Origin of the sequence: Dermatophilus congolensis, from assembly GCF_900447215.1 — a bacterium.
GTDB lineage: Bacteria > Actinomycetota > Actinomycetes > Actinomycetales > Dermatophilaceae > Dermatophilus > Dermatophilus congolensis_A.
On sequence record NZ_UFYA01000001.1, the window covers coordinates 1,957,344 to 2,188,029 of the forward strand.

Annotated in this window: 208 protein-coding genes, 1 tRNA gene and 2 pseudogenes (2 of these 211 only partly in view); 107 read left to right on the forward strand and 104 right to left on the reverse strand. The window is 58.9% G+C overall.

Going from position 1 to position 230,686, the window contains the following annotated elements; all coding sequences use genetic code 11:
• On the reverse strand, positions 1 to 900 hold the 5' portion of the coding sequence (locus DXZ77_RS08565; protein WP_115031401.1) for an ABC-F family ATP-binding cassette domain-containing protein. 780 nt of this gene lie to the left of the window's left edge; 900 of the gene's 1,680 nt are visible here — the first part of the coding sequence; the start codon lies at positions 898 to 900; its stop codon lies beyond the left edge, outside the window.
• Positions 897 to 1,829: a carbohydrate kinase family protein gene (locus DXZ77_RS08570; RefSeq protein WP_115031403.1), complete on the reverse strand. Its 933-nt coding sequence runs from the start codon at positions 1,827 to 1,829 to the stop codon at positions 897 to 899. The genes DXZ77_RS08565 and DXZ77_RS08570 overlap by 4 nt, the downstream gene beginning before the upstream one ends.
• 205 nt (positions 1,830 to 2,034) lie before the next feature.
• Here DXZ77_RS08570 and DXZ77_RS08575 point away from each other — a divergent pair, with 205 nt between their 5' ends.
• Together DXZ77_RS08575 and DXZ77_RS08580 are read left to right on the forward strand one after the other, a co-directional pair.
• Positions 2,035 to 3,564 carry an MFS transporter gene (locus DXZ77_RS08575; RefSeq protein WP_181816083.1) on the forward strand — a complete coding sequence of 510 codons (1,530 nt, stop codon included), beginning with the start codon at positions 2,035 to 2,037 and terminating at the stop codon, positions 3,562 to 3,564.
• 79 nt (positions 3,565 to 3,643) lie between these two features.
• A complete protein-coding gene (locus DXZ77_RS08580) occupies positions 3,644 to 4,141 on the forward strand; it encodes a DUF4112 domain-containing protein (protein ID WP_115031407.1) in 498 nt (165 codons plus the stop codon).
• A 92-nt stretch (positions 4,142 to 4,233) separates the two neighbouring features.
• On the opposite strand, the gene DXZ77_RS11820 is transcribed toward DXZ77_RS08580, so the two are convergent.
• The 6 genes from DXZ77_RS11820 to DXZ77_RS08605 form a co-directional block, all read right to left on the reverse strand.
• Positions 4,234 to 4,428, reverse strand: a complete 195-nt coding sequence (locus tag DXZ77_RS11820) for a hypothetical protein (RefSeq protein WP_147279239.1) — start codon at positions 4,426 to 4,428, stop codon at positions 4,234 to 4,236.
• A 10-nt stretch (positions 4,429 to 4,438) separates the two neighbouring features.
• Positions 4,439 to 5,437 (reverse strand): trypsin-like serine peptidase, encoded by a 999-nt coding sequence (locus tag DXZ77_RS08585; RefSeq protein ID WP_115031409.1) that lies wholly within the window; start codon positions 5,435 to 5,437, stop codon positions 4,439 to 4,441.
• Between the two features lie 333 nt (positions 5,438 to 5,770).
• Entirely contained in the window at positions 5,771 to 6,607 is an 837-nt protein-coding gene (locus tag DXZ77_RS08590) for a hypothetical protein (RefSeq protein WP_115031411.1), read from the reverse strand.
• Between the two features lies 1 nt (position 6,608).
• Entirely contained in the window at positions 6,609 to 7,181 is a 573-nt protein-coding gene (locus tag DXZ77_RS08595; protein ID WP_115031413.1) for a papain-like cysteine protease family protein, read from the reverse strand.
• A 308-nt stretch (positions 7,182 to 7,489) separates the two neighbouring features.
• Complete coding sequence (locus DXZ77_RS08600; protein ID WP_115031411.1) at positions 7,490 to 8,326, reverse strand: hypothetical protein; 837 nt, start codon at positions 8,324 to 8,326, stop codon at positions 7,490 to 7,492.
• A gap of 1 nt (position 8,327) precedes the next feature.
• Positions 8,328 to 8,912, reverse strand: coding sequence for a papain-like cysteine protease family protein (locus tag DXZ77_RS08605; protein ID WP_147279240.1), 585 nt, complete (start codon positions 8,910 to 8,912; stop codon positions 8,328 to 8,330).
• 298 nt (positions 8,913 to 9,210) lie between these two features.
• Between DXZ77_RS08605 and DXZ77_RS11825 the strand changes: the two genes are divergently transcribed.
• Positions 9,211 to 9,579 (forward strand): hypothetical protein, encoded by a 369-nt coding sequence (locus DXZ77_RS11825; RefSeq protein ID WP_147279241.1) that lies wholly within the window; start codon positions 9,211 to 9,213, stop codon positions 9,577 to 9,579.
• On the forward strand, positions 9,560 to 9,976 hold the full coding sequence (locus DXZ77_RS11830) for a hypothetical protein (protein WP_147279242.1): 417 nt from the start codon (positions 9,560 to 9,562) through the stop codon (positions 9,974 to 9,976). Before DXZ77_RS11825 ends, DXZ77_RS11830 begins: the two co-directional genes overlap by 20 nt.
• 24 nt (positions 9,977 to 10,000) lie before the next feature.
• On the opposite strand, the gene DXZ77_RS08610 is transcribed toward DXZ77_RS11830, so the two are convergent.
• Positions 10,001 to 10,546 carry a YceI family protein gene (locus DXZ77_RS08610; protein WP_115031421.1) on the reverse strand — a complete coding sequence of 182 codons (546 nt, stop codon included), beginning with the start codon at positions 10,544 to 10,546 and terminating at the stop codon, positions 10,001 to 10,003.
• Between the two features lie 161 nt (positions 10,547 to 10,707).
• On the opposite strand from DXZ77_RS08610, the gene DXZ77_RS08615 reads away from it, so the two are divergent.
• Positions 10,708 to 11,376, forward strand: a complete 669-nt coding sequence (locus DXZ77_RS08615) for a 5-formyltetrahydrofolate cyclo-ligase (protein ID WP_181816084.1) — start codon at positions 10,708 to 10,710, stop codon at positions 11,374 to 11,376.
• A gap of 72 nt (positions 11,377 to 11,448) precedes the next feature.
• Complete coding sequence (locus DXZ77_RS08620) at positions 11,449 to 12,393, forward strand: NUDIX domain-containing protein (RefSeq protein WP_115031423.1); 945 nt, start codon at positions 11,449 to 11,451, stop codon at positions 12,391 to 12,393.
• Positions 12,394 to 12,498: 105 nt separating this feature from the next.
• Here DXZ77_RS08620 and DXZ77_RS08625 read toward each other — a convergent pair whose 3' ends face one another.
• Positions 12,499 to 13,455, reverse strand: a complete 957-nt coding sequence (locus DXZ77_RS08625; RefSeq protein ID WP_115031424.1) for a 1-phosphofructokinase family hexose kinase — start codon at positions 13,453 to 13,455, stop codon at positions 12,499 to 12,501.
• A 156-nt stretch (positions 13,456 to 13,611) separates the two neighbouring features.
• Here DXZ77_RS08625 and DXZ77_RS08630 point away from each other — a divergent pair, with 156 nt between their 5' ends.
• Both DXZ77_RS08630 and DXZ77_RS08635 read left to right on the forward strand, forming a co-directional pair.
• A complete protein-coding gene (locus DXZ77_RS08630) occupies positions 13,612 to 14,553 on the forward strand; it encodes a patatin-like phospholipase family protein (protein ID WP_115032808.1) in 942 nt (313 codons plus the stop codon).
• Positions 14,554 to 14,877: 324 nt separating this feature from the next.
• Complete coding sequence (locus DXZ77_RS08635; RefSeq protein WP_115031425.1) at positions 14,878 to 15,489, forward strand: superoxide dismutase; 612 nt, start codon at positions 14,878 to 14,880, stop codon at positions 15,487 to 15,489.
• Between the two features lie 81 nt (positions 15,490 to 15,570).
• Here DXZ77_RS08635 and manA read toward each other — a convergent pair whose 3' ends face one another.
• Positions 15,571 to 16,887 carry a mannose-6-phosphate isomerase, class I gene (gene manA / locus DXZ77_RS08640; protein WP_115031426.1) on the reverse strand — a complete coding sequence of 439 codons (1,317 nt, stop codon included), beginning with the start codon at positions 16,885 to 16,887 and terminating at the stop codon, positions 15,571 to 15,573.
• A 215-nt stretch (positions 16,888 to 17,102) separates the two neighbouring features.
• Positions 17,103 to 17,996: an oxidoreductase gene (locus DXZ77_RS08645; RefSeq protein ID WP_115032810.1), complete on the reverse strand. Its 894-nt coding sequence runs from the start codon at positions 17,994 to 17,996 to the stop codon at positions 17,103 to 17,105.
• Between the two features lie 98 nt (positions 17,997 to 18,094).
• Here DXZ77_RS08645 and DXZ77_RS08650 point away from each other — a divergent pair, with 98 nt between their 5' ends.
• Entirely contained in the window at positions 18,095 to 19,468 is a 1,374-nt protein-coding gene (locus DXZ77_RS08650) for a serine hydrolase (protein ID WP_115031427.1), read from the forward strand.
• Positions 19,469 to 19,547: 79 nt separating this feature from the next.
• On the opposite strand, the gene DXZ77_RS08655 is transcribed toward DXZ77_RS08650, so the two are convergent.
• From DXZ77_RS08655 to DXZ77_RS08665, 3 genes are all read right to left on the reverse strand, one after another.
• Positions 19,548 to 19,946, reverse strand: coding sequence for a hypothetical protein (locus DXZ77_RS08655; protein ID WP_028326853.1), 399 nt, complete (start codon positions 19,944 to 19,946; stop codon positions 19,548 to 19,550).
• A gap of 177 nt (positions 19,947 to 20,123) precedes the next feature.
• Complete coding sequence (locus tag DXZ77_RS08660) at positions 20,124 to 21,239, reverse strand: MinD/ParA family ATP-binding protein (RefSeq protein ID WP_181816085.1); 1,116 nt, start codon at positions 21,237 to 21,239, stop codon at positions 20,124 to 20,126.
• 14 nt (positions 21,240 to 21,253) lie between these two features.
• Positions 21,254 to 21,712, reverse strand: a complete 459-nt coding sequence (locus DXZ77_RS08665) for a WhiB family transcriptional regulator (protein WP_157728059.1) — start codon at positions 21,710 to 21,712, stop codon at positions 21,254 to 21,256.
• Positions 21,713 to 22,266: 554 nt separating this feature from the next.
• Between DXZ77_RS08665 and DXZ77_RS08670 the strand changes: the two genes are divergently transcribed.
• Entirely contained in the window at positions 22,267 to 22,758 is a 492-nt protein-coding gene (locus tag DXZ77_RS08670; protein ID WP_115031429.1) for a hypothetical protein, read from the forward strand.
• 756 nt (positions 22,759 to 23,514) lie between these two features.
• Here DXZ77_RS08670 and DXZ77_RS12460 read toward each other — a convergent pair.
• Entirely contained in the window at positions 23,515 to 23,646 is a 132-nt protein-coding gene (locus tag DXZ77_RS12460) for a hypothetical protein (RefSeq protein ID WP_258553231.1), read from the reverse strand.
• Positions 23,647 to 23,876: 230 nt separating this feature from the next.
• On the opposite strand from DXZ77_RS12460, the gene DXZ77_RS11835 reads away from it, so the two are divergent.
• The 3 genes from DXZ77_RS11835 to DXZ77_RS11845 are packed head-to-tail and all read left to right on the forward strand — an operon-like array spanning position 23,877 to position 27,288.
• A complete protein-coding gene (locus DXZ77_RS11835; RefSeq protein ID WP_147279243.1) occupies positions 23,877 to 24,146 on the forward strand; it encodes a hypothetical protein in 270 nt (89 codons plus the stop codon).
• 20 nt (positions 24,147 to 24,166) lie between these two features.
• Positions 24,167 to 25,306, forward strand: a complete 1,140-nt coding sequence (locus tag DXZ77_RS11840) for a glycoside hydrolase family 26 protein (protein ID WP_147279244.1) — start codon at positions 24,167 to 24,169, stop codon at positions 25,304 to 25,306.
• Positions 25,303 to 27,288 (forward strand): hypothetical protein, encoded by a 1,986-nt coding sequence (locus DXZ77_RS11845; protein ID WP_147279245.1) that lies wholly within the window; start codon positions 25,303 to 25,305, stop codon positions 27,286 to 27,288. Before DXZ77_RS11840 ends, DXZ77_RS11845 begins: the two co-directional genes overlap by 4 nt.
• Here DXZ77_RS11845 and DXZ77_RS08705 read toward each other — a convergent pair.
• Positions 27,285 to 28,487, reverse strand: coding sequence for an MFS transporter (locus tag DXZ77_RS08705; protein ID WP_115031436.1), 1,203 nt, complete (start codon positions 28,485 to 28,487; stop codon positions 27,285 to 27,287). The two genes, DXZ77_RS11845 and DXZ77_RS08705, sit on opposite strands and share 4 nt — an antisense overlap.
• Positions 28,488 to 28,680: 193 nt before the next feature.
• Here DXZ77_RS08705 and DXZ77_RS08710 point away from each other — a divergent pair, with 193 nt between their 5' ends.
• The 5 genes from DXZ77_RS08710 (at position 28,681) to DXZ77_RS12215 (ending at position 30,137) form a co-directional block, all read left to right on the forward strand.
• The gene (locus DXZ77_RS08710) at positions 28,681 to 29,073 is read left to right on the forward strand and encodes a hypothetical protein (RefSeq protein WP_028326859.1); all 393 of its coding nucleotides are present in this window, start codon (positions 28,681 to 28,683) and stop codon (positions 29,071 to 29,073) included.
• 59 nt (positions 29,074 to 29,132) lie between these two features.
• The gene (locus DXZ77_RS12710) at positions 29,133 to 29,315 is read left to right on the forward strand and encodes a DUF4921 family protein (protein ID WP_220181620.1); all 183 of its coding nucleotides are present in this window, start codon (positions 29,133 to 29,135) and stop codon (positions 29,313 to 29,315) included.
• A 127-nt stretch (positions 29,316 to 29,442) separates the two neighbouring features.
• Positions 29,443 to 29,676, forward strand: coding sequence for a DUF4921 family protein (locus DXZ77_RS12205; protein ID WP_220181621.1), 234 nt, complete (start codon positions 29,443 to 29,445; stop codon positions 29,674 to 29,676).
• Positions 29,639 to 29,893, forward strand: a complete 255-nt coding sequence (locus DXZ77_RS12210) for a DUF4921 family protein (protein WP_220181622.1) — start codon at positions 29,639 to 29,641, stop codon at positions 29,891 to 29,893. Before DXZ77_RS12205 ends, DXZ77_RS12210 begins: the two co-directional genes overlap by 38 nt.
• On the forward strand, positions 29,859 to 30,137 hold the full coding sequence (locus DXZ77_RS12215; protein WP_220181623.1) for a DUF4921 family protein: 279 nt from the start codon (positions 29,859 to 29,861) through the stop codon (positions 30,135 to 30,137). The genes DXZ77_RS12210 and DXZ77_RS12215 overlap by 35 nt, the downstream gene beginning before the upstream one ends.
• 5 nt (positions 30,138 to 30,142) lie before the next feature.
• Here DXZ77_RS12215 and DXZ77_RS08720 read toward each other — a convergent pair whose 3' ends face one another.
• Positions 30,143 to 31,012, reverse strand: coding sequence for a CPBP family intramembrane glutamic endopeptidase (locus tag DXZ77_RS08720; protein WP_258553235.1), 870 nt, complete (start codon positions 31,010 to 31,012; stop codon positions 30,143 to 30,145).
• On the opposite strand from DXZ77_RS08720, the gene DXZ77_RS08725 reads away from it, so the two are divergent.
• The 6 genes from DXZ77_RS08725 (at position 31,013) to DXZ77_RS08750 (ending at position 36,563) form a co-directional block, all read left to right on the forward strand.
• Positions 31,013 to 31,837, forward strand: coding sequence for a CPBP family glutamic-type intramembrane protease (locus DXZ77_RS08725; RefSeq protein ID WP_147279246.1), 825 nt, complete (start codon positions 31,013 to 31,015; stop codon positions 31,835 to 31,837).
• A gap of 299 nt (positions 31,838 to 32,136) precedes the next feature.
• On the forward strand, positions 32,137 to 33,000 hold the full coding sequence (locus tag DXZ77_RS08730) for a PhzF family phenazine biosynthesis protein (RefSeq protein ID WP_115031438.1): 864 nt from the start codon (positions 32,137 to 32,139) through the stop codon (positions 32,998 to 33,000).
• Between the two features lie 70 nt (positions 33,001 to 33,070).
• Positions 33,071 to 33,346 (forward strand): DUF4235 domain-containing protein, encoded by a 276-nt coding sequence (locus DXZ77_RS08735; protein ID WP_051277295.1) that lies wholly within the window; start codon positions 33,071 to 33,073, stop codon positions 33,344 to 33,346.
• A gap of 112 nt (positions 33,347 to 33,458) precedes the next feature.
• A complete protein-coding gene (locus tag DXZ77_RS08740; RefSeq protein ID WP_115031439.1) occupies positions 33,459 to 34,175 on the forward strand; it encodes a Type 1 glutamine amidotransferase-like domain-containing protein in 717 nt (238 codons plus the stop codon).
• A 100-nt stretch (positions 34,176 to 34,275) separates the two neighbouring features.
• Positions 34,276 to 35,058, forward strand: coding sequence for a polysaccharide deacetylase family protein (locus tag DXZ77_RS08745; protein ID WP_115031440.1), 783 nt, complete (start codon positions 34,276 to 34,278; stop codon positions 35,056 to 35,058).
• Between the two features lie 242 nt (positions 35,059 to 35,300).
• A complete protein-coding gene (locus tag DXZ77_RS08750) occupies positions 35,301 to 36,563 on the forward strand; it encodes an AI-2E family transporter (RefSeq protein ID WP_115031441.1) in 1,263 nt (420 codons plus the stop codon).
• Positions 36,564 to 36,587: 24 nt separating this feature from the next.
• On the opposite strand, the gene DXZ77_RS08755 is transcribed toward DXZ77_RS08750, so the two are convergent.
• Positions 36,588 to 37,598 (reverse strand): NAD-dependent epimerase/dehydratase family protein, encoded by a 1,011-nt coding sequence (locus DXZ77_RS08755; protein WP_181816086.1) that lies wholly within the window; start codon positions 37,596 to 37,598, stop codon positions 36,588 to 36,590.
• Between the two features lie 188 nt (positions 37,599 to 37,786).
• Between DXZ77_RS08755 and DXZ77_RS12220 the strand changes: the two genes are divergently transcribed.
• Positions 37,787 to 38,008 carry a hypothetical protein gene (locus tag DXZ77_RS12220; RefSeq protein ID WP_115031443.1) on the forward strand — a complete coding sequence of 74 codons (222 nt, stop codon included), beginning with the start codon at positions 37,787 to 37,789 and terminating at the stop codon, positions 38,006 to 38,008.
• Between the two features lie 29 nt (positions 38,009 to 38,037).
• On the opposite strand, the gene DXZ77_RS08765 is transcribed toward DXZ77_RS12220, so the two are convergent.
• Complete coding sequence (locus DXZ77_RS08765) at positions 38,038 to 39,285, reverse strand: TIGR04053 family radical SAM/SPASM domain-containing protein (RefSeq protein ID WP_220181624.1); 1,248 nt, start codon at positions 39,283 to 39,285, stop codon at positions 38,038 to 38,040.
• A gap of 251 nt (positions 39,286 to 39,536) precedes the next feature.
• Between DXZ77_RS08765 and DXZ77_RS12065 the strand changes: the two genes are divergently transcribed.
• The 4 genes from DXZ77_RS12065 to DXZ77_RS08780 are packed head-to-tail and all read left to right on the forward strand — an operon-like array spanning position 39,537 to position 42,124.
• Positions 39,537 to 40,094: a hypothetical protein gene (locus tag DXZ77_RS12065; protein WP_181816087.1), complete on the forward strand. Its 558-nt coding sequence runs from the start codon at positions 39,537 to 39,539 to the stop codon at positions 40,092 to 40,094.
• A 20-nt stretch (positions 40,095 to 40,114) separates the two neighbouring features.
• Positions 40,115 to 40,723: a molybdenum cofactor guanylyltransferase gene (gene mobA, locus DXZ77_RS12070; protein ID WP_258553322.1), complete on the forward strand. Its 609-nt coding sequence runs from the start codon at positions 40,115 to 40,117 to the stop codon at positions 40,721 to 40,723.
• A 49-nt stretch (positions 40,724 to 40,772) separates the two neighbouring features.
• Entirely contained in the window at positions 40,773 to 41,765 is a 993-nt protein-coding gene (locus DXZ77_RS08775) for an NAD(P)H-quinone oxidoreductase (RefSeq protein ID WP_115031447.1), read from the forward strand.
• On the forward strand, positions 41,765 to 42,124 hold the full coding sequence (locus DXZ77_RS08780; RefSeq protein ID WP_115031449.1) for a hypothetical protein: 360 nt from the start codon (positions 41,765 to 41,767) through the stop codon (positions 42,122 to 42,124). The genes DXZ77_RS08775 and DXZ77_RS08780 overlap by 1 nt, the downstream gene beginning before the upstream one ends.
• 90 nt (positions 42,125 to 42,214) lie before the next feature.
• Here the strand turns inward: DXZ77_RS08780 and DXZ77_RS08785 are convergent, their stop codons facing one another.
• The 8 genes from DXZ77_RS08785 to DXZ77_RS08820 all read right to left on the reverse strand — a co-directional run bounded on the left by DXZ77_RS08785 (position 42,215) and on the right by DXZ77_RS08820 (position 51,760).
• Complete coding sequence (locus tag DXZ77_RS08785; RefSeq protein ID WP_115031451.1) at positions 42,215 to 42,919, reverse strand: ABC transporter permease; 705 nt, start codon at positions 42,917 to 42,919, stop codon at positions 42,215 to 42,217.
• Positions 42,916 to 43,830: an ABC transporter ATP-binding protein gene (locus DXZ77_RS08790; RefSeq protein ID WP_115031452.1), complete on the reverse strand. Its 915-nt coding sequence runs from the start codon at positions 43,828 to 43,830 to the stop codon at positions 42,916 to 42,918. The genes DXZ77_RS08785 and DXZ77_RS08790 overlap by 4 nt, the downstream gene beginning before the upstream one ends.
• Entirely contained in the window at positions 43,827 to 44,717 is an 891-nt protein-coding gene (locus DXZ77_RS08795; RefSeq protein ID WP_147279247.1) for a hypothetical protein, read from the reverse strand. The genes DXZ77_RS08790 and DXZ77_RS08795 overlap by 4 nt, the downstream gene beginning before the upstream one ends.
• Positions 44,714 to 45,703 (reverse strand): ABC transporter ATP-binding protein, encoded by a 990-nt coding sequence (locus tag DXZ77_RS08800; RefSeq protein WP_258553236.1) that lies wholly within the window; start codon positions 45,701 to 45,703, stop codon positions 44,714 to 44,716. Before DXZ77_RS08800 ends, DXZ77_RS08795 begins: the two co-directional genes overlap by 4 nt.
• Positions 45,704 to 45,888: 185 nt before the next feature.
• The gene (ppdK, locus tag DXZ77_RS08805; RefSeq protein WP_115031456.1) at positions 45,889 to 48,576 is read right to left on the reverse strand and encodes a pyruvate, phosphate dikinase; all 2,688 of its coding nucleotides are present in this window, start codon (positions 48,574 to 48,576) and stop codon (positions 45,889 to 45,891) included.
• 250 nt (positions 48,577 to 48,826) lie between these two features.
• A complete protein-coding gene (locus DXZ77_RS08810) occupies positions 48,827 to 50,215 on the reverse strand; it encodes a M18 family aminopeptidase (RefSeq protein WP_115031458.1) in 1,389 nt (462 codons plus the stop codon).
• A 43-nt stretch (positions 50,216 to 50,258) separates the two neighbouring features.
• A complete protein-coding gene (locus DXZ77_RS08815; RefSeq protein ID WP_258553237.1) occupies positions 50,259 to 51,209 on the reverse strand; it encodes a hypothetical protein in 951 nt (316 codons plus the stop codon).
• A gap of 164 nt (positions 51,210 to 51,373) precedes the next feature.
• A complete protein-coding gene (locus tag DXZ77_RS08820; protein ID WP_147279248.1) occupies positions 51,374 to 51,760 on the reverse strand; it encodes a DUF2249 domain-containing protein in 387 nt (128 codons plus the stop codon).
• A 27-nt stretch (positions 51,761 to 51,787) separates the two neighbouring features.
• Between DXZ77_RS08820 and DXZ77_RS08825 the strand changes: the two genes are divergently transcribed.
• Positions 51,788 to 52,369, forward strand: coding sequence for a hypothetical protein (locus DXZ77_RS08825; protein WP_115031462.1), 582 nt, complete (start codon positions 51,788 to 51,790; stop codon positions 52,367 to 52,369).
• A 31-nt stretch (positions 52,370 to 52,400) separates the two neighbouring features.
• On the forward strand, positions 52,401 to 53,009 hold the full coding sequence (locus tag DXZ77_RS08830) for a CBS domain-containing protein (RefSeq protein WP_115031465.1): 609 nt from the start codon (positions 52,401 to 52,403) through the stop codon (positions 53,007 to 53,009).
• Positions 53,010 to 53,041: 32 nt separating this feature from the next.
• Here the strand turns inward: DXZ77_RS08830 and DXZ77_RS08835 are convergent, their stop codons facing one another.
• From DXZ77_RS08835 to DXZ77_RS08850, 4 genes are all read right to left on the reverse strand, one after another.
• Positions 53,042 to 54,262 carry an AI-2E family transporter gene (locus DXZ77_RS08835; protein ID WP_115031467.1) on the reverse strand — a complete coding sequence of 407 codons (1,221 nt, stop codon included), beginning with the start codon at positions 54,260 to 54,262 and terminating at the stop codon, positions 53,042 to 53,044.
• Positions 54,263 to 54,551: 289 nt separating this feature from the next.
• Complete coding sequence (locus DXZ77_RS12470) at positions 54,552 to 55,112, reverse strand: NifU family protein (RefSeq protein WP_115031469.1); 561 nt, start codon at positions 55,110 to 55,112, stop codon at positions 54,552 to 54,554.
• Complete coding sequence (gene feoB, locus DXZ77_RS08845) at positions 55,109 to 57,070, reverse strand: ferrous iron transporter B (protein ID WP_115031471.1); 1,962 nt, start codon at positions 57,068 to 57,070, stop codon at positions 55,109 to 55,111. Before feoB ends, DXZ77_RS12470 begins: the two co-directional genes overlap by 4 nt.
• Entirely contained in the window at positions 57,067 to 57,417 is a 351-nt protein-coding gene (locus DXZ77_RS08850; protein WP_258553238.1) for a FeoA family protein, read from the reverse strand. The genes feoB and DXZ77_RS08850 overlap by 4 nt, the downstream gene beginning before the upstream one ends.
• A 269-nt stretch (positions 57,418 to 57,686) precedes the next feature.
• Between DXZ77_RS08850 and argE the strand changes: the two genes are divergently transcribed.
• Complete coding sequence (argE, locus tag DXZ77_RS08855) at positions 57,687 to 58,913, forward strand: acetylornithine deacetylase (RefSeq protein WP_115031472.1); 1,227 nt, start codon at positions 57,687 to 57,689, stop codon at positions 58,911 to 58,913.
• Positions 58,914 to 58,920: 7 nt separating this feature from the next.
• On the opposite strand, the gene DXZ77_RS08860 is transcribed toward argE, so the two are convergent.
• The 7 genes from DXZ77_RS08860 to DXZ77_RS08890 all read right to left on the reverse strand — a co-directional run bounded on the left by DXZ77_RS08860 (position 58,921) and on the right by DXZ77_RS08890 (position 66,321).
• Positions 58,921 to 60,048: an ABC transporter ATP-binding protein gene (locus DXZ77_RS08860; protein ID WP_115031496.1), complete on the reverse strand. Its 1,128-nt coding sequence runs from the start codon at positions 60,046 to 60,048 to the stop codon at positions 58,921 to 58,923.
• The gene (locus tag DXZ77_RS08865) at positions 60,045 to 61,604 is read right to left on the reverse strand and encodes an ABC transporter permease family protein (RefSeq protein WP_115031497.1); all 1,560 of its coding nucleotides are present in this window, start codon (positions 61,602 to 61,604) and stop codon (positions 60,045 to 60,047) included. Before DXZ77_RS08865 ends, DXZ77_RS08860 begins: the two co-directional genes overlap by 4 nt.
• The gene (locus DXZ77_RS08870; protein ID WP_220181625.1) at positions 61,601 to 62,650 is read right to left on the reverse strand and encodes an extracellular solute-binding protein; all 1,050 of its coding nucleotides are present in this window, start codon (positions 62,648 to 62,650) and stop codon (positions 61,601 to 61,603) included. Before DXZ77_RS08870 ends, DXZ77_RS08865 begins: the two co-directional genes overlap by 4 nt.
• A 73-nt stretch (positions 62,651 to 62,723) precedes the next feature.
• Positions 62,724 to 64,097, reverse strand: coding sequence for an MFS transporter (locus DXZ77_RS08875; protein WP_115031501.1), 1,374 nt, complete (start codon positions 64,095 to 64,097; stop codon positions 62,724 to 62,726).
• Positions 64,098 to 64,194: 97 nt separating this feature from the next.
• A complete protein-coding gene (locus tag DXZ77_RS08880) occupies positions 64,195 to 64,923 on the reverse strand; it encodes a response regulator transcription factor (RefSeq protein ID WP_115031503.1) in 729 nt (242 codons plus the stop codon).
• Entirely contained in the window at positions 64,920 to 65,687 is a 768-nt protein-coding gene (locus DXZ77_RS08885; protein WP_115031505.1) for a sensor histidine kinase, read from the reverse strand. The genes DXZ77_RS08880 and DXZ77_RS08885 overlap by 4 nt, the downstream gene beginning before the upstream one ends.
• 220 nt (positions 65,688 to 65,907) lie before the next feature.
• Entirely contained in the window at positions 65,908 to 66,321 is a 414-nt protein-coding gene (locus DXZ77_RS08890; protein ID WP_028326893.1) for a hypothetical protein, read from the reverse strand.
• A gap of 387 nt (positions 66,322 to 66,708) precedes the next feature.
• Between DXZ77_RS08890 and DXZ77_RS08895 the strand changes: the two genes are divergently transcribed.
• The 13 genes from DXZ77_RS08895 to cydC all read left to right on the forward strand — a co-directional run bounded on the left by DXZ77_RS08895 (position 66,709) and on the right by cydC (position 83,696).
• Positions 66,709 to 67,923, forward strand: coding sequence for a toxic anion resistance protein (locus DXZ77_RS08895; RefSeq protein ID WP_115031507.1), 1,215 nt, complete (start codon positions 66,709 to 66,711; stop codon positions 67,921 to 67,923).
• 56 nt (positions 67,924 to 67,979) lie between these two features.
• The gene (locus tag DXZ77_RS08900; protein WP_181816090.1) at positions 67,980 to 68,549 is read left to right on the forward strand and encodes a hypothetical protein; all 570 of its coding nucleotides are present in this window, start codon (positions 67,980 to 67,982) and stop codon (positions 68,547 to 68,549) included.
• A 3-nt stretch (positions 68,550 to 68,552) separates the two neighbouring features.
• Positions 68,553 to 69,965, forward strand: coding sequence for an AAA family ATPase (locus tag DXZ77_RS08905; RefSeq protein WP_258553239.1), 1,413 nt, complete (start codon positions 68,553 to 68,555; stop codon positions 69,963 to 69,965).
• Complete coding sequence (locus tag DXZ77_RS12080) at positions 69,962 to 70,786, forward strand: hypothetical protein (protein WP_181816091.1); 825 nt, start codon at positions 69,962 to 69,964, stop codon at positions 70,784 to 70,786. Before DXZ77_RS08905 ends, DXZ77_RS12080 begins: the two co-directional genes overlap by 4 nt.
• Positions 70,783 to 71,925, forward strand: coding sequence for a hypothetical protein (locus DXZ77_RS08910; RefSeq protein WP_115031509.1), 1,143 nt, complete (start codon positions 70,783 to 70,785; stop codon positions 71,923 to 71,925). The genes DXZ77_RS12080 and DXZ77_RS08910 overlap by 4 nt, the downstream gene beginning before the upstream one ends.
• Positions 71,922 to 74,105: a serine/threonine-protein kinase gene (locus DXZ77_RS08915; RefSeq protein ID WP_115031511.1), complete on the forward strand. Its 2,184-nt coding sequence runs from the start codon at positions 71,922 to 71,924 to the stop codon at positions 74,103 to 74,105. The genes DXZ77_RS08910 and DXZ77_RS08915 overlap by 4 nt, the downstream gene beginning before the upstream one ends.
• On the forward strand, positions 74,090 to 75,139 hold the full coding sequence (locus DXZ77_RS08920) for a PP2C family protein-serine/threonine phosphatase (protein WP_115032824.1): 1,050 nt from the start codon (positions 74,090 to 74,092) through the stop codon (positions 75,137 to 75,139). The genes DXZ77_RS08915 and DXZ77_RS08920 overlap by 16 nt, the downstream gene beginning before the upstream one ends.
• A gap of 70 nt (positions 75,140 to 75,209) precedes the next feature.
• The gene (locus tag DXZ77_RS08925) at positions 75,210 to 76,487 is read left to right on the forward strand and encodes a VWA domain-containing protein (RefSeq protein WP_115031513.1); all 1,278 of its coding nucleotides are present in this window, start codon (positions 75,210 to 75,212) and stop codon (positions 76,485 to 76,487) included.
• A 590-nt stretch (positions 76,488 to 77,077) separates the two neighbouring features.
• Entirely contained in the window at positions 77,078 to 77,359 is a 282-nt protein-coding gene (locus DXZ77_RS12475) for an FHA domain-containing protein (RefSeq protein WP_258553240.1), read from the forward strand.
• 429 nt (positions 77,360 to 77,788) lie between these two features.
• Complete coding sequence (locus DXZ77_RS08935) at positions 77,789 to 79,243, forward strand: cytochrome ubiquinol oxidase subunit I (protein WP_115031517.1); 1,455 nt, start codon at positions 77,789 to 77,791, stop codon at positions 79,241 to 79,243.
• Between the two features lie 19 nt (positions 79,244 to 79,262).
• Positions 79,263 to 80,291, forward strand: coding sequence for a cytochrome d ubiquinol oxidase subunit II (gene cydB, locus DXZ77_RS08940; RefSeq protein WP_115031519.1), 1,029 nt, complete (start codon positions 79,263 to 79,265; stop codon positions 80,289 to 80,291).
• Positions 80,292 to 80,430: 139 nt separating this feature from the next.
• Positions 80,431 to 82,026 carry a thiol reductant ABC exporter subunit CydD gene (gene cydD, locus DXZ77_RS08945; RefSeq protein ID WP_115031521.1) on the forward strand — a complete coding sequence of 532 codons (1,596 nt, stop codon included), beginning with the start codon at positions 80,431 to 80,433 and terminating at the stop codon, positions 82,024 to 82,026.
• Positions 82,023 to 83,696, forward strand: coding sequence for a thiol reductant ABC exporter subunit CydC (gene cydC / locus DXZ77_RS08950; protein WP_115031523.1), 1,674 nt, complete (start codon positions 82,023 to 82,025; stop codon positions 83,694 to 83,696). Before cydD ends, cydC begins: the two co-directional genes overlap by 4 nt.
• Positions 83,697 to 83,705: 9 nt before the next feature.
• Here cydC and DXZ77_RS08955 read toward each other — a convergent pair whose 3' ends face one another.
• The gene (locus tag DXZ77_RS08955) at positions 83,706 to 85,340 is read right to left on the reverse strand and encodes an alpha/beta fold hydrolase (RefSeq protein WP_115031525.1); all 1,635 of its coding nucleotides are present in this window, start codon (positions 85,338 to 85,340) and stop codon (positions 83,706 to 83,708) included.
• A 169-nt stretch (positions 85,341 to 85,509) separates the two neighbouring features.
• Here DXZ77_RS08955 and DXZ77_RS08960 point away from each other — a divergent pair, with 169 nt between their 5' ends.
• The 4 genes from DXZ77_RS08960 (at position 85,510) to DXZ77_RS08975 (ending at position 90,465) form a co-directional block, all read left to right on the forward strand.
• On the forward strand, positions 85,510 to 86,226 hold the full coding sequence (locus DXZ77_RS08960) for a DUF4282 domain-containing protein (protein WP_115031527.1): 717 nt from the start codon (positions 85,510 to 85,512) through the stop codon (positions 86,224 to 86,226).
• Positions 86,227 to 86,285: 59 nt separating this feature from the next.
• Complete coding sequence (purB, locus tag DXZ77_RS08965) at positions 86,286 to 87,707, forward strand: adenylosuccinate lyase (RefSeq protein WP_115031529.1); 1,422 nt, start codon at positions 86,286 to 86,288, stop codon at positions 87,705 to 87,707.
• 160 nt (positions 87,708 to 87,867) lie between these two features.
• Positions 87,868 to 88,086: a heavy-metal-associated domain-containing protein gene (locus DXZ77_RS08970; protein WP_115031531.1), complete on the forward strand. Its 219-nt coding sequence runs from the start codon at positions 87,868 to 87,870 to the stop codon at positions 88,084 to 88,086.
• 99 nt (positions 88,087 to 88,185) lie between these two features.
• On the forward strand, positions 88,186 to 90,465 hold the full coding sequence (locus tag DXZ77_RS08975) for a heavy metal translocating P-type ATPase (RefSeq protein ID WP_258553241.1): 2,280 nt from the start codon (positions 88,186 to 88,188) through the stop codon (positions 90,463 to 90,465).
• 21 nt (positions 90,466 to 90,486) lie between these two features.
• Here DXZ77_RS08975 and DXZ77_RS08980 read toward each other — a convergent pair whose 3' ends face one another.
• From DXZ77_RS08980 to DXZ77_RS09000, 5 genes are all read right to left on the reverse strand, one after another.
• Positions 90,487 to 90,804 (reverse strand): hypothetical protein, encoded by a 318-nt coding sequence (locus tag DXZ77_RS08980; RefSeq protein ID WP_115031533.1) that lies wholly within the window; start codon positions 90,802 to 90,804, stop codon positions 90,487 to 90,489.
• 116 nt (positions 90,805 to 90,920) lie between these two features.
• A complete protein-coding gene (locus DXZ77_RS08985) occupies positions 90,921 to 91,727 on the reverse strand; it encodes a TrmH family RNA methyltransferase (protein ID WP_115031535.1) in 807 nt (268 codons plus the stop codon).
• 59 nt (positions 91,728 to 91,786) lie between these two features.
• Positions 91,787 to 92,038, reverse strand: a complete 252-nt coding sequence (locus tag DXZ77_RS08990) for a hypothetical protein (RefSeq protein WP_115031537.1) — start codon at positions 92,036 to 92,038, stop codon at positions 91,787 to 91,789.
• Between the two features lie 266 nt (positions 92,039 to 92,304).
• On the reverse strand, positions 92,305 to 93,165 hold the full coding sequence (locus DXZ77_RS08995; protein ID WP_258553243.1) for a Cof-type HAD-IIB family hydrolase: 861 nt from the start codon (positions 93,163 to 93,165) through the stop codon (positions 92,305 to 92,307).
• Positions 93,166 to 93,387: 222 nt separating this feature from the next.
• Positions 93,388 to 93,852, reverse strand: coding sequence for an NUDIX hydrolase (locus DXZ77_RS09000; RefSeq protein WP_115031541.1), 465 nt, complete (start codon positions 93,850 to 93,852; stop codon positions 93,388 to 93,390).
• Between the two features lie 194 nt (positions 93,853 to 94,046).
• On the opposite strand from DXZ77_RS09000, the gene DXZ77_RS09005 reads away from it, so the two are divergent.
• Together DXZ77_RS09005 and DXZ77_RS09010 are read left to right on the forward strand one after the other, a co-directional pair.
• Entirely contained in the window at positions 94,047 to 94,805 is a 759-nt protein-coding gene (locus tag DXZ77_RS09005; RefSeq protein ID WP_115031543.1) for an AzlC family ABC transporter permease, read from the forward strand.
• Positions 94,802 to 95,110: an AzlD domain-containing protein gene (locus DXZ77_RS09010; RefSeq protein ID WP_115031545.1), complete on the forward strand. Its 309-nt coding sequence runs from the start codon at positions 94,802 to 94,804 to the stop codon at positions 95,108 to 95,110. Before DXZ77_RS09005 ends, DXZ77_RS09010 begins: the two co-directional genes overlap by 4 nt.
• A 103-nt stretch (positions 95,111 to 95,213) precedes the next feature.
• Here DXZ77_RS09010 and serS read toward each other — a convergent pair whose 3' ends face one another.
• The 5 genes from serS to DXZ77_RS09035 all read right to left on the reverse strand — a co-directional run bounded on the left by serS (position 95,214) and on the right by DXZ77_RS09035 (position 100,757).
• Positions 95,214 to 96,536, reverse strand: coding sequence for a serine--tRNA ligase (gene serS, locus DXZ77_RS09015; protein ID WP_115031547.1), 1,323 nt, complete (start codon positions 96,534 to 96,536; stop codon positions 95,214 to 95,216).
• 106 nt (positions 96,537 to 96,642) lie between these two features.
• Complete coding sequence (gene fdhD / locus DXZ77_RS09020) at positions 96,643 to 97,485, reverse strand: formate dehydrogenase accessory sulfurtransferase FdhD (protein ID WP_115031549.1); 843 nt, start codon at positions 97,483 to 97,485, stop codon at positions 96,643 to 96,645.
• Positions 97,482 to 99,293 (reverse strand): selenocysteine-specific translation elongation factor, encoded by a 1,812-nt coding sequence (gene selB, locus DXZ77_RS09025; RefSeq protein ID WP_115031551.1) that lies wholly within the window; start codon positions 99,291 to 99,293, stop codon positions 97,482 to 97,484. Before selB ends, fdhD begins: the two co-directional genes overlap by 4 nt.
• The gene (selA, locus tag DXZ77_RS09030) at positions 99,284 to 100,636 is read right to left on the reverse strand and encodes an L-seryl-tRNA(Sec) selenium transferase (RefSeq protein ID WP_115031553.1); all 1,353 of its coding nucleotides are present in this window, start codon (positions 100,634 to 100,636) and stop codon (positions 99,284 to 99,286) included. Before selA ends, selB begins: the two co-directional genes overlap by 10 nt.
• 25 nt (positions 100,637 to 100,661) lie before the next feature.
• A tRNA-Sec gene (locus DXZ77_RS09035) sits at positions 100,662 to 100,757 on the reverse strand.
• A 205-nt stretch (positions 100,758 to 100,962) separates the two neighbouring features.
• Here DXZ77_RS09035 and DXZ77_RS09040 point away from each other — a divergent pair.
• Entirely contained in the window at positions 100,963 to 102,624 is a 1,662-nt protein-coding gene (locus DXZ77_RS09040) for a methyl-accepting chemotaxis protein (RefSeq protein WP_115031555.1), read from the forward strand.
• A gap of 80 nt (positions 102,625 to 102,704) precedes the next feature.
• On the opposite strand, the gene DXZ77_RS09045 is transcribed toward DXZ77_RS09040, so the two are convergent.
• Positions 102,705 to 103,655, reverse strand: coding sequence for a pseudouridine synthase (locus DXZ77_RS09045; protein ID WP_115032828.1), 951 nt, complete (start codon positions 103,653 to 103,655; stop codon positions 102,705 to 102,707).
• 130 nt (positions 103,656 to 103,785) lie between these two features.
• On the opposite strand from DXZ77_RS09045, the gene DXZ77_RS09050 reads away from it, so the two are divergent.
• The 5 genes from DXZ77_RS09050 to DXZ77_RS09070 all read left to right on the forward strand — a co-directional run bounded on the left by DXZ77_RS09050 (position 103,786) and on the right by DXZ77_RS09070 (position 108,595).
• A complete protein-coding gene (locus DXZ77_RS09050) occupies positions 103,786 to 104,433 on the forward strand; it encodes a VOC family protein (protein WP_115031557.1) in 648 nt (215 codons plus the stop codon).
• Positions 104,434 to 104,564: 131 nt separating this feature from the next.
• Positions 104,565 to 105,491, forward strand: coding sequence for an ABC transporter ATP-binding protein (locus tag DXZ77_RS09055; RefSeq protein WP_115031559.1), 927 nt, complete (start codon positions 104,565 to 104,567; stop codon positions 105,489 to 105,491).
• A gap of 154 nt (positions 105,492 to 105,645) precedes the next feature.
• On the forward strand, positions 105,646 to 106,494 hold the full coding sequence (locus DXZ77_RS09060; protein ID WP_115031561.1) for an ABC transporter permease: 849 nt from the start codon (positions 105,646 to 105,648) through the stop codon (positions 106,492 to 106,494).
• 15 nt (positions 106,495 to 106,509) lie between these two features.
• Positions 106,510 to 107,880, forward strand: coding sequence for a sensor histidine kinase (locus DXZ77_RS09065; RefSeq protein WP_115031563.1), 1,371 nt, complete (start codon positions 106,510 to 106,512; stop codon positions 107,878 to 107,880).
• Positions 107,881 to 107,989: 109 nt separating this feature from the next.
• A complete protein-coding gene (locus DXZ77_RS09070) occupies positions 107,990 to 108,595 on the forward strand; it encodes a response regulator transcription factor (RefSeq protein WP_115031568.1) in 606 nt (201 codons plus the stop codon).
• Positions 108,596 to 108,616: 21 nt separating this feature from the next.
• Here the strand turns inward: DXZ77_RS09070 and DXZ77_RS09075 are convergent, their stop codons facing one another.
• From DXZ77_RS09075 to DXZ77_RS09085, 3 genes are all read right to left on the reverse strand, one after another.
• The gene (locus DXZ77_RS09075; RefSeq protein WP_306747079.1) at positions 108,617 to 110,380 is read right to left on the reverse strand and encodes an ABC transporter ATP-binding protein; all 1,764 of its coding nucleotides are present in this window, start codon (positions 110,378 to 110,380) and stop codon (positions 108,617 to 108,619) included.
• A 198-nt stretch (positions 110,381 to 110,578) separates the two neighbouring features.
• Positions 110,579 to 111,781 carry an NnrS family protein gene (locus DXZ77_RS09080; protein WP_181816092.1) on the reverse strand — a complete coding sequence of 401 codons (1,203 nt, stop codon included), beginning with the start codon at positions 111,779 to 111,781 and terminating at the stop codon, positions 110,579 to 110,581.
• Positions 111,782 to 111,906: 125 nt separating this feature from the next.
• On the reverse strand, positions 111,907 to 113,448 hold the full coding sequence (locus DXZ77_RS09085) for an ATP-dependent DNA ligase (protein WP_115032830.1): 1,542 nt from the start codon (positions 113,446 to 113,448) through the stop codon (positions 111,907 to 111,909).
• Between the two features lie 187 nt (positions 113,449 to 113,635).
• On the opposite strand from DXZ77_RS09085, the gene selD reads away from it, so the two are divergent.
• Together selD and DXZ77_RS09095 are read left to right on the forward strand one after the other, a co-directional pair.
• A complete protein-coding gene (gene selD, locus DXZ77_RS09090) occupies positions 113,636 to 114,628 on the forward strand; it encodes a selenide, water dikinase SelD (RefSeq protein ID WP_115031574.1) in 993 nt (330 codons plus the stop codon).
• Between the two features lie 99 nt (positions 114,629 to 114,727).
• Positions 114,728 to 115,138, forward strand: a complete 411-nt coding sequence (locus DXZ77_RS09095; RefSeq protein WP_115031576.1) for a hypothetical protein — start codon at positions 114,728 to 114,730, stop codon at positions 115,136 to 115,138.
• Positions 115,139 to 115,177: 39 nt separating this feature from the next.
• On the opposite strand, the gene DXZ77_RS09100 is transcribed toward DXZ77_RS09095, so the two are convergent.
• The 4 genes from DXZ77_RS09100 to fdh form a co-directional block, all read right to left on the reverse strand.
• Complete coding sequence (locus DXZ77_RS09100) at positions 115,178 to 115,939, reverse strand: DsbA family protein (RefSeq protein WP_115031578.1); 762 nt, start codon at positions 115,937 to 115,939, stop codon at positions 115,178 to 115,180.
• Positions 115,940 to 116,077: 138 nt separating this feature from the next.
• Positions 116,078 to 117,265 carry an NrfD/PsrC family molybdoenzyme membrane anchor subunit gene (gene nrfD / locus DXZ77_RS09105; RefSeq protein WP_115031579.1) on the reverse strand — a complete coding sequence of 396 codons (1,188 nt, stop codon included), beginning with the start codon at positions 117,263 to 117,265 and terminating at the stop codon, positions 116,078 to 116,080.
• A 3-nt stretch (positions 117,266 to 117,268) separates the two neighbouring features.
• The gene (locus DXZ77_RS09110) at positions 117,269 to 118,315 is read right to left on the reverse strand and encodes a 4Fe-4S dicluster domain-containing protein (protein WP_115031581.1); all 1,047 of its coding nucleotides are present in this window, start codon (positions 118,313 to 118,315) and stop codon (positions 117,269 to 117,271) included.
• Positions 118,315 to 121,653 (reverse strand): formate dehydrogenase, encoded by a 3,339-nt coding sequence (gene fdh, locus DXZ77_RS09115; RefSeq protein WP_115031583.1) that lies wholly within the window; start codon positions 121,651 to 121,653, stop codon positions 118,315 to 118,317. Before fdh ends, DXZ77_RS09110 begins: the two co-directional genes overlap by 1 nt.
• Positions 121,654 to 121,896: 243 nt before the next feature.
• On the opposite strand from fdh, the gene DXZ77_RS09120 reads away from it, so the two are divergent.
• Positions 121,897 to 122,847, forward strand: coding sequence for a diacylglycerol/lipid kinase family protein (locus DXZ77_RS09120; RefSeq protein WP_258553244.1), 951 nt, complete (start codon positions 121,897 to 121,899; stop codon positions 122,845 to 122,847).
• Between the two features lie 583 nt (positions 122,848 to 123,430).
• On the opposite strand, the gene DXZ77_RS09125 is transcribed toward DXZ77_RS09120, so the two are convergent.
• Complete coding sequence (locus tag DXZ77_RS09125; protein WP_115031585.1) at positions 123,431 to 124,372, reverse strand: DUF5926 family protein; 942 nt, start codon at positions 124,370 to 124,372, stop codon at positions 123,431 to 123,433.
• Between the two features lie 320 nt (positions 124,373 to 124,692).
• On the opposite strand from DXZ77_RS09125, the gene ygiD reads away from it, so the two are divergent.
• The gene (ygiD, locus tag DXZ77_RS09130) at positions 124,693 to 125,553 is read left to right on the forward strand and encodes a 4,5-DOPA-extradiol-dioxygenase (protein ID WP_220181626.1); all 861 of its coding nucleotides are present in this window, start codon (positions 124,693 to 124,695) and stop codon (positions 125,551 to 125,553) included.
• Between the two features lie 170 nt (positions 125,554 to 125,723).
• Here ygiD and DXZ77_RS09135 read toward each other — a convergent pair whose 3' ends face one another.
• Complete coding sequence (locus DXZ77_RS09135; protein WP_115031587.1) at positions 125,724 to 129,149, reverse strand: efflux RND transporter permease subunit; 3,426 nt, start codon at positions 129,147 to 129,149, stop codon at positions 125,724 to 125,726.
• 193 nt (positions 129,150 to 129,342) lie between these two features.
• On the opposite strand from DXZ77_RS09135, the gene DXZ77_RS09140 reads away from it, so the two are divergent.
• From DXZ77_RS09140 to DXZ77_RS11860, 4 genes are all read left to right on the forward strand, one after another.
• The gene (locus DXZ77_RS09140; protein WP_258553245.1) at positions 129,343 to 130,386 is read left to right on the forward strand and encodes an enoyl-CoA hydratase/isomerase family protein; all 1,044 of its coding nucleotides are present in this window, start codon (positions 129,343 to 129,345) and stop codon (positions 130,384 to 130,386) included.
• 4 nt (positions 130,387 to 130,390) lie between these two features.
• A complete protein-coding gene (locus DXZ77_RS09145; RefSeq protein WP_181816093.1) occupies positions 130,391 to 131,005 on the forward strand; it encodes an SAM-dependent methyltransferase in 615 nt (204 codons plus the stop codon).
• 321 nt (positions 131,006 to 131,326) lie between these two features.
• Entirely contained in the window at positions 131,327 to 132,262 is a 936-nt protein-coding gene (locus DXZ77_RS09150; protein WP_258553246.1) for a PI-PLC domain-containing protein, read from the forward strand.
• A gap of 339 nt (positions 132,263 to 132,601) precedes the next feature.
• A complete protein-coding gene (locus DXZ77_RS11860; protein WP_147279252.1) occupies positions 132,602 to 133,015 on the forward strand; it encodes a zinc finger domain-containing protein in 414 nt (137 codons plus the stop codon).
• 27 nt (positions 133,016 to 133,042) lie between these two features.
• Here DXZ77_RS11860 and DXZ77_RS09160 read toward each other — a convergent pair whose 3' ends face one another.
• Positions 133,043 to 134,455, reverse strand: coding sequence for a sodium:proton antiporter (locus tag DXZ77_RS09160; protein ID WP_115031597.1), 1,413 nt, complete (start codon positions 134,453 to 134,455; stop codon positions 133,043 to 133,045).
• 96 nt (positions 134,456 to 134,551) lie between these two features.
• Between DXZ77_RS09160 and DXZ77_RS09165 the strand changes: the two genes are divergently transcribed.
• Complete coding sequence (locus DXZ77_RS09165; protein WP_115031599.1) at positions 134,552 to 135,388, forward strand: DedA family protein; 837 nt, start codon at positions 134,552 to 134,554, stop codon at positions 135,386 to 135,388.
• A complete protein-coding gene (locus DXZ77_RS09170) occupies positions 135,372 to 136,844 on the forward strand; it encodes a sensor histidine kinase (protein WP_115031600.1) in 1,473 nt (490 codons plus the stop codon). Before DXZ77_RS09165 ends, DXZ77_RS09170 begins: the two co-directional genes overlap by 17 nt.
• A 12-nt stretch (positions 136,845 to 136,856) precedes the next feature.
• Here DXZ77_RS09170 and DXZ77_RS09175 read toward each other — a convergent pair whose 3' ends face one another.
• Complete coding sequence (locus DXZ77_RS09175; protein WP_115031602.1) at positions 136,857 to 137,534, reverse strand: response regulator transcription factor; 678 nt, start codon at positions 137,532 to 137,534, stop codon at positions 136,857 to 136,859.
• 428 nt (positions 137,535 to 137,962) lie between these two features.
• On the opposite strand from DXZ77_RS09175, the gene DXZ77_RS12085 reads away from it, so the two are divergent.
• Both DXZ77_RS12085 and DXZ77_RS09190 read left to right on the forward strand, forming a co-directional pair.
• On the forward strand, positions 137,963 to 138,748 hold the full coding sequence (locus tag DXZ77_RS12085; RefSeq protein WP_181816094.1) for a hypothetical protein: 786 nt from the start codon (positions 137,963 to 137,965) through the stop codon (positions 138,746 to 138,748).
• A gap of 455 nt (positions 138,749 to 139,203) precedes the next feature.
• A complete protein-coding gene (locus DXZ77_RS09190; RefSeq protein ID WP_258553247.1) occupies positions 139,204 to 139,815 on the forward strand; it encodes a YdhK family protein in 612 nt (203 codons plus the stop codon).
• Between the two features lie 84 nt (positions 139,816 to 139,899).
• Here DXZ77_RS09190 and DXZ77_RS09195 read toward each other — a convergent pair whose 3' ends face one another.
• Positions 139,900 to 141,291, reverse strand: coding sequence for an NAD-dependent succinate-semialdehyde dehydrogenase (locus DXZ77_RS09195; protein WP_115031606.1), 1,392 nt, complete (start codon positions 141,289 to 141,291; stop codon positions 139,900 to 139,902).
• 323 nt (positions 141,292 to 141,614) lie between these two features.
• Here DXZ77_RS09195 and DXZ77_RS09200 point away from each other — a divergent pair, with 323 nt between their 5' ends.
• The 4 genes from DXZ77_RS09200 to nhaA all read left to right on the forward strand — a co-directional run bounded on the left by DXZ77_RS09200 (position 141,615) and on the right by nhaA (position 147,887).
• Complete coding sequence (locus tag DXZ77_RS09200) at positions 141,615 to 142,706, forward strand: zinc-binding dehydrogenase (protein WP_115031608.1); 1,092 nt, start codon at positions 141,615 to 141,617, stop codon at positions 142,704 to 142,706.
• 146 nt (positions 142,707 to 142,852) lie between these two features.
• Positions 142,853 to 143,899, forward strand: a complete 1,047-nt coding sequence (locus tag DXZ77_RS09205) for a magnesium and cobalt transport protein CorA (protein WP_306747091.1) — start codon at positions 142,853 to 142,855, stop codon at positions 143,897 to 143,899.
• Between the two features lie 262 nt (positions 143,900 to 144,161).
• A complete protein-coding gene (locus DXZ77_RS09210; RefSeq protein ID WP_115031610.1) occupies positions 144,162 to 146,348 on the forward strand; it encodes a catalase in 2,187 nt (728 codons plus the stop codon).
• Positions 146,349 to 146,495: 147 nt separating this feature from the next.
• Complete coding sequence (gene nhaA, locus DXZ77_RS09215; RefSeq protein WP_258553248.1) at positions 146,496 to 147,887, forward strand: Na+/H+ antiporter NhaA; 1,392 nt, start codon at positions 146,496 to 146,498, stop codon at positions 147,885 to 147,887.
• A gap of 142 nt (positions 147,888 to 148,029) precedes the next feature.
• Here nhaA and DXZ77_RS09220 read toward each other — a convergent pair whose 3' ends face one another.
• Positions 148,030 to 148,887, reverse strand: a complete 858-nt coding sequence (locus tag DXZ77_RS09220) for an HAD family hydrolase (protein ID WP_306747093.1) — start codon at positions 148,885 to 148,887, stop codon at positions 148,030 to 148,032.
• Between the two features lie 132 nt (positions 148,888 to 149,019).
• Here DXZ77_RS09220 and DXZ77_RS09225 point away from each other — a divergent pair, with 132 nt between their 5' ends.
• Positions 149,020 to 149,838 (forward strand): serine hydrolase domain-containing protein, encoded by an 819-nt coding sequence (locus tag DXZ77_RS09225; RefSeq protein WP_115031612.1) that lies wholly within the window; start codon positions 149,020 to 149,022, stop codon positions 149,836 to 149,838.
• 71 nt (positions 149,839 to 149,909) lie between these two features.
• On the opposite strand, the gene DXZ77_RS09230 is transcribed toward DXZ77_RS09225, so the two are convergent.
• The 3 genes from DXZ77_RS09230 to DXZ77_RS09240 all read right to left on the reverse strand — a co-directional run bounded on the left by DXZ77_RS09230 (position 149,910) and on the right by DXZ77_RS09240 (position 153,569).
• Complete coding sequence (locus DXZ77_RS09230) at positions 149,910 to 151,130, reverse strand: UDP-N-acetylglucosamine pyrophosphorylase (RefSeq protein ID WP_181816095.1); 1,221 nt, start codon at positions 151,128 to 151,130, stop codon at positions 149,910 to 149,912.
• Between the two features lie 149 nt (positions 151,131 to 151,279).
• Positions 151,280 to 152,452 (reverse strand): MalY/PatB family protein, encoded by a 1,173-nt coding sequence (locus DXZ77_RS09235; protein WP_258553249.1) that lies wholly within the window; start codon positions 152,450 to 152,452, stop codon positions 151,280 to 151,282.
• An 82-nt stretch (positions 152,453 to 152,534) separates the two neighbouring features.
• Positions 152,535 to 153,569, reverse strand: a complete 1,035-nt coding sequence (locus DXZ77_RS09240) for an aspartate-semialdehyde dehydrogenase (RefSeq protein WP_115031614.1) — start codon at positions 153,567 to 153,569, stop codon at positions 152,535 to 152,537.
• A gap of 200 nt (positions 153,570 to 153,769) precedes the next feature.
• On the opposite strand from DXZ77_RS09240, the gene ccmA reads away from it, so the two are divergent.
• From ccmA to DXZ77_RS09260, 4 genes are all read left to right on the forward strand, one after another.
• Positions 153,770 to 154,405, forward strand: coding sequence for a heme ABC exporter ATP-binding protein CcmA (ccmA, locus tag DXZ77_RS09245; RefSeq protein WP_095068414.1), 636 nt, complete (start codon positions 153,770 to 153,772; stop codon positions 154,403 to 154,405).
• Positions 154,406 to 154,415: 10 nt separating this feature from the next.
• On the forward strand, positions 154,416 to 155,930 hold the full coding sequence (locus DXZ77_RS09250; RefSeq protein ID WP_115031616.1) for a DUF6297 family protein: 1,515 nt from the start codon (positions 154,416 to 154,418) through the stop codon (positions 155,928 to 155,930).
• Between the two features lie 83 nt (positions 155,931 to 156,013).
• Positions 156,014 to 157,300, forward strand: coding sequence for a citrate synthase (locus DXZ77_RS09255; protein WP_115031618.1), 1,287 nt, complete (start codon positions 156,014 to 156,016; stop codon positions 157,298 to 157,300).
• An 82-nt stretch (positions 157,301 to 157,382) separates the two neighbouring features.
• Positions 157,383 to 158,609 carry an AI-2E family transporter gene (locus DXZ77_RS09260; RefSeq protein ID WP_147279253.1) on the forward strand — a complete coding sequence of 409 codons (1,227 nt, stop codon included), beginning with the start codon at positions 157,383 to 157,385 and terminating at the stop codon, positions 158,607 to 158,609.
• 84 nt (positions 158,610 to 158,693) lie between these two features.
• On the opposite strand, the gene DXZ77_RS09265 is transcribed toward DXZ77_RS09260, so the two are convergent.
• Entirely contained in the window at positions 158,694 to 159,482 is a 789-nt protein-coding gene (locus tag DXZ77_RS09265) for an alpha/beta hydrolase (RefSeq protein ID WP_147279254.1), read from the reverse strand.
• A gap of 426 nt (positions 159,483 to 159,908) precedes the next feature.
• On the opposite strand from DXZ77_RS09265, the gene DXZ77_RS09270 reads away from it, so the two are divergent.
• Entirely contained in the window at positions 159,909 to 162,389 is a 2,481-nt protein-coding gene (locus DXZ77_RS09270; protein WP_115031624.1) for a phosphoketolase family protein, read from the forward strand.
• Positions 162,390 to 162,453: 64 nt separating this feature from the next.
• Here the strand turns inward: DXZ77_RS09270 and DXZ77_RS09275 are convergent, their stop codons facing one another.
• Genes DXZ77_RS09275 through DXZ77_RS09295 form a run of 5 tightly spaced genes read right to left on the reverse strand, consistent with a single transcriptional unit; the run spans position 162,454 to position 168,881 of the window.
• Positions 162,454 to 163,455, reverse strand: coding sequence for an NAD-dependent epimerase/dehydratase family protein (locus DXZ77_RS09275; protein WP_115031626.1), 1,002 nt, complete (start codon positions 163,453 to 163,455; stop codon positions 162,454 to 162,456).
• Entirely contained in the window at positions 163,452 to 166,148 is a 2,697-nt protein-coding gene (locus tag DXZ77_RS09280; protein ID WP_258553250.1) for an alpha/beta fold hydrolase, read from the reverse strand. Before DXZ77_RS09280 ends, DXZ77_RS09275 begins: the two co-directional genes overlap by 4 nt.
• Complete coding sequence (locus DXZ77_RS09285; RefSeq protein WP_115031630.1) at positions 166,145 to 167,170, reverse strand: 3-oxoacyl-ACP synthase III; 1,026 nt, start codon at positions 167,168 to 167,170, stop codon at positions 166,145 to 166,147. The genes DXZ77_RS09280 and DXZ77_RS09285 overlap by 4 nt, the downstream gene beginning before the upstream one ends.
• A 47-nt stretch (positions 167,171 to 167,217) precedes the next feature.
• Entirely contained in the window at positions 167,218 to 167,883 is a 666-nt protein-coding gene (locus tag DXZ77_RS09290) for a methionine ABC transporter permease (protein WP_115031633.1), read from the reverse strand.
• Positions 167,880 to 168,881 carry a methionine ABC transporter ATP-binding protein gene (locus tag DXZ77_RS09295; protein ID WP_115031635.1) on the reverse strand — a complete coding sequence of 334 codons (1,002 nt, stop codon included), beginning with the start codon at positions 168,879 to 168,881 and terminating at the stop codon, positions 167,880 to 167,882. The genes DXZ77_RS09290 and DXZ77_RS09295 overlap by 4 nt, the downstream gene beginning before the upstream one ends.
• Positions 168,882 to 169,200: 319 nt before the next feature.
• Here DXZ77_RS09295 and DXZ77_RS09300 point away from each other — a divergent pair, with 319 nt between their 5' ends.
• The 4 genes from DXZ77_RS09300 to DXZ77_RS09315 are packed head-to-tail and all read left to right on the forward strand — an operon-like array spanning position 169,201 to position 174,175.
• Positions 169,201 to 171,072, forward strand: coding sequence for an ABC transporter permease subunit (locus DXZ77_RS09300; protein WP_115031637.1), 1,872 nt, complete (start codon positions 169,201 to 169,203; stop codon positions 171,070 to 171,072).
• Positions 171,069 to 172,601 carry an ABC transporter substrate-binding protein gene (locus DXZ77_RS09305; RefSeq protein ID WP_115031639.1) on the forward strand — a complete coding sequence of 511 codons (1,533 nt, stop codon included), beginning with the start codon at positions 171,069 to 171,071 and terminating at the stop codon, positions 172,599 to 172,601. Before DXZ77_RS09300 ends, DXZ77_RS09305 begins: the two co-directional genes overlap by 4 nt.
• Before the next feature lie 40 nt (positions 172,602 to 172,641).
• Positions 172,642 to 173,436, forward strand: coding sequence for an ATP-binding cassette domain-containing protein (locus tag DXZ77_RS09310; protein WP_181816096.1), 795 nt, complete (start codon positions 172,642 to 172,644; stop codon positions 173,434 to 173,436).
• Positions 173,429 to 174,175, forward strand: a complete 747-nt coding sequence (locus tag DXZ77_RS09315; protein ID WP_115031643.1) for an ABC transporter ATP-binding protein — start codon at positions 173,429 to 173,431, stop codon at positions 174,173 to 174,175. Before DXZ77_RS09310 ends, DXZ77_RS09315 begins: the two co-directional genes overlap by 8 nt.
• A 100-nt stretch (positions 174,176 to 174,275) precedes the next feature.
• On the opposite strand, the gene DXZ77_RS09320 is transcribed toward DXZ77_RS09315, so the two are convergent.
• Positions 174,276 to 175,121 carry a MetQ/NlpA family ABC transporter substrate-binding protein gene (locus DXZ77_RS09320; RefSeq protein WP_115031645.1) on the reverse strand — a complete coding sequence of 282 codons (846 nt, stop codon included), beginning with the start codon at positions 175,119 to 175,121 and terminating at the stop codon, positions 174,276 to 174,278.
• Positions 175,122 to 175,229: 108 nt separating this feature from the next.
• Between DXZ77_RS09320 and DXZ77_RS09325 the strand changes: the two genes are divergently transcribed.
• The gene (locus DXZ77_RS09325) at positions 175,230 to 175,991 is read left to right on the forward strand and encodes an HAD family hydrolase (RefSeq protein ID WP_115031647.1); all 762 of its coding nucleotides are present in this window, start codon (positions 175,230 to 175,232) and stop codon (positions 175,989 to 175,991) included.
• Between the two features lie 47 nt (positions 175,992 to 176,038).
• A complete protein-coding gene (locus DXZ77_RS09330) occupies positions 176,039 to 178,474 on the forward strand; it encodes a glycoside hydrolase family 65 protein (protein ID WP_181816097.1) in 2,436 nt (811 codons plus the stop codon).
• A gap of 75 nt (positions 178,475 to 178,549) precedes the next feature.
• On the opposite strand, the gene DXZ77_RS09335 is transcribed toward DXZ77_RS09330, so the two are convergent.
• The 8 genes from DXZ77_RS09335 to DXZ77_RS09370 form a co-directional block, all read right to left on the reverse strand.
• Positions 178,550 to 180,178 (reverse strand): methyl-accepting chemotaxis protein, encoded by a 1,629-nt coding sequence (locus tag DXZ77_RS09335; RefSeq protein WP_115031649.1) that lies wholly within the window; start codon positions 180,176 to 180,178, stop codon positions 178,550 to 178,552.
• Between the two features lie 164 nt (positions 180,179 to 180,342).
• Positions 180,343 to 180,753 carry a hypothetical protein gene (locus tag DXZ77_RS09340; protein WP_147279255.1) on the reverse strand — a complete coding sequence of 137 codons (411 nt, stop codon included), beginning with the start codon at positions 180,751 to 180,753 and terminating at the stop codon, positions 180,343 to 180,345.
• A gap of 77 nt (positions 180,754 to 180,830) precedes the next feature.
• Positions 180,831 to 181,175, reverse strand: coding sequence for a hypothetical protein (locus tag DXZ77_RS09345; protein ID WP_115031653.1), 345 nt, complete (start codon positions 181,173 to 181,175; stop codon positions 180,831 to 180,833).
• A 255-nt stretch (positions 181,176 to 181,430) separates the two neighbouring features.
• Positions 181,431 to 182,246, reverse strand: a complete 816-nt coding sequence (locus DXZ77_RS09350; protein ID WP_115031655.1) for a hydroxymethylpyrimidine/phosphomethylpyrimidine kinase — start codon at positions 182,244 to 182,246, stop codon at positions 181,431 to 181,433.
• Between the two features lie 12 nt (positions 182,247 to 182,258).
• Entirely contained in the window at positions 182,259 to 182,675 is a 417-nt protein-coding gene (locus DXZ77_RS09355) for a Fur family transcriptional regulator (RefSeq protein ID WP_115031657.1), read from the reverse strand.
• Between the two features lie 13 nt (positions 182,676 to 182,688).
• Positions 182,689 to 183,555 (reverse strand): metal ABC transporter permease, encoded by an 867-nt coding sequence (locus tag DXZ77_RS09360; RefSeq protein ID WP_115031659.1) that lies wholly within the window; start codon positions 183,553 to 183,555, stop codon positions 182,689 to 182,691.
• A complete protein-coding gene (locus DXZ77_RS09365; RefSeq protein WP_258553253.1) occupies positions 183,552 to 184,364 on the reverse strand; it encodes a metal ABC transporter ATP-binding protein in 813 nt (270 codons plus the stop codon). The genes DXZ77_RS09360 and DXZ77_RS09365 overlap by 4 nt, the downstream gene beginning before the upstream one ends.
• Positions 184,365 to 184,366: 2 nt before the next feature.
• Positions 184,367 to 185,398, reverse strand: coding sequence for a metal ABC transporter substrate-binding protein (locus tag DXZ77_RS09370; RefSeq protein ID WP_181816099.1), 1,032 nt, complete (start codon positions 185,396 to 185,398; stop codon positions 184,367 to 184,369).
• 190 nt (positions 185,399 to 185,588) lie between these two features.
• On the opposite strand from DXZ77_RS09370, the gene DXZ77_RS09375 reads away from it, so the two are divergent.
• A complete protein-coding gene (locus DXZ77_RS09375) occupies positions 185,589 to 186,635 on the forward strand; it encodes an LLM class flavin-dependent oxidoreductase (protein WP_115031664.1) in 1,047 nt (348 codons plus the stop codon).
• Positions 186,636 to 186,650: 15 nt separating this feature from the next.
• On the opposite strand, the gene DXZ77_RS09380 is transcribed toward DXZ77_RS09375, so the two are convergent.
• On the reverse strand, positions 186,651 to 187,871 hold the full coding sequence (locus tag DXZ77_RS09380; protein ID WP_258553254.1) for a TIGR01777 family oxidoreductase: 1,221 nt from the start codon (positions 187,869 to 187,871) through the stop codon (positions 186,651 to 186,653).
• Between the two features lie 206 nt (positions 187,872 to 188,077).
• On the opposite strand from DXZ77_RS09380, the gene DXZ77_RS09385 reads away from it, so the two are divergent.
• Positions 188,078 to 188,749: an LON peptidase substrate-binding domain-containing protein gene (locus DXZ77_RS09385; protein WP_115031667.1), complete on the forward strand. Its 672-nt coding sequence runs from the start codon at positions 188,078 to 188,080 to the stop codon at positions 188,747 to 188,749.
• A 47-nt stretch (positions 188,750 to 188,796) separates the two neighbouring features.
• Here DXZ77_RS09385 and DXZ77_RS09390 read toward each other — a convergent pair whose 3' ends face one another.
• The 6 genes from DXZ77_RS09390 to DXZ77_RS09415 form a co-directional block, all read right to left on the reverse strand.
• The gene (locus DXZ77_RS09390; RefSeq protein ID WP_115031669.1) at positions 188,797 to 189,951 is read right to left on the reverse strand and encodes a hypothetical protein; all 1,155 of its coding nucleotides are present in this window, start codon (positions 189,949 to 189,951) and stop codon (positions 188,797 to 188,799) included.
• A gap of 131 nt (positions 189,952 to 190,082) precedes the next feature.
• Positions 190,083 to 190,898, reverse strand: coding sequence for a hypothetical protein (locus DXZ77_RS09395; RefSeq protein ID WP_115032846.1), 816 nt, complete (start codon positions 190,896 to 190,898; stop codon positions 190,083 to 190,085).
• 104 nt (positions 190,899 to 191,002) lie between these two features.
• A complete protein-coding gene (locus DXZ77_RS09400; RefSeq protein WP_181816100.1) occupies positions 191,003 to 191,893 on the reverse strand; it encodes a D-hexose-6-phosphate mutarotase in 891 nt (296 codons plus the stop codon).
• A 92-nt stretch (positions 191,894 to 191,985) separates the two neighbouring features.
• Positions 191,986 to 192,783, reverse strand: coding sequence for an inositol monophosphatase family protein (locus DXZ77_RS09405; protein ID WP_115031673.1), 798 nt, complete (start codon positions 192,781 to 192,783; stop codon positions 191,986 to 191,988).
• Between the two features lie 56 nt (positions 192,784 to 192,839).
• Positions 192,840 to 193,460 carry a hypothetical protein gene (locus tag DXZ77_RS09410; protein WP_115031675.1) on the reverse strand — a complete coding sequence of 207 codons (621 nt, stop codon included), beginning with the start codon at positions 193,458 to 193,460 and terminating at the stop codon, positions 192,840 to 192,842.
• 407 nt (positions 193,461 to 193,867) lie between these two features.
• Positions 193,868 to 194,398, reverse strand: coding sequence for a hypothetical protein (locus DXZ77_RS09415; RefSeq protein WP_115031677.1), 531 nt, complete (start codon positions 194,396 to 194,398; stop codon positions 193,868 to 193,870).
• A 408-nt stretch (positions 194,399 to 194,806) separates the two neighbouring features.
• On the opposite strand from DXZ77_RS09415, the gene DXZ77_RS09420 reads away from it, so the two are divergent.
• Positions 194,807 to 195,943 (forward strand): App1 family protein phosphatidate phosphatase, encoded by a 1,137-nt coding sequence (locus DXZ77_RS09420; protein WP_115032847.1) that lies wholly within the window; start codon positions 194,807 to 194,809, stop codon positions 195,941 to 195,943.
• Between the two features lie 63 nt (positions 195,944 to 196,006).
• Complete coding sequence (locus DXZ77_RS09425) at positions 196,007 to 196,339, forward strand: rhodanese-like domain-containing protein (RefSeq protein WP_220181627.1); 333 nt, start codon at positions 196,007 to 196,009, stop codon at positions 196,337 to 196,339.
• Here DXZ77_RS09425 and DXZ77_RS09430 read toward each other — a convergent pair.
• A complete protein-coding gene (locus DXZ77_RS09430) occupies positions 196,328 to 196,774 on the reverse strand; it encodes a DoxX family protein (protein WP_115031679.1) in 447 nt (148 codons plus the stop codon). The genes DXZ77_RS09425 and DXZ77_RS09430 overlap by 12 nt on opposite strands.
• Positions 196,775 to 196,979: 205 nt before the next feature.
• Here DXZ77_RS09430 and DXZ77_RS09435 point away from each other — a divergent pair, with 205 nt between their 5' ends.
• The 8 genes from DXZ77_RS09435 (at position 196,980) to DXZ77_RS09470 (ending at position 204,250) form a co-directional block, all read left to right on the forward strand.
• Positions 196,980 to 197,537: a DUF4242 domain-containing protein gene (locus DXZ77_RS09435; RefSeq protein WP_115031681.1), complete on the forward strand. Its 558-nt coding sequence runs from the start codon at positions 196,980 to 196,982 to the stop codon at positions 197,535 to 197,537.
• Positions 197,534 to 198,646, forward strand: coding sequence for an acyl-CoA dehydrogenase family protein (locus tag DXZ77_RS09440; protein ID WP_115031683.1), 1,113 nt, complete (start codon positions 197,534 to 197,536; stop codon positions 198,644 to 198,646). Before DXZ77_RS09435 ends, DXZ77_RS09440 begins: the two co-directional genes overlap by 4 nt.
• Positions 198,607 to 199,350 carry an ABC transporter ATP-binding protein gene (locus DXZ77_RS09445; RefSeq protein WP_181816101.1) on the forward strand — a complete coding sequence of 248 codons (744 nt, stop codon included), beginning with the start codon at positions 198,607 to 198,609 and terminating at the stop codon, positions 199,348 to 199,350. The genes DXZ77_RS09440 and DXZ77_RS09445 overlap by 40 nt, the downstream gene beginning before the upstream one ends.
• Positions 199,343 to 200,500, forward strand: coding sequence for an ABC transporter substrate-binding protein (locus tag DXZ77_RS09450; RefSeq protein ID WP_115031687.1), 1,158 nt, complete (start codon positions 199,343 to 199,345; stop codon positions 200,498 to 200,500). The genes DXZ77_RS09445 and DXZ77_RS09450 overlap by 8 nt, the downstream gene beginning before the upstream one ends.
• A gap of 86 nt (positions 200,501 to 200,586) precedes the next feature.
• Positions 200,587 to 201,327: an ABC transporter permease gene (locus tag DXZ77_RS09455; RefSeq protein ID WP_220181628.1), complete on the forward strand. Its 741-nt coding sequence runs from the start codon at positions 200,587 to 200,589 to the stop codon at positions 201,325 to 201,327.
• The gene (locus tag DXZ77_RS09460) at positions 201,324 to 201,914 is read left to right on the forward strand and encodes an NAD(P)H-dependent oxidoreductase (protein ID WP_115031689.1); all 591 of its coding nucleotides are present in this window, start codon (positions 201,324 to 201,326) and stop codon (positions 201,912 to 201,914) included. The genes DXZ77_RS09455 and DXZ77_RS09460 overlap by 4 nt, the downstream gene beginning before the upstream one ends.
• 299 nt (positions 201,915 to 202,213) lie before the next feature.
• Complete coding sequence (locus DXZ77_RS09465) at positions 202,214 to 202,942, forward strand: S1 family peptidase (protein WP_181816102.1); 729 nt, start codon at positions 202,214 to 202,216, stop codon at positions 202,940 to 202,942.
• Positions 202,943 to 203,149: 207 nt separating this feature from the next.
• Positions 203,150 to 204,250 carry a M14 family metallopeptidase gene (locus DXZ77_RS09470; RefSeq protein WP_147279256.1) on the forward strand — a complete coding sequence of 367 codons (1,101 nt, stop codon included), beginning with the start codon at positions 203,150 to 203,152 and terminating at the stop codon, positions 204,248 to 204,250.
• Between the two features lie 77 nt (positions 204,251 to 204,327).
• On the opposite strand, the gene DXZ77_RS11865 is transcribed toward DXZ77_RS09470, so the two are convergent.
• From DXZ77_RS11865 to DXZ77_RS09500, 6 genes are all read right to left on the reverse strand, one after another.
• Positions 204,328 to 204,846: a hypothetical protein gene (locus DXZ77_RS11865; protein ID WP_147279257.1), complete on the reverse strand. Its 519-nt coding sequence runs from the start codon at positions 204,844 to 204,846 to the stop codon at positions 204,328 to 204,330.
• 292 nt (positions 204,847 to 205,138) lie between these two features.
• On the reverse strand, positions 205,139 to 205,711 hold the full coding sequence (locus tag DXZ77_RS12715; RefSeq protein ID WP_115031697.1) for a GNAT family N-acetyltransferase: 573 nt from the start codon (positions 205,709 to 205,711) through the stop codon (positions 205,139 to 205,141).
• Between the two features lie 218 nt (positions 205,712 to 205,929).
• The gene (locus DXZ77_RS09485) at positions 205,930 to 206,196 is read right to left on the reverse strand and encodes a hypothetical protein (RefSeq protein WP_115031699.1); all 267 of its coding nucleotides are present in this window, start codon (positions 206,194 to 206,196) and stop codon (positions 205,930 to 205,932) included.
• 447 nt (positions 206,197 to 206,643) lie between these two features.
• Entirely contained in the window at positions 206,644 to 207,222 is a 579-nt protein-coding gene (locus tag DXZ77_RS09490) for an MptD family putative ECF transporter S component (RefSeq protein ID WP_115031701.1), read from the reverse strand.
• A 775-nt stretch (positions 207,223 to 207,997) separates the two neighbouring features.
• On the reverse strand, positions 207,998 to 210,004 hold the full coding sequence (locus tag DXZ77_RS09495; protein WP_181816103.1) for a transglycosylase domain-containing protein: 2,007 nt from the start codon (positions 210,002 to 210,004) through the stop codon (positions 207,998 to 208,000).
• 617 nt (positions 210,005 to 210,621) lie between these two features.
• A complete protein-coding gene (locus DXZ77_RS09500) occupies positions 210,622 to 211,254 on the reverse strand; it encodes a Dps family protein (RefSeq protein WP_306747117.1) in 633 nt (210 codons plus the stop codon).
• 189 nt (positions 211,255 to 211,443) lie between these two features.
• Between DXZ77_RS09500 and DXZ77_RS09505 the strand changes: the two genes are divergently transcribed.
• The 6 genes and pseudogenes from DXZ77_RS09505 to DXZ77_RS12720 form a co-directional block, all read left to right on the forward strand.
• The gene (locus DXZ77_RS09505; RefSeq protein ID WP_115031705.1) at positions 211,444 to 213,195 is read left to right on the forward strand and encodes a S8 family peptidase; all 1,752 of its coding nucleotides are present in this window, start codon (positions 211,444 to 211,446) and stop codon (positions 213,193 to 213,195) included.
• A gap of 159 nt (positions 213,196 to 213,354) precedes the next feature.
• Positions 213,355 to 214,191: an undecaprenyl-diphosphate phosphatase gene (locus tag DXZ77_RS09510; protein ID WP_115031728.1), complete on the forward strand. Its 837-nt coding sequence runs from the start codon at positions 213,355 to 213,357 to the stop codon at positions 214,189 to 214,191.
• 196 nt (positions 214,192 to 214,387) lie between these two features.
• Positions 214,388 to 214,987: a superoxide dismutase family protein gene (locus DXZ77_RS09515; RefSeq protein WP_115031730.1), complete on the forward strand. Its 600-nt coding sequence runs from the start codon at positions 214,388 to 214,390 to the stop codon at positions 214,985 to 214,987.
• Between the two features lie 129 nt (positions 214,988 to 215,116).
• Positions 215,117 to 216,634, forward strand: a pseudogene (locus DXZ77_RS09520) (DUF3375 family protein).
• The gene (locus DXZ77_RS09530; RefSeq protein ID WP_115031734.1) at positions 216,631 to 217,278 is read left to right on the forward strand and encodes a DUF4194 domain-containing protein; all 648 of its coding nucleotides are present in this window, start codon (positions 216,631 to 216,633) and stop codon (positions 217,276 to 217,278) included. Before DXZ77_RS09520 ends, DXZ77_RS09530 begins: the two are co-directional and overlap by 4 nt.
• Positions 217,271 to 217,474, forward strand: a pseudogene (locus DXZ77_RS12720) (ATP-binding protein); the annotation flags it as partial. The gene DXZ77_RS09530 and the pseudogene DXZ77_RS12720, both read left to right, overlap by 8 nt.
• 101 nt (positions 217,475 to 217,575) lie before the next feature.
• Here DXZ77_RS12720 and DXZ77_RS12095 read toward each other — a convergent pair.
• Together DXZ77_RS12095 and DXZ77_RS12100 are read right to left on the reverse strand one after the other, a co-directional pair.
• Positions 217,576 to 217,785: a hypothetical protein gene (locus tag DXZ77_RS12095; protein ID WP_181816105.1), complete on the reverse strand. Its 210-nt coding sequence runs from the start codon at positions 217,783 to 217,785 to the stop codon at positions 217,576 to 217,578.
• 265 nt (positions 217,786 to 218,050) lie between these two features.
• Positions 218,051 to 218,731 (reverse strand): hypothetical protein, encoded by a 681-nt coding sequence (locus DXZ77_RS12100; RefSeq protein WP_181816106.1) that lies wholly within the window; start codon positions 218,729 to 218,731, stop codon positions 218,051 to 218,053.
• 28 nt (positions 218,732 to 218,759) lie between these two features.
• Here DXZ77_RS12100 and DXZ77_RS09540 point away from each other — a divergent pair, with 28 nt between their 5' ends.
• Complete coding sequence (locus DXZ77_RS09540) at positions 218,760 to 220,715, forward strand: SbcC/MukB-like Walker B domain-containing protein (RefSeq protein WP_115031736.1); 1,956 nt, start codon at positions 218,760 to 218,762, stop codon at positions 220,713 to 220,715.
• Between the two features lie 68 nt (positions 220,716 to 220,783).
• On the opposite strand, the gene DXZ77_RS09545 is transcribed toward DXZ77_RS09540, so the two are convergent.
• A complete protein-coding gene (locus DXZ77_RS09545) occupies positions 220,784 to 221,338 on the reverse strand; it encodes a phospholipase A2 (RefSeq protein WP_115031738.1) in 555 nt (184 codons plus the stop codon).
• A gap of 492 nt (positions 221,339 to 221,830) precedes the next feature.
• Positions 221,831 to 223,588, reverse strand: a complete 1,758-nt coding sequence (locus tag DXZ77_RS09550; protein ID WP_028327338.1) for an oleate hydratase — start codon at positions 223,586 to 223,588, stop codon at positions 221,831 to 221,833.
• A 122-nt stretch (positions 223,589 to 223,710) separates the two neighbouring features.
• Here DXZ77_RS09550 and DXZ77_RS09555 point away from each other — a divergent pair, with 122 nt between their 5' ends.
• Entirely contained in the window at positions 223,711 to 224,385 is a 675-nt protein-coding gene (locus tag DXZ77_RS09555; RefSeq protein ID WP_157728062.1) for a TetR/AcrR family transcriptional regulator, read from the forward strand.
• Between the two features lie 55 nt (positions 224,386 to 224,440).
• On the opposite strand, the gene DXZ77_RS12105 is transcribed toward DXZ77_RS09555, so the two are convergent.
• Together DXZ77_RS12105 and DXZ77_RS09570 are read right to left on the reverse strand one after the other, a co-directional pair.
• Positions 224,441 to 225,211: a rhomboid-like protein gene (locus DXZ77_RS12105; RefSeq protein WP_181816107.1), complete on the reverse strand. Its 771-nt coding sequence runs from the start codon at positions 225,209 to 225,211 to the stop codon at positions 224,441 to 224,443.
• A gap of 104 nt (positions 225,212 to 225,315) precedes the next feature.
• Positions 225,316 to 226,005, reverse strand: coding sequence for a DedA family protein (locus DXZ77_RS09570; protein ID WP_258553255.1), 690 nt, complete (start codon positions 226,003 to 226,005; stop codon positions 225,316 to 225,318).
• A gap of 156 nt (positions 226,006 to 226,161) precedes the next feature.
• Between DXZ77_RS09570 and DXZ77_RS09575 the strand changes: the two genes are divergently transcribed.
• Together DXZ77_RS09575 and DXZ77_RS12625 are read left to right on the forward strand one after the other, a co-directional pair.
• A complete protein-coding gene (locus tag DXZ77_RS09575) occupies positions 226,162 to 226,899 on the forward strand; it encodes a phosphatase PAP2 family protein (protein WP_115031748.1) in 738 nt (245 codons plus the stop codon).
• On the forward strand, positions 226,896 to 228,275 hold the full coding sequence (locus tag DXZ77_RS12625) for a sensor histidine kinase (RefSeq protein WP_181816108.1): 1,380 nt from the start codon (positions 226,896 to 226,898) through the stop codon (positions 228,273 to 228,275). Before DXZ77_RS09575 ends, DXZ77_RS12625 begins: the two co-directional genes overlap by 4 nt.
• A gap of 6 nt (positions 228,276 to 228,281) precedes the next feature.
• Here the strand turns inward: DXZ77_RS12625 and DXZ77_RS09585 are convergent, their stop codons facing one another.
• Together DXZ77_RS09585 and DXZ77_RS09590 are read right to left on the reverse strand one after the other, a co-directional pair.
• On the reverse strand, positions 228,282 to 228,962 hold the full coding sequence (locus DXZ77_RS09585) for a response regulator transcription factor (protein ID WP_028327334.1): 681 nt from the start codon (positions 228,960 to 228,962) through the stop codon (positions 228,282 to 228,284).
• Positions 228,963 to 229,010: 48 nt separating this feature from the next.
• Positions 229,011 to 230,686: the 3' portion of a putative bifunctional diguanylate cyclase/phosphodiesterase gene (locus tag DXZ77_RS09590; RefSeq protein WP_181816109.1), read on the reverse strand. The gene runs 628 nt beyond the window's last position; only the last 1,676 of its 2,304 coding nucleotides appear in the window; the start codon falls outside the window, past its right edge — the gene reads right to left on this strand; the stop codon is at positions 229,011 to 229,013.

Here is a 230,686-nt window from a genome sequence, read left to right on the forward strand (position 1 = left end):
ACTTTTTCCTTTGCGGACAGCATTTTTAACGCCTTTGTCCATCCATGCGCGCTGCATACGGGCACGAGTTTCGAGCTCAGATTTACGTTGTGCATAGTCGTCGTAGGCTTCACGAGCATGGCGACGCCGAATTGATCGTTCTTCTAGGTAGGCGTCGTATCCACCGCCGTAGGTTGTGACTTTTTGAAGGGAGCGGTCAATCTCGACAATGCTTGTTGCTACGCGGGCGAGGAATTCACGGTCGTGGCTAACAAGAACAGTGGGAGCGTCCGTGTGGGTGACGAAGTGTTCAAGGTGCGCAAGTCCTGCAGCATCGAGGTCATTGGTGGGTTCGTCGAGGAGGTAGACGTCGTAGCGGGATAGAAGGAGGGCTGTTAGACCGACGCGTGCAGCTTGCCCGCCGGAGAGTGAATCGACTGTGCGGTCGAGGTCGATGTTCAGACCGAGGTTGGCGGCAACGGCAGGCATGCGTTCGTCGAGGTCCGGGCCGCCTAGGTTGAGCCAGATTTCGAGGGCGGTGGAGTAGGCGTCGCCGGCTGCTGCGTCGGCGTCGGGGTTACCGAGTGCCTCTGCGGTGGCATTCATGTGTGCCGTGGCAGCGGCGATGCCGGTGCGACGGGTGAGGGCTTGGCGGATTGTTTCTCCAGAGCGAGCGTCTGGTTCTTGGGTGAGGTAACCGAGTTGAGCATGGTGGGGTGTACAGGTAATGATTCCGGTGTGGGGCTGTTGGTGGCCGGCAAGGATTTGCAGGAGTGTAGATTTTCCTGCCCCGTTGGGTCCGACGAGGCCGATGACGTCGCCGTTGGTGACGATGAGGTCAAGGTTGGAGAAGAGGACTGTGCTCCCGTGTCCGGCGGTGATGTTGGCGGCGTGGAGGGTGCTGGTTTGACTCGCACTCATGTGAGCTCCTCAAGAGTTGGGGGGTTCGCCCCGGCACGGGTGATTGTGATGCCGCTGATGTGGCTGCAGCGTCGGATGATGTTGGTGAGGGTGGTGTGGTCGATGTCGGCGAGATCGTTGCGGTGGTCTGCTCCGAGGAGTCCGGCTGTCCATAGCCCGTCAATGAGGGCGGCCATGAATGAGTCTCCGGCTCCGACGGTGTCGACAACGTTGACTGTAGGGGTTTCAACAGTGATAGCCACGCCGTTTCTGGTGAGTGCGTCTGCGCCTTTGGCTCCGCGAGTGATGACAACCAGGCTGGGGCCGTGGCGTAGCCAGTTTTCCGCGACGGTAAGGGGGTTGATGGTTCCGTCTGTGATCCAGTGAATGTCTTCGTCGGAGACTTTGACTATGTCGGCCATGCCGATGAGGCGCTCCATGTGGGTGTAGGCATGCCGGGGTGTGCCCATGAGGCTGGGACGAGCGTTGGGGTCGTAGGTGATGGTGGCGGTGGCGCGGGCGACAGCGATGGCTTCGCGGACGTGGGTTGCTCCAGGTTCGGTGATGGCAGAGAAGGAGCCTGCGTGAACGATGCAGGTGTTGTTAGTGATGTTGATGGGTGGGCGGTCCCAGTGGACATCGAATTGGTAGGTAGCTGATCCGGTGGCGTCGATGGTGGCGTGGGCAGTGCTGGTGCGGGCTGCGGTGTTGCTTCCTGGGGTGATGGTGATGTGTTCGTCGGTGAGGTGGGTGTGAAGTTGTTTGCCGCGGGGATCGAGTGCATAGGAGGTGGCCAGGTGAACGGGGCGGGCTAGGCGGGCTAGGCCGACGGCAACATTCATGGGTGAGCCGCCGGGGTGTTCCTTGGTGTGGCCGGTTTCGGTGTCGATGATGTCTATGAGGGATTCACCAATGATGAGTGCGTGGGGCTGGGTGGGTTGCTGGCTCATGTGGGCTCCGTTGCGGGTTGGTGGCTAGTCACACACAAGAGAAGGTCGTACTCACTCTTTTTGGGGTGAGACGATGGGATGCTCTTAACAGCTAAGGGTGGGGCGTTCGTTGGTAGGTGTGTTCTTCTCCAGGCTGTGTTGCGGTTGGCATAGCTGGCTGCGGTGATTCATTGATGTTGAGGAAAGTGAGCGGAGTTCTGTGTCTGTGACGGTTTCGGATCGTGCCGGATGGCGGGAATGGTGTGCGTTGGGGGTGCTGCTGCTTCCGGTGCTGACTGTATCGATTAGCACGACTGCTCTCGGTTTCGCGGTGCCTGCGCTTTCTGCGGCTTTGCGACCGACCGGTGAAGAACTGTTGTGGATTGTGGATGTTTATCCGCTGGCGCTTGCTGGTTTGTTGTTGACCAGTGGGGTGCTTGGTGATCGTATCGGCCGGCGGAAGGTGTTGGCGATCGGTGCGGTGGGGGTTACTGCCGCTACGGTCTATGCCGCATTCAGTGACAGTGCCCTTGAGCTAATTTTCGCTCGTGCGTTAGTTGGTGTTTTTGGCGCGACTTTACTTCCTTCCACTTTGTCGCTCATGCGAAATATCTTCCACAATGAAGGCCAGCGACGTTTGGCTATCGCAATTTGGAGCGCTAGTTTCGCCGGGGGCGGCGCCCTGGGCCCCATTGTTGGAGGGTGGCTTTTAGGACATTTTTGGTGGGGAGCTATCTTCCTTCTCCCTGTCCCTTTAAACATATTGATGCTTGCAACAATGTTTTTCTTGGTTCCCGAGTCTCGTAATGAAAACTCTGAAAGCATTGACGCACTATCGGTTTTACTTTCAATTGGGGCTATGGTTCCAACGGCGTATGGGTTGAAGCATGCTGCAGCAACGGGGTTGGATGCTTTTTCTATCTTGCCGCTGGTATTTGGCATTGCCTGCGGTTTTTTCTTTACACGCCGCCAGCTTGGGATGGATCATCCTCTTTTGGATGTGCGGTTGTTTAAAAACCGTGTGCTCACAACTGCCGCCATCGGTAACTTTTCTTCGGTTTTTGTTTTCGCAGGTGTCCAGTTTTACATTTCGCAACACATTCAGCTAATCCAGGGGCTTGATCCGGTAACAGCGGGGTGGTGGCTTCTTCCTGGGGCGGCAGCTTCTGTGGCCGTGGGCGTGCTGATTGTCTATCTGACTCGGACTTTTCCTCGTTGGTTGCTTATTGGTGCCGGAACTCTCCTTATGGCTGCGGGTGCAGGGTTGAGTGTTTTTATTGATGTGAAAACGGGCATCTGGCTGCCGGTTCTTATGTATGTAGCTCTTGGGGTTGGGGCCTCTGCAGCTCAGGCTTTAAATACTGATGCATTGATTTCGGCAGCACCACCGGAGCGGGCTGGAGCTGCGTCAGGCTTATCGGAAACAGCTTTTGAACTGGGTACTTCTCTTGGTGTCGCGGTGTTGGGGAGTGTGCTTACCACTTTTTACGGTCGCGCTCTTTCTCTTCCCGAGGGTTTATCTGCAAGCGACTACCACGCCGTGGTTTCTACATTGGGGGCTGCGGAAGAAGTCGCCGCTAAACTTTCCCCGGAGGCTGGTTATATTCTCCACACCGCTGCACAGCAGGCTTTTATTCACGCTGAGCGGGTAACAGGTTTTACCGCGTGTCTAGGGCTTGCTGCGGCAGGAATTCTCATTGCTCGGTCGCTTCGCAAAGGCGGGCTGGGTCGCGTTTCTTCTCCTTCGAATTCCTAGTTTTCCAGGGACGGAAGCAACTACCGAGTGATCTGCGTGCGGTCATACATCCGCGTGGTTACTGATTTTTGAGGACTTTATGACTTCTATGCCGAAACGTCCTTCCGATAGCAGCTCGACCCCTGAGCTTGATTTATTGGCTTGGCTGCTTGATGACCTTATCCGTATCCCTGGTATTCGAATGAGGATTGGTGCAGATGCTCTCATTGGCCTTATACCTGGGGTCGGAGATGTTCTAGGAACAGCTCTTGGTGGGGCTGTTCTTATTGGCGCAGTTCGGCAACGCGTTCCCATGTCTACCCTTCTCCGTATGGGATGGAACCTTTTCATTGACCAAATACTTGGCCTTATCCCTGGCGTTGGTGACATCGCAGACTTCGCTCATCGCGCTAATTCGAAGAATGTTCAGCTGTTGCGCCGTGATATCGCTGAAGGGCGCACTGTGAGCACTGATACTCGGGGCTACTTGATCCGTGCTGCGTTTTTAGTTGGCGTGATCTTGTGTGTGCTGATTGTGTTCACTGGGGTTGCTTTGTGGTTCTTGTGGCGGTTGGTTTCTACCCTATTGAGCCTGTAAGGCTGCCGCGTTTTTTATGATGCCTTCGCAAGGCATAGCATCGGGCCCCACCGGTAATTACCGGTGGGGCCCGATGCTATGAGGCATTCTGCTCAGGAAGGCAGCAGTTCCGAAGTGTCTTCAGGTTTTTCTTTGATCGGTTTCTCAGAAGAGTCCAAGATCATCCGTCGTGGTGCAGCTGCTGTCATCTTTTCCGGTGAGAAGTAGGTGAGAGCCTCTTCTGGGTCCGGGAAAGTATGCTCATCGACGATGTGATCTTCACCCATTTTCTGCCGCTTTCCTGTCAAGAGTGATGTGTTAGCGACCGCTGGCGCTGGAAGCCTTGTTGTACGTCTTCTGTACAACGCTTCCCCAGTATGGGCCAAACATGTAGTCCGGGATCTCATCGAGCACATAGGAGTTAACCGAGTTCTGCACGGATGAAGTGCCGGTGTATTTACCTCCCATAAACCAGGGGCCGCCGGAGGATCCGTCGGTCATGTCACAGGGGATGCCCTGTGCCTGACTTTCAGGCTCGAGCTTGTCGGGGACTGCCGTTCCGGTACATGACCAGAGAGTTTCACCATCGTACGGTTCGCCGGCAGGGTAGCCGAATGCTTTGTATTTCAAACCACGCTGCTGGTTGAAGGCGACGCCCGTTGCTCCGACAGTATCGGAGAGGGTTTGTCCTTTGTTTTTACCGACGACAACGAAAGCAGTGTCAACTTCCAAGTCTTCGGACCTGATCCAGTCCGAAGGCGCGAAAGCGTTGACTGCCGTCCATTTGCCATAGGGCGCATCGCCGTTTTCATACGCTGGAACAAAGATGAAACGGCTGGCGTACCGTCCTCTTTCATTGACGCAGTGAGCAGCGGTAGACACCATGGAACCACCTTGAGAATTCACAGAGTTAGCGGAGCAGACATAGTCTTTTCCATTAACCGTGAAGAAGACTTTCCCAATGGTCGGCTGAGGCTTTTCACGTACTGCTTTTGCAGAAGCTTTAGTGAGTGGCGAAGTGGATTTCGCAGCAGCTTTGAGCGGTTGCTTTCCAGGAATAACCTCGGGCGGAAACTTTTCTTGCTGTTTCTTGCTTACAACTTTTCCACTTTTCTTTTTGGTGAGGTCTTGAGCTTTTTGCATGCGTTCTTTAGTCCAGTAAGAGGGCGCTTCTTGCTGGCCTTCGAATTGATGCATCACGACCTTATCCTCGCCGGGATCAGCCGGAGTGGCTTGGGCCGTGACGGGGAGCAAAGAGCCGGTCAGTGCCACCAGGGAGACGACGGCGAATACGGAACGCCTGTTGACTGTGCTCATAGGATGCCTTTCGATTTCAGTGAATCAAGTTTCCTTCATTCACTTATTTCAGGATTCCAGCATCGCTTCAGATACGAAGCTGCATCCATCGCGACTGTTTTTCAATCGCGCATCGGCGAGTACACAGGAAAATTTGACGCCTCACCATGGTTACATGGTAAGGGTTTTCCATGTATTTAGTCAAATTTCAGTAAAATATACTTAACAATTAAACCTAAATGGGTCACGAAATTGACTGTTTGAGTATTTCCAGCTGTGGATACGTATATGGTCGACGATCGTCGACCATATACGTGTTAAGTGCTTCCGCAGATCAGGGTTCTACAGAAGCACTCAGTGGGTGGTGTGGCGGCGAGCGATCAACGTACCCACGATCGCCATAACTCCCAACGCACCAACACCCCCCAATGCCAACGTCGTGGCCGGAATCCCCACGCCACTGCTCGCACTGGTTGCGGCAGCAGCCGGAGCTGCGCTGGTCTCGAAACCACCAGCCGCGCCACTCTTGTCATAGTCACTACCAGGCAGCTTGTTCGCGTACTTGCCGTGCACAATCTCCTGGTAACGCTTCAACGACACACCCTCACCAACATTGGCGCGGGCCTCATCATTCAGCGGCAATACCCGATCTCCTTTAACCGAGTACCACGCGTTAACCTGCGGCTCATGCAACACCTGACCACCCTGGGCACGGCTGTTGTACTGCGCCTCTAAATCACCAGAAGCAGCATTCACGGCCTTCCAGCCCGAGCCACCCTTGTCCTTAACGCTCCACACACTGGTGACCTGATCCCCCACACGCACCGTGTTCGCTACATAACCCAACGCACCCACCGGGCCACGTCCAGAAGTAACGAACTCAGGCTGCAACACATTCACCTGCGTCGTCGTACCCGACACCAACGACGGCCCCGAACCCTTTCCTGGGTTGGATTTGGCCTCGGAGGCGGGCGCGCCTTTGCTGGGTGCGCTTTGAGCTTTAGCTTTTTCTGCGACGCGTCCGGCTAGGTTGAGTGCCGATGAGCTGGTGGCTGCCTGTGTGGCGGCAGCGCGCTCGGCTTGGGTGAGGGGTGCTGGACCTGTCGTGTCGGCGGCGTTACCGATTCCAGGGGTGGCACACAGCAACATTCCTGCACCAGCCACTGCGGCGAGCATGCGCTTATTAGTCATGTCAGCCTCCGATCTGGGAAAGCGTGTGGGTCCAGGAGAAGTCCTGGTTGTTGACGTAGAAGTTGTAGTCACCGACGTTTAGGCGCTGTTTGGAGGGCCAGGGGTCGTACCATTCGATGCTTTGATCACTGGCGCGGAAGCCGCTGATGGCCACCATGTGACCGCCACCAGCGCGGTAGAGGACGCGAGTGAGGACGGGACGGTCAGCGTTGATCTCTTTCTGCACCTCCTGGTAGCTGATGGGGCCGCTTAGGCGACCTGGGTTAATCCCTAGGGATTGGAAGGCTTGCTGGTCGTTTTCCAGGGTGGCCTGAGTGTTGGGGCATTGGTCGTCTTTGTTGCGGTTCCATGCCAGGTTGCAGAACTGGTTTTGGGAGACGCTGACACCTTTGTAGTTGGCAATGGTTGTACCGGTTGCCGACCAGCACCATTGGCTCTGCTCTTGCGCTTGAGGATTAATAGGTATTTGCACGGAGCCGTCTTCCAGCGTCCTGGGTGCCGCGGATGCAGCTGTCGGCACGGCCAGAAGGGCCGCTGCAAGGAGGCCAGCAGCACTGGCGATCTTGCGGGTCATGCTGTTTGGGAACAAAACTCCTCCTCGATGAGGAATTGATGGGGGGAGGCACATTTTCGGCCTACATCAACGCTATTCGCGGCTTTGTCCCAGATTTTGTGGGTAGCCTCCCACTGTGGGTGGTGTGGTCACTTCCTGCCACAGCTGAGCAATAAAACAGTTTCCACCTCTTACCTGTGTAGCCAGACGCTTCAGAGCAGAGCGCCTGGCTACACAGGTAAGAACCGAGATGGTTCTGCGTATTTTTCTTTACTCTGCACCCTCAAACTACACAGCGTGCATTCAGGATTATTGTCTCAGTGTTGAGATCAGTGGGTGGTGTGGCGGCGAGCGATCAACGTACCCACGATCGCCATAACTCCCAACGCACCAACACCCCCCAATGCCAACGTCGTGGCCGGAATCCCCACGCCACTGCTCGCACTGGTTGCGGCAGCAGCCGGAGCTGCGCTGGTCTCGAAACCACCAGCCGCGCCACTCTTGTCATAGTCACTACCAGGCAGCTTGTTCGCGTACTTGCCGTGCACAATCTCCTGGTAACGCTTCAACGACACACCCTCACCAACATTGGCGCGGGCCTCATCATTCAGCGGCAATACCCGATCTCCTTTAACCGAGTACCACGCGTTAACCTGCGGCTCATGCAACACCTGACCACCCTGGGCACGGCTGTTGTACTGCGCCTCTAAATCACCAGAAGCAGCATTCACGGCCTTCCAGCCCGAGCCACCCTTGTCCTTAACGCTCCACACACTGGTGACCTGATCCCCCACACGCACCGTGTTCGCTACATAACCCAACGCACCCACCGGGCCACGTCCAGAAGTAACGAACTCAGGCTGCAACACATTCACCTGCGTCGTCGTACCCGACACCAACGACGGCCCCGAACCCTTTCCTGGGTTGGATTTGGCCTCGGAGGCGGGCGCGCCTTTGCTGGGTGCGCTTTGAGCTTTAGCTTTTTCTGCGACGCGTCCGGCTAGGTTGAGTGCCGATGAGCTGGTGGCTGCCTGTGTGGCGGCAGCGCGCTCGGCTTGGGTGAGGGGTGCTGGACCTGTCGTGTCGGCGGCGTTACCGATTCCAGGGGTGGCACACAGCAACATTCCTGCACCAGCCACTGCGGCGAGCATGCGCTTATTAGTCATGTCAGCCTCCGATCTGGGAAAGCGTGTGGGTCCAGGAGAAGTCCTGGTTGTTGACGTAGAAGTTGTAGTCACCGACGTTTAGGCGCTGTTTGGAGGGCCAGGGGTCGTACCATTCGATGCTTTGATCACTGGCGCGGAAGCCGCTGATGGCCACCATGTGACCGCCACCAGCGCGGTAGAGGACGCGAGTGAGGACGGGACGGTCAGCGTTGATCTCTTTCTGCACCTCCTGGTAGCTGATGGGGCCGCTTAGGCGACCTGGGTTAATCCCTAGGGATTGGAAGGCTTGCTGGTCGTTTTCCAGGGTGGCCTGAGTGTTGGGGCATTGGTCGTCTTTGTTGCGGTTCCATGCCAGGTTGCAGAACTGGTTTTGGGAGACGCTGACACCTTTGTAGTTGGCAATGGTTGTACCGGTTGCCGACCAGCACCATTGGTCGCGTTCTTGGGCTTGAGCCCTGATCGGAAGACGAACTTCATCATTGGCGCGGTGGATAGGGGCAGCCATAGCTGAAGGCGCAGTGAGCATCACTGCCGCAAAGAGGCCCGAAACCCCGGCCGCCTTGCGAATTGTGTTGTTTCGGAACAAAACTCCTCCTCATCGAGGAATGTCGGTGCGGACAACACGAAAGTAGGACTACCCCAAGCACCTTTCTTGTTTTGACGCCCCCAGCGCGTCACATCGTGAATAGTCTTCACAGCCGCTACGACCGTTTTCACGGATCGACGTCCCTTTTCGCGTGAACGTTCACACACAGGATCAGCGGGGAGAAAACATGTTGACGAGCCCGCACACCTCTTTCGGTGAAGCTTTACATGAGGCTGTTCGCCGGCGCGGGTTGCCGCTTGCACGTGTGCAAGCCCACCTAGAACAGGCAGGTTTCCATGTGGCACCCAGCACAATCAGTCAGTGGCAGCACGGACACCGTCTACCGCGTTCTCCGCGCTCACTAGCCATCGTCGATGAGCTAGAGCGAATCTTGGGAACTCCACCTGGAGCTTTACGCACTGCAGCCATTGGCACACCTCAGTCCCATAGAAGTGACCTGCATGTTGTCGACTATGCCGAGCGCCTTGAGGCCCTGACCGCCGACCTAGGCGCGTCGCCCAGCGCTGCATTTGCAACGCTGGGCAACCATGATCAAGTCACCATCGGCCCGCGAGGAAGCTTGATTCGACGGCGTTCACTCACTGTCATGCGAGTTATGGAATCCACGGATCGCCTTGTTGTTACTCATGTCGGAGAAAAACAGTGACATCAGCCAGACAAGCATTCACCCCGTTCGCGGCACCCGTCTTGGCCGGGTGCTACGCGACACTGAAACAAATCTGATTGCTGCTCAGCTTCTTTTCGATCGCACTCTCGACCGGGGGGAACTCATTGTCCATGAGGTTGAGTTCAATTTACCTGGGGATACTCTGGCTCAGGACTATTTTCATTGGGTGACTCATGAAGTCACTCTTTTAACCGTGGAAGTGACGTTCGATCGGGCATATCGCCCGAGCACAACTACTTCCTTTTTCCGTCCGCGCTCTCAAGCTCCCGACACCTGTTGCCACGAGCTGCGCCTTGATCACGGTGACCGTGCAGTTTTAGTGCAGCAACCAGCATCTGCAGGCATTCACGGGATCCGCTGGGAGTGGCCGGGGTGATCTTCGCGGAGAAGATTGGGCCGATCAGGCCTGCTTCACAGCGGAGATATCGAAGGAAAGGGTGACTTCTTCAGAAACAAGCAGGCCACCTGCTTCGAGGACAGCATTCCAGGTTAGGCCGAAGTCTTTACGGTTCACCTTGATTGAGCCTTCGAATCCAGCGCGCTCAGCTCCAGTGTGATCGTTTGCGGTGCCTGCGAAAAGGAAGTCGATGGTAATGGTGCGAGTGATGTCACGAATAGTGAGGTCACCAGTGACGCGCAGAATGTCGGCACCACCAGAAGCGACATGCGTAGATCGGAATGTGATGTGGGGGTACTTTTCGACGTCAAAGAATTCAGCCGAGCGCAGATGGTTATCCCGATCACCGTTGCGAGTGTCAATGCTGCTGGCATCGATGGTTAGCTCAATAGCCCCATTAGTGAGGTTGGCTTCAATACTGGCCGTACCTTCGAAGGTATCGAAGGAACCCCGCACCTTAGTGACCATGGCGTGACGAGCAACGAAGCCAATCTCACTGTGAGCCGGGTCGATCGAGTAGGTGCCATGAAGAGATTCGAGCGTAGCCATGGTGCCTCCTTGGATGATGCGCCCCTGGGTAGTGTCGTTGTACTGACGAGAACAGGTAGGTGCGTAGGGTCCTGTATATATCCAACCAATATGATTGAAGGTTCATCTTCACCATAGATTCACTTACTTGACACGCCAACGCGAAAAGAATGGAAGATGCCATGACCTCAACCCCACGCCCCACTCCCCTCACCGCAGCCGCGAGCGCCCTGGACGCCGCCAAAAAACGAGAACGCCGCCTACGACTAGCCATCCGACACCAAAATCACGGCCCAGATAGCCCCGGCCGCACCCAAGAAGCAGAAGCCCTCGCCACAGCAGCTCTAGCTCTGGCTCGTAACTATGCCCCCGAAGCAGGCCGCATCGCCTCCTTTATCTCCACCGACGATGAACCCCCCACCCACACCCTCAATGCCACCTTGGCTGCGGCCGGATATGACGTCATCATTCCCGTCACCAATGACGACATGACCCTCAACTGGCTCCCTTATGACCCCAACATCCCCCCAGCTGCACGCACCTGTGACCTCACCGACACCCAACGCGCAGCACTTTTAGGCCACGAGGCGATGACAAGCGCTCCTCTCCTACTCATCCCCGGCATCGCAGTGGACATCAAAGGCAACCGACTCGGACACGGCGGCGGCTGCTACGACCGCGCCCTGACCACAAAACACCCAGAGGCAACCACCATCGTCATCCTCCACGAAGGCGAAATAAGCACTACCCCACTACCCCACGGCCGCTTCGACCAGCCCATCAATGGCGTCCTTACCGCATCTGGGCACCAATTTGTCCCCCTCACCGCAGAAGAACCCCCCTTGCCCTGAAACGAGGACACCCCACCCACACTTCTGTATTTACAGTCGCGCACAGGCGGGAAGCGATGAAACTATATTGACGTGGCCAACGAAACCGGAAGTGTCTCCAACCCACGCCGCCCAAACGGCCCCCGCAACCCCGCCGACCAATGGGCTGAAGGCCCAGCCGGACGATTCTGGGGCACCAACGGCGCCGCCGGGCTCCTTGCACATGACCCACCCCGCGGGGTCCTCCTCCAACACCGTGCCGCATGGAGCGACCACGGCAGCACATGGGGTCTGCCCGGCGGAGCCCGCCACAGCAACGAAAAACCCATACCCGGCGCACTACGTGAAGCAACCGAAGAAGCAGGCGTTCCCCACGAAAACCTCCTTATCGCCAGTACCTACACATACGACGTCAATTACTGGAGCTACACCACTGTCATCGCCCAAGTAACCACCCCATTCGAAGCTGTCATCAACGACACCGAAAGCGAAGAACTGCGCTGGGTTCCCATCGATGATGTCGATTCCCTGCCCCTACACCCCGGCTTGGCCGCCTTATGGCCCCAACTGCGTTACGCCCTCACCGCCCAGCCACACCTTCTCATCGACATTGCAAACGTCATGGGGTCCCGCCCCGACGGCTGGTGGAAAGACCGTGTTGGAGCTGCCCAGCGACTCCTGACACAACTCGAAACACTCACCTACCACGGCATCCCCGGCCCTTTTCTCGGACATCCCAAAGAATGGCACTTCTGGCCAGAAATCGAGGCCGTCGTCGAAGGACAAGTAGCCCGCACAGACAACCTCTTTACCACCGCGCCGCCCCCTGAACAAACCACGCCAAGCACAGGCGAACTCCTCATCACCCGAGCAAACGCCGACGGCGACAGCACCATCCTCGAACGCCTTGCCACCTTCCCCGCCAGTACCGACGTAACCGTCGTCACCTCAGACCGACCACTACGCACCAGCGCCGAAAACCTCGGCGCACGCGTCGTCGGCTCCGGCTCGCTTCTCTCCTTACTCCCCCACACTTAATCCAGCCCAACACGCCAGACACCACTGAAAGCACGCGCATGGACGCCACCACTCCTGGCGTCCATAGCCGAACTATTCCCACCTACCTCACAACACCCCTGAACATCACAACGCCACAACCTCAACATCCTCAGGACGAGCCTGGTCAGGAGTGGGCACCCCCGAGCCTTCCAAACCCACCGCAGCACTCCCATACGCCACTGCATGCCGCAAACATCCCACCTGATCCTGCCCCTGCATCTGCGCCAATAAATACCCGGCAATCGTTGAATCCCCCGCAGCAACCTGACTACGCACCGTCACTTCCCGCGCCTGCGCCAACCAAGCCCCCTGCGCATCAACAAGCACACCACCAGCACTACCCATCGTTGCCAACACCGTGTCAATCCCCCGCTCCACCAGTAAACGACCAGCCTGCGCAATCACTTCCCAATCCCCAGCGGCCACGGCCTCACGCAACACCCGCACCTTAAAACCACTTGCCTGCGCAAGCTCAGAAGCATTCGGCTTGAAAAAATTCGGCGCAGCCAGCTGCAAAGACCGCGCCACCGCAGCCAATGGCGCATCCGAAGCATCCAGCGTGACCTTCACCTGCATCTGCCGCAACGTGCGAATGAGATCCACATAAAAATCATGCGGAACGCCTGGCTGAAGCGACCCCGACAACACCACCCAGTCCGCCCGCTCAGCTGCGATAAGTAACGCACTGCGCAAAGCGTTCACCTCCTGCGGAGAAATCTCCCCACCAGGCTCATTAAATTTCGTTGTCGTTCCGTCAGCCTCTGTCAACGTCAAATTGGTCCGCACCCCCGCAGCGACATCAATCGCAGAAAAAGGAACACCCCTCATCTCCAACAACGTCAACAACTGCTCCCGCGGCGAGGCAGGCAAAACAGCAACCACAGGCTTACCTGCCAACTGCAACGCACGCGCCACGTTCACGCCCTTGCCACCAGGCTCAATCACCACATCACCTAAACGGTGCATCAACCCCCGCTCCAACCCACTTCGCAGGTGCGCAGACCGATCAACACTGGGATTCGTGGTCAGGGTGACAATCATGGCGCTGACTCATCCGTTCTATCGGGAACACCTCTGACCCCATCATCTCTCACCAACGAAAACAGCAATCAAGACACCCGCACATAGCACCCAACACACCAACAACGAAGCGTGGCTCCACAGAACTACTCAGAACCCGGTAGTAGCGTGAAAGGCGTGCAGCTCACATCGAATATCACTGACACGGCCCTCGTCTTTGAAGGAGGTGGACTCCGAGCAAGCTACACCTCTGGCCTCGTCGTGTCCCTGCTTGAAGCTGGTTTGTACTTCAACTGGGTAGGCGGAATCTCAGCCGGATCGAGCCATACAGCCAACTACCTCTCGCGCGATGTGTGGCGAGCCCGAGCCTCCTTTACCGACTTCGCCGACGACCCCCAGTTCGGCGGCTGGTCCACTTTTGTACGCGGCCAAGGTCTCTTCAACGCGAAATACATCTACCAAGAAGCAGGTCAGCCCGGCGCCAACCTCCCCTTTGACGACGAAACATTCCAAGCCAACCCGGCCCAGATGAGCGTGGGGGCCTTCAACGCATCCACAGGCGAGTCCACCTACTGGGGCCGCTCCGATATCGATACCGTCGGCGACCTGATGATCCGAGTCCAAGCCAGTTCGACAATGCCGATCGTCATGCCCCGCGTCATCATCAACAACCACGTGTTTCTCGATGGCGCCCTAGGAGAAACCGCAGGAATCCCCCTCCTGCCAGCACAACGCGCCGGATACGAACGCTTCCTCATTGTTCTTTCTCGCCCCCGCGACTACATCAAAGAACCTTTCCGACACACGCGTTTGGTCAACCGCTGGTTCCACGGGCTACCCGCTGTATCTGAAGCACTCGCCTCGCGGCCAAAGCGATACAACGCTCTGCGCGAAGAGATTTTCTCTCTCGCCGAGGAAGGAAAGGCCTACGTCTTCGTCCCTGAAACCATGCCGATCTCTACTAACCGATCCACAACAGCCCAGCTCAACGCCTCCTACGAGGCTGGATACGCCCAAGCCCAGAAAGAACTCCCGGCCATTATCGAATTCCTTGGCGATCCCCAAGGCACAAGCAAAAACACCGATACGCAAGCACAGACGCTCACCTTAGATTCCTGAGACGACACCCACCATGTATCGTTCGGCTGGAAAAACCTACCGCGGTAATGAAGACCGAGAGCTGCACCTTATGTGCCCACAGGGCACTCTTGGCCACAGCAGGAGCGGCAATCCAGTGACATGCGTCACCGCCACGCCTAGGATGACCGTTGATCAGGAAAGCCCCGCCAATGCACCCGGCGGTGCGGCGCATCGTCCCTGAGCGTGGACAAGCGCCCGGCAAGAATCCGTGACACGCCCAGCATCCGCTCGCGGCACCATTCCACGGAGGACCTGAGCCGGATACCCCCAACCGGCATCACAGCGAATGAGGAGCAAAACACCATGAGCAAGTACGTCCTGCCAGACCTTTCTTACGACTACGCAGCCCTCGAACCGCATATCAGCGGCGAAATCATGGAGCTCCACCACTCCAAGCACCACGCCACGTACGTTAAAGGCGCAAACGACGCTGTCGAGCAGCTGCAGGAAGCCAGCGCCGCAGGCGACACCAGCAAGATCAACCAGATCACCAAAAACCTCGCCTTCAACCTCGGCGGGCACATCAACCACTCGATCTTCTGGCAGAACCTTTCCCCCGAAGGCGGCGACAAGCCTGTCGGCGAAACCGCTGAAATGCTCGACCAGTTCTTCGGTGGCTTCGACAAGTTCCACACCATCTGGTCGGCTGCCGCTGCTGGCATCCAGGGAGCAGGATGGACGATCCTGGCCTACGACACCCTCGGCCAGCGCCCCATCATTGCCCAGCTGAAAGACCAGGAAAGCCAGCTTCCCGCCACGCAGGTGCCACTGCTCATGCTCGACATGTGGGAGCACGCTTACTACCTGCAGTACAAGAACGTGAAGGTTGACTACGTCAAGGCTTGGTGGAACGTCATCAACTGGAGCGACGTCGAACAGCGCCTCGTGACTGCCAAAGGCCTCAAGCTGGTCTGATCTGCAAACCGCTGCAGAACCCCACTGAATTGTGTGTGGCCCCCACCCTGACCAGGGTGGGGGCCACACACAATTCACACATCAGTGAGGGCACACAACACCAACAGAATGTGGGCCAGTGCCTGAGCGAGCATGCCCTGACCCACTCAGCAATGCCGACGACATCTCATCAGCGTGATTACGGGTAGCGGCTGTAGTGTCCGCTCCGGCAGTCGCCACGAAGATCCGAGCACCCTGTGCAGACCAAGCTCGTGCTCCCTGCGTCGCAGCAGACAGATACGCCGACTCACCACGACGAACCTGCAAAACCTCACCCGTCTCATCCTGTAAGCACACGTCACCTTCCACGGTAAGCAAGATCCGTGGACCGGCCCCAGGAAGGTCAATCTCTTGCTCAACCACATCAACGGCATATAGAGCAAACTCAGGAACGGGAACGACATACGACCAGACCCCATACTCATCAGGTTGCGGACGCAACACCGGTACTGAGACATCTGGATCCAAAGTTCGCATAACTTCAGGGATATCAATGTGCTTAAGCGTCAACCCTGCTCGTAGAACATTGTCTGAGTTACCCATCACTTCCACGCCTGCACCGTGCAAATAAGCATGCGGACCGGCTGCGGCCATGAACAGTCCCTCCCCCGGAGCGAGAACAAGGTGCTGGAGCAACAACGATGCGATGACACCGTGGTCACCTGGGTGCTCTTTCTCCATTCGAGCCACTGCAGCGAATGCAGCAGCGTCATCTCCACCAGAGGCAGCTAGCTGTTCAGCCGCTGCAGCAACTTGGGCTGCAAGCACCTCAGTCTGCTCTTGTGGCATCTCTAACAACGCACCAAAAGCACGCAGTCGCGCTTGATCTCCGCTTTGCTCCAAATCGGCGGCGATAGGTTCCAACGCAGCGGCACCCGTCATACGCAGCAACCGCGCAGAGTCACAGGCCGGGCGAAAACCCGCCAATACTTCAAAATCTGTCAGTGCAACGAGAACCTCGGGCTTAGGCCACGTGTCTACGTAATTACGTGCCGGATCCTCCAACGGGATGCCCGCTTCCTCTTCAGCAGCAAATCCACGCTCAGCTTGCGCTCGGTCAGGGTGTACCTGGATAGATAGTGCTTGGTCAGCAGCTAAAACCTTCAACATGAAAGGCAACCGGTCACCATAACGAGCCACGATATCTGCACCCAACTCAGTGACTGGGTCCTGGGAAATAATGCTGTCAAGACCGCGCATCGCCCCCTCACGAACGCAGCCTGCAGGTCCGGCAGGGTGTGCCCCCATCCAGAGTTCAGCCTCGGGGCCTTCTGTCGGGACAGACCGTCCCTGCAGTTCCGCGATGACGTGACGCGACCCCCATGCGTACGTCTTCACACACGGCGAAATGATTTCCATAACACTGCCCAGGCTAGGTCACCCATCACAGAGCTGATAGGCCGTGGGACCAGCCTAAGTGTCTATATAGACTCCTGACCTTTGATTTTACTAAGCAACCGAGATGGAACAGGCACGCTAAACACGCAAACAGGCCCCGATCTCCAACACTCAGCCCACACCTGCCCTCAACAACAACGACCCCATAACAACCACGCACATGCAGCTCACAACCATCAACGCGTAGTCAGCGACTCACACACCTGCCACAACTGCCGCCCAGCAGCCACGTCATAACTACGCCTAATTGACCTCTCTACCCTAGGAGCCCCCACTACACCAGCAAACCCACCTGGACCTACATAACTCCCACCCGCCAAATGCGGAACCGTCGCAGCAAACAACTCCGGCAGTGCTCCTTCTTCAGAACTTTGACTGCACCGCAACGTCGACAACACCGCACCCATCAACCAGTTCGCATCACGTTTACCCACATGCGAACGAAACAAATCTGTCGAAGCTATCCCCGGATGAGCTGCCATCGCACGCCGAGAATCCCCCACCTGCAATAAACGACGCTGCTGCTCATAGGCCAACAACACACACGCCATCTTGCTGTCCGCATACGCCTGCCACGACGAATACCGACGCGAACGCCAATCCACGTCCGTCAGGTCCGGACGCCCCATCCGATGCGCAATCGACCCCAACCACACAGTCCGGTCCGTCACCAGATCCCACAACCGCTGCATCAACGCAAAATGCCCAAGAACATTCGTACCAAACTGCAGCTCATGCCCCTGCGCTGTCCGGCGCAGCGGCGTATTCATCACGCCAGCATTGTTAATCACCACCGAAATAGGCCGGTCCCCCCACTCATCTGCAAACCGATGCACCGACTCCAAATCAGCTAAATCTAAATGACGCACTTGGCTACGTTCATCACCCCCCGGCATCACTTCAGCACGAACTCTCTGCCCCTTCTCCACATCCCGGCACGCCATCACAACAAAGGCACTCTTAGCCGCCAACTCACGCGAAGCCACCAAACCCAAACCTGAATTCGCACCAGTCACAACAAACACCCGACCTGACTGATCCGGAATATCACTACTGCTCCAACTAGTCATGCCACCTATCCTCACGCCATAAACCATCGACGTCACTTCGAATCAGCCAGACGCGACGTCCGTTTGCACACGCCCCACCAGCCCGATAAGCATGAATAATGCGCGCTTTACTCGCCCCCGCTGCTGGTCTCCTCGCCCTTACCCTCGCTGCTTGCACCACCGGAAGCGACCTCACACCCCAAAACACTCCCACTGCCACGCCCACCGCCACTGCCACCTACCCCAACGACACCATCGGCCAGGCAATGCAATGGTTCGTCGGCCAAATGAGCACGGACAAAACTGATTCCAACCTCGCCCAGCGTCTCTCCTCCGAATTCACAAAACACATCACCCCTCAACAACTGCTTGTCTTCTTTGGTGAACTGCGCCCCCAAGGCCCCTGGATCACCGAAAACACCACCACCAATGGCAATAACGGCACTGCAACGCTCATGAACAAATACGGGCAGCGCTTCACCCTCACCATGCACGTTGACGACAATGGCAAAATTGCTGGCGCGCTTGTGGATTCAGCCCCTAAAGGGAGCACTGCCACCACCTGGAACGACGTCACCAAACGCGCCCAACTGGGAATCAAAGACGTCTCCATCCTTGCCGCCAACATCGATGACAATGACAAACTCACCGATGTCCACGCCCACGATGCTGACACCCCACGCCCCGTCGCTTCCGCTTCCAAGCTCTACATCCTCGCTGCCATCGCCGAAAAAATCGCTGACGAGGAACTCAGCTGGGACCAAGAACTCACCCTCACCGAAGACGACAAAACCCTCCCCTCCGGAACACTCCAAAACAGCGCCGCCGGAACCCGAATCAGCGTCCTCGACGCTGCCACCGCCATGATCTCCACCAGCGACAACACCGCAACCGACCTTCTACACCGTACTGTCGGCGAAGAAGCCATCCTTACTGCCGCTAAAAACGCCGGTAACGATCACCTCGAAGGAATCACCCCGTTCCTAACACCCAAACAAATGTTCTGGCTCGCCTACGGCCCTTCCGAAGAGGCCCAAAAAGCCCGCTCCTCATGGAAGAGCTCCTCCCCTCAGCAACGCAGAGAACTGCTCAAAAACCTCCCCATGCCTGGCCCTGGGCCACAAATCCCCAACAATGCAACCACCGCACAATGGCCCAAAGAGATCGAATGGTTCGTCTCCGCACGCGACCTCGCCGACGTCCATCTGCACCTGCAGAAACTTGCTGACTCTCCCACTGGAAAACCCTTAACCCATATCCTCACTAAAAACGCAGGCATCAAAACCCCCGCCTGGGCTTCCACTGCCTTCAAAGGAGGAAGCAACACTGGCGTGCTCTCTTTTTCTTTCGCCGCAACCACCGCGAAAAAGAGCCGACAAATCCTCATCGTCACAGGCCGTAGCACCGAACCTGTTGATCAAAACACTGTCATCGCAGCCACTACCGACGCCGCCAACCTCCTTGCCACCAAACACGACCCTGCTAAGGAGTAACCCCTCCCCCAAATAAAAGGGGCTCCGTCGACTTATCAAAAGTCAACAGAGCCCCAGAAGAGTCAGTTCAGCTATACCGTCACCGGCGCTGCCACTTGATGTCTTTACGAGTCAAACGCGCTTCCACATCCTGCGGCGACTGCGGAGCTGATGTCGCATAGTCACGCAGCATCTCCTCGATCACCGTTGTCAGCGGCACACGTTCCAACTCTGCGCGGGCATGCGCGAACGCCATAGTGCGCTCAGGAAGACGAAATACCGATGCTTTCTTTGGGCCTACTGCCGGAGGCAACTCTTCAGGAACCCCCGCGCGCTTCCCACGCGACTTCGGTACCCCAGCCAGCTCAACCCTACGTCGACGCCGCAGTACACCGAGCGCCTCGCCATCCGTGATGGGCCCACGCCCCTCATACCAATCGAGCGGCTTCAACTCTCCGGGCAACGCCTCATCCCTGCGCGGCTCGCGCACGTTCGACATGTTTCCTCCCGATCCCCTGTATGGGCACACCGCCCCTACTGACACCCGACTGGTCGAGTGTCCAACTTTCTGTCGCTGACTCTAAGGGAAAGGCCATGACCACTGCATTCACAGTCACTACCCCCATGCCCCATCACCAACGAAGAAACTAAGCAAAAACGCTGGCAGACAAGACAATCAAGCCATAAATCGGCTGGTTATAGCCGCTGCAATATCCAGATAGGCTTCTTGCGTAGGACGCTGCAATTTTTCCCACGACAACTGCGCACCATCTGCCACATGCGGATCAGCTGGAACCACAATCAAATCAGCCGCCTTGCGCAGGTGATGCAACACAGCTCCACGATCAACCTGCCCGCTTACCAAGTCTTTGGCCGTCAAGACCACGATGCTCGAACCAGCTAGACGAGTGAATCCATTGGCCCGCAACCAAGCGATCGTTTCCGCTGCTCGCCTGGCACCAGTAATCGACCATGCCGCCGGGATAACTGCCGTATCGGTGTGTTCAAGAATCCCACTCATTAGCGGGTGAGTAACCCCCGTACCGCAGTCAACCTGCACTAACGAGTAATAAGTCCCCACCACATCAAGAATGCGCTCGAAGTCCTGCGCCCGCAGCGAATCCCCTAATACCGGGTTGGGCTCACCTGGCAACATAGTCAACCGACCAGTTGTCACTGTGTATTTCGACAGCGCTTCCAAACTATGGATGGAATCGATATCGCGAGCTAACGCCGAAATTCCGGCATGAGACTCACCAACAAGCCGCTCAGCCAGATCACCCGCATCTGGATTCGCATCGATGGCAAACACTGGATCAGGGCGCAGATCTGACAAAGCCAACGATGTAGCCGCCGTAGTTGACGTTTTACTGATGCCTCCCTTGAGACAAAAAAACGCCGTTACGTGACGCCGGTCCAGACGGCGGGCAATGAGCGACTCACGCTCACGCACTTTTAATTCATGAACCGACGGCCCTGGGTTCCATCTACCTGATGTGATGTCATACGCCAAGGCACGCCACCCCGCACGAGGACGAGGCGAGGCCTGCGAAAGCATTGGACGTTCCACCGCAGCCGCGGCCGAATCTGGTGGACCAGCAGGTACAGCACCCGCAGCCGAGCTCAAGCTCTGGTCAGTCGGCGTTATTTCTTCAACTGGGAGCAGATCATTTTTTGTTGGAGGCACCGTCACTAACGACGGTGCACCCTCGACCTCGGCCGCAGGAATCAATGGATTGGGCCGCCCCCGCGCAAGCTGCGCGGCAGGGTCCCACGACTCAGCAGCACTCACATTAATCACTCCGCTCAGGAGGCGGCAGCGCGTGCGCGCTCACGACGACGAGCGGCGGCATTGTGCCCCCGGCACTCGTCACACCGGCACCCACGCCGGTACGTGTTAAGTGAACCAGCACCCTTGGCATGGGTGGGAGTGCGGTCACGGTCAGATCCACCGCGACGAATTGGCACAGACACTGAACGTGCGCTGGGACGAGCCGCAGCAATCAACTCAGGGAAGCGCTCCCTACGCTGACGCGTGGTCATCGAAGCGCGATATCCGATGTCATCCATGCGCAGCGCTGCAACCAGGCAGGCTTCCCACAGCGGACATGAATCACAGATGGCCCGAAGGTGCCGAGGCATGCGGTCTTCCTCGTACTCCGGAGTCCAGTCATTGGCGGAAATACCTGTCGCCGTAGAGCGGCAAGCGGCAGATCCATCCAAACGGAGCTCATCGGCTTCCACTTTGACCCTCAAAGACGCCATGGAGAGACCACTCCCGGCAGTCGAATCGGCCATAGGTGCCGTTCGTACGTCTGTCATCGTGCGCATTTGTCCCCCGTGAACATGCGTCTGTGGTGCGGCGTGAACGATTTAGAGTTTGGAGATCTTGCGCTGCTGTCGTCAATACGCGTTTCCATACAACCGTCCAGGTTTCGTGTACTCGTGAAGGCTTATTTGCCTTCGCGTGCCGTCCGACACTGCGCAACCGAACCCCCGAGAGGCAATTTCGACAAACAGTGAAGAGTGGCCGTCAAGCCGACCGAATCATCTTGTTGGACAGTTGATCAAGACGATAGTTTGGTTTGCGGTTCTTGTGTTGACACTTTGGACGAGATCAACCACTCGGGATGTATGGACACTTGCGTTTCATGGGGAGATGACACATATCGCCCCCCGGCGATGTGATTTAAATCATATAGAAATTCTCGCATCGTGGACATCTCCCCCGCCTCCCGAAGGCCCTCTCGACCATCCCTGAACCCGAACCACACCTCGAAGACGAGAAACCCCCGGAACCGAAAGCGAGATACGCGGGCATGACCACGACCCCCACTCCCCCCCACATCAGCAACGGGTCGACCTCCACAAATCCCCAGGCCAACAAACTCCCTGACGGCTACATGACCGCCGAGATGATCGCCGAGTCACTCGCCCGCATCACCGGCAAAAAGTCCATTCCCGCCTCCACTATCCGCGGAATGGCTAGCCGCGATCAGATGCCTGCCCCTACCGGCCTCAAATGGGGCCGTCGAATTCTGTGGGACGCCGATGAGGTCAGCGAGTGGCTCAAAAAACGAGAGGCTCGCCACGTTCCCCGCGCACTTGTTCGACAGATCCAACGCAACCTTGCCGCCCTCGATGAACAAGCTCGCGCCACTGGAAACGACGCGCGACTTAAACAGGGCGTCCGAAACGCCTATCGCCGAGGCCTATCCTTCCAACAAATCGCGGACGCCATCCTCGTTAAAAACGGCGACCACCACCCCACCCGAGAAGCCGTCCGCAGCCGATTTGGTCCCTACATCTGATCACCTGTCACAGTCGGAAAATAAACAAACGATCAATGTGATTGTTCGTTTACATCACCAGACATCGACACAGTGGCGCCCCTCAGGGCGCCACTGGCGCATCCCGACAGGCCTCATGTGGGTAATAAATTTTTATTTACCCAACCAACCTCAGTTCCCTCGAAAATCAATATCATTGAATGCATACATGCAGGTCAAAGGCCTTAAAACTTTGGGGTGAGTGACACGCACCACCCCGAAATCGAACTAATTTGCGTTGGAAACACCCGTCCATCACAGATGAGGTAATGACGTGTCACCGACGCCTCCCCAGAACCGCCGCCCCTACATACTGACCGCAGGGGCAGCACTAGCCCTCTGGCTCTGCGCTGACCCCAGTGCATACGCGCAAAGCGACTCCCCCACCGTCGAAGGCATCCAGCGCTCCGATATCACCACTGCAACTCCACGACGGATAACACCGGCAGCAACACAGACACGACAGCAAGCACTCCGCAAGACACACACATCACAACCCGCAACAACTTCAACGCCCCAGCACAAAGCTGCATCCTCCGCCCCAGCTACAACCCAGCCCCAGAAAAACACAACCTCTCCAGCCCCTCAGGAACCAGCCAGCACTACCCCAAGCCCTAGCAGCGCCACAGCCACAGCCACAGCCACAAAAGCACCTCAACGCACAACAGCGACAGCGCAAACCACCTCTAAAGCCACGCCTACCCCTACCCAACGAAAAGCCCCTAGTAGGAACGCCACTCAGAGCAGCACCCCCAAACCAGCACCAGCACCAGCAGCAGCACCAGCAGAAAAGAAACCGACGAAGCCCGAGCAGGGCAACACCGCCCCGTCTGCACTTTCGTCACGGACGTCTACGTCTTCACCACGCACGCAAACTTCCGCTGAAAGCACGGTTCGCAGAACTGCTGAACCGACAAACAACCGTGTAAACGCCTTTACCGGCAAAACAGATGACAGCGCACAAAAATCTTCTGCCGCTACTGAGCAATCTCGCCAGGCCGCTGTTATCTCTCCTTCTGAGAACCACCCCACGAATGTGGCCCCAGCACCGCAGATAGAAACGCCGACCAACTCGGCGTCGCCAACGTCGCCGACGCTGAGTGAATCAGAAGATCAGCAAGACGAAGTCACCAGTCGTCGAAAGCAGCGCGAAGCCCAGCGCTAGCAAATCATTCGCGACACGGAACAGGCTGCGGCGGATCGTCAAGCACGCCGTGAAGCACGTCGTGCAGAACGTGAAGCACGCCGAGCAGAACGTCAGGCCCAGATCGACCTATGGCGTGAACAGCGACATGAACGCCAAGAAGCACGGCGCCAGCAGCACGAAGCCGCACGCCAAGCCATCCGTGAACAGATCTCTGAAGCCGTAGAGAAGGTTTCTGAGCCTGCAATGTCTCGGCCTTTCTGGAAGAGTGCTGAAGCCGCAGCACAGGAGCAAGAAGGGCAGCAGCCTGAAGAACCTTTCACCCCGGCAGAAGAAGAAACCCACGTACCTGCTGAGCAGGTCACTTCCACCGACACTGCCAGCCCTGCACCATTGATGGCGGTTGCCCCAGCCGCAGGACCCTCAGGTCATCGCCACGAAAACAACAGCGGCAGCCAAGAGATGGCGGGACCATTCCGCGCTGCAGGGAGCACTCCAACACCCTCACCTCAACGCTCTGCCGCCTCGGCAACTACTCAACAAAAATCTGCGACCACAACGACAAATGCATATCCCATCATCGCTTCTAGTACTTCGCGTCCTTCATGGGCGCGGGGAGTTGCTCCCATCGCGGACAACCCTGAAGAGGTAGCCCACGCTGCCACAGTGGCCAAACAGAGCGCGATGGCCCCTGACGTAGCTAGCATGAGTATCTCTTTTGGTAAGTGGAGCGACCTGCCCCAGGCTGCGGCTGCAGCACCTCGTGGCGCGAAACACACCGTGCTTTCTTTACCGGCGTTGCCTGATAGTCACGGTTCTTTAACCGCTTGCGGCAAAGGTGAGTACCGCAAAATGTGGGAATCTTTCGCGCAGGCACTACAGAAAGCGCATATCGATAACCCCATTCTTGATATCAGCGCACCTACAAAAGAAATGAATCCGCAGGCGTACGCATCGTGTTATCGCCAGGTGGCAGAAGCAGTTAAAGGTGCACTTCCCCGCGCCACTATGCAGTGGACGGTAACGCACGGCACCGATGGTCCTTACGACGCGGTTGCTGCGTGGCCAGGTGACGGAGTGGTCGACATTGTGGCCCTGGATGCTCTGGATACCGGTGGCAACTGGTCCAAGGCTGTAAACGGGGATCGCGGACTCAACTGGTGGGTGACTTTCGCGCAGCGCCGTGGAGCGAAAATTGCTGTGTCTGCGTGGGGGCCAGTGCCAGGATCAGATGCCTCATCAAATAACGCTCCATACGTGCAAAACATGCACGATTGGCTGTGGCGAGTAGCCCAGAAGAATGCTTTGGTCTACGACCTATACACCGAAGGCAGCAAGGCGGCCGGTGGTCGTGCTGCACAGGCTTACCGGGCGTTGTTTCGATGAGGAGCGATGAATTCGCCAGGCGGCACCCGGAAGTCGCGCCTGAACCGATCGTGCAGGTGACTTTCGATGTGGACAGTGATGGCACTGAGGTTGCGCTCGTCGATGGTCACGTTGTCGTGCCTCACAACGGTGAAGATGTTTTAGATGCGGCAGTTAGACAGATCGCTGCAATGGTGCCGGTTTTCGCTGGTATTGATGACGATGGTCACCCATATACGGGGCTGAAAGCGACCCTGGTCGGGGATGATTTGTCTCGCTTTGTTGTGGTGTATGGCGATGGCAGGTTGTTTGTTCCGGCACAGTCGGATGCTGGGCAGGAGCAGGCGCTTCCCGATGGCGTGATTCCGTTTCCGGGTGGAGTAGGTGCATCCGTAGCGGAATTGGATCTGCAGGACTCTTCTGGGGATTCCTCTTTGCAGCGTCAATTAGAAGATGAGTTCGCAGCTCATTTAATTGCCCCCTCTGTTGTGGTTTCGATGGACGGTGTGGAAATTGGTGGCGCTGAAGCCGAGGCTGAGGAGCTGTTGGTAGAAGATGAGGCTTCTTGGTCGCAGGAACCTGAGTCTGAGATTAAGGTCGCGAGGCTGATACCACCTGGCACACCGACTGGGGGTTCTTTTTCGGCTGGTCTTGCTACTGCAGCTGACTCGTTACTTGTGACGGGTCAGGCAGTTTCGGCTGCGGGTGGAGAAACTGCGGCGATATCGGCGCCGAAATCCTCGGTAGGTGTGCTGGATCACGATGAGATAAATGCAGACCTTGAGCGCCCGATGTACATCGAGGATGTTAAAGCTGTTGGGTTACGTCGCTGTTCATGGGGGCGTGTCAGTCATCGGTTGGCATTAGGTGCTGCTGGTGGTGTGTGCGCGCTGGCGGTAGCTGGGGTTTTGGTGAGTCCGGTTGTGCGGGGGGCTGGTGATGGAAGCAGCTCACCGGCGCCGGTGGTTTCGGCGCCTCCTGGAAGCACAGTTGAAGGTTCGTGGTCGACGGGGCCTTTGACTTCAGCAGCGGGGCCGGTGGTTTCTGTAGGGGATTCTCTGGGGTACGTGAAGTCTGATGGCACGGTGGCGTTGGTCGATGCTGCCACGGGGCGTTCTCGTTGGGAACAAAAGATTGTCCCAGCTCAGGTGCGTGGTCATTTGTCGAGAACACGGATCCGGTCAGTGGATTCATTGGCGATTCATGTAGGGAATCGGTTAGTGGCGTGGTCGTTGGCGGATGGTTCTGCAGTAGCTGCGGTGGATTTGCCGGAGGGCGCGCAGGTTTCCTATTTGGGCGCTTCTCCTTTGGTGGGAACGGGCAGTTCGACGGTTTCGGTGCTTGGGGAGGAGGGGTTGTTGCAGGTGGCGGTTCCTGCGGGTGCATATGCGCTGGCAGCGCGGGATGACCGGAGTGTGACTGCGGTGTCGTCGCAAGGCTGGTGGCGTTTGCGTTCAGGGGTTCCTGCAGGTGCGGTGCGTCCGTTTGAAAGTGCTACGCCAGATGCGTTGCCTAAGGATGTTCGGCCGCGGGTGGTGGGCTATGTGGGTGAGTCGGTTGTGTTGGAGTATCCGGCTTTTGGGAATCGTCGTGCGGAGTTGGTTGTGCATAGCGATACGGGGCCGCAGTTGCAGGTGGCTTTTCGGGGAGTTGCTCCGCCGAAGACGGGTAAGGAGGAGAGGCTGATTGGTTCTCCGGCACGGACGTGGGGCGTGTATGGGCGTGCGCTTGTGGATGCTGCGGGGGGTTCGGTCTCTGATTTGGGGCAGTGGCGTTCTAGTCATGTGACGGATAGGCATGTGTATGGGGTGAGTGCGGGGCGTGCTTCAGTTGCTGGTCCTGGGCAGGGTGTTACGGCGTTGCCTTCTGGGGCTGATGTGCCGGAGGCGGAGTCAGATTCGGTGTTGGCGGTGCGTGTGGCTGGTCCAGCGCGTTCGCGTGATGGGGGTCAAGCTTTGGCAGAGGGGCAGCAGGGGGTGGTGGTGTTGCTGCGCAAGGGTTAGTGCTGTGGTGTGCGGGTTTCTTTGACGGGTAGCCAGGCCAGGGCGGCCAGGCTGGTGAGGATGCCAGTAGTGGTGAAAGCCAGGCAGTAGCCCTGTTGGGGGCTGGTGGTGAGCGTGACGGTCCATCCTGTGATGACTGGCCCCAGGATTGTTCCTGCGTCCATCATCATCTGGAAGCTGGAGAGAACTTTTCCGCCGTTGCGGTTGGGGCCGATGATGTCGGCTATGGCTGCTTGTTGGGCTGGGTGGATGAGGCCTGCTCCTAGGCCTGCGATGAATGAGGCGGTTAGGAAGAGGGGTAGGGCTTCGGAGAGGGCGAGAGCTGCAGTGGCAGCACCGTTTGTGATGAGTCCGATGATGATGAAAGGGCGTCGTCCGTAGCGATCGGTTGCGTTACCTGCGGTGGTCAAGGCGAGGGCGTTGCCGATGGCGAAGGCGGTCAGTGCGATGCCTGCCCAGCGGATTCCGAGGGTGGGCATGGCTGCTGCGTAGAGGGGGATGAGTGCGACGCGTACGCCGAAGTTGGCCCAGCCATGGCTGAAGGCGGTCAGGAGAACTGCGCGGTAGGCGGGGTGGTGGAGGGCTTGGCCGGTGGTGATAGTGGGGCGATTGGTGTGGGGGCCGGTGGTGGTTGGTGCTGGTTCGGTGAGGAAAGTAGCGACGACGGCGGTGGCGGTGAGGAGCATTGTTGCGTACACGATGAAGGGGATGCGGTATCCGGCTTCAGCGGTGAGGCCACCGACGATGGGGCCGGCTATGTTTCCGATGAGGAAGGCTGCGCCGAGGGCAGAGGAGCAGCGTCCGCGGATGTTGGCTGGGGATAGGCGCACCATGAGGGCGGAGGAGGATACGACGAACATGGCTGAGCCGATTCCGCCGAGGGTGCGGTAGGTCAGCAGTTGGGTGTAGTTGGTGGCTAGGGCGCATGCTCCGGTGGATAGAGCGACGATGAGTAGGCCACTCATGTAGATGCGTCGTTCGCCGAGTTTGTCGACGAGGGCACCGCTGGCTGGGGCGGCTGCGAAGCGGGCGAAAGCGAATGCGCTGATGATGGCGCTGGCTGCTTGGACGCCGACGTTGAAGCTGGCGGCGTATTGGGGCAGTACGGGCGCGACGAGTCCAAAGCCGATGGAGACGCAGAAGGCTGCGCTGACGAGGATCCAGATTTCGCGGGGTATGGGGGTGCGGGTTGTGGGCATCGTGGCAAGTATGACGTGGGGCGGGTGGTTGGGTTGGGTGGTTGGGGCGTGTTGGTGGGTGAGTATGCGTTGTGGGTAAAAGGTTTCACTTTTGGGTGGTGGTGGCCGATGTGGGGTGAAGGACAGGAAGTCCGTACTGATATTCCCCTCTCGGTGTTTGCGCCGAACCGTCCGTACAGACCGGAGCCTTACTATGCGCACCACGTATTCGTCCACTGCTCGTTCGACTAAGCATCAGCCGCGTCGGGCTGAAACTGATGCGAGGTTGGCGCGGCCTACGCGCCGTTATTCAGTGTTGAATGATTTTCGGTATTTGACTGCTGATGATGTGGAGTTATTGCGAGCGGCTACGGGTGAGGCTGCTGATCGTGAGGATCCGAAAAGTCAGTTTGCTCAGCAGTTGGCGTTGGATCGGCGTCGTGGTGATTTGGAGCGGGATGCGCCAGTGACGGCGACGTATTTGCGGGACGCGTCGGTGCGTATTGAGCGTGAGAACGCTGGTCGAGTAGCGTTTCGTAATCCGTATGCGGGTAAGGCGTATGAGCGTGCAGTGAATTGGTTGGTTAAGCGCGGTTTGGTGGGGTGAGGGGTGTGGGGTGGGCGCCCTTTTAGTCTGAGTTGATAGGTGCCTCTTCGTTATCGCGGATGGATGGTCCTGTTGAGCCTGTGCGTTGTTTGGCGGATGGGACTGTGAAGCAGGTGAATCCGTTTAGTGGGACGCAGGTGTGGACGGTTCCGGGCAGGGCGTTGCGTCCGGTGGGTTCGGGGGCGGCGTCGGTGGGGGGTAGTTTCGGCTTCTCAGGCACGGTCATTGTGTGCGTTTTGTGAGGGGCAGCGGTTGTCGACTCCGCCGGAGCGGGAGCGGGTGGTGTGGGAAGGGGACAGTGGGTTTTCGTGAGGGGCTGAGTGCTGGTGAGGTGGCTGAGCAGAGTGCGGAGTTTCGGCGGGTGCCGATTTGTTTGCGATTTTGGATTGGCCGTATTGGCGGGACAACCATGGGTTAGATGCTTCGGGTGAGGTATTGGCTCGGCGGGATGCGTATTTAGCGGATTCGGCGGGGCGGGAGCATGTGGTGGCGGTGTTGCGGGCTAAGGCTGCGGCGATGGGGTGTTCGGTAGATGGGGTTCCTGCTGAGGGTGAGCGGGAGGCTTTTGCGCAGGCGGCTACGGATTTTTGCTGGTGGCTATGAGGTGGTGATTGGGCGGCGTCATGTGACGAATGCTGGTAAGGGTGTGCTGGCTGGGTCTGGGACGTTGTCTGCACAGGAGCATGCGGCTTTTATGGAGTTGACGGTGCGTGGGGTGGTGGATCTGTATGAGCGGATTCCGGTTGCGGGGGCTCCGGATGCGTTTTGGACGTGGGGTGTGGGGTATGCGGCCAGGCGGGGTGGATGTGCCGGTGAATGAGGAGTGGCATTATCGTCTGCCGGGGTTGGGGGTGCCGATGCCGTGGCGGGTGGTGGTGAAGTGGCGTATTAGCAATGTGGCTGGGTTTGAGGGTGGGACGAAAATTTATGTGAACACGATCGATCCGTGGGGTGTGCGCGATCGGGTAGTTGCGGGGTTGGTTCAGTTGCGTGCTTCAGGTGGGTTGGCTGATGGGGTGGCGGTGGGGCAGGAGTGTTGGGCGGGGACGTTGCGGTATGTGTGAGGTGCTTATATCCAGGCGATATGGCCGGCGAGAAGCGTGTATCCGATGAAGGCCACGATGTCGATGAGGGCGTGGGCGATGACGATGGGTAGGACGCGGTGGGTGCGTGCGTAGACGGTGCCGAGAATCAGTCCCATACAGATATTGCCGATGAATCCGCCGAATCCTTGGTAGAGGTGGTAGGTACCGCGCAGGAGTGCGGACAGGAGGAGGATAGGCAGGACCGCGCGGGTGGCGGGGATCCACTCGTTGGATGGGGTGGGTGGGATTTTTCCTTTGGCGAGGCGGTCGGCGTTGCGGGCTTGTTCCCATCGGGTGAAGAGGTATCCGATGAGGATAATCTCTTCGCAGATGGCGTTGGCGAGAGAGGCGAGAATGAGAATGGGGGTGCTCCACCAGTGGTCGCCGAGGCTGGCGGCGGAGACGGTGGTGTTGATGTTGAGTGCTTTAGCGCCGAGGTAGAGGCCGAGTCCGGGGATACCAATGCAGGTGGCCAGGACTGTTCCGAGTGCGAGGTCATTTGCTGGGGTGTGCAGGTGCCATCCGATGCGGTGGTCGGTGGTGGTGTCGTCGCGGCGCATGAGGTGCAGGGCTAGGAGTGCAGGAATGATGAGCAGGATGATGCGCAGCAGCTGGTAGGCGAGGTCGAGCCAGGGGCGGTCGGGGGTGATGGGGGTGTTGAGTGTGCTGGTTTGGGCGGAGAGGGCGATGTCACGGGTGAGTCGGTCGGTGATAGCAAGGATGGCGCGTAGGGCGGAGGCGCCGATGCTGACTCCGAGGACGAGACACATTTCGGTGCGGAGGGTTTTACTGGGTAGGTGTGATGCGGGTAGTCCGATGTAGGGTCGTTCAGGCAGAGGGTTGGGGGTGTGCACTTGTCTAGGCTAGTTGCTGCTGGGCGCGCGGTTTTGAGGCGGTGGCGCCGGTTTTCGCAGCGACGTGTTTCTGGTGAGGTTAGGTCGCTGCGGTGGTGGGATGTAGCTGTGGTGGGGGTGGTGTTGTTTGGGTTACCTGTGTATTCGTCGACGGTTGCGTTTGTTGCGTCTCGGCGCGAATCGGCTGATAGCGGGGTTTCTGTCTTTGATGATGGAGTGGATTTTGGGCCGCAAGAGAACATTGCAGCGCTTGTGCAGCAGGCTGCTCTTTTGGTGGCGGGGGCGGGGTATCTGGGGGTTCGTGGGGTTGGTTCTGGGGGGTGGAGTTTGCGCCCGACGGTGCGGGGGTCTGCGCTTGGTGTAGGGATGTTTGTGGCTGTTGGGCTTGTTTATGACGTGCTGTCTTGGCTTTACTCAGATGTGTTTGCGCAGGAGGAGAGCATTTCGGAAGACGCTGTGGTGGGTGCGCAGGGAAATGAGGTGTCTTGGTGGCGGGCCCAGTTCGGTCATATCGATGGGTCTTTGTTGCTGTATTCGGTGCTGAATGGTTTTTATGAGGAGTTCTTTTTCCTCGGTATGTGCGCGGCGGTGGAGCCGGAGTTCCGGCGTCCTGTGTTTTTTTCTTCGCTAGCACTGCGGGGGTCTATCCACACATATCAAGGTTTTTTTGTTTCTGCTTTTTTCAGCATGGTATTAGGGCCAGCTTTCTATGGCATATATACCCGAGAAGATAAACGTGATTTGTACCCTCTTATGTTTGCTCATGTGTTAGCTGATATTTTTGGGGTAAGCGCTTTAGGTCTATTTTTTCCGGAATCTGACTAGGAATGCTTTTTGGGGAGGTTCTTGGAGTAAGAGATTTCTCTTTGAACTTTGAAGATGTGCTCATATCCGGTTCTATCGATCCGATTGAGGCACTTGTTCCCTGTGAGCATCGATTCGGTCCTGGAAGTTGCGTCCGGAAACTTTGCATGTGTGTGATGACCTAAACCCTCAGCAAGTCAATGGAACCCCAAGCCACCGGATGCCTTCCTCCTCTAGCAGATGAGGCGACACGCCGAACGTTTCCAACAAGTCCTGGCAGGTCGCCTCACCTCAACCCACGTGACGGCTACGCTGACGGAATGGAGATCACCTACCGCCTCGTCAACGTCTTTACGGACGGTGACGATCCTTTTTCGGGCAATGCTGTAGCCATCTTCGAGGATGGTTCTGAACTCTCGACCTATCAGATGCAGGCGCTCTCGCAAGAGCTGAACCAAGAAGCGGTGTTCATCTTTCCCAACGATGATCCCGCAAACGCACAAGTACGTTTCTTCTCTCCTCACCAGAAGAAGGGTTTCGCTGGTAGCGCATCGCTGGCCACGGCTCACGTGGTGCGGGACATGATGGGCAGCACCGGAGACGTGACGCTGCACGAGGCACAGTACGGCAACTACCACGTCCAGCACGTCGCCGACAGCGAAAACAAATGGATGTTCCAAGGCAGCCAGCGCCAAACCCGCGAGCTGAAAGCCTCACCGCAGATCCTTGCTTCTCTGGTTGGTTTATCGCTAGATGCCATTGCGGCGGCCCCGGCCACCGTCTCCTCAACCAGCGGCACCGGCGGAATCATTTTGCCTGTTCGCACGATTGACGATGTTCGGGAAACTCGCCTGGACGCACGACTACTGCACTCGTACGCGATGCTGCTCAACACGGTCCCGTCGGTGTACGTATGGGCTGAGAGCGACGAAGACGAGGTCATCCACTCACGTATGTTCTACGGCCCTCGTGGCGGTGTCTTGGAGGTAGCCGCAACCGGCTCCGGTGCAGCTAACCTCGGCGCCTGGTTCGCTTCTCAGGGGCGCGGCCCAATCAGTCGACACATTCGCCAAGGCCGCCCATTGGGTCGTGGCAGCCACGTCGACCTTACGGTTGATGAATCTGGCGATATCTTCGTGGGTGGACGCACTCTCGAGGTGTCGCGCGGAACGTTCCACATCTGACCGATCACGTCCTACCGCAATGTAATTGCTGACGGAAAGTCGTCGGTTCGGTGTCATCCTGAGGAGAGGTATGAACGAGAAAATCTTCGACCTAGTCGGTACGGGCGTTGCGCTCGCTGCTGGCGCCGTCGCGAACAAGCTGGTGGGTTTGGTGTGGCGCGGTGTCGTCGGCGAACCACCGGAAAATCCTGATGACCCGGAAGAAACTTCCTTCGCGGAGGCGATGGGTTTTGCGATTTTGTCGGCTGTGTTTATGGCGACATTCAAGCTCGTAGCGAGCCGTAAGTTGCACGCTTACTACAACGACTCGAAGAAGCCACTCGGCGCGCCTGCGGAAAATAGCTAAACCGTTACCGGCCCCGATGTGGTGTGGCCCACCCCCAATATTGGGGGTGGGCCACACCACATCGGGGCTCATCTTCGCCGAAACAGCCAGATAGCGCAGCTACGGTGCTGATATGAGCACTCACATCGTCGTGACAGGTGGCGGAGGCTTCTCCATGTCTGCAGACCACCGCGCCAGCGCAGCAGACCGATTCATCCTGTCCCTGACTGACAGACCCAACCCGCTCGTGTGCTTTGTCCCTACCGCCTCAGGCGATAATGGGCTGTATATCTCACAGTTTTTCAACGCCTACAGTGGGCTGGGCGTACGAACTTGCGTATTAACGCTGTGGACAGGCGCAGCGGACTCTATCGCGCGCATGGACGAAGCAGACGTGTTCATCATCGGTGGCGGAAACACCGTGAATCTATTGGCACTCTGGTCCGCGCACGGAGTAAGCGACAAACTACGCAGCTACACCCAAGATCAGGGACGCGACATCGTCATTGCGGGCAACGCCGCTGGCGCAGCCGCACTCTACGAAGCTTGCGCCACAGACGGATTCGGTAACGGCATCTCCGCCCTGCCCTTCGGGCTGGGGCTGCTACCTGGAAGCTTCTGCCCACACTACAACTCAGAACCCGACCGCGCACCGCGGTACCAACAGCTCGTGGATACCTCCGCCCTACCGGCTGGATACGCCGTCGACGATGCTGCAGGCATTCACTACTTAGACGGCCAAGTCCAGTCGTTCTGGGCTGAGTGCACCGGCGCCGGAGTGTATCGAGTAGAGCCAGCAGAGAACGGCGCTCGCATTAGTGCCGAAACAATGCATCCCCTCCCTTCCTAAAAGGAGGGGAAAAACTTACGGAGACAACACTTTTTCGGAAAAAGAATCTTCTTAAGTGGCTCCTACGATGTGCCGATGAGCGCATCGAGGAGGTGGCCACATGTCACATTCACGGCTTTCCCTGCTGGTTATGTCATCGGCAGCGGTGGCTTTATTGACGATCCCTGCGCTGGATCGGGCGTTTTCCGAAGGCAACAGCACACTCTTCGGCCACCCCACGGCCACCCCCTCCCCCACCGTCACTGTGACAGTGCCACCTACCTCAACCCCCACACCAAGTCGGCCCCACCCAACTCCAGCACATACCCCCGTCACAAAATCACCTGAGGGAAAACGCAAAATCGTCTATCTCACCCTCGATGACGGCCCGAGCCCCTACACCACGAAAGCACTGGAAATTCTTTCTCGTCACAATGTGCCTGCCACCTTTTTCATGATCGGCGAAGAAGCCGCACGATACCCAGAGACTGTGGCTAAAGTTCGCGCAGCTGGACATGCCATCGGAAATCACACCTACACGCACCCATGGCTCACACATCTCAGCACACCCGAAATACGTAAACAACTACAGAAAACCGACGACATTCTCGGAAAAACTACGTGCATGCGCCCTCCAGGCGGCCTCATCAACAAAACCGTCATCGCGCAAGCAAACAAACTAGATAAAAGTGTCATCAACTGGGATGTTGATACTCGCGACTGGCAGCGCCCCGGAACAGTAAATATCCGCTCTACCGCACTGCGACTCACCACCCCAGGATCAATCATCCTCATGCATGACGGAGGCGGAAACCGCACCCAATCCATCGGAGCACTTGATGGAATCATCAGCACTCTCAAGAGCCGCGGATACACTTTCGCAACTCTTCCACAGTGCCGCTGAACCCGCGCAATTTTATTTACTCAGATAGAGCAGGGGTTTCTCTTACTTCAAGTAAGAGAAACCCCTGCTCTATCTGAGTATCCAGAGATTCAACCGAAACGCCCTATCACTGAGCAGACCCGAATTCGACCATCCCCTATGCCACACTCAAAGTTCATGCGCTGCCCTCCCACATTCTTGACGGAGAGCCCATTCAACACATCACAATTCACACACCAACGCGTACCCTGCGAGGTCTTCTGATGCCTTTCTTCCGCCCCTCCCCCACCGAAAACCCTCCGGAAGAACCACCCGTAGTACACGTGGTCAACGCCGACAAAAACATTTCCCAAGAACTGCGCATTGCAGGAGAAATCGCGTGGCGATTCATCGCCATCATCGCTGCGCTCTACCTCGTCGGTCGCGGAGTGCAGATCACCTCCTCCGTCACTCTCCCGGTAGCCGTGGCGCTGCTGTTCACCGCCCTGGGACAGCCCCTAGTCAACCGCCTGCACCGCCATGCCCACATCCCCACCTACGGCGGGGCAGCCATCGCCATCATCCTTGGCATCATCCTCATCACCGGCACACTGGCCATTGCAGGCGGCCAACTCATCACCGGCGTCGCCCAACTTATCGATCGCGTCTCCGGCGCCATGACTCAAATCCAAACCTGGCTAGCCACCGGACCTCTACAAATCGGTGGCGACCAAATCAACGAAGCCATCACTCACTCCCGTGAATGGCTCTCAGCCAACGCCAGCACCCTCACCAGCGGCGCAGTAACCGTGGGCAGCCAAGCCACCAGCCTGGTCGCAGGACTGGTCATCGCCCTCATCGTTACTTTCTTTTTCCTCGGCGACGGCCCCAACATTTGGGGATGGTTGGTGCGCCTCATGCCCCGCGGCGTACGCACTGACGTCCACAACGCCGCCCGCCGAGGCTGGACCACTGTCGGAGCCTACGTACGCACCCAAATCCTCGTCGCAGCTATCGATGCTGTCGGTATCTGCATCGGAGCGTTCTTCCTCAACCTGCCACTGGTTGTCCCCCTAGGACTCATCGTCTTCCTTTCCTCCTTCATCCCCATGGTTGGAGCTTTCGCATCCGGAGCTCTTGCCGTACTTCTGGCCCTGGTCACTCAGGGTCCGATACCGGCGCTCATCATGATGCTGGTCGTCTTGGCGGTGCAGCAGCTCGAAGGAAACGTGCTCCAGCCCGTACTCATGAGCCGATCCGTGTCAATCCACCCTCTAGCCACCTTGCTCGGCGTTGCAGTCGGCTCATTCCTTTTCGGCATCGTTGGTGCCGTATTCGCCGTGCCAGCCATGGCCTTCACAAACGTGGTTGTGCTGTACCTCAAGGGTTACGACAAATTCCCCGAACTCGGAGTACAAAGCGTTCCCGGAGGCACTTTCACCGGCGAACGCATAGCCCGCGCAGCAACCAACGGAGATGAAGAAGCCGAGAACACCCAGCGCTCCACACACCACCGGGACACCCCAGATAGCCCAACACAGGCCTAACCCAACCGCCCCTTGCAGATCTCGCTAACGCCGGCGCCCCGCAAACTGGGGCACCGGCCGCGGCGACTCAATCGGCAACCCATAGGCATCCAACGATTCATCCCTAATCGCTTGAGGCACCCCTCCAGGGCGGTAACGCAACAACTCTCGACTCCAGGTCGCGTCAACATAAATGTGACTACACAGAAAATCGTCGAGCACATGCTCAGCACTCAGCCCCCGCAGCTGGCCATGCCGCTGCAATCGACGAATCACTCGCACACAGATTGGCTGCGCAACCCACCGCGGCACTCCCATAATGGGGCTGCGCTGGCCCAGCGCATCCATCACTACAGAAATCATTTCCCGCCACGTTAAATCCATATCAGTGAGCGGATAGCGCGCCGCATGTTCCCCCCGCTGGAGCGCACTCATCACCGCATCAACCAACTGCTGCGTTGTGATCACCGATGTGCCGCCAGTGGGAAACAACACCACTGGCCCCCGCAGCCGATCTAACAAAATCTCCCGCCAGTGATGCCTCTCCCCCGAACCAGCACCAAATACATACGGAATCTCCAGCACACACACCCGCATACCTAGCTCAGTACCTACCTCGATGGCGAAATCCGCCTCAGCGATCCGAGCACGCACATACGGGTGACGATCCGCAATCCCCAGACCGGGGTTCGCTCGCTCCCATGCAGCCAAGTACGACCCGATTACCACTACCTGCTCTACCCCAGCTGCGGCAGCCGCTCGAAACGTGCGTCCGACCACATCACGCACCCATTCAACGGCATCCCCACCTTCAACCGGCCCCACGTCGGAAACGCCCACGCCGTAAACAAGTGCATCCACGCCGTGCAAAACCTGCGTGATCACAGCCTCGTCATCGGTGACATCGACTGCCGAATATGTCACTCCTCGATACGGTGAAGCCACACTGCCCTGCCTGCGAGGACGCACCGAGACAACCTCATGCCCGGCTGCGACCAAAGATTCGCACAACCGGTGGCCAAACAGCCCTTTCCCTCCGAGAACGGCAGTTTTCACGATCAAATCGTGACACACAGACCCCTCTCAACCGAGGACCCTGCTTTAGCTACCGATCCATGTCGCCATAAGAACGACTACTTAAACACAGCCGTCAAACTTACTACGCATCTGAAGTTTTCTACCCATAGCCTTATTAGACTCTGCTAAAAAGCAACCAACACGCAACCACGAAGAAAGATAGGAAAATGACACCAAAAGACCTTAAAAAGAAATATGAATATTTTTCATTCATTATTTCCGGACTATGCATTATGATTTCAAGCAAATACATGATTCAGACACAAGAAGGCGAAATTATTCACCTCATTGGGTACGCTGCGATCATCCTTGGTGCCGCTTCTTTCACAGCAGGCGCATTCTTAACCTACAAACTACACAGGAATAAAACTAACCAACAACACTTGTAAAATACGTCAAACACCTGGGGATGGGCGACCTACCTATCCCCAACCATCTTCTCCCACCGTGGGGGCACATAGGCACAAAACGGCTCAGACTCAAACGGATCACCTGTCACCGCGAACGCACGGGCACGAGAGCCGCCACACATTCCTTTGTAATTACACACTCCACACTTGCCCTTAAGCTTGCTCCGATCACGCAACCCCCGAAACAGCTCCGAACGCTGATAAATATCAATGACATCCGCGTCACGAATACTCCCGGCCTTCACCGGGAGAAAACCACTAGGAAACACATCCCCTGTGTGACTGATAAATAAAAATCCATCCCCATCATTCACGTTACGCGCTCGGCCTATACCATCCGAATCCGAATGATGCTTCCCTGAAGTCAACACATCAATCTGAATAGGTCCCGCATTCGCCACCCGTGGGACTGCCGCATTCTCCGCACGCTTATGCTGAACCACTACCCGACTGTATTGAGGAGCCGCTGTCGCTTTGATATCATACGGCACCTCCTTACTCATCTCGTACATAAGGTCAAAAACCCGCTCGAACTCGGCTGCGCTTGCTACATCCTCAGGCCTGGCTCTACCCATCGGCACCAGAAAAAACACTTCCCAAAACACGATTCCCAGCTGGGCATTCAACTCCGCCATCGCCCGCATGTCATTAATGTTGTCGCGCCGCACAACCGTATTCACCTGCGTCGACATCCCCACCTCACGGGCCTGCCGCAAAATACGCAACCCGTGATCAAAAGAGCCCTCAACCCGGCGGAATGTGTCATGAATCCCGGCATTCGACCCATCCAAACTCACCGCCAGACGGACCAGCCCCGCTTCCTTCAACTCACGCAGCTTCTCCTTGGACGTCAACGGAGTCGTTGCCGGAGTAGCCGCCATCCTCATTCCCAGATCTGCGCCGTACTTCACCAACTCCACAATGTCCGGGCGCTTCATACAGTCCCCACCAGAAAACACAAACACCACCGGCCCAAACTCACGCAGCCGTTTCATCATCGTCTTAGCCTCACCCGTGGTGAGCTCATCCGGATGACGTAACGGCTGCGCTTGAGCACGACAATGTTTACACGCAAGATCACACGATTGCGTTGTCTCCCAAATCACCACAAAAGGGGCCTTATCGAAGTCCATCGGGGCATGCCCCCCACGCATCCGCCGATGCCCGGCCCCCGCTCCACCGGCAACGCCACGACCATGCCCACCCTTGTGCTGAGAACAGCCCGACGAGTAAACACCTGCAGATGCATCAACCATGCAACCACGCTAAAACCACCCCTACTCCGCCGCTGCCGGTCACACATATGAGATACACAACATCGCCGCTGTTCACAGGGCTTTTCGACTACTCCCGCATCCCCATCACTGACGAAAAACCATTCACAGACGATTCCCAGCAACACAACCGGAACAACACAGGCCCCCGATGCTGTCCTAATGAATGAGGCACCCGCGTAAAGGCGCCACAACCGCCCCTACACGCACGCCCCCTCTCTCACATGCCCGTGATGTATCGAAAGGCCCCGATGTCCACCCCCAACAACCCATTCAGCAACCCCAACAACCCACGTTCAGCTGCATCAGAAGAAGTGCTCTGCGGCGAAGTCATCTCAGAGAGCAATACCAGCAGCCAGGCCCCCTCGGGAGGCCCAACCTCCAGCGAAGGCCCCCGCTACATCAAGTCCGAACCACTGAGCAACAATCCCTTCTCACGCGGCTTCTTCAACCCACCAGGAGCCTCCAGCGCCTACCAAGCCGCCAGTGCAGAACTGGGCGTAGACACCTCCAAACTCAAAATGAAAAACCCCGTCATCGCCGCAGCACTGGGACTCTTCTTCGGCCCCATCGGCCTGATTTACTCAAACCTGCTCTGGGCCATCTTCCTGGGCATACTTGTCGCTGCCCTCCTCAAAGCACACGTCATCCTGTGGATCTTTGTCCCCCCGATCTTCATCCTCTGCGCCCTCATCGGCTTCGCCTCAGCAATGCGCACCAACTGGAAACGCATCGTCGCCCTGGTCAACGAAATCGACAACTCCGACCTGACCATCCAGAAAAACCCGTGAGCACCTACCTCGGCACAATCGTGCTGTGCGGTGGCACATCTACCCGTATGTGTGTTCCCGACAAAACAGCACTGCCTTTTGGGACAGCCACGCTCCTGGACTCCGCGCTCCTTGGGCTCCCATCAGGTCCCGTGGTATGTGTAGGCCCCCCACGCCCACTGCTGCGTGATGGCGTGACCTGGACACGTGAAACCCCACCCGGAGGTGGCCCGCTAGACGGTATCCGCGCTGGACTTAACCAGCTCACGAATATGGCAGCCACCCCTGAGTACGATGCAGGCATACTCGCTGTCATTGCCGGTGACCAACCTTTCGCTGGGCGCGCAGTCCCCCACCTGCTCAAAGCACTCGAAGCCGCAGCCGCATCCACACACGCAGTCGCTGCAAGCTCTGACAACAGCGATCCCTCTGCAAGACCTGCACTTCTTTTAGCTGCCTACCGCGTGCATACCCTCGCCCATGCTGTTCGCGGTGACACCCGCAACCAAGGCGTCTATCGCGCTTTGAAAGATCTACACGTCAAGACTGTGCCACTGCCCCTTGAGCACATCTCAGCAGCATTGGATGTCGACACCCCAGAAGACCTTGACCTGGCACAACAGCACATCAACCGGACACGCACCAATTAACCTTCGCCCCGCCCTGTGCCAGCAGCGGCCGCATCGCTAGGGTGATTCCATGAAGGCCGTCACGATTCCCGAATTCGGCGACGCGGACGCTCTCGTCCTCAACGATGTAGAACCCCCCACCGCTGGCCCTGGAGAAGTACTCATCGACGTCGTGGCCGCAGGCGTGAACCGTGCCGACGTCATGCAACGCCTGGGGTACTACCCGCCCCCAACGGGCATCACCGACATTCCCGGACTAGAAGTCGCCGGTCGCATAGCGGCTTTTGGTGAAGGGGTCGACCCAGATTCCAGCGGATACCACATCGGTGAGGAGGTGGTAGCACTACTCTCCGGCGGTGGGTACGCAGAGCAAGTGGCAGTGCCCATCGGACAACTCATACCCCGACCGAGCAACCTATCACTCACCGAAGCTGCCGGCTTCATCGAAACCGCGGCAACAGTATGGTCAAACCTTTTCATGACCGCCCATCTCGTCAAAGGCGAAACAGTTCTATTACACGGCGGTTCCAGCGGTATCGGCACCACAGGCATCCAGATCGCTAAAGCCAAAGGTGCGAAGGTGGCAGTGACAGCAGGATCTGAAGCCAAACTTGAAGCCTGTGCGCAGCTGGGCGCAGACATCCTCATCAACTATCGCGAGCAGGACTTCGTAGAAGAAGTAAAGAAAGCGACCAACTCCCATGGCGCTGAAGTAATCCTCGATGTCATCGGAGCGAAATATCTCAAACGCAACGTAGATGTACTAGCCACAGATGGGCGCATCGTCACGATTGGTCTGCTCGGCGGCCGCAAAGGCGAGCTCGATCTGGGGAAACTACTGAATAAGCGGGGCACTCTAGCGGCCACATCACTGCGATCACGATCTGTAGAAGGCAAATCTGACATCGTGCGCCAGGTGCGAGAGAACGTGGTCCCGTTGGTGGAAACCGGACACATAAAACCTGTCCTACACGCGACTTTCCCGCTAGCTCAGGCACCCGCTGCACACCGAGTTCTCGAAGAGTCCAGTCACATCGGCAAGGTTGTATTGGAGGTGCAGTGATGAACCGGATCCGCTTGGTGGTGCGGGTCTTACCCCGTGACAGCGGTTCAAAAACAGAAAAAGAACCGGTGGAAACAGTCGATGCTGTGTTCATGCGGTCAGGGCTTTTCTCAGTTGTGGCACCTCGTGTCGGTGAGTTTCTTGAATGTCGCGCATTCGGCGAGCACGTAGCGAAATATTTTCCTCGCGCGGTTCCCGTCGTCGCCCTTGAACACCGGATCACAGACATGCGAGAAGACGATCCGCGCGTCTACGTAGTTGTAGACCTGCACGGTGTAGAGGTGAGCCCCTCCATGGTTACGGACTTCAAAGCAGATGGTTTCCAGCACGCCAACCCTTCAGTGAAGTGCAGCAGATAAACACCCACTCCCCCGCCTATGTAGTGGTGCCCTCTCCCGATCGGGAGAGGGCACCACTACATAGGCATCAGCACATGAGCGCAGTCAGACTCACTCACCTTTCAAAGTGAAAGAACGCAACCGGTCACCGGCGAACCACAATCCCACTACGACCACGACAATCGCAGCACCGATCACATAGGCCATGGAAATGTTCGGCTCGGTAATAGCACCATCAAAATGCGACCCGACCCGCTCACCCCACTTACGAATAGATACCCAGCTGACTCCCTGCAAGAAACCACCAAGAGTGCCTTCCCACATCAGCACGTAGAGCACACCTGCACTTACTGCATGCCGTGTATACGCAGACGCGGCAATGAACAGTGCAGTGTAAGCGGTGCCCGCCAGCACACCTGCAACGGCCCAACCCACCGCAATGTCTTTAAAGTCCAAGCTGAGCGTGATGGCCGCCAATGGCAGCGGCAGCACACCGACAATCATCGTGACTATCCACGCGACAAAAAACTTGCTCACCACCACGCCATGCCGGTTCACCGGCTTAGACAGCAAGTAGACAACCGAGCCGTCTTCCACCTCCGGACCAATCGTGGAGTTCGCGGCAAGCAACGCAACCAAAGGCAACATCAACGGATACGCGATATTCGACAGCAAGGAAAGGCTCGTGTCACCGCTGCCCACAAGGCGAATAATCCCGGCAATAGCGAACAACACCAGCGGAAAAGCCACCAAAGCCCAGATACGTTTCTGACCGACGATAGACGCGGCCGCAAGCCGAATAATTGTGCGATTCATGAGGCCACCAAGTAGGAGAAGACGGATTCAAGAGACTCATCAGTGGGCGTGAGTTGACGCAAAGTAATACCTAGTTCACGCGCCCAGCCCGGCAAACCTGCAGCGAAAGCACCCAGATCACAGACACGTACGTCCAGACCGCCCTCGGGGGCAATCGCAACACCAACAACACTGGGACGGCCAATGAGCGCCGACGCCAATGCTCGATCATCACTGCTGGTGATGTAGTAGTGAACGGGCCGGTCGGTCATCAGACGCCGGATCGCTCCGAAATCTCCAGAAGCGGCGTGACGCCCCGCAACCATGACTTCGATATGACGGGCCAGCGCCTCTACTTCTTCGAGGATGTGCGAGCTGAACACAACAGTGCGGCCTTCTGCTCCCCGCTCGCGTAAAAGACGCATAAGTTGTGCGCGCTGGCGGGGGTCAACGCCGTTAAAAGGCTCATCAAGCAGAATGATTTCAGGATCGTGGACGAGCCCGGCAGCGAGTTTGATGCGTTGACGCATCCCTTTGGAATAGGTGCCGATTTTACGGTCGGCTGCATCAGTGAGATCCACCGTAGCCAGAACGCGTTCGGTTGCTGCACCGGGATCAGTTAGGCCATGCAGGTCCGCACAAGCGCGAACGAAAGCTCTGCCGGTGAGGTACCCGAAGGACAATTCGCGTTCAGGTACTAAGCCGATGTGGCGGTAAAGGTCAGTGTTCCTCCAGGCAGGCTTACCAGCGACAGTGACCGTTCCGGATGAGGGTTGAAGGAATCCACTGATCATGCCGATGAGTGTGGTTTTTCCGGCGCCGTTGGGGCCTAGAAGCCCGGTGACACCAGGGGCGAAAGTGAGGGTGACGTCGTTGACTGCCACGGCATGGCCATACCAACGGGATACGTCTCGTAACTCGATGGTGCTCATCTGTTTCCTCCTCGGGTGATGCGGTTTCCGATGAGCCAGACGCCCAGAGCAGGTCCGATGATGCACACGACCCAGTAGAGAGCGTGTACAGCAGCGCTGCTGGGGGCAAGGATCATGGCGGTGGTGGGTTCGAATGCGTGGATGGCGCCGTTAGCGGCTGCGTACGGAGAGAAGATGCCGAGCATCTCAGCGGCCATGCTTGCTTTGCCCGTGACCTGAAGAATCGCTTGAAGCATGGCGACGATTCCGTTGCCTAGCATGAACACGGCAAGAGAAAAGACGATGGATAGGCCAGGACGCAGGGTCCAGCTACTAATAATCCCGGCGATGCTGCTGGTGCCCAGGGAGATGAGGAAACACACACCTAATGCAGGGGCTACCTGTCGGGTCAGTTCAGCGGCGTTGAGATTAGCTAGCAAGCCCCCGAGGAACAACAGAACAAGAGGTGCCAGCAGGAACAAGAAAACAGCCCCGGTCATGGATGCCCAGCGTGTAAGGGCGTAGATACGCGCTGACAAAGGCCTGGCCATGTACAGAACGATGGAGCGGTGCCGCAGGTCGCGTCCAAAAATGGTGGGTGCCTGGGTTGCGACAAAGATGCTGGGCAGGATGGCGCTACCGGATGGGTAGTTGTAGAGCTTGGTGGGTAGTTCGTTGAGCAAGCCGAAACTGAGAACACCAACCGTGATGAACGCCGGGAGGATGTACATGATGAGCAAGACGAAAGGGATCCATTTTGCGCGGCCAGTGCGGCCGATTCCGTAGGCGCCACCGAGCCCGTTGAAGAAAAGAGCACGAGCGATAGCCGCATCGGTGTGGCGGGGTCCGTCGTAATGGCGGTAGCCGAGGTCGTGGATCACTCCCGCCGAAGGTGAAGTGTTGCTCATGCGGGCTTCTCCTCGAAGATGTCCTGTAGGTGGCGTTGGTCGTTGTCGATGCGCACCAGGCCCAGGCCAAGCTGGTCTGCGGTGTCGCGGACGAGATCGTGGGTGCTGAAGTCGGTAGCTGCGTCGTTGATGCGCACGCATCGGCCTTCGGGGTAGGCGGTGAGGCCAGCTGCGGCCAGAGCTTCGCCCATTTGGTCGCGTTCAGTGGTTCCGCCGAGCACTTCGATCAGTAGGGCTCCGGTAGCTTGGGTGAAGTCGGCGGTGGATGATGCCTTCAACAAGGTGCCGCCGTCGAGGATGACTGCATGGTCGCTGACTCGTTCGAGTTCGCCTAGAAGGTGACTGGTGACGATGACGGAGATGCCGAATTCGGTACCGATGCGGCGGATGAGGCGGAGCATGTCGGTGCGTCCGGCGGGATCAAGGCCGTTGGTAGGTTCGTCGAGGAACACCAGCTTCGGGTCATGGACAAGGGCTTGAGCGAGTTTGACGCGTTGTTTCATGCCGGTGGAGTAGTTGCCCATGGGGCGGTATCGCTCTTCAGCAAGGCCGACGTGGCGCAAGATGTCGGCGGCGCGTTCACGTGCTGTGGCTTTGGGTAGGCCCGACATGATGCCCATGTGGACGACGAAGGAGCTAGCGCTGACGTCAGGTGGTAGACAGTCGTGTTCGGGCATGTACCCGACTGTGCGGCGGATCTGGGCGCTGTCGGTGGCGGTGTCCAGGCCAAGAACAGCGGCGGTTCCGCTGGTGGGGCGCAGCAGTCCGAGCAGGATTTTGATGAGGGTGGATTTTCCGGCGCCGTTGGCTCCGACGAGACCGGTGACGCCAGCGGGGATGGCGAGGTCTACGTGGTCCAGGGCGATCACTCTGCCGAAGTCCATCGTGATGCCCGTGGTGGTGACGACCGGGGTTGGTGTGGATGTGGCGGTGGGGTGGGGGCTATGTCTGCTGTGTGCAGTGTCTTGTTGAGGGTTGGTACTCACTGGGCCCACGTTAGGGAAGGGGCTAACGGATAGCTACCTCATGCCGAGATTGTGTCTGGTTCGCATAGAGCTGGTGGTCATGGGTATTGACGCAGAACAGGCAGTGGATGAACGCAGCGATCTGCCGTGTTCATCCACTGTCTGTTCTGTCCTTAGCCGGTATTACGGCTGGTCTGGCTTAGTGATCACCAACCGCGCCATGCTGCCCGGCCAGCTTCGAGTCGAGAAACCGGTACCCGGAATGGGGAACAAGAGACGTAGTCCAAACCGATCTTGTGGAAGAAGTGCACCGACTCCGGATCGCCGCCGTGCTCACCACAGACACCTAGGTGTAGGTCTGGGTTCGCAGCGCGGCCAGTGTCAGCTGCGAGCTTCACCAATGCGCCAACGCCTTGCTGGTCCAGGGTTTCGAAGGGGGAGACACCGAAGATTCCGCGCTCGAGGTAGTTCTTGAAGAAGGTGCCTTCGACATCATCTCGGGAGAATCCCCACGTGGTCTGGGTGAGGTCATTCGTTCCGAAGGAGAAGAATTCGGCGCATTGGCCGATTTCTCCGGCAGTCATTGCTGCACGCGGCAACTCGATCATCGTGCCGATCGGGGTCTTAGTTAGGTCAATCCCGGTCTCTTCGCTGACATCTGCGGCGACCTGCTGAATCGCTTCCTTCATGATTTCAAGCTCTTGCACCGCAGAGACCAGCGGAATCATGATCTCTGGGCGTGGATCTTTGCCCGCTTTACGCAGCTCAGCTGTGGCTTCGAGAATCGCGCGTGCCTGCATCTCAAACAAGCCTGGGATGACAATCCCCAACCGGACACCACGCAGACCAAGCATTGGGTTCTGCTCGTGCATTCGTTCCACGGCAGCCATGATCTTTTTCTGGTCTTCTTCAAGGTCATATCCCTTGACCTTGGCGATAGCGCGCTGTGCGATGAGTTCTGCCTGGGCTGGGAGGAACTCGTGCAGCGGCGGGTCAAGCAAACGGACGGTGACCTCGTAGCCATCCATCGCTTCGAGGATTTCCAAAAAGTCACCCTTTTGTAGTGGCGCCAGGGCAGCAAGGGCGCTTTCTCGCTCGTCGTCTGTTTCGGCGACGATGAGTTTCTCTACTAGCGGGCGGCGGTCACCGAGGAACATGTGCTCGGTGCGGCACAGGCCGATACCTTGTGCACCGAACCGGCGGGCGCGGGCAGCGTCTTCGCCGGTGTCAGCGTTGGCGCGTACCTTCATCCGGCGCCGAGCGTCAGCGATGCCCATGATGTAGTCCACGGCGTGCACGAGCTCGTCTGCGGCGATTTCTTCCTCGGAGAGCTGGCCTTCGAAGTACTTCACCACTGGCGGATCTACGACTGGGACTTCACCGACGAAAACGTCACCGGTGGTGCCGTCGATCGAAACCACGTCGCCTTCACGAAGGATGGTGCCATCTGGCAGGGTCAGCGTGCCCGCGTTGACATCAATCTTCAGCTCTTCGGCGCCACAAACGCAGGTCTTGCCCATACCGCGCGCCACGACAGCCGCGTGCGAGGTTTTTCCGCCCCGGCTGGTCAAAATACCCCGGGCAGCGATCATGCCGACCAGGTCGTCGGGGTTAGTTTCCCGGCGAGCCAAGATCACATTCTTGCCTGCGTCAGCCAGCTCAGCTGCGCGCTCGGAAGAGAACACCAACCCACCCACTGCTGCGCCCGGCGAGGCGGCCATGCCTTTGCCGACCTTGGTGCGGGGTGCGTTTTCATCGAATCGGGGGAACATCAGCTGCACCAGTTGTTCACCGTTGACGCGTTGCAGCGCATCGCCTCGCTCGATGAGACCCTCATCGACTAGCTGGACTGCAACTTTGAACGCTGCTGCCGCGGTGCGCTTACCCACTCGGGTCTGCAGCATCCACAGCTTGCCCTTTTCGACCGTGAACTCGATGTCACACAAGTCTTTGTAGTGGTTTTCGAGCTTGGCCATGATGTCCATCAGCTCGTCGTAGGACTTTTTGTCCACCTTTTCCATGTCAGCCAGGCACATGGTGTTGCGGATACCGGCTACGACATCCTCACCCTGAGCATTGACGAGGTAGTCACCGTAAACACCTTGGTGTCCCGAGGCGGGGTCTCGGGTGAATGCCACACCAGTACCAGAAGTCTCCCCCATGTTTCCGAACACCATGGAGCACACATTTACTGCGGTGCCCAGGTCACCGGGGATGCGCTCACGGCGGCGGTACAACACAGCGCGTGGAGAGTTCCAAGAACGGAACACAGCCCGCATCGCTTCAAGCAGCTGTTCTTTTGGTTCTTGCGGGAACGGCGAGCCAGTCTGATCCGCGATGATCTTTTTAAACTCCTCGACGATGCGTTTGAAATCTTGTGCATCGAGGTCGAGGTCGTTCTTGGTGCCCTTAGCGTCTTTTTCTCGATCGAGGACGTCTTCGAATAGCTCACCATCGAGGTCAAGAACAGTCTTACCGAACATCTGCAGCAGGCGCCGGTAGGAATCCCAGGCGAATCGTTCGTTGCCGGATACCTTCGCCAATCCCAACACGGAGGAGTCGTTCAACCCCACGTTGAGGACGGTCTCCATCATTCCCGGCATCGAGAACTTCGCACCGGATCGCACAGACACCAGCAAGGGGTCCTCAGGGTCGCCGAGCTTCTTACCCATCTCGGACTCGATAGCGCAAAGATGCTCGTCGATCTGTTCGGACAACTCCACTGGCTCGGAACCATGAGCCAGGTATGCCTTGCACGCCTCGGTGGTGATGGTGAAGCTCGGCGGGACAGGCAGACCCATGTTGTACATCTCGGCAAGGTTGGCTCCCTTGCCACCAAGGAGGTCCTTGGCGTCCTTGTTCCCTTCGGACAAGGCGTACACGTACTTCGGCATGAAAATCGTCTCCCGGAACTTCGTCGTAGCGGTACACAACCTCGCCCCCGGCGAGGCGTGGGGCCATCGCATCTCTTGCGCACAACTTGTCACAAATTTTGCGAAAAGACTCGTTCCGAGGACGTGTCACGTATGTTTGCAGGCCGAACGGTCCCACAGCATTGATTTCTCAAAACCAGATAAGAATCGCAATGACCACAGAACGAACACATCTGTGGTCATTGCGACCCACAAACAGATCGAAAATCCCTCAGGCCACCAGACCCGGGGCGCTCACCTCAGCCCCTAAAACCGCCGCCAACGCACGTGTATATGGCTCCACATCACGCGCAGCCATCACCTCACGCACTGAATGCATCGACAGCATCGCTGCACCTACATCAACAGTGGTCATCCCCAGGTTCGCTGCACTGGCCGGCCCCACCGTTGACCCGCACGGCAAATCCGTGCGGTGCACATACACCTGCGGCGTAATCCCGCCGCGCTCACACGCCACACCGAACGCAGCCGCGCCCCCCGTATCGGTGGCGTACCGCCCTTGCGCGTTCACCTTCAGGACCGGACCACCACCAGTCACCGGGTAGTTGTGTGGCTCAGAACGATCTGCGTAATTCGGGTGGATCGCATGCGCCATATCCCCCGACACATGCAAACCACTAGAAAACGAAGCCAGCACATCGGCCCGATCACCACCACAAGACAAAACAATCCGTTCCAGCACACTGGCCAACAACTGCGAGCGCGCACCCGATGAGGTCTCCGAGCCAATCTCCTCGTGGTCGAACAGCACCAACACCGGTATCCGGGGCCCCTGCCCTGACCCAGCCACCCGCGCAGGTCCTTCCTCACTAGGGGTCAGCACTGCCTGCTTCATCGCTTCTGTCGCGGCGAATGTCGTGCACAAGTTATCCAAACGCGGTGAAGCCAGCAGCTCACGCGAATGCCCCAGCAGCGAAGCTGGGAGCAGGTCATAAGCCATTGCCTCAAACGACAACACATCTTCCGGGATGCAATCCACCTGCTCGGATACCCATCGTGGAAACGACATCCCACCTGAGAAGCCCCACAAAGGAGCCAGATGGCTCTGACGATTCAGCTCCGCACCACCAGCCCCAGAGGAACGGTCAAGGTGGATCGCCAAATTAGCCACCCGCAGCAACGGTTCATCACAGCGGAACAAACGCACCGCATAGCCGCCCGGCACAGACGCATCACGCACCGCCACCCGGCCAGCTAATCCCAAATCTCGATCGAGCCACGTGGTCAACAACGGCCCGCCATACACCTCCACGCCCAGCATGTCCCACCCCGCTGAACGGTAATCAGCCTTCGGTTTTAGCCGTAGGTTTGGTGAGTCCGTGTGCGCGCCCACTACCGAGAACGATGCTTGCGCAGGCCACTGCTGGACTGCGCCGCTATCTGACAGGTGCTCGGTTGACCAGGCCACCAGTGACCCACCGCGCGTCATCACATACCGGCCTGGTTTCGAAGGCCAGCGCTGCCCCTCAATGACCTCAACGAACCCTGCATCACGCAGCAGCCCCAGCGCCGAATCCACAGCGTGGTAAGGCGTCGGAGCCCCATCCACGAACTGGCCCAGCGCCACCGCTGCCGAAGCAGCATCTTTCGAGACCGTCACAGCCACAACCTCACTCTTTTAGAACGTCAAACTCTGTACGACATCATTCGTACAGGACGTAGAACGGTGAGGGAGTCAGTCCCAAAACCGCCTCCGGCTTCATGATTGGCCCGAACGTAGCGTCTTCTTGGTAAAACAACTTGAACCCCGGATACACATGCTTGGGCTTCATACGCATGATGGAATTCCATGTCGCGATCTTCATATCCGGAGAACCAATACCGTCAACCGAAACCATTTGCACGACACCATCACGAGGCTTCATTGGCCCAGTTTCGCGCACAATATCCGCACGCAACTGGTGATACAGCATCACCTTTTCCGGAAGATTGTTATCTTTCACCAGTTTCTCAAGATAAGCGGCCGTATCATCCAATTCCTGACCGCTCACATGGCCAAAAGTTTTCATCGGGATTTCCCCAGGGCCCATCCGCCATTCCGGGTCTAAAGCCACCCCGACATCAGGTTCCTTCAAAAACTTTTCGTAATATTTAGTTTCCGTCACAAAATCCGAACGGCCCGGCTGAATAGCCAACAAAAGAATGCCATTCACCTTCCGCACAGCATCCAAATGCTTCTGCACCTGCTGCTCCGACGCGCGCCCTCGATACATGCCATCTTCCCCGGGCTTACCGTGCACAATCGTCGCAATAAACTCACCCACCGGAAGAACTTTTTTCACGTTCTTCTGATAACTCTTCGCAATATCGACAACCTCTTTCATGCGGTCATCCATATTCCCCACACCCAACTTCCCCAACACTGGGCCAGTCCCCTCCGACCCAGCAAAACCCACAATCCGATAATCCGGGAACAACTTTGTCCCACCCATCGGTAACTCTTTCTTCTTCCCACCATCAGCAGCCTGCGCCGCATCATTCCCACCCGACTTACCAGATATAGCCGCATCACCAGCACCAGAACACGCAGCTATCACCAACAACGCTGCCGCTACACCAGCAACTCCTACTCGTCGCATCCGGGGAAACTGCATAACAACCTCGCTGATCGACCGACATAGGCAAACGCCCGCCAGAGATCGCCACCACTCACAACCAAATAAGGCAATACCCCCGACGGGACAATAAAACCCACTCTAGGCCGCCTAACTAGACGCACGCATCGGAACACGCCCCCATACGCCACTAGCCGACACGCTCACACAATCCGCGCAAAAACCGTCCGACACTGCCCATCAGAGTCCACCGACTCAATCTCGTACTGCCCCGGCACCTGCTGCTCGATCAACATCAAAATCAACTCAGGACGCTCATCAGTCACCACCGCTACCTTCGCCCCCAACGCCAACCCCATCACCACACCCAAAATCGCTGCCTGCCGAATCGCCGCATCAATAGGACGCGCATCCAACTCCGGAACCCGGCCGCCCTCACCACACCCACCCGAACCACACGCACACGCCCCACCACACCCGCCAACAGACTGCTCCGAAGACACCACAACCACATCCTCACCACGACACAACATCACGATGCCCGAGACACTCGCCCCGAACCTGACGCGCCCATCATCACCCACCACCACCGCCCAACCACACCCACCAACCACCTAATGACCAAAACACCACATCTCAACCAACCCTCCTGGATGAGCACCCTGGTCGCTAAAAACGGTCTCACATCCATCCTTCTGCGCGGCGTCCTCATTCCGATGGTGTTGTCCTTTGCCGGTGCACTATTCAAGGTGTTCGAGCCAGCTCCGATCCGGCCCGACACCACAGGTGATCCCCCCGACCGCAACGCCGTCTTCCTCTTCATCGACTGCCTGCTCCTGGGCCAAGTGGTGGTGATGACGCTGCTTCCGGTCATCATCAGTCATGCAATTTCAGGCATACAGTGCGCAGGCGCAGCGCGTTCTCGTGGCCACCGCCGACGAGACGGATTCACGCGGCCCAGGGGAATAGAGCTCAGCCTGAACAACCTCCAAGAGCAAGCTGCGCGGCTCAACGGGACCTTCTACGCAGCGCTCCAGCAGTATCAAGTGGGTCTCCGAACTGCCCCTCCCGCTACACCCCAACTCGGCAGAAGCCGTCCGCAACCTTCCCACCCGGCCCGGCATGACTGGTCGCCCCTGCCAAATCACCCTCAACCCACCAAACACACACAACCCCACCACGACATGATGAAAAACTAGACACAACAAAACGATTCACCGAGGAGACACCATGCGCGTTCGCGAGATCATGTCCGCCCCCGCTATCACCGTGCAACGCGGCGCCAGCCTCCAAGACGCACTGGAGCTGCTCGCCACCCACCACGTCACCGCCCTACCCGTCATCGACGAAACAGGCGCACTATGCGGCATCATCAGCGAGCTAGACCTACTACGCGCAATCATGCCCAACCGCGCCGAAGACATGGGCGAGCAACCCCACGAAAAACTCGCCGAAATCTCCGACATCACCCAAACCGAAATCATCGACCCCCTCATGACCACCGACGTCCTCACCACCTACGAAGACGAAGACGTCGCCCACATCGCCGCCCACGTCTCCACCCGCAACATCCGCTCCGTACCCGTACTACGCAACGAGCGCATCATCGGCATCGTCAGCCGCAGCGACGTCATCGAAGCTCTCTTCCGCCCCGACGAAGAACTCCTCAACGACCTCACCGCCGACCTCGCCGACGAAGGCCTCTACGACTGGCACCCCACCGTCCAGCGCGGCATCGTCACCCTCACCGGCAACGGCAACGCCGAAGAAGCACAACAAGCCCTCGCCGTCGCCCGCGCCGCCGCCGGCGTCCGCAAAGTCTCCATCACCACCGCCTAAACCAACCACGCCCCACCCCCAACGGCCCACCCTCAGGACCTCTCTCCTGCAGGAGTGGGCCGTTCAGCTACACCCCCAGCTTCACCAACCAAACCAGCCTCATCCGAACGCGTCTGTGCCAACGCCCGCATCGTCACATTCGCAAACGCCACCAACGGCACAGCAAACAACGCCCCAGCAATCCCACCCAAACTCGTCCCCGCCAACACAGCCATCGCCACCGCCAACGGATGCACCTCCACGTGATGAGCCATGATCAACGGCTGCAACAAATGCGCCTCCAACTGCACCAACACCACAATGACCAGCGCCAAAACAACAGCAGCCCCCACACCACCCTCAACCAACCCCACCAGCACACACAAAACACCGGCCACCGTCATGCCTACCAACGGCACATACGACCCCAAAAAAATCAACACCGACAACGCCAACGCCATCGGCACATCCAACAGAATCAACACAATAAAAAGCGTGCTCGCGTGCAGGAACGCAATAATCGTCTGCCCCCGCATAAACCCACCTAACGTATGCCACCCCATACGCCCCACCACATCAGCCCGACGCCGCGCCCGCGCCGGCAACAACGACAACACCCAACCCCACAACAACTCACCGTCACGCAACATAAAAAACGTCGACAGCAGCAACAACAAACCACCAGCAACCAAATGCCCCACCGTCGACAACGTCGCCAACGCCCCACTCAACAACACCTCTTGATTACGCGAAAGCAACGCCACAAGCTCAGCCGACAACCGATCAACCTGAGCCCTATCCACCTTCAACGGCCCATGCTGCGCCCACCACGCCGCATCATTAACGAACGTAATAAACCCATCCGCCAACACCGGCGCATTGCTACGAATCTGCCCCACCACGAACGTGAAAACCACGCCAATCGACGTCACCCCAATAAGCACCGCCAAAAAAGCTGCCAACGTATGTGGCACCCGCAACGACTCATGCAACCACCGCTGCACCGGCGTCAACACCGCCGCCAACAACAAGGCACACACAAACGGAATCGTCACCAGCGGAACCAATGACAACGTCTTAACAACAACAAATACCAACGCACCAATAAGCAGCAACCGCCACGACCACGCCGCGGCAATCTTCAACCCCCTCGGCACCGGCCCACCATGCGTCCCCTCCCGAGGAATCTCACGCAACACATCCACCCACGCAGGCGCAGCACCAGAGCGTGCCCGACCGGCACGTAACTTACGACCCAACGTCTCATCCGCCATCCTGGCGCCTTTCCCTCTAGAGCCTGCGCGGGCTCATCCCCACAACTCGAAAGCGTAGGCCCACCCCACCGACGAACGCAGAGCCTGAGCCGACCAGTGTGTCGAGAATGCTGCGCACATCACGCCACACTCACGTGCTCGGCACGCCACCCCACCTACAACAGGGCCACACACCAAACAACCCATCACCACGACAGGCACGGAATAACTACGCACAACGACGCCGCGTTGTTTCACACCCCATCGGCAACACCAACCAAAACCCCTAAACCCACCCCAAAAAAACTCCTCACAACACCTGACGCACCCGCACTACCCCCGGCGCCACCGCCCTCAACTCAGCCTCAAAATGTCGCTGCAAAGTGAACGTCGAAGCAGCACACTGACCACACGCTCCACTCAACCGCAACAACACCTCTCCCCCAACGACATCGACGAGCTCCACCTGGCCACCATGAGAACGCACATACTCACCAGCCCTCCCCGCAATCGCCTCACGCACAGCATGAGCAAGCTCATCATCAAGAACAGCGCTCGGGCTACTCGACACCCCACCTGACTCCTGCGCCATCACCCACCCAGAAGGGTCATGTAACGCCGCAGCAAGCTCTGAACGCACCGCAGCACCCTCACTACGCCAGGAGGCCGGGGGCACAAGACGCACCACCATCGCAGTAGGACGCAACTCAATCTCTACTTGCCCGCGAGCCACACGCTCTTGCAAGAGCCCCGGAGCTGCAGCCACTAACCCCACGAACGGAAGCACACCCACAGGGACTATCCAGCGCAACACATCCGGATCTGCAGTCGCCTCTGGATGCATCGGAACCAGCTTGACCTGCCCCGTCACACGAACACCCCCACCACAGACCGTGTGATGAACGCCGCCACCCACGCGAGCACAAACATGTACCCAAACGCAATCACTGGCCACTTCCAGGTGTTGGATTCACGACGCATCACCACCACCGTGGACATGCATTGCAACGCGTACACAAAAAACACCAGGAGAGCTGCTGTTGTCGGAGCATCGAACAACCGGCGTTCCACCGTTTTCCCCGTGGCTCTGTCCACCTGCGAAACAGTCATCCGCTCCAAAGCAGTCGCGGGTTCTTCCGGATCTGAAGCAGCAGCGATCTGCCCCAACGTCGCCACGAACACTTCCCGCGCAGCCAAAGAAGCCACCACACCCACATTGATCCGCCAGTCAAAGCCCAGCGGTGCGAAAACAGGCTCAATTGCCTTACCAACCGTGGCCGCAGCAGAGTGATCCAACGTGTACTGCGACACTGCAGCCTCATCGCTGATGTCAACACCAGCGGACTGCATCTCCAGCAAGCCACGAACCGGAAGATTAAGCAGCAACCACAGCACGATCGTGACCGCCAAAATCACTGTGGTCACTTTCCGCACGAATGCCGCGCACGCCTCCCAGACCGCCAACGCAACCGTGCTCAGCTTCGGAACCCGATACGGCGGAATCTCCATATAGAACGGCAAGACAGGCTCATCACGGCCGGTGAGCTTTTGAATGACGAACGCGGCAAGCATCGCTGAAACTGCACCCAACACATACAAAGCAAACATGACCAGGCCCTGCATGCCGAAAGGACCCACTCTGCTGTCATCAGGAACGAGCATTCCGATCAGCAACACATAAACCGGAAGCCGTGCTGAACACGTCATAAGCGGGGCCACCATCATGGTCGCGATGCGATCTCGCGCACTGGGCAGCGTACGGGTGGCCATCATTCCGGGGATCGCGCAGGCAAAAGAACTCAACAGAGCTACAAAAGCTCGCCCTTCTAGGCCAGTACGAGCCATGAGACGGTCCATGAGGAACGCGGCCCGAGATAAGTATCCAACCGATTCAAGGATCGACACCATAAGAAAGAGCAGAGCAATTTGTGGCAAGAAAACTGCCACACCACCAACCCCACCGATCAAAGCGTCTTTGCCAAACGAGGCAAACCATGTTGATGAGATATGGGTTCCAGCCCACTCCCCCATCACGCCGAAGGCCTCTTCAACCATGTCTTGCAAAGGTGTGGCCACAGAAAAAATGACCTGGAAGAAGGAGAACATCACCGTGGCGAACACGAGTGTTCCCAAGATGGGGTGCAGCAGCAGTGCATCGATGCGGCGGGTTCGTACATCTTGTTCCGGGGCGTGGTAGCCGCAGGCATTTAGGACTGACTCTGCCCAGGATGCACCTTCGGAAGGCTCCAACGGCGGCGGTAAGGACGGGAGAACCCAAGCAGTGGGATTTTCTAAGTGCGTGCGCAGCTTTTTAATGCCGTTACCACCAGCAACGACAGCTACCGCCGGAATCCCCAGGGCGCGTTGTAAGTCGTCGATGTTGAGGTTTCCGTTGCGACGCTGGACCTCGTCAGTAAAGGTCACCACAGCTGTAACTGGTAGGCCAGTAGCCATTGCTTGTGCGAGCAGTCCAAGAGAACGGCGCAGCGTCGTGGCATCCAGAATGACTAGTAGTGCATCGGGGGTAGCAATCGTGGTGTCTGCTGGATCCAGAACCTGAGAGACAATTTGTTCATCTGGGCTGATCGGATCGAGCGAGTACGTGCCAGGAAGGTCTTCGATAACGACGGTGCGTCCAAGGCCTCGGACAGTGCCTTCGTATTTAGCAACGGTGACGCCTGGATAGTTACCTGTTCTGGCGTGTAGTCCTGTAATCGCGTTAAATAGGGTGGTTTTTCCCGAGTTGGGAGCGCCGATAAGGGCGATGCGGGTCGCGTTTGCTTCAGCGGCGGGTGTGTTGTGTGGGGTTTTTTCGCAGTGGCTTTTCATGCCTGGGCCACCGTGCTGGAAGCGGTGTCGATCAGGATGGCGACTGATTCACGAGCGCGCAGCGCTATCTCTATTCCCCCAACTCGGTAGATGACAGGGTCATGCAGGGGGGCGCAGCGAACAGGGGTGATGTCCAGGCCGGGGGTAAATCCGAGGTCGAGGAGACGGCGGGCTACTTGGGGTGCCAGTGAGTTGCTGAATCCTGTGATGTGGGCGGTGGCTCCTAGGGGCAACCCACGGAGCGGCTGCACTGTTGTGGGTACTGAATCCACTTCTCTTTCAGCGGATTTCGCGGATTTTGGGATAGATAAAGTACGCCGGGACAGCTGTTCAGCAACTGCAGACACGGGATTCCTCCGACACAACACAGGCCGGAACATGTAGCCCGGCATTAAGTGAGCCTCACCTTATTTGCTGGTCAGGGGCGGTGCAACAGATGTGTATCTGTTTCTCTGAATAAACTCAGGTGATTTTTTTCAACAGATATACGCGATGCATAAAACTGATTCACGTCAGGAAATTACGAAAATCGTTAAGCTTCAAACAAATACATCTACTAATGTCCGTGTGGCGCGCATTTCAAACTTGCTGACACGCATCGGGTATACACGTGTGCATGAGCGAATCACCTTCCTTCGCAGAGCAACCGGGTCATCGGCAACTCACCGACTCCTTCGCCGAACCAAAGCTGCGCTGCTTGGACTGGATTCGCCGCCTCGTCTCCTACGACACCACTAGCCGAAACAGCAACCTCGAACTCATCACCGCTGTCGTCACTGAATGCGAACGCCTAGGCCTAACTCCGCGTATTTTCCCTGCTCCCGCGCAGGAGAAAGCCAACGTGGTGGTGACGGTGCCGGACCGATACGGCCGCACCGATGGTGGAGTGATGGTTTCTGGACACACAGATACGGTGCCTGTGGACGGGCAAGCGTGGAGTTGTGATCCGTTCACGGTGCGGGTGGCTGATGGGCGTTTGTATGGGCGTGGCGTGTGCGACATGAAGGGCTATATCGGTGTGGTGTTAGAGGCGCTTCCTCGGTTCGCGGCGGCGTCGCTGAATGAGCCTTTCCATGTGGCGTTGACTTATGATGAGGAGTTGGCGTGTTTGGGGGCTGAGCATTTAGTTACTCAGCTGCCTGGGGCGGGGTTGGTGCCTAGGGTGGTGTTTGTCGGTGAGCCCACGCGTATGCAGGTGGTGACGGCGCATAAGTCGATGAGTGTGGTGCAGGTGCGCTTTCGTGGGGTGCCAGCGCATTCGTCGTTGCCTTCTGCGGGGGTGAACGCTATCGAGCATGCTGCTGAGCTTGTGCTGTATTTGCGGGGTTTGGCTGATGCTTGGGTGCGTAACGGTCCGTTTGATGATGCGTATGTGGTTCCGCACACGACATTGTCGGTGAACATGTTGGCTGGTGGTACTGCGCGCAACATTGTTCCGGGTGAGTGCCTCATCACTTTCGAGTTTCGTAGTTTGCCGGAGATTTCCCCGGAGGTGGTGATCAGTGAGGTGAAGGCGGAGGCAGCGCGTATCGGGGCGCGAATGAATCATGAGCATCCGGATGCGGATGTGGAGGTGGAGGTTCTTGCGATGGTGCCGGCTTTGGATAGTGATCCACGTGGGGTTGCTGCTGAGTATGCGCGGGGGTGTGGTGGTGTTGTTCCTGGCCCCAAGGTCACGTATGGCACTGAGGCAGGGTTGTTTGCTGGGTTGGGTGCTGATGCGGTTGTGTGTGGTCCGGGGGATATTGCGCAGGCGCACACGCCTGATGAGTGGATTGAGGTTTCTCAGCTTGCTGCGTGTGAGGAGTTTTTTGATGCGCTTTTGCATCGTATGACGCAGTGAAGTGGGGTTAGCTGGATGGGAGTCGTGGGGTGGCGGTTTCGGCTGGTAAGGCCCACAGTCGGGTGGCGTCGAGGTTGATTTCGACTTCGTCGCCGGCTGCTGTCATGGCGGCGTCGGAGTCGGGTTGGGTGTGGACGGTGATGCGTCCGGCGATGGTTTCGACGTCTACGTGGTGGAAGGCGCCCATGTAGATGTTGTCTGTTACTTGTCCTAGTGCGCCAAGGAGTTGGCGTGCTCGGCGACCGGTGGGTTCGGCGGTTGCGCTATCTGGGTATCCGATGACGACGAGGTCGTGGGCGCCGGGGGTGAGGGTGTCGCAGGCGGGGACGTTGAGGTGTTGGCCTAGTAGGCATACGTGTGCGGTGGCGGCGCCGAATCGGTCGTGGGTGATGGTGCCGTGTGCAGGTAAGAAGATGCTTGCTCGCAGGTGTCGGGCGACTTCGAGTGTGGAGGGGCGTTCGCGTAGGTCTGCGGGGGTTCCTATTTGCATGATGCGTCCGCCGCTGAGGTAGACCATTTGGTCTGCGACGGAGAAGGCTTCGTCGAGGTCGTGGGTGACGTAGAAGGTTGTGCATCCGAGGCGTCGGTGTGTGTGGATGATTTCGGCTTTGAGTTGTCCGGATGCGTAGGTGTCGACGTGGGCGAGTGGTTCGTCGAGGCATAGGACAGTGGGTACGCGTACGAGTGCGCGGGCGAGGGCGACTTTTTGTTGTTGGCCGGTGGATAGGCGGTGTGGGTGCCGGTTGGCTAGGTGGTCGATGCCTAGGGAGAGCATGGCGACGTCGACGCTGTGTTCAGTGCGTAGGCGTCGGCTGCGAGAGAGGCGGATGTTGTCGCGGACAGTCATGTGGGTGAACAGAGAGGGGGTGTCGAGCATCATGGCGATGGGGCGGCGGTGTGGTGGTAGTGCGTTGACTTCGCGGCCGTCGATTCGTACGGAGCCGGTGGCGGGGGTCAGGCCGCTGAGGGCGCGTAGGAGTGTTGATTTTCCGGCGCCGGAGCGTCCGAGGATGACGACGATTTCGCCGGGTTCGGCATCGAGGTTGATGTCGTGCAGTAGTGGTGTTGTTCCGGTGTGGACGTTGAGCCCGCGGATGGAGACACCGGCGTGGACGTCGTGGTTGGGGTGAGTCATCGGCGTCCTTTGGGGCGGGTTGGGGTGTGGGGTTGGATTGTGGCGCGCATTGCTGCTGCGAGGGTGGCCACGAGTATGGAGACGGTGGCTGAGATGCGGAAGGCGTCGGGGTAGTCGGCGGCGTCGAGGAGTTTGAACAGGCGCAGCATGACTAGGGGGGTGTCTGGTGGGCTTACCCACAGCAGGGGGGCTGCGAGTGCGGCGCATTGGGAGAAGACGACGAGGAAGCCGCAGATGACGATGTTGGTTGATCTGGGGAGGACGACTTCGATGAATGCAGCCAGTGGTCGTACGCCTTGTAGGAGTGCGATTTCGTAGTCGTCGCGGGAGAGTACGGGGCCGATGATGACGGTGAGGAGGTATGTCAGGGCAAGGGCTGCGGGTAGGCAGGCTAGGAGGAGTCCGGCCAAGCGGGTGTCGGTGTAGTTGCCGAGGGTTGGGTTGGGGGTGTGGATGCTTAGGCGTAGGCCGGTGCCGATTGTTGCGCCGGGCAGGGTGAGCAGGGTGAGGAAGAAGGCATCGATGGTGCGGCGTGCGTGCCTTCCCCAGGCGCGGCCGAGGTGTTTTCGGATGTGAAGAGCAAGTGAGGCGAGGGCGAGGGCGAGGGCGAGGACGAGGAAGGCCAGTCCCATTGTGTTGATGACGACTTCGGTGATGGCTGGGCCGCCGCGGGATTGGCTACCGATGAGGATCATGATGGTGATGAGGGTGGCGCTGGTTGTTGCGGCGATAGTGACGATGGTGGTGGGGATCCAGGTGTGTGATCCCACGGGGCGGGACCAGTCGGCGGTGGTGGTGTGTAGGCGGAATGATTCGGGGAGTTCTGGGTTGCGTAGGAGTAGGTGGCGGCAGGTGCATAGCGCTGCGGCCAGGACGCAGATGTGTGGGATGACCAGGAGGAGGGCTTGGCCTGCTTCGAGGTGTGCTTGGTCGAAGGCGTGGGCACGGAACCAGATTTCACTGGCGGCGAAGGGTAGGCGTGGGGCGACAAGGGTGGGGGTGACGGGGTCGGACATGGCGATGGAGAACAGGAAGGCGATGAGGCATGGGGTGGCTAGGGCAAGGCGGTGCCCGAGAACGATTTTGAGTAGGTGTGGTCCGTAGAGGCCAGCGACGCGGGCGGCGTCGATGTGTGAGGCGGTGATGCCGCGTAGGGCTACGCGAATGCCGAAGTGTGCTGGTGGGGTTAGGGCGATGGCGTAGGTGAGGATGAGAGCTGTGGGGCCAGTGAATTCGGTGGTGGGTAACAGGTGCGTTAGGGGGCTGGTGCGGCCGAGGATCAGTTTGAGGAGGGATCCGATGATGAATGGGGGGACGGTGAGTTGGAAGAGGAAGAGGGCGTCTAGGAGGGTTTGGGCGCGGCTGGAGAGCATGGTTGCGCAGATGGCAGTGGTAGCGCCGATGGCGCAGGCTGCGATGGAGGCTGCTGCGCATACGAGCAGGGCGGTGAGGATGGGCCACCAGGTGGGGCGTGTTGGTGAGGTGGTGGCGGTGATAGTGAGGATGGTGGCGGTCAGGGCGGTGAGGGTCAGGGCAGTGTAGGTGGTTCGTGTCATGGCCAGACTTGTTTGGCGATCCAGTCCATCCAGGCTGATCGAGTGGTTTCGGCGCGTTTGGGGTCCAGGGTGAGTAGGGGTAGGTGGGATGTTGTTAGGCGTTGTCCGATGTGACCGGGGGCTGCTTGGCTGACGGGGGCTTGGTCGAGTCCAGCTTGGCGTGCGGCTTGTTGGCCGGTGGGTGACAGGAGCCAGTTCATGGCGGCGGTGGCGTGGGTCTTGTGGGTGGTTCCGGTCAGGACGCCGCCGGAGGCGATTTCGTAGCTGGTTCCTTCGCGGGGGTGGGTGATGGTCAGGGGGCGGCCGGTGCGGGTGGTTTTGCCGTGGCAGTAGGGCTCGTAGGAGATGGCGACGGCGGCTTCACCGCGGGCGACGATGTCGCTGGGTGCATTGCCTGCTCGGGTGAAGCGTTCGACGTTGCCGAGTAGGTGGGTGATGTCGGTGCGGGAGAGTCCTGCGGCGTCGAGGGTGAGCAGTGTTGCGTACCCGGTGCCGGAGGAAAGTGGTGAAGGCATGGATATCCAGCCTGGTCGGCGCGGTGCAGTGAGTTCTTTCCAGGAGTGCGGGGTGGGGGCATGGAGTTTGGTGAGGGCGTCGGGGTCGGAGCAGAAGGCTAGGACGGAGGCGTATACGCCGAACCAGCGGCCGTGTTGGTCGCGGAATTGTGGGGGTAGGTCGCTGGCGTGTGGGGGTGTGATGGGTAGGAGGAGCCCTTGGGCGGCTGCGTATCGGTAGTTTTCGGAAGGACCGCCTACCCAGAGGTCGAATTCGGGGTGTGTGTGGCTGGTTTGGAGGCGTTTGAGGGCTTCTTGGGTGGGTAGGGCGACGTATCGAACGTCGAGGCCGAGGTCGCGTTTGAGGCCGGTTTGCCATTGCTCGCATACGCGGGTGTCGTTTGAGCACATGAGGATTAGGTCGGCGCGGGGCGGGAAGAGGGTGTGCCCCATGGAGATGATTGATACGGCCGCCACTGCGCACAGGGTGGCCAGGCGCAGCCATTTGGCGAGCACTGTTGTCCTTCCGGCCCAGTGAGTTGGATCGGTCAATTTAGCAATCACGGCGTGCAGGGGAGCCTTGTGGGCTGTTCCCTGCACGCCGTGATTGGTGTGGCCGATGAGGCTAAGCGGTGGTGGCGGCGGTGTGTTCGGCCATGAGGCGTTTTTCTTCGCGCCAGATCACTTGGAAGATGGCTAGGACCAGGACGTTGAAGGCCAGGAATGTCATGAAGGTGACGTCCCATCCTGCGTATTTGACGAGGAATCCAACGCCGGTGGAGGCCAGGGTTGCGCCGAGGAGGTAGCCGAAGAGTCCGGTGAATCCGGCGGCGGTTCCGGCGATGTTGCGTGGGGATAGGTCTAGGGCTTGGAGGCCGATAAGGGCGACGGGGCCATAGATGAACCCACCGATGAGGGAGATGAAGAGTAGGAGTACCCAGGCTGGGGTGCCGACTGGGGCTAGCCAGTAGGCGGCGGTGGAGGCTGCGGCGCCGAGCATGAAGAGTGAGACGGTGGCGGATCGGTTGGTGCCGAGGAGTTTGTCTGAGACCCAGCCGCACAGGATGGTGCCGAGCAGTCCGGCTAGTTCGAAGGCTGCGAAGCCGACGAGTCCTGATCCGATGCTCATGTGGTGGTGTTCGGATAGGTAGGTGGTGATCCAGTGCAGGACGCCGTAGCGCAGGGCGTAGACGAAAACGTTAGCGATGGCGAGCAGCATGATGATGCGGCTGCGAAGGATGTGGGTGACGACGAGCTCTTTGGTGGAGATGCGTTCGGTGCCTTCGGCGGTGGTGTCTGAGACTTTTGCCGGGTCGTTGCGGTATTCGTCGATGGGGGGTAGGCCGACTGCCGGTGGGTTGTCGTGGATGAGGAAGAAGGCCACGGCAGCGACGGCCAGGGCGACGAGGGCTGGTAGCCAGTAGGCGCCTTGCCAGTTTTTGCCGCTGGCTCCTAGGCCAATGCCAACGAGTACGGGTAGGACGCCTGCGCCGAGGTTGTGCGAGGTGTTCCAGAGTGAGCCTTTCCAGCCGCGTTCGCTGGTGCTGAACCATTGGACGATGATGCGTCCGCAGGGTGGGTAGCCCATGCCTTGGAACCAGCCGTTGAGGAACATGACGGTGGCGAAGAGGCCGACGCTGGCGGTGACCCAGGGCACGAACGCGACGACGAGGTTCATGAGTGCTGATAGGGCCAGCCCGAGGGGTAGGAAGTATCGGGCGTTTGATCTGTCGGAGATCATGGCGCTGAAGAATTTGCTCAGGCCGTAGCTGACGAGTACTGCGTTGCCGATGATGCCGATGGCGGGTTTGTCGATGGCGCCGCCTTCGTCGAGCAGGAGGGGCGCGATGGTGGAGATGTTGTTACGGATGAGGTAGAACCCGGCGTAGCCGAGGAAAATCCCCATGAACACCTGGAACCGGTAGCGGCGGTACATGGAGGCAACCGCCTCCGTGGGGAGTGGGGCGGCCGGCGGCGGTGCCTGCAGCCAGGTGAACATGGGGACTCCTTTGTGCGGGTCGTGGGTGACGTCACGATTCTTCGCTTGTGGGAGTAACGGCGGCAGTGGGCGTTGGTAACTGTTGGTGCCAGTTTTGTTACCGAGTTTGGGTTGGGTTAGGGGTGAGTGGTTCGAGGGTGAAGACGTATCCGGCTCCGCGTACGGCGGTGATGATTTCGGCGGGTAGTCCAGCTGCTTCGAGTTTGCGGCGGAGTCGGTAGGCGGTGGATTTAACCATGTTGCGTCCGCCTTGGGTTGCGCTTGTTTCCCATACTTCGTTGAGCAGGGCTCGTAGGGGGACGATTTCTTCTGGGCGGGTGATGAGTGCTTGGAGTAGGCGGCTTTCGGTGGTGGTGACGTCCAGGCGGGTGCCGTTGACGTGGACGGCGTGGCTGGCGGGGGCCAGGATGATGGGGCCGCAGCAGATGGTGGTGGCGGTGTGGGTGGTGGCTAGTCCGTAGCGGCGCATGATGGCTCGCACACGCAGGATGAGTTCTTTGGGTGAGAAGGGTTTGGCGAGGTGGTCATCGGCGCCTGCTTCGAGGCCGGTGACGCGGTCATCGGTGTCGCCTAGGGCGGTGAGCATGATGACGGGGATGTCTTTGGTGCTGCGGATGCGGCGGCAGAGGTCGTATCCGTTGGAGTCCGGGAGCATGACGTCGAGAATGACTAGGCAGCAGTCGTGGCGTTCGAATAGTGACCAGCCGTCGTGGGCGGTGTGGGCGGTGAGTACTTCGAGGTTTTCGTTTTCGAGGGCGAACGAGATGATTTGGGCGACTTGGGGTTCGTCGTCGATAGCGAGTACGTACCGGGGTGTTGGTGTCATGCACGGCTCCGGGGCAGGGTCAGAAGCACGGATGTGCCGTGGTGGGCGATGGAGTCGACGAGGAGGCGTCCGCCGTGGACGTTCACGATGTCGCGGGTGATGGACATGCCTAGGCCAGCTCCGCTGAGCAGTCCGGCGCGTGGTTCGTATTGCTCAAAGGGTACGAAGACTGAGCGGCAGCGTTGGCGGCTCATACCGGGGCCGAGATCGGCGACGGTGATGACGACGTTGTTTTCGCCGGCGCGGGCGTGGACACGGATGTCGCTAGTTTCAGCGGCGTAGCGGGCGGCGTTGTTGATGACGTTCCAGAACGCGTGGCGTAAAAGTACGGGGTCTGCGTGGACGTGCAGTGGGTCGCCTTGGTCGTCGACGACGATGGGAATGGCGCTGGTTTCGCGCAGTTCTTGAGCGGTTTCGCGTAGTAGGAGGCGTACATCGCAGGGTTGCAGGTCTGGACGGAAGTCGTCGCTGTGCATGCGGGCGGAGACGAGGAAGGTGGCGGCTACTCCGATAGCACGGACGCTGTTGGTGCGGATGGTGTCCAAAAGTTTGCGTTGTTGGGGGGTGAGTTGTTCTGTGTCGAGAGTTTCGGCGAGCAGTTCGGTGGCGCCTTCGACCAGGGAGAGGGGGGTGCGAATTTCGTGGGCGAGCACTTGGTGTTCTGGCAGTTCGGGGTGCAGGTGGCGGCGGGGTTTCCAAAGTCGGCCGACGGCGACGCCACCGATGAGCGCTGCGCCTGCTATGACGGCTCCGACGACATCCACCTGCTCACGCTAGCGGGCGTGTGGGCAGGTGGATGTCGTCGATACCGCCGCAGACTGCACTAGTCCGGAATTTTTGTCCGCGCGCAGGTGAAGTCGCTTGGTGATGACTCGATACAAACCTGCGGGAACAGCACGAGGCGCGGTGAGCGCATCACTCGCTCACCGCGCCTCGGCCGCCGCGGCAGTCAGGCGCCCCCTCAGGCACCCGGCCTCGCGGCCGTCAGACGTTCATGTGGTCCGGACCGAGTCGCCCCAACTCGCGGCCCACTAAGAACGCTAACGTCATATCGAGAAGATCCCCCGAGAACGGATTTCCGTCCGGGCATCCTTCTTCGTACATCGTGTGAATGTGCTCGGCGTATTCGACGCTGATGTCTTCGCCGTTTTTTAAAGGACCGGCCAGGCGATCCATCGCAATTTGCAGCACATAGAAGCTGACCCGCAAGCCTTCTTCAGGAATGTCATCAGGAATACGCTCACTTGTTGCCACATAGATGAGCTCTTTGTCGGTTTCAGTCAATCCGCGCAACTCTGCTGGGCTGGCATCGAACCATCGCACGTCACCTGTCACCGGGGCACCGACCTGCACCGCTGCGGCCCGTATCAGAGGGGAAAGCCCGAAGCTGCCCATCATGTCAACCTCTTCCCGACCCGTCCGGGGACCCGACGTCCCGCGTGAATACGCGCACCTATCGGCACCCGACCGAAGTCTCTGAGTCAGCAAACCTCCTCGATTTATTTACCGCTTCCTGCGAGATCAACTGCCTAACAACCACACTGCACCCGAACCCTAGCTGTGTGTGAGATGTTCACAGTTACCGGGCCTCGGCGTGTCGGCCCAGCAGTACGTGGTATTTCCACCCCCACCAGCATCAGCACAACACGGGAACGATATGGAACAGTTGTACGTGAACCCGGTGGGTCACCGGAGCCGCTGAACTACTGGCACAACCAGCCACATGGCTAGGCCCACCTACCACGCCATCACGCACGGGCCACCAGCCCGGAACAGGGGAGGACCATGACGACGCCGTTGCAGCCACCAGAGCCCGTCCTCAAACTGGAAGCCCCTGCACCGCCACAACCCGTTGCCGCCACCTCCGCTCCCAAAATGGCCCCCGCAGTCCCCGAGAGCGCTATCCCCGCCCTGGACGACAAAGTCAACGAGTTCATGCGCGGGTTGGACGCCGCAGCAACCAAATCACCCGAATTCGAATCCCGCGCTGCCGAAGTACGAGGCATGGGCGACGCCGACATCCGCCGCGCCGCCGAATCCAGCAACCGTCTGCTCCAAACCCCCGTCAAAGCACTCAACGACGGCGAAATCAGCAAAGAATCCAAAGTCTCCAACACCCTGTTTGAGCTACGCCGCACCGTTGAAGACCTCGACCCCGGCAAAGCCTCCGTCGGTAAAAAACTTCTCGGATTCATTCCGATGGGCGGGAAAATCACCGATTACTTCCGCCGCTACGAATCCGCCCAGAAACACATCGACGGCATCCTGCACTCCCTACGCAGCGGCCAAGACGAACTACTCAAAGACAACGCCGCCCTCAACGTCGAAAAAAACCAGCTCTGGGAATCCATGGGCAAGCTTAACCAGTACGTTTACGTCGCAGAACAACTCGACGCACGAGTCTCAGCTCAAATCACCGAACTAGATGTCAGCGACCCCGAACGCGCCAAAGCGATGCGTGAAGACGTTCTCTTCTATATCCGGCAGAAACACCAAGACCTACTCACCCAGCTGGCCGTGTCAATCCAGAACTACCTGGCCATCGACATCGTCATCAAAAACAATCTCGAACTCATCAAAGGTGTCGACCGGGCCAGCACCACCACCGTCTCAGCCCTGCGCACCGCGATCATCGTCGCCCAAGCCCTTAACAACCAAAAGCTCGTCCTAGAACAAATCACCGCGCTCAACACCACCACCTCCAACCTCATCCAATCAACGTCCGAGATGCTGCGCGACAACTCCGTCACCATCCAGCAACAAGCAGCCAGCTCCACCATCGGCCTACCCCAGCTACAGGCCGCGTTCGCGAACATCTACCAAACCATGGACGCCATCGACCAGTTCAAACTGGAAGCGCTCGACAACATGGCTACCACCATCGGCACCCTCGAAGGTGAAGTCAGCAAATCCCGCGCTTACCTCGACCGCGCCAAAAAAGTCGACGAACGCCACAACAACGGCACACTGAACATCGGCGGCCCCAACCCCCGCCCCTGAAACCCCAGGCACACCACAGGCATCCGCACAAACCCGTCCCAAGGAGGTGACCACCCGTGTTCGCTGACCTATTCGGCCGCAAAGACACTCCCACCCCAGAAGAAACACACCCCGGCCCGCCCAGCAACGACCGGCTCCGGGAAGCTCTAGAAGCCACCGAAGCACTCGTGAACACGGGTGAAGTCCCCTCCCCCGTCACCGCGCGTGTACTGCGAGTAACCACTGCAGTACGCGACACCCTCCCCCGTCTCGATGCCCTCGGGGCTGGATCAGCCACCGTGTACAACGTTATGGCTACCGCCACCGACTACCTCCCCGACGCCGTCAACGGCTACCTGCGCCTGCCCCGACGATTCGCCGACACCCGCCCCGTCGACAACGGCCGCACCTCCCTCATGGTGCTCATCGACCAACTCGACCTGCTCGGCGCCACCATGGACAACATCTTCGACGCCGTCTACCGCGAAGACGCCAACGCACTCATCGCGCACGGGCAATTCCTCGCCGACAAATTCGGGCACAGCAGCACCACACCTGCCCTCAACCTCAGCGAAAACACCCCCACGCCGCCCCCAACCACCGGCGACCCCGACCGCCTACAACCCCCACCCGAAAACCCGAGGTAACCCGTGGACTCACCACACACCAGCCCCCACGACCTCCCCCGGGCCCTCACCAACCTCACCGACCTGGCCCAACGAGCCGGAATCAACCCCGACACCGCCCGCAACGAAGGCATCACCATCGCTGCAGCCACCCTGGCCACCAGCCGCCCCAGCAGCGCCCACAACGCCTGGCAAGACGCCACCGGCGCCACCTTGACAGACTTCTTCACCGCCGCGACCCACGGGCGCCGTCACGAACACACCCCCACCCCCCTACTGACCCACCTCATCCACACCTGCTCCCCACACGCCAGCGCTTACGCCCAGGCCCTAGCCCACATCGCCACCACCTGCGCAGCCCTACCCGAAGCACCCGTCACCGCCGCCGGAAAAGCAACCCGAACCGCCATCACCCAAACCAGCGCAACCGGCGCCCCCAGCACCAACGGAACAGCCACTTGGCCCACCTCTCACGCCCTCGACCTAAGCAACCTCACCCCTCACCAGCCCACTACCCCTGTCCCGCCCCCACCCGAAAACACCACCCCGCCCCTACCAAACACGCCCACCGCAACACCCACCAAAACCGTCGAAGAACTCCTGGCCGAACTCGACCAGCTCATCGGACTAACCAGCGTCAAAACCGAAATCCGCCGCCAAAGCGCCATCCTCGAAATAGAAGCCAAACGCCGCGCCGCCGGACTCAAAACCGCAACCCTTTCCCGCCACCTCGTCTTCGTCGGCAACCCCGGAACCGGGAAAACCACCGTCGCCCGCCTCGTCGCCAGCATCTACCACGCCCTGGGACTACTCTCCCAAGGCCAGCTCATCGAAGTTGACCGCTCCGAACTCGTCGCCGGATACCTAGGCCAAACCGCTGCCAAAACCGCCGAAATCGCCCAATCCGCCTACGGAGGAGTGCTCTTCATCGATGAGGCATACACCCTCGCCGGAGACCAATACGGGCAAGAAGCCATCGACACCCTCGTCAAAGAAATGGAAGACCACCGCGACGAACTCGTCGTCATCGCCGCTGGATATCCCCGCCCCATGCAGGAATTCATCGACACCAACCCCGGCCTAGCCAGCAGATTCCGCACCACCATCACCTTCGAGGACTACAGCGACGACGAAATCGTCTCCATCCTGACCACCCAAGCAACTCACTGGGACTACGACCTCACCCCCCAAGCTCAACAACGCTTCCGCGAAATCCTCGCCGCCACCCCACGCGACCACACCTTCGGTAACGGACGATTCGCCCGCAACATCCTCGAAAACGCCATCAGCCACCATGCACTACGCCTGGCCAACATCACCGACCCCACCACCGAAGAGCTACGCACCCTCGAACGCAGCGACATCGAAAACCGCGACCACAGCCCAGAAACCACCGCCCCCACCACCACACCCCAGGAGGGCGAAAACCCGCAATGAGCACCAGCCTTCACGCCACAGCAACACCCCCCGCCACCTCCACGCCAGCAACAACAACCCCAGCCACACACACCATCACCAGCAGCCCAACAACACCCACACCACGACGACGCAACACCCGCGCCCGGCTACGCACCTGGTCAGCGGCAGCCATCGCCACCGGCACCCTCACCGGAATCGTCGGCATGGGCGCACTCGGCCTAGCCTCCCCACGCACCTCCACTTACAACAAAGCCCTCAACAACGCCACCACCATCGCCCAAACCCTGCCCACCGCTGCCCAACAAGTACGCATCTCCCCCGACACCCACTCCGCACGCAACCACTTCACCGCCGCCGCCACCGACCTCGCCTCCCGCATCCCCCATCTAGCCGCCAGCGCCCCCACCACTGACACCCCCACCTACCAAACCATCGCCCACAAACTCGCCACCTACATCGCCACCGTCAACGCTGGCACATCCACCACCGACACCGACACCACCTTCACCAACGACGTCACCACCCCCCTAGTTGCCATGAGCGACAACACCACCCCCCTCATCGCCACCAGCCTCTACGCCCTCACCGCCCTCACCGCCCTCACCGCCCTCACCGGCGCCGGCATCACCCTGGCACGCACCACCAAACGCCTCATCAGCCTGCCCATCCTCACCGGCATCGTGCTCCTGAGTACCTGCACCGGCATCACCGCCACCAACCTCCTAGGCACCGGCACCCTACCCACCTTCGCCGCAGGCGCCCTCACCCTCACCGGCAGCATCCTAGCCGGAATCCTCACCGCCAGAGGCATCAACAAACGCGCCCAGGAGTACCGATGACCACCACCGCCCCCACCCCACCAGGCACCCCAGGCACCAACACACCCGCCACCGAATTACTCACCTACCTCAACGACCTCGGCCACTGGTGCCAAACCCGCCGCACCGAACTAGACGAACTCGACGCCACCGCACTCAAAACCCCCGGCAGCGACCACCTCACCAGCGACATCGTCCTGTCCATGACCCTGTGGCAAGCCATCCACACCCGCTACACCACCATCACCACCCTCTGGGACAACGGCCGCGCCACCGAACCCCAACGCACTCACATCACCAGCCTCATCTGGGGAACCCTCGAGGACAACCACACCAACAACAGCCTGGCCATATCCCTACCCGAAGCCTGCCGGCTCTCCGACACCCTCGCCTCATCCCTACGCGCCAACCTCGGACTCCACGGCCCCAACCCCGCACACCACAACCGCGTCCACGCACTACGCACCTGCATTGAACGCATCCGCGACCAAGTCCACCTCATTCCCGCCCAGCACCGCAGCGACGCCCAAAACACCCTTATCAACCTCGACCGCCGCGTCGTCGACATCACCAACCGATACAGCCGCGGAGCCGACGTCGGCGGCCTGCTACCCGCCCTCGAAACCGACCTCGCCCTGACCGAACGCAACCTCATCGTCGCCGCAGGCACCCGCGCTAACACCAAACACGCCCACAACGCCGCCCTGGCCCGCCGCGAGGAACTCAACACCACCGCCAACGAAATCCGCGCCCTAGCCAGTCAGGCCGCCCACGCCCTAAACACCCCACCGCGCCTTGGCATCCCCGACCCTAACGCACTCGGCGAACCCCCAACCGAACCAAATGAACTCGCTAACTACACCGCGAAACTCGACCGTGTAGCCCAAGCACTCGAACACGCCCGCAACACTTTCACCACCGCACTAAGCCACCACCAAAACACCCTCACCCACGCCACCACCACCGCACACACAGCCCAAACCCTCACCACCCCCCACGCCACCGAAGACCTCACCCCCCTTCTCACTGCACTCGAAACCGCCACCACCACACACCCCGCCGACACCACTCGCATCGCCGCACTCACCGCCGCCATCGACGCCTACACCACCACCTACACAACCCAGGACAGCACCACCCAGCAAGGAAGCTCCCGATGACGGACACCTACCCCTGCACCAACACCAGCTGCCCCGGCCACTACACCGACGGCTACTGCGACTACTGCGGCACCCCCAACACACCCACCACACCAGCCCCACCAGAAAACACCACCAACACTGCCCTGCCCGACGAACGCGCCGCCATCGTCACCCTCGGCTCAGCACGTCACAACGCCACCCGCCGCCGCGTCCGCCCCCAACACACCCGCACCACCGGACTCGGCGCTGGCCTGACCGTCGTACCCACAACACCACCAACCCCACCCGAAGACAACATCCTCACCAACCCCACCGTCCCCGAAAACAAACGCCACTGCTCCACCTGCCAAACCCCCGTGGGACGCAGCCACGACAACACGCCCGGCAACCCCGAAGGCACCTGCCCCAACTGCGGCACCCCCTACTCCTTCACCCCCAAACTCACCCCCGGCGAAATCGTCGCCGGACAATACGAAATCACCGGCCCCCTGGCCCACGGCGGCCTCGGCTGGATCTACCTCGCCCGCGACCGCAACGTCTCCAACCGCCCCGTCGTCCTCAAAGGCCTCCTCAACGCCGAAGACGCCGACGCCGCAGCAGCCGCCGAAGCCGAACAAGCCTTCCTCGCCCGCGTCGAACACCCCCACATCGTCGAGGTCTACAACGTCGTCACCCACAACGACGCCGGATACACCGTCATGGAACACGTCCCCGGCACCAGTCTCAAAGACATCCTCAAACAACGCCTACGCGACGCAGGCGGCACATACAACCCACTACCCGTAGAACACGCCCTCGCCTACATCCACGGCATCCTGCCCGCATTCACCTACCTCCACGACGCAGGAATGCTCTACTGCGACTTCAAACCCGACAACCTCATCCACATCGGCGACCAAGTAAAACTCATCGACCTCGGCGGCATGCGCGCCATCGATGACCTCGACTCCCCCATCTACGGCACCATCGGTTACCAAGCCCCCGAAGTCCCCGACGTAGGCCCCTCCATCGCCTCAGACATCTACACCATCGGACGAACCCTCGCCGTGCTCACCAACGAATTCCGCGGCTACCAAACCACCTACGCAACAACCCTCCCACCACAAGACCAACTACCCGCCTTCAACAACAACGACCCTTTCTACCGCCTCGTCGCCAAAGCCTGCGCCCCCGACCCTGCTGACCGCTTCCAAAGCATCGACGAACTACGCACCCAACTCCTCGGCGTCCTACGACTGACCGTCCTCGACTGCGACAACCCCACCACCGCACCCCAATCCGCCCCCTCGAACCTCTTCCACTCCCCACTAGTCACCAACGAATCCCTCGCCTGGTGGGAACTACCAGCCCTACGCCCCGACGAAACCGACCCCTCCCGCGCCGCCGTCGCCTCTATCACCGACACCGACTCCTGGAACCGCCTCAACGCCCTACGCACCATCCCCCGCCGCACCCCCGCAGTCATGCTCGCCGAAGGCTGGGAACACCTCCGCCTCCACGACCACACCAAAATCACCACCACCGTCGAAGAAATCCTCGCCGCGGACCCCTGGGAATGGCGTGCACTATGGCTCCACGCCCTCTCCGCCCTCCACCGAGGCGCCCTCCAAGAAGCCATCAACAGCTTCACCAGCGTCTACCACCAGCACCCCGGCGAAATCGCCCCACACCTGGGCCTAGCCCTGGCCCACGAACTCAACAGCGACACCACCAATGCCCGGCGCGAATACCTCACCTGCCTGCGCACCGACACCAGCTACACCACCGCAGCCGCATTCGGTATCGCACGCACCCACATCCGCGATGGCAACCCCGACCACGCCATCGCCGCACTCAACCTCATCCCACCAGGCACCACAGCCCACGGACGCGCTCAATGGCTACGAGCCGAACTATCGACACACACACCCGGATACGACGCGCTCGACCACGCGTGGCGCAGCACCGAAAACCTGCCCGTCACCCCCATCGAACGCGCCCGATTCCGCGTACACCTCTTCGACACAGCTCTCCAACGCATCACCAGCACAGGAGAAAAACCCAAAGAAACCCTCGACGGAATCCGCATAACCAAACGAGCAGTCCGCCTCGCTTTATCGGATGCCTACCGTAGGCTGGCGACCCTCACACCTGACGAGCGCGAACGCGCCGCACTCATTGACACCGCTAACGAGGTACGTCCATGGACCCTAATCTGAACAAACGAGACGACAACACCACCGAAAACGAAAACACCGAAATGCCCATCCTCGACGGATGCGCGCCCACTGAACCCCTACCTGTCCTCGATCAAGAAGACTGTGACGAATGCGACGGCGCATACGAGGACGAATACTGCAACACCTGCGGAACCGCGCGACCCGACGACCGCATGCACTACACCATCGACGCAGGTAACGGCGTCGCAGGAGCCTGCGACCGCGGTATTCGACACCTCACCAACGAAGACGCAGTCGCCGCCTGGAGCCACATCGACGACGAAGGTAACCGCCGCATCGCTATGGTCGTTGCCGACGGCGTATCCACCGCACGCAGATCCGAACGAGCCAGCGAAGCAGCCGTCAACGCGGCCATCGACGTACTCCGCAACTCCAGCTCTCTTGGAGTCGACGGACTCGACGCCGCATTCACTGACACACTCGAACACCGACTCACCAATGCTGCCCAAGCCGCATCCGACGCCGTGGCCACCATCAGTCACAACATTGATGACTCCCCTGAACTATCCAACATTCCCAAAGTCGGCGAACCCGCCTGCACCTTGGTCACCATCGTCGTCGAAGGCAACCACGTCGCAGCCAGCTCCATTGGCGACAGCCGCGCCTACTGGCTTCCCGACATCAACGACGACAACGAAGAAGAAGCAACCCTGCTCACCACCGACGACTCCTTCGCCAACGAACAAATTCGCCGAGGCATGTCCCCCCAAGAAGCCATGCGCGGCCCCCAAGCCCACACCATCACCGCCTGGCTCGGACTCGACGCACCCGACATCGAACTCGCCGTCACCCACTTCACCCTCGAATCCTCCGGCTGGCTCATCGTGTGCAGCGACGGACTATGGAACTACGCGGCCGAACCTCGCCACATCCACGCAGCCCTACGCCACGCCATCAACACACTCTCCGACGACGCCTCACCCGTGCAGATCGCTGAAGCACTCGTGGCATGGGCAAACGCACACGGCGGACACGACAACATCACTGTTGCCCTCGCCCGCATCGACTGCTGAAACCCACCCATCCCGGCGCTAGCACCCTGCCGGGACTCGCCCCACCTCACCCGCCCAGGAAGGAACCACCGTGGCTGAATTTACTTGCACCGTCTACCAAAACGAATTCCTTCCCGAGCACGGCACCGATGTCCACGCCATCGTCACCGTCAACTGCGCCAACGCAGGAGCAGCCGGACAAACCGGCAGCGGCGATGCCGGCGAAGTCATTGTCGTTGACACCTCCGGCTCCATGGAAGAAACCGGCGTGGCCGCCGCACGCATCGCCGCAGCAGCTGCCATCGACCAAATCCTCGACGGCGTCTGGTTCGCCATCGTCGCAGGCAACCACCAAGCCCGCCTGTGCTACCCCGACGGCCACAGCGCTGCCATGGTGCAAATGACCCCCACCACCCGCGCCGCAGCCAAACAATCACTCACCCGTCTCTACGCCGACGGCGGCACCGCCATGGGAACCTGGCTCCTAGCCGCCGCGCAGCTGTTCGATACTGTGCCAGCCCTGACCCAACGCCACGTGCTTCTACTCACCGACGGCGAAAACCAGCACGAAACCCCCGAACAACTCACCCATGCCATCGACCTAGTACGCGGACGTTTCCAAGTCGATGCCCGAGGACTCGGCGCAGCCTGGGTCGTTGACGAACTACGACGTATAGCCAGCGCACTCATGGGCACCGTCGATCTCATTCCCCACCACGACGACATGGCAACCGAATTCGAACAGCTCATGCGCACCTCCATGAACCGCGGAGTCGCCGACGCCCGTCTACGCCTCTGGGCCCCGCAAGGAGCAGAAGTCCTGTTCGTACGCCAAGTCGCCCCAACCCTAGAAGAACTGACCAACCGACGCGAAAGCATCAACCCTCTCACCGGCGAATACCCCATCGGTGCCTGGGGAGATGAAAACCGCGACTACCACGTCGCCATCCGTCTGCCTGCCAAAGCCATCGGTGCCGAACAACTCGCCGCCCGCGTCCAGATCGCCATCGGTGGCGCCATCGCCGCCCAAGGGCTGGTCAAAGCTCGCTGGTCTGCCGACAACACCCTCACCACTCACATCAACCCCGAAGTCGCTCACTACACCGGCCAAACCGAGATGGCCACCGCCATTCAGCAAGGCTTGGCAGCCAAATCCATCGGAGATGACCACACTGCAGCCACCCGCCTAGGCCGCGCAGTGCAGCTCGCCGAACAGTCCGGCGACGCCGCAGCAGCCGAACGCCTTTCCCGCGTGGTCGATATCGACGATGCGGCTACCGGCCGAGTGCGTCTCAAACGCAGCATCAACAAGCTCGACGAAATGGCACTAGACACCGCCTCCACCCGCACCGTCAGGGTCAGAAAATGACCTCCTGCCCAGCTGGCCATCAGTCAGTCTCCACCGACTACTGCGACACTTGCGGCTGCCCTATGCGAGTCGTGCATCAATCAGCAACAGCTGCTGCGCCACCTACTGCCCCCACCACGTGCAGCGCACCGCAGGCCGTCACATGTCCCCATTGCAAAACCAGCAACCATGCCGCCGATTTCTTCTGCAAACACTGCGGCTACGACTTCACTACAGGCTCATTACCAACTACGCTGCCCCAGGCAGAAAACACACCAGCAGCACCCTCGCCTGTTTCTGTTGCACAACCACCGGGGGCTTGCGAGGCCGCATCAGAACCAACACTTCCCTCGCCAACAGCGCCGCAACCACCATCAGCACCTGGACAGCTCACGCCCCAGTCTCCCTGGCCATCACCGCCTGACCCCGAACCCACCACGCATGCCCGCCGCCCAGCCTTCCGCCCCCCGAACACCCAACCTGCACCACGCCGCAGCGACTGGGTTGCCGAGGTTTGGGTTGACCCGGCCTGGTTTGCTCTGCAAGAAGGCGAAGGAGTAGCCCCATCCCCGGGTCCGCCAACAATCGTCCCGCTGCGCAACACCACCGCGATGATCGGACGCACCTCCGCCTCACGTGGAATCCACCCAGAGATTGACTGCGGCGTCGACACAGCCGTCAGTCGCTCTCACGCCAGACTCACCACTGACGGCAGACGATGGTGGCTTGAAGACCTCGACTCAGCCAACGGTACTTTCGTTGGCGACGCCACCAGTACCCCCCCGCAAAGCCCCATCCCCACGGGCCAGAAAATCGAGATCGATGCTGACGATCGTGTGTGGCTGGGAGCGTGGACCCGGATTGTCGTGCGCCCTGCTACGTCCACGGAGTGAGATCTGTCCTGAGGATCAGAACGCTTCACGATACCCACAACCCCTCATAAATATGCGCTGCAACTGTCAAGTGACGCGTTTCACATTCTGTGTTTTTGGAGACAACAGACCCTCGCGTGCCCTATGGACATTCACCCCGCCAGCGCTACCCCACCCTCTAAAACGCTCTCTTAAATGCTTGTAGGACAGGCGTTTTAGACGTTGGTTTCAATGTGGTAACAACCCAACGAGCTGAATGCTGTCCATACGTAGATTCACCTGCGTATCAACACAAACCCCATATGTGTCATGACACTTGTCCAGTACACCCCAATGAGGCTCACCCACGTCAGGCGATTGCCGAACAATACGCAAGAACACGCGTCAAGCGCCGCCGAACTCCGGCCCGCGCGATGTCGCCGTTCAGGCACCCGAAGAGAAAGAGCCGGCATGGACGTACTCGACCTCGCGAGATGGCAGTTCGCGATCACCACCGTCTACCACTTCCTATTCGTACCGATCACGATCGGCATGTCCGGAATCGTGGCCGCGTTCCACACTGCCTGGGTACGCACGCACAACCCCCAGTGGTACAAACTCACCAAGTTCTTCGGGAAACTCTTCCTGATCAACTTCGGCCTGGGCCTAGTCACTGGCATCGTGCAGGAATTCCAATTCGGCATGAACTGGTCGGACTACTCCCGATTCGTCGGTGACATCTTTGGTGCGCCCCTTGCATTCGAGGCACTCCTGACCTTCTTCCTCGAATCCACCTTCATCGGGCTATGGATCTTCGGCTGGGGCCGCATCCCCGAAAAGATCCACGCCCTATCCATGTGGCTCGTCCACATCGGCACAATGATGTCCGCATTCTTCATCCTCGCCGCCAACTCGTTCATGCAGCACCCCGTCGGCTACCGCTTCAACCCCGAAACACACCGGGCTGAACTCACCGACTTCCTGGCAGTCCTCCTCAACAAAGTCCAACTCGTCACCTTTCCCCACGTCATCTTCGCCGCCTACATGACCGGCGGAGCCGTCGTCATGGGCGTATGCATCTACCACCTGCACCGCCACACAGTCGAAGCCAACAGCAACCGCGACACAGGCCTCTACCGCCGCGCAGCCCGCATCGGCGCCGTCATCACCCTCGTAGCCTCCCTGGGCGTCATGATCACCGGCGACCTGCAAGGCAAAGTTATGACCGACGTCCAGCCCATGAAAATGGCCGCGGCCGAAGCCCTCTACGAAACCGAATCCCATGCCCCCTTCTCCGTGTTCAGCACCGGCGACCTGTCCGGCATGAACGCCACACACTGGATCCAGGTCCCCGGACTGCTGTCTTACCTCGGCAAAGGCGACTTCAACGCCCAAATCCAAGGCATCCACAACCTCCAAGCAGAGATGGAGAACAAGTACAGCGGCAACAAAATCACCACACCGCCCAACGGCAGCTACTCGCCCTACGTCCCCGTCACCTACTGGACCTTCCGCCTCATGATGGGGCTGGGCTTCGTCGGCACCTCCTTCTCCCTCGTCGTGCTCTGGGCAACCCGAAACAAAGCCAAGCCGAACACCTTCGCGCACAGCCTGTGGGTCTGGGCCGCAGTTCTGATGCCCCTATCTCCCCTATTCGCTAACTCCTTCGGCTGGCTCTTCACCGAAATCGGCCGCCAACCATGGGCCGTCTACGGACTCATGACCACCGGGTCAGCCGTATCCCCCAGCGTCACCACCACATCCGTTCTCATCTCGATGACCGTCTTCACACTCCTCTATGGAGCCCTCGCGGTCATTGAGGTCAAGCTGTTCCTCAAATACACAAAACTCGGCGCCGAAGCAGCCGGAGAACCCGCCGCCATCACCGACCGCAACGACGACGACCAGCTCGTCTTCGCCTACTAAAAGGCACGGAGAAAGCGCCATGGAACTCTCGACACTCTGGTTCATCCTCATCGCCGTCCTATGGATCGGCTACTTCGTCCTCGAAGGCTTCGACTTCGGCGTCGGCATGCTCCTTCCCTTCCTCAGCAAAGGCGAAGACGAAGCCGACACCGAACGCCGCAAACGCGTCCTCCTGACCACCATCGGCCCCCACTGGGACGGCAATGAGGTATGGCTCCTCACCGCCGGAGGCGCCACCTTCGCCGCATTCCCCCACTGGTACGCCACCCTGTTCAGCGGCTTCTACCTTGCCCTGTTGCTCATCCTCGTAGCCCTGATCATCCGTAACCTCGGCTTCGAATACCGCGGCAAAGGCTCCACCGACACCTGGCGCCGCAACTGGGATCTAGGCATCACCATCGGTTCCTTCGTCCCGGCATTCCTGTGGGGGGTCGCCTTCGCCAACATCGTCAACGGCACCCCCATCGACGAAAACATGGAGTACACAGGCAACCTATTCACCCTGCTCAACCCACTAGGAATCATCGGCGGCCTCACCACCCTGGCCCTGTTCCTCACCCACGGAGCGATCTTCGTCTCCCTCAAAACCGACGGACAGATCCGCCACGATGCCCGCGCACTAGCAACCAAAACCGGCATCGCCACCGCAGTCCTAGCAGTCATTTTCCTGTCCTGGACCAACCTCAACACCGGCAACGCCGCCTCCTGGGCTCTGACCGTGGTCGCCGCACTCGCCCTTGTCGCCGCACTCGCCTGCAACTTCAAAGGTCGCGAAGGCTGGGCATTCATCGGCACCACCATCACCACCCTCACGGCCGTTGCCAGCCTGTTCGTCGCGCTGTTCCCCGACGTGATGCCCTCAACCCTCAACCCAGAGTGGTCCATCACAGCTGCCAAAGCCGCCAGCTCCCACTACACCCTGGTCATCATGACCGGAGCAGCGGTACTCTTCGTGCCCATTGTCTTGGCCTACCAAGCCTGGACATACTGGGTGTTCCGTAAGCGCATCACCACCGCGCACATACCCGAACACGCAGCAACCTACTGAGCACCATCTAGCCCTGAGGCCCGCTCCACCTGTCCTACACAGGCGAAGCGGGCCTCAGACACATCAACCAACCGCCGATTCCACACATACTCCCCCCCCAACACCCCAGTCCACCACCACGCCGGAGAAGGAACTGCGGATGCGCCCCCTCGACCCACGCCTGCTACGACTGGCACCCGCCGTCCGTGGCCCCATCCTCGGCCTCATCCTCCTCGGCCTCATCAACGGCCTCGCCGCCATCGCCCAAGCGCTCACCGTCGCCGGGCTCATCCTCGCCGTCGTCCGCGACCACAACAGCTGGAGCGATATCGGCACCGCCTCACTATGGGTAGCCCTAGCCTTCGCCACCCGTGGCCTAGCCACCGGCGCCACCGAACTACTCGCAGCACACGCCGGATCCACCGCCTCCACCCATCTACGCGACCGTCTCCTGACCACACTGCTCGCTCAACCCGCCGACGACCGGCCCGATCCAGCCACCGCGCTCCTACACTCCACCAATGGCGTCACCGCTATCGAACCCTACGTAGCGCGTTACCTACCCGCACTGGTCAACGCCACAATCCTGCCCGCAGCCACCATCGCTGCCATGCTCTGGCTCGACTGGCAAACCGCCCTCATACCGATCCTCACCCTCCCCCTCCTGCCCCTTTTCGCCGCCCTCATCGGCGCCGCCACCGCCGAAGCCACCAACGCACGCCTGACCACTCTCTCCCGCCTCTCAGGACACTTCCTCGACGTCATGCGAGGGCTGCCCACCCTGGTCACCTACGGCCGCGCCCACCGCCAAGCCGACGTCATCTCAACCGTCAGCCACAACAATCGCCGCGCCACCATCGCGACCCTCAAAATTGCCTTCCTCTCCTCCGCCGCCCTTGAACTACTTGCCACCCTCTCCGTGGCCATCGTCGCCGTCTGGACCGGCATCGCCCTGGCCGACGGACGCATGGAGCTAGCCGTCGCTCTTCCACTCATCCAACTCGCCCCTGAGGCTTACTGGCCCATCCGCCGCGTCGGAACCGAATTCCACAACGCCGCTGATGGCGCCAAAGCCCTCGAGACCATCGCTCACCTCATCGACAACACCACCGACACTCCCACCACCAACACCCCCACCGCTGCCCACACCGACACCCTCACCTACCGGTACGCTCCACACCTACGCCCCGCTGTCAGCAACATTTCCGCCACTTTCCCCACCGGCCTGACCGTCATCACCGGCCCCAGCGGCGCAGGAAAAACCACCCTGCTCGAACTGCTCGCAGGACTGCGCCGTCCCACCAGCGGCACCGTAACCGCCCCACCAGCGCATCTAGTCACCCAACGCCCTTTCCTCATCAACGCAAGCCTGCGCGACAACCTGCTTCTTGGCACCCCACCGATCACCAGCGACAATGACCTACACACAGCTCTACACACTGTCGGACTCGCAGACCTACTCAGCTCACTCCCCTGCGGCCTGGACACCACTATCGGTGATGACGGCTTCGGGCTGTCCGCCGGACAACGCGCCCGAATTGCCCTAGCCCGAGCTCTGCTATCCACCGCGCCGCTAATCCTGCTTGACGAACCCACCGCCCATCTCGACGCGACCGCCGAAAAACACGCCCACGACGCCATCCTCAGCCTCGCCGCAGATCGCATCGTTATCGCTGTCACTCACCGTGATGGGCTCGTAAACCTGGCCCAGCACACTCTCGACATCACCCCGGCCACCACGGAGAAAACACCATGAACCGCCGTATTGTCCCCGGTATCACCGGAGCAGCATTCACTGGTGGTCTCGCCCTCAGCAGCGGGCTCGCGCTGTCTGCCGCTTCTGGGTGGCTCATCGTGGCTGCGTCTTTTAAGCCTCCCATCCTCACTCTCCTGGCCGTCATCGTGCTTGTGCGTGCATTCGGTATCGCCCGTCCGCTCTTGCGATACGTCGAACGCATCCGTAGTCATGACGCCGCTTTGGCTCAGCTTGCCGAAGAACGCACCCGCGCGTATCGAGCTCTCATACCACTGACCCCCGCGCGCCTAGGACGACGTGGCCGAGGCGACATCCTCGCCAGCATCGTTGAGGATCTTGATGACGTCGTGATGGCGCAGATCCGCGTCGTGGTGCCCATTGTGTCGTTACTCGTCACTGGAGCTGTCGCTGCGCTGGTGGGCGCTGTGTTTCTTTTTTCCGCTGCTGCTGTGGTCGTGGGAACTGTGGTTGCGTGTGCCCTCGTCGGCTTCCTGGATCACCTCATCGAAAAACGCACCCAAGGTTCTGTTGTCGCAGCTCGCGCCCGCGTCTATGAGCTAGCTACCACCATCACCACCCACGCCGATCAGCTCACCGCCATCGGCGGTACCGGCGCGATGCTCGCCCGCTTACGGCAAGCCGAAGACCGCCTCACATTCGCACTGCAGGCCCAGGCAGCTGGTCGTGCAGTGGGGGCTTGTTTTGCCCCCGTCATCACGGTCGCTGGGGCTATCGCTATGGCGCAAGTGGTTACGCCTTACATCGATCGGGGCCTGCCTACACCTGTAGCGGCGCTGTTGGTATTGATCCCTATCGCTTTGGGTGAAGCGGTGGGGGCCATTCCCGATGCGATGGGTGCTCTTGCCCGAGCACAAGCCGCCCGAGCTCGCCTCGGGGTGATTTTGAACCAAACCCCGGCTGTTGCCGCAGAAGAAACTGCGTTGGCAGCTGAGAAGGCAGGAATCAGCCACGAGGAACCTGCGGCGCCTGTACGTGATGTGGCAGGTATTTCGTTGGCAGTCCGTGATCTCACCGCGAGTTGGGATGGCAAGCGCACGGCATTGCCTGCGCTGACGACTTCTATTTCTCCGGGTACTTTTCTTGCTATCACCGGTCCAAATGGCTCTGGTAAATCTACTTTTTTAGCGGTTCTGGCTCGTCATTTGGATCCTTCGTCTGGTGTGTATTTGCAAGACGGTGCGGATGTTCTTGGGCTGCCTTTAACGACAACGCGTGCGGCTATCGCTGTTGTTGACGATGAGACCCATATTTTGGCTAGCACTTTGCGTGAGAACCTTCGTTTCACGTGCCCGGGTGCTGATGATGTGGTGCTTGTTGATGCGTTGCGTCGGGCTGGGCTTGGTGGGTGGTTTGAGGGGCTTCCTGAGGGACTTGATACGCGTCTTGGCGCTGGTGGTCAGGGTGTTTCTGGTGGGGAGCGTACTCGTTTAGGTATTGCTCGCGCGTTGGCTTCAGGGCGTGCGTTGTTGCTGCTTGATGAGCCGACGGCTCATCTCGATCATCCGACTGCGGTGGCTGTTCTTGCTGATGTTCGTGCTGCTCAGAAAGATCAGACCGTGGTTCTTGTTTCGCATAGGAGTGAGGGTGTTGCTGAGGCTGATGCACAGTTGGAGTTGGGGTCGGTGCCGGTGCAGGGTTCTGGGGTGTAGCTCCGGGGGTTAGGGGGTGAGGTCGTTGTGGAGGTCGCCACGGACGGGATAGAGGCGGTTTTCGTTGGGTAGGGGGGTTCCTGGACAAACAATGTCGGCCTCGGGGAGTTTGCCGGTGGTGAGATAGGTGTTGATGAGGGGTGTGGCGCAGGGGTTGCCTTGTAGGTAGGTCCCGTGGCTTCCTTCGTCTTCGATGCCGATCATGCGGGTGGCTGGTTCGGCGCGGTGGGCGGCGAGGGCTCCTTCGAGGGGGGTGGCTGGGTCGAGTTCGGCTTGGATCATGAGTAGGGGTGGTAGGGGTGTGTTTGGGGTGGGGTTGGGGGTGGTTGGCCAGTAGGCGCAGGGGTTAGTGAGCCATTCCCAGCCGATGAGGGGGTAGGCGCGGCCGAGGGTCTGTCCTTCGTGTGCGTAGGAGTTTTCGTTGTCGTGGTGGGGTGTGTCGTTGCATTGGATGGCGTTGTAGAGGGTGTCTTCGGGGGTGGCTGGTCGTTGGGTGGGGTGTGGGGGTGGGCTAGGGATGGGGGTGGGGGGTGTTTTTTGTGTGTGTTGTTTGAGTTTGGTGAGTTGTTGGGCGAGGTTGAGGAAGCCTTCGTTGGAGTAGAGGTTGGTGATGGTTTGTTGGTCGAAGGCGCGGGCGGTGGTGTTGGGGATGTGTCCGTTGGCAATGGCTGTGCGGATGGTTGTGTAGGTGGTTTTAGTGGCGTGGGGGGTGTTGCCGAGGTGGTAGGTGGTGTGGTGGCGGGCGAGCCAGGGGAGGAATTGTTGTTCGAGGCGGCGTTGGAAGCCGTGGGGTTGTTGGGCGAAGCTGTTGCGCCAGGTGGTGGTGAATTGGGTGTTGCCATCGAGGATGAATCGGCCGGTGGTGAGGGGGTGTAGGCGTGCGTAGGTGGCGCCGAGCCAGGTTCCGGCGGAGATGCCGTAGAAGTCGATGGTGGGTGTGTTGAGGATGCGTCGGGTGAGGTCGATGTCGTGTGCGGTGGCGGTGGTGGATAGGTGTGGGAGGAGGTGGCCCTGTTGTTGGTTGCAGAGGTGGACGGTGGTGCGGACGGCTTTTTGCATGTCGGTGATTTGGGTGGGTGTTGCGTTGCGTAGTTCGGTGTAGCCGTCGTCGATGGTGGGGCAGTGGATGGGGGTGCTGTTGTCGCTGCCGCGGGGGTCGATGGCGATGATGTCGTGGGTGGTGAGGAGGTTGGGGTGTTTTGCGGCTAGGGCTGGGGCGAGCCATGCGGCGGGTGCGCCGGGGCCTCCGGGGTTGACGATGAGGGTGCGTTTGGGGGGTGTGGGGTGGTTGAGCAGTTCGGTGGGAGTGCGGGTGTGGTTAGGGGGTGGTGGGGGTTGGGTGCTGCGGACGCGGGTGAGGTGGATGGTGATGGGGCCTTTGGCGAGGTTGGTGTGGTCGAGGGGGGCGTGAATGTTGGCGCATTCGATGTGGAGGTTGTTGGTGGTGGGTTGGGTGGTGGTGGGTGTGCAGTTGTTGGGGTTCCAGTTGGGTTGTTGGGTGGTGTAGTGGTTCCAGGTGGTGGGGTGGGCGGTGGTGGGTGTGTAGTGGTTTGGGGGTGAGTTGGGTGCGAGGATGGGGGTGGTGAGTGTGGTGGCGATGAGTGCGGCGGTGAGTGTGGTGTGGTTTTTGGGCGGGGTGGGCATGTCACCTCCTTGGGGTGTGCGTTGTTGTTTTGGGTTGTGTACGGCTCGTAGCTTTGTATATACCCACTGTTTTTTTGGGGGGGGTTTGGTTGCTGACGTTTTGGTTGTTGGCTGTTGTTGGTAGTTGCGTTGTGTTGTTGGGTTTGTCGTTGTGTGTTGGGAGGTCCTGATGGCTGTTTCGTCTGAGGGTGAGAAGGCTCGTTCGCAGCGTGGTGTGTCGTTGGGTTCGGTTTCAGATGTTTCGGGGGCAAGTAAGGGTGTGTCGGCTTCGTCTTCGGTGTCTGAGGGTGGTGTTGAGGCTTCGGGTTGGGCTGCCCCTGGTGCTGTGGAGGTGTCGGGTTCTGCTCCTGGTGGGGAGGGTGATGTGGTGGTTGAGCCTAGTGGAGCTGAGGGTCGGGGGGTCTCTGATGGGGCGACGTTGTGGCATTTGAGTGGTGCACCGTTGCCTTCTGGTGGTGATGGGTGGGGTGTGAATGCGTCGTCGGGGTGGTTGCGTCCGCGGGCTGATCCGTTTGTGTATGGGAAGGGTGTTGGTGGTCAGCGTTCTGGTGTGTCGGTTCCGGTTGAGGAGTCGGTGCCGGCGGGTGATGAGGCTGGTGTGTGGGCGTTGGCAGATTTGTCTTTTCAGGTGCGTTCGACGCGTGCTTTGGCGCCGGTGGTGTATGTGGCGGCGTTGGTGGTGTTGGTGAGTGTTTTTGTAGTGAGTGTGTATGTGTCTGCGATGGATGCTGCGGCTTCGGGGAGTGGTCTTTTGGGTACGGGTGTGACGGTTGTGGTGGGGTTGGCGATGGTGGTTTTAGGTGGGGCGTTGATGAGGTTGGTGTTGGAGTTTTTCTGCAATGTGGCTGACGTCGCGGCGTGGGTAGCTTCGAGAAAGGAGCGGTAGTGGGGGTGTGACGGTGATTGGCATCGGTTGGGGGTGCGTGTACATGGCAGGATGTGCGTATGCAGTCGTTGGCCTCGATCACCCCGCCCATTGCTCTTGGAGCTCTTGACGGTCGTTACCGTCCTGCCGTTGCGCCTTTGGTTGACTACCTGTCGGAGGCGGCATTGAACCGCACGCGGGTGCAGGTTGAGGTGGAGTGGTTTATTCATTTACTTGCTGATCGTATTGTTCCGGGTACTCGTGAGTTGAGTGCGGGAGAACGTGATGGTTTGCGCGCTCTGGTTGATGAGTTCTCCGCGGTGGATATTGCGGAGTTGGGTGAGATTGAGCGTGAGACTGTTCATGATGTGAAGGCGGTGGAGTATTTCATTAAGCGTCGGCTTCCGGAGATTTTGGAAGGTGGCGCTGATGAGGCGGCCCGGTTGGGTGAGCTTGTGCATTTCTGTTGCACGAGTGAAGACATCAATAACTTGTGTTATGCGTTGATGGTTCGTGGTGCCATGTCGAATGTGTGGTTGCCGAAGGCTAATGAGTTGGTGGACTTGTTGGCTTCTCTTGCTGATGGGTTGTCGGATCAGCCGTTGTTGGCGCATACGCATGGTCAGCCGGCTACGCCGACGACGATGGGTAAGGAGATCGCGGTTACTGCGCATCGTCTTCGTCGTCAGTTGCGTCGTATTGAGGCGACGGAGTATTTGGGTAAGTTGAATGGCGCTACGGGTACGTATGGGGCGCATGTGACTGCGGTGCCGGGGGCTGATTGGCCGAAGGTTTCGCGTTCGTTTGTTGAGGGTGTTTTGGGGTTGACCTGGAATCCGTTGACGACGCAGATCGAGTCGCATGATTGGCAGTCTGAGCTGTATGACGATGTGGCGCGTTTTAACACGATTCTGCATGCGGCGTGTGTGGATGTGTGGACGTACATTTCGAAGGGGTATTTCGCGCAGGTGCGTGGTCAGGGGACGGTGGGTTCTTCGACGATGCCTCATAAGGTGAATCCGATTCGTTTTGAGAATGCTGAGGCGAATCTTGAGGTGTCGAATTCTCTTCTTAATGTGTTGAGTTCAACGTTGATTGAGTCGCGTTTGCAGCGGGATCTGACGGATTCGTCGATGCAGCGCAATATTGGTTCTGCGTTGGGGCACAGTGTTTTGGCTTTGGATAATGTGCTTCGCGGTTTGAATGGTTTGGATGCGGTTCCGGAAGCGATGTTGGCTGATCTTGACGCTAACTGGGAGGTTCTGGCTGAGCCGATTCAGACGGTGATGCGGGCGTTGGCTGCTGCGGGTACTGCGGGTATGGAGAATCCGTATGAGCGGTTGAAGGAGTTGACGCGTGGGCATCGGGTGGGTGCGCAGGAGATCGCGGTTTTTGTGAAGGGGTTGGGGTTGCCTGCTGAGGCGGAGACGCAGTTGTTGGAGTTGACTCCGGAGAAGTATGTGGGGTTGGCGCCGCAGCTGGTTAGTGACTATTTGTCCTGAGCGGCATAGGTTTTGGTGAGTGGGGTAGGTCTCGCTCGTAGATTGCTTGAGGCGGGCTTTGCGTTGTGCGGGCCCGCTTCTGGCGTATATGCAGGCTCCTAGACTGATACCCCCTTGGGGTATACGGTGTCGTTGTAGTCGACCTGTGAATGGAGTTTTGATGAACAGCACTGACATCACGATTTCGGGTATGACGTGTGGCCATTGCACGTCGGCAGTGACGAGTGAGTTGCTGGAGGTGGAGAACATCAGCGGGGTGGATATTGTTTTGGTTGCTGGTGGTGATTCGTCGGTGAAGATCACGCATGAGGGCCCTCTTGATGAGAGTGCAGTGCGCGCGGCGGTGGCTGAGGCCGGGGATTATTCGGTGTCGTTCTGACGTGCTGCTCTCCACGCGGGCGCCGCGGCAGGGCATGGGTGTCTCTGGCCGTGTGTGTTCTGTAAACGCAACCCCTGAACAGTGAGAAAGGAATCGCCCGTGTCTGTCGAGACCACTCCCAGGGAGGCGGAGTTCGCCATCGCAGGGATGACGTGCGCGTCGTGTAGCTCTCGCGTGGAGCGCAAACTGAACAAGCTTGATGGGGTTGAGGCTTCGGTAAACCTCGCTACGGAGAGGGCTCATGTCACGTTTGGTGAGGGCGTGACGGTGGAGGAGCTGATTGAGGTAGTGGAGAAAACTGGTTATTCAGCGACTTTGCTTTCTGGGGATGCTGATGGCCAGGTGGGTGATTTTTCTGGTGTGGGCCAGGGCACGCCCGTTGATGTTTCGGCGGGCATGTTGATTGCCCCCGGTGGCAGTGTGTGGAAGCGGTTGTTTGTGGAGCCGTCGATGCAGACGCGTGCGGTGGTTGCGTTGGTGTTGGCGATTCCGGTGGTGGTGATTGCGATGGTGCCGCCGGTGATGGCGGCGTTGGGTGGGGTGCGCCCGTGGATGGAGTTGTTGTTGACGGCGCCGGTGTATTTCTGGGCGGCGTTCCCGTTCCATCGTTCGGCGGTGGTTAATGCCCGTCATGGTGGGACGACGATGGACACGTTGGTGTCGATTGGTATTAGTGCGGCGTTTTGGTGGTCGTTTGTGGCGACGCTCTCGGGCGGAACGCAGCATATGTATTTTGAGACTGCTGCGGTGGTGACGGCATTTTTGTTGGTGGGTAGGTCGGTGGAGCAGAAGGCCAAGCATCGTGGCCAGTCTGCGCTGCGGTCGTTGTTGGAGTTGGGTGCGTGTGAGGTTTCGCTGTTGGTTCCTGATGGGGCGGGCAGTTATGCCGAGCGGCGTGCGGGGGTGGCTGAGTTGAAGCCGGGGATGTTGTTCCGGGTGCGCCCGGGTGAGAAGGTCGCCACCGATGGTGTGGTGGTTGATGGACGTAGTGCGGTGGATGCCTCGTTGGTGACGGGTGAGTCGATGCCGGTTGATGTGGTTGGTGGTGATGAGGTGACGGGTGGGACGTTGAATACCTCGGGCACGTTGGTTGTGCGGGCTACGCGGGTGGGGTCGGAGACAACGTTGGCGGCGATTACGCGTTTGGTGGAGCGGGCTCAGACGGGTAAGGCTCCGGTTCAGCGTCTTGCTGATCGGGTGTCGTCAGTGTTTGTGCCGGCAGTATTGGTGATTGCGGTTGTGACGTTGTTGGGGTGGCTTGGTACGGGGCACCTGTTTACGGAGGCGTTGCAGGCTGCGGTGTCGGTGTTGGTGATTGCGTGTCCGTGTGCGTTGGGTTTGGCGACACCGACGGCGTTGTTGGTAGGTACGGGGCGTGGCGCGGAGATGGGGGTGTTGATTAAGGGGCCAGAGATTCTGGAGAGCACGCGTGCGGTGGATACGGTCGTGTTGGATAAGACCGGGACGGTGACGTCTGGGTCGATGCATGTGACGGCTGTGGAGACTGCAGGGAAGTTGACGAAGACGGCTGCGTTGCAGGCTGCGGCGTCGGTGGAGGCTGGTAGCGAGCATCCGGTTGCGGTGGCGATTGTGGAGGCGGCTAAGGAGCGTGGGGTTTCTCCGGTGGCGGCTTGTGATTTCACGGCATTGCCGGGTGCGGGTGCGCGGGCGGTTATCAAGGGCACGGAGGTGCTGGTTGGTAAGCCTGATTTGTTTGATGTGGTGCCAGATGAGTTAGCTGATGTGGGTGCTGGGGTGGCTGGCACGACAGTGTTTGTGGGGTGGGGTGGTAAGGCTCGTGCGACGGTGACGGTCACTGATGAGATGCGGGTGAGTACGCCTGCGGGTGTGGATCGGTTGCATGAGTTGGGTTTGGAGACGTATCTGCTGACTGGTGATAACGAGTTCACGGCGAAGTCGGTTGCGGCTGAGGCGGGGATTGCCTCAAGTAATGTGATTGCGGGGGTGCGTCCGGAGCAGAAGCATGCGGTGGTGCAGCGGTTGCAGCGGCAGGGCAAGGTTGTCGCGATGGTGGGTGATGGTGTTAATGATGCGGCGGCGTTGGCGCAGGCTGATTTGGGTTTGGCGATGGGGTCGGGCACTGATGTTGCGCGGGAGTCGGCCGATATTGTGCTGATGCGCACAGAGGTTGCTGCGGTGGCTGATGCGATTGGTTTGTCGCGGCGAACGTTGATGATTATTAAGCAGAATTTGTTTTGGGCGTTCGCGTATAACGTGGTGGGTATTCCGTTGGCTGCGTTTGGTGAGTTGGACCCGATGTTTGCTGGTGGGGCGATGGCTGCGTCGAGTGTGATTGTGGTGATGAATTCGCTGCGGTTGCGTGCTTATGCGCGTGAGCGGGAGGCGGTTGTGGCGTAGTTCTGGTGTGGGGTGGGGTGTTTATTTGGCGTTTTTTGCGTTTTGTTGATCAATTTCTTTATTGAGGGCTTCGCGTTGCTCTTTTGAGAGTTGTGAGATGAGTTGGGCGTTTTCTTCAACGGAGCGGGAGAGATATTCCTCGACGGTTCCTAGGGAGGGCGCGGAGGTGAATGCGGGTTTTTGAGGGAGGGGTGTTTTTTCGTTGGGGTGGGGTGGGGTGTTTTCAGTTGTTGTGGTGGGGGTTTCTGCGGGGGTGTGGGGTGTGGGGGCGGTCATGGTGATTGTTGTTGCCAGGGCGGCTGCGGTGAGGCATCCGGCGACGATGGGGAGAACTTTCATGTCGTTTTCCTTCACTTTTCTGCCCCGGGGAGCAGGTGCGGTGGTTATGGGAAAACGATGAAGGTTTTGGGTGTTGTTGTCGGATATATGCGTGCTGTGGGCGCGTCGTTGTGTGGTTAGTGGGTGGCGACGCGTTGGCGAACTGCTTCGTAGATGACGATGGCGGCGGAGGTGGAGACGTTTAAGGAGTTGGCGTGGCCGTGCATGGGGATGCGTACGCGGTGGGTGGCGGCGGCGAGCATGCGTTGGTCGAGGCCGGTTTTTTCGGTGCCGACGGCGATGGCGATGGGGCCGGTGTAGTCGATGTCAGTGTGGAGGGTGTCGGTGTCGGGGGTGGTGGCGATGAGGGTGATGTTGTTCTCAGTGATCCATTGGAGGGTGGCTTCGGTGGGGTCGGCGGCCACGGGGACGGAGAACACGGTGCCTTTGGAGGAGCGGATCAGGTTAGGGTTGCCCCAGTCGGTGACGGGGTCGGCGGCGATGAATGCGTCTATTCCGGCTGCGTCGCAGGTGCGGAGCATTGCGCCGAGGTTGCCGGGTTTTTCGACTGCTTGGGCGATGAGGGTGAATGTGGTGTTGGTGGGGTGTAGGTCGGTGAGGTTTCGGTGCAGGCCAGGGACGATGGCGAGTACTCCGTCGGGGCCTTCACGGTAGGCGATTTTTTCGAATGCGTTGCGGCTGAGGCGGATTGTTTCTGCGCCGGTTGCGCATGCGTCGGAGACGATGCTGGTTGCGTCAGGGGCCATGAGTTCGGGGCACCAGAACAGGGTGCGGGGGTGTACGCCGGCGTGGATGGCTAGGGAGAGTTCTTCGAATCCGTCGATGAGGGTCAGTCCGCTGTTGTCGCGTTCGCGGCGTCGTCGTAGGGCGTTGACGTGTTTGAGGCGAGGGTTTGAGGGGCTGGTGATGGTTAGTTCTGGCACGGCACTCTCCGAGGGGGACGTGGGGTTTGCCCCATCGTAGGTGCAGGAGGGTGGTGGTGTTAGGCCACGGGTACGGCTAGTGGCCCACCGGGTAGAGCGTCGCCGTCGGCGAGGTGGGAGGCGAGGTCTCGTAGTGCACGTTGGTAGCCGAGCATGAAGTCCGTTTCGCTGCGAGGTTCGCGCCGGTCTGTGATGTCGTTGATGAGGGCGTTGGCCCAGCTTTCAAGGTATGTGGCGATGAGGCGGTGGTTTTTGGCCAGGTCGGGGGCGTTGTTATTGCCGAGGGGGTGTTCGGCGTGTGCTGCAGTCATGGGGGTTGGAGTCCTTTCCTGTCTGTGTGCTGTCGTGGGAGCGGCAGCCCGCTCAGTCCTCGAGCGCGACATCAGGTGAATCGGCTGGGTTGTGGCGGGAAGTATGAAGCTGGACAGGTGAAATGTGGCGGGCTGTGTGGGTTGGACGCCCGGCCCTGGAGGGTTTTTGTTGATGTGCAGCGTTGTGATGGCGGGGTTTTCGGTTTAGTTGACGGTTTGTGTGTCAGACGTCCATGAATGGGCTGGTTGTATGCATGTGGGTGGGTTTATGCGCTGGGTAGGAGGTCAAGTACGTCAGCGAGGCCGTCGTTGTCGACGTGTGCGGTGATGTAGTCGGCGATTGCGGCGACTTCGTCGGGGGCGTTGCCCATCGCGATTCCGCATGCTGCCCAGGTGAGCATTTCAATGTCGTTGCGTTGATCGCCAACGGCCAGGGTGTGGGTGGGGTTGATGCCTAGGTGGGTGCGGATGTTTTCTAGGGCGGATGCTTTGGAGACTCCGGTGGCGGTGATGTCGAGCCATGCGGTGAATCCGATGGCGTAGTTGACTCCGTGGAGCCCCATTTTGCCGATCCGGTCGGTGAAGTGTTCGACGTCGGCTTCGGGATCGTTGAAGGTGACGCGGGTGGTGGGGTGGGCGGAGAGGTCTTCCCAGGCAACGGTGTGGATTTGTCCATCGAGTTCGCTGCGGGGGAAGTCGCCGTGAATGTCGAATCCGACTCCGACTCGTTCGACAGCCAGTGCGCCAGTGGGGAATTCGCGGCGCAGGGTGTGCAGGATAGGGGCAGGGTCGAAGGTGCGTTGGTCGATGATTTCCCAGCCGTGGGGTAGGTCGGGGTCGAGCCGGAGGGTGACGGCTCCGTTGGAGGTGACGGCGTATCCGCGTTCGAGGCCGAGCGTGGTGATGATGGGGGCTGCGGACAGGATGGATCGTCCGGTGGCGATGATGATGTGGTGGCCGTTGGTGTTGCTGCGTTGGATGGCTTCGCGGACGCGGTTGGTGAGGGTTCCGTCGTGGCCGATGGTGGTGCCGTCGATGTCTAGGGCGATGAGGTGGCTGCCTGTGGGCAGGGGAAGCTGGGCGGGCAAGGTGCAGGGTTGATGGTGGGCGGGTTGGTGAGTGTTCACGTGTGTTTCTCCCTCGTGTGCCCGTCTTCTGGTGCGGCGTGACTGTGTTTTGTGTGTGGTGGCCGCGGGGGGCATGTGTTCTTTTCTTTGCGTTTTTTCAACCCTGGGTGAAGGGGTTGTGGTTCCGCAAGGTTGGATGCGTCAAGCGCGTGTTTTTTGGGTGTCGGGGTGGTGAATTTACGGCGCATCGCCCTCATGCACAGCGCAGCCAGGGCGAGGGTATTAGGTGCGTGGGATCCGGTCGAGGAATTCTCGCTGCCCAGCTAAAAGCCGCGTTCGGGCCTGTTCACATGTCATCCATTCGGCGCGGTCCACCTCAGGGACAGTAATGATGTGTCCTGAACCGCGCGGATGTTCGGTTTGGCAAGTGTTACTAGCAACAAACGCCAATGTGGAAGGCGATTGGACAGCGTAGGCGCGAACAATTTTGGAAGGGTTCTGACGCACTTGCCCCAGATCAATCCATGTTTCTGGGTTACCGGGGGCAGGCACCCCTGTTTCTTCGGTGAATTCACGTCCAGCGGCTGCGCGGGCATCCTCGCAGGCAGGGTCATATTCGCCTTTGATGATGGACCACACACCTTCATCTTTACGCGCCCAGAAAGGACCACCCGGATGGGCGATAAACACCCACAGCTGATCCTTATCGACACGGTAGGGCAGCAGCCCAGCGCTGTGCTTCGGCATACTTTCTACTCTGCCACCAGCAAGCCCGCAGGCTTTTCATCGCTGCACTCCGGCAGATTCAGGTGTCCACTCCCCCGGCCTGATGAGCCCGGACTCATACGCGAACACCACTACTGACGCTTATACGGCAATTACACACACATCCCCATTACCCCGCGACGCCGACCGTCACACGGCCGTACAGTTGCACCGTCATGACGCAAGCACACCTACCCCACGCCAATACCGCCACCGCCGCAATCCGTGACTCCATCCCCATCGGGCTGGGCTACTTCACCGTATCCCTAGCCCTGGGTGTTTACGCCGACCAGGTCGGCATGGACACCGTGCTTTCGGGGTTCATGAGCGCTTTCACGCTCTCTTCCTCTGGAGAATTCGCGGGCCTGAACACTCTCGAAACCAACGGCACCTACCTGCAGTTAGCCATTGGTGTCATCCTCGTCAACCTGCGCTACGTCCTCATGGCTATCTCTTTGGGCCAGCGCCTGGGCCCCGAAGTGAAAATCCGACATCGCATTCTCATGGCGTGGGGAATCACTGACGAGATCTACGCCCTCGGCATGGCTCGACGTCACGTAGGTTTCGTTGACTATGTCGCTTCGATGATGCTGCCGATTCTCGGCTGGACCTCTGGCACCATCGTGGGGTCCCTAGTTGGCGCGAGCCTTCCCCCACTGTTGACTTCAGCAGCGGGTGTGCTTCTCTACGCGATGTTCGTCGCGATCGTCATCCCTACCACCCATGGTTCCCGCCCCATGCTTGCTGTGGTTCTGGGCGCTTCGGCGCTGAGCGTGGCTCTTTCTTATCTTCCTGGTTTGGATGCCGGGTGGCGCACCATCATCGTGACCATCGTGGTTTCCGCCATCGCTGCGACTTTCGCGCCTTGCCCCGACCACCCTGATGAACCTGACCTGCCTACTGATCCCGGCTCCATCAAGGAGATCCACGCATGACCCCTCTGGGAGCTGTTGTCGCGATGGCCGGGGTGACATACCTTCTGCGTGCCATTCCGCTCATCACCGTCCGCCGCCGAATCACCAACATATGGGTGCTGAGCTTCTTGCACTACGTCCCTTCAGCTGTGCTCACTGCAATGACCATCCCTGCCGTGGTTACCGCTACCAGTACTCCCTTGTCTGGGATGACAGCTCTGGCTGTCGCTGTGGCTTTGGCTTTGGCGCGCCGCAGTCTCATGGGTGTGGCTTTGGGGGCGGCTTTGTCGGTACTCATTGTGGAGGGAGCCATGTCTCTCATATAAGAACCGCAGACAAAACAGGTTGGGCGTGGTTTTCGACACATCAGATCATGTGTCGAAAACCACGCCCAGCCCGTTCCATTAGCTGTGCGTTGCAGCTTCGGGGTTAGCGTTGTCCTGGCGTGAGGACATCGGTGTGCATGTAGGGGCGTAGCGCTTCGGGCACTCGCACAGAGCCATCAGCTTGCTGGTGGTTCTCCAGAATCGCGACCAGCCAGCGGGTAGTGGCCAATGTTCCGTTCAGGGTAGCCACCACTTCGTTACCGTTTTCGCCTTTGCTACGGATGTTGAGGCGACGCGCCTGGTAGGTGGTGCAGTTCGAGGTGCTGGTCAGCTCGCGGTACCGGCCTTGGGTGGGCACCCATGCTTCGGAGTCGAACTTGCGTGCCGCGGGGCCACCTAAGTCACCTGCGGCGACGTCGATGACGCGGTAAGGCAGTCCCATCGCATCGAGCATTGCTTTTTCACAGTCCAAGAGCCGGGTGTGTTCGGCTTCTGCTTCCTCGGGGCGGCAGTAAACGAACATTTCGATCTTCTGGAACTGGTGCACGCGCAGGATGCCGCGGGTGTCTTTGCCATAGCTTCCTGCTTCACGTCGGTAGCAGGTGGATTGGGCGGTGTACCGCTTTGGCCCTGCGGACAGGTCGATTACTTCGTCGGTATGGAATCCGGCGAGCGCAACTTCTGAGGTACCGGTGAGGTAGAGGTCGTCGGCGGCGAGGCGGTATACCTCGTCGGCGTGGGCGTCGAGGAATCCGGCTCCGGCCATGGTGCGTGGGTTGACCAGGGTGGGCACTTGTAGCTGGGTGAATCCGAATTCGTAGGCTTTGTCTAGTGCCAGGTTCAGCATGGCTTGTTCTAGACGGGCGCCTTGTCCGACGAGGTAGTAGAACCGGGATTCGGCGACTTTGACGCCGCGTCCGGTATCGATGGCGCCGAGGTTTTCGCCTAGGTCAAGATGGTCTTTGGGTTCGAATCCTTCGGCGGCGAAGTCGCGTGGTTGTGGGCCGCGGTGTTCTAGGACGGTGTAGTCGTCTTCGCCTCCGGCGGGGACACCGTCGATGATGACGTTGCCTACGCGGCGGAGGGTTTCGTCCAGTGTTGTTTGTGCAGTGTCGGCGGCGGTTTGGAGTTCCTTGACGCGTGAAGCGATTTCGGCGCCTTTGGCGCGGGCTGCGTCAGCTTGGTTTTGGAGTTCGGTGGTGTCTTCGCCGGCTTTTTTGGCTTTGTTGAGTTTGCCCATGAGGGGGCCGAGTTCTTTGCTGACACGGTTTTGTTCTGCGCGTGCCTGCTCGAAGGCTTGGAGTGACTCGCGGCGTGTCACGTCGGCGGCGAGGACCTGATCGACCAGGCTCTCGTCCTCGCCTCGGGCGTGCTGCGACCGCTTGACGGCGTCGGGGTTTTCGCGGAGGAACTTGATGTCGATCACCCTGTTACCCTAGCGCGCACGCTGAGGTGGCAGCTGATCTGGAGTGTTTTCGAGTCCTACATGTGATGTGGCCATCTCAACGTGCGTGGGTGGTCTTGAGGGCTGGTTAGCTCAAGATGCGTTCTTTGCCTGCGTAGATGTTCATGCGGTCTTGGCGTACGAACCCGGCGAGGGTTAGACCTGTTGCTTCGGCGACGTCAACGGCTAGGGATGAAGGCGCGGAGACACCCGCAAGGATGGGGATGCCGGCGAGTGCGGCTTTTTGTGCTAGTTCGAAACTTGTTCTTCCAGAAACCATGAGGATGTGGCCACGGGCTGGGCGGATCCCGTTTTGCATGGCCCAGCCGATCACTTTGTCGGTGGCGTTGTGGCGTCCGATGTCTTCACGCGCGATGAGCAGATCTCCTTCATTGGTGAAAAGGGCGGAGGCATGCAGCCCACCTGTGGCATCGAATGCGCGTTGGGTTTGGCGGAGTTTTTTGGGTAATTCCAGGATGCAGCTGGCCAGGACATTGGTGGTGTCGGTGCGCAGGTCGAATTGTTGTTCGGTGGTGAGTTGTTCGATGGATGCGGTTCCGCAGACTCCGCAGGCGGAGGTAGTGATGGAGGCGCGGATTTTGTTTTCGGGTAGGGCGTTGCCGGGGGCAAGGCGTACGTCGACGACGTTGTAGGTGTTGCGGGGGGTTTGGGTTTCTTCGTCGGTGATGGCCCCTGCGCAGTAGCGGATGGTGACGATGTCGTTGTGGTCGCTGATGATGCCTTCGGCGGCTAGGAGTCCGTGGACAAGTTCGAAGTCGTGGCCGGGGGTGCGCATAGTGAGGGTGTATGTGGTGCCGTTAATGCGGATTTCGAGGGGTTCTTCTACGGCGAGGGTGTCACGGCGGGTGATGCCTTTGGGGTGGGCGGGGCCGTAGGCAGTGATGGGGTGGCGGCGCGTGATGCGGTTCATCGGGTTCCCCCTCGAACAATTTCGCGGTGTCCGGCGTCGATGCGGCGGGTCCAGCCGCGGCGGTCGAGTTCTTCGAGTAAGGGGATGATGACGCGGCGGGTGGTGCCGAGTTTTTGGCGGGCTTGGCTGGTGGTGAAGGGTTGCGGGAGGGTGGCGAGTTCGCGCATGGCTAGGGCGGGTGCTCGGGGTGTCAGGACGATGTTGTCGCCGAGGTCGATAAGGCGCCCTAGGCGCACGGCGGCGGCGATCTGTTTGGGGCCAAGGTGGCTGGCGGTGAGTTCGTCACGTTCGGGTGCGGCGAAGGGGTGTGCGGCTAGGTGCTGTTCGATGTGGGTGAGTCCGGGTTCGGCGGGGCCGAGGTTGGGTCCGCGTCCGGGGATGTGGAGGTAGCCGTTGGTGAGTTCGAGGGTGTCGGTGTTGGTGATGAGGTGTGGGATGAGGTGTGGGGTGGGTAGGCCGGCGGCGCGGGCGGCGGCGGGTGCGGGGGTGCGGGCTTGGAGGGGGTCGGTGTCGATGGCGTGGTGGACAGTTTCGGTCAGGCGGGTGGTCCAGGTGTCCCATTGAGTGTGGGAGATGAGTAGACCGCAGGTGTGGATGATGTGGGGGTGGCTGGTGGTGATGTCGGTGTCGGTGGCCCCTAGTGCGCGGGCGTCGGTTTCGGTGAGGTAGCCGCGGCGGGTGATTTCGGTGGTGAGGTCGAATGTGGTGGTTGCGTGGTCTAGTTGGGTGGCGCGGGCGTGGGCGGCGCCGCGGCGGGTCAGTGGGGGTGGGTCGGTGTCGAGGATGGTGGCGCCGGCGATGATGGCGCGGCGGCCGGGGTCGCGTAGGACGAGTCGGTCACCGGTGGCTAGTGGGAGGGGGTGGGGCCAGGTGAGTCGGGCGGTGGTGGTGCTCAGTGGTCGGATGCGGACTTGGGCGGCGTGGGTTCCGATGTGGGCCATGAGGTATTCGGGTAGGCGGGGAATGTCGTGCAGGGGGGTGAGGCGGATGTCGGTGGTGGTGGTGGGGTGCCAGGTGTGGGGGGTGAGGAGGAGGTCGCCGCGGTGCAGGTCGGTGGTGTTCAGGCCGCGTAGGTTCAGGGCGATACGGGCGATGGCGGGGACGGTGTGGCGGTCGGTTTCGAGGGTTTGGATGCCCCGGATGGTGGTGGTGGCGTGGGTGTGGTGGCTGGTCGGGGCGTGGGCGGTGAGGGTGTCTCCGACGGTGATGGTGCCGGATTCGAGGGTTCCAGTGGCAATGGTGCCTGCGCCGCGGATGGTGAAGACGCGGTCGATCCATAGGCGGATGCGGCTGTCGGTGGTGGGGGTGGGGAGGCTGTCGCAGAGGGCGGCTAGGGCGGTGCACAGGTGGTTGAGTCCGGCGCCGGTGCGTGCGGAGCAGGTGATGATGGGGGCGTTGGCTAGGCCGGTGTCGGTGAGGTGGGCGCGGGTGTCGGTGATGGTGGGGGTGGGGTCGGTGAGGTCGGTGCGGGTAATGACGATGATGCCGTGGGTGATGCCCAGGGCGTTGATGGCGTCGAGGTGTTCGGTGGTTTGTTCGCGCCATCCTTCGTCGGCGGCGATGACGAGCATGACTGCGGGTGCGGGACCGATGCCGGCAAGCATGTTGCCGATGAAGCGTTGGTGGCCGGGGACGTCGACGAAGCTGATGGTGTGGCCGGTGGGCAGGGTGGTCCAGGCGTAGCCCAGGTCGATGGTCAGGCCGCGGCGGTGTTCTTCTGCCCACCGGTCGGGGTCGTGTCCGGTCAGGGCTGCGACGAGGGTGGATTTTCCGTGGTCGACGTGTCCGGCGGTGGCGATCACCCGCATGTGTGTGGGTCCGTTTCGTGGAGGGCGGTGGTGATGGCGGTGGTGAGGGTGGTGTCGTCGGTGGGGTCGATGCAGCGCAGGTCGATGAGGACGCGGTTGTCGGCGATGCGGGCGAGGATGGCGGGTGTGCCGGTGCGGAGGGTGCGGGCGAGGCTGTCGGGGGTGTGGTGGGGTGGGGTGGGTAGGGCGACGGCGAGGCTGGGTAGGGGGTGTTCGGGGGCTCCTCCGCCGCCGATGTGTCCGGTGGTGGTGATGATGTCGCTGCCGGTGGCGTGGGCGAGTTTGGTGGTGCGTTCGTGTAGGTCGGTGGGGGTGAGTTTGCGGGCGCGGGTGATGGGGGGTTCGGGGCCGCGCAGGGTGGCTTCGAGGGCGGCGAGAGCGAGTTTGTCGATGCGGAAGGCGCGGGCGAGGGGGTGGTTGCGCAGGTGGTTGATGAGGTCGGTGCGGCCGATGAGGATGCCTGCTTGGGGGCCGCCGAGGAGTTTGTCGCCGCTGGCCAGGGCGAGGTCGGCGCCGTCGCGCAGTGTGGTGGACAGGTCGGGTTCGTTGGGCAGGGTTGGGTCGTGGCGCAGGAGTCCGGACCCGACGTCGACGATGAGGGGGATGTGGGGGTGGGGGGTGAGGAGGTGGGCGAGGGTGGCGGTGTCGACGGTGCTGGTGAATCCGTGGATGCGGAAGTTGGAGGGGTGGATTTTCAGGACGCATCCGGTGGTGGTGGTGAGGGCATTGCTGTAGTCGTGGGGGTGGGTGCGGTTGGTGGTGCCGATGTCGATGAGGTGGGCGCCGGTGGTGGTGATGAGGTCGGTGAGGCGGAATCCGGCACCGATTTCGACCATTTCGCCGCGGGAAATGATGATGTCGGGGGTGGTGGGGGTGGTGCAGGCGGTGGTGGCTAGGCAGAGCGCGGCGGCGCCGTTGTTGAGGAGCAGGGCGGATAGGCCGGGGCGGATGTCGGGGTCGAGGGAGTCTAGGACGGCGTTTTCGGCTGCGGTGCCGCGGCGGGATCGGCGTCCGGTGTGGAGGGATAGTTCGAGGTCGATGGTGCCGGCGGCGGTGGTGAGGGCGTGGCGGGCAGCTGTGGAGAGGGGGGCACGGCCGAGGTTGGTGTGGATGACGATGCCGGTGGCGTTGAGGACAGGGGTGAAGGAGCACAGGGGGGTGAGGTTGTTGGCTGCGGTGGTGATGACGTCTTCAGGGTGTATGTGGCCGGCACGGGCTGCGCGTTGGGCGCGTTGGATGGCGGCTTTGACGTGGGCGCGCCCATGGGTGGTGAGAGCGTCGGCGAGTTCTGGTGCGGCCAGGGCGGCGTCGGTGCTGGGGATGCGGCGCCGGGGGTCGCTCACGGGGTCTCCTCGTCGGTGAAAAGTGTGGCGGAGGGGGACGGGAATCGAACCCGCCAGGCCGAGATGCTCGGCCTCACCGGTTTTGAAGACCGGGGAGCCCACCAGGATCTCTTCCCCCTCCATCGCCAACCATAGGCGGTGGAGGTGATTCTCGTCTCAATTACGGCGGTGCGGGTGGCTTCCAAAGGGGTGGTTGGGGGTGTTTTGCGGCCGTTGAGGAGGTTTCGTGTCATGGTCCGGGGTGGAGAGATTCAGTTTTGGTTCTTTAGCGCCGATGGGGGATCCGGTAAAGGCAACACAATTCGTTCCTTGGGACCGGAGGATCCATGACGTCCATGTTCACTTCTCACGCTGGCGGTACGGAGGCCAGCGCTTCGGCGGGGCCTGGCAGGCGGTTGGGTATCAGGCTCAAAATCATGTCGGTGGGCATGCTCGGCGTGATCGGTGCTCTCATTCTTGGTTTGAGTAATGTGTGGGCGCTGAACTCGGTCAGCAAGGCCACTGATGACATTACTTCTAGTGCCGCGACGAGTCGCCTTGTTGGTCAGACTGAGAGTCTGATCAATGACCTGAATGGCCAACAAAATGGGTATGTTTTGGAGGCTGGACGCCCAGGCGCGGGCAAGGTCGATGACAACAAAGGCTCCCGTAAAACGTACTTGGAACGGTTGAACAGCTATAAGCAGGTTCTCGATCAGATGGAGGCTGGGGCCCGCACAGAGTCAGGTAAAGCAGCCATCGCCGAAATGAAAAACCTCACTCCCACCTGGGAGGCAACAGATGCCAAGGTCGTCGCTGCGCTGAACCGAGGCACAGTTGATGGCCGCACTGAGGGTTCCCGACTGGCCATCGAGGAGGCTTCCGACATTATGGACAAAATAGGTGCCGCGACGAGCAAGCTTAAGGATGCGGCCCAAGCTCGTGCCCAGGCAGCCCAGGACGATGTTACTTCAGCTCGATCGAACGCACTCCTGATCGCTGTGGTGACGCTTCTCATCATCATCGCTGCCGTTGTGCTCATCTCTATGAAGATCAGCAAGGGCATCTTGTCTTCCGTGCACGAAGTGTTGACCTCACTCACGGCGATGCAGAACGGTGACCTGCGCGTGCCGACCACTACGCGCACCAGTGATGAGATCGGTGACATGGCTCGCGCTGTTGAGGCCACCCGGATTTCGATGCGGGATGTTATCGGTGAGGTTGGGAATGCGTCCTCCTCGGTAGCGGCAGCCAGTGAAGAGCTCAACGCGACAGCCACACAGGTGGGCAGTTCTGCTCAGCTATCGGCAAACCGGGCAGATGCCGCCTCTCAGTCGGCCAACGAGGTTTCACAGAACGTGCAGACGGTCGCTGCCGGTACCGAGGAAATGACTGCTTCGATCCGTGAGATTTCTAAGAGCGCTAACGATGCTGCTGGTATCGCTGCTCAGGCAGTCGAGGTCGCGGACCGCACCAACTCAACGGTGGCCAAGCTAGGCACTAGCTCGATGGAGATCGGTGAGGTCATTAAGGCCATCACGAGCATCGCTGAGCAAACGAACCTGCTGGCTTTGAACGCCACTATCGAGGCAGCCCGTGCCGGTGAGGCTGGTAAAGGCTTCGCGGTTGTTGCTAACGAGGTCAAGGATCTGGCTCAGGAAACTTCCAAGGCTACCGAGGACATCGGCCGCCGTGTCGAGGCCATCCAACTCGACACCGAAGCTGCTGTGGCTGCGATTGGTGAGATCTCCAGCATCATTGCTCAGATCAACGACACCCAGGCCACGATCGCTTCAGCGGTGGAGGAGCAGACTGCCACCACGAACGAAATGGGCCGCAGTGTCGGTGACGCCGCGGGCGGCGCTGTTGAGATCTCTCGTGGTGTGGCTGATGTGTCAGCAGCAGCTGCAGACACCAGCAACGCTGTTGAGGCCACAGTGCAAGCCGCGGGCGAGCTTTCTCAACGCGCCTCGGATCTACAGTCGCTGGTCAGCCGCTTCAACATCTGACGGTCCCTTATCATCAGCGCGGGAGCGCCGCATCCCAGTTGTGGGGTGCGGCGCTCCCTTGCGTTACCGAACAGCCGACTTCAGAGATCGCTTGAAGGCATAGGCAGCTGGATGCGGGAGGTGTAACTGCGCGGTGTGCCATCAACCGGGTCGATAAACCGCAGCGTGCGGGCCACCAGCCCCAACGGTCGATCGAACCTCTCCCCCACCTCAGTGAGCAGTTCTTCTTGCACCACGGGATACAGCGGGTCATTGAGCAACGGGGCACCGAGGGAAGACATATGCACTCGTAGCTGATGAGTCTTGCCTGTCACTGGACATAGCTCATATCGCCCCACTTGCCCATCTGCTCCGGTACATGTCTGCACCAGACGGCCACGCGTGTGCGCGTTCGGCTCCCCCTCAACCTCGATCGCTTGCCACGACCCGCGCGGTTTGATGATTCTGCTACGCACCTCAAACCACTCCTGCGCCCCGGCAAGCGGCGCCGCGAGCGCTTCGTATGTTTTGGTGACGGCGCCGGTTTCGAAAAGGGTTTGGTAGGGGCGGCGCCAGCGGGGTTCGGTGGTGAACAGCAGGATGCCGCCGGTGAGTCGGTCGAGTCGGTGTGCGGGGGCGATATGGGGCAGTCCTAGGGTGAGGCGGGCGCGGATGAGTGCTGTTTCGCGGATGTGGCTGCCGCGTGGGGTGGTGGCGAGGAAGTGTGGTTTGTCCATGACGATGATGCGTTCATCCTGGTGAAGGATGGTCAGCTCGCCGGGGACGGGGCGTTCGGGTGGGGGCGGGTCTTTGTGGAACCAGATGAACCGTGCGGGTTGGCAGGGTTCGTTCCCGGTGAGGGGGTGGCCGGTCTCGTCGACGAAGCGGTGGTTTTTTAACCAGTCATCGGTGTTGACTGCTGGCAGGCGTTCTCGGAGGAATTCAGCGACTGTGGCCCATGGGAGTGGTTCGTTTCGCACGCGTGCCGGGGTGCGTACCCAGACTGGGTCCAGCCCGTCGCGTTGCGGCAGCGGTGACCGGCGCGCAGACATGGAGCAAAGCATTCCACAGGTGATTTTTCTCGAGAGAAGAGAGCACTGAAGCAGGCGTGGGTTATCTGTGGTGTTGGGGTGGGCGTCTATCGGATTCGGGGGTTTTTCGAGGGTGTGCCACGATGGGCGCATGCGAGTGGACCACGTGACTTATGCGGCCGAGCATGACGGTATGCAGGCTACGGCGGAGCGGCTGGCCGAGCAGCTGGATGTTAAGGCTGTTAACGGGGGTGTCCACCCCAACTATGGGACCCGTAACATGATTGTCCCGCTGGGCAATGATCAATTTTTCCAGGTGGTTGAGGCCTTGGATCATCCGGCTTCGTTGAAAGAGCCGTACGGGCAGGCGGTGCGTACTTGCACTGAGCGTGGCGGTGGCTGGCTTGGGTGGGGTATCCGGGTTGATGACATGTTGCCTGTGGCGCAGCGTTTGGGACGTATCCCTGAACCTGCGCATCGTCGTTTCCCTGACGATCGTGAACTGCATTGGACGCAGATTGGCTACAACGGTCTGCTTAATGACCCGCAGCTGCCGTTCTTTATTTGTTTCCAAAACCCCGAGCTGCATCCTTCGGGCGCGATCCGTGATTTGGCTAACCCGAAGGTGAGTATCTCTAAGCTCACGATTGCGGGGGATCCGCAGCGGGTGCATGACTGGTTGGGGTTGCCCGCGGATCAAACATCCACGGTGATTGATTTTGAGTTCATCGCGCCTCACGGCAACGCTGGCTTGATGTCGGTGACTTTCCAGACCCCGGATGGGCCAGTCACTATCTGACTCGGGATGGCCTCAGGCCGGGGCATTTAGCAGTGAAGATGACAAATGTCATGGCCAAAGGGTGTAAGCCTCCGAGGTGTCGGTGCGCAGATTCATCGGTGCGGCAGCGAAACTGAGCCTACGGTGAAGGCATGACAACGCCGCTGCTCACCGCCACCGGACTCCATCGCCGTTACGGCCATTCGACCAACGGTTTCGAGGCCGTCCGCGGTATCGATCTACACGTTGATCCGGGTGAAATCTTCGCTCTTCTGGGCACTAACGGCGCTGGAAAAACCTCGACGATGGAGCTCCTTGAAGGGATGGCGCGCCCTTCTGCTGGCACGGTGCGTATTGCCGGGCTTGATCCCTTCACTGAGCGCCGACGTTTGCGTCCGCATCTGGGGATCGTGCTACAGCACGCGGGATTCTCTGGTGACTTAACTGTGGCTGAGACCGCTCGCATGTGGGCTGGGACGATGGCAGCCCCACGGCCCATCGACGAGGCACTAGCCCTGGTTGACATGTTCGATCGCCGTGCCGTCCTAGTGCAGAGCTTGTCTGGTGGTGAACGGCGGCGTCTGGACCTAGCGCTGGCGATTATGGGGCGCCCGCCGCTGTTGTTCCTAGACGAGCCAACTACTGGCCTGGACCCAGAGAGCCGCCACCGGGCCTGGGATGTTCTTGCCCGACTCGTCGACGGTGGAACCTCGGTGGTGCTGACCACCCATTATCTAGAAGAGGCCGAGCGGCTCGCGGACCGTATCGCGATCATGCATGCCGGGCAGATCGCTACGACTGGCACCCTCGCGCAGATCGTCGCCGACCAACCCGCCACCATCACGTTCCGCACCCCGGCGGTGTCGGTGCCGCAGTTTGCTGGCGTCCACATGTCTGTGGACGGGCCGCGCACGGTGCTGCATACCCACAACCTGCAGCCTGATCTTGCCCGCCTACTCGCGTGGGCCGGTGAGGACATCGTCCTGGAGGATCTGCGTGCTAATGCGGCATCGCTGGAGCAAACATTCCTCACCATCGCTGGTTCTACCTCTTCACCTCATCATGAGGCAGCCGCCTAGGCCCCACCGGGCACGCACTCACCGCCTTGGGTAGGTCGCATCGGTGTGCTGCTGCGACACCGATGCGGGGGCACAGCCATCGATCTCACGGCAAAACCTTGGGGTTTCAACACCGTATTCGTTTTACTCACGACTCGTTTCAGGAGACAAGATCATGACTTCCAGCACTTGCGGGGCTTCAAGTGGCTCGGCGCTGCCTTCGGAGCATTTTCGCCAAAGCACGTTGGCCTCGCCGTGGCGGCAGATGCTCGCCCTAGCCGGATCGGAATGGCGGCTGCTGTTGCGGAACAAGGTGGCGCTTATCAACACGATCGCGGCCCCTGGTCTGCTGGTTTTTATGTTTGCTTCGTTACCAGCATCACGGGAGCTGGGGCTGGCGCGCATGGCCCCAGTGGTCCTTCTGGGAATGGTGTTGACATTCGTCGTCTACTACACGCTGGTGACGTCACTGGTGGCACGGCGTGAGTCTTATGTGTTGCAGCGGTTGCGGACAGGCGAGGCCTCGGATGTGACGATCCTGGCTGGGTTGGCGCTGCCGTTTGCTCTGATCGCGGCGGCGCAGACATTACTGAGCGTGCTCGGTGTGGGTGTGTTCCTCGGTGTCGGGATACCTGCCAACGTGGGGTTGATCGCAGTTGCCATTGTTTTGGGCACGTTCGTGTGGGCGATGTTAGGTATTGCCTCGACGGGGATGACTCGCAGCGTTGAGCATGCCCAGATCACAACAATGCCGCTGATTCTCGTCGCGATACTGTTCTCCGGAATGTCGTTTCCGCTGACGTTTTTGCCTGAGGCACTGCAGATACTGGCGAGCCTGACCCCGATGCATCCGGCGCTCGACCTCATGCGTCTGGGCATGGTTGGGGTTGATGCTCACGGAGCTCAGCTCGATCTCGTCGGCACGTTCGCTGCTGCGGTCAAGCCGTTGCTCATTCTCTTGGGGTGGGTTGTGCTCTCCGGGTGGGCAGCACGGCGCTATTTGCGGTGGCAGCCGCGCCGCTAACCGCACCCACCAGGCATGATCGATTCCATGAGCAGCGACAACCCCCCGGCCGCCCGACCCTCCGATGCAAGGGTGCGAGCGGCCGGGGCGGGCGAGACAACCCAAGCTGGAGGCGAGGCAGGCGCGACGCGGCCGGAGGCGGACCTTGTCGGTCCCCGCAGCGAACGTGACCTGCACCGTTTCGAGGCGCTCTGCCGTTGGTCGCTACATTTCATGCTCTTCGTTTGTGCCGTGCCCATGACCACCAAGATGCGGATGGCGGTCGTTGAGATGAGCGGTGCCCCAGGGCCGCTGCTGGGCAATATTGCCCTGGCAGTGGTGGCCGCGTGGGGTGTCTCCTCGTCATGGGTGCTCGACCGGGCCTGTCGGGAACGGTCGGTGCGCAGGCCACTCCTATCGGTGTGGGTAGTGACGTCGCTACTGGTGACGGTGGGAGCGGCCGCGCTGGCGCCACGCAGTGTCATCTACAGTGAGGGCGCGGGGGCGCTCATCGCGTTGGGGCCGTTGGGGTTGGCCGCGAATGTCGGCGTGTTGGTGGTGCTCATCTCGTGGGGGCGGGCCGCGGTAGTGGCCGTCGCGGGGATGGGGGTACTCGGCGCGGTGTACACGCTCGGGCCGCCGCAGTTGGGCGTGGCGGGGACTGTGGCGATGCTGATAATGACGATGTGGCTCTGTGTCAGCAGCATCCCCATGGCCATGTCGACGCGGTGGATGATCGACGTGGTGCGGCGTCTGTGGCGGTCGCGGCAGGTGGCAGCTGACTTAGCCGTCGCGCAGGAGCGCCTGCGATTCTCGCGTGACTTGCACGATGTGTTCGGGCGGACCCTGTCAACGGTGACCATCAAGAGTGAACTGGCGGCAGAACTCGCACGCCGCGGCGACGAGCGCGCCGTGGCCGAAATGGAGGCCGTCCGCAAGATCGCGCAAACCGCTCTCGCCGAGGTCCGTGGCCTGGTACGGGGGTATCGCCGGATCGACCTCGAAAACGAACTCGCCGGCGCTAGAAGCATATTGCGGGCTGCAGGGCTGACACCGATCGTGTCAGGTGCGGTCGAGGAGATCACGGCGCATCTCTCACCGGAGGCAGCCGAAGCCCTCGCGTGGGTGGTTCGGGAGGGTCTGACCAACGTCCTCCGACACGGTCGTGGTGGGTCGGTGCGCATCAACCTCTTCACCGACGAACACGGCTGCGGCGTCGCTATCGAAAATAACGTCTGCGGTGTCACGAGCAATGGCACCGGAGCTGGACTCCTCGGATTGCGTGAACGGGTCGAGGCCGTCGGCGGGGCCCTCCACGTGGAGGCACAGGCCGGAGCGTTTCATCTCACCGCCCGTATCCCCCAGATGCTCGGAGCGGCGACTTCGTCACCGGCGATGTCGCCATGAGCAGGCGGAAACCGACGCGTCAAATGCGAGATGATCCTGGATGCTGCTGCTCAGATGTCGAGAAAGAGGGGCCACGATCGTGTGAGTGGTTCGGGCTGGGGAGGTCGGAATGATCCGGTTGTTGTTGGCCGATGACGAGAACATGTTCCGCGACGCGTTGGCGACACTTCTCGGCCTGCAAGAGGATTTGGTGGTGGTGGCGCAGGCGGCCTCGGGGCCAGAGGCGATCGCCATGGCTTGCAGTCACGAAGTCGATGTCGCTGTGCTGGACCTTCAGATGCCGGGCGCGGACGGTATCGCGGTTGCAGAGTCGCTGCTCGGTGGGGATCGTCCGGTGGCGTGTCTCATCGTCACCAGCCACGGCCGCCCGGGATACCTCAAGCGGGCGTTGGAGTTGGGCGTACGGGGGTTTCTACCCAAGACCGCGTCGGCGAATGTGCTGGCTGAGGCCATCCGCGCTGTCCACCGCGGCGGGCGCTACGTTGATCCAGAACTCGCCGCGGATGCCATTGCTGCTGGCGCTAACCCCCTCTCACCGCGCGAGGCCGATGTTCTCGAACTCGCTGCTCAGGGCGCTCCTGTGGACGAGATCGCTGCCCGTGCCCACCTGTCACCCGGCACCGTGCGGAACTACCTGTCGGCAGCTGTGGCAAAAACTGGCGCCGCGAATCGGCACGAAGCCGTCCACCTCGCCCAAGAGCGAGGTTGGATCTGACCCGCTCAAGCGAAGGATGGGTCACTGAGCGGTTTGATAGGCGTTGAGGTAGGAGTCTTCGCCGCGGCGTTGCAGGGCGAGGAGCTCACCGTAAACACCGCCGGTTTGCGCGAGCTCTGTGGGGGTGCCGATCTCGTCAACGTGCCCCGATTTGAGAGTGACGATGCGGTCCACCCCCGCGATCGTTGAAAGACGGTGCGCGATCACCAAAGAGGTTCGCCCAGCCATCAGCTCTTCCAATCCAGCCTGAACAGCCCGCTCAGAGCGGGTATCCAAGGCGCTGGTGGCCTCGTCCAACACAAGCACCGAGGCTTCTTTGAGCATGGCTCGCGCTACCGCGATGCGTTGTTTCTGCCCACCAGAAAGTTTCAGGCCTCGTTCGCCGATCATTGCGTCGAATTTTCCGTCAAGTTTTTCTACAAACTCGGCAGCGTTAGCGCGAGCCGTGGCCTGGGCCAGGTCGGTGTGGCTGGCGTTGGGTAGGCCGTAGCGAATATTTTCACCGACAGTGTCTGAGAACAACGATGGGTCTTGGAACACGATCGATATGCGTTTGCGTAGTTCGTCGTGCGGCATAGAGGCGATGTCAATGCCTTGCAGTCGGATGTGCCCTGAACGTAGTGGATAAAGCCCAAGCAGCAGGTTGACCAGTGTTGTTTTACCACCACCGGATTCGCTGACGAGTGCGACTTTCTCTCCTGGTTTGATGTCGAATGTGACGTCGGTGAGTACATCAGGGCCATCGCCGTACCCGAAGTGCACGTGGTCGAACTCCAAAACCGGCGCATCGCTAGAGCGTTCAGGCACCACTGGGAGAGCCGCGGGAGAGGATACTTCAGTGGAGTTCATCACCCGGAAGTAGTCCTCGGAGCCAGCGACAGCGCGCTGGGCGGTGTCCAGAACCCAGCTCAACATTTCTACCGGTGTGCGGGCCATCGTGATCAGTTGGATGAGCAGCACCATGTCACCGACGGTGAAATGACCTTGCAGGGTGCGCCAAAAAATCAGCAGGTACATGAGGGAGAACACCAGGTTCAGTACTGCGCGGCGGAGCAGGTCCATGCAGTGCCAGTGTTTGGACTGTGCCTGCGTGGTGGCGTGTGTGGCGTCGAAGTGCCCGGTGAAGGTGTCTAGCTCGTGTTTTTCCCGCACGAAGGAGCGCACTACCCGGATTTGTCCGATAACTTCGGCGAACCGGCCACCGGCAATATCGACGTGTGTATTTTTCTCGCCTTCAAGTTTCTGCCATTTTTTGGACGTTAATCCGGTCAGCCATACATACACCGGGAACACGATCGCCAGCAGCACGGCCAGGGGCCAGTAGTAGATCGCGCTGATCACGAACACTGCCGCGGTTTGCAGCAGCATCGCGAAGAACGTGTTGGCCATTGCTTTCATGAAGTTGGAGATCTCGGTGATGGAGCGGTTCAGGCGCGAGACGATGGTTCCGGTCATCTCCGAGTCAAACCACGACTGGGGAAGCCGCAGCAGCTTGTCAAGGTACCGCGTCGACATGAGTGCACGGATCGAGTTTGATAGCAGGTCACCGGAGTAGCCGCCGATGTTTGAGGCGACGGTGGCGATTAGTTGCGTGCCTAGGATCCCGGCTACGAGCCACCCGACGGTCGGCATGACTTCGTTACCTGAACTGTCTTTGACTGCGTTAACGATGACGTCCGTGGCGCGCCCCACGAGGAATGGTGTGGCGATCCCAGCTGCCGCGGTCAGCAATGCTGTTACAACAACGACGACGTAGTACCGCCGCAGTGACGATGTGAACCGCACGATCGCTCGCAGTGACGCGAAGGTTCCTGTCGGGGTAGGTACTGGTTCTGTGGGCCGAGCAGCAGGCATGAATATCCTCACCAGACAGAAAAAAAGGGGGATTGATTGGTGCCCCATAACGTAAAAAGGGGCGAGGCACACGAACTATACGGAAAGTCTGGGAGCATGCCACTGAACTCCCAAACGCCAATAGATTCGTTACAGGGTGCGGCGAGCGCTGAACACAGGGCGTTGGAGGGGGCCGATGAGGTGAGGAAGGTGTCCTAGGAGCACAACTGCCCACCCAAAGGACCAGATCATCCCGGAGGTGGGAGTAAATCCGGCGAGACGGACAGGCACCGCGGCCATGAGGATGGCGAATCCGATCACGGATGCGGCGCGGGGGTGTAGGCGGCGGTCACCCCGGCGGGCTGAAGTGCGAGCCATGACGGTGACGATCAGTCCGGTCAGGGCCCCCATGGTTAGGGTGTGGGAGGCGGTGATGGACCATACCGGTGGTGGTGGGAGTGGCCAGTTGGTTGGTAGTCGTGTCCATCCCCACAGGATGAGGCCGATGGGTAGCCAGGCGTAGGCGATGAGGGTGAGCGCGGCCAGGCAGTCGTAGCGGGCGTATTGCAGGCGCCAGGTTGTCATGTGTGCTGCCAGTATCACTCCTGCCAGGCACGTCAAGGCTGCTGAAAGAGCGGTACCAGTGATCAGGACAGCTATCCCTAACGGTATGAGGATCGGCAGCCTGGCCCATGCTGGTAGTGGTGTGCTTGGTAATCCGAGGCGTTGGCCTGCGGAGTTGAGGAATGCGGGAACCATGCGCCCGCCTACTCCGGTCAGGAGCAGCGCGAACATGCTCACGGCGATTTCGGGCATGATTCCAGGTTTTTCGCCGGTCATGATGGCTGATCCGAACCATCCGCTGACTGCTCCGGCAGCAGCGCAAAAACCCAAGACTGCGCATGGGTATGGGCCGATGCGGCGTGGTCCGCGTCGTGAACGGTGTAGGTCGCGCACCACGAGAGCCACGGTCCACCATAGGGGCGCGGCCAAAAACACAGCGTAGAGCAGACGCGGCAGTGTTCCTGGGGGCGCGAGCATCACTGCTCGCGCGATGACCCATAGTGTGGCAAGTACTGCTACGGGCCAGCAGCGGCTAGGGGCTAGGCATGTCCAGCTTGATTGGGCGGTTGGTACGTAGGAGGCGAGCGCTCCTGATCCCATGGCGAAGATCATTTCGTGGTCGTGCCATCCGTATGGCAGCCATGATGCGTTCTGTATCCATAGCGGTATGACTATTGCTGCCCACAGGCATAGCAGTAGATAGGGGATGCGGCTGGATGCTGCCCATGGGCCGGTGTTGGGCCATGTGGTTGGTTTGGGGGTCAAGGGGGCGGGGCCCGTGACGTTCACAGTTGTGATTGTTGCAGTTTTTGTTTTGTGCGTTGGGGTGCCGGTTGTGGGTTTGTGCTGGTGGGGTGTGTTTTTACCCACCATTGTGTCTGTGCGGTCAGGTCGTGGATGTGGTGTCGGTGAGGTCACTGACCATGTGTGAGGCCAGCGAGTGCGCGGACGGTGTCGATGGTGTCGATGTGGACAGCGGTTTTGTCGTGGCGGTAGCGCAGTACTCGCGCGAATCGTAGGGCCAGCCCTGCGGGGTAGCGTGTTGACTGTTGGAGACCGTCAAATGCGATCTCCACTACTTGTTCTGGGCGTAGGTGAACTACGTAGCCTTCTCGCTGGGTTTCCAGTTCAAGGAACCGGGTGGTTTGCCAGTCCAGCATTTCGTCTGTCATGCCTTTGAATGTTTTACCGAGCATGACAAACCCGTCAGCTCCATCACTGGCGCCCAGGTGGATATTGGACAGTTTCCCGCTGCGACGTCCGCTGCCCCACTCCACAGCAAGAACAACAAGTTCGAGGGTGTGCCGGGGTTTGACTTTGATCCAGCCTGCGCCGCGGCGTCCGGCTGCATACGGGGCTTCTAGATTTTTCACCACTACGCCTTCGTGTCCGGCCTCGATCTGCGCAGCGAAGAACTCTGCGGCCTTTTCGGCGTGGTCGGTGATCACACGCGGAACCAGGTGTGCCTCATCGACGAGTGCGGTGAGTTGCTCGATACGTTCTTTGGCGGGGAGGTCGAGCAGGTCGTGCCCGTCGCGGTGCAGTACATCGAACACGAACGTCGACACGGGTGTATTGGCTGCCAGCGTTGCGGGGTCGTTACGGCTGGCGGTGCGGGCAGCGGTGACCTGAAACGGGTGTGGTCGCCCGTCAGGGCGCAGCGCGATAGCTTCGGCGTCGAATACTGCCTGCTGGGCTGGGATCGCAGCGATCACCTCAACGACCTCCGGTAGCCGGTCCGTGATGTCGTCGAGGGATCGCGTGAACAACCGCACCTCGTCACGGTTTTTCTGTGCCTGTAGCCGGATTCCATCAAGTTTGCGTTCTACCGTGACCTGTTTTCCCTCGCCTGCTTGCTGCACAGCTTCAGCAACGTCTGGGGCTGAAGCTGCGAGCATCGGCATCAGTGGGCGCCCCACAACCAGGCCGACACGTTCTAATGCCTGCACCCCACCAACGAGGGCGTCTTCGACCACCGCTGCTGAAGACCCTGCGAGCATCACGGCACGACGCACCGCATCCACCGGCACGTCCGCGGCGGCAGCGATAGCTGTTTGCAGGACCCCGTCCAGCGCTCCGTGCCGTACCTGACCGGTGAATAAGCCACGCAGCAGGCGTTGCTCGTCAGCTGTGGCGCGTGCGAACAGGTCGGTCAGCATTTCTTTACGGCGTGCGCCTGACCCGGACCCGCTGAGGGCAGCAATGTCGGCGATGATCGCGTCAACATCGGCCACTTGCAGTGTGTCTGTGGCTGCGGGGGCGGGCAGGTTACTCAGCGATCGAGCCCCCACTCCGGTGCGGCGCTGCGGTAACGACCCTGACAGGTAATGCGCCACGAGCCGTGCCTCTCCTGGCTTGGCTAGGTGCAGGGCGTGAGCAACCGCTTCGACTTTGGCGGTGCGTGACCGGGTGGCAGATATCTGCTGGGAGGTGGCCACGACCTGGGAGAACTTCATGCCTTTCAGCATGGCAGCGGCCATCACCAATACCTGACACTCTTAGATTCATCGAGTTATGTTGCCGTTCAAGGATTCCCGAACATATCTGCTGGCGGTCAGGTAGGTGGGGATGACCGTGGATCTACCTCGTTCCCTTTCCCAAAAACCATGCCAATCGCTCTGATCCAGCTCCTACAGTGAGCACGTGAACCCAACCACACCTGCACGCCTGACCCAATACGCTCACGGCGGCGGCTGCGCATGCAAAATCCCACCCAACGAACTCGAAACCATGGTTGCTGGGCTCACCGGAAAAACCGACCCAGCTCTGGTCGTGGGCCTGGACCACGGTGATGACGCCGCCGCCGTCCTGATCGACCCCTCTAGCCCTACTGTCGCGATCTCCACTACTGACTTTTTCACCCCCGTCGTCGATGACCCTTACGACTGGGGCCGCATCGCCGCAGCCAATGCTCTGTCTGATATCTACGCCATGGGGGGCACCCCAATCCTGGCTATCAACCTGCTTGGCTGGCCGCGCGACATTCTTCCTACCGATATTGCTACTGAAGTGCTCCGCGGAGGCTTTGCGGTGTGCAACCGCGCCGGCACTCCCCTAGCTGGTGGCCACTCCATCGATAACCCCGAACCTATCTACGGGCTGGCTGTCACTGGTATCGGGGACAGCAACCAACTCCTGCGCAACGATGCCGCCAAAGCAGGCCTTCCCATCTCGATCACCAAACCCCTTGGGGTTGGCATCCTCAATAACCGTCACAAAACCACCGGGGAGGTGTTTCCTCACGCCATCAACACCATGGTGCAGCTCAACGACGCAGCATCCAGGGCAGCTCTCACCGCTGGAATCACCGCAGCGACTGACATCACCGGGTTCGGGTTGCTGGGGCATCTGCACAAAATGGCTCGCGCCTCTGGCGTTTCTGCCCGGATCGACCCCAGCGCGGTCCCTTACCTCGAGGGTGCCCGTCAGTCTTTGGCTGATGGGTTTATTCCCGGTGGCAGTCGTCGCAATCTGGACTGGGTTCGCCCGCACCTGCGCACCGGTTTACCTGAAGAAGAACTGCTGCTGTTGGCGGACGCCCAAACATCTGGCGGGCTGCTTTTAGCTGGAGAGATACCTGGCGCCACCGTCATCGGTGAATTCATCCCCCGCACTAGTAGCACCATTCACACTTAGTGACTTCGTGTGCAACATCCACCCATGCCATCGGACTGGGCCCTGTGCGGTTACGTATCGTGCCATAGCACAGGCTCAGCATGGCAGGAAGTCTTCTCTATGAACAACCGCAACTATCACGGCAACGCCGACTGGGAAACCGGCCCGCTGCCAACGCAACCAGTCGCTACGGATGCTTCACCGCCTACCCCTTACGTGTACCGCACTACAGGCAAAGATCGTTTTGTCCGGGTTCTTCTCGTGGTCAGTTTGCTGCTGCACGTGGTCACGCTGGCGATTATCGGTTTTGTTGCCGTCACTGTTTTAACTCTGGCTCAACAGGTTTCGGCGACGTTGACCGGAATCAGCAATGTCACCAAAAATCTCCAAGACACCCAGAAAAATCTTGGTGACCGTCTCGGGAAACTTGGTGATTCAGTTCCCCGAGCCACTGACTTGCCCACGATTCCCGACGTTGACCCCAGTGACATCCCTGTCATTGGCAAAGTCTGCGAAATCGTGGGCTGCTAAGTTTTCTTTCGCTGTGGCTATATGTGAAAGAAATACCGGTCAGTATTTAGCCAGCACCGTTTCGAAGGTGTTCGCTGCAGAAACCAGCTGAGACATGTCTTCTTTAGCGATATCTTTACCGTTGATACGCACCGCAGGTGTGCTTGTCACCTGCATTCTCGCGCTCATTTCGTCACTCTTTTTGACGTAGTCGACGTATTTTTTCTTGGAGACGCATTTTTCGAACCGGTCAAGGGCTTCACCTTTGACACCCGCACCTTGAGCCAACTTGGTGAACAGGTCGTCGGGGAATCCTTGCCCTTCTACCTCGGGCTGATTCACGAAAATACCGTGTGCAACCTGCGGGTACACGCCTTCATCTGCTGCGCAGTAGGCGGCGTTCGCGGCGGCGTGGGATGGGCCTTTTTCACCTCGACGCATGTTTTCGTCGAGGAATTTCATGTGGTGTTCGACGAGCTGGATTTTTCCTTCTTTGGCGAGCTTGTTCATTGCTTCGCCATTAAATTTCGCTAGATGCCCACAGAAGGGGCATTGGAAATCGGTGAATACTTCAACTTTCGGTGCGCCGTCGGCAAGTTTCACGCCGGGGAACGCGTTGAGTCCGCCATTAGCGTCACCGCCTTTAGGCACACCTGCGCTGTTCACTGTGGACTGCGAGCCTTGCGAACCACTACTTACCTGCCACACACCCACCACAATCAGTGCCGCGACAACAAGCAACGCGACAATAACCGCTGGCCCGGGGCCGCGTCGTTTAGGTGCTGCTGCCGCAATTTTGGCCGCTCGGTCCGCTTTCGTCATGCCGTGTCCTTTCGCCGCGAGCAGAGCTGCCCGTCAAACGAACTCTATTGCAGAGTGGTTCCGAGGTGTTTCACCGTGCATGAACACGCAGTCAGGTCATGCCGAGGGCGAAAATATTTCGGTTCTGTTGCCTGAAATTTAGATGGCGATGTCTTGCCCTGGCTGGGTGACACCCATTCCTTCGGTTTGTCTAGCAGCGGCACGGCGACGTTGCGGGCGCACCGTGTAGATGGGGTCTTGCGCAGAGGTGATCCCTGCTGAGACCACTGCGAAACGTGTACATGCCGAACCTGCCATCAACGCCAGCCCCGAGACTGCAGCACCTAGCCTGCCTCGCCCACACAGCACCGCGCCGATCCCGCCAGCAACAGTGAGAACCCGTGCTGCTGTGTGCAACCGGCCACTGGCGCCTTCATGGAGAGGCTGTCCTTCTTCACCGAGGCGGCGTTCCATCGCCACATCGGCACCAGCTTCCACGCCCGCAGCTATGGCCGCGAGCTGACGAACCGGCGCGGTCTGCGCTGGGTTGGTCGTCACCATGGCCATGCCGCACCCGGCGGCGGTGGCTGAAGCAACAAAGAGGAAGGGCAGCTCCCGGTACGCCTGGTTCCACAAGGGGACGGCTGTGTCAGCCAACAGCACGGCTGTGTAGGCCGCCAGGGGCGGGGAGAAGAACGCGGTTCCGGCACTCATCAGCGGATCGAAAAAGTCCAACACCATGAGCAGCGCAGATTTTTCATGCGCCTTGGCCAGTACCAGCGGCGCTTCGGTGGGTGGAACTAAGCCACGGGAGTGTTCCGCAGCATATTGGGCTGAGCCGCTCACCGCTTGCACGAGCGATTTCAGCATGTTGGGCTCGCTCGAGGCCAGAGCTGGCCTACCAAGCTCGGTCATCACAGCACCACCGGCGAACGTGGAAAATCCGACCAGAATCCATGATCCGACGCTCATCGGCGAGGTCAGTTTCACGGTGCGCATCATGTTGAGGAACCGTTCGGGGCGTCCCAGGTCAACCACGAGCGCTGCCCCGCCTGCAGCCGCAGCAGCGATCGCTGCCAGGCGTGCGTTGCGACGCAGCTCGAAACGGCCAGTCAGGTGGGCGCCAGCTCCGATCAGACCAGAGGCACCAGCTAGGCCACCGAGGAAGAGGTAGGCGGGGATTTCTTTTTTCCACGGCGGTGGTTTGACGATGTTGCGGCCGTAATAGCTACCGAATTGAGCTTCGGGGACTGTGGCGTTGGGGTCTGCTCCACGACGTTTTTTCCGGCGGCCGCCTCGATGCTGCGGGGTGGGTGGGCGTACTTCGTCGAAGGGGTTTGTTGTCACGTCTCATGCCCCTTTGTTCAGTGACCCGTTGCCCGCGAATACTGCCAGCGCGATACCGATCATGGCGGTTCCGGCGATGCCTGCCTTAGTGAACATCTCTGACAGGTGCCTGGTTGGTACGACTGGGTCTGGTGGCAGTCCGTATGCCTCGGGTTCGTCCATGAGGAGGAATACTGAGCCGGTGCCGCCGACTCCATCGTGAGGGTTAGCGCCGTAGAGGCGTGCTTCTGTGCGGCCTTGTGCATGCAGGTCCGCGAGTCGTTTGCGTGCAGCTTTGACCATGTCAGCGTGGTCACCGAATTTGATGGAGGTGGTGGGGCAGGTTTGCGCGCAGGCTGGTTTTTGTCCGTCTTTGATGCGGTCGTAGCAAAGGGTGCATTTTTGGGCGACGCCGCCGTTATGAATTTTTTCTTGGATGGTGTTTCCGTCGCTGGTGGGAAGGGTGACGGTTCCGTTTTCACGGCGGCCGATGACGCCGAATGGGCAGGCTGCAACGCACATGCCACATCCGTTGCACACGTCTGCTTGCACAACGACAGTGCCGAATTCGGAGCGGAAAAGGGCACCGGTGGGGCAGACGTCGAGGCAGCCTGCGTGGGTGCAGTGTTTACACACGTCTGAGCTCATTAGCCACCGAACAGCCGGTAGGCCTTGTGGTGTGCTTTGACTGGTGTCGGCAGTGGTGTTGCTGCCGCAGCTGGATGTGGCAGCAGGTGGCGCTCCGATGGAGGGCATGCCCAGTGCTACGGCGCCGCTGGCTTTGGCTTTGGCGAGTTGTTCGGGGCCTTGTTCGATGAAGGCGACGTGTCGCCAAGTGTTGGCGCCTAGGTGTCCTGAGTTGTCGTATGAGGATCCGAGGAGTTGGTTGCCGTGTTCTTTTTCGCCGCGGGCGGGTACACGGTTCCATTCTTTGCAGGCTACTTCGCAGGCTTTGCAGCCGATGCAGATGGATGTGTCGGTGAAGAAGCCTTTGCGCGTGTTTTCGGGTTTCCACCCGGAGTCGGTGATCGGGTTGGTCGGCCCGTATAGCTGATTGCGCCAGAACCCCATCATCCCTCCTGTGTCGATGTGTGTGTGCCCGTTGTGGTGGGCGGGTTTGGTTTTCGTGGGGTGAGTTGTTCGACGAGGGTTTGGCTTGTGTCGGTGGTGAGTTGGGCTCTTCGCTGGTATTCCTGCACGAGGTCCAGGACTGCTTTTCCTTGGGGTCTGCGCCCTGGTCGGATGTCGCAGGAGCCGGCTTTGGCTTCTTGGATGTGGACGTTGGGGTCCAGTGCTAGGCCGAGGAGGTCGTTGGCGGAGTCTCCGGTGACGACGGCGTGTTCGCCTACGCCCCAGTGGTAGGGCAGGCCGATTTGGTGAACGGTGCGGCCAGCGATGCGTAGTGGTTGCACTCGGTCGGTGACGAGCACTCTGGTTTCGATGGCTGCGCGGGGGGAGATGATGGTTGCCCAGCCGCCGTTTTCAAGACCGCGTTCGTCTGCAAGTTCTCGGGAGATTTCGCAGAACATTTCGGGTTGTAGTTCGGCTAGGTAGGGCAGCCATCGGCTCATGCCGCCGGCGGTGTGGTGTTCGGTGAGCCTGTAGGTGGTGAATACGTATGGGTATACGTCGGATCCGGGGTCGCCTCCGGAGACGGCCAGGAGATTGTCTTGGCGGCGGAAGGTGACGCGGGTGGGGTTGGCTTGTTGGGGGTAGAGCGGGTTCACTACGGGTGATTCCGCGGCTTCGTAGTGGGTGGGTAGGGGGCCGTCGACGAGTCCGCGAGGTGCGTATAGCCAGGCTAAGCCGTCGGCTTGCATGATGAATGCGTCGGTGCCCTTGAGGGCTTCTACTCCGCTCGCGTCTTGGGGGGCGCGGTAGTTGGGGTGTTTGGCTACGGGGAAGTCAGGGACGTCGGGGCCGGCCCATTTGCCTGCTTGTTCGTCCCAGTAGATGTATTTTTTGCGTTCTGACCAGGGTTTTCCATCGGGTGCGGCGGAGGCGCGGTTGTAGAGGATGCGTCGGTTTGCTGGCCATGCCCAGCCCCAGTTGGGGGCGATGTAGCTGCCGTCGCGGTCGGGGACGCGGCTGGCGGCGCGGTTGATGCCGTCTGCGTAGATTCCTGCGTAGATCCAGCACCCTCCGGCGGTGGAGCCGTCAGCTTTCATTTGGGTGAAGGCTGATAGGGGTTTGCGGTGTTTTTCGCCGCCGATGTGGAATCCGTTGATTTCTGCCAGGACGGATTCGGGGTCGACTTCGCCATGTTCATCTAGGGGGTAGTCCCAGGTCAGGTCGAGTAGTGGCTTGTCGCGTGGGTCTGTTGATTCGGCGAGTTTGGCGCGGATGCGGCAGCCAAGTTGGTAGAAGAAGTCCAGTTCGCTTTGGCACTGTCCGGGGGCGTCGACTGCTTTGTGTCGCCATTGCACGAGTCGGTGTGTTTGGGTGAATGTTCCTGCTTTTTCGGCGTAGGAAGATGCTGGCAGGAAGAACACTTCGGTGCCTACTTGTTCTGGAATGATTTCGCCGGTGGCGACTTCGGGTGAGTCTTTCCAGAAGGTTGCTGTTTCGATCATTTGCAGGTCGCGCACTACTAGCCAGTCCAGTTTTGCTAGTGCGAGTCGTTGCATGCGGGCGTGTGCTGATCCCACGGCTGGGTTTTGGCCCAGGACGAAGTAGCCACTGACGTTGCCTTCGAGCATTCGCATCACGGTTTGGTAGGTGCCGTGTGGGCCGGTGAGTTTGGGCATGTAGCCGTAGGCGAAGTCGTTTTCTGCGGTGGCGTGTTCGCCCCACCAGGCTTTGAGGAGGCTGATGGTGTAGGCGTCGGCGTAGGCCCAGAAGCCTTTTTGGTCGGGTGATCCGACGGTGTTGATGTAGTCGGTGAGTGTGTCGTGTACGCCTGCTACGGGCATGGGTAGGTAGCCCGGGAGCAGGTTGAACAGGGTGGGGATGTCTGTGGATCCTTGGATGGAGGCGTGTCCGCGTAGGGCCATGATGCCCCCGCCTGGTCGTCCGATGTTTCCTAGGAGGAGTTGCAGGATTGAGGAGGTGCGGATCATTTGGGCGCCGGCGGTGTGTTGGGTCCAGCCGACTGCGTAGCAGAACGCGGTGGTGCGTTCTGGTCCTGAGTTCGCGGTGATGGATTCGGCGAGGTAGTGGAAGTCTTCGGTTGAGATGCCGCAGACTTCTTCGACCATTTCAGGTGTGTATCGGGCGTAGTGGCGTCGAAGTATGTTCAAGACGCAGTTGGGGTCTTGGAGTGTGGGGTCTTTGCGGACGTGGGCGTGTTCGAGGGTGGGACCGCCTGATCCTGCTGTTTCTGGGTGTGCGGCGTGCGATTGGTGTGCGCCTGATTCGGTTGCGTGGCCGCCGCCGCTGACGGGTTCGCCTGCGGTGCTGCAGTATCCCCATGAGCTGGTGTCGTAGTGGTTTTTGTCGGGGTCGTATCCGCTGAAGAGACCGTTGAGGTCTTCAGTGTCTTGGAAGTCGCCGTGCACGATTGACGTCGCGTTGGTGTAGGCGAGGACGTATTCCTTGAACCATAGGTCGTTGGTTAATACGTAGTTGATGAGTGCGCCGAGCAGCGCGATGTCTGATCCGGCACGGATGGGGATGTGTCGGTCTGCTTGCGCTGAGGTACGGGTGAACCGCGGGTCGACGTGGATGATCCGCGCGCCGCGCAGTTTGGCTTCGGTCACCCATTGGAAACCTACTGGGTGGCATTCAGCCATGTTGGACCCTTGAATGACGATGCAGTCGGCGTTCGCGAGGTCCTGCGTGTTTTGGGTGGCGCCGCCGCGCCCGAACGAGGCTCCCAGACCGGGAACCGTGGCGGAGTGTCAAATACGGGCTTGGTTCTCGACCTGGATTGCTCCTGCGGCTGTGAACAGTTTTTTGATGAGGTAGTTCTCTTCGTTGTCGAGTGTGGCCCCTCCGAGGGAGGCGATGCCCATGGTGCGGTGGAGGTTGTCGCGCCCGTCGGGGTGTGTTTCTTCCCAGTGTTTGGCGCGTGCGGTGATGAATCGGTCAGCGATCATGTCGATCGCGGTGTCGAGGTCGAGGTCTTCCCATTCCGTGGCGTATGGGCGGCGGTATCGCACTGTGGTGACTCGCCGGGGTGAGTTGACGAGTTGTTCGCCGGCGGATCCTTTGGGGCATAGGCGGCCGCGGTTGATTGGTGAGTCTGTGTCGCCTTCGATCTGGACGATTTTTTCGTCTTTGACGAAGATTTTCTGGCCGCAGCCCACGGCGCAGTAGGGGCAGACGCTTTGTACTACACGGTCGGCTGTGGATGTACGTGGCTGGATTGTCTCGGTGTTTTTGCTGGTAACTGCGGCTCCGCGGCCAAGGAAGTCACCAGTGACGATTTGGCGCAGTGCTGGCCAGTTCAGGGCCACTTTCCGTGCCATGTGAGCTCCTCACCACCTGGCGGGTTGGGGTGCCCGCACTTATGGCGGTCGCTGTAGCGGCCGCATAGTTTCTGATTCATCGTAGTGCGCACGGGGAGGCGATGCGGGGGTTTTCGTGAATTGGTGGTGGGGTCGGATGAGGACATCGGCTGATTTCTGCGCGCGTTTGGAGTGGGTGCGGGCGTTAACGTCGGTTTTATGGACGTCTCATATCAGTCGTTGGATAGGTTTCAGGGGGGCTGTGTGGAGAGTTTCCGTTCGCGTTTCGCTGTTGTGATTAATCCGTCGAAGTTTCCTGGTGATCGCGGCGTTCGAGTGCGGGATCGGCTTACATCGGCAGCGGTGGAGTGGGGGTGGGGTGAGCCGATGTGGCTGGAGACGACGGTGGAGGATCCTGGGCGTGGGCAGGCTCGGTTCGCTGTTGAGGCTGGTGTTGAGGTGGTGTGTGCCTTAGGTGGGGATGGGACGGTGCGGTCGGTAGCGTCTGCGTTGGTTGGCACGGGGGTGCCGTTGGGGTTGTTAGCTGGGGGTACGGGGAATTTGTTGGCTCGTAATCTTGGTGTGCCGTGGGATTCGCCGGTGGAGGCGTTGAAGGTGGCGTTGATGGGGGCGGATCGCAAGGTTGATGCGGGCAAGGCGCGGTTGGAGTTGCTGCGTGATGAGCAGGCTACGCAAGGTCAGGCTCAGGTGGTGGAGGAGTTTTTTCTCATCATGGCAGGGGTGGGGTTTGATGCGTCGATGATCGCGGGTGCACCGGAGGAGTTGAAGGCGCAGATTGGTGCTGCGGCGTATGTGTGGTCTGGTCTACGTCACCTGTTTGGGGAGCGATTTGAGGTGAGGATGCGGACTGATGGTGGTGCTGCTGTTGCGCGGAAGGTGCGGACTGTGTTGTTCGCGAATGTTTCTGAGTTGCAGGGCGGGATCAGTCTTTTGCCTGCTGAGCCGGATGATGGCTTGTTGGATGCGCTTGTGTTGACTCCGAAGTCGTTGACGGGCTGGTTATCTGTGGCGACGCATGTTCTGACGCGGGGTCGGGCTGGTAGTGAGCGGGTGCATACGTCGCGGTTTCAGTCGATGCAGTTGCGTCTTCGGGCTCCGCAGCATATTCAGCTTGATGGTGACGCGATTGGTCTTACTCGGGCCCTTGATGTGAGTTCTTTGCCTGGGGCGTTAGTTGTTCGTGTTCGCGCGTAGGGGTGTCGGTTCTTCGGTAAAACTGTTGAGCTTTTCGCCGGCTACATATACATACTGAACACAGTTGCCCGAGTAAACATTTCATTACAAATCAGCAACAAACCTTTCGCGCACCGAATGGCCACCTGAGCTTAAGTGAGTATTCACTCAAGAAATATCCCGGAGATCAGAGTGAATACCTACAGCGCAGAAAAGAATTATAGAAATAATAACAGAAACAGCCCAATCAGGTTGGATATTCACGGTATCCTTAGCGCTTATTAGCCTCGCTCTGGACACTCTAGACTTTACGGTTTTAGGACGCATAGCATTCTTGTGTACTGCAGCCTGGACTACATACGTCACGTCATATGTAATCTGGTATCGCATTAAAAGATCCCTGAAGTCGGATATTATTTCATCGATACTTGCAGCGCTCTGCCCGCTCTATACACTGCTTCTTACTTTTTATCCTGCAGCCAAAAGTGAGCTTGCAGTAGCCGAGTAAAGAAAAGTAGAAACTCTGAACTTATCGACTCAGAAGCATTGCTTTGTGGAGTCGATAAGGCCAGAGTTTTTTATGTTGTGCTCGGGTTTGCGGGGCTTAGCGCAAGGTCAACTGACGGCTGAGCAAACCAGATCGGGCACGTCGTTCTTCGGGGGTCAACGGCGCATCAGATGCGAGTGCTTCGGTGTAACGAGCAGAGAACTCGGCGAGTGCTTTTTCGTATGCCTCTGCTCCCAGGGCGGGGTCGAGATCCCAGACGGGAATGAGCACGCCGTCGGCGCGGAAGGCGCCCAGGAGTCGGGTAGATGCTCCTTGTTCTGCTTGGAGGGTGTCGACGCTGGCCGCGTGGAGGCGGGCGAGGGCGTCGGTGGCGCGGTTTTCCTCGTCGGTGAGAATCAAGCGGATGAGGGCTCGATCGCCCATGAGTCCCCAGTAGGCGATGGCGTTCTTGGGGCAGGCATCTGCTGGCATACGCATGGTAGGGACCAGGGATGCGTTTGCTTCTTCAAGTTCAGCTTTGGCACGGGCATCCAGGGCGCTGACATCAGGTACCCAGTAGTCGAATCCGGCGCGTAGGTCGGCTGCGAAGGTGGTCGTGGGGCCAATGAGGCCTTGCAGTCGGGGCGTGTCGGCGTTGACCGGAGGCATATGTGTTACTGGCACGCCAGCTGGGGCGGCCAGGGCGGCGAGGATCGCAGCGGCAATATCTCGGGATGCGTCGCCACTGGCTCCGACGGACTGGATGGCGATGAGGCGTTCACCGTTGTCGCGGTGGAGTGCGGGCCATGCTCCGGGTAGGAGGGTGGTGATAGTGATGTTCAGGTCGGTTTCGCTGGGGTCGTGTCCGAGGGCGCTACGGATGGGTTCGCAGTCGCGCAGGGTGATACTGGCCAGGGCAGCGGGTAGGAGTTGGCGCATTGCCACCCAGTCGCTTTCGCCGGGCAGCCCCGTAAAGGGGCGTGCTATGAAGGGTGCCGCGGCCACGGTGGGGCGTGCGGCTTGTGCTTCTTTACGTGCGCGTCGTGCTGCCTTACCCATGGTGGTGACCCTACCGGGCGTGGCTGGGTGGATCGCTTTCTAGTGTTTGTGTTGTGGGTGGTACTGGCTGATGCTTCTCGCTGCGGCTGCGGAGCTGTCGCCAATGCCGTGTAAGCGGGGGTGATTCTTGCAGTTGGGTACGAGCAGTGCCGGGATGTCGCTGCCGGTAGCCGTGCTTGACCTGCCCACCAGCTGTACACCCCAGTAAACGAGCGATGCATCGTTCGTTCCTGTTTACCTACACCAGAGTTACAGTCGAGCTGCCATCGACATCAGGTGCGCTTACCTTGGTATGGGCGCGCTGACGAGAGGGGATCGCTATGAGCTCACTGGTCATGCCCGCAGCGTTTGTCGGGCACGGTTCCCCAATGAACGCGTTGGAGAGCAACCGGTACACGCAGGCGTGGAGGAAGTTCGGTGCTTCCGTCCCCCGCCCCCGAGCCGTTCTGGTCGTGAGTGCCCACTGGTACATCAACGCCACCGCAGTTACCGCGATGCCCCAGCCTCGAACAATCCACGACTTCTACGGGTTCCCGCAGGAGCTCTTTGATATCGACTATCCAGCACCCGGTCTGCCCGATCTTGCTGACGAGATAGCTGAGATTGCCAAGCCCACATGGGTCGGCGCAGACGAAGACAGTTGGGGCATCGACCACGGAACGTGGTCAGTGCTTGTTCACGCGTTCCCGGACGCTTCGATTCCTGTCGTACAACTCAGCATCGACGCCGGAAAACCCCTCGAATATCACGTCGATCTCGGCGCCAAGCTCGCTAGCTTGCGGAGCCGTGGTGTGCTCATCCTGACCAGTGGCAATGTCGTCCACAACTTGCGGGCTATTGACTGGGATGCACCGAATTCCGGTTTCGACTGGGCGCAACGTTTCGACGAGGCAGCCAAGAGCCTGCTGTTCGACCGTCCCGGTGAAATCGTCTCGTTGAGTAATCACCGTGACTACGGGAGCGCAGTGCCCACACCCGATCACTTCATTCCTCTGATGTATTTCGCGGGCCTTGCCGAGCGATCCGAGAAGATCGACGTCTCCGTACTCGTTGACGGTTACTCCTACGGGGCGCTTTCTATGGCGGCATACACACTGGGCATGCCGCCGGTCGAAGCATCTGATGGGCTCGGGGCTGCGCCCGTACCGGATCACGTGCCCGCCGAGGCAACAAACCTCTGAGTCAACGATCCGGCGAATGAACGCCTCCTACGGTGTGCACGCTCAGATCGGGCCGTCTACGTCGGTCTGCTTCACACCGTAAAGAACCCTTAAACGCTGAGAATCGATTATTTGCAGTTCACGGGGTACTTCTGGCGTTCACTGAACAGATCACGGATGAAATGTCCGGTCTAGTTGGCAGGTTCGCGGTGGCGGTTGAGTCGGGTCAGGAGTGCATCGAGCAGAACGTAAAGAACGGGAACGATAACCAGGGTTAAGAGGGTGGAGCTGAGTAGCCCTCCGATGACGACGAGGGCGAGGGGTTGGGAGATAAAGGCACCGCCGCCGGTAACGCTTGCGGCCATGGGGGCTAGGGCAAGGATGGTCGCTAGCGCGGTCATGATGATGGGGCGTAGTCGGTTGCGGGCGCCGGCGATGACGGCCTGGCGGACGGGCATTGCCTCGTTGCGGTGTTGGTTAACGCGATCGATGAGAACGATGGCGTTGGTGACAACGATGCCTACCAGCATGAGGATGCCGATAAAGGCGGGTACGCCTAGGGGGGTTCCGGTGAGCAGGAGGGCTAGAACGGCGCCGATGCCGGCGAAGGGGATGGAGATGAGGAGCATGAATGGTTGGGCGAGGCTGCCGAAGGTGGCGACCATAACGACGTAGGTAATGGCGATGGCTGCCAGGGTGGCTAGCCCGAGTTGGTTGAAGGCTTCGGCTTGGTCGGAGGCGGCGCCGCCGATGGTGGCGGTGGCTCCGGCGGGCAAGGTGGTGGTGTTCAGGGCGGTGCGGATGCGGTTTGTGAGTGCGCCGAGGTCGTTGTCGGCGGGGGTGACGGTGATGACGACGGCACGGTTGCCGTCGATGCGGTGGATGGATGCGGGGATTGTTTCGCGTTTGAGGTCGGCGACGTCTTCGACGTGGACGTCTTTGCCTTTGTGATCTTTTCCGATGACGAGGTTGGCGATGGCTGCCTGGTCGGTGGGGGCGGTGCCTTCGCGGATGATGAGGTCGTGTTCGGCGGCGCCTATTTCGATTTTGCCGATGGCGCGGCCTTTGACGGCGTCGGCGACGGCTTTGCCGATCTGGGCTTCATTGACGCTTTTAGCTAGAGCTTTACTGCGGTTGACGTCGATGTGGAGGCTGGGGACACGTTCGCCGAGGTCGCTGTGTGCTTGGGCGACGCCTTCGAGGTGGCGCACAGTGCTCAGGAGTCCTTCGGAGGCGGTGTGGAGGGTGTCGTCGTCGGGGCCTTGGATGTGGATTTCGACGTTTTGGGAGTTGGTGGGTCCTCCGGTGGTGCCGATGCGGATTTCGCCAATGTCGGTGAGGGTGTCGAGTTTGGCGCGGAGGGATGCGGTCAGGGTTTGGGAGTCGGTGCTTTCTTCGAGGGTGACTGCGTGTTGGGCGGTGCGGGCGCTGCCGCCGAGCATGCGTAGGCCAGAACCGCCGATGGTGAGCATGGTGGTTTTTACCCCGGGTGTGTTGGTGAGGGTTTTTTCGACGGTGGTCGCGGCGGTATTGACGGCTTCGTTGGTGGATCCGGCAGGCATGGTTTGGGTGATTTGGATGGAGTTTTGGGCGCCGGATCCGATGAATTGTGTTTTCAGTCCGGTGGCTCCTATTCCGGCGGTAACCAGGGCGAATAGGGCGATGAGCATGGTGATGATGGGGCGGCGTAGGGCTAGGTGGAGGGTGGGGATGTAGAGGCGTTCCATCCAGCCGTTTTCGTGGTTGTGCGCTTCGGTGGAGGTGGCGGGTGTGGTGCGGCTGCCGGTGAGCCAGCGGCGTCGGGGTGCGTTGGTGGGGCGAACGAACCAGTAGGCCAAGACGGGCACGATCGTCAGGGAGACCAGGAGTGAGGCGAGCATGGCGATGCCCACGGTGATGGCGAAGGGGCGGAAGAGTTCGCCTGCTTGTCCGCCGACGACACCGATGGGGAGGAACACGGCGACGGTGACGATGGTGGAGGCGGTGACGGCGCCGGCAACTTCGCGTACGGCAGTGGTGATCGCTTCGATGCGGGGTAGGCCGAGGTCGAGTTTTCGGGCGATGTTTTCGACGACGACGATGGAGTCATCGACCACGCGTCCGATGGCGATGGTTAGGGCGCCGAGGGTGAGGATATTGAGGGTGTTGTTGCTGGCTTTCAGGCCGATCATGGCGACCATGAGCGAGGCGGGGATGGAGACGGCGGTGACGAGGGTGAGGCGGATGGATAGGAGGAAGGTGAAGACGACTAGGACGGCCATGCCCAGTCCGAGGAGCCCTTCGTGGAGGAGGTCGTCGATGGATTGTTCGATGTAGGGGGCTTGGTCGAAGACGACGTTCATGCTGCCGTTAGGAATGCGGGTGCTGAGTTGGGGCAGTTTTTCGGTGATGGCGTGGGAGATGTCGACGGTGGAAGCGTCGGGTTTTTTGACGACGGAGAGGGCGATGCTGGGTTTGCCGTTGGTGCGGGCGATGCTGATGTTGTCGCTGGGGGTGAAGGCGATGGTGGCGATGTCGCCGAGTTGGGTGACGGTGGGGGCGGTTGGTGTTGGTTTGGCGGGGAATCCGCCGGGGATGGGGGGGAATTTACCGGGGATGGATGGGAATCCGCCAGGCAGGGTGGGTAAGGCTGTGGGGTATCCCGGGGGCAAGGTGGTGGGGAACCCGGTGGGCAGTGCTGTAGGTAGTCCAGTTGGTGGGGCGGTGGGGGTTGGTTGCGGTGCAGTGCTAGTGGGGGCAGGGGTGCTGGGGGCGGTGGTGTTGGTGGGTTCGGGTGTGGGGGTACTGGTGTTGGTGGGTGCTGCGGGGATGGGTGCTGCCGCTCCCCCACCGCCTCGTCCGGGGATAGGCATTGCGCCGGTGAGTGCTCCTGCTCCGGTGACATCAGAGACCGGCAGTTCGCGCAGTTGATCGAGGCTGGTGATTTTTCGGCCGACCTGCACGTTAAGTTCGGTTGCGCCTTGGGTGATGCTGCCGCCGGGGATGGTGACGCCGCTGGCTTGGAGGGCGGCGGTGACTGATGCGGTGGTCAGTCCGGCGTCTTTCATCTTGTTTTTGTTCAGGGAGATACTGACGTTTTGGACACCGATACCGCTGATGGTGACTGATCGGACTCCGGGGATGTCTTCGAGGGTGGGGATGACGTGGTCACGGAGGCGTTGGGCGAGGGCATCTGAGTGGAGGGCTCCGGAGGCCGAGAGTTGCATGATGGGGAAGTCGGCGATGCTGCCAGTAATGACGGTGGGGGTGCTGCCTTCGGGCAGGTTGGGTACGCCGAGGACGGCTCGTTGAATGCGGGCTTGGGTGTCGGGCAGGTTGGTGCCGTATTCGAGGGTGACCAGGATGCTGGAGGTGTTGTCGCCGGAGGTTGATTGGACTTTTTTGATGTTAGGTACGGCCAGGATGGCTGCTTCGAGGGGGCGGCTGACTTGTTCTTCGATGACATTGGAGCTGCTGCCAGAGACGGGGGTTAGGACAGCAACAACGGGCAACTCGAGAGAGGGAATGAGCTCGCGGCGCAGTGCCCCTGAGGCGAAGATGCCGCCGAGGAATACAAAGAGGGTGATGAGCGCAATGAGTGCACGGTTTTTGAGGCTGAATCGTGTGAGGGAGCTCACTGCGTGTCCCTTCGAGTGGGGGCATTCTGGGGGGCTGGGTGGGCGTGTTGTGCTGCCTGCCCGCGATACTTGGTTGAAGCCTACGAGTTTCTGGGTGACAGAACAGCGTTGCTGAGGTGCATGGCGCGGTGGCGTGCAGCTGACGTGCGTGGCCCGGGTTGGTTGTTGTCCTCGTATGAGTTGGAGGTGCGCTGTGAGTGGTGGCGTCGATGTGTTGCCGGTGTTCGGTCGAGTGCAGGGTGCGTGTGGAGTGGTGACGCTGAACCGGCCGCAGGCGATTAATGCGTTGAATGTGGAGATGGTGCGCCTGGTGACGGGGATGTTGCGGGTATGGGAGAGCGATGATCGGGTGGAGGTGGTGGTTTTGCGTGGTGCGGGTGAGCGGGGGTTTTGTGCTGGGGGTGATGTGCGTCGTCAGCGGGAATTGGCCTTGGCTGGCGGTACTAGCCGGTTGGATGCATTGGCTTTTTGGCAGGAAGAGTATGCGCTGGATGGGCTGGTGGCTTCGTATTCCAAGCCAGTGGTGGCGGTGATGGATGGAGTCACGATGGGTGGTGGTGTGGGGTTGTCTGGTTTTGCTGATGTGCGGGTGGTGACGTCCTCCTCGAAGGTGGCGATGCCGGAGTTGACGATCGGGTTTTTCCCTGATGTGGGGGCGAGTCGGTTGTTGGCGTCGGCGCCTGGGGAGTTAGGGACGCATCTGGCGTTGACGGGGCATGTGATGGATGCTGCGGATGCGATCGCGGTGGGGTTGGCGGATGTGTTTGTGGATACTTCGGTAGATGGTGGTGCGGTGGATGCGCTGGTAGAGCGTTTGGGTGATGGTCGTAGTGCTCTAGCGGGTGTGGTTGGGGATGATCCGGGGCCGTCGGCGTTGATGGAGTGTCGTCAGTGGGTGGATCGTTGTTATGCGGGTTCAGATCCGGTAGCGATTGTTCAGGCGCTGCGCAGTAGTGGTGTGGAGGCTGCCGGTGTTGCTGCGGATGTGATCGAATCGCGTTCTCCGTTGGCGGTGCATATTGCGTTGTGTGCACTTCGTGAAGCTGCAGCGATGTCCTCTCTAGAAGAGGTTCTTGCGCGGGATGCGGTGTTGGCCAGGTGGTTTACGGATTGTCCTGATTTTCATGAGGGTGTTCGTGCCCAGCTTGTTGATAAGGATCGTTCTCCGCGCTGGATGCATGGCTCCTTGAGTGAGGTGAGGCAGGCGGAGGTGGCGGCTGCTTTCGAGGCACACTAAAAAGGTGACGATCACTCCGGATTTTGAGGACGTCTATCGGAACGATCCTGACCCGTGGGATGTGGCTACGAGTTGGTATGAGCGGCGTCGGACGCAGCTGATTTTGGCAATGCTGCGTCAGGAGCGGTATGGGCTGGTGTGGGATGCGGCGTGTGGGACGGGGCATCTGGCCCGTGAGCTGATGGGGCGGGCGCAGCGTTTGGTGTGTACCGATATTGCTGGGCGGGCGTGTGCTTTGACTGCTGCGCAGGTGCAACAGGCTGATGCCTGTTCGACGGTGTGTGTGGTGGAGCGTTCTGGGTTACCACAGGCGCCTTCGGCGTTAGGTGGGCGGGTGCCTGATCTGGTGGTATTGAGTGAGGTTTTGTATTACTTAGATGCTGATGAGCGGGCTGCCACGTGGGAGATGTTGGATCGGTTGTGTGGCCCGTGCACCGATATCGTGGCTGTGCATTGGGCGCCGCGTCCTGAGGGCAGCCATCTTTCGGGCGCTGCGGTGCAGCGGGAGTTGAATGCTTTTTTGGGTCAGCGGGGCTGGTGGAGATTGGTAACGCATACCGATATGGAGTTTGTGGCGGTGCTGTGGTCGCAGGATGCGCCGCAGAGTATTGGCCGGTAGCGGGGTTTTTCCTTCTGGCTGATTGCATATACAGCTGGGAAATAGCTGGAAAACCGCTCTTAGCTGAAAAGTGTTTAAGGGCAGTGAATTAACCCATATTCCGCACAGTGAAATGAGTGTTAATGTTCAGCTCAACAGTTGGCATCCACCGATTCGTGGGGCTTGAAGTGTCGTTTCGGTGTACCAACATCCTGTTTTCCTTCCCCCGTTTTTCTGCCGTGGGCTCTCTGATCGAAATCATTTCGATAGTGAAACTATGCCGATCACCATGATCGAATAATTTGTATATACGCAGAATTCTTGTAGAAAGGTGCAGACGTCGTGTCTTCTCGCGCCATGAAAGTATCTATTGCCGCCGTTTTGGCCACTGGCTCTTTCCTCGCCGCAAGCCCGGTTCACGCCGCGCCCACCTCTCCTGGCAACCCTGCCTCACAGCGCCCGGTGTACGCCATCGCTCACCGCGTGCTCACCGTTAAAGGCGTCGATGATGCGGTCAAGCTCGGAGCTAACGCCATCGAGATTGACCTGACGGCCCGTAAATCTGGATGGTCTGCTAACCACGACGGCCTCCCCACGAGCGCAGGAGACTCTGCCGAAACGATGTTCAAACACATCGCTGCCAAGAAAAAGGCAGGCAGCAACATCTCTTTCATCTGGCTGGACATCAAGAACCCCGATTACTGCAAGTCCGGCGAAGCCGGCTCCAAGTGCTCCATCGACCACTTGCGCGACCTTGCCCGCAACACCTTCGAAAAAGAGGGCGTGCGCGCCCTATACGGGTTCTACAAGACTGCTGGTGCTTCGGCATGGAACACCATCACTCACGACTTAAACGACAAAGAAGCCGTGGCGCTCAGTGGACCTACTGAGACGGTTTTGTCTGACTACAACAAGTCGAAGAAGCCCGTACCGGTTAACAAGCGAGTCGCGGACTACGGCTTCTTCGACCTGCGCCTTGGCTTCGGCTCATGCACCGGAACAGCAAAGAAAACCTGTGATCAGCTCCGCCTGTCTAGCGAGGCCAGAGACAAGGGCAAGCTCGGGAAAGTGTTCGGCTGGACAGTTACCGGAAAGCAGAAGGACATCGTTTCGGATCTGCTAGGTAAGGCACACGTCGATGGTTTGATCGCTGGTTTCAAAGCCACGCACTTCTATGAGCACCCCGACTCCAAAGCGTCGTTGAAGAACATCCAGGACTGGGTAGCTGCACACCCGCAGACGCACCGGATGGCAACCGCGAACGACAAGCCGTGGTGATGTAGAGGCTACTCAAGCCTGTTCCTTCTTGCCGCGTCACTAGAACTAGTTGTTCTAGTGACGCGGTTTTTGTTTTCAGCATCTGCGCGCGGCAACTGCCGATGCGGCGTGGTGATTGTTTGCGCATGAACGCGTAGCGCATGTTTTCCACCCCTAAGGAGGGGCCTCATTACCACAGTTTGCGTCTATTTGACTCAATCCAGAGCATCTGTCGCCCAACACACCTCAATTGGTCGTGTATACAGATACATGTGACCCGCCATACGGGTTTCACACAGCTTCGGGGGCGAAGACGTCGACCTTACGTCGTCTTCGGAACATCCGGGAAGAGGAATACGAATGCCGGCCAGCACCAGCGGTCATCTTTTCTTGAGTCCGCACGATCTCGCACAACGCGTACCGTGCCGCATCTGCGCTGCCGAAATCGGAGCCCCCTGCACCGACGACGGCGCCCTTCGTGAGGACCCTCACCACTCCCGCTGGATCATGTACCAGCGATCCATCCGCGAGCGCCCTTTCACCGCCACCATTCGCAGCACCGGAGATGGGTTCACCGAAGACGAAGTCGTCATTGTGGTGACCAGTCTTGAAGGGGGTCATTTGGAGGTCCTCAGTGAGCCTCCTTCTGGAGTAACTCGTCCTAGTCAGATTCCTGCGCGCCGTGTGCGCTTCCAGGCTTTCGTTGATGACTCTCGTGCGCGCAGCGCGCTACGTCACGCTGCGCGCCGTCCTCGCATCCGTCACACTCTCTAGATCGCTTTTTCTTCTCGGTGGCAGCAGTCAGTTTTCTGCGTGTGAGTCTGCTTTGTCTCCGTCAAGAACTGGCGTGCCTACCCCAGCAGCGGTCATGCCTATAGAAAGTGCGGCTATTGCTACCCCGGCTGTGGACCATAGGGGGCCGCCAACTACGAAAATCATCACCATGGCGGCTAGCACCGGAACTAGGTAGCGCATTGTCCACACCATGTAGCCTCCGAAGGAGGGCATGCACACCTGCCGTGATTCGGCAACTGACTTCACCATGAAGTTTGGTCCGTTTCCGATGTATGTGATCGCGCCGCAAAACACTGATCCGAGGCTGATCGCCACGAGGTATGGCTCGGGTACTCCTGCGATTCGCAGGTCTCCTGGCAGTTGTGCAGCCATGCTGAAGAACGTGGCATATGTGGGTGCGTTGTCCAATACAGAGGAGAGCCCACCGGAGAAAACGAAGAATGTCACTTCGTTTAGCGGTAGTTTCGGCGCCACTGCTTCCAGGTAGCGCAGGGCAGGCATCATTGTCAGGAAGATCCCTATGAACAAGGCCGCAACTTCGGCTATAGGGCTCCAGGAGAAGCTGTTCTGTTCGTATCTGGTTTCACGGCTGGTGGTGCGCAGTGAGGCGAGTGCAGCGACTGCGAAAATCAGTTCACGTAACGGCAGCCACTGCAGTGGTTCTGTGTGTCCAACTTCGATTGCGTGGATGTCTACTGACGGTGCCACTGCCACTGCCGCGATCACTAAGGCAAACCATGCGAAGTTCACGGCGCCGTCGATGCGTAGTGGTGTTTTCTCTGTTTCGTCGCGGGCTAGATCGGCAGCGGATTCACGGTGGTGCAAGCGACGGTCTAGTAAGAAGTAGGTCCCTAGCAGCATCGCGTTGACGAATAGCCATTCCACGATCAGATGGAATGTCCAGGTGAATGGCACTCCCCGCAGGAAGCCAAGGAATAGTGGTGGGTCGCCCAGTGGGGTGAGCACACCGCCACAGTTGGCCACCACAAGAATGGTGAATACCACTGTGTGTGCACGAAATCGCCGTTCACGGTTGGTGTTGAGGATAGGGCGGATGAGCAGCATCGCAGCTCCGGTGGTGCCGATGAAGCTGGCGAGCAAACCGCCGACAGCCAGGAAAGCGGTGTTGGTTGCTGGTCTGGCGGCAAGATCACCGCGTAGGTAGATACCGCCAGAGACCACGAATAGCGCCAGTAACAGCATGATGAACTGGATGTACTCGATACCTGTGGCAAGTACCTGCATCCCTGAACCTGCCAGGATGAACCACACAGCAACTGGCATTCCGAGCAGCAAAGACAGCACTAGTTGATTTCGTGGGTTTTCCCATATGTGTGCTGCGGCTGGCACCAGAGGGAACACCGCAATGCTGAGCAACATGAGGGCAAAAGGGATCAGGCCCCACCATTGAACGATCACTCGACTCACTGTATGACGCTGCGGTGCCCTAACGTCTTAAGTGTGAGCCGTTCAACGCCCGATCAGCAGCCGCCAGAGCGCGCACCCTATGAACCGATGACCTCGATGTTCACGCGCCCAGATTTCTCTGTTCCTCACTCCCCCAAGGAGTCTGACAAGCTGCGGGACTCTGTGCCAGAAGAGATGGAAAACACACCTACGACTTTGTGGCCCCAGGGAACAAAGTTTGGTCGAGCAGATCGGATCTGCTTGGGACTGATCATTGGTGTCACCGTGTTCGGGTTGATCATGATGCCAGCACGGCCAGTGATTTTGACCTGGTCTCCGCTGGTGATTGTCGCCTTAACTGGATCTCGCACCGGGCTTGTTGCGTGTGGCGCGTTGGCATCGACTGGGCAGGCCGGGATGCCCACTCCCCTGGCGATTGCGCTTCCCTTGGTGATCGGTGTGATCAGTATGGTGAAGTTCACGCCTATCTATTGGTGGGCGGGTAAATTGTGGGGTGACTGGTTCATCACAGCGTTGGCTGGCCAGACAGAGCGTCAACAAAAACGTGCCGCTCGCGCGGAGTCCTTGGCACGCAGGTACATGATTCCGGCGATTGGTTTGACCTACGTTCCCTTCGTCCCGATCCCGGCAGCAATTATTCACGCCGTATTGGGGGCATCAGGCACCTCATTGAAGAAGTTCTTGAGCGTGAACTTGGTCTTCGCGGCGGTTGTGCAGTCGATCTACTTCGCTATGGGCTGGTACATCGGCGAACCTGCCGTGGCATTGCTCGATGAACTAGCTAAATACTCGCTGTGGCTGGCGCTGGGCATTTTCGTTTTCATCATGATTGGGTCGTTCCGGACAGCAGCTCGGACAGAGAAAGAACGGCAAAACCGCCGCGGCGGGAACGCTACTCGCGCAGCACATGACGATCAGCCCTGATCGAGATGCTTGCCCTGTCGGCGAGGTGGGATGTGAAGGCGTGAAAGAAAAAGAAGTATGTATCGGCCATGCAAGCCACGATGCCCGCAACAGTGGGTGGCATTGCGTTCGAGCGCGCCTGACTGTTTCGTTCTTGCTGGCTCTCGTGATCCCGCTGCTAGCACTACTGGGGTTGGCCAGTGTGATGGTGCAGCGCTCACTGGACCGTGAGTTCGGTGGCCGTCTGCTGGAAAACAGCAAGCTTATCGCCGCTCAGTTAGTTCTCGGTGGCCCAGATGCACTAGATATCGAGCAGCTGGGCCCCGACATGCACCGAGTGACCTTGCGGGTAACCGATGAGCGAGGGCGGGTCGTGATCGCTCATCCCTCACAAGCGCAAGCTCCGATTGCCCCCACACAGGTGCCTTTCACACGACGCCCTGTGCTGGAAGGCACAAACATGTTGCCGTGGGGCCCGCAAATGCAGTTGATGTATTCAACTCACGATGTACGCCACGGCAAGCACATCTACCGCATCTCGCTGTCTATCCCTCTTGCTGGTCAAGTCGCGGCAGTACGGGTGTTCACAGAGGTCTCTTTGGCGGTATTGCCCATGCTGCTTCTCGGTGCAGGTGTGGTGGTATGGCTAGCGACGGGGCGGGCTTTGAAACCTGTTGAAGAGATGCGGCTAGCCGCCGAGCGAATTAGCGCCCAAAACCTCACTGCGCGGCTGCCGGTAGCGCCTCATGACGATGAAGTAACCCGCTTAGCAAACACACTCAACGACATGTTGAGTCGCCTTGAGAAGGGCCGCGATCGTCAACGCCAATTCGTTTCCGACGCGAGCCACGAACTACGTTCACCGCTGACGAACCTGCAAGCCTCGATCCAGCTGGGGCAAGCAGCTGGCAGCGCTCAACGGTGGAATGAATTAGCTCCCATTATGGAAGCTGAGTCAGCTCGGCTGGCGCACCTGGTCGATGACCTTCTTACTCTCTCGCGCAGCGATGAGCGCGGAGGCATGCAGCTGGAGTTTGAGGACGTCGACCTCGACGATGTGGCTTACGGAGAAGTGATAGCGCTGCGTTCGGCTGGCAAAGTGGACGTGGTGTATGACTTAGTTCCCGCGCGCGTAACTGGCGCCCAGGACGCTTTGGCCCGAGCAGTGCGCAACCTGTCCACAAACGCTACTCGCGCCGCGAAATCTCGCGTGCGTATCTCAACCTCCATTGATGGCCAGTGGGCACTGTTGGCGGTCGAAGACGATGGCCAAGGGGTACCCGAAAGCGAACGCGAACGAATATTCGACCGATTTGTGCGATTGGATGAGGCACGGCATCGAGACGCTGGCGGCTCAGGGCTAGGGTTGCCAATCGTCTCGGAAATAATCCGAGCTCATTCGGGCACAGTGAAAGTGGACTCCTCGCCTTCGCTAGGAGGAGCCAGATTCACTCTCCGGATTCCGTTGCAGACGTAAGAAGAATTCGTCTCAGACGAGGTCGTTGACGAGTCGATAGCCGGCGCCGCGAATGGTCTCGAAAGATGCACGCCCAAAGGCGGTGTCGAGTTTCTTGCGCAGGTAGCCGACGTACACCTCAACGATGTTCACGTCGCCAGTGAACTCCGCATCCCACACACCTCCGAGAATCTGCTTTTTGGTGAGGAGTTGTCCTGGGTGGCGCATAAAGAATTCCAGGACTGCGAACTCTTTGGCGGTGAGCCGAACCTCTTTATCGCCGCGGTAAACACGGTGCGTCGAGGGGTCCAAGGAAAGGTCACCAAGCATGAGCGTGGCCGGACGAGCAGGAGCGCCTCGCCGAACAAGTGCACGCAAACGAGCCAGCAGCACAACCACGTCAAATGGTTTGGTGAGGTAGTCGTCAGCACCTAAATCGAAGGCATCCGCCTCGTCATAGGGACCATCCTTAGCAGTAAGCATCAACACCGGGGTCCAATTTCCCCGTTCACGCAGCTTCTCAACGATCCGATAGCCAGACAGCCCGGGCAGCATGATGTCGAGGATGACAACGTCATACCCCGTACCGGACGCGGCGGCTAAACCGGCGTGCCCTTCATGCTCCATATCGACCGCAAATCCTTGGTCGGTCAACGCTGTCGAGATGAGACCTGCCATAGCCAGGTCGTCTTCGACGACGAGTACACGCACCCCGTCCTCCTTCACACCATGCCGTGGCCGCGGACAGCGGGCACGCGCAAGCACACATATTGGCACTACCACACCCGCAGCGGCGGATTCGGTGGCGATTCGCATGCGCGGCAGGATCATTCCTAACTTGCCGTGGGCATGCGTTCACATTCGGCGCGGGTCTCCGTCCACCTAGTCCTGCGATACACGCTGGGCAGGAGACCCCTGTATTCAGGACGTCCGAGCATCCCATTACGTTCCCAGGAAAACAAAAAGAAATTCAGTGGGTACAGCACTGACTGCTTCACGCGGTAGACCGCCCTGCAGTCGAGGCATGCGTTGGCCAACCAAAATGCCCACTAAATAACGATGGACAGCCACTGATATCTGTTCCACGATCGCGTGGCGTGATCAGACAACTGCGAAGAACCGTGCCTAGCATGGGCCGTATGCGATCCCGTGCTCTGTGCTCCGGTGCTGCCGCTCTTGTGCTCATCTTTAGCGCGACAGCGTGTGCTGGGATCGCGCCTGCACGACCGCAAACAGCGGCTTCGCCTCCCCCAGCGAACAATGCAGATAAAGCTCCTGTTGGAGAGCCCACCAAAAACACCCCCGCAGCGTTCGGGCAAAAAGCCACGTGGAACGGGATCGACGTCACTCTTTCGCAGCCTGCAGCTTTCACCCCTTCAGGAATGGCTTCCTACCCCAAAGGAAGTAAACAGTTCGTCTCCGTGGACTACACACTGACGAATACGAGCGACAAGCCGCTAGAAACCATGTATTTCCGCACCGCGACTGATCCGAACGGAGAAACAGGAACAGTTGCCGACAGCGCCAACGGCATTGGTAGCCCAACCACCGCGATTGAACCGGGACAAAGCCTCTCTTGGAAAGAGGCCTACCCAATGAACGAAACCCTCAAACTGAAACTGACGTGGCAACCCCCTGGTGTGCAACCACACAGCGAAACCCTCAACCTCGATAAATATCCCGGCCCCAAACCAGCAGCCACTCCTGCTCCACCAGCCCCCCCGGCCCCGGGCAAGCCACCCGCTGCCGTTCCTGGTAAGGCACCTGAGCCAGGCAAAGCTCCTGATGCGCCCGCTGCGCCCAAAGCCCCTAATGCTGGCGCAGACAAAATCACTAACCCCATCAAAAAACAGCCTCCCGCGCCTGGACCGGCTCCAGTACCGATCCAGGCAACCGCATCAGCTAACACTGCTCCCAAAGGCTGAACGGCTCAGCATCACGACGGGACAAGGAGGTTCCGATGAGGCAAGCAACCCAGACTCAGCCTGAGAGCGAGCGCATTTTTCCGGTGTTTTTCACTGCCGGGTTGACCTGGTCAGTTCTTGTTTTTCTCGGCTTAACCTCAATTGGGGTAACTCTTCTGACGAGCACCCTTCTCAGCTCTTTCGTATACACACTCGGGGTGGCGGCATCACTCGTGGTGCACCTTGACACTGATCCGTACACGTAATCACCACGACTATTCTTCTATGTGGAATCTTTCTCTCTTAACTCCACAGCTCGTTTCAAAATCACTGTGCCAATGTGTGAGCGTCTTTTCTTCCCTCCGCGTTGACCACACGTTCACGCCACTGATGCCGTGTCGTACGCCAGAGAACACCCCCTTCTCACCTAACTCCCCTACTTCTTTGTTTGAAGAGTCCTAGGAAGGACAGCACGCATGAATGCACGGGCAATCGCCGCAGCCTTCGCGCTCACCCTCTCTTTCAGCACCCTGGCAGCCTGCCAAGGAAACAACTCCTCCTACGGACGCATCCCACAAAACCCAGCCGGCTCACCAAAACCATCCACCCAAGTTGCTCCGCCCTCCTCTACACAGACCATGCCCAGCTCGCATGCCTACCCCACCAACGGCGGCCCCGCTCCCTCCGGCATCGCCACCGCCTCAAGCGCCCGATACAAAGTCGGCGACACCGTCAAACTCAACGCCGATCACCTACCCAGCATGAAAGGAGCAACCGCAACGATTAAAGGCGCCTACAAAACCACCGCCTACGAAGTTGACTTCACTCCCTCCAACGGGCGCACCCCCATACACGAACACAAGTGGGTCGTCCATGAAGAACTCAAAAACCCCGGTGCAGCGCCACTGGCCAAAGGCACATCAATCACCATCAACACCGAGCACTTGCCTGGCATGAAGGGAGCCAAAGGCTCCGTCGATGAAGCCAAAAACACCACCGTTTACATGGTCGACTACCAAGGCCCGGACGGCACAAAATTCACCAACCACAAATGGGTCATCGAAGAAGAGATCACGCCAGCCAAATAAACCCGCGACAACACCATGTGTGCCTGCCCCCAGCACCACGCCCGGGCAGGCACACACCAAAGACCAGTTACCTAAGGCACAGTTTTAGAAACTGCCATCAATATCGGTAACCACCACGACCTTCTGGTTAACAAACTCATGCAGACCCAACTCGGTCAGCTCACGTCCGTAACCAGAACGCTTCGTCCCACCGAAGGGAATATCCGGCTTAGCACCCGTGGGCTGGTTGATGTACACCATGCCAGTGTCCAAGCGACGCGCGATCTTCTGGGCACGTGCAATGTCTTGCGTAATCACTGAACCACCCAGCCCAAACGGTGAAGAGTTCGCGATACGTACAGCATCATCTTCGTCTTTCGCGCGATAGATCTGCGACACCGGGCCGAAGAACTCCCGCATGCTGGTCTTAGAACCAACCTCAATCTCAGTGAGAATCGTCGGCTGGAAGAACGCCCCCTGCTCAGGCACCTTCTCACCAATCTCCTCAACCGTCGCGCCCTCCAGGCGAGCCTGTTCAACCATCTGGGCCAAATCATCAACAGCTGCCTGGGACATCAACGGCGCCAGTGAAGTATTCGGGTCCATCGGGTCACCTGCCACTAGGGCTTTGACACCCTCCTTGTATTTGGCGAGGAACTCCTCATACACGCTGTCCATCACGATGAGACGCTTAGCCGAACAGCACACCTGACCAGCGTTCCAGTGCCGCCCAAACACTGCCCACTTCACCGCTTTATCAATTTCAGCGTCTTCCAACACGATGTAGGCGTCCGCCCCACCCAACTCAAGCGTGGACTTTTTAAGATGCTTAGCGGCAATCGCTGCCACCGCCGCCCCAGCGCCTTCCGAACCAGTCAGGGCCACACCACGCACCCGCGGGTCCGAGAGGATCTGCTCGGCCGCCTCATGCGAGGCGAACACATTCACCAAAAGCCCCTCAGGAACCCCAGCGTCAGCGAATAGCTTCTCCATCTTCAACGCTGACTGCGGAACATTCGAAGCATGCTTCAGCACGATCGAGTTACCTGCCGTGAACTGTGGCGCAGCGATCCTGACCACTTGGTAGTACGGGAAGTTCCACGGCTCCACCGCATACAAAACACCCAGCGGTTCGTTGACCAGCATGACATCCTGGTCCCCAAAACCCTTTGCCGACAAGAACCGTGGCGCAAGCTGTTCAGCACCAAACTGCACGTAGTACTCCAGCATGCCGATGCACACATCAATCTCGGCCTCGGCTTCAGCGATCAGCTTGCCCATCTCTAGCGTAAGAGTCTGGGCGAACTCGCGACGGTTCTCACGCAAGATCGCGGCAGCCTTAGTCAGTACCTTTCCGCGCTCCTCAATGCTTTTCTTCCGCCAGACCTGGAACGCCTTGTCAGCCTTTGTTACGGCTGCCTCCACCTCGGCCTCGCTGGCAGTCTCGAACTTCTTCAGTACTTCGCCGGTGTACGGATTGGTGGTTGCGTAACCCATGCAGACCTCCTCGTCATGCCAAGCCCCCCCACCACCACACTGTGACGGGCGTCTCGTCAAGGCTTGCTCGTTGTGCCACGCTACTCGCCGCCAGGTCCCGTGAGGCCCTTTTAGCCCCAGGCACGCCCGAGGTTGCTGCCAAAGAGGTATCCCGGTGCCCTGGAGCTGTTAATTAAGAAAAAACATCACTGCCACCAAAGCTGGTAAATAAACTCAAATTCAACTGAATTTGTTGCCGCACAGAAAGATTCGAACCATACAGCGGAGACCAATCTTGCAGACCGCTCCACCAAAGCCCCCAGCGAACCCCACCAGGAGACCCCATGACATTCACCACAGCAGCAACCACCCACCATGACACCACCTCAGAACACGGCAGAACCATGCTCGCTGAACGATTCAACGCCAACACTGGCAGCATCACCATCGAAGAACTCCCCATCCCCACCCCCGGCCCCGGTCAAGTACGCCTCAAAGTCGCCTACTGCGGCATCTGCCACTCCGACCTATCCCTCATCAACGGCAACTTCCCCGTCCGCACCCCCATCGTCACCCAAGGCCACGAAGTCAGCGGCTACATCGACGCCCTCGGACCAGGTGTCACTGGCTGGTCAATTGGCGACCCTGTCATTCCCTCCGCAGGCCGAGCTTGCCTAACCTGCCGCAAATGCCGCCGCGGCGATTTTCTCAATTGCCTCGCCATACAGCTCATGGCATTCGACTTCGACGGCGGATGGGCCGAATATGTCATCGTCAACGCCATAGGCCTCACCCGCGTGCCTGAAGGCGTCCCCATGGATCAAGCCGCCATCCTCGCCGACGCCGTCTCCACACCTTTCGCCGCTGTCATGCGAAGCGGCCAAGTGCACCTCGGCAACGCCGTGGGCATCTGGGGACTTGGCGGAGTAGGAACCCACCTACTACAACTAGCCAAACTCGCCGGAGGCACCCCCCTCATCGCAGTGGACCTCGATGACGCCGCCCTTGCACGCGCCCGCCGCCTCGGCGCCGACTACACCTTCCGCGCAGATGACCCGCACCTCATCGACAAAATCGAAGAAGCCACCTATGGCCGCATGATCGACGTGGCTTTCGATGCCGTCGGCATCACCGCAACCTGCACCCAAGCTGCCCAAGCACTCGACACAGGCGGAAAACTGGTCGTCGTGGGACTGAGCGGACAAGATCTCAACCTCGGCGACATCACCAACTTCGCCCTGGGACGCAAACAGGTCATTGGGCACCTGGGATACAAAGTGCAAGACATAGCCATGCTCGCCGAAATGCTTCGACACAAACGCCTCGACTTGTCCGAATCCATCTCTGCAGTCGTACCGCTGACCGAAGTGAAACGCGGCATAGACATGCTCGAAAGCCGTGAAGGCAACCCCATCCGCATCCTCGTCCAGCCCTGAACCCGCGCGCCTGCACTCGTGCGTCAACCTGCCAGCGTCCTTGACACACCGGAAGACACCGAGTGCAGGCCCCTCACCCGCTGTTCTTACCTTCCATAGCCCTCCAAACAAAGGCATGCCTGGTGAGAAGAACTGCGCCGGGCAGAATGACGCTCGTGATCGTGAACCAGGCTTATTACCGCGGCGGGCATCGAGTCGACTGCGACGACCCAAGCACCGAGCTACGGCGCCTACGAACCCGAACCGCCACACCGAGCGATAAACCCGAAGAACCCCTCGAAGACACTGCCAAAGAACAGTCAGGTAACAGCGAGTTCGCGTGGATCGGATTGAAAGACCCATCAGTCGAAGAGTTTTCCGCGATCGCACAAGAACTCGGCTTGCACCCATTGGCCATCGAAGATGCACTCACCGCCCGAGAACGACCCAAGATCGATGTTTTTGACGACGTTACCGTCCTGGTATTGCGCACCCTGCGCTACATCGATGCCACCAGCGACGTGGAAACTGGCCAACTGATTCTGTTCATCGGCAAAGACTTTGTTCTGACCGTGCGTTACGGAGAAGTAAACGAACTCATCGGCGTGCGAGCGGCATTGGAACGACTACCTCAGCGAATGTCTCTAGGCCCCTTGGCTGTAGTGCACGGCGTACTTGACCGAGTAGTGGACAACTACATGACAATTGATACAGAGCTGGCCGAAGACGTTAATAACATTGAAGAACTCGTGTTTTCTTCCGATGGGCGAGCCGACGTCACTGACATTTACCGACTCAAACGCGAAGTACTGGAATACAAACGTGCTAGCACCCCCCTAGTAATTCCGCTATATCGACTTATCCGAGGCTCAACTGGGCTCACACTTCCCCAGCGGTTACAGCCGTTTTTTAAAGACGTCGAAGATCACCTGCTGCAAGTAACCGAACAGGTCGATGGCTACGACAGTCAGCTATCAGACCTATTGTCTGCACATTTATCGCAAGTCTCTCTGCAACAAAACGAGGACCAGCGCAAGATTTCAGCATGGGCAGCAATAGCAGTGCTCCCCACCCTAATTTCAAGTATCTACGGCATGAATTACGACAACATGCCCGAACTGCACTGGCAGTACGGCTATTACGTAACACTCGCAGCGATCGCATCTACCTGCATAGTCCTGTTCATCATGTTCAAACGATCCGGCTGGCTATAAACCCTGACCCCCAGAGAGAATTCAACCAACCACCTCCACTTTCACCCCCTGTAACAGATGCGAGAGGGTAGCAGCACAGCTAAGAAGTCACCATGTTCTGTAAAGAACCTTTCCTATTTTTTACAGAACGTCACGACATCTTCCTCATGCCGGAAATAAGCGCATGTTTCACCGCGACAAAAGCCATCAAAGAAGGCATCGTGATGGCCAAGAGCATCGTTCGAAACCCGGGCGAAGCATCTCCCCCGCGGAAAGGAACATCATGTTCGACGACAACGCGCCCACAAAAAACCCCCACAAAAACTCCGCACCCACCGTAGAAGAACCAACAACCCCCGTTGCTCCCCCAGCTCCCAACCCCGACCAAAACGCACCCGAAACAGTCACCGCAACCGGCACCCCCACCGGCGCTGATAACACCGCACGCGCCCAATCAGGCTCATACCTGACCACCCAGACCGGCACCCGCCTACGCGATACCGACCACAGCCTCAAAGCTGGCCCCCGCGGTCCTCTCCTGGCCCAAGACCAACACTTCCGCGAAAAAATCAGCCACTTCGACCACGAACGCATTCCTGAGCGAGCGGTCCACGCTCGGGGCGCAGCCGCCCACGGCATCTTCGAGTCTTACGGCACGGCTGAGAAGATCACGACGGCGAAATTCCTTGCCACACATGCGAAAACTCCCGTATTCGTCAGGTTCTCCACCGTGCTTGGCTCCCGCGGATCAGCAGACACTGTCCGCGACACCCGCGGATTCGCAACGAAGTTCTACACCGAAGAGGGAAATTTCGACCTCGTCGGCAACAACATGCCCATCTTCTTCATCCAAGATGCAATTAAATTCCCCGACCTCATCCACGCAGGAAAACCCCACCCAGACCGAGAAATCCCCCAAGCACAAAGCGCACACGACACCTTCTGGGACTTCGTCTCCCTGCACACCGAAGCACAAGCCCACACCATGTGGAACATGAGCGACCGCGGCATCCCGCTGTCGTACCGAACGATGGAAGGCTTCGGTATCCACACCTTCCGGCTTACCAACGCCGAAGGTAAAACTTGCCTAGTCAAATGGCACTGGAAACCAACTGCTGGCGTCCACTCACAACTGTGGGAAGAAGCCCAACTCACCCAAGGAAACGATCCCGACTTCCACCGCCGCGACCTCGCCGATGCAATCGAAGCAGGCGCATTCCCGCAGTGGGAGCTCGGCGTGCAAGTGATGCCCGACACTGAAGACGAAATGTTCGAAGGCATCGACCTGCTGGATCCAACAAAGTTCATTCCCGAAGAGCTGTGCCCCATCCAGCCACTAGGAAAAATGACCCTCAACGCCAACCCCACGAATTACTTCGCCGAAACCGAACAAGTCATGTTCAACCCCGGCCACCTCGTTCCTGGAATCGACGTAACCAACGATCCACTGCTGCAAGGTCGTCTCTTCAGCTATCAAGACACCCAGCTCACCCGGCTCGGTGGCCCTAACTTCACCCAGATACCGATCAACCGGCCACACTGCCCCGTCAACGACATGCTGCGAGATGGATTCCACCAACACGGCGTACACACTGGACAAGCCCCCTACCGCCCCAACTCCATTGACGCAGGAAACCCCGCACACACACCCGAGGCAGAGCACCCCTTCATCGAAGTACCCACCAGTGTCCACGGAGCCAAAGTACGTGAGCTGTCGGCTTCCTTCGATGACCACTTCACTCAAGCTCGCCTGTTCTACCGGAGCCTGACACCCATCGAACAGCAACACCTGACCCAGGCGTACACGTTTGAGCTCAGCAAATGCTTCGAAACACCCATTCGCGAACGTCAGCTAGCTCATCTAGCTCTCATCGATACAGGACTAGCCGAACACGTCGCCGCCGGACTAGGCATGGAAGTGCCCGCACCCACAAAAGCGGACGTCAAAGACATGAAGCCTAGCCCTTCACTGCGGCAGATCAACGAAAAGAGTTACCCCGTCACAGGCCGCAAAATCGGCATCGTCGCAGATGATGCCGCCGACCCAGCCGCAGTCAAAGAAGCCATTAAAGCAGTACACGAGAGCGCAATGACGCCATTTGTCCTGGCCGGCCACGGCGGCACCCTCGGTAAAGACATCACCGTGGACCGCACCCTACTGGCCACCCGATCGATCGAATTCGACGCTGTACTGCTGATATCTAGCATCGCCCCCGCGCAAGCCCAGACTCGCCCAGGGGAAACGAACCTAACCACCGACCCGAAACTGAGTCTGCTGTTGGAGGAGATGCACCGCCATTGCAAGGCAGTGGCCTATCTACCCAGCGGTAAAGCAGCTCTTACCGCAGCTGGCATCGACACCTCTTCACCAGGGATCGTGGCCAGTAACAACGCTGCCGAAGCGATCAACGAACTAGCTAGCCTGCTCGCTCAGCACCGTGTCTGGGAGCGATTCCCCGCTCAGGCCTAAAAGAAACGAAGAACCACCCGGTTCATCTTTCACGCGTTCACCCAGCACACGCAGCACAATCACGACGGTCGGTGTCATGGCGAGATATCCGCCAGGACACCGACCGTTCTACGAAAAAATCGTTAGAGCTTATGAACAGTCACGTATGTGACCGTTAACACAGCTATACCCGTTCCCGGTACTCTGGAAGACGGTGTGCCGGGAAGTCTGGTCGGCAAGGACCCCCGCAATCTGGCGGTGGCCTTCAAAAACGAACGGAGCTGCTCTGTGCCCGAAACCCCCGCCGCGCCTGCGAGCGCCCTTACCCGCATCCGCGATTGGGTCACCCGAGACACCAGCGCTGGCATTCTCCTTATCGTTGCCGCAGCATTAGCACTCATATGGGCTAACAGCCCACTGCGCAGCACCTATCACTCTCTGGCCGAGTTCACCATTGGTCCTGAGTCGCTGCATCTGAACCTTTCCCTGGCCGCGTGGGCTGCCGACGGTTTGCTGGCCATTTTCTTTTTCACTGTGGGGTTAGAGCTCAAGCAGGAATTCGTCACAGGATCGCTGCGCTCCCCCGCTCAAGCTGCACTGCCCATGCTCGCTGCCGTTGGTGGCATGGTTGTCCCAGCTGTGCTGTTCTTCCTCGCTGTCACAAACCTGGGGCAACCAGCTGCAGCCGGCGGCTGGGCCATCCCCACAGCTACCGACATCGCATTTGCTGTCGGAGTGCTCGCCCTGTTTGGTCGCGGTTTGCCATCCGGGCTGCGTCTATTCCTGCTCACACTCGCCGTGGTTGATGACCTGCTAGCCATCATTGTTATCGCGTTGTTCTACACCGCAGAAATTCACGCGATGTGGCTCGCCGTAGCCGCACTGGCAATCATCGCATTCGCGCTAGTGGTGCGTTCTCGCCGCCCGCAATGGTGGTTGATGATCCCCTTCGCTGTGATCGCGTGGGCCTCAATGCACGCTTCAGGCATTCACGCCACCATCGCTGGCGTTCTTCTCGGTTTCATGGTTCCGGCGTTGCGAGTACACGGTGAACACCACGCCCGTACTCACCACTACAACGCAATACTGAACCCCTTCGCCAACGGTTTGATCCTGCCCATTTTCGCGTTCTTCTCCGCTGGTGTGACCCTCGTCGAGGGAGGCGGCCCCGGCGCAGTGCTTGGACAGCCCGTCGTCATCGGCGTAGCCGCCGGTCTAGTTATTGGGAAGTTCATCGGCGTACTGGGAACCACCTGGATCTTCACAGCTTTCACCCCCCTGGCTTTGCCCAGCGGTCTAGCTATGCGGCACATGATCCCTGTCGGGTTCCTCACCGGCATCGGGTTTACTGTCTCCTTGCTCATCGCTGAGCTGTCCTTTCCCGCTGGAACGCCACTGGCCGACGGTGCTCGCATCGCTGTGCTCCTTGGCACCCTCGCTGCTGCCGTACTCGCAGGTATCTCCCTACGCATCATGGCCCGAGCAATGCACGCCAAGGCTCCCGCCGAAGGCACTCCAGAAATCAACCGCGTCACCGACGATCCCGACAACGAAGACTGACCCACCACACACCTCTAGCGCTGCCCCGGTCCTGCCCGCGCAACAACGCGGGCAGGACCTTTTTCATTCATTCCCCCCCGATCCTCGCGCTCACCAGCTCACAAACGACCCTCACCCTCAACACACCCCCTGATGAACAGCGTCACTGCACCAGCGACTCCAACACCTCAGCCACCCCATCAGCATCGTGAGCACCCACCGTCATGTGCGCCAACGCCCGCACACTCGGATGCGCATTCGCCACCGCAAACGAGCGCCCAGCCCACTCCAACATCGGCAAATCATTCGGCATATCCCCAAACGCCCACACCTGCTCAGGAAAAATCCCCTCCTGCGCGCACCACTGCGCCAAGGTAGAAGCTTTCGTCACCCCCGCAGGCCCAATCTCAGCCAACCCCAACGCACCCGAAAACGCCACCTGCGCACGAGAGCCCACCAACCGTGCAATCTGCTCAACCACCTCCTCACACGCCCCAGGTTGCTCTAGCACAGCCGCCCTCACCAACAACTTCCCCACCACCCCATCCACCTCATCGATCGGCCCCACCTGCTCATACACACACAACCCATCCCCCGCGCTGACAGCCAACGCATCACCCGAAGCCAGCTCAGCAAACACCTCATCCACATACGCACCCGTGGTGCGCTCAGCAGCAAACCCAGCCCCCGGTAACAACGACCGCAACTCAGAAGCCAACTGCACCACCAACGCACAATCAATACCGCGTGACCACAGCATCTGCCGATCAGCGACCTGATACACAAACGCACCATTAGCGCAGATCACCACCCCATGTCCATCAACTGCCTCTTCCAACGGAACCAGCCATCGAGGAGGACGAGCAGTCACAAACACCGTGCGTATCCCCGCCTCCCACACCCCCTGCAGCGCCCTTTTGGTGCGCACGGACACCCGGCCCCGCTCATCCAGCAAGGTTCCATCCAAATCTGTTGCAATCAAAGAGGGCCGAGCAGCCCTCACGCCCAAAGAAACCACCACAGAACCACCCTAGGCGCTCACCCTGACCATACGCAGAACCCAACCGCACTGACGCAACATCTCACCGCCACACACTCAACAACCCACATGCCACACTCAAGACAACCCCACCCACCCGTGACAGGAGCACCTATGCCCAACCGCCTCGACCTGACCGTCGCGCTTGCCGAACTGCCCGTCAACTCGGCTGCAGCCGCGGTCATCGGCCCCGAAGGCATCATCAACATCAGCGACACAGGCGAACGCTACAACTGGGCTTCCGTCACCAAAATCGTTTCCGCCTGCACCATCCTCGACGCCTGCTTGGAAGGACTCGTATCCCTCAACGACCCACTCGGCCCTGAAGGCTCCACCCTCGGTCACCTCCTGGCACACACCTCGGGGTACACCTTCGACTCCACCAAAACCATCGCCAAACCCGGCACCCAACGCGTCTACTCCAACATCAACACCGATGTTGCCGCCCAGCACCTCGCCGAGGTCACCGGCACCAGCTTCACCGAACACGTCCATGACCGCGTCTTGGACCTTCTCGACATGGACAGCGCACGTCTCGAAGGACCAGCCTCCCGCGGCATGACCAGCACTATCAGTGACCTGGCCGCACTCGCCGTCGAACTACTGGCCCCCAAGCTCCTCCTACCCGAAGTCGTGCGACTAGCCTCCACCCCCACCTACCCCGACCTGGGCGGAGTACTTCCCGGATTCGGTCGTCAACGCCCCAACCTGTGGGGATACGGCTGTGAGATCCGCGGCCACAAAACCCCTCACTGGACAGCACCGGGCAACTCCCCAAGCACCTTCGGACACTTCGGCATGTCCGGCAGCTTCTGCTGGATCGACCCCGATGCCCAGCTCGGATGTGTTTTCCTCTGCGACCGCGACTTTGGCACCTGGGCCAGCGATTCCTGGCCCTCCTTCTCACAAAAAGTTCTCGACGCCTATCTCTAACCACATCCTGGTGTGCCTACCGCTGCCAGCAGTAGGCACACCAGACAATTCCCGATCTGAGAACAGTCTGATCACCGCACCGCAGCGACAGGCAGGTCAGGAACCAACGCACACGCAGCCGCCAACCGCACAGCCCCCACCTCCTCCAGCCAGGCGGTGCCCGCCTGAACCTCCTGCGCAGACAAGTCCTGCACCGCCTGGACATACGACGTGCCTTCCTCAGCTGCCTGCCCTAAAGCAGACAACACCATTTCCGGCGCAGCAGGCAGCGTTGCTCCCGCGGCACCACCACATTCAGGCACACACAAACGCTCACGGGCCGTAAACAAATCTGCCTCAACACCGCAGGAGGCTGTGAGCTTGCTCAGCAAGGTTGACAATCGTTTTGCTCGTTCCTGTCGAGCAGAGGCAAGAGCGCCCAGTGCCCCCTCCAAAACAAGATCGCCCAACTCCATCGCCGCGAAAAATGGTGCACGAGCCTGCCGATACCACGCTTCCAAGGCATCAAGAGCAGCTAGATACTCCACGTTGCGGGCCGCCAATCGTGCTGCGCCCCGGATCTGCTCGGGCGAGAAATCACGCCGCACCGACGGCGCTGCCCCTGGGATAACCAGCTGATTCTCTTCATTTACGTCCTGCCGCAAAATCTCTCCAGCACCTACCACCGTGCCGTACGCAACCCGAGCAGGGCCTACCGTGCCGCCCTGGCCACCCAAAAAAATGGGACGTTCACGCAACATCACTCCCCGCGCGACATCTCCGAACATCGATGGCGTCGCTTTATCCCCTGTCGGGGTGAAGTTGAAATGGATATAGCTAGAGCCAACCTCACTGTGATTCTTGCGACTTGTTCCCCCCGCCATGAGGCAGTCACACATGTTGATAAGGCTGCCCAGCGTGACAAATGGGAACAGGATGGTTTGTTTCAACCCCACCGTGTGAGCCCCACCTGCTTGCTCTTCAAGGATCGAACCCTCCCGGACGTGGTGACCCAAACCAAGATTGGCACCCTGGAGGAACACTGCCTTAGCCGCATATCCACCTTTGAGCTGTACATCGGGACCAATGATGCAATCCTCTACCGTCACTGGGCCTTCCCGTCCCAGCTCGGCCCCAGAACTGATGACAGTACGAGCCCCCCGGATACGAGCTCCAGGGTGGATGATGACCCGCTCACCACTGATACGGTCCGGATCCACATCCGCATCAATGGTGACCATGGCGGGATGGGGAATCGTAACCCCTTTAGCCACAAGGGTTTCCACCATGTTCATGTCTGTGCGCCCCGTCATATCCGCCTCCTGCTGAGCCAGCGTTTTCGTGTACCAGACAGTCTTCTTCGGCAGTCTGCCAGTTCAGTGGTGCAGCCGGGCTAATAACAGCTGCATACAGCTTGCCTGCGCGGAGACACTTCACGAAACGCTCCGCGCAGACAGGGCGTTTAGAGAGCTTTCGCGATGGCAGCAACGACTTCTTCAAGCACCGGCAAGGGGGTGGCGATGTTGATGCGGGCCATCCCCACAGCTGCGGCCCCGAGGTCAGGCCCAGCGTTCAGCACGACATTGCTCTTTTCCTCAATGATGCGAGTGGGGTCATCCCCCAGACCTGCACCACCACGCACACCGCGGAAATCCAGCAAAGCCAGGAAGGTACCTTCAGGCATGCGGTAACGCACACCCGGAAGTTTTTCCTCGACAAGTTCAACTAGACGCCGCCGGTTACGATCCAGGTAGGAAACAAGACCTTCAAGCCATTCATCACCCTGGTCATAGGCAGCGATGTTGGCGAAAATTCCCGGTCGCGAAGCCCAAATCCAGCGGCTGGCTTTCTCCCACGCAGCATGATGGTCAGGGTTAGTGAGAATGATCTGTGCACATTTGAGCCCAGCAAGGTTGAACGATTTACTCGCAGAAATAGCGGTGATGCTGTGCGCAGCAGTGCGCTCATCCAGTGATGCGTACGGGATGTGGCTGTGCCCCGGATAAACGATAGGTGCATGGATCTCGTCAGCGAAGACAAGACCACCCTTGGCTACAACGACATCGGCGATGGCCAAAAGCTCACCACGGGTGAGGACACGCCCAACAGGGTTGTGCGGATTGCACAGAACAAGCAGCTCGGCACCTTGCTCAAAAGCAGCGGCGAGCGCTTCTAGGTCGTAGGTGTAATAGCCAAAGTCATCACAGCTTAAGGGGACTTGGATGACATCCCGGTCAAAGTAGGTGGGCAAAGTCAAGAACGGCATGTATGCCGGAGTGGGAACGATGACGGGGGTGCCGGGGGTGGTGTAAGCCTCAATGACGGCAACCAGTCCAGCCAAGACATCCGGAATGGGGTGGACGCTTCCAGGCTCCGGGGCCCAGCCCCAATGACGTTTTGAGAAATCGGTGTAGGCACGGGCTAGCTGTGTGTTGTCGCTGTCCGGTGAGTATCCAAGTGCGCCGGTGTTGACCAGATCAGTGACAGCGGCGCGGACCGGCTCACACAGCGGGAAATCCATCTCGGCGATCCACGCGGCGAGCGCACCAGGTTTTTTCATCCATTTCGCGGTGCCCCAGCTGCGGATCTGGTCAGTGGTAATGGCGTCGTATTGGCTGGTGAGGTCGATGGCCACGGATTCTCCTTGGTGGGCGGGTATGGGTTAGGCGGTGCACCGGCGCGTGGGTTAGCCGGTGCACCGCCTCTCAAGAGGTCGGTCAGCGGCGGGTGAGCCAGGCTTCGGCGACCTGGACAGCGTTGAGCGCTGCGCCTTTGCGGAGGTTGTCGGCGACGATGAACATTTCAAGGCCTTTGCCCTCTGGTGCTGCCTGGTCTGCGCGGACACGGCCGACAAAAACGTCGTCGGCGCCGGCTGCTTCGAGGGGGTTGGGGACCTCGCTGATGGTGACGCCTTCAGCGGTGTTGAGCAGTTCCAACGCGCGCTGGGGAGTGATGTCGCGGGCGAAGGTGGCATTGACGGCTAGGCCGTGGCCGGTAAACACCGGGACGCGTACGCAGGTGGCAGAAGCGCGCAGGTGGGGGATGTGCAGGATTTTGCGGGACTCGTTACGTAGTTTTTGCTCTTCGTCGGTTTCGCCGGTGCCATCGTCAACGAGGCTGCCCGCGATGGCGACGACGTTGAACGCCACCGGAACTTTATAGACGTTGGGGCTGGGCAGGGTCAGAGCGTCACCGTGCAGAGCGAGCTGCTTGGGGTCTCCGCAGGCGTAGGCAGCACGGATTTGGCTGTCGAGTTCTTCGAGACCTTTGCCACCGGAGCCAGAGACTGCCTGGTAGGAAGCCACCCGCAGTTCGGTTAGCTCGGCCTCGTCGTGCAGGACTTTCAGGGCAGGCATTGCGGCCATGGTGGTGCAGTTCGGATTGGCGACGATGCCTTTGGGGATGTCGCACAGGTCGTCGGGGTTGACCTCGGCGACGACGAGTGGGACGTCGGGGTCTTTGCGCCAGGCACTGGAGTTATCGATCACGACAGCGCCGGCGGCAGCGACCTTAGGGGCGTACTCGCGGCTGGCTTGGCCACCCGCAGAGAACAGAGCCAGGTCGATACCGGCAAAGTCGGCTGTGGCCATGTCTTCGACTACTACATCTGTGCCTTTCCACGGCAGCGTTGTTCCGGCCGAACGCGATGAGGCAAAGAAACGCACTTCATCGACGGGGAATTCGCGTTCTTCCAGCAGGGCTCGCATAACCCCGCCGACCTGACCAGTAGCTCCGAAAACTCCAACTCGCATACCCCCACACTAGGCCCACACAAACCACATCATCCACTGTGCGAGACACCCACGCCCACAGTGCGGAACATACCTAAGACACGCTCCACCTGCCCACCTCCCTGCCCTGCCACGAAACCCCGCCCACCACCACCTGAACACCAATTCCACCGGCCCTGACCAACAACACCCGGAGCGCACTGCCGATTACGCTGACAGACGTGACCGCTTCCTACCCGCGCCTCATGGTGCGCCAATTGTCGAAATCGTTTGACGGGCGCGCCGTCTTCTCCGGCGTGGATCTGGACGTCCACGAAGGCGAAATCGTCTCCATCTTCGGCCCCAACGGTGTTGGAAAGACCACCCTCCTACGCTGTCTCATGGGTGCTGAAGAACCCGACTCCGGCGATGTCTTCCTCGACGGCGAACCCATGCACGAAACCGACCCCCAAGTCCGCCGCCGCGTCGCCGCCATCCTCGACGACATGGCCTTCTTCTCCGACGTCACTGTGTGGGAACACCTCGACCTTCTGGCCCGCGCCCACGGCTCCGATGAAACCGACATCGTCGATACCGCCCTACGCACACTCGGACTTGCTGACGTCGCCGATCAAATCCCCGACACTCTTTCTTCCGGACAACGCCGCCGCCTAGGCCTAGCCACCACCCTGGTACGCCCCTTCGACCTACTCATCCTCGATGAACCAGAACAACGCCTGGACACCGCCGGACGTATCTGGCTGGGAGCCCACCTAAACAAACTCGCCAAAGAAGGCTGCTCGGTCCTGATGTCTACACACTCCAGCGAACTCGCCGCAGCTATCTCCGCCCGCCGTATCCACCTGCGCCACCTCTGAAACCACCCGCATGAGCACCGAAAACCCACCCACCAAAACCCGTAGCCAACCACCCATCGACCGCACCGCATCCGAAGACCTCGCTCACGAGGCCCTCATCACCCTGCGATCAGCCCAAATCGATACCACCTTCACTCGCGGCGACATTGGCCCCTGGAGCGGACTACACCTAGTCACTCTCCTGCTGGTCATGACCGCCATCTTCCTCTGGGCGCTTATCCGCGGCGCTGGCGCAGGACTATCCCAATCCGACTTCATCGCCTCACCCCCCTTCCTCGCAACCGGCATCATTCTCCTCGCCACCGGCACCAGCGTCCTCCTAGCCACCGCCGCAGGCCCCCTCGGCGCATCACACCCCCTGCGCAGCTGGCTGCTTACCTCCCCGGCCGACCGTGCCACCCTCACCCGCGGTTCCTACCGCGCCATCGGTACCGCTTGCGGCATCATCGGCGCAGTCGCCCTAGGGTTCGCTGTCTCTCTCACCGGCCACGGCCCCATCCGTATCCTCACCTCAACTGCCCTAGGATTCGCTGGCGGGCTGACCCTCACCAAAATCCTCGCCGTCGGGCAACACCGCCCCGGTAGCGAAGACATCGCACGCCTTGCCGGGAAAGTCCTCATCGCCATTGCCTCACTCACCCTTACCCTGGGCATCCTTCCTGGATGGTCCACCGTCGCTGAGCTGTACGCCGCCCCCACCAACACATGGGGACCAGCCCTGGACCTGCTCACCACGGTCATACTCATCCTCATCATGTGGCGCCTAGAACAACCCATGCGAGCCTCCGCACGTCACCTATCCGTAGGAGCACTCGCCCGTGGAGGCGATTTCGTTGACGCACTCAGCGTCTCCACTGTCATGCTCGACTCCACCCCGCTACGCGCCATCACCCGCCCAGCCACCCGCCGTCGCCTACACTCCACCCCCACCCGCCGCCGCGGCCTGGGCGCACTGCTAGAAACAGATATCCGCCGCGTCCGCCGCGACGGATTCAGCATCCTCGCCGTCCTGTGCGCAATTCCACTGCCCGCCACAGCATCCGCAGTTCTAGGCACCACCGGAGGATGGTGGGCCGCACTCATCGTCGGCTACTACGTCACCGCTACCTTCACCGACGGATACACCAACTACGCCCGCTCGGACTCCATCCGCCGAAGCCTGCCCTTCACCCCACTCAAAGCCCGACTCACCCTCCTAGCAGCCCCCACCGCGATCGCAGCTACCTGGTCATTCATCGCCCTCATCTTGGCCCGAGTACACCCCCTGACCTGGCCCATCCTCATCACAGCGGCACTAGCTGGAGCTGTCCGATCCGCCCAACCCCGTGACATCCGTTCCGCCTCATCAGCTATGGCCTCCACCCCTATGGGCGTAATTCCCCTAGGACTTTTAGCTCTCATCGCCCGCGGCTACGACACTCTTCTTTTGCCCGGACTTCTCGTCGCCGTTGGTCTTCCTATTCCCGCATTCATCACCGCATTAGCTCCCCTTGCTTATTACCTCCTGAGAAACCGACAAACATGAAAAAGAAAAACTCGTAACACAATGCTGTGAAACGCATCACGCCATACGATGTCGAAAGACATCTCAACGACGAGGAGAATCAGATGAGCAATGTGGCTCGCCTGGACCTGGACGGATCCACCTATGAACTACCCATCGTGGTGGGCACCGAGAACGAACACGCTATCGACATCTCGAAACTCCGTACCGAAACCGGCTACATCACCCTCGACGATGGATATGGCAACACCGGATCCACCAAATCCGCGATTACCTACATCGATGGCGAAGCAGGCATTCTCCGATACCGCGGCTACCCCATTGAAGAACTCGCCGAAGGAAGCTCCTTCGTCGAAACAGCCTGGCTCGTCATCTTCGGTGAACTCCCCACCATCGAGCAACGTGATCGCTTTAGCGACCTTCTCGCCGAAAACGCCATGATCGACGAGAACATGAAAAAACACTTCGATGGCTTTCCTCCAAAAGCACACCCCATGGCCATCCTCTCGGCCATGATCCAAACGCTTTCAGCCCATGAACCCGAAGTAATGGAAGCCAACGACGAAAGCAGCATCGAAACCGCTGCAGCCGTCCTCATCTCCAAAGTCCGCACCATCGCCGCCGCTGCCTACAAGTCAAGCATCGGCGAACCCATCGCCTACCCCCGCTACAACCTCAAATACGTCGAGAACTTCATGCACATGATGTTCTCCGTGCCCTACAAGCAATTCGAGTGCACCCCCGCTATGTCCCGCGCACTCAACCTGTTCCTTGTCCTGCACGCCGACCATGAGCAAAACTGCTCCACCTCCACCGTCCGCATGGTCGCCTCCAGCCAGGCCAACATCTTCGCCTCAGCCTCTGCAGGCGTCTCAGCGCTGTGGGGCCCCCGCCACGGCGGCGCCAACATGGCCGTTATCAAAATGCTCGAAGAGATCAAAGAACGCGACATCGCAGTCTCCGAGTACGTAAAGAAAGTCAAAAACAAAGAAGACGGCGTCAAACTTCAAGGGTTCGGTCACCGCGTTTACCGCAACTTTGACCCGCGATCGAAAATTCTGCGCTCGGCCGCAGACGACCTATTCTCCGAACTCGAAGTCAAAGATGATCTTCTCGACATCGCTCAAGAACTCGCTGACGCAGCCCTCAACGACGACTACTTCATCGAGCGCAAGCTTTACCCCAATGTCGACTTTTACTCCGGCATTATTCTGCGAGCCCTGGGCATACCCCTGGAAATGTTCACAGTCATGTTCGCCATAGGCCGCATGCCCGGATGGATCGCCAACTGGAAAGAAATCCACGACGACCCTAAAGGACGCATCTACCGGCCGCGCCAGATTTACACAGGTGAGACCGCACGTTCCTGGAAACCACGCACCGAACGCTGACCTATTCACGCCATAATTTCGCACCCCGATATGGCTCCTCCACGGCTGACGCCCAGGAGCCATATCGGTGTACGTTGAACGCGTGAGCAGCGCGTCGACGACCCCCAGCCCCGCCGACTCCGGGCCCGGCAACAACCCAGACACCCGATCGCGACCAATCCCGCAATTCGCGCTCATTCTTGGCGGACTAGCCGCCATCTGGGTCGTCATGCTCGGCATCAATGCCCAATCAAGCCTTGTAGGACCAGTCTTTCTGACCATCAACTTGTTCGTTGTTGTCTACCCACTACAGCAACGACTCAACAAACGAGGCTTTCCACCTCTTATCGGCGCACTCGTATCTGGCCTACTCGTCGCAGCGATCCTCATCGCTTTCTTCGGCTCACTGGCCTGGGCAACTGCACGCTTTATCGTCGAAATACCTCAATACCAAGGGCAATTCATTCTTCTCTACTCTCAGATGATTGACTGGCTCCGCGGCATGGGGATCAGCGAACAACAAGTAATCGAGCAACTCGAAGACCTCCAGCGCCAGGTATCACCCTCCAACGCAGTCGCCGTCCTCCAAAGCGCACTCAGTGGCCTCACCGGCATCCTTTCCGCCTTCGCGGTATTACTGACAGTGATCTTTGTAGGCCTCATCGACTCGATGAGCACAGACCGCCGCGCAGCGATGCTGCTACGCACCAAACCCTCCCTGACCCACGCGCTCTTGGACTTCGCTCAAGGAGTACGCCGTTACTGGATCGTCTCAACCACCTTCGGCCTCATCGTCTCGGCGATGAACGTTGCGGTCCTGCTCTACCTCGATGTCCCCCTGCCATGGGTCTGGGGCCTGTTCACATTCCTCACCAACTACATTCCCAACATCGGATTTGTGATGGGCCTGGTACCACCAGCCATCATGGCGCTCCTGGCCAATGACCCTCTCACCTCGCTCATCGTTATCATCACGTTCTCCGTCATTAACTTCGTGATGCAATCAGTCATCCAGCCAAAGTTCACCGGTGATTCTGTTGGAGTTACCGCCAGCGTCTCCCTCATTTCACTGCTGTTTTGGAGCTGGGCCCTAGGACCTCTCGGAGCGATCCTCGCTCTACCAGCAACGCTGCTTCTCAAAACGATCCTTATCGACATCGACCCAGACCTGCGCTGGCTCAATGTTCTCTTCGCCTCTGATCCCTCCAACGGTGAACCACTAGCTGGCAACCCAGAACGCGGCGCCAAAAACACCGACACCACTCCTACCGAGGCAACAGCGCCTTCCTGCCCTAGCGAGCGTCACGACGCAGCTTCTGCTCAGGGGTAACCACCGCGATTCTTCTACATATTTGTGTTGAATATTTTTGAGGGGCTAACACTTAAAAATATTCAACACAAAACTAAAAGAAAATTATCCAAATAAACGATCTAAGAAAGGACGCTCCGGGGGTGGGCCACAACGGTACGCAAGCCAGTGCATGATCGGTTCCCAATGCGAAGCCACATAACGCGTGGTGTGACCTCCCTTGTCAAAAATAGTTGGTGTTCCCGGTAACGCCGCAGCCATCGCCTTCGAAGCCGCATAAAATGCATCCTGTTTACCGCAAGCAATAGCGCACGGAATCTCACGCAACTGCTCCAGCTTTCCGAACGGATTATTCACTTCAAAGGCGCGCTTGTTATCAAACATCAGCGTGGGGTTCTCTAGCGGCGTGCGACGCAGAGCAGGCGCAACCACCCCCACCCCCATCACCCGCGTTGGCCCCAACTGCGCAGCCAAACGCAACGCGCCAAAGCCACCCATAGACACACCAGTCAAGGCAAAACGGTCCGTATCCAGGCCTAACGCGGCCACCAAGGGCAGAAAATCGTCCACCACCATTGCCGCAGTGTCAATACCATTGTTATGGCGGTGCCAATAATGACGCCCCCCATCAACCGCCGCCACTGTCAACCCAGTACGCCGCGAAACACCTGGAGCATCCAACCGCTCCACAAACCAGTTCGCACTCGTACCCAGAGAATGCAACGCAATCACCAGATGCGATGGACCCTCCGGACGAGTCACTACCCAGTTAATCGAACGCCCTGGCCAATGCTTAGACGTCAGCGTCCCCCGCTCAATCTTCACCACAGGCGGATCCAGAGCCGGGGCAGGCCTACCTACAAAAGCCGCAGCCGCTGCCGACACCCCTCCCATGAGTACAGCTCGCCGCGAAGGGGCTGACTGCGGGCCGCTTGGGGAGGCCCATTCACTGGCGAGGTGCACTTTCCAAGTCTCGCACATGCAGGTCGAGGCACAGGCATCCACGCAGGCGAGAAGCCTGCGCACACACACTCACATTCTCAGCTACGACACAACCCCCGCCCAAAGGAGACCTTCACCACACTCACCCCAAAAACGAATAGCAAACACCCAATCAAAACGACCGACCCAAACAAATGTCCAAAATTTGTCCAAAAAATTAAAACGATTACTACACCACTGAAAACGTTAACAACAACATAATCAACACCCCACATGTCGACAAATAGATTGCGCGAATAATAAAACCCCCATCGAATTAGAAGACGATTTGCGCGACACTTAAAAGAACCGAAATACACACCAAGATCGAGGACACGAATGACCACAACATCCACCAACACCTGGCCCACCCGCACCCAAGCACAAGCCCCCGAACTCACCGAACATACTCTCCACCTCATCGACAAATGGTGGCGAGCAGCCAACTACCTCTCCGTAGGACAGATCTACCTACTCAACAACCCCCTCCTACGCCGCCCACTACACCGCGATGACGTCAAACGCCGACTCCTAGGCCACTGGGGAACCACCCCCGGACTGAACTTCCTCTACGCGCACATGAACCGCGCCATCAAAGAACGTTCCCTCTCAGCCATATACGTCACCGGCCCAGGCCACGGCGGCCCCGGCCTCGTCGCCAACACCTACCTCGAAGGCACCTACACCGAGACCTACCCCAACATCACCCAAGACGAAGCAGGCATGCAGCGCCTCTTCAAACAATTCTCTTTCCCCGGCGGCATCCCCTCCCACGTCGCACCCGAAACCCCAGGCTCCATCCACGAAGGCGGCGAACTTGGCTACGCCCTCTCCCACGCCTACGGCGCCGCCTTCGACAACAAAGACCTCCTCGTATTCACCGTCGTCGGTGACGGCGAAGCCGAAACAGGACCACTGGCCACCTCATGGCACTCCAACAAATTCATCAACCCCAACACAGACGGCGTCGTCCTACCCGTCCTACACCTCAACGGCTACAAAATCGCCAACCCCACCGTTCTAGCCCGCATCCCTGAAGACGAACTCCGCGACCTCATGCGCGGCTACGGCCACAAACCCCACTTCTTCACCGGCGGATTCGATGATGAAGACCCCATCACCACCCACCGCCGATTCGCCGAACTGCTCGACACCTGCCTCGACGAAATCGCCGACATCAAAGCCAAAGCAGCCGAAGGCAACACCGAACGACCCCTATGGCCCATGATCGTCTTCCGCACCCCCAAAGGCTGGACCGGCCCAGCCGAAATCGATGGAAAACGCTCCACCGACTCCTGGCGCGCCCACCAAGTACCCCTGGCTTCGGCCCGCGACACCGAAGAGCACCTCCACGACCTCGAAAAATGGCTCACCTCCTACAACACTGACGAGCTCTTCGACAGCAACGGAAAACTCATCGACGACATCGCAGACCAGGCCCCCCAAGGCGACCTGCGCATGTCCGCCAACCCCATCACCAACGGCGGACTCGTCCTACGCGACCTCAAACTGCCCGACTGGCGCGACTATGCAATCGACGTCAAAACCCCTGGAACCCCCATGACCGAAGCCACCCGTCGCCTCGGCACATACTTCCGCGACGTCATCAAAATGAACCCGGACAACTTCCGCATCTTCGGACCAGACGAAACCGCATCCAACCGACTCCAAGACGTCTACGAAGTCACCGACAAACAGTGGAACGCTGAGTACTACAACACCGACTCCGATGACCACCTCTCCCGCGCTGGCCGCGTCATGGAAATGCTCTCCGAACACCAATGCCAAGGCTGGCTCGAGGGCTATCTCCTCACCGGCCGCCACGGCATGATGAGCTCCTACGAAGCCTTCATCCACATCATCGACTCCATGTTCAACCAACACGCCAAATGGCTGAAAGTCACCAACGAAATCCCGTGGCGTGCCCCCATCGCCTCACTCAACTACCTACTATCCAGCCACGTGTGGCGCCAAGACCACAACGGATTCAGCCACCAAGACCCCGGATTCATCGACCACGTCGTCAACAAAAAATCCGACATCATCCGCGTCTACCTCCCACCGGACACCAACACCCTCCTATCCACCTGGGCCCACTGCCTGCGCTCACACCAGTACGTAAACGTCGTCGTCGCAGGCAAACAGCCCGCCCCGAACTTCCTCTCTGCCGACGAAGCAATGAAACACTGCACCCGCGGCATCGGCATCTGGAAATGGGCAGGCACCGAAGTAGACGGCGAAGAACCCGACGTCGTCCTCGCCTGCGCTGGCGACGTCCCCACCCTAGAAACACTCGCCGCTGCATCGATCCTGCGCGAAGCCATCCCCGACCTGAAAGTACGCGTGGTCAACGTCGTGGACCTGATGCGTCTACAAGACGAAAAAGAACACCCCCACGGCCTATCCAACCGAGAATTCGACAACTACTTCACATCCACCAAACCGGTTATCTTCAACTACCACGGCTACCCATGGCTCATCCACCGACTCACCTACCGCCGCCACGGACACGCCAACATCCACGTCCGTGGCTTCAAAGAAGAAGGCACCACCACAACCCCATTCGACATGGCAATGCGTAACGACATCGACCGTTACCACCTTGTCATGGACGTCATCGACCAGGTGCCATCCCTAGGAGCCAAGTACGCGAATCTACGCCAGTACATGTTCGACGCTCGCACCCACGCCCGCGCCTACGCCTACGCCAACGGCGAAGACATCCCCGCAGTCGCGCAATGGGTCTGGCCAGATGCACAAAACCAAGCCGACGGCCAAGCCGTAGAGGCAACCATCGCCACCGGCGGCGACAACGAATAACCACACTCAACACTGTGTTGGGCCCGTGACCGTGTGGTCACGGGCCCAACACATGAAGTCAACATCAGCGGCAGTAATACTCAGCTACCCGAGCAAACCCCTCATCCAAACTCACCTTCGGAGTCCATCTCAGAGCCTGCTGCGTGCGGCGCTGATCAAACCAGTGCGCAGTCGACAACTGCTCCACCAAAAACCGCGTCAACGGCGGGTCAACCTCATTCAGCACACCAAACCGTTCACGCAAACCCGTCACCACATCCACAGCACTACCAACCCACAACGCAGGCCGTTTAGGCAACACCTTGGGCGCCGGATCCACACCACCGGCACGCGCCCACGACACAAAAATTTCCGAAACAGGACGTGGCTCACCATTAGTCACCACGAAAGACTCGCCCCGTACATCTATACAGCGATCCACTGCCGCAACAAATGCATCCACAGCATTATCGATATAGAGAGTGTCTATGAGCGCAGCACCGTTACCAACCACCGGCAACCGCCCTGCCTGTGCACGCCGAATAATCCGCGCCACCAGCTGAGTATCACGCGGACCCCACACAATATGAGGACGCAACACCACAACCGCAGGTCCACTACCTGCCTGCTGAGAACGAAGATCCTCTTCTAGAGCCATACGCTCAGAGATCGCTTTGGAACGGGCGTAGTTACCCCGAGCGTGCTCAGGACTGGCCGGACCAGCGCCCTGACCAACAATCGATGTACCTGCATGTGCCACAGACGGGCTAGAAGTATGCACAAACCGGCAGATGCCGTGACGGCGAGCCGCATCCAGCATATTCAAAGTGCCACCGGCATTAATGCGCAGGTAATCCTCCCACCTGCCAGTGATGTTCACTTTGGCTGCCAGGTGCACCACAGTCTCTTGACCCGCCATAGCGCGGTCCACATCACCAGGAACAGTGATGTCTCCGAGAACTTCACGCACACCCGGGATATTGCTGGCACGGCGCTGCAACACCGTCACCTCGTCACCGCGTTGCATAAGTGCCTCAGCAACACCGCCACCGAGCATGCCCGAAGCACCAGTGACGAGCACCTTCATCGCCGTCCTCCGTTCCCGGCAAGAACATCCTCAGCCCAGCAAGCCAAAGCGGTCCGATCAATTTTGGATTGGTGTCGAATATCAACAGGCATGCTGTCACGGACAAGCACAGCAGCAACTGGCCGATCCGCAGCTGCCCGGACAGCAGTGTGCAGAGCTTGATCGGCTAACACCCCACCAGCAGCGTGGGCAAGACCTCTCTCATCGGGGGTGAGCACCACAACGAGTTGTTGTAGGCCACGTGGCCCGACTCCCACGACAGCGGCGTTCGCGACACCGTCGAGCGACTCAACTCGCTGTTCAAGCCCAACCGGAGTCAAAGGCCCCTCAGCTGTATGAATAACGTGAACACGTCGCCCTTCCACCCAGAGGCGACCATCTCTATCGAGGTGCCCCACGTCACCTGTGCGATGCCAGCCACGAGGGTTCTTGGAAGCATCATCAACGCCCCACAGCTGGTCGTATCGGTCTTTCATGTGCGGTGCCCGCACACAAATTTCCCCCACTACGCCAGCCTCAGCGGTGAGATCACCATCGGGGCCATCAGGAACAGCAGGCAAAGGAGCGACCATAATCTGGACGCTTTCGATTGCGTGCCCCACGCAGACACCATCTTGCATGCGCTCTGGCGCATATACCTGCTCAAGTTCGTCAAGGGTGATGTCCGAGACGGGCAGACATTCGGTCATGCCATACGGCGTGTGCATTTCTGCGTGAGGGAAAACAGTGTCGCTCAGGCGGCGCAGAAGCGTGAGCGGGACTGGGGCCCCTGCAGACATCACGATCTTCACTCCTGCCAGCGCACGACGCTGACTGGGTTGAAGCTGCTCGGCGGTCGCTAACACATTGCGAAGAGCCGCAGGTGAAGCGAAAACAGTGGTGCCTCGCGCGGCAGTGACCGCATCAGCTAGTGCAGCCGCAGTGAGAGTGGCTGGAGCAGTGACTTTCATGTCAGGAACAACACCAGCAACGCCAAGGGCAGGTCCATACAGCGCGAAAGGCGCAAATGCGGCGACGAGACGGTCACCAGGTGTGAGTCGGTAGATATGCCCGAAACCGCCTACCTGAGCGCGGATTTGATCGAGCGTGTAAACGACACCTTTGCTGGGGCCTGTAGCACCGGAAGTGAAAAGCACGGCAGCGTCGTCTTCAGGCTTGCGACTATCTGGGAGAGCGTGCCCGCCAGCAGCGAGGGCACGCCCCCGAGCACGTAGGTCGTCAAAGGATGCGCGTACGCCAAGAACTTTTCGTGCCAAGCGCGGTAAGTCACCGACGAGGAAGCGAGTTCCAGGAACGCGCAGCGCTGGCAACGCTGGCATGGCTTTGCTCATGGCGATGACGTGGTGGACACCTGCGCCGCGCAGAGCACGTCCCATACCGGACAGGCCAAGACCAGCGTCAGCGACGACGATGACGCCTCCGGCGCGCCAGGCAGCATAGGCGGCGACAGTCAGATCGATGCCTGGTTCGACGAGCAAAGCGACGCGGTCACCGGGGCGTAACCCTGCATCGCGCAGCCCTAAAGCAACATGCTCGATGTCAGTGTCGATCTGTCCGAAGGTGATTCGGCGTCCAGTAGCAACTTCAGCGACGCAGAGTGCCTCTGGGTCACGGTGAGCCAAGTCGGTCAATCCAGACCAGGGCTGGGCAGGGGTTCCAACAGCGAAAGGCGCCTGGGGTGGGCGTCCGTCGTGCGTTGCTGGGTCGCTGTTGATGGAGGCGCCATGCTGGTCGATGCGGGTTTCGATCCAGCGGGCGATGTCCTCAGTGGTGCGGGGAGCATCTTCAAGAACCAGATGCGATGCGCCCTCGTAACGATGTACATCGGCGTGGGGTAGCCGCGCCTGCAAGTCACGTAGGTGTGCTTCGGAGAAGACAGGGTCTTTAGGGCCACGAAGCAGAAGCACAGGTACAGGGGCAGTTTCGGACCCCATTGCGCTCAAACCGTCGGCGAGGTGCCTCATCGTGGCGCGGGTTGGGTGTCCCGAAGTGGTGGGGATGTCGGCGACGAATTGCCCCACGAAGGATCGGTCAGTGCGGGTGCGGTAAGGCAAGGCGTAGGCGTTTTGCACATCGCGAGATGGCCGGGGGCTGCTGACTGCAGTAGTGCCGCGTACGAAGGCGGGGGTATCCACCGTGGCTGCTTTGAGGGTGCGCGGTGTGAGACTGAATTTCAGCGCGGTGGGCAGGCCTGCGTCGAAGTCATGGTGGACAGTGGTGTTGGCCAGTACGAGGCCAGCGAGCAGTTCACGGTGTTCAAGGGCCCATCCAGTAGCGACCATGCCACCCCAGTCGTGCCCTGCGGCCACGACGCGTCCGGTGAGGTTGAGAGCTTGGGTCAGTCCGGCGAGGTCTTTGATGCGTTGTGCCAGAGTTCGTGGCTGTGCCATGGATCCGCGCGGGTTCTCAGAGAATCCCATGCCGAGTTGGTCGACTGCGATGACGCGCCATCCCGGGGCAGGAGCAGCCAGGATGTGACGCCATAAGTAGGACCATGTGGGGTTTCCGTGAACGCATAGAAGAGTGCCGCGGGTTGGCTTGGTTTCTTTGTCACTCCCGCTGGGGGCGTGGGTGTCAAGGATGTGCCAGGTGCGGTCGATCCCATCGGCATCGACCGCTGTGACGGTGCGTGACCAAGCAGGGTCTATTCCGGGCAGGCCGGTGAGCTGGCTGCGGATTTCTACCGGTGTCACCACTGGACCTCAACGAATGAGGCGTTGAGTCCGGATCCGATACCCATGAGGAGCAGACGGTCACCGGTAGCGAACTGGTCTTGGAAGGTGCCCAAGGTGTAGGGCATCGCGGCGGGGCCGATGTTGCCGTATTCGGAAATGGTGGTGGGGAATTTCTCCAGTGGTTTGTCTAGCCGTTGGGCGAGGGTGGCGATGTGAGCGGTGGAGGTCTGGTGAGCGACGTACCAGTCCATGTCTTTCCAGTCCCAACCGTCTTCTGCCGATTCGGTGTAGGCGTCCAGAGCCAGGTCGATGCCTTCGCGGAAGAGTTTGCTGGCTTCGGTGCGCATACCGTCCATGCTTCCGACACATAGTCGGTGGTGTTCGGTTCCGGCGCGGGTGATGCCGCCGAGGAGGCGGTGTCCTTCGGGGTGGGCATCGCTGGGACCGATGAGGATAGCGACGGCGCCGCTGCCAAGGGTCATGGTGGCGAAGGCTTGTTTGACGTCGGATTTGGTGGCTCCACCAGCGTTGAGACGTTTGATGGTGGCTTCTTGCATTTGGCGGGAGCTTTCAGAAGCCACGATGAGGCCATAGCGGATCTGGCCAGCGTCGATCATGGTGCCAGCGATCTGCATTCCATTGACAACGCCGAGGCAGGCGTTGGTTACGTCGAAGTCCATGCAGTTACGGGGTAGGCCAAGTTCGGCGTGGACTTTGGCGGAGATACCTGGTTCGAGGTGCGGCCTGGTCACGGAGGCGTTGATGACAAGGCCAACCTGTTCAGGGGCTATACCGGCGGTTTGGAGAGCGCGCCGGCCTGCTTCGACAGCCCCGTCGGTGAAATCTTCGTCAGCGGGGAACCAACGGCGTTGCTTCACTCCGGCGAGGCGTTCCAGTTGTCCGGCGACGGTACGTGTTTCGGCGTATGCCGGTGCCAGAGCCGCATCGAGTTCAGCCGAGGTGACGATCTCGGGGGCTTCCACGGTGGTGACCGCGAGGATGGAACAGTTCGACAGATGGTAGGAAGCGTTGCCGCTCATGGAGGGCCTTTCTGGTATGTGGAGCGCCTCGTGCGTTGGCTGTCAGGTCAGCGTTTGTGATTCATACCGCGGACGATAGCGTCGCCTGCGGTCTGGACGGCCTGCACGATGATGATGAGGATGACGACGGCTACGAGTGTGACGGCGGCATCGAATCGCTGATAGCCGTAGCGGATGGCGAAGTCGCCGACACCACCACCGCCAATGACACCGGCCATGGTGGAGTAGCCGATAAGGGTGACAAGAGTCAGGGTGGCCCCGGAGACCAGTCCTGGCATGGATTCAGGGATGAGGACTTTGCGGACAATGGCTTTGGTGTCCGAGCCCATGACGATGGCGGCCTCGATTTTTCCGGGGTCGACTTCTCGTAGAGCTGATTCAACGACTCGGGCATAGAAGGGAACGGCACCGACAGTCAGGGGAACAATCGCGGCGGTAGGACCAATCGCCGAGCCGACGATGAGTCGTGTGACCGGAATGAGCGCGATGAGCAGGATCAAGAACGGCAGCGAGCGCCCAAGGTTGATCAGTGCCCCGAACCCGCCGTAGACAATTTTGTTTGGGGTCAAGCCATCTGGGCTGGTCAGTCGCAGTAAGACGCCGCTGGCCATGCCAAAAATGATGGTGAGCACGAAAGCCCAGCTGCTCATCCATAGGGTCTGGCCGAGGGCCTCCATGAGCTCGGGCATTGCGTCCTGGATCGTGGTGGTCATCGCGGTGTCACGCTCACTCCCCGCGCTTCGAAGTAGGTGGCGACGGCGCTCTGCGCGGCGGCGACGTCGTCTGCACTGGTGCCGGGAACGGTGACCATGAGTCGTCCCACGCGGCGCCCGGCGACACGTTCCACGGTGCCGGAGAGGATAGCCAGTTCAATTCCGGTTTCGCGGGCGAGATCGGCAATCATAGGCTCGACAGCGTTTTCGTTGGCGAATCCCAATACGAGAGCGCGGCCTTGGTCAGCGACATCAGGTTGCCCAGTGGGAAGCAGCATTTCAGCCAGTCGCGAGGCGGGGTTGGCGATGAGGTCAAGCAGCTGTCCTGTTTCGACGACTCGTCCGCCCTCCATGAAGGCAGCAGCGTCACAAATACGGCGGACCACTTCGGCTTCGTGAGTGATCATCACGACCGTGACACCAGTGCGAGCGTTGATGTCTTTGATCAGGTCAAGGATCTGCTCGGTGGTGTGCGGATCCAGCGCGCTGGTGGCTTCGTCGCACAGGAGAACTGAGGGGTTACCTGCCAGGGCCCGGGCGATACCGACACGCTGTTTCTGACCGCCAGAAAGCTGGGAAGGATAGTTACTTCCGCGGTCTGCTAGACCAACAAGTTCAAGAAGTTCAGCCACGCGGGTGCTGCGCTCAGCTGCAGGGACACCGGAGATCTCCATAGGGTAGGAGATGTTCTCAGCAGCGGTGCGGGCATGTAGCAAGTTGAAGTGCTGGAACACTGTGCCGATGCTTTGACGCTTGGCGCGAAGTTCGGCGGGTTTGAGGCTAGTGAAATTGACACCATCGATACTGATACGGCCACTGGTGGGGTGTTCAAGGAAGTTCAAGCAGCGCAGCAGGGTGGTTTTTCCTGCGCCGCTACGGCCGAGGATCCCGAAGATCTGTCCGGAATCGATGGTCAGGGTGACGTCGTCGACGGCGGTCACCTCTGCTGAGCCACCACGGCCTGGGTAGACCTTGGTGACGGAGTCGATCTCGATCACTGCGTTCTCATTTCGCGGGCGAGGCGGCCTAGCCGAGCTCGCTCAAGTCGTTAGTGGGGCTGATTATCTTCCCTCAAGCTTCCCAGACAAGGGCGCAGGCAGGCCAGTCGAGTTCTCACCAGTGGTGTCCTTTACAGCTGCTGCATCTGTGAGATCTCTCAGGTTCGCCAACCGTTGTCGATGGATCTACTTTGTTACTTGATTCTTGCCTCCCACTCCCAAAGGCCATTGAGTGACCCTATCCACCTCTGCAGCGACCAAGCCCATCTCTAGCTGGTCAACACGTTCACTTAGGGCACTTATTTCACTACTGTCGTGGGTGGCCAACACCCTCATCGTCTTGTTTGGTGCCAGTGTTCTTTCCTTTGCCTTCACCTACTTAGCTCCCGGGGATTTGGCCCACCAAACTCTGACAGCCCAAGGTGTACCTGCTACCGCCGAGATGCTCACGGCTATGCGGCACCGTCTAGGCCTGGACCGGCCGTTGTTGGAGCAGTACGTCGACTGGCTCAACCGGTTCTTGCACGCAGATCTGGGCACGTCGCTGGCTACCGGGAACGCCATCGCCGCGGAGTTTGCTGACCGGCTTCCTCTTACCTTGGCGTTAGCGCTGACCTCCATTGCAATGTCATGGATCATCGCTATTCCCCTGGGAGTGGCCGCCGCGTTGCGTCCCGGCAGCCGAACCGACATGCTCATCAGAGCAGTGAGCTACACCAGCTCTGCTGTCCCAGCTTTCGTGATCGCTTTGTTGGTTCTAGACGTATTCGGACTGCACCTAGCGTGGTTCCCTATTGCAGCTGATGCTGACCTAGCTGGCATGGCAATGCCCACCATCACCTTGGTTCTTGCCACCGCTGGGTGGCATCTACGCCAAGTCCGCACCTTGGCTTTGGAAGCTGCCAGTCGCCCATTTGTCACTGGCTTACGTCTGCGTGGAATGAGCCAAACCCGCATCGGGTTGCACCTGGCCCGCAACATCGCCGCCCCCCTATGCACCCTGGCCGGGTCTGGGTTCGGAGCTGTTCTCGGCGGCTCGGTTGTCGTTGAAGCGATCTTTTCGTGGCGCGGCATCGGTGCCTACGCCCTATCGGCCATCACAGCTAAAGACCATCCTGTGATTCAGGCCTATGTGATGTGGTGCGTCCTGGTTTTTCTTGTCGCTAATGCCTTGAGCGACCTGGCCGCATTTGCCCTCGACCCCCGGTTGAAAAACACCCAGAAAATCACCACCAGCACCATCGCCAAAGGCATCAAAGATACCCACCCGCCTGCTCTGCCTCTATCCATCAACCACGTCAACCCGCACACTCTTACCACCACTGCTACCACCCCGCCACCGCATCCCCGGCGCACCTATGTGCGCCCTATCCCCTTGCTTAGCTGTCTGCTAGGACTCATTCTCATCGCAGGTATCGCCGCGCCCTTGCTCACTTCCTACGATCCGAACAGCACAGACATCACCCGTGCTCTGCGCCCTCCGAACTTCAGTCACATTCTTGGTACCGACCAGCTCGGTAGAGATATATGGGCACGTACCCTGGCAGGTATCGCTCCTACCTTGGCCATATCCATCACTGTCGTGGCCCTCGCACTAGTGATAGGGGCGACCGTCGGCATGCTCGCCGGGGCCATTGGCGGCATCATCGACACCATCTGTCAACGCATCACCGCGATCTTTCAGGCATTTCCCGAATTCATCCTCGCTCTAGCCCTCGCGGCGATTCTTGGCCCAGGTTTCTGGAGCATCGTTGCTGCCTTGACTGCCCCCACCTGGACGCGCACCGCGCGTTATGCGCGCATCCTCACCTTGGAGCTGAAGAACGCTCCGTACATTCACGCAGCACGGATGAACAACGTCCCTACCCCCATCCTTTTCGTCCGCCACATCCTGCCCAATATCGCCGGTCCTCTGATCGCTGTCGCTGCCTCTGACCTCGGCGGTGTCATTCTGAATCTCGCCACTCTTTCCTTCGTTGGTCTTGGGTTGCCGCAGCCCACCACTGAATGGGGCACGATGATCGCCCAATCCCGCCCCTTCTTGCATACCGCTACGTGGCTTGTTCTCGCCCCTGGCCTGGCCGTATTCACCACCACTGTCACCATCAACCTACTGACAGATCACATACACCTGTCATCGATGCCCGGGCGGAAGCTGCGCCGTAACACCTGGAGAAAGGTCCACTCATGAAGATCTCAAAGACGGCGCTGAGCCTGCTGACCATCAGCGCATTAGCGTTAAGCGCCTGCGGTAATGCCTCTACTGGGAACAACAGCGACCCCAACGCGCTGACCATCGCTACCACCGACGAAGTCGACAACCTCGACCCAGCTTCGACCTACACCGGCTGGTTCACCAACCGCGATGGCATCAGCGAAACCCTCGTAGACGTCGACGACAAACTCCAGCTCACCCCCAAACTGGCTACTTCATGGAAACTCCGCGACGAGACCACATGGGAGTTCACCCTGCGTGAGAACGTCACCTTTCACAATGGCGCCCCTATGACTGCAGCAGCAGTGAAAACTTCCATCGAGCACGCCCTGGAAACGAACGTCCGCGCTAAATCCCAGCTACCGATCGAGTCCATCGAAGCTGACGGACAAAAACTCACGATCACTACCACCCGCTCTTTGCCAGCACTCCCCCACGTCATGGCCGATCCGATGATGGGAATCCAAGCAATCGGCGCAGGTATCAACCCCAGCAATGCCCCTGTCGCTACCGGTCCCTACAAAGTCAAAGAGTTCACAAAAGGACAACGTCACGTCCTAACTGCTCACCAAAAATATTGGCAAGGAAAACCCCGCCTTAACACCATCACCGTACGCACTTACGGTGATGAACAATCCATCTCCTTGGCACTGCAATCAGGTGAAGCTGACATTGTTGTGCGCCCTGACGCCGCTAACCTCAACATTTTCCAGGACACCTCCCGATTCACTACCTGGAACACCAGCTCCACTCGCTCTGATGGAGTCATCATCAACACCAGCAGCCCCACCATGTCTGACCCGCGGGCACGCCAGGCCATCAATGCAGCGTTAGACCGCAACGCGTACGTGTCTCTTCTGCATGGCAAAGCCGAAGCGCTTTACTCGTACTTCCCCGCCAGCGTCGCATTCGGCACTACCGACGGCCTGGCGATTCCCGTCACTAAAAAAGATCTTTCTTCCACTAAAAAAACACTCATCGAACTCGGGTATAGCGAGCGTGATGGGAAACTCACTAAAGACGAAAAGCCTCTCACCCTGAAGGTCCTCACCTATCCCAAACGCCCTTACTTGGGCCAGTTGGCGCAGGTTCTCCAATCTGATCTACGAAGCATTGGTGTCACTGTCGAAATCAAAGAAATGAAAGACACCACTGAAGCGATGAAGGCTGGGGATTTTGACCTGGCCATGTATTCGATGGCTACCGCTCCCACCGGTGACCCTGAATACTTTTTCGACACGATGCTGCGCTCCACTTCTGAAAGCAACTTTAGCCACTGGAAGTCGCCAGAATTCGATAAATCTCTTGACAAGCTCAGCAACGCCACAGACAGCGAAGAACGTATCACTGCCACTAAGGAATCAGAAAACATTCTTGTCAAAGAATTGCCCTATATCATGGTCGGTAACCAAAAATGGTGGGCAGTCTCCAAATCCGCAGTGAAAAACCTTCATCTTCGTCCCACTGAATGTCACCTCATCGGTCACGACACCCATGTCGAATAATCCACTAGCTAGCATCACCCCGCGGGCTCAGCACACTCGATTGCCTGTTCTCGAGTGCACTGAACTCACTGCCGGGCACACACCCGAAACTGACATCATCTCCGGCATCAACCTGCAATTGGCGCGTGGAAAACTCACCGGAATCATCGGAGAGTCAGGAAGCGGAAAGTCAACTCTGCTCAACGCCCTACTCGGCTTCACCCACGATGGTTTACGCATCAGATCCGGAACAGTCAGCTACGACGGCGCCGACATCACCCATGTGCGCTGGAGCCAGCGCCGCCGCCTCCTCGGACCGGAGCTGTCAATCGTGTTTCAACGCCCTAGCGCCAGTTTCGATCCGCTTATGCGTATCGGCACCCAGTTCTGTGAATCTATTCGTCTCCACACCCCGAAAGCTTCACGCAAGGCTTGCTGGGCGGCTGGGCGAAGAATGCTGCAACGACTCCGGTTCGAAGACCCGGAGCGGGTTATGCACGCCTACCCGCACCAGCTCTCTGGGGGGATGACTCAACGTGCTGCCATTGCTATGTCATTGCTGAGCGAACCGCGTGTACTGCTTGCCGATGAACCCACTAGCGCTGTGGACGTGCGTTCCCAACAGGAAGTAATTGAGTTACTCGGCGATATTGCCACCGAATTTGGAACTGCAATCGTGTTTGTCAGTCACCAGATCAAACTGGTGCGGCGCCTCGTTACTGAACTTCATGTTCTCGCCCATGGAAGGGTGGTCGAGTCCGGGCCAACCGAACAGCTTTTTCAGGCGCCCACGCATGAGGTAACGCGCCGTCTTCTCGAAGCGACACCAGTATTGAACAGAGGTCTACGTGCTTGAAATCGTGAACGTCTCGAAAACATTCGGGACTACGGCGGCTGAAGTACGCGCCTTGGAGAATGTCTCTCTGACAGTCGGTGAAGCTCAGTGCTGCGGGATCATTGGTGAGTCTGGTAGCGGCAAGTCGACACTTGCGTATATCGCCGCAGGGATCACTGTTCCTGATGCTGGGCATGTCACTCTGGCAGGTAAGCGGCTTAATCCGCGACGCGTTGCTTCCCGACGGCGTCACCAGCAGCAACTGCACATGATTTTCCAAGATCCGCGGTCTTCGTTTAACCCTCGGATGAGTATTGGTGAATCTTTGAGTGAGCCACTACAGCACAAACGCAGACTGGGGCGGGCAGAACAAAAAGAGCTGATCGCTACCGTGTTGGAGGAAGTCGGTCTTACTGCTGATCTCATTCATCGGGGAATTGACAGCGTCAGCGTTGGCCAGGGGCAACGAGTAGCTATTGCGCGGGCCATTCTCGCTGAACCTGATCTTATTATTTGTGATGAAATCACCTCTGCCTTAGATGTAACGGTTCAAGCAGAAATTCTTGATTTACTCGTTCAGCTGCGCAAAAAACGTCATTTTTCGATATTGTTTATCAGTCATGACATCGCTGTAGTCGCGCATCTTGCTGACCGTATTGCTGTAATGAAGCATGGCCATCTGATAGAGGAGGGGCCAAGCCAACAAATTATTAATGAACCTGCCCAGGCTTACACGCGGCTACTTATCGACCTAGCTTGATTGCTTGCACAGCTGGGCTTCTCCTCGTGCATTTTCACAAAAATGGGTGTTTTGCCCAACTATGCTAGTTGGGCAAAACACCCTTGTGAGGGACTGAAGATCACTGCGCAGGAAGGACAGAGCCTTTATATGTGGTCTTGATGTAGTCCTTAATTTGCTGGCTCGTGAGCGCCTCGGTGAGCTTTTTTATACGCGGATCGTTCTGTAGTTCAGGTCGGGTCACTAGATAGTTCACGTAAGGATTATTTTCTGCTTTCTCGAGATGCTTTGCATCTTTTTCAGGAGATAACCCTGCTTCAAGCGCATAGTTTCCGTTAATGATGCTCATGGAAACTTTCGGGTCGTCGAGGGTGGCAGCCAGCTGCGGGCGATCAATTTCGAGGAACTGGATGTTCTTCGGGTTACCACTGACGTTCTTCGTGCTGATTTGGCTGTAGTCAAGCTTTGGATCATCAGACTTGACATTCATCGTGATCAGGCCAGCATCCTGCAGCAAAAAGAGCGCGCGAGCCATGTTGGTCGGATCTTGTGGAATAGCGATACTGGCACCGGAGGGAAGTTCTTCAACTTTCCCGACTTTTTTGGAATATAGGCCCAGTGGTTCTAGGTGAATCCCGCCAGCGGTGATGAGATTTCCGCCGTTCTTAGCGTTCCAGTCACTGAGGAATGGTTTGTGCTGGAAGAAGTTAGCGTCGATGTCGCCGCTCTTAACGAGCTGGTTCGGGTCGACCGCTCCAGAGATCTCAGTGATTTTTAGTTTAACGTCACCCAACAGGCCGAGTTCTTCAGCTTTTTTGAGCAACTGTGAGTGTGGCGTGACGTCCGCCATGACAGTAAGTGGCTGGTTCGGGTCGGCGGCGCCACCGGACTTAAGTCCGCAGGCCGCGAGTCCAAGGACCAGCGTGGCGGCAACTACGCCGGTGACGAGAACACGCTTGGCTTTCATTCCCCAGATATTACGCGGACAGCTCAGGGATAACTATGAAGATTTCGCGGATAGCTGTTGGCTGCAAGGCGCCAGCGAAGACGGTCCTTCGGCTTCTAGCATGTTGTTGTGGACTTGAAACGATACAAAGCTGTGTTGTTCGATCTCGACGGAGTGTTAACTCCCACTGCCGATGTGCATATGCGCGCATGGTCAGACATGTTCAACGCGTTCCTGAAGTCTGTGCATGCTAGACGCGAAAAAGGCCTGACCGTCACGGGTGTGTCTGCCGAGGCTGATTTGAGTCCTTACCTCGATGATGACTATTTCCACTTTGTGGATGGGCGTCCTCGCTATGACGGAGTGCGCGCATTTTTAAGTTCACGAAAGATTGTTCTCCCTGAAGGAGATCCCGAAGACTCCCCCGATCGAGAGACAGTTTGCGGTCTAGGAAATCGGAAAAATGACGCATTCAACGATGTTTTGAAACGCGACGGGGTAGCGCCATATCCGGGGTCGCTCGCCTTGCTAGACGCTCTTGAAGGAACAGGGATTCATTTGGCTGTGGTTTCCAGTTCAGCCAATGCGAAAGCAGTACTTACCGCGGCCGGGATTATTGACCGTTTTGAGCACGTCGTTGATGGATTAGTAGCCCGCGCTGAAGGTTTATCTGGCAAACCCTCCCCTGCCACGTATCTGCGGGGAGCGCAGCTATGCGGGGCAACAGCGGCAGAAGCCGTCGTCGTTGAAGACGCCACACCGGGTGTGGCTGCTGGGCGCGCTGGAGGTTTCGCGCTGGTTTTAGGCGTGGACCGAGGCGCAGGTGCAGAAGCGTTACGTGCCGCTGGTGCGGATGAGGTCGTTGCTGATTTGGCGGAGGTAATCCCATGAGATCGCGTGGAACAGACTATTGCGCCAGCCACTCCGGAGGGCACCGAATGGCAGGGCACGACCCCTTAGACCGAGCCAGGTTTCCTGTGGATCCGTGGCGGCTTGTGGAACGCCGCCCCGACATGAGTGACCTAGGCACAACCGAAACACTTTTCGCTATCGGTAACGGCTATATCGGCATGCGAGCAAACCCGCCAGAAGGACGCGAAGCTTTTGCACATGGCACGTTCGTGAACGGGTTTCACGAGACGTGGCCGATACGTCACGCCGAAGATGCCTACGGTTTTGCAACTACCGGGCAAACCATCGTCAATGCCCCCGACTCCAAACTGATGAAGCTGTACATCGATGACGAACCATTGCTGTTGTCAATGGACGACGTCGATGAATACGAGCGCTCTATCGACTTCCGCGAAGGAGTTTTACGGCGCGACTTGGTATGGCGAACCCCATCAGGCAAACGGGTAAAAGTCTCTACAACAGCGATGACCTCATTCGCGCAACGACATTTAGCGATTTTCACACTTCAGGTCACTCTGCTCGACGGCGATGCCCCCGTAGCAATCTCTAGTCAAATCATGAACCGGCAAGACGGGGTGGATGAGTACCACGTGAAGTCCGCCTCAATGGGAGGTGGCTTCGACCCCCGACGGTCACGCCAATTCACACACCGCGTCCTAGAACCGAAGATGCATTGGCATAGCGACCGGCGCATGCTCCTGGGCTGGAGCGCAGCGAACTCAGGCATGACGCTAGCGGTGGGCGCCGATCACGCAATCCACACGGATAACGAGTACGAGATGTTGATCTCGACCGAAGAAGACCTCGGCAAGATGGTGTACCGCGTAGATGCGCAGATGGGTAAGCCCATCTACGTCACAAAAGCGGTTGCCTACCACACCTCGCGAGGCGTACCTGTACGGGAGTTGTTCGACCGGTGCCGTCGAGCTCTAGACCGCGTGCGCCAAACCGGGATCTTCCACTGTGTTGAAGAACAGGCAACATGGCTGCGTGACTACTGGGCCAATAGCGATGTCGAGATAACCGGTGACCGGTCAGCTCAACAGGCAATCCGCTGGAACCTGTTCCAGTTGGCGCAAGCAAGTGCACGCGCAGATCAATTGGGTATTCCTGCGAAGGGGTTGACCGGTTCCGGATACGAAGGCCATTACTTCTGGGACACAGACATCTACGTGGTGCCATTCTTGTCATACACCTCACCAACAGCGGCACGGAACGCTCTTCGTTTCCGAGTGCTACTGCTCGATAAAGCACGTGAGCGAGCTCGCATGCTGGCTTCCCAAGGGGCACTGTTCCCATGGCGAACAATTAACGGCGAGGAGGCATCCGCGTATTACGCGGCGGGTACTGCACAGTTCCACATCGACGCAGACGTCACGTACGCCATCCGCCGCTACCTAGACACAACTGGAGACGAGGGCTTCCTCACCTCTGGCGGTATTGACGTACTCGTGGAAACCGCACGCATGTGGGCTGATTTAGGTTTCTGGCGGACGGACAAAAACGGGAGCCAGTCATTCAATATTCATGGCGTTACCGGCCCTGATGAATACACCACCGTCGTCAACAACAACCTGTACACAAACGTGATGGCGCGGTTCAATCTCGAAGTCGCAGCCGATGCGGTCGAACATTTGGCCGCAACCGATCCAGAACAGTTCGCGCTACTAACACAGCGACTCAACCTGGAGCACAGCGAGCTCACCGACTGGCGCGAAGCGGCCTGCGCAATGACGATTCCATTCGATGAATCTTTGGGTATTCACCCGCAGGACGACAACTTCCTGTGCGCCGAACAGTGGGATCTATCCACTGTTCCCGCTGATAAGCGACCTTTGCTGCTGCATTTCCACCCGCTGGTGATTTACCGGTTCCAGGTATTGAAGCAAGCCGATGTTGTGCTTGCGTTGTTCTTGCAGGGCAACAGATTCAGTGAGGAGGAAAAGCTGCGCGATTTTGAGTATTACGACCCGATCACCACGGGTGACTCAACATTGTCGGCGGTGGTCCAGTCGATCGTGGCTGCTCAAGTTGGGCACAAAAAACTAGCGATGGAGTACTTCCGTGAAGGTCTCTTCGTAGATCTTGCTGACCTGCACAGCAATACCTCTGATGGAGTACACATCGCTTCAGCAGGCGGTGTGTGGAACGCGCTGGCTTACGGGTTTGCTGGGCTGCGTGATTCTGAAGGGAATTTCGAGTTTGATCCGCGCTTGCCGGAGTCGTGGGAGGACATGACGTTGCGGTTACGGATCCGTGGTAGTCGTCTTCGTGTCCTGGTGGAGCGTGAGGCAATCACGCTGAATCTGGAGGAGGGCGATCCTTTGACGTTGAAGGTTCGGGGTGTCTCTTACACCGTTACTTCGCAAGAGCCTGTCCGGGTCGGCCTGGAGGGTCAGGGGCCACAGCTGCCTCCTATTTGTGCTCATGGCGTTGCTGGAAGTAAGGGGCCTCTTAGCTAAGGGGGCCTTTACGCCTAACGTTGCTGAGGGGATCCTCCATATGGAAGCTCCCCTCAATACGTACGTATCACCTGATCAGGTCCGGTAATTAGCGACCAAACTACGCAACTCTGCTGCCCGGATCTTCAGATCTTCTGCGGACTGTGCCATGTCACGGGTAGTGCCCTCCGTAGCCCGGGCTCCCTCAGTAACACTAGAGATATCGCGGGCGATACTGCTTGCCTCTTGTGCAGCCGTAGCAACGTTGCGGCCCATTTCGTTCGTGGTGGCAGTCTGCTCCTCCACCGCTGAAGCGATCGTGGCCTGGGTGTCGTTGATCTGAGCAATGATGCTGGAGATCTCACCAATCGCAGCCACAGCAGCTTCGGTGTCGAGTTGGATGGCCTCGACACGGCGGCCGATGTCCTCGGTAGCCTTGGAAGTTTCCTGAGCCAGATCCTTGACCTCGTTAGCAACAACCGCGAAGCCTTTACCAGCCTCACCGGCACGGGCTGCCTCGATAGTGGCGTTCAAAGCCAGCAGGTTCGTTTGCTCAGCGATGCTCGTGATGGCCTTAATGACCTCACCGATCTCCGCAGAGCTGCGCCCCAACTTCGAAACTGTCTCGTTGGTGTCGTTGGCGACGCGTACCGCTGTGGCAACAACATCCGCGGCATTGTTAGCGGATTGGGAGATCTCACGGATGGCTGTGGTCATCTCTTCGGATCCAGCAGCTACTGTGTCGATGTTTCCTGACACTTTGTCTGCAAATTGTGTCATTGTTGTCAGTGCTTGGAGCGACTTTTCAGCATCCTTATTCGTGGTGTCGGCTGCATGGCGAAGCTCCTCACTGGTGTCATCTACACTGGAGGCATTTGTCAAAACACTGTTGAAAGTAGCTGCCAGGACTGACACAGTCTGGTTCAGAGATTTTCCTACTACGGCGATTTCGTCTTTTCCGTTGGCGTCTACTCGGGTGGTGAGGTCACCTTTTTCGATGCTGTCTAAAGCATTCACGAGACGACGCAAAGGTTCAACAATGCTCGAAACTACGATTGCGGCTGCTGCAGCAGCAAGGAGCACAGTAAGTAGTGTGACTACCACCAGAATGATGCGTGCCATGTTTGCTGTGCTTCGAGCCTCGTCCGTTAAACGTTGAGCTCGACTCTGCTCTTGCTTGATGAGTGAGGTCACAGCTTCATCAGCGGCTTTCGAAGGACCAATCGCATTAGCATCCCGGTATTCTCCGTATGATTTAAAGTCTTTCTTGTCGCCGTATTCCATCAGCGGATCGAGCACAGGGAGATACTGCTGCCAAGCTTTTTCTAGAGCTTCCAATGTGCCTACATCAACCGTGTTAGGTCGGTATGCGGCAAGGTCTTCTTGCAATTTTGCTTGTGCTTTTTCTTTAGAAGACCTGTGCTTTCCCTTAGCCTCAGGAGAGGTTGACGTGACATAGTTCAATGTCCCAATTCGCACATCTTTCATTCCTGCACGAATCTGCGACAGCTGACTGATTGGAACCACTGATTTCTCAATGACGGCATCATTAGCCGAGACAACAGAATTGAGATTGACAATCGCATACACACCTACCAGGACTGTGCCTAGCAGAATTACGCCGATCATCGAAAATAGACGCTTCCCAATACTGATGTTAGAGAGACGTCCTTTCAGAGTCGATCTTCTGTCACGCTGAGACGGAACGGGACTCACGACACTCATTAGATCTCCTCAACGACGCAGCAGCAGACCGAGTGGCACCGCCTCCTTCTTCTCGACTGAGACACAACATGGTTGAAAGCTGCCTGAGCACGCGCATGAGGCGGGGGTAGCACCATCCCCACTGGCGCTACCCCCGCCTCATATGTCATGCCATGGGCAAGATTTCAGCCGTCAAAAGAGGACAGGTCTTCATTCATCGTGTCGAATTCGGGCTGTTCACCGAACACCTCTTCTAGGTGAGCCAGCGCCCGCAGTACGTACTGCCGATCTTGCTCATCGATTTCCCCCACTAGTCGCAAGATCGTGAATCCTGCCGCTACCACGAGGGTTTCCAGGTCGGTGCTTTCTTCGTCTTCACCGATACGGTCCCCTAGGTCGTCGCCGAAAGCCTCAACGAGATCTTCGATGAGTGCTCCGTCTTCCAGTTCGCTACGACGTTGCCCCCAGGTGCGCAGCAGGTCTTCACCTTCGGGGCTGCCAAATGGCGCGTAGGCATCGTCTACGTTGTCGTAAATGTCATCTGTGAAGTGAGCAGCGAATACGGAATGTTTTGACGGAAGAGGCGTCTGAGACATGTCCCCAGACTGCATTTCCCTGCCTTCCGATTCAAGCGGCCCGGGAAATCACCACGTGCATCCGGGTGTGGTTCGCCTCACATCTGTGATCGGTAGGTGTCTTCGAGACCGGCGATGGCTTGCTCTAGTGCGTGTAGTCCGGAAAGTTCGGTGACGATCTGGTGCATTTCTAGCTCTTGATCCCAGTCCAGGGTTTCGGTGACGCAGTCGATGCAGGAACGTGTGCAGGTGCTGTGCTTATTGCCTTCTGCGCAGTCCATGCACATGAATCCGTCACAGGTGGCGCAGCGTTCACCGAGGATGTCATCTGCCTCGAGCAAAGCGAGGGTGGCGTTATGCATGCTGGTGGCTCCGGCGAATCCTTGCTCCATGACGGTGCGGTGTGTGGTTTCGTCGATGTCGTCGTGGTGTTTGTTGTTCATTGTTTCCCCCCAGGTGTGTTTCGGCGGGCCCAACCGCCGAGCGATGGTTCCCCTTTGTCTGTGTGTCTGGCTGTCTGCCGGACACACACCTCATCGACCCTGGACGAGTGATCAATAGGAATTCGGACGAACTTTTGTGACGTGCGTCCAAGACGCTGTCCTTGAACATCTATCCGAGTTCCGTAGAAGGCTTTCGGCCCCGCCGGCGCTGTGGAAGGCAAGCGCAGTGGGGCCGATCTTGTCGACAAGTTTGGCTTAGCGGTTTGTTTGGCGGAGCACGTCGAAGGGGGTTCCGACAATCATTCGCTGCTGAATGCCCTGCGTAACAAATCTTTTAGCGACTCTTGCTGCTTCTAGGTGTGTAGTTCCTTGAGCGAGCTGGGCTGTGACGGCTGCGGCGAGGGAACATCCTGCGCCGGAAACAGCGTGCTCGCCTACTTTGGGTTCTCGGAGTACCTCGAGCGTGGAACCGTCGTAAAAAACGTCGATGGCTTCAGGACCCTCGAGTCGTACTCCGCCTTTGGCCATGACGGTGGCGCCGAAGGCGTCGTGTATGCGCTGAGCCGCTTCAATGAGTTCTTTTTCGTTGGCGATTTTTTCCATTCCTGACAGTGCAACGGTTTCGAAATGGTTAGGGGTGATAAATGCTGCTTTGGGGAGAATGTGTTGTTTGAGGGCATTGTCTGTATCCAGGGCTGCGCCTGGCTCTTGCCCTTTGCAGATAAGAACAGGGTCGACAACTAGGTTGCTGACTTGTTGTTCCTGGAGCACGTTTGCTGTGGCCTCAATGAGGGCGGAAGTGCCCAGCATGCCTGTTTTGACTGCTCCGAATGTGTGGGTGGCGAACTGGGCTTCGAGCTGGTCGTGGAGAACGTCTGGGTCGATGGCGAACAGACGGTGGTTCCAGTTGTTTTTAGGGTCAAAAGAGACAATGCATGTCAAAGCGGCGACACCAAAAGCACCTAGGGCTTGGAAGGTGCGCAGGTCCGCTTGAGCTCCGGCGCCGCCGGTAGCTTCGGAGCCTGCGATGGTTAGAGCTACAGGAAGGTTGTGATGGGTGTCATGGGTCATGCGGTCATGGTGTCACGCATTGGGTGGGCTGGGTTGTGCTGAGCATGAGGCGCACAAGCCGAATAGTTCAAGGCTGTGCGAGACGTCAGTGAATCCGTTTTCGTCAGCCATGGCGTCGGCCCAGCTCTCGATGGAGGTGCCACGAATCTCGACGGTGTAGCCGCATTGGCGGCAAACGAGGTGATGGTGATGTCCTTCGGTGTCGCACCAGCGGTAGATGAGTTCACCGTCGGCATTGCGGAGGACATCGACTTTTCCGGCGGCGCTCATAACTCCCAGAGTGCGGTAAACGGTGGCTAGGCCAGCACGGCTTCCGCCTTCGGTGAGTCTGGCGTGCACTTGTTGGGCTGAGACGAAGTCGCCGCCTGTTTTAAGGAGTGCTTCGATGGCGGCTCGTTGGCGGGTGTTACGTCGGCGGGGCTCAGCCATGGGTACCTCGAAATTACTGGCGGGTGGGGCTGTGCCGCACTTTACGGCGTCGACGGTTCTCCCTGACGTGAGTGATGCGATGGGTGAGATGGGTGACAAGGGAGATGACAGCGAACAGCGAAATTGCGATGACAACAATAGTCGCCCCTGAGGGGGTGCTGAGATAATAGGAGGCACTAACCCCACCCACACTGCACAGCACCCCGATGAGCACAGCCCATGCTGCCGCGCGCGCGTAGCTGCGGGCAAAAAGCTGGCTGGTGGCGTTGGGCACAATCATGAGGGCGCTGATCAGAAGTAGACCAACAACTCGCATAGAGACAACCACGGTCACGGCTGTCAAGACAGTCAGGAGAATGTTGAGTGGGAGCACAGGCAGCCCGACTGCGCGGCTGTATTCGGGATCGGCGGCGATGGCGAAGAGGCGCCGGCGCAAAAGTACTGCAACGCTGACGACGATCGCGGACAGGATGGCGAAGATGATCAGGTCGGCGGGTTTAGTGGTGGTGATGGCGCCGAAAAGGTAGGAGTCGAGATTTGCGCCGCCAGTAGTGACACGGGCCATAAGAACAACACCGAACGCGATTCCTCCGTAGAACATGAGGGCCAGCGCAGTGTCTCCAGAAGTGTGGCCGGAGGCGCGTACAAGTTCGATGAGGATAGCGGCGATCACGGTGACGATCAGGGCCATACCGATGGGGTGAGTATCTGTGAGCAGTCCGATAGCTACGCCAGCCAGGGCGACGTGTCCTATGCCATCACCGATGAGAGACAGCTGTCGTTGGACGAGGAAGATTCCCACGGTGGGCGCGGTGATACCGACGAGGAAGGCAGCGAGTAGGGCTCGCTGCATGAAGGCAAAGTCGAGCATCTGAATCATCGGTGTTTCTCCAGGCCAGTGATGGGAGGATTGGGTGGTGTCTCAGGTGAGTGGCCATGGTGATGCTCGGCCCATTCAGAGATGTGCCATTCATGCGAACGGTATTCTTCGGGGGTGCCATCGAAGTCAACGAGTCCCGCTTTGATGGCGACAACTCGGCTCAGTAATGGCGCGAGAGCGGTGACTTCGTGCGTGACGATGAGTTGGGTGACTCCCTCATCAGCAAGTGCGACAAGGACTTCAACAAGTGCGTCTTGGTTGGCGGCGTCTACTCCGGCAGTGGGCTCGTCCATGATGAGCACTTCGGGTTGAGCGGCCAAGGCTCGGGCTATGAGCACTCGGCGGTGTTGCCCTCCGGAGAGGTTGGCGACGCGGTGTTCAGCGAAGTCGGCCATGTCGACGCGAGCAAGGCTTTCGGCGACGATGGCACGGTCGTGTTTGTTGGGTCTGGCGATGATGCCTTGGTGAGGCAACCGGCCGGTGGCAACAACTTCGGCGACGGTGGCCACGACGGAGTCGGAAAGGGTGTGACGCTGAGGGACGTAGCCGAGTCGGTAACGGCGGGTGAGGTTGGCCAGAGGTTCGCCGAAGAGTTCGACGCGTCCAGATAGGTGCGAGTTAAGGCCAAGCAGTCCACGCACAAGGGTGGATTTTCCACTGCCGTTTGGGCCAAGGAGGGCCACGCGCTCACCTGAGGTAATGCGTAGATCGACGCCGTGGACGATCTCTTCCTCGCCGTAGCCGAAGCAGGACCTCTCGAGGTCAATGATGGTTGAGGGGGTCTGCTTCGGCGAAGGTTGCGTGGGCACGGTCATGCACACCCTTGACCGGTGCGTAGAACGCCTAGGTTGTTTTTCATACGGTCGATGTATCCACCGGCCATGGAAACCGCGACGTTGTCGAGTTCAGCACGCTTAGTTTTGGTTTCGTTGGCGACAGCATCAACGGATGCGGATTTTTCGCCTTTTTCGGCGTACACAGTAGTGACTTTATTCGCCTTAATGCGGTTGCTGATTTCGGCGAGGCGGGCGGGGTCAGGTTCACCGTCGTTAAGTACTCCAGCCAAGCCAACCTGGTTGAGCCCGTAGCGTTTGGCCAAGTAAGCGAAAGAGGTGTGGCCAGTGACGATGTCTTTGACTGTGCATTTGCTCAGACCTTGTTTGTACTCGTTATCCAGGTCGCTGAGTTCTTTTTTGTAGGCGGTGGCATTGTCGCTGTAGGCCTGTTTGTTGGTGGGGTCGATCTCGCCGAGTTTCGCGGCGATCTGATCAACGGCTTGGCTGTAGAGGACGGGGTCGAGCCAGAAGTGAGGATCGTTGGGGCCGTGGTTATGGCCTTCGTGGTCGTGTCCATCGTGGTTGTCGTGTGCGTCAGTTTTTGTGGCGCTGGGTGATTCTTTACCGTGGTCGTGACCATCATGGTCGTGACCGTCATGGTCGTCTTCTTCAGCTCCGCTTGAGGGCAGCGCGGCGAGTTTAGACAGGTCGAGTATCTGTTTAGCTCCGGCGGACTCGATGGCACTGTCGGCAGAGGGTTGCATTCCTTTTTCGTAGACGACTAGGCCAGCGTTACTCACACTGCCGACTTGCTGGGGGGTGAGTTCCACGTGGTGGGGGTCTTGGCCATTTCCTGTGAGGTTGGTGACCTTGACATGTTTGCCGCCGACTTTTTCTACGGCATGGGCGAGGGGGTAGAAGGATGCGACCACTTCGGTTGCGCCATTGTCCGCGTTGCTTGTTTGAGCGTTTTGGCTACCGCTACATGCGGCAGTAAGAGCAAGAGCGCTGGCGGCAGCCGCCGAGAGAACTGTGCGAGCGGATAAATAAGGGTTTTTAGTGGTCATGATCCAATAATCATTTTTATTGGGAATCATTGTCAAAGTTCTAAGGCGCTTTGGAGCGTCGCGTTGCACACCACAGCTCAGCCCCACGCAAACAGTTCCAGGTGTGAGACCGTGAGGTACACAACACTCCTATATACAGGGGCGCTCATGACGAACGGGAAGCGCCCGTAAAGCAGATAGGCACCCAGGGATGACGGACACGCCGAAATTATCGGTACTCGATCTGGTACCGGTTCGCAGTGGACAAACAAGTGGCCAGGCAATCGAGGCTTCCCTGGCATTGGCAAAGGTGGCTGATGAAGCTGGTTTCACGCGCTATTGGGTTGCCGAACACCACAACATCGAAGCTGTCGCTTCGACGTCACCGGCGATCATGATTGCGCTGCTGGCATCGGCAACGAAACGTATTCGGGTGGGGTCAGGGGGCGTGATGTTGCCTAACCATGCGCCATTGGTCATTGCAGAACAGTTCGCTTTTTTGGAAGCAGCTTTCCCGGGGCGGATTGATTTGGGGATTGGCCGGGCACCAGGAACCGATCCAGTGACGCAATGGGCTTTGCGTTCTGGAGGTGCTGTTGGTCCTGAAGGTGACCCGGTGGCACGGTTTCCGGAATTTGTGCAGCAGGTGGTGGCATTCATGTGCCCCGATGGCGCGGGTATCCAGATCGGGGGACGGCCTTTCCATGTATCAGCTACCCCGAACGCCGTTTCCGAATCTCCTGTGTGGCTTTTGGGCTCTTCGGATTATTCAGCGCGATTGGCGGCGAGGTTTGGACTGCCATATGTGTTCGCGCATCACTTTTCTGGAGTGGGGACGGCTGAAGCACTGGCTCTATACCGGGAGAACTATGCCGGCGAGGAGGAGCCACGTTCGCTGTTGACGGTGAATGCGGTGGTGGGCGATACCAAGGAGGAGGCGTTGCTGTATGCCCGGGCCCAGCAGCACAACATTGCTGCGATTCGTACTGGCGCTCCTCGATTGCCCATCTTCACGTTGGAAGAGAGCATGCTCGCCACGCCACGGGTGCCCGATGATCAGTTTGATGAGCTGATGGGTTCGTGGCATGTGGGTACAGCTGAGGAAGTTGCTGAATCGATTACGGCGTTGGCGCAGCAGTTCGAGGTCGATGAGGTGATGATTCAACCGGTGGGGTCGGCTAAGGAGTCGGACCCTTATGAGCGCGTACCGAATCGTGAGCGCACCGTTCGTGACTTGGGGCGGCTCTTGCTGGGGTGATTCTTCTCCGCGGTCTCAGGTCAGAAGTTTTTCGCGTCCCAGTTCGTGCTTAAGCGCTGCGGTGAGCTGAGGGTAGCGGAATTCGTGGCCGATTCTGGCGAGCACTCCGGGCAAGACGTGTTGGCTGGCAAGGGCAAGTTCGCGGGTTCCTTGGCTGCCGAGTAGGAGCGTAGGCGCTTGGCTTGGGGTGGGGAGGAAGGCTGGGCGATGAAGTACTTTGCCGATGCTGGATGCCCAGTCTTTTTGTTTGACGGGGTTGGGTGCGACGGCGTTGACGGGGCCGTGGAGGCGGTCATCGACGAGGGCGCGGTAGTAGATGTCGATCAGGTCGTCGAGAGCGATCCAGGGGAGCCATTGCTGACCTCCTCCAAGAGGTCCGCCAAGTCCGGCCTGATAGAGAGGCCGTTGTAGGCCTAGCACACCGCCATGGCTGGATTGGACGATTCCGGTGCGTATGTTGACGACTCGCCCTGCTGCGGTGTGGGCGTCAGCTTCCCAAGCTTGGACTACGTCGGCGAGGAACCCTTGGCCTCGACAGGAAGTTTCATCGACGGGTTCAGGGCGATCATTTCCGTAGATGCCTACTGCAGAGGCGCAGATGAAGGGTCTTGTGCCGGCGAGGTGAGCTAGGGCTGCTGTGGGGCCGATGCGGGAGGACCAGATGGTTTTTTTGTGTTCGTCGGTGAAGCGGCCAGCAATGGATGCTCCAGCGAGGTGGACTACTGCATCCACGCCCTCGAGGAGATCTGGGGTGGGGTTGTTTGTGTCCCAGAAACGTTCACTGCGGATGAGGTTGCCGTCGTTGTCAGTAACGCAGGCGGATTGGTCTGCTTTTCTTCTAACGAGGTGGATTACTCGGTGTCCGCCTGTGGTCAGCAGGGCAGAGAGTTGTCGTCCGACTAGGCCTGATGCGCCGGTGATTGCCACTGTCATGGGTTCGGGGTGGAGCTGGCGCATCGTGCGGTGAGCGGTGAGATCTTTTTCTAGGACAGCGTGTCGGAACGCAAACATGGATCGCAGCATCGCGCCGGGGACATTAGAAAGCACTGAATCGGTGATGCGGGTTCCTTCGCCGACTTCAGTGAAGTCGTGTTGGTGTCTCCAGTAGAAGAAGCGTTCTCCTAGGCTGCCCAGAGCTGGGATGGTTCCGACATCGACGAAGCGGTGTGGTGGCCGGTAGTCCTGGGGTTGATGTTGGGCAACCCAGATTGGCCCCCAGGGGCTACCGAAACGCAATAGTGCTGTTCCGTCTGCAAGTGAATGTGCTTCTTGGTGAGGCTGTATCGGGGCGAATGGCGGCGATAGCCGCAGGAACGCCCCAGGCCGCATGTGCCATGAAAAAACTTGTGACAGAGGGAAATCCACGACTTGAGAGGTAACGAGTCCCATGCACCGAACCTACCCGGACACTGCCTGCTACGCATTCGCGCAATAATTCTTGTATGGCCCGGCTCCCACTCTTCCCCCTCAACACCGTCCTCGCGCCGGGAGCCGCTCTGCCCCTACAAATCCACGAGTATCGGCATCTGCAACTGATTCGTGACGTTGTCCGCAGTCCAGAAGGACCTGAATTCGGAGTGGTGGCCTTGCGTCATGGCCGTGATCCGGATGAGCGTGCCCGTATTCGCACTACTGTCACTGGTTGTAGTGCTGTTTTACAGAATGTCGACAACATTGGGTCTGGCCGCCTTCACCTCGACGTTCGCGGGAAGGATCGTTTCCGTGTCGACAAAATTTTGGATGAACCTCTTCCATACGTCGTTGCCGAGGTGACGTGGCTGTCCGAGCCAGATGGAGATGCGGCAGCACTGCCCTCATTGGCTCGTCAGGTGCGCTCCCGCCTATACAACTATTCGACGATGCTTGGCCAAGATGCTCCGACGAACTTTGAACCGCGTAGTCGCCGTGACGTCGATAGCGCACGCCGGTTGTCTTACGGTGTTATTGATCACACCGTTCTCAGTCTTGACGAGAAGATTTCCCTACTCGAGGCGGAGTCAACTGAGCAACGTCTTATTCGTGCGCGTCGACTTTTGAGTCGTGAGATTGATTTGATTCGGTTGTTTCACGCGATACCTCAGGAGATTGATCCTTCAGCCATCAATCCGAACTGATTTTCTGGTTGATTTCATGTTCTCCGACTTACGGGGTTTTCCTGCTGTTAGTTGCGTTGCAGTAGTTTTTCGATGAGTGATCGGCGTCGGGTTTGTTCGTCACAGTTTTCGTCTTCGCGATCGAACCAGGCATCGACGTCCACGATGACTGTGGCGTGGGAGGCTGCGCTTGAGCCGTCGGCTCTATCAGACCAGGGAGAAACTGCTTCTTCGCCGGTGACGGGGAAGGCTGCGTGTTGGTGTTCACGCGGTACTTCTGGGGTAGCTGCGTAGGTCACTTGTTCGGTCACTGAGGCCGTGTTTTGGGCGCTGCTTTGGTCAGCTTGGCTGGTTACCGGGGGTTCTGCGTGCGCGGGGGTTTCGCCCTGCGGGCTGTTTTTTCCAGTTTCCTCGGTGATGCGGGCTCGGGCTCGGGCGCGCGCGGCGGCAATGGCATCAAGATCTAGTGACGCTGTTGGTGTTGTCTGGTCAACGGCGGGTGGGACAACAGCTGGCTTTGGTTGGGGTGGGGGTGCATCAGCAATCGTCATATCGGCGTGACGAAACACTTGCTCTAGGTGTTCGTGCGGGTCAAATTCGTTTGTGGATGCGATGAAGGTTTCCCGTACGCCAGAAAACTCACCCTCATCGTCATCAGGGTCTCCAGGAGCTGATTCGCTGGTTCCTGCGTGTTCGCGGATGATGAGGCGTCCTCCCCCAGCGTGGACCCAATCGCGGCTGAAGGCCGAGTAGCCAACTTCTAGTTCCCAGTCGGGCATGGACAGGAGGTGTTCGTCGGTGAGTCGGCTGCCAGGGTAGATGTGGGCAGCTAGTCGCAGTTCTCGGCCGCGTTCTTTGGAGATGCGCAAGATGTTTTCGAAGTCAGCTTTTTCGGCGCCTTCAAGGCGGGCGAGGTTGACGCGGCGTTTTTGGAGTTTGCGGATGCTTTTGGCGAGGTGGACGACTTCAGGGGTGCGGGTGGCGTAGAGGTGCAGCATGGCTGCGAGTTCACCAGCGAGGTCCTCGGCTGCGGAGGCTTGCCATAAGACACCAGGTGGAGCATCTGGTGCTGAGTCGAATACTTCACTGGGGGTGAGCTGCAGGTGCAACAGTTGCCAGGCGTAGCTCTGGCCTTCGTGTAGAAGGGCGATCCAGCGGGGGTTGATGCCGTTGTTCACCCGGGGGGTGGATCCGATAAGGATCGAAGCGGTCACTGCGCTCATCGCGTTCACCTCCGAGGGCGGTTGGCGCCGGTGCGTCGACGGACCCCGGTCGTTCTTTCAGGCTAGGAAGGTGTATGCGAAGCGACAATCGCGGTTGCCGACAACAAGGCTCAGCTGATGGCATGGTGTTATCAGGCAGCGGGCTCTTCGGGAATGCCTGGGGTTTCTTTACGGATGAGCAGGTAGGCACCCAACAGGGCGGTAACCAAACCGATGGGGACGAGCCAGTAGGTACCGGCGCGGGGTAGTTCGTTGAGCATGATGAGGCCATATGCCGCGGGCACAAGGGTGCTCATGAGGTAGTTGGTGGACAAGACGGTGACTCCGTCAGCCTGGGCAAGGCCGCGGGTGAGGTGCATTTGGCCAAGAACGAGGCCACCCATGAGCAAGGTTCCAGCGGCCCATGTGGTCCAGGGCCAGGTCCAGGGTTGGATGAGGTTGAGGGAGTGGTCGGCAACGATAAGCCGGGCTGCGATGGCGCTGATGGCAAATCCGGTACCGCCAAAGACACCAGATACGGAGGGCGGCAGGGGAAGAAAGAACGCGATGAGGCAGATGGCGACCACGGCGGCAACGACGGCTAGGTCCTCGATGCCGGTGGGAGGAACGGTGCCAGGCACAGTGGTGGCGGCAAGGATGGTGATGCCCAGAACGACGGCGCCGATAGATGCCCATCCCAGTGGTGCGATACGACGGCGGCCGCTGGCATGTTCGATGATTGCGGTAACGGCTAGGCCCCCGACGATGCATGCCTGCACGATGAGCAGGGGCAGGGTTTGGCGGGCGGCGAGGGTGAAGACGAAGCCGAGGCCTTGGCAGCAGGTTCCGATCCACCAGGTTTTAGAGGCGAGAGGGCTGCCCTCATCTTTGGATCCGGTGGATAGTTGAGCGCCGCCGATGCCGTAGGCAAGTACACCCAAGGCGAGTGCGGCTGTGCTGAGGATCATGAAGAGGAGCGAGGGCTGTTGATAGGGCACGGTGTGAACCTACCCGGACACGCGGTGGCCACATAGGTGGGGCGTGTCCGGGTGGTTGGTGGGCTGTGTTGGACTCAGAGTGCGCGTAGGCCGTAGGTGGCGCGCATGGTGTGGGAGCCTCCTGCGGGAAGTTGCACGGCTTTGGCGAGTGCGTTGGCGGTTTCGAAGCAGACCATGTGTGTCCATTCGTCGTCGCCGAAGTCGGGCAGTGCTGCGGCTTTGGTCTGCCAGGGGTTCCAGATGACGGTGCTGGCTGAGCCGCTTTTGGTGAGGGTGATGGCGCGGTTGTTGCCGGGGTCGATGATTTCGGCGGTGCTGTCGTGGGCGTAGACACGGTCGGTTTCGCGAGTGAGTCTCAAGGGGCCGGACTGGGCGTTGACAGCGCGTCCGCCGGGGGCTTTGTCGGCGTAGCGGGTGCCGTCGAGGCCTTCGACGCTGATGGTTGTGACGTCGGATACAGCGATGTAGGCGTGGAGGGCTTCTTCGAGTTCGTAGTCTTCGTCGCTGGTGATGGTGAGTGCGAGGTCGAGGTTTTTTCCGAAGGTGGCGGTGTATTCGCCGCGGATGCCGGTCGGAGTGCCTTCGGGGAGGGTGGCGTTGGCTGCGTCGATGGTGAAGGTGAGGGTGGCTGTACCGTTGCTGTCGGTGGTGGCAGCTCTGAGTTCCCAGGTATTGGTGCGGAACCATCCGTGGGCGGGTTTTTTGTCGTTGCGTTTGCCTGGGCCGAACCAGGGTGCACAGATGGGGATCCCGCCGCGGATAGCGGTGCCAGGTTCAAAGGTGGAGTGTTGGCTCATCCACAGGACGGGGTCGGCGCCGGAGGGTGTCCATGCGGTGATGTGTGCGCCGTAGAGGTAGATCTCGCCGGTTGCTGTGGGGGTGTCGATGCGCAGAACGGGTAGTTCGTTTTGTCCTTGGGTGAGGGTCACACCGGTTGGCAGTTGTGAAGGGTCGATGTTCGGCATGTTTTGAAAGTACCCGCGGCATACCTGTTTTGGCGGCTTGGGCTGCATCTCACGGTCGACATCGCTGGTGGTGTCGACCGTGAGATGGGGTGTTAGTGGAAGAGTGCAGCGCCTTCGGTGGTGACGATTTCCCAGATGTGGGCGGTGGCGGCGGGGATGAGTCGGCTGGTGTGTTGGCGTCCTGCGTGGTATTCGGTGCCGTCTGCGTATCGGATGACGCCGCCGAGTTCGCGGATGAAGAGGCTCCCCGGGGCGTGGTCCCAGGGTTTGTCGGACCAGTAGACGATGGCGTCGGCGGTTCCGTTAGCAAGCCAGGGGTAGTCGACGCCGCAGCACCAGGCGGAGGAGTAGAGAGTGAGGTCGCCGGAGGGGCCTTCTTTGACGGGGTTGGAGGTCAGGATGCGCAGCTCAGCGGGGTTGTTGCTGCGTGGGATGGGGTTTAGTCGGGCGTTGTCGAGGTAGAGGCCGGCGCCTTTTTCGGCGACGTAGGCGTGGCCGAGTTCGGGTTGCCAGATCCAGCCGCGGACGGTTTCTCCGTGGGCGAGTTCGGCGAGCATGACTGCGTGTTCTTTGCGGCCGTTGACGAAGTTTTTGGTGCCATCAACTGGGTCGATGATCCAGGCGCGGGGAGCGTGGGCTAGTTTGTTCAGGAGGGTGGGGTCGGCTGCGGTGGCTTCTTCGCCGACGACGAGTGCTTCAGGATCGTGGCTGTGTAGCCAGTCTGTGACGGCTTTTTCGGCTTCACGGTCAGCGATGGTGACGAGGTCTCCTGGGTTTTTTTCCATGACTTCGTCGTCCCCGAGTTTTCGGAATCGGGGGGTGATGTATTCGGTTGCGACGTGTTTGAGCAGCTCTAGTACGGCGTCGGTTTCGAGGCGGTGAGCATCCACTGTCTAAGCGTGGCACAGGTTGGTGGCCGGTGGCGTTGGGTTTGGTGTGGTGGGGTTTAGGCGCGGTAGTCGTGAGTGGAGCGGGTGAATCCTTCTTGGGCGTAGGCGGCGCGGATTTGGCGGGCGCGGTTTTCGCGGTGAGGGCTGGATGGGCGTAGGGGGCGGGTGCGTTGGTTGGTGGCGCGTCGGCGGGAGGTGTATGTGGTGATGTCTGCGGCGACGTAGGTGTTTCCTGTGGTTAGGGCGGCGTTGGTGGGGCCTGCGTCGAGGATGTTTTGGCGGTCGATGCTTTGGGTGGGGGTGTCGCGGATGATTGAGTGGACGCTTGCTAGTCCGTCGTCAACGATTTCGGCTTCAACGATGCCGGTGTGGCGTGGGTAGAGGGTCTGGGTGTGAGGACGGCTGGTGGTGCCGGTGGCGTGGCCTCGGTTGCCGTTGATGTGTCGTATCACTGTGGTGGTCAGGGCCCAGATGGGGGCGGTGATGGTGATGATGTTCAAGGTGGTGGAGTACCAGGTGGGCGCGCCCTCGAGGAGGCAGACGAGGTGGCCGATGACTAGGGCGGCACAGGCGATGGTGATGACAAGGCGTTGGTGGCCGTGGGTGCGTGCTGTGATGGCGGTTGCGGTGCCGGTGAGTGCGGCAGCTGCGGCCATGATGATGTGTGCGGTGTCCATGACGGTTTCCCCTGATTCGATGCCTGGTGTCGGGGGCCGCTCCCCAGCGGCCCCCGACTTTCAAGCAGATCCCCCTGCCTGAACCGCAGCAGCTGTGCCCTGGTCGTGTGGTGTTTTCACGACCCCCCAAGGGCGGGCGGCCTGAGGAAGGGGGCCGCCGCTGTGTGCTTGGTGCGGTGTAGTCACAACTGTACTGGACGTTTGTCCATACGTCATTTCTGGTTTTGGACGGTCGACCGTTAAATTCCCAGTTCAGGCTGTTTTCCAATTGTTTTCGTGCGTTTATCTTGTCGACATGAACTACGTGGAGCGTCTTGGACGGTGGTGTTAGTTGATTTGCCTGAGCGCATGAAAAGGCCCCAACCACGTGGTGGTGGTTGGGGCCTTAGGTTAGGCGCGTACCGGGGTTAGCTGTGTTGGTTGGTGTTGCAGGCTGCGTCCTGGCAGGTGTTGCAGGCTGCGCCGAGCGCGCAGGCGCTGAGGCATGCGGTGGCGATGATGGGGTTAAGTCCCAGTGCGGTGGCGAGGGCGAAGATGATTCCTAGCAGGAGAATGGTTCCCAGAGCCAGGGTTGCCCAGAGCAATGCAAGGCGGACCGCTACTCCTGGTTCGGTGTCCTTTGCCGGGGTGGTGAGTGACTGAGCGTCGGTTGCTGTGCCCTGGTGAGGGGTGGGTGCGGGGTCTAGAACTGGTTCGAGCACGGGGTGCAGTTCGGGGCTATCGGTGGTTTCTTCAGAAGTAATTCCGTGGCGGGCGGACCAGACGATATCTAGTCCGTGGCTGTGACGGCATCCGATACCTGCTCCGCGGCCTGGATTGTCGTGGCGGCGGGGTAGTGCATGGCGAGTAGGGCGCAGACCACGGCTGGCACGGCGAGTGACGGGGCGTGCGGCGTGTGGGCGCGCGGGGCGAGCGTGTGCGCGGTGGGGGCAGTTCATTTCGCCCTCCGTTTTGGTGACACGCCGGTGATGGTGACGGTGTTGTTAGGCATCCGTGCCCTCTCTTTCCCGGGTCCTTCCGGGGATCGTGTTCATCACGTTCATGGGGGCGTGGGGGCGGTTGCCCCTGCCGTGGTTGAACCTGACCTGCTTTTTATCGGCATGGGTCACGGAGCTTGAAGTTTTTAATGAACTTTATTTCCGCAGGTCAAACCACACTTTAGGGTGGGTTTGGTGTGTGTTGTTGAAGATGAGAAGGATTCGTCACCGTGAAGAGTTAGCGGGATGTATTTAAAAGGGGTTTACGTGGTGGGCTGGGGTCTGCTGGTGAAATGCTCTGTGTGAGGTGGGCAGGATTGTCGTGGTGTGGCCTGCCTTGCTGGCGATAGATCGCCTACCGTCTTTTCTATGGCTCGACCTCACGCAGCAGCCCGCATCGAGACACGGGTGAATTCAGCAATCACGCGCACTTTGCGTAGACATGGCTGGAAGGGCCGCGCATTGGCGCATACCGGCTACGGGTCGGTGGATTTTGTGCGCGTGATGGGACGTGTGGTGTTGACGCGCGGCGAAGTAGAGCAAGGGCAGGCTCGACCAGATGTGGGTGATTGGATTCGGTCACCGCTGACAGATCAGATGCGTGGTTGGCGTGCCTTTATCACCGCGCAGCTTGCTCATGCCCCAGTAACTGTGACGTTGAATGGGCAGGATTATTCGACGACAACGGATCAGAATGGTTACGTCGATCTGATCATTACTGATCATGACTTGGAGCCGGGGTGGCACGAGGCAAAGATCCAGCCAGAAAATGGCTTGTATGACGTGGCGCGAGTGAACATCATCTCTCCGGACGTACGGTTCGGCATTGTTAGCGATATTGATGACACTGTTATTTCAACGTCGTTACCGCGTCCGTTGATTGCCGCGTGGAACACCTTTGTTCTCAAGGAGCAGGCGCGCCGGATCGTGCCTGGTATGGCGCCGATGTATCGAGATTTGCTGGCGGAGTTCCCGGGATCACCGATTTTTTACTTGTCGACAGGTGCGTGGAACACGGCTGATACGTTGACGCGGTTTTTGGATCGGCATGGCTATCCGGCGGGGCCCCTGTTGCTGACTGATTGGGGCCCGACGAACACGGGGTGGTTCAGGTCTGGGCAGGATCATAAGCGTCGGAATCTGCATCGGTTGGCAACGGAGTTTCCGCACATCCGGTGGGTTCTTGTGGGTGATGACGGACAGCACGATCCTCGTATTTACGGTGATTTTGCTCGTGATCGAGCTGATGTAGTTCGGGCTATCGGTATCCGTGAGCTGACCCCGGCTGAGCAGGTGTTGTCGCACGGTTTACCGCTGTCTGTCGAGGGGTTTTCGCCGCGGGTGCATCGCCCCGTTCCGGTGGTGCGTGCTCCTGATGGGTACGGGTTGGGTCCACAGATGCGTGCAGCGTTAGGGATTGGGGCATCGCGGTCTGCGTTGGCTCCGCGGGTAATTCGCACTTCGCAAGACAAGGGTACGCAGGATGGTAGTTCACGGGCCGATTAGTAGTGATTGCCTGAGGTAGGTGCTGCGTTGCTGTGCTAGCGGGTTGTCTGGACACTGGTGGCTATGACATTGAGTGATGTTCCAGAGGTCAAGCCGGGCGATATTCCTGTCGGTGCCCTTGTGATTGATGTGCGTGAGATCGATGAGTGGGTAGCTGGGCATGTGGTGGGTGCGCGACATGTGCCGTTGAGTGAGCTGCCTGACCGGTTGAGTGAGCTGCCCCAGCAGGAGCAGCTGTTCATTGTGTGTCGTTCAGGCGGACGGTCAGCTCGGGCGGTTGCGTTTCTGTCCGGTTGTGGTTTCGATGCAGTCAATATTGCAGGTGGAACGTGGGCGTGGCATGAAGCTGGCCTGCCGATGGAGAGCGAGAATGGACAGCAGCCTTCAGTGATGTGACGGCTGTTCGCTGCCACGATGGCGCCGCATGTTGTGCAGGAGCGCATCGACGCTGAATCGTCCTGCTCCGCTCACGGCGAGAGTGATCGCTACTGCACCGATCATGCCTACTAGTTCCCAGCCGCCATTTTTAATGAAAATCCCGTGCCCGATATGAGCAATGACGAATGCGCCGAACATGTTCGCAGTGACAACAAGAGCTGTGAGGACGGTCGCAGCTCCTAGAACTATGAGAACTCCACCTATCAATTCGATAGTGGCAGCAGCGGTAGCACTGAGGTAGGGCACGGGAGCTCCCATGCGGGTGAAGGCGGCAGCGGTGGCAGAAAGGCCATCGAGGAAGAACTTCTGCCAGCCGTGCGCAATAAGCACTGCGCCAAGGAGGAGGCGGGCAAGAAGAAGTGCGGTGGCGCGAAAAGAGCTAGGCAAGCTCATGAATGTCCTTTCTCGAGGATGCTCCTGGTGAAAGCAGGCTAGATGCCCAACTTTTGGGCTAGGAGCTAGCTAAACCGACTTAATGTGAATATTCAACTAACGAAAATAGTACACATGTCGGCGTCGCTGCATTATGGTTCCCATAACGCAGCGACGCCGACATGTTGCGTTTCACAACCACATTCACCACACACAGGAGCAACACATGAACACACCGCACCTCGCCCTCATCGAAGTCACCCCTACCGACCCCAGCCCAGAAACTGCCCTGCCCCTCATTGACACCATCGCTGAACGCGCTGCCACCGCCAGCACTCACATCATCGAATCCGAAATCACCCAAAGCGGATCCCGCATATTCATCATTCTTGAAACTCCCAATCTCGACGCACTCACCACTGCGCTAACCCAGCACCCCATCCCGCATGTCAACGAAATCAGCGAACCCACCCCCGTCCGACTTGTCGGAGCCAACCTCGAAGACCTCAAAGCCCAACGCCCCTCCGCTGGCTACCTCGTCGAATGGGATCTACCCGAAGAACTCGACATGGACACCTACCTAGCCAACAAAAAACGCAAAACCCCGCTCTACGCCAATGTCCCCGAAACCACCTTTCTTCGAACTTACGTTCGAGAAGACATGGCCAAATGCCTCTGCCTCTACAACGCTCCCGACGAAAACGCCGTCAAACGCGCCCGCGAAGCCGTCAGCACCCCCATCGACCGCCTCTTCGCCCTTGCCCCCGGAGCTACCCCCTCATGACCACCACACCCACTATCAACCACGACCGCTACGCAACGGCGTTAGCCACCGTGGCAACCCAGGCCACCAACGTCGACGCCAACCGCGTTGACCCCCGCACAGCCATGCATGAAATTCTGCGCAGTGGCATCTTCGAACCAACCCTCACTCCCCTAGCCAACGGCACTCCAGCGGTAGACATCCAAGACAGCACACAAGTACTGGCCGACCTCGCCTACGAATGCATGACCACAGCATTCACCACCTGGGCACACCGGATGGTGCTTGAATTCTTCGCCCGCGGCCAACGCTCGCCCCTGGCCGAAGAAATATTCACCGAGCTGCGCTGCGGGCACCGCACCGGCGTCACCGCCATGGCTGCAGGCATGAAAGCACTCGCCGGTCTAGAACCGTTACCTATCCAAGGGCGTCGAAACAGTGACGGCAGCATCACTGCCTCAGGGCGCATCGCGTGGGCTAGTAACCTCATTCCCGAATCGGTCATCGTGCTCCCCGTTGAAATACACGACAAGAACACACCGAATCGTGCACCTGAACAGGTCGTAGCTTTCCTGCATTACGAAACTTCTGGCCTGACCGTGCGACACATCAGCGGACTCTTGGCCTTGGAGGCCACTGCCTCAGGAATGCTGCTACTGGAAGATGTGCACATTCCCACCACGCAGGTGCTCTGCGCGGACTTCGCTTCATTCGCCAAAGCATTCCGGCCATCGTTCCTTCTGCACCAAAGCGCATTGGCGCTGGGGTTAGCTCATCGCAGCCTCACCGAAGCCAGCGCGAACACCGGTCACAGCCCTACTCATCCGCTCCAGAGAACCGTCGAAAACCTTCATAGCCATCTGGAGACTCTCACTAGTGACTGGAAACACATGGCGGCCACCCCTGAACGCATCACACCGATAGATCTGCTCCAACTGCGCCTTGATGCCGCGCTCACTGCTGCCAATGCCGCTCACGCGGAGAGCGCTACTGCCGGAGGAGCTGGATATATCGCTACCAGCGGGCCAGCTAGGCGCCTGCGCGAGGCCTCATTTTTTCCTGTTCAGTCTCCATCGGAAGGTCAGTTGCGGTGGGAGATCTCCTCGCTCATCTCGTCAATGTCCAGCTGAGTCGAGGCGGAAAACCGGTTCTGCACGATGTTGATCTTCAGGTGCAGCGCGGTGAATCTCTCGCACTACTCGGGCCTAGCGGGGCAGGAAAGTCCACCGTGCTGCGTATTCTCGATGGCACACTGCGCCCTGACAGCGGTACCGTCACGCTGCGAGGTACCACTGGCGGCTCACCTCGCTGTGCAGTAGCCCTGCAGGATGCTGACCTGTTCCCCTGGCTGACGATTGCCCAAAACGTAGCTTCTGGAGCAGAATTCACCCCCCACCATCACCGGATTAGCCCTGCCCGTGTTACTGACCTTCTCACCCGGCTCAACCTGACTCATGTCGCCAACTCCTACCCGGATCACATTTCTGGAGGACAGGCCCAACGTGTCTCTTTGGCTAGAGCACTGGCAGTAGAGCCTGAGCTGCTGCTTCTCGATGAGACGCTGTCAGCGTTAGATCCCCTCATCCGCAGCGATATTCAGGAGTTTCTTAAAGCTGAGTGTCACCGGATCGCAGCAACATGTGTTCTGGTTACACACGATGTTGATGAGGCGCTCGCTCTGGCTGACCGGGTAGTTCTGCTTGGTGGCTCCGGGCAGCACGGCCGTTTCAGCCATGCATGGGACGTGCCTCGGCAAGCCAGCGAGCGCGCTGAGGTGCGCGAAGAAGTGCTGGCAGCCTACCGACCTACTGAAGTAGCTGCTGCCCATGTCTGAATCTTTTCCTCGCCGAAGGTTCCTCACGCTAGGTGGCAGGGTCGCAGCTGCTGGTCTTATTGGGGCGCTTACTCTCAACGGCGGCCGAGTTGCTCTGAGTAGCTCAGCCAAGCACGCCACGCATGCCAATCATCTCGGGCGCCCGCTACGAATTGGATATTTGCCGATCACCGATGCCGCTGCTCTGCTCATCGGACACGAAAATGGTTATTTTGCTGCCGCAGGTACACCTTCTGACCGCCCTGTCATGTTCCGTACGTGGGAGTCGCTCGCTCACGCGTTACTTCTAGGCAAGGTTGATGTCGCTCACCTACTGATGCCGCTAGCGATTCAGATGAGAATCGCTCGTCACGCTCCCATTCGGGTTGTTGCTTGGGGACATACTCATGGCAGTGCCCTGACTGTCCGTCCTGACATCACTAACGTACGTGAGCTAGCAGGGCACACTCTCGCCGTGCCGCAGTGGTGGTCGATTCATAATGTTCTTCTTCAACAACTCCTGACACACGCTGGGCTTTCCGCAGCGCTTCCTGGCACAAATACCGGCAACGTTCACCTGGTCGTGATGCCACCAGCAGAGATGGTCTCCGCGCTGGCGGCGAAGAAAATTTCGGGTTTTGTTGTCGCCGAGCCTTTCCCCACCGTTGCAGCATCAACCGGTATCGGGCACACCCTGCGCTACCTAGGTGACCTATGGCAAAACCATGCTTGCTGCGGCATCGTGGTTCGCGACGAGCTGCTGACTAATCATCCGCAGGCAGTTGCTGCCATCGTCCGCGCCATCATCCATTCTCAGGACAGCATCACTGCTGACCTTCCTACTGCTGCGACCCATCTCATTCACGGGGCGTACTTGCCTCAGGCTGGGCATGCACTCACGCACGCCCTGACCCGGTCAACATCTGATGCGACCATCACCCAGCACGCTGACTGGCATGGTGAGCGCATCGGTTTTGCGGCTTATCCCCGTCCCAGTTACACCGCGCGTCTAAGCGAACTGCTGCGCAGCACTCGCATTGACGGCGACACAACTTTTCTCACCAGCCTCGATCATGTCCACGAAAAACTTGTTGAACCGCGATTTGTTGAAGCCGAACTACGTCGACTCGGCCGTCCGGTCTCTAATTCCACTGAGGAAATCGCCCCATGAGAAGAAACTCATCTCGCTTTAGCCCAGTGTCCCCTGCTCTTCTACCGTTTCTCGGGCTCACCTCAACCGTAGCTATCTGGTGGTTTGTGACTGTTGTGCTCTTGCCTGACGTGCCTTTGATCAGTGACCTGACTCCTGCTGCCACGCTCAATGGCTTCATTGGACTTATTCGATCAGGGACGTTAATCCCTGATGCCAGTGCCAGCATGTTTCGCCTAGTTGGGGGTTTATTTATCGCAGTCGGGCTAGGGGTCGGTTTGGGCATAATCATCGGAGTAAACGCCGCTATCGATGCCGCGACTCGCCCTATCTTGTTGTTTCTTCGGATGGTTTCTCCGCTGTCGTGGGCGCCACTGGCTATCGGCGTTTTCGGTATCGGAAACTCTCCAGTCATCGCGTTGGTAGCTACTACCGCCTTATGGCCGATCGTCTTGGCTACTAGTGAAGGTATCGGCCATATTGACTCCCGACTCCTGGTTGTTGCCCGAGCTTTCGGGGCCACCAGGGTTCAGGTTGGATACCGCGTTGTTTGGCCTTCGATTCGCCCTCGTGTGCTCGGCGGGATCCGCAGCGCAATCGGTGTTGCTTGGGTTGTGCTGGTTCCAGCTGAGATGTTCGGAGTCACTAGCGGGCTTGGATATCAGATCCTTAATAGCAAAGATCAGCTCGCCTATGACCGGCTCGGCGCTCTTCTTGTCGTTATCGGGACTCTTGGCTATTGCGTTGATGTGCTGGCCCGGTGGCTGCTGCGCACCCCACGTGAACGTCGTGAAGAGTCTCAATCTGCACACGCCTCTTATAGCGACCTGCAAGGAGTGCCTTCATGAGCAAAGTCATTGTTGTTAGTGCTGGTCACAAACCACAGTCGACTACTGAGCGTCTCGCGGTTGAGATCGCTACGTCACTGGATGGCAAACCTGCGTGCCCGGCCACGTCGCATGTCGCTCTGAGTATGTGGGGCAGCTCGATCGCCGCTGGCTTAGTGACGTGTGATTTGTCTCCTGAGCTGGTGTCGATTCGTGATGATCTTGGATCAGCGGAGGGGATTGTGGTGGTCACTCCTGTGCATCACGCCTCATATAGCGCTCTCTTCAAAGCGTTTTTCGATCAACTTCCTCGCGGCATTCTTGCCGGCATCCCCACTCTGATGGCTGCTTCAGGCGGTTCTGGCCGTGACGCGCTCATCCTCGATATGGCTTTGCGTCCGTACTTGGCTGCATTACGCATGCTCGTTACCCCGACCGGGATCATGGTTGCCCCGGAGGATAGAAACGCTCAGGGGGTTCTTCTGCCTAGTGTTAGCGATCGCATTGATCGGGCCACTGCTGAGTTTGTCGCTCTTCTTGGGCATCGCGCCAATCAGGTGAAGGGCGATTGCTCACCCGTAAGAGACGCTATCGGAATGGCATGCTGATCTGTTTCTGCGGGCGAGCAGCTCATTTTCAGACATATTGCGAAAACACAGAATTTTCGCCGTGTCGAATAGCTTCTGGTCGATGTTTGATGTACCTCTCATTACGAACAAAATTCTGATTCTGTTCATTTTTCGACGGTCCGTTAGACGCTCTCCTCTGCCAACTTCTTCACTCCTTTTGGAGAGTGCGGACTGCCTCATATTTTCACCGTAAAGCTTTGTGCGACACATGCTTTCACCAGGAGGTATCTCATACCTGCAGTGATATGCTAATGACTCTCATTACCGAAAGGGAGTACATGAAACGTTTCACCACTCTTGCAGTCACCTGCATGACCGCACTCGCCCCTGTCGCGCTCCTCGCCACTCCCGCAGAGGCCATCGCAAAGGGAGAGAAGGCAAACCATCCCGCACTGGTTCAAATCCATATCTTCGATAAAGAAGACGGCACTCCACACAAATGCACTGGCTCCGCGCTGACTGATGAGTGGATCCTTACCGCAGCTCACTGTGTAGAAGGCGAAAAACCTAACGATCCAGACGTTCCAGCTGAAAAACTGAAAGTTTTCCACTCGAACGATAAAAAGAGCCCTGGGCCTGCTGAAAAAGTTGACCGGTTCGTCACACACAAACGCACAGACATGGCCCTGCTACACCTAGCCACCGCTCATAAATCAGCTCACATGAAAGTCAGCACTGGAGCTTCCCCGCAGCCAGGCCAACGACTGGACCTATACGGTTTCGGCAAAGGATTCCAAGACGCTGAAGTGAACTGGCTCCACAAAGCCACAGTGGAAGTAATAGGCGCCGAAAATCACCTCAACGCAGGCCAGGTATTCAAAGTGAAAGGCATCACCGGCGCCTCCAACCACGGCGACTCTGGTGGCCCAATGGTTGATAACAAAGGTGAGCTGGTCGGCGTAAACGTCATTGGTTCGCACGGAATTTGGGCCGACCCCTACTCCGAATCCAAGGCCGTAGACGTGCACGCATACCGCGACTGGATCAAGTCTGTCGCTGGTGTCTGATAACCCCACGAGGGATAACTGAAGTTAGTCGGCCACCTCAGAAGCCGCGACTTAGAGCAGCCCTGAACGTCTTTATAGCGTCGACGTTCAGGGCTCAGCCATAACTGGGAAATATTTCCAGCGCAATGAGCAGCTAATAACACTTTTTTCACCACTAATTTTGGGAAGTAGCGACCTCAACATTCCATCACAAAAGGAGAGTCCATCTTGCGTGCCAGTTTTGTCTCTATCGCAGCCGGAGCCACGGCCTTACTGCTTGCTTCAACAAGCTATTCAGCTTTCGCATTAAGCAATAAAGATACAAGTAATTCACTACAGTCATCAGCGCAGCGCACACATAAAAAAGATAAGAAAACGGGAGCAAAAGATTTCCCGGCAGGCGATGAGGCATACCACACTGTTGCCGAAGTTGAGCAGTTCATGAACAACACTGTAAAAAAGTACCCAGAACTTGCTGAGAAAAAATCTTTAGGAAAATCTGTTGAAGGGCGGGATCTTTGGACACTAAAAGTAGGGAAGGGCAAAGAATCCGATCCTGAAGTTTTCATCATGTGCAATCAACATGCACGTGAACACTTATCAACAGAACAATGTATCGACACAATCTCGCAACTCACTGATAAATATTCATCAACCCCGCGGGTCAAAAATATTCTTGATCACCGAACTGTATGGATTCTGCCCGTAGCGAACCCTGACGGCTCTCAATACGACATTGAATCTGGGCGCTATTTAGGATGGAGGAAAAACCGTACCAAAAATGCTGACGGAACATACGGGATCGACCTCAACAGGAGCTGGGGATATAAATGGAATTGTTGTGGCGGATCATCGAGTAAAACTACCTCAAACAGCTATCACGGACCCAGCGCTTTCGCGCCACCAGAAACTCGAGCAATCTCAGACTTCATCGAATCACGACGTAAACAGGGAACACAAAAAATAAAAGGATTTATGGATATCCATACATATGGAGAACTTATCCTTTGGCCCTTTGGATACACAACCGAAGAAAAAGATGAAGGAAAAACTCCTGAACAAGCCGCAAAACTAGCGGCATTAGGAAAGAAGATCGCTTCTCTTAATGGATTTGAGCCCATGCAGACAAGCAGCAGCTACATCACTGATGGCGAGGCTAGCGACTGGGCTTGGGGAGACCAAGGGATCCCCGCACTCACTATGGAGCTATCCCCCAAGGAAAAAACCAGCGAGGGCAACGGATCATTCTACCCCGCAGGAAAACTCATCCCAGAACTTGTGCAACGAAACCGAGAAGCAATTCTCGCTTTCATTGAGCTTTCTGTATAAGAATTTCCTCACCCTGGAAGAGAGGTCACATTAACTCATTACTTTTCTTCCAGGGTGAATCACATACGTTATGGTAGTTACTTTTCGCACGTAACATAAGAGTCAAACTTCCCGTCTTCAGCATTCGAGACAACCTGCTCATCAACAAGCTCCTGCGGCAACACAGCTAGCTGTACTTTTAAAGAATTTTCTACGTTTCCTTTATCGCCGCAGCCAGCGAGAACGATCCATTTTGAAGGGTCAGCTTCTTCTTCCGTGTATGTGGCTTTTTTCCCTACGTGCACAGAAATATCGATTACCTGAACTTTCGCCGACCCAGAAACTCTTTCCCGAACAGAAGAAAGAGGGTTTCCAACAACCTGCGAAAATTCTAAGTTAGCGGTTGCCTGCTTACTTTGCTTAGCTGGCGCGCTCTCTCCATTCGCACACGCCGCCAACCCATGGAAAGAGAGAAATAAACATGAAGAGAAACCTACAAACCGAATAGCTTGAGAACGTAAAAAATTATTCATCGAAAATCTGTTAAGATTAACCATATCTTTCCTGTTCTTATAAAAAGATTGATGAGATCGACTGCGCAGCAGCAGGTCGAACATGCTCCGCGCATCACTGTGCGCACCACCCAGACTCAGCATTCGATCGGTACAGCATTACGTGAACTCAGCTTCATGCACCAGCACCACCCGACCAGCGCCAGCAAGTCTGCGGAGTAACGCAGCTGCCGCCAATATTGAACCGCAATCTAGATGCATTGGTATCCCCACTGAGCAGCACCACATTGATCACGACAACGGCACGCGATAGCACCCCTCAACGCCTAGAGGCCCCAAGCCACTCTCAGCATCTCCTCCACCTAGACGCTAAAACAAGTCCTACACAGGCCATCTCTCAAAGATGCACGTCACCCTCGCGCAGAGGCAAAGTCATGTGAACCGTTCGCAGTTTTTCATTCATTGCATCAACTGGATCTGGAAATGACGTCAGTACCCTCGCGCCACATTTCTGCCAAAACTGCAACACCCCTGGCACCAAGGCATTTGTGTGTAAATACGCTGTTGTGAAACCTGGATCAGCAGAAACATGCCTCAGTGACTCCTCCACTAAGCGCCGACCTAGCCCTCGGCGCCGCCATCCCGGAGTTACCACTAGCCGCACTATCTGTGCCACGTGGGCGCGAGGGGGAAGCATACTCACAACTTCGCGCGGCCCAGCCGGGGTCCCTACTCGAATACCGCAGCACCCTACGGATACTTCTTTAGAACGCGCCAAAAGCATGCGATTGCGGGGATTATCTACGTATATCTCAACAATACGGTCTAGATCCCAATGCCACTCTGGGCGGTAGCCATAACCCTGGTCTCGACGAACGCTATCCATCACAAGATCCCGCACCTGATCCAGTTGCTCCAGACGCGTCGCTACCTCGATCACCAGATCATTTCCACCATCCACCCCATCCATAACAGCAGTCCTTTTCTTTCTAGGATTCCTCTATCAAGAGCTATTGCAGCACCTTACCCCCTTAAGAAAAATGCTCGCTGAAACACGAATAGCTGCGCCTTGCCACTGATTCAATGGCAAGGCGCAGCTACTTCTCAGTAATAATTGAGAATTTTTTAATAAAACCGGCAAGCGAAGCGTAGGACGCCCACGATCACCAGGGGTAAAACTCCAAAGAGTTACTTACCGCTACCTACGATCTTCTTATTAATTTCATCTTGAGTCAAAGGAGGCTTAGGGGCTTCCTTTCCGGCATCAGGCTTTGGCTTAATAATAAAGAGACCATCCCCTTTATTGCCAAACTTAGAAGGGAAGTGAATTACTTTACCTGCTGCAGGCTTACTCTCATTCTCAGCTGCAGTGGCAGCGCTAGTCCCGGCCATCATGAAGCCACTCAGGGCAAGGCTGGCCACAGCGGTAGCAGAAAGAAATCGCTTGTAAGTCATTTTTCCTCCCGTCCGCAAGATCGTTAACAGACGATCTAACAGAACAAAATTAACTATATAAGAGATGACTCCACACGAAGCGTCAGACTTCACTCCCCATGCCTTCCGTGGAGACAACTAAAACAATAGCAGAAACAAAGCTCTAGAAAGCGAGAAGAAGGTCACCTATTGAGTATAATTTGAAAGGATTCACAAAATTATTTTTGAAGAAAAAGTAATTCCTTAAAACCAATAAGAGATTGCAACGCAACATAAGAGCATTTGGTTCCGCGCCGCGCGCACTGTGAACACTTACTGAGATAGGAAAACGTTTTCTTCACGCACCGCATAATTGATGCGACGTGCACACATGAACTAGATGGCAGGACATATAGACACTGCCACCTAGCAATCCACCTCACATGTGAGCACAATCACACACCAACCCTTGAGAAACAGCCACATGCCTCAAGCCAAGCCTGCCGGCCGAAAGTGATGATCCACCGCTTTACGCCCCAGTAGCCCCCCAGCGATCCCCACAAGAACAGTGACAACCACGAACGTAACGATGAACTCCGAGGTATACAGCGAAGAAAACGAATCCGCCCACGCATCCCCCATCTGAACGCGGTACTGCGCTACGAGCGGCTCACGCATAAACAACAAGGGCAGATATGCCCCGGATCCCCACATACTCATGACGCCGTACGCCACTGCGGTAGTTAAACCTGCGGTATATCTGCCCTGCCAGGCGAAGGTATCTGCGGCAAGCCCACACACGATGGCAGTTATCAGGGTCACAGGGTGATGTCCGGCCACTGTCATAAGAACGCCTAGCAGAACCGTCATGAGCGTAATGAGCCCAAATTTCTGGACGCGACTGAGGTAAAGCATGAAAGTAATGCCATTAAGGAGAACAGCAACGGCAATACCCGCAGGTTGCAGAAGCGGGGAAACTGCTCCAATCATGTTGAGACCAAAGTAAACAACAAGGTAGACAGAAGTGAAGATGCCCAGCTGGACAAGGTCGTTAGCGTTCAATCGCATGCATGTTCCTGTCTATGAGGGATTTCTCTTGGCTGGAGCTCTGTCACGATGACGACGCTGTAAATGCCAGCAGCTGGTCTAGGCGCATTCGCACCCAAGAAACCTGTGCGACTGGCTATCCGCGACAAAAAAATCGACACGAATCGCCATACGGCGCCCTGATGGACAGGCGAGAACTCCGCGGTTTTCGCCTGCAGGACATGCAGCAGAGATGGCCGCATCGGGAAGAGCAGTAATGCCGGTAGGGATAGGAACAAAACAGGGGAAGCGATAGAGGGCAACGGGGGAAAGGTGGGGGGTCATGGTTATGTGTCCGCAAAGTGGGGGGAGTTGTGGCAGTGGGGCGCGGTTATGAGTGAGTGTGCGTCATGTGTTGGCAGGGCCGACGCCAGTGGTGAGTGAGTGGGTATTGATGAGGTGGTATCAGCCCCTTGAAGTAGTCAGCCCTGCCCAATAAGCAGGAGAAGTTCTGTGGAAGTGACCAAGTATCCCGTAAGGCTTACCTCAGGCTGTCCGATCACCAATAGCCCCCATTTCAGTCTTGGCTCAACAGGCTTCCCTTTTATGAGAATCGTTTTCACGATTTTGGCCTGCATGTTTCCGGAAGATGGAATGCGCTGCCAGTGAGAAGCCAATGTGACTGACACATTTTTACTGCCCATCAACCCTGCACCATCAGAGCGACAAGACAAATATGTGGGGCCAGACACCGCCCTCAGCGGCATCTCGCCCCACATATAACAGCGACTTCAGGGCGCGCTGCTCACCCAAAACACTACTGCCCTTGGCTCTGGCCCTGGCGAGCTAGCGGAGCCATGATCTGACCCCACAACGGCGCTGCATAGGTACCGCCGTAGAGTTTGTCGTAACTAGCTCCAGAGGTATCGCCAACCCAAACAGAAGCAGCCAATCCCGGCGCAATACCCGTAAACCACGTGGACGTGGAATTGTCGTTAGTTCCAGTCTTACCACCAACAGGAACCCCAGGAAGAGCAGCTTTCTGCGCCGTACCCGCGTGAACAACCTGTTGCAGCGCCGAACGCATGTTTGCCGCTGCCTGACCATCTACAGCGGTATTGCACTTGCTGTTAAACGTGATGTCGACCTCACGGCCTTTAAGCGATTTCAACGGAGTTGGCGCGCAGTGCTGCCCATTAGCCTCAGCCGTGAACGGTGCATACGAGGACGCCATCGTCAACGGAGAAGTGATCGCTGTTCCCAACGTGATCGAGGGAACAAGCTCAAGATCAGAACCATCAGTGTTCTTCACACCCAGTTTGTGCGCGGTGTCTCGCACCTCACACAACCCCACCTGCGCCTCAAGCTGCACAAACGCGGTGTTAACACTCTTAGCGAGCGCCTCAACCAACGTCATTGGACCATCAGGGTCACCTGGAGCGTTCTTAGGCGCCCAGATTTCATTACCAACAGGCTTGCAGGTTTTGAAGGTGCCGACGTTCATCGGGGTCCCGCTGACAGGGGCGTTAATGATGGAAGCTGGGCCATAACCATTCGCCAGAGCTGCCGCCATGGTGAAGACCTTGAACAAAGATCCAGCCTGATACGCAGCTTTCCCACCATCAACAGCGTCAATAGACATGGACTGTGTGGTGCGTCCCTTGCCGTTTCCGTAGGGGACATCCTGACCAATAGCGAGAACCTCACCCGTCTTAGCGCGGACTACTGCGGCAGAGGCGTGCATAGTCCTACTGGGCAATCCGGGGTTTTTCAGGGCCTGGTCAACGCTCTTTTGTGCCTTCACATCCATCGTGGTCGTCAAGGTCAGGCCGCCGGTTTCCCAGGTTTTCTGCCGGTCTTCACGGGTCTTACCGAACTCCGGTGAAGCCAGCAGACGCGACACCGCGAACTGACACATCCACGGTTGTTTGGAGTTGGCGCAGCCTTGATACGTCGCAGTGGGCTTGAGACCAAGGTCAGATTCTTTGGCCTCTTTGTACTTGTCCTCGGGGATCATGCCGTTGGCGTGCATAGCATCGAGGACTTGGTTGCGACGGTTAGTCGCGGCCTTCGGGTGCTTCATCGGGTCATAGGCCGAGGGTGATTGGACCAGACCTGCGATGAGAGCAGCTTGAGGCAAGGTGAGGTCGGATGCATGGGTGTTGAAGTAGCGCTGAGCTGCAGCTTCCACACCGTAGGCGCCGTTGCCGTAGTAGACGAGGTTGAGGTAGTCGGTAAGAACTTGTTCTTTACCTCGGCCATCAGAAAGGTGAGCGGCCAGGATGACATCGTCGATCTTGCGGGACAGTGTTTTGTCTGTAGAGGCCTTGATGCCTTTGGCGGAGTTGTCGAGCTCGGCTTGGAGCTGGGTGATGTTCTTGGCCAGCTGCTGCTCGATAGTGGAACCACCCTGCCCCGTAGCGTCACCACTAGTGGCGTTCGCGATCGCGGCGCGACCAATGGACTGCAAGTCAGAGCTTCCGTGCTCGTAGAAACGGACATCTTCGATCGCGATCTGAGCTTGCCGCATCACCGGAGCGATCTGGTCTGTTTTGACCACGACGCGGTTCTGCCACCACGATTGCGCGATTTCAGTGCCATCTGCGGCGAGGATACGGCTGCGTTCAGGCAATTTGTCCAGCAGCTTCGAGACATCAGAAGTGGGGGCGAGCCGTAGAGCTGCATCGAGTGCTTTGCCTGCACCTGTCGACACGGCATTGCGTGTCACGGGGATGGCCAACAGCGCCACGAAAACAGCGATAACCGCCAGGAAAAACAGCAAGATCCGCTTCAAGCGTCCAGGCAAGCGCCTGAGACCAAACATCCCCAACATCCTCCTGCCCAAGTGGGGGCGTCCTGCAGGACCCCACGCAGCACCGTGTCGCACGTGTATGAATAGAGAGTCACCATCTCAGCCCTCCATCGCGGAGGAGTTAAGAAAGATGCTCTTGTGTGTTGCGCCGCGCGATGGCTTCAGAGCCTTCGCTGCGGCGCATACATGTTGTGTCCGTAGAGGGGTATCGCGACCATACCGTGCACAGTGATCTGAAGGCGACGGCGGTTGTAGCCGCTCGACGCCCCCGCATGCTGCGGGCAGCGGACATGGGACACGCGTCCTCACGTTTCACAGTTCCTGAACCCCATTACCGCACAACCACATCAAAGGTTGCTGGTGGTCTTGGCGACCACAACGAGAGCAGAAAACAGATCACCAAACGACAAAGTTGCTGGTCAAAACCAATATTTTGGGAGCAAGAATGAGACAACATCGCAGCGGAAAAAGAATCACCACCGCAGAGGCGCTGTCATATTGTCATCGGATTGTCACCGTATGTAACCGCAACAGGTTCGGGTGCCTGCTCGCTACAGCCTCATCGTTACCTCGCACATAGCGAGGCTGCACCCACGCGGTGGGTGCAGCCTCAACACCGAAACGTCAGATCAACGCGCGGCGTCTGCAGCTTCTTCTTCGCTGTTGGTGCCACGCGTAACCAGCTGACCATCAGTGTCTTCAAGGTGGGCACGAATGAACCAGTGGAACTTCTCCAGCTCAGCAGAGTGACCGATGAGCATGTCCTCCGAAATCGGATCAATCTCACCCACCGTGCTGATCGCTGCACGGTTAGAAGACACAACTCCCTCATACACCTTGTCCAGTGCAGCCAAGTGCGCGAGCGTGGTGTCACGACCGAGGCTGTAGTCCTCCCAGTCACGGTTTTTCACAATGTCGCCCGGGCGTCCGGCAGGGGAACCGCCCATAGTCGCAATACGCTCAGCGACCTCATCAGCCCATCCACGGACAAGCTCGATCTGTGGGTCCAACATCTCGTGAACACCGATGAAGTTACGGCCCACCACGTTCCAGTGCACGTGCTTCAACGTCAGCTGCAAGTCGTTGTAAGCGGCCAGGCGCTTCTGCAGCACCTCAATGACTTTCTCGCTCTCGCCCTCGTTCATACCGGGAACCGTGTAACCAGACTTCACATCTGCCATGCCGTCCTCCTCGTAATCAACAGAGACTTGCGCCACGAGCCGCCATCGGCCCGCCCTCACCACGTACAACGACACCTGCATTTGAGCTATTCCAACCGGCACCACAATCGGCCACCAGCGAACTCCCCCCGGCTATTAAATACTCCCTCCCACCAGGTCAAAAGACACCCCCAAGGGTGAACACGAACCTCTCATACGCACCTGCCAAAGGCCGACGTGTAGGCAACGTCCTCGGAACCCTGACCGGGGACTCTGCACGAAAGGCAATCCATGCGTCGTCACTACGCCCTAGGAATCGCATCCACTCTCGCGCTTGCTCTCGCCCCCCTAGCGAGCGCGAGCGCCGCACCCAAAACCCCAACGCCCCCACCAACCCCCGCCCCCACCACCAAAGTCGCCTACCCGCAGACAGCCCCATCAACCACGACATACACCGGTGACATCGTGGTGACCTTCAAAAACCCCTCCCCAGCTGCCAAAGCAGACGCTCTAGACCGCGTCAACAAAAAACACGCAGCCAGCCTGACCGTCAAACGATCTCTAGGTTCTCGCAGCCGTGCAGTGGTCACCGGAACCAGCACCGCCCGCGCAGCACACCTCGCTCAGGCAATGGTTGCCGATCCAAACATCGTTGCTGCTGAACCCGACATCCGAGTCCACGCCTCTGAAATGCCCAACGACCCCCTATACGCCAGCTCGCAATGGGACCTAAAAAATGGTCCTGCCGGAATCAACGCTCCCACTGCGTGGAAAGCGACCTCCGGTCAAGGTGTAACCGTGGCTGTCATCGACACCGGTATCACCAGACACCCCGACCTCGACTCTCAGCTCGTCCCCGGCTACGACTTCATCTCTAGTCCCGATACCGCCCGAGACCGCAACGGCCGTGACAACGACCCCAGCGACATGGGTGACTGGAGCACCTACAGCCAATGCTTCCGCGGAAGCCAACCCCGAGATTCCTCCTGGCACGGAACCCACGTCGCAGGAACTGTTGCAGCCATCGCCAACAACGGCACCGGTGTAGCAGGCGTGGCCTACGGCGCCCGAATTCAACCCGTCCGTGTTCTCGGCGGCTGCGGCGGTTCACTATCCGACATCGCTGATGCCGTCACCTGGGCATCTGGCGGAAAAGTCGAGGGAGCACCCACCAACCCGACACCATCAAAAGTGCTCAACCTGAGCCTGGGCGGACCCGGCTACTGCTACTCCTACATGCAAGCTTCGATCGATGGCGCTGTCTCCCGCGGATCGACCGTAGTCGTCGCCGCCGGCAACAAAAACACCGACGCATCAACATTCTCCCCGGCAAACTGCCACAACGTCATCACTGTCGGCGCAACCGGTGGATCCGCCACCAAATCCTCATTCAGCAACTACGGCAACACCGTGACCCTATCCGCACCTGGCGGTGAAGCAACCCGCGAACCCAACAACCAAATCATCTCCACCGTTAATAGCGGCACTACCACCCCCGCCAAGGCAACCTACGGGCCGATGGTCGGCACCTCGCAAGCAACCCCGCACGTCGCAGCCGTTGCAGCGATGCTCTCAGCCCTATCGCCCTCGATGACACCAGAACAGATCAAAACCACTCTGGTCAACACCACCCACCCATTCGCGGTTCAACCCAACGTCCCCATGGGAAGCGGGATCCTCGACGCCGCCAAAGCCGTCGCAGCCATCACCGGAAACACCCCCATCCCCACCCCCGTACCAGTACCTACCGAACCCAACCCATCCGGCACCGCACCCAAAGCAGTCAACGACACCGTCGCGCTTGCCCCGTACACCACACACGCCAAAGTTAACGTTCTGAAAAACGACACCACGACCAACCCGGTCAGCAAAATCGAACTCCTCAACCCACCCTGCACCCGCAAGTTCTGCCTGACCGTCAATCCTGACAAAACAATCGGTATCCGCGCCTCCCTCTTCTGGCACGGAAACACCGCAGTCCAGTACACCTTCACCCAAGAAGACGGACAAACTGGCACCGCCACCCTGACAGTCAAAGCCTGACCATCCACACCAAAACAACACGTGTGGCCCGAGAGCACTCTGCTCTCGGGCCACACGTGTGCAGCATGCACGCACACTTCAGACAGATTTCACCCCACGCACGAGAAGATCACACAATAACGATCACCAAACCCCTCCCCCGAAACGGAGACCCCACTCGTGAACTGGCTCCACGCCATCATCCTCGGCATCGTTGAAGGCGTCACCGAATTCCTTCCCGTCTCCAGTACCGGCCACCTCACCGTCGCCGAAAAACTCCTCGGCTACGAGATCGACAGCGTCGGCATGACCGCCTTCACGGCTGTCATCCAGCTCGGCGCGATCCTCGCCGCGATTATCTACTTCTGGGGCGACATCGTCCGCATCGCCATGGCCTGGCTCCACGGCCTGACCTACCCCGATGACCGAGACGACCCCGACTACCGCCTCGGCTGGGGCATCATCCTGGGCTCCATCCCAGTAGCCGTGGTCGGTTTGCTGTTCAAAAGCCTGATTGAAACCACCCTGCGCAGCATGTGGGTCGTCGCCGCAGCGCTGCTTGTCTGGTCCATTGTCATGTGGCTAGCTGATCGCCACACCGAAGGCCGCCGCAACATGGAAGACGTCACCATCACCGACGCCCTCGTAATCGGCGGATTCCAGGCTCTATCTCCCCTGTTTGCAGGTATCTCCCGCTCCGGCGCCACCATGTCCGCTGGTCTGTTCCGTGGCTTCGACCGCGTCACAGCCACCCGCTTGTCCTTCTTCATGGGGATCCCCGCGCTCGTGGCAGCAGGCGTACTGGAAGGGATCAGCGCCGCATCTGACATCAGCACCACCGTCGGCTGGGGACCCACCATCATCGCCACCATCGCCTCATTCGTGGTCGGCTACGCCTCCATCGCCTGGCTACTGAAGTTTGTTGCTTCCAACACCTTCAGCTCCTTCATCATCTACCGTGTCCTGCTCGGCCTAGCCCTCATCGGCCTCCTCGCCGCAGGCATCATCACCGCCTAACCACCCCCCCCCCGCCCCTCCCACCTGTGCCGCTACCTCACCAGATAGCGGCACAGGCATAAACACAGACAGCTCACAACCCAACACCCCAAAATCCGCTCACCCCGAACAAAACCCCTCACCCCTTGCTACACAACACCCCCCAAACCCACAGTGAGGTGACAACACCACCAACCCAGCACGACAAGGAAACCCCATGCGTCACACAATCAGCCTCCTCGCCACCAGCTGCCTGCTCACCGCCACCGGCATCGCCACCAGCAACATCGCCACAGCCACCACCCACCACAACAACACCCCCACCACAGCCACCGCACCCATGTACAGCTCCCGCGGCACACACATCGGCTGGGCAACCTTCACCGACCGTGACGGCGGAACCCAAGTCACCCTCCAAGCCAAATGGATCAAACCCGGATTCCACGGACTACACATCCACTCCATCGGAAAATGCGAAAAAAATTCCTCCGCCCCCAACAAACCTGAGAAAAAAGGCGCCTTCCTCTCCGCCGGAGGCCACTGGAAACTCGACCCCACCACCCACCACCCCAACAACACCGGCGACTTCCCCACCATCTACGCTGGCAAAAACACCAAAGTCAGCACCAGCTTCTGGACCGACCGCTTCACCGTAGCCAACCTCTTCGACGCCGACGGCTCAGCCGTCATCCTCCACCAAAACGCCGACAACCACGCCAACATCCCCCAACGCTACGCACCCCAAGGTCCCGACCACGAAACCCTACACACCGGCGACGCCGGACCCCGCGCAGCCTACGGAATCATCAAACACTAACCCACCACCCACCACCCTCAACCGTGGCACGCCCACCAACAACCACGGCCCCCTCCACCACCAATTACCACCCTCCCCTACCGCACAGCTACCGTTCGGAGGCGCACCCGCAAGCCTGAGGGGAACACCATGACCAGTGACACCGGCGAACTCCACCACACCTACACCGACATCCTCAACCACCCCGCCCTCACCCTCCTCCGCCGCCGCGACGCCGCACTCATCCTCACCAAAGCCTTCGGAACCTCCGGCACCCCTGTCCCCCAAGACCGCATGCACGGCCTCACCGAAGCAACCCTCATCGAAACCGAAGGCACCGACCCCACCACCGGACGCCCCACCCGCACCGGACGCGAACTCTGCGACACCTGGCTCAACGGAAACACCCGATGGCTCACCCGCATCCTCGCCCCCAACGGCGAAGACGAGGCCTACCGCATGACCCCCGAAGCCGAACACGCACTCGCCTTCGTCACCGAACTCACCCGCACCCACATCGTCACCACCGCCACCACCGTCGAAACCCTCCTCGAAGCCGCCCACCGCTGCGCCATCAAAGCCTCCACCGCCCCCACCGAACGCAAACGCCTCCTCACCCAACGCCGCAACGAACTCACCCAACAACTCAACGACATCAACACCCAACTCGCCACCATCGACACCACCCCCATCACCCCCGAACCCAACCACACCGTCCTCAACGAATACCTCAGCGTCCACAACGGCCTCGAAACCCTCCTACGCGACCTACGCAACATCAGCACCACCGTCCGCGCACAAGGCGACCAACTCCGCCACGAATTCCAAACCGACACCCGCGAAACCGGCACCATCATCGACGAATACCTCCAACGCCTCAGCGTCCTATTCAGCCGCACCCGCGAAGGCCAAGGATTCGAATCAGCCCAACGCCTCCTCAACGACCCCACCCACGTCAACAACCTCCGCAACGACATCGACACCATCCTCAACCACCCCTTCGCCACAACCCTCCCACCCGAACACACCGCCACCACCCGCCGCATGGTCAACGCCATCAACCGCGGCATCGCCGAAGTCATCGACGCCCGCAACCACCTCAACACCACCTTCACCCGCTACCTACGCTCCCGACACGCCCCCAACCACAACCTCCTACCCACCCGCATCCGCGAACTCGAAGCAGCCCTCACCACCTGGCAAAAAACCACAAAACCCACCATCCACTCCCCCTCACCAACCCCCTCACCACCACCGACATAACCACCCTGCGCACCCAACCCCCCCACACCCAAAAACACCACCCACCCCCCACACCCAAAAACCACCACCCACACCAACACCCACTTCAACCCCACCCACCTACGCCACAACGCAGGCCCCCGCTACCGCGAAATCACCACCACAATCAACAGCCTTCTCACCACCACCAACACCCACCCCACCGCAGCCACCATCCTCAACACCCTCCCACCCGACTGCCAACGCCCCATCGACCTCCTCGGCCTCCTCACCCTCGCCGCCACCCACGGCCACATCACCAACGACGGCACTACCGAAACCATCACCACCACCCGCCCAGACGGCACCCAACGCACCCTCACCACCGACCTCGCCACCATCACCACCAACCCAACCCCACCCCACCCCACCAAAGAAACACCATGACCCAATCCGAAACCCCCCACCACCTCTTCCCCACCGACACCGGACGCCTCCCCCTCCACGGCCGCCGCGCCCTCATCCTCATCCTCAAAAACACACACCTAGACTCACGCCGCCACCCCGAAGAATGGGCCGCCCTCCTCGACAACCAAACCACCATCACCTCCACCCTCGCCGACCTCTTCCTCGAACTCACCATCAACACCGACACCGGCATCGCCTACAAACACCAAGCCCACTACGAAGGCGACTCCAACTCCTACACACTCCTACGCAACAACCCCCTCACCCCCAACGAAATCCGCCTACTCCTCCACCTACGCCTACTCCTGCTCCAGTACGAAGCCGAAGGACGCACCACCTACACCACCACCGGCCCAGACCTCCTCACCCACCTCGCCACCCAACGCCCCCACAGCACCCCCGACCACACCCGCGAACGCGAACGCGACAAAACCACCATCCGCAACCTCATTCGCGACAGCATCCTCCAACCCCATCGCGGCCAAACCACCCTCGACATCGAAGACGCCGAATACACCATCTCCCCCATCGTCGAAACACTCCTCACCTCCGAACGCATCACCGAATACACCAACGCCCTCACCAACGACACCACCCCACCCACAGGAGACACAGATGAATAACCTGCAGCCCAACAACCTGCAGGACAGCCTCCTCGGCACCGACGACATCACCCCCGGCACCCAACAATGGCGCCTCAACCGCATCCACCTCATCAACTGGGGCGGATTCCACGGCGGCCCCCACACTGTCGACATCAACGGCCACACCACCCTCATCGGTGGCGGCACCGGATCCGGCAAATCCAGCCTCCTCGACGCCTGGACCGCCGTCCTCCAACCACCCCACACCACCGCACTCAACGCAGCCAGCAACGACGTCACCGGCGTACGCGCCCCCGGAGCCCGCAACGCCCTAACCTACCTACGCGGAAAAACCGGCGAAACCGAACACCCCACCAGCCACCACAACCACGACATCGTCCTACGCGAAGGCACCATCTGGGGCGCAATATCACTCGAATTCACCTCCACCGCCGGCGGAATCATCACCATCGGCCGACTCATGTTCGCCACCGAAAACACCACCCGCCCCACCGACCTCACCAACCGCTGGTTCTCCATCCGCAAACGCATCTCCCTCGACCGATTCCACCCCTACGCCACCCCCACCAACACCTTCCACGCCCGCCGCATGCGCACCGACATGCCCGGCCTCGAGATCTACAACACCTACAAACAAGCCGTCGAAGAAGCCTTCATGCCCGCCCTAGGCATCGGCCGCGGAGGCGACGGCAAAAAAAGCACTCGACCTCCTCCACGACATCCAACGCGCAGCCCCTGTCACCTCAATCAACGCCCTCTTCCGCGACCGCGTCCTCGAACGCCCCACCACCTACGACCGCTTCGACGCCGGCCTCCACGAATTCGACACCCTCACCCGCAGCCACACCGAATTCACCAGCATCGTCCAACAAATCGAACTACTCCACCCCATCCCCGAACGCAAAAAAGCACTCGACACCGCACAACACAACGCCCACCAAGTCACCTCATTCGGCAACCTCCACGGCGGCGAATCCACCTTCGAATACTGGAAAGCCACCACCTGGGTCAACATCCTCGACGCCGCCGACGACGACCTCACCAACCGCCGAAACACCCTACGCACCGCCGAAAAAAACGCCGACACCCACGCCCACGACCTCACCACCCAAGCCGAAAACCTCCGCCACGACTGGGAAACCCACGGCGGCGGCGACCTCGACCGCATCCGCCGCGAAGCACACACCACACGCCGCGAACTCGAACGAATCCACGACCGACGCACCCGCGCAGCCACCACCACCGGACTCGGCGACAACCTCCCCACCACCCGCGACACCTGGGAAAACGCAACCACCCACGCCCGCACCTTCGAACACACCGCGCAAACCCACCTCACCCAACTACGCGAAAACGCCAACACCGCCCTCCTCACCTCCGCAGCCAAAGACAAAGAAGTCACCGACCTCGCAGCACAAATCGCCGGACACGAACTACGCGCAGGCAACATCGAAGACAACCTCGACCGCATCCGCCTCCACCTCGCCGAAACCGCAGGAATGACCCGCGACCAACTCCCCTTCGTCGCCGAACTTCTCGACATGGCCCCCGGCGAAGAAAACTGGCGCCACGCCGCCGACGCCGCCCTCGGCGGATTCGCCACCACCCTTCTCATCCCCCGCAACCAACGCGACCACTTCAACCGCGCCATCGATGGCATCACCCTCCCCCGCCGCATCCAATTCCGCTCCGTCGACCCAGACCTACCCACCACCCGCACCCCCCCCCACCCCAACAGCCTCGCCTCAAAACTCATCGCCAAACCCGACCACCCCTACGCCGGTTGGCTCGGCAAACGCATCGACGACACCTACACCCACATCTGTGTCGAAACCGCCGACGAACTCACCGACGACAACACTCCACGCATCACCCGAGCTGGCCAAGAACGCCACGCAGACCGCGGCGCAATCGGCGGAAACCGCATGCCCATCATCGGATTCCTCAACGAAGCCCGACTCACCGTCCTACGCGAACAACTCGCCACCGCAACCAACAACGCCGACATCGCTCGCGCCGCTCACGCCGAAGCCGACCGCGCACTAGAAAACTTCCGCACCCAACACCGCCAGCACAAAGCCCTCCTCGACCTAACCTGGGAAGACCTCGACCCCGCCCCCACCCAACAACGTCTCGACGACCTCACCGAACGCATCACCACCATCGAAAACGGCTCCACCTCCCTCACCGAAATCGACCAGCGCTACCGCGACTGCCTCAACGCCGCCGACGCCGCCAAAAAAGAGGCAGGCAGCCTCGCCGCACAACGACGCGCCATCGAAAACGACATCGAAAACGACATCGAAAACATCAGCGAACTCAAAGACCACTGGCTCACTGCCACCGAAAAACAAGAACGCGCAGGCCAAACACTCACTGACGAACAACGCAACTACCTCGACGAACTCCTCGCTGCCGATGGCCCCAACGCACGAGAGCGAGACCAATTCGAAAACGCAACCAACCGCATCCGCCGCACCCTCACCGAAGCCCGCACCCGCGCTGAAGAAGAAGCCGAACGCGCCCGCGCCGACCTACTACGCATCTTCAGCGATTACCTCAGCAAATGGCCCAACAACAACCTCGCCCCCGAACTCGAGGCCTACCCAGATTTCCTCGATATCCTCCACCGTCTAGACGCACACGGAGTCGAAGAACGCCGCCGCGCCTGGGCAGCACAGATCATGCAATGGATCGGTGAACACATCTACGCCATGATCCGTGAATTCCAGATCGCATCCGACGCAATCGAAGAACGCCTCACCCCTATCCAAACCGTTCTAGACACACTCCCCTTCAGCATCCGCGCCAACCGGCTACGCATCCGCGCCAACTATGCACCAGCCAGCGAAGTGCCTCGCTTCCAGAAACAACTACGCGCGCTCGCCGAGAACATGACAGCCACCACCGACGCCCTCGACGACGAGGCCCTCGTTACCTTCGCCGAAGCACAATTCGCTCGTGCTACGCATCTTCTCGCTCAAGTGCGAGAGAAAACTCCTGCTGGCGCAGATAACCGGGTGCGCGATCAGCTCCTCGATGTACGCACTCACCACATTTTCAGTGCCGACGAAGTCGACTCTGAAGGCAATGTTGTGATGAATTACAACAACATTGCTGGCAAATCAGGTGGAGAAAGCCAAGAGCTGATCGCGTTCATCACCGGCGCGGCCTTGCGCTACCAACTCGGTGACGACAACCGTGCCCGCCCTGTTTTCGCCCCAGTCATCCTCGACGAGGCATTTATTAAAGCGGACTCGATGACAAGTCACCGTGGCGCAGAAGCATGGCCGCGGTTGGGATTCCAACCCATCGTGGTTGCCCCTGAAGGATCATTCAATGCTCTAGAGCCTCATTTTGATCAGCTCGTCGCTGTCACCAAAGATCCAGAAGGCCACTCGACTATTCACATGCTCACAGACGCAGAACGCACCCATGTCAGGGAAGGTGAATAGCGATATTCATCATCGACAATGTCAATTTCAATCCTGAAAAGAAGACTCTTCGATGATGTTAATGGATTCTAGAAATGACTTTTACCGCCTGCTCTTACGGCTCCATAAAAAGCCCGGGCGGCAGCCCTACCAGCAAACCCTCTCGCAACGGATTCCATATCTTTGAGGAACTGAGCATCGATTTTTTTACGCGACTTTTTAAAGTTCGAAGCACCGAGATTCAGGGGACCTTTAGGGCCAAAGTTTCGATACCCGAAGTCATGCCGAACGCACGGATTATAGAACTTTTTAGACCAACCTTTTCCCATCCCTAAAGGAACACTGCACCCATCAGTAGTCCAGACAAAAGCTTTATTCTTTGGATTTCTTAGTTCTTTTTCGCGAAAGCTAATGAACTCAGAAAGCGGGGTCTGGAACATCCAGGCACTAGCCTGATCTTCAAGATACTTCCGACCACTCTTTCCCTCTGAGTCCCCTCCTGAGGATCTATCTACGGCGCCTGCAAAACCACTTGGAACCTCTTCTTTAGCAACTTCTTTCTTGAGAGATTTAATTTGCTCGCCAGGAAGATCGGATATTTTCTCCTCAAGCTCCTCTTCGCTAAGAGTAAGCGATTTCTTCAACTGTCCCTAAGTTCGGTGCTCCCGCAAAAGGGATAACATCCTTCAATGAGTTTTTTTTCGATGCGATGTTCCCAGTCTTACTGACGTGAGAGTAAGACTCAGAGGCTAGAGACGGATGACTAAAAACTATTGATGAAGCCAATGCGATGGAAAGTGAGGATACAGCTAACTTGAATGCGCTATTCATTTTATTCCCCCAATATCAACTGAGTTTCACCTGAAAATTAACTGAGCACCTCAGCAGGGGCAAATAGGCCACCAACAGGATGAGAACCCCTGAGAAATTGGTGAGCTAAATATAATTTTAATTACTGGTACGACTATTTATTTTATTTGACCTACTTCATGTAAGTGAAAGAAAAACTGGGTCTGTCACCATTCCGATGACAGACCCAGTTGGCGCCGGCGGGGCGCCTTCACCTGAACGGCGCATCGTGACTCCCCAGCCCACGATGCGCCACGCTCAGATGAGTCAACGTCCGTGACAGATGCTCACAACACTCCCGCGTCACGGACGAGCTTTCCCAGCACTGAAGAGTCCAACTTGTCACCGGCCCACTTCCGGAAAGCAGCAGGCCCAGGGATCTCCATTTTTTCGCCGTCACGCAAAGCGGAAGTAGCAGCAAGGAGAGTACGGACGTCATACGTACTAGCGAAGGTTTCCGGCACCGCACGCTCAACACCCAGAAGGCGATAGACAGCTTCCATGCCGGTTCGGACTGAATATTCAGTGGTGAAGATGGTGTCTCGGCCTGTCTCTGCAAATTGTCCGAGGAAAGCGAAGTTCACTGCACCTTCGGGCACGATGTCGGGACGATCACCAGCTCGGCGAGGCATGAAGAAGCTAGTGACATACGGCATCATTACGGGAACAGTCTTAGCGCCGGTGGCAGCGAGTTCATTGATTTCAGCTAGTGGAACACCCAGGTGATAGAGCCATTCGGCGGTGATTTCCTCACCGGTGCATTCGCTCATCGGTTTCTTGATGTAATCACCGGGGGTGTCGACAAACAAGGAATAAATCCAGGCGACAATTTGATCTTTCGGCTGGTTCTTGAAGTGTGGTTGCCGGTTGACCGTCCAGCTGAGGAGCCATGAAGAATCTTTGACCGTAACGATTCCACCAGTGACAACGCGACCACTGAAGGGATCACGCCGGGTGATCTTGCGAATGTATTCAGGGATGCGCTCATCGAGGGTAGTGGCGGTAGCTGATTGCCACTTGCTCTCATCGATGGAGGAGCAGAACACTTCAGGTCGGCCGAAGGAGGGGTCTTTTCGAGCGATCTTTTTCCAGAGTTCCCACGCTGGAGCAGGGCCGCGGTCAAGCTTTGCAGGGGTGGCATGGTCGCCGTTGTCGGAGTTGTCGACCAGCGATCCAATGGTGGTCAAGACGAGGTCGTTGGGGGTTAGGTCAATACCACCTGGAGTGCCTTCTTTAACCCAATGGATACGGGTGGCGAGTTTGCGCTGCGCGGTGATGTCGAAGTCGATGTCGAGGACATCAGTCTCGTACTGGAAGGTGACTCCTTGATCGATGAGCCATTTGGTCATCGGAAGGATGAAGGATTCATATTGGTTGTACTTGCTGAATTTAAGGGTGGAGAAGTCAGCAAGGCCGTCGATGTGGTGAATGAAGCGGTGGAGGTAGAGCTTCATTTCTAGGGCGGAGTGCCAGGTTTCGAAAGCGAACATGGTGCGCCAGAACATCCAGAAGTTGGATTCGAAGAAGTGCTCGTCAAACACTTCGTCGATGCGTTTGCCTTCCATCGACTCTCGGGTGGCGAGGAAGAGTTTCACGATTTGCTTCTGGGCTTGCTTATCGAGAGTGAACAGGCCAAGGGTATCGATGGGTTGGCCCTGGTTTTGAGTGGCGCGGCAGAGGGAGTAGTTGGGGTCGTCTTTGTTGAGCCGGTAGAACTCATCGAGAACGGAGATGCCTTCTTCTTCCAAGGAGGGAATGCTGCGGAAGAGGTCCCAGAGGCATTCGAAGTGGTCTTCCATTTCGCGGCCGCCTCGGATAACGAAGCCACGTTCGGGTTCTTTGATGCCATCCATGGCGCCGCCGGGGATTTTGCTGCGTTCAACGATGGTGATGTGGTTTGCAGGAACCCCACCATCGCGAATCATGAAGACAGCTGCCGATAGTCCTGCGAGCCCGGCGCCGATAATCCAGGCGTGTTTATCGGGGGCTCCTTCGGGGATGCGGGGTTGTGCGAAGGCCTCGTATGTGCCGCTGCTGAATTGCATCGGGGATCCCTTCCTGCGCTGCGTGGTGTCGGGCCGATCAACGTTGGCGGTCGTACGGAATGCGCAGTGTGTGTTGGTTCAACTTTGAGTCGGCTCAATTATTACGTGTCTATGGTAGGCGCATGACAGGGGACAAAAATGAGAGCTCAGTCACAAAAACTCGGATTTCAAAAAAGTCCGCAGCCACAATGAGCCGACGGGAACGAGCACGAGCTGACAAACGTGCACGTATTTTGTCTGCAGCCGCGGATCGCCTTCGGGCACAAGGGTTCGAGCGAACAACGGTGGCTCAGGTAGCTGAAGATGCGGACGTGGCGGTGGGGACAGTTTTTCAGTACGCCGCGACGAAGGCCGAGCTACTGATGATGGTTGCGCATGAGCAGTGGGCGACGCTGATTTCAGAGAATTTGGCGCGGGTTGAGGCCACCACCGAGGAAAATCCCGAATTGTGGGACGACGTAGAGCGAATGGCTCGGTTAGTGGTGCAACCGCTGGTTGAGTTCGCTTTAGAGCAGCCAGAAAACAGCGCTGCCGTGGCTCGAGAATTGCTGTTCGGTGCTGAAGGACCTCATCGAAGTTCAGTGGTGGTGTTGGCGGCACAGGTGGAGGCTGTCATCGCAGAAGTGTTGCGTCGTGGCGGACGTCCGGAGGGGGCAGAGGCAGCGGCCCGGCTGATTGTCTCGGGTGCAGTGTTGGAGTTGAACCGTACGCGGACGGGGTTGGCTGATGCCGGTTCAGTGGAGACCCGGTTGGCTACGTTGATCGGAGTAGCTGTTGCGGGTGCGGCGCCGCGATGATTGACCAAGGTGAAGCAGGATCAAAGTTTGTGCCGGATTGCTCGGCAGCGGACAGTCAGCGTTCTCGGCGGCGTCGGGCGCAATGTGGCAGGAACGGTGGCGCGGCAGTGGGGTGGCCGTGGCGGGGGTGGAGCGGTATGCGACGAACGAGTGGGTAGAAGGCGTGTCCGACACCGAAAGCGAGTAGGTGCCCGGCGTCAGTGAATGTGCCGGAAAAAATAACGGCGGCGGTCAAGTAAGCGGTGCAGAAGATCATCCACGCATTGCGCGGCCATCCACGTAGGCAGTAGCCGAATAGGGCGCAGACTGCGGCGAATCCGTAGCTAGCGCCGACATCTACGGTGAAGGCGATCCCAGGTGAGAGGGCTCCGCGGCGAACGTTCCATTCGATTCCGCCTGCAGTCACGAGGGTGGCTCCGACGTGTCCTGCCCAGAACACGGCAAGGAGGCGGGCTTTTCCGATCCATCGTTCAAGGGGTGCTGCAACGAGCGTAAAAAGAATTGTCCAGACGAATAACTCGGTGGGGGTGACGTAGAAGGCGCTGCGTAGCAGAACAGGAACAGGGTCGGTGTGGAGTTCGTGGAGGTTGGTTGATTGCGCGGCGAGGAACGCGGCGCGCAGCTTGGGGCGGGTGTGACCTAGTAGCCAGGTGGTGAAGGCAAGGAGACCGAGGTAGGTGTAAGTGACGGGTGCGGTGCGGACCCAGTGGGTGAGGTGAGGTAGGAAACTGCGCCGGGTGCGGGTGATCGCGATGGCCCAGGGGGTCTGGATGTGACGTACGACGAAGAGAGCGAGGAGCGCCAGAGCGACGGAGGCGGTGAACATGCTTGCTCCTTCGAGCGAGGCGGGCCACGTCTCGGGATGTGGTGACGCCCGCGTGTGTGGGCGGGCGTCACAGGTTTACCGAGGTGGTGCGGGGGTCACCGTTGTCAGATCTGGTTGGTGGGGGTGCGGTCTTTTTCGGCGGCGGCTTTTTTGGAGTCTTTGATGGAGGTCCAAACCTGCAAGGCGACGGGTATGAGGGATATAGCGACGATGCCCACAGCGATGAGGTCCACGTTTTTGGCGATGAATGGGATGCCGCCTAGGAGCGCTCCTGCGGTGCACATGGTGGTCACCCAGAGTGTACCGCCGAAGATGTTCCAGCCGACGAATCGCTGGTATCCGTATTGGGTCATGCCAGCAACGAGGGGCACGAAGGTGCGTACGAGGGGCACGAAGCGAGCCAGGACAATGGACCTTCCGCCGTATTTAGCGAAGAAGGCTTCGGCTTCGTCGAGGTATTTGGTTTTGAGGATTTTGGCGTCGGGTTTGAAGAATTGGCGACCGAATTTGTGGCCAAGGAAGTAGCCGACTTGGTCGCCGAGGATGGCGGCGATGGTAGTGAAGAAGATGAGGGTGAAGAGGGAGTAGCCGAGGGGTTCGTGGAGCAGGCCGGCAGTGAACAGGAGTGAGTCTCCGGGGAGGAAGGGGAAGAGCACTCCGGATTCGATGAATGTCATCGTGGCCACGCCGACCAGTGCCCATGGTCCCCACCCTTGGATCAAGGTCATGGGGTCGAGCAGCCCACCGACTGCGGGTGCTGGGCCAGCCAGGAGGCTGGGAAGCATAGTCTGCATGTTTAAAAGGTAGGGCTCCCACATTGAAGTTTGCCTGAAGGTGGTTCTGTTTGGTGGCGGGTGCTTTGTGGGTGTTTGGAGTGTCTCGGGCGAGGCGTTCAGGGGTTCTTCAGGGCTGGGCTCGCACCGTTGTGGTGACTACGAGGAGAGACGCTGATGACATTGCATTTTTCGCCGTTGTCCGGTGTGTATCGGTCGCGGCGTGGTTCGGGTGGGATGGTTCCAGGACGGATTGTGGTGGGGCGTGCCGTGGCGGTGCCTGTTTTGGTAGGCGGTGTGGGGTTGTTGGGTGGTGCGTTGGGGTTGGGGGCGTTTGTGACGCGGGTTGGTGCCGAGCAGACGGGTGAGTTGGCGTTGGAGGTGACGATTGGGCGGCGGCACACGATGTGGTTGTCGGATGTGGCGCATTTGATTGATTTGGCGTTGTCTCCGGTTGCGGCGGTTTTGGTGACTGTGGTTGTTGCGTGGCTGGTGGCGAGGCGAAATGTGGTGGCGGGGGTGGTGGTTGCGGTAGTTACTGGTGGTGGTTGGCTGGTAGCTGGGGCGACGAAGCTGCTTTTTTTGCGGTTGCGGCCGCCGATGGAGACGGTGCGGGCGTTGGTGTCGGAGGTGGGGACGACAAGTTTTCCGAGTGGGCATACGGCGTTTGTGTGTTCGTTGTTGGCTGCGATGGTGTTGTTGGTGAGGATGTGGGGTCGTTCGTCTGCATGGGTGTGGGTGGTGGGGGTGCCTGTGGTGTTGGGGGTGGGGGCAAGTCGGTTGTATTTAGGGGCGCATTATTTGGGCGATGTGGTGGCCTCGCCGTTGTTGGTGGCTGGGGTGACGTTGTCGGGTGTGGGGTTGGTGTCGTTGTTGTGTGGTGGGCGGCGCGTTGTGTGTCGGTGGGTGCGGTGAGGCGGTTTTTGGTGTTTGTGGGGCGGCGTCCTGGGACGTGGTCATTACGTCGTCAGGTGGTGGTGTTGTCGGGGATTTTTTTGACGGTGTTGTTGGGGATTGGGTTGGTGTTGTTTGTGATCGCGTTGCGGGCTGTGTTGGTGCAGTCTGCTTCGGATGCGACGTTGAATCAGACGTACCAGTTAGCGCAGGCGGTGCGTTCGGGGGATACGACGCCGGTTCATGCGGTGCAGCGCGCTGCTCCTGGGAGCACGATGTTGCAGGCGTTGTCGCGTGATGGTCGGGTGTTGGCTGCATCGGGGAATGCGTTTGTGACGGTGGCGTTGGTGGATCCGATTCCGGTTGTGGGGAATGCGGTGACGCAGCAACATGAGGGGTTTTTGGATTTGGCGGGTGATTCGGATGCGTATGTGGCTAGTGCGCAGACGGTGGTGACGCCTGGTGGTGAGCAGGTGACGCTGGTGGTTGCTCAACCGTTGGAGGTGGAGTCGCACACGATTGAGATCGCGGTGATGTTGTTGGCGGTTGCGTCGGTGGTGTTGGTGGGGGTGGTGCTGGTGTTGGTGGATCGGGTGTTGCGTAGGGCGTTGGAGCCGGTTCGGCGTATTACGGAGCATGCTGCTCATATCACGCGGGCGCGCACGAGTGAGCGGGTGGTTGTGCCGCCTACGGGGGATGACATTGCGGTGTTGGCGATGACGGTGAATGAGATGTTGGATCGGTTGGCTCGGGCTGAGGAGACGACGCAGCGTTTTGTTTCGGATGCTTCGCATGAGTTGCGTAGTCCGTTGGCGGCGGTGCGTACGCATGTGGAGATTGCTGAGCGGGGTGCGGGGTTGGATTTGCCGTTGGTGCGGTCGGAGGTGATGCGGGTGCAGGCGTTGGTGGAGGATTTGTTAACGCTGGCTAAGAGTGATGATGAGGGGCTTCGTTTGGTGCGGGAGCCGTTGGATTTGGATGAGATTGTTTCGGCGGAGGCGCGGCATTTGCGGGTGGTGACTGATGCGCGGGTGGAGGTGGTTTTGGCTGCGGCTGAGGTCTGGGGTGATGGGGCGCGGTTGGGTCAGGTGTTGCGGAATTTGACGGAGAATGCGCGGCGGCACACTTCGGGGGTTATTAGGTTGGTGATGGAGGTGGATGGGCAGGTTGTGCGGGTGCATGTGGATAATTCGGGGGCGCCGGTTCCGGAGAAGGATCGGTTGATTATTTTTGATCGGTTTGCGCGGTTGGATGCGGCGCGTGAGCGGGATTTGGGTGGGAGTGGTTTGGGGTTGGCTATTGCGCGGACGGTGGCGGAGTTGCATGGGGGGTCGTTGGTGGCTGGTGTTGCTCCGGAGGGGTGGTGTCGTTTTTCGTTGACGTTGCCGTTGGTGTGAAGTGGGTTAGGTGGTGGTGATGGGGTTGAGGCGGTAGCCAGCGCCGCGGAATGTTTCGAGGCTGCGGCGTCCGAAGGGGGTGTCGATTTTTTTACGGAGGTTGCCGATGTAGACCTCGACGATGTTGTCGTTGCCTTCGTAATCGGCGTCCCAGACGTTGTCGAGGATGTCTGCTTTGGAGACGACTTCGTCGGGGTGGCGCATGAGGTATTCGAGGACGGTGAATTGTTTTGCGGTGAGGGTTATTGGTTCGCCGCAGCAGGTGACGCGGTGGGCGGAGGGGTCCATGACCAGGTCGCCGACGATGAGGTTGGTGGGGCGTTCGGGGGCGCCGCGGCGGGCAAGGGCGCGTAGTCGGGCGACGAGGACGATGAAGCTGAAGGGTTTGATGAGGTAGTCGTCGGCGCCGAGGTCGAAGGCGTCGGTTTGGTCGTATTCGCCGTCTTTGGCGGTGAGCATGAGGATGGGTGCCCAGTTTCCTGCGGCGCGGAGGTTTTGCAGGACGCGGTAGCCGTTACGTCCGGGAAGCATGATGTCCAGGATGATGACGTCGTAGTGGTTTTCGGTGGCGAGCCATTGGCCGGTGATGCCGTCGGCGGCGAGGTCGACGACCATGCCTTCGGCGTTGAGTCCGCGGCGGATGCCTTCGGCGAGTCCGTTTTCGTCTTCGACCAGGAGTATGCGCACGGGTGTCCTCGGGGGTGGGTGAAGCGTCGCGTCGTGGTAGAGAGTGTGTCAGGTTGTTTGTGCCGGTGGTGTGGGGACGGTGGTGTGGGTGGATGGGCTGTAGTGGGGGCCGTAGACGGAGTCGATGCCTTCGTTGAGGAGAATGGTGGCTTGTTGGGTTCGTTCAATGCCTTGGGCGGCGATGTGGGTGATGCCCAGGCTGCGTAGGAGGCTGACGATGGCGCGGATTGTGCGGGGGGCGTCGGGGTCGTGGTCGAGGTTGTGGGTGAGTTCTTGGGCGAGTTTGACGAAGTGGAAGGGTCTGCGGATGAAGGTGATCAGGGGGGCGTGTCCGGTTCCGAATCCGTCGATTCCGAGGGGGAATCCGTCGTTTCGTAGCTGGTCGAGGGTGGTGAGTGTTTCGGGTTGTGGCTGGGTGAGTGCGGTTTCGTTGATTTCTAGGTGCAAGGCATGGTGGGGGATGTTCGCGGTAGCGCAGGCGTGGCGGGCGTGGCGGGGAAAGTCAGGGTTGCGTAGGTGGTCGGCGGCGATGTTGATGCGGATGTAGAGGTCAGGTGTGTGAGGGTGGGTGGCGCGTAGATCAGCGATGGCGGTGGCTGCTTGGGTGAGCATGTTGGTGCTGAGGGTTTCGCTGAGTCCGAATTCTTCTGCAATGGGAAGGAAGCGTTCGGGTGGGACTATGCCAAGGGTGCTGTGGTGCCAGTGTGGGAGGGCTTGCCAGCCGTGGGTGTGTTGATGGTTGGGGCCGGCGTGGATGGGGTGGAGTTCGAGGGTGATGGTGTTGTGGTTAATTGCGTGGCCGAGGTGGTGGGCGATGGTGGCGCGTTCGGTGGCGCGGTGGGCTAGGGCAGTGTCGAAGTGGATGTGGCGTCCTCGACCTCGTTGTTTTGCTTCGTACATGGCTAGGTCGGCGTGGCCGAGGAGGGTGTCGGTGGTTGCGGGGTGGCCGGGGGAGGTGTGGGCGATGCCGATGGATAGGGAGATGGAGTGTTGGTGGCCGGGCAGGATGGTGGTGGGGTTTGCGCAGGCGGCGGCGACGGTGCGGGCGAGGTGGTCGATGTGGGCGTGGTCAGTGTAGGTGGTGATGATGACGAATTCGTCTCCGCCTTGTCGGCAGAGGAGGTCTTCTGGGTGTAAGTGTGGGGGTATGTGGGTGGCGATGTGGCGTAGGAGTTGGTCGCCGACGGCGTGACCCCAGGTGTCGTTGACTTGTTTGAAGTCGTCGCAGTCGATGAACAGGACGGCGATTTCGTTGGTGGGGGTGGTGGGGTCGGCGCGGTGGGCGAGTCTGTTGTCGAGTTCGCTCAGGAGGGCGGCGCGGTTGGCTAGGCCGGTGAGTGAGTCGTGGGTGGCTTGGTGCCTGCTGTGTTCTTCGGCGCGGGTGATGGCGCGCATTGATCGTTCGAGTCGGATGAAGATGAGGGTGAGCAGGATGCTGATGAGGATGGTGCGGGTGAGGGTGTCGACGGTGCCGACGCTGGGGATGAGAGTGGAGAGGATTGTTGGGGAGATGGTGAGGGTGCTGAGTGCGATGCCTCGGTCACGTAGGGGGTGGGTGCGGGTCCAGTTGCTGTGGCTGGGGGTGCGGGTGCGTCCGATGCTGGGGTGGGTGGCTGAGCGGAAGAGGGCGTAGTGGGCGATGAGGTAGCCGATGTCGATGAGGGGGCCGGGGGTGGTGATGCCGTAGACGATGGCTAGGTAGGCGGTGGCGCTGTCGAGGAGGG

What these genes read in the sequence shown, in the direction of transcription:
- DXZ77_RS08570 (WP_115031403.1), bottom strand. Translation starts at nt 1,829, where the DNA reads ATGAGCCAGCAACCCACCCAGCCCCACGCACTCATCATTGGTGAATCC.
- DXZ77_RS08580 (WP_115031407.1), top strand. Translation starts at nt 3,644, where the DNA reads ATGACTTCTATGCCGAAACGTCCTTCCGATAGCAGCTCGACCCCTGAG.
- DXZ77_RS08585 (WP_115031409.1), bottom strand. Translation starts at nt 5,437, where the DNA reads ATGAGCACAGTCAACAGGCGTTCCGTATTCGCCGTCGTCTCCCTGGTG.
- DXZ77_RS08590 (WP_115031411.1), bottom strand. Translation starts at nt 6,607, where the DNA reads ATGACTAATAAGCGCATGCTCGCCGCAGTGGCTGGTGCAGGAATGTTG.
- DXZ77_RS08595 (WP_115031413.1), bottom strand. Translation starts at nt 7,181, where the DNA reads ATGACCCGCAAGATCGCCAGTGCTGCTGGCCTCCTTGCAGCGGCCCTT.
- DXZ77_RS08600 (WP_115031411.1), bottom strand. Translation starts at nt 8,326, where the DNA reads ATGACTAATAAGCGCATGCTCGCCGCAGTGGCTGGTGCAGGAATGTTG.
- DXZ77_RS11830 (WP_147279242.1), top strand. Translation starts at nt 9,560, where the DNA reads ATGTCGGAGAAAAACAGTGACATCAGCCAGACAAGCATTCACCCCGTT.
- DXZ77_RS08610 (WP_115031421.1), bottom strand. Translation starts at nt 10,546, where the DNA reads ATGGCTACGCTCGAATCTCTTCATGGCACCTACTCGATCGACCCGGCT.
- DXZ77_RS08615 (WP_181816084.1), top strand. Translation starts at nt 10,708, where the DNA reads ATGACCTCAACCCCACGCCCCACTCCCCTCACCGCAGCCGCGAGCGCC.
- DXZ77_RS08625 (WP_115031424.1), bottom strand. Translation starts at nt 13,455, where the DNA reads ATGATTGTCACCCTGACCACGAATCCCAGTGTTGATCGGTCTGCGCAC.
- DXZ77_RS08635 (WP_115031425.1), top strand. Translation starts at nt 14,878, where the DNA reads ATGAGCAAGTACGTCCTGCCAGACCTTTCTTACGACTACGCAGCCCTC.
- manA (WP_115031426.1), bottom strand. Translation starts at nt 16,887, where the DNA reads ATGGAAATCATTTCGCCGTGTGTGAAGACGTACGCATGGGGGTCGCGT.
- DXZ77_RS08645 (WP_115032810.1), bottom strand. Translation starts at nt 17,996, where the DNA reads ATGACTAGTTGGAGCAGTAGTGATATTCCGGATCAGTCAGGTCGGGTG.
- DXZ77_RS08650 (WP_115031427.1), top strand. Translation starts at nt 18,095, where the DNA reads ATGCGCGCTTTACTCGCCCCCGCTGCTGGTCTCCTCGCCCTTACCCTC.
- DXZ77_RS08655 (WP_028326853.1), bottom strand. Translation starts at nt 19,946, where the DNA reads ATGTCGAACGTGCGCGAGCCGCGCAGGGATGAGGCGTTGCCCGGAGAG.
- DXZ77_RS08665 (WP_157728059.1), bottom strand. Translation starts at nt 21,712, where the DNA reads ATGGCGTCTTTGAGGGTCAAAGTGGAAGCCGATGAGCTCCGTTTGGAT.
- DXZ77_RS08670 (WP_115031429.1), top strand. Translation starts at nt 22,267, where the DNA reads ATGACCACGACCCCCACTCCCCCCCACATCAGCAACGGGTCGACCTCC.
- DXZ77_RS11840 (WP_147279244.1), top strand. Translation starts at nt 24,167, where the DNA reads ATGTCTCGGCCTTTCTGGAAGAGTGCTGAAGCCGCAGCACAGGAGCAA.
- DXZ77_RS11845 (WP_147279245.1), top strand. Translation starts at nt 25,303, where the DNA reads ATGAGGAGCGATGAATTCGCCAGGCGGCACCCGGAAGTCGCGCCTGAA.
- DXZ77_RS08705 (WP_115031436.1), bottom strand. Translation starts at nt 28,487, where the DNA reads ATGCCCACAACCCGCACCCCCATACCCCGCGAAATCTGGATCCTCGTC.
- DXZ77_RS08710 (WP_028326859.1), top strand. Translation starts at nt 28,681, where the DNA reads ATGCGCACCACGTATTCGTCCACTGCTCGTTCGACTAAGCATCAGCCG.
- DXZ77_RS12710 (WP_220181620.1), top strand. Translation starts at nt 29,133, where the DNA reads ATGGATGGTCCTGTTGAGCCTGTGCGTTGTTTGGCGGATGGGACTGTG.
- DXZ77_RS12215 (WP_220181623.1), top strand. Translation starts at nt 29,859, where the DNA reads ATGCGGCCAGGCGGGGTGGATGTGCCGGTGAATGAGGAGTGGCATTAT.
- DXZ77_RS08730 (WP_115031438.1), top strand. Translation starts at nt 32,137, where the DNA reads ATGGAGATCACCTACCGCCTCGTCAACGTCTTTACGGACGGTGACGAT.
- DXZ77_RS08735 (WP_051277295.1), top strand. Translation starts at nt 33,071, where the DNA reads ATGAACGAGAAAATCTTCGACCTAGTCGGTACGGGCGTTGCGCTCGCT.
- DXZ77_RS08740 (WP_115031439.1), top strand. Translation starts at nt 33,459, where the DNA reads ATGAGCACTCACATCGTCGTGACAGGTGGCGGAGGCTTCTCCATGTCT.
- DXZ77_RS08745 (WP_115031440.1), top strand. Translation starts at nt 34,276, where the DNA reads ATGTCACATTCACGGCTTTCCCTGCTGGTTATGTCATCGGCAGCGGTG.
- DXZ77_RS08750 (WP_115031441.1), top strand. Translation starts at nt 35,301, where the DNA reads ATGCCTTTCTTCCGCCCCTCCCCCACCGAAAACCCTCCGGAAGAACCA.
- DXZ77_RS12220 (WP_115031443.1), top strand. Translation starts at nt 37,787, where the DNA reads ATGACACCAAAAGACCTTAAAAAGAAATATGAATATTTTTCATTCATT.
- DXZ77_RS08765 (WP_220181624.1), bottom strand. Translation starts at nt 39,285, where the DNA reads ATGGTTGATGCATCTGCAGGTGTTTACTCGTCGGGCTGTTCTCAGCAC.
- DXZ77_RS12065 (WP_181816087.1), top strand. Translation starts at nt 39,537, where the DNA reads ATGTATCGAAAGGCCCCGATGTCCACCCCCAACAACCCATTCAGCAAC.
- DXZ77_RS08775 (WP_115031447.1), top strand. Translation starts at nt 40,773, where the DNA reads ATGAAGGCCGTCACGATTCCCGAATTCGGCGACGCGGACGCTCTCGTC.
- DXZ77_RS08780 (WP_115031449.1), top strand. Translation starts at nt 41,765, where the DNA reads ATGAACCGGATCCGCTTGGTGGTGCGGGTCTTACCCCGTGACAGCGGT.
- DXZ77_RS08785 (WP_115031451.1), bottom strand. Translation starts at nt 42,919, where the DNA reads ATGAATCGCACAATTATTCGGCTTGCGGCCGCGTCTATCGTCGGTCAG.
- DXZ77_RS08790 (WP_115031452.1), bottom strand. Translation starts at nt 43,830, where the DNA reads ATGAGCACCATCGAGTTACGAGACGTATCCCGTTGGTATGGCCATGCC.
- DXZ77_RS08795 (WP_147279247.1), bottom strand. Translation starts at nt 44,717, where the DNA reads ATGAGCAACACTTCACCTTCGGCGGGAGTGATCCACGACCTCGGCTAC.
- ppdK (WP_115031456.1), bottom strand. Translation starts at nt 48,576, where the DNA reads ATGCCGAAGTACGTGTACGCCTTGTCCGAAGGGAACAAGGACGCCAAG.
- DXZ77_RS08815 (WP_258553237.1), bottom strand. Translation starts at nt 51,209, where the DNA reads ATGCAGTTTCCCCGGATGCGACGAGTAGGAGTTGCTGGTGTAGCGGCA.
- DXZ77_RS08825 (WP_115031462.1), top strand. Translation starts at nt 51,788, where the DNA reads ATGACCAAAACACCACATCTCAACCAACCCTCCTGGATGAGCACCCTG.
- DXZ77_RS08830 (WP_115031465.1), top strand. Translation starts at nt 52,401, where the DNA reads ATGCGCGTTCGCGAGATCATGTCCGCCCCCGCTATCACCGTGCAACGC.
- DXZ77_RS08835 (WP_115031467.1), bottom strand. Translation starts at nt 54,262, where the DNA reads ATGGCGGATGAGACGTTGGGTCGTAAGTTACGTGCCGGTCGGGCACGC.
- feoB (WP_115031471.1), bottom strand. Translation starts at nt 57,070, where the DNA reads ATGAAAAGCCACTGCGAAAAAACCCCACACAACACACCCGCCGCTGAA.
- argE (WP_115031472.1), top strand. Translation starts at nt 57,687, where the DNA reads ATGAGCGAATCACCTTCCTTCGCAGAGCAACCGGGTCATCGGCAACTC.
- DXZ77_RS08860 (WP_115031496.1), bottom strand. Translation starts at nt 60,048, where the DNA reads ATGACTCACCCCAACCACGACGTCCACGCCGGTGTCTCCATCCGCGGG.
- DXZ77_RS08865 (WP_115031497.1), bottom strand. Translation starts at nt 61,604, where the DNA reads ATGACACGAACCACCTACACTGCCCTGACCCTCACCGCCCTGACCGCC.
- DXZ77_RS08875 (WP_115031501.1), bottom strand. Translation starts at nt 64,097, where the DNA reads ATGTTCACCTGGCTGCAGGCACCGCCGCCGGCCGCCCCACTCCCCACG.
- DXZ77_RS08880 (WP_115031503.1), bottom strand. Translation starts at nt 64,923, where the DNA reads ATGACACCAACACCCCGGTACGTACTCGCTATCGACGACGAACCCCAA.
- DXZ77_RS08890 (WP_028326893.1), bottom strand. Translation starts at nt 66,321, where the DNA reads ATGATGGGCAGCTTCGGGCTTTCCCCTCTGATACGGGCCGCAGCGGTG.
- DXZ77_RS08895 (WP_115031507.1), top strand. Translation starts at nt 66,709, where the DNA reads ATGACGACGCCGTTGCAGCCACCAGAGCCCGTCCTCAAACTGGAAGCC.
- DXZ77_RS12080 (WP_181816091.1), top strand. Translation starts at nt 69,962, where the DNA reads ATGAGCACCAGCCTTCACGCCACAGCAACACCCCCCGCCACCTCCACG.
- DXZ77_RS08910 (WP_115031509.1), top strand. Translation starts at nt 70,783, where the DNA reads ATGACCACCACCGCCCCCACCCCACCAGGCACCCCAGGCACCAACACA.
- DXZ77_RS08915 (WP_115031511.1), top strand. Translation starts at nt 71,922, where the DNA reads ATGACGGACACCTACCCCTGCACCAACACCAGCTGCCCCGGCCACTAC.
- DXZ77_RS08920 (WP_115032824.1), top strand. Translation starts at nt 74,090, where the DNA reads ATGGACCCTAATCTGAACAAACGAGACGACAACACCACCGAAAACGAA.
- DXZ77_RS12475 (WP_258553240.1), top strand. Translation starts at nt 77,078, where the DNA reads ATGATCGGACGCACCTCCGCCTCACGTGGAATCCACCCAGAGATTGAC.
- DXZ77_RS08935 (WP_115031517.1), top strand. Translation starts at nt 77,789, where the DNA reads ATGGACGTACTCGACCTCGCGAGATGGCAGTTCGCGATCACCACCGTC.
- cydB (WP_115031519.1), top strand. Translation starts at nt 79,263, where the DNA reads ATGGAACTCTCGACACTCTGGTTCATCCTCATCGCCGTCCTATGGATC.
- cydD (WP_115031521.1), top strand. Translation starts at nt 80,431, where the DNA reads ATGCGCCCCCTCGACCCACGCCTGCTACGACTGGCACCCGCCGTCCGT.
- cydC (WP_115031523.1), top strand. Translation starts at nt 82,023, where the DNA reads ATGAACCGCCGTATTGTCCCCGGTATCACCGGAGCAGCATTCACTGGT.
- DXZ77_RS08955 (WP_115031525.1), bottom strand. Translation starts at nt 85,340, where the DNA reads ATGCCCACCCCGCCCAAAAACCACACCACACTCACCGCCGCACTCATC.
- DXZ77_RS08960 (WP_115031527.1), top strand. Translation starts at nt 85,510, where the DNA reads ATGGCTGTTTCGTCTGAGGGTGAGAAGGCTCGTTCGCAGCGTGGTGTG.
- purB (WP_115031529.1), top strand. Translation starts at nt 86,286, where the DNA reads ATGCAGTCGTTGGCCTCGATCACCCCGCCCATTGCTCTTGGAGCTCTT.
- DXZ77_RS08970 (WP_115031531.1), top strand. Translation starts at nt 87,868, where the DNA reads ATGAACAGCACTGACATCACGATTTCGGGTATGACGTGTGGCCATTGC.
- DXZ77_RS08980 (WP_115031533.1), bottom strand. Translation starts at nt 90,804, where the DNA reads ATGAAAGTTCTCCCCATCGTCGCCGGATGCCTCACCGCAGCCGCCCTG.
- DXZ77_RS08990 (WP_115031537.1), bottom strand. Translation starts at nt 92,038, where the DNA reads ATGACTGCAGCACACGCCGAACACCCCCTCGGCAATAACAACGCCCCC.
- DXZ77_RS09000 (WP_115031541.1), bottom strand. Translation starts at nt 93,852, where the DNA reads ATGCCGAAGCACAGCGCTGGGCTGCTGCCCTACCGTGTCGATAAGGAT.
- DXZ77_RS09005 (WP_115031543.1), top strand. Translation starts at nt 94,047, where the DNA reads ATGACGCAAGCACACCTACCCCACGCCAATACCGCCACCGCCGCAATC.
- DXZ77_RS09010 (WP_115031545.1), top strand. Translation starts at nt 94,802, where the DNA reads ATGACCCCTCTGGGAGCTGTTGTCGCGATGGCCGGGGTGACATACCTT.
- fdhD (WP_115031549.1), bottom strand. Translation starts at nt 97,485, where the DNA reads ATGAACCGCATCACGCGCCGCCACCCCATCACTGCCTACGGCCCCGCC.
- selB (WP_115031551.1), bottom strand. Translation starts at nt 99,293, where the DNA reads ATGCGGGTGATCGCCACCGCCGGACACGTCGACCACGGAAAATCCACC.
- DXZ77_RS09040 (WP_115031555.1), top strand. Translation starts at nt 100,963, where the DNA reads ATGACGTCCATGTTCACTTCTCACGCTGGCGGTACGGAGGCCAGCGCT.
- DXZ77_RS09045 (WP_115032828.1), bottom strand. Translation starts at nt 103,655, where the DNA reads ATGTCTGCGCGCCGGTCACCGCTGCCGCAACGCGACGGGCTGGACCCA.
- DXZ77_RS09050 (WP_115031557.1), top strand. Translation starts at nt 103,786, where the DNA reads ATGCGAGTGGACCACGTGACTTATGCGGCCGAGCATGACGGTATGCAG.
- DXZ77_RS09055 (WP_115031559.1), top strand. Translation starts at nt 104,565, where the DNA reads ATGACAACGCCGCTGCTCACCGCCACCGGACTCCATCGCCGTTACGGC.
- DXZ77_RS09060 (WP_115031561.1), top strand. Translation starts at nt 105,646, where the DNA reads ATGACTTCCAGCACTTGCGGGGCTTCAAGTGGCTCGGCGCTGCCTTCG.
- DXZ77_RS09065 (WP_115031563.1), top strand. Translation starts at nt 106,510, where the DNA reads ATGATCGATTCCATGAGCAGCGACAACCCCCCGGCCGCCCGACCCTCC.
- DXZ77_RS09070 (WP_115031568.1), top strand. Translation starts at nt 107,990, where the DNA reads ATGATCCGGTTGTTGTTGGCCGATGACGAGAACATGTTCCGCGACGCG.
- DXZ77_RS09085 (WP_115032830.1), bottom strand. Translation starts at nt 113,448, where the DNA reads ATGAAGTTCTCCCAGGTCGTGGCCACCTCCCAGCAGATATCTGCCACC.
- DXZ77_RS09095 (WP_115031576.1), top strand. Translation starts at nt 114,728, where the DNA reads ATGAACAACCGCAACTATCACGGCAACGCCGACTGGGAAACCGGCCCG.
- DXZ77_RS09100 (WP_115031578.1), bottom strand. Translation starts at nt 115,939, where the DNA reads ATGACGAAAGCGGACCGAGCGGCCAAAATTGCGGCAGCAGCACCTAAA.
- DXZ77_RS09110 (WP_115031581.1), bottom strand. Translation starts at nt 118,315, where the DNA reads ATGGGGTTCTGGCGCAATCAGCTATACGGGCCGACCAACCCGATCACC.
- DXZ77_RS09125 (WP_115031585.1), bottom strand. Translation starts at nt 124,372, where the DNA reads ATGGGTAAGGCAGCACGACGCGCACGTAAAGAAGCACAAGCCGCACGC.
- ygiD (WP_220181626.1), top strand. Translation starts at nt 124,693, where the DNA reads ATGAGCTCACTGGTCATGCCCGCAGCGTTTGTCGGGCACGGTTCCCCA.
- DXZ77_RS11860 (WP_147279252.1), top strand. Translation starts at nt 132,602, where the DNA reads ATGCCGGCCAGCACCAGCGGTCATCTTTTCTTGAGTCCGCACGATCTC.
- DXZ77_RS09165 (WP_115031599.1), top strand. Translation starts at nt 134,552, where the DNA reads ATGACCTCGATGTTCACGCGCCCAGATTTCTCTGTTCCTCACTCCCCC.
- DXZ77_RS09170 (WP_115031600.1), top strand. Translation starts at nt 135,372, where the DNA reads ATGACGATCAGCCCTGATCGAGATGCTTGCCCTGTCGGCGAGGTGGGA.
- DXZ77_RS12085 (WP_181816094.1), top strand. Translation starts at nt 137,963, where the DNA reads ATGCGATCCCGTGCTCTGTGCTCCGGTGCTGCCGCTCTTGTGCTCATC.
- DXZ77_RS09190 (WP_258553247.1), top strand. Translation starts at nt 139,204, where the DNA reads ATGAATGCACGGGCAATCGCCGCAGCCTTCGCGCTCACCCTCTCTTTC.
- DXZ77_RS09195 (WP_115031606.1), bottom strand. Translation starts at nt 141,291, where the DNA reads ATGGGTTACGCAACCACCAATCCGTACACCGGCGAAGTACTGAAGAAG.
- DXZ77_RS09200 (WP_115031608.1), top strand. Translation starts at nt 141,615, where the DNA reads ATGACATTCACCACAGCAGCAACCACCCACCATGACACCACCTCAGAA.
- DXZ77_RS09205 (WP_306747091.1), top strand. Translation starts at nt 142,853, where the DNA reads ATGACGCTCGTGATCGTGAACCAGGCTTATTACCGCGGCGGGCATCGA.
- DXZ77_RS09210 (WP_115031610.1), top strand. Translation starts at nt 144,162, where the DNA reads ATGTTCGACGACAACGCGCCCACAAAAAACCCCCACAAAAACTCCGCA.
- DXZ77_RS09225 (WP_115031612.1), top strand. Translation starts at nt 149,020, where the DNA reads ATGCCCAACCGCCTCGACCTGACCGTCGCGCTTGCCGAACTGCCCGTC.
- DXZ77_RS09230 (WP_181816095.1), bottom strand. Translation starts at nt 151,130, where the DNA reads ATGACGGGGCGCACAGACATGAACATGGTGGAAACCCTTGTGGCTAAA.
- DXZ77_RS09240 (WP_115031614.1), bottom strand. Translation starts at nt 153,569, where the DNA reads ATGCGAGTTGGAGTTTTCGGAGCTACTGGTCAGGTCGGCGGGGTTATG.
- DXZ77_RS09250 (WP_115031616.1), top strand. Translation starts at nt 154,416, where the DNA reads ATGAGCACCGAAAACCCACCCACCAAAACCCGTAGCCAACCACCCATC.
- DXZ77_RS09255 (WP_115031618.1), top strand. Translation starts at nt 156,014, where the DNA reads ATGAGCAATGTGGCTCGCCTGGACCTGGACGGATCCACCTATGAACTA.
- DXZ77_RS09265 (WP_147279254.1), bottom strand. Translation starts at nt 159,482, where the DNA reads ATGGGAGGGGTGTCGGCAGCGGCTGCGGCTTTTGTAGGTAGGCCTGCC.
- DXZ77_RS09270 (WP_115031624.1), top strand. Translation starts at nt 159,909, where the DNA reads ATGACCACAACATCCACCAACACCTGGCCCACCCGCACCCAAGCACAA.
- DXZ77_RS09275 (WP_115031626.1), bottom strand. Translation starts at nt 163,455, where the DNA reads ATGAAGGTGCTCGTCACTGGTGCTTCGGGCATGCTCGGTGGCGGTGTT.
- DXZ77_RS09285 (WP_115031630.1), bottom strand. Translation starts at nt 167,170, where the DNA reads ATGAGCGGCAACGCTTCCTACCATCTGTCGAACTGTTCCATCCTCGCG.
- DXZ77_RS09290 (WP_115031633.1), bottom strand. Translation starts at nt 167,883, where the DNA reads ATGACCACCACGATCCAGGACGCAATGCCCGAGCTCATGGAGGCCCTC.
- DXZ77_RS09305 (WP_115031639.1), top strand. Translation starts at nt 171,069, where the DNA reads ATGAAGATCTCAAAGACGGCGCTGAGCCTGCTGACCATCAGCGCATTA.
- DXZ77_RS09320 (WP_115031645.1), bottom strand. Translation starts at nt 175,121, where the DNA reads ATGAAAGCCAAGCGTGTTCTCGTCACCGGCGTAGTTGCCGCCACGCTG.
- DXZ77_RS09330 (WP_181816097.1), top strand. Translation starts at nt 176,039, where the DNA reads ATGGCAGGGCACGACCCCTTAGACCGAGCCAGGTTTCCTGTGGATCCG.
- DXZ77_RS09335 (WP_115031649.1), bottom strand. Translation starts at nt 180,178, where the DNA reads ATGAGTGTCGTGAGTCCCGTTCCGTCTCAGCGTGACAGAAGATCGACT.
- DXZ77_RS09340 (WP_147279255.1), bottom strand. Translation starts at nt 180,753, where the DNA reads ATGTCTCAGACGCCTCTTCCGTCAAAACATTCCGTATTCGCTGCTCAC.
- DXZ77_RS09345 (WP_115031653.1), bottom strand. Translation starts at nt 181,175, where the DNA reads ATGAACAACAAACACCACGACGACATCGACGAAACCACACACCGCACC.
- DXZ77_RS09350 (WP_115031655.1), bottom strand. Translation starts at nt 182,246, where the DNA reads ATGACCCATGACACCCATCACAACCTTCCTGTAGCTCTAACCATCGCA.
- DXZ77_RS09355 (WP_115031657.1), bottom strand. Translation starts at nt 182,675, where the DNA reads ATGGCTGAGCCCCGCCGACGTAACACCCGCCAACGAGCCGCCATCGAA.
- DXZ77_RS09360 (WP_115031659.1), bottom strand. Translation starts at nt 183,555, where the DNA reads ATGATTCAGATGCTCGACTTTGCCTTCATGCAGCGAGCCCTACTCGCT.
- DXZ77_RS09370 (WP_181816099.1), bottom strand. Translation starts at nt 185,398, where the DNA reads ATGACCACTAAAAACCCTTATTTATCCGCTCGCACAGTTCTCTCGGCG.
- DXZ77_RS09375 (WP_115031664.1), top strand. Translation starts at nt 185,589, where the DNA reads ATGACGGACACGCCGAAATTATCGGTACTCGATCTGGTACCGGTTCGC.
- DXZ77_RS09385 (WP_115031667.1), top strand. Translation starts at nt 188,078, where the DNA reads ATGGCCCGGCTCCCACTCTTCCCCCTCAACACCGTCCTCGCGCCGGGA.
- DXZ77_RS09390 (WP_115031669.1), bottom strand. Translation starts at nt 189,951, where the DNA reads ATGAGCGCAGTGACCGCTTCGATCCTTATCGGATCCACCCCCCGGGTG.
- DXZ77_RS09395 (WP_115032846.1), bottom strand. Translation starts at nt 190,898, where the DNA reads ATGATCCTCAGCACAGCCGCACTCGCCTTGGGTGTACTTGCCTACGGC.
- DXZ77_RS09400 (WP_181816100.1), bottom strand. Translation starts at nt 191,893, where the DNA reads ATGCCGAACATCGACCCTTCACAACTGCCAACCGGTGTGACCCTCACC.
- DXZ77_RS09410 (WP_115031675.1), bottom strand. Translation starts at nt 193,460, where the DNA reads ATGGACACCGCACACATCATCATGGCCGCAGCTGCCGCACTCACCGGC.
- DXZ77_RS09415 (WP_115031677.1), bottom strand. Translation starts at nt 194,398, where the DNA reads ATGAACTGCCCCCACCGCGCACACGCTCGCCCCGCGCGCCCACACGCC.
- DXZ77_RS09420 (WP_115032847.1), top strand. Translation starts at nt 194,807, where the DNA reads ATGGCTCGACCTCACGCAGCAGCCCGCATCGAGACACGGGTGAATTCA.
- DXZ77_RS09425 (WP_220181627.1), top strand. Translation starts at nt 196,007, where the DNA reads ATGACATTGAGTGATGTTCCAGAGGTCAAGCCGGGCGATATTCCTGTC.
- DXZ77_RS09430 (WP_115031679.1), bottom strand. Translation starts at nt 196,774, where the DNA reads ATGAGCTTGCCTAGCTCTTTTCGCGCCACCGCACTTCTTCTTGCCCGC.
- DXZ77_RS09435 (WP_115031681.1), top strand. Translation starts at nt 196,980, where the DNA reads ATGAACACACCGCACCTCGCCCTCATCGAAGTCACCCCTACCGACCCC.
- DXZ77_RS09440 (WP_115031683.1), top strand. Translation starts at nt 197,534, where the DNA reads ATGACCACCACACCCACTATCAACCACGACCGCTACGCAACGGCGTTA.
- DXZ77_RS09450 (WP_115031687.1), top strand. Translation starts at nt 199,343, where the DNA reads ATGTCTGAATCTTTTCCTCGCCGAAGGTTCCTCACGCTAGGTGGCAGG.
- DXZ77_RS09460 (WP_115031689.1), top strand. Translation starts at nt 201,324, where the DNA reads ATGAGCAAAGTCATTGTTGTTAGTGCTGGTCACAAACCACAGTCGACT.
- DXZ77_RS09465 (WP_181816102.1), top strand. Translation starts at nt 202,214, where the DNA reads ATGAAACGTTTCACCACTCTTGCAGTCACCTGCATGACCGCACTCGCC.
- DXZ77_RS11865 (WP_147279257.1), bottom strand. Translation starts at nt 204,846, where the DNA reads ATGTTCGACCTGCTGCTGCGCAGTCGATCTCATCAATCTTTTTATAAG.
- DXZ77_RS12715 (WP_115031697.1), bottom strand. Translation starts at nt 205,711, where the DNA reads ATGGATGGGGTGGATGGTGGAAATGATCTGGTGATCGAGGTAGCGACG.
- DXZ77_RS09485 (WP_115031699.1), bottom strand. Translation starts at nt 206,196, where the DNA reads ATGACTTACAAGCGATTTCTTTCTGCTACCGCTGTGGCCAGCCTTGCC.
- DXZ77_RS09490 (WP_115031701.1), bottom strand. Translation starts at nt 207,222, where the DNA reads ATGCGATTGAACGCTAACGACCTTGTCCAGCTGGGCATCTTCACTTCT.
- DXZ77_RS09495 (WP_181816103.1), bottom strand. Translation starts at nt 210,004, where the DNA reads ATGTTTGGTCTCAGGCGCTTGCCTGGACGCTTGAAGCGGATCTTGCTG.
- DXZ77_RS09500 (WP_306747117.1), bottom strand. Translation starts at nt 211,254, where the DNA reads ATGCAGGTGTCGTTGTACGTGGTGAGGGCGGGCCGATGGCGGCTCGTG.
- DXZ77_RS09505 (WP_115031705.1), top strand. Translation starts at nt 211,444, where the DNA reads ATGCGTCGTCACTACGCCCTAGGAATCGCATCCACTCTCGCGCTTGCT.
- DXZ77_RS09515 (WP_115031730.1), top strand. Translation starts at nt 214,388, where the DNA reads ATGCGTCACACAATCAGCCTCCTCGCCACCAGCTGCCTGCTCACCGCC.
- DXZ77_RS09530 (WP_115031734.1), top strand. Translation starts at nt 216,631, where the DNA reads ATGACCCAATCCGAAACCCCCCACCACCTCTTCCCCACCGACACCGGA.
- DXZ77_RS12100 (WP_181816106.1), bottom strand. Translation starts at nt 218,731, where the DNA reads ATGCGGTCGAGGTTGTCTTCGATGTTGCCTGCGCGTAGTTCGTGTCCG.
- DXZ77_RS09540 (WP_115031736.1), top strand. Translation starts at nt 218,760, where the DNA reads ATGACCCGCGACCAACTCCCCTTCGTCGCCGAACTTCTCGACATGGCC.
- DXZ77_RS09550 (WP_028327338.1), bottom strand. Translation starts at nt 223,588, where the DNA reads ATGCAATTCAGCAGCGGCACATACGAGGCCTTCGCACAACCCCGCATC.
- DXZ77_RS09555 (WP_157728062.1), top strand. Translation starts at nt 223,711, where the DNA reads ATGACAGGGGACAAAAATGAGAGCTCAGTCACAAAAACTCGGATTTCA.
- DXZ77_RS12105 (WP_181816107.1), bottom strand. Translation starts at nt 225,211, where the DNA reads ATGTTCACCGCCTCCGTCGCTCTGGCGCTCCTCGCTCTCTTCGTCGTA.
- DXZ77_RS09570 (WP_258553255.1), bottom strand. Translation starts at nt 226,005, where the DNA reads ATGCAGACTATGCTTCCCAGCCTCCTGGCTGGCCCAGCACCCGCAGTC.
- DXZ77_RS09575 (WP_115031748.1), top strand. Translation starts at nt 226,162, where the DNA reads ATGACATTGCATTTTTCGCCGTTGTCCGGTGTGTATCGGTCGCGGCGT.